General features: G+C 61.9%; 193 protein-coding genes and 1 tRNA gene (2 of these 194 only partly in view). 119 read left to right on the forward strand and 75 right to left on the reverse strand.

Going from position 1 to position 230686, the window contains the following annotated elements; translation table 11 throughout:
• Positions 1–2749: the 3' portion of an FAD-binding and (Fe-S)-binding domain-containing protein gene (locus tag KHO33_RS02995; protein WP_200561223.1), read on the forward strand. The gene continues 272 nt to the left of window position 1, outside the view; the window shows 2749 of its 3021 coding nt (coding positions 273–3021); its start codon lies off the left edge, out of view; the stop codon is at positions 2747–2749.
• Positions 2750–2772: 23 nt separating this feature from the next.
• On the opposite strand, the gene KHO33_RS03000 is transcribed toward KHO33_RS02995, so the two are convergent.
• On the reverse strand, positions 2773–3711 hold the full coding sequence (locus tag KHO33_RS03000; protein ID WP_234475123.1) for an AraC family transcriptional regulator: 939 nt from the start codon (positions 3709–3711) through the stop codon (positions 2773–2775).
• A 142-nt stretch (positions 3712–3853) separates the two neighbouring features.
• On the opposite strand from KHO33_RS03000, the gene KHO33_RS03005 reads away from it, so the two are divergent.
• Positions 3854–4753, forward strand: coding sequence for a DMT family transporter (locus KHO33_RS03005; RefSeq protein ID WP_054034734.1), 900 nt, complete (start codon positions 3854–3856; stop codon positions 4751–4753).
• On the opposite strand, the gene KHO33_RS03010 is transcribed toward KHO33_RS03005, so the two are convergent.
• A complete protein-coding gene (locus tag KHO33_RS03010; RefSeq protein ID WP_054034910.1) occupies positions 4750–5667 on the reverse strand; it encodes a LysR substrate-binding domain-containing protein in 918 nt (305 codons plus the stop codon). The genes KHO33_RS03005 and KHO33_RS03010 overlap by 4 nt on opposite strands.
• A gap of 175 nt (positions 5668–5842) precedes the next feature.
• Between KHO33_RS03010 and KHO33_RS03015 the strand changes: the two genes are divergently transcribed.
• The 3 genes from KHO33_RS03015 (at position 5843) to scpB (ending at position 9477) form a co-directional block, all read left to right on the forward strand.
• Positions 5843–7171, forward strand: coding sequence for an MFS transporter (locus tag KHO33_RS03015; protein ID WP_200561225.1), 1329 nt, complete (start codon positions 5843–5845; stop codon positions 7169–7171).
• Between the two features lie 116 nt (positions 7172–7287).
• Complete coding sequence (locus tag KHO33_RS03020; RefSeq protein WP_200561227.1) at positions 7288–8547, forward strand: CaiB/BaiF CoA transferase family protein; 1260 nt, start codon at positions 7288–7290, stop codon at positions 8545–8547.
• Positions 8548–8676: 129 nt separating this feature from the next.
• Positions 8677–9477 (forward strand): methylmalonyl-CoA decarboxylase, encoded by an 801-nt coding sequence (gene scpB, locus KHO33_RS03025; RefSeq protein WP_200561229.1) that lies wholly within the window; start codon positions 8677–8679, stop codon positions 9475–9477.
• Positions 9478–10031: 554 nt separating this feature from the next.
• Here scpB and KHO33_RS03030 read toward each other — a convergent pair.
• The gene (locus KHO33_RS03030; protein WP_200561230.1) at positions 10032–11447 is read right to left on the reverse strand and encodes an MFS transporter; all 1416 of its coding nucleotides are present in this window, start codon (positions 11445–11447) and stop codon (positions 10032–10034) included.
• A 127-nt stretch (positions 11448–11574) separates the two neighbouring features.
• Here KHO33_RS03030 and KHO33_RS03035 point away from each other — a divergent pair, with 127 nt between their 5' ends.
• On the forward strand, positions 11575–12444 hold the full coding sequence (locus KHO33_RS03035; RefSeq protein WP_200561649.1) for a LysR family transcriptional regulator: 870 nt from the start codon (positions 11575–11577) through the stop codon (positions 12442–12444).
• A 43-nt stretch (positions 12445–12487) separates the two neighbouring features.
• Here KHO33_RS03035 and KHO33_RS03040 read toward each other — a convergent pair whose 3' ends face one another.
• Together KHO33_RS03040 and KHO33_RS03045 are read right to left on the reverse strand one after the other, a co-directional pair.
• Positions 12488–13480 carry a LysR family transcriptional regulator gene (locus KHO33_RS03040; protein ID WP_200561232.1) on the reverse strand — a complete coding sequence of 331 codons (993 nt, stop codon included), beginning with the start codon at positions 13478–13480 and terminating at the stop codon, positions 12488–12490.
• Positions 13477–14904, reverse strand: a complete 1428-nt coding sequence (locus tag KHO33_RS03045) for an MFS transporter (protein ID WP_200561234.1) — start codon at positions 14902–14904, stop codon at positions 13477–13479. The genes KHO33_RS03040 and KHO33_RS03045 overlap by 4 nt, the downstream gene beginning before the upstream one ends.
• Positions 14905–14990: 86 nt before the next feature.
• Between KHO33_RS03045 and KHO33_RS03050 the strand changes: the two genes are divergently transcribed.
• The 4 genes from KHO33_RS03050 to KHO33_RS03065 all read left to right on the forward strand — a co-directional run bounded on the left by KHO33_RS03050 (position 14991) and on the right by KHO33_RS03065 (position 19117).
• Positions 14991–15656, forward strand: coding sequence for a helix-turn-helix transcriptional regulator (locus tag KHO33_RS03050; protein ID WP_054034912.1), 666 nt, complete (start codon positions 14991–14993; stop codon positions 15654–15656).
• Positions 15657–15871: 215 nt separating this feature from the next.
• Complete coding sequence (locus tag KHO33_RS03055; protein WP_200561236.1) at positions 15872–18055, forward strand: NHL repeat-containing protein; 2184 nt, start codon at positions 15872–15874, stop codon at positions 18053–18055.
• 121 nt (positions 18056–18176) lie between these two features.
• Positions 18177–18434, forward strand: coding sequence for a hypothetical protein (locus KHO33_RS03060; protein WP_054034740.1), 258 nt, complete (start codon positions 18177–18179; stop codon positions 18432–18434).
• 83 nt (positions 18435–18517) lie between these two features.
• Positions 18518–19117, forward strand: a complete 600-nt coding sequence (locus KHO33_RS03065; RefSeq protein WP_054034741.1) for a LysE family translocator — start codon at positions 18518–18520, stop codon at positions 19115–19117.
• A 22-nt stretch (positions 19118–19139) separates the two neighbouring features.
• Here KHO33_RS03065 and KHO33_RS03070 read toward each other — a convergent pair whose 3' ends face one another.
• The 5 genes from KHO33_RS03070 to KHO33_RS03090 all read right to left on the reverse strand — a co-directional run bounded on the left by KHO33_RS03070 (position 19140) and on the right by KHO33_RS03090 (position 24352).
• Entirely contained in the window at positions 19140–20363 is a 1224-nt protein-coding gene (locus KHO33_RS03070) for a winged helix-turn-helix domain-containing protein (protein WP_200561238.1), read from the reverse strand.
• 179 nt (positions 20364–20542) lie between these two features.
• Positions 20543–20821, reverse strand: a complete 279-nt coding sequence (locus KHO33_RS03075; protein ID WP_200561240.1) for a hypothetical protein — start codon at positions 20819–20821, stop codon at positions 20543–20545.
• A gap of 141 nt (positions 20822–20962) precedes the next feature.
• Positions 20963–22675, reverse strand: coding sequence for an FAD-dependent oxidoreductase (locus tag KHO33_RS03080; RefSeq protein WP_200561242.1), 1713 nt, complete (start codon positions 22673–22675; stop codon positions 20963–20965).
• Positions 22676–22768: 93 nt separating this feature from the next.
• Positions 22769–23764 (reverse strand): DedA family protein/thiosulfate sulfurtransferase GlpE, encoded by a 996-nt coding sequence (locus tag KHO33_RS03085; protein WP_093634383.1) that lies wholly within the window; start codon positions 23762–23764, stop codon positions 22769–22771.
• A gap of 336 nt (positions 23765–24100) precedes the next feature.
• Positions 24101–24352 (reverse strand): hypothetical protein, encoded by a 252-nt coding sequence (locus KHO33_RS03090; RefSeq protein WP_035560791.1) that lies wholly within the window; start codon positions 24350–24352, stop codon positions 24101–24103.
• Positions 24353–25061: 709 nt separating this feature from the next.
• Here KHO33_RS03090 and KHO33_RS03095 point away from each other — a divergent pair.
• The gene (locus KHO33_RS03095) at positions 25062–28625 is read left to right on the forward strand and encodes an ATP-binding protein (protein WP_200561244.1); all 3564 of its coding nucleotides are present in this window, start codon (positions 25062–25064) and stop codon (positions 28623–28625) included.
• 61 nt (positions 28626–28686) lie between these two features.
• Here KHO33_RS03095 and KHO33_RS03100 read toward each other — a convergent pair whose 3' ends face one another.
• The 3 genes from KHO33_RS03100 to KHO33_RS03110 form a co-directional block, all read right to left on the reverse strand.
• A complete protein-coding gene (locus KHO33_RS03100) occupies positions 28687–29088 on the reverse strand; it encodes a RidA family protein (protein WP_054034745.1) in 402 nt (133 codons plus the stop codon).
• Between the two features lie 79 nt (positions 29089–29167).
• Positions 29168–30139 (reverse strand): alpha/beta hydrolase family protein, encoded by a 972-nt coding sequence (locus KHO33_RS03105; RefSeq protein ID WP_200561246.1) that lies wholly within the window; start codon positions 30137–30139, stop codon positions 29168–29170.
• A gap of 157 nt (positions 30140–30296) precedes the next feature.
• A complete protein-coding gene (locus KHO33_RS03110; RefSeq protein WP_054034747.1) occupies positions 30297–31697 on the reverse strand; it encodes a GntP family permease in 1401 nt (466 codons plus the stop codon).
• Positions 31698–32010: 313 nt separating this feature from the next.
• Here KHO33_RS03110 and KHO33_RS03115 point away from each other — a divergent pair, with 313 nt between their 5' ends.
• From KHO33_RS03115 to KHO33_RS03185, 15 genes are all read left to right on the forward strand, one after another.
• On the forward strand, positions 32011–33477 hold the full coding sequence (locus KHO33_RS03115; RefSeq protein WP_200561248.1) for a sigma-54 interaction domain-containing protein: 1467 nt from the start codon (positions 32011–32013) through the stop codon (positions 33475–33477).
• Positions 33478–33564: 87 nt separating this feature from the next.
• Entirely contained in the window at positions 33565–33825 is a 261-nt protein-coding gene (locus KHO33_RS42000; RefSeq protein WP_128576130.1) for a hypothetical protein, read from the forward strand.
• A 511-nt stretch (positions 33826–34336) separates the two neighbouring features.
• Complete coding sequence (locus tag KHO33_RS03125; protein WP_054034749.1) at positions 34337–34540, forward strand: hypothetical protein; 204 nt, start codon at positions 34337–34339, stop codon at positions 34538–34540.
• Positions 34541–34633: 93 nt separating this feature from the next.
• The gene (locus tag KHO33_RS03130) at positions 34634–35833 is read left to right on the forward strand and encodes a serine hydrolase domain-containing protein (RefSeq protein WP_200561250.1); all 1200 of its coding nucleotides are present in this window, start codon (positions 34634–34636) and stop codon (positions 35831–35833) included.
• A gap of 167 nt (positions 35834–36000) precedes the next feature.
• Positions 36001–36291 carry an H-NS histone family protein gene (locus KHO33_RS03135; protein WP_054034751.1) on the forward strand — a complete coding sequence of 97 codons (291 nt, stop codon included), beginning with the start codon at positions 36001–36003 and terminating at the stop codon, positions 36289–36291.
• A gap of 629 nt (positions 36292–36920) precedes the next feature.
• Positions 36921–37445: a formaldehyde-activating enzyme gene (gene fae, locus KHO33_RS03140; protein WP_200561252.1), complete on the forward strand. Its 525-nt coding sequence runs from the start codon at positions 36921–36923 to the stop codon at positions 37443–37445.
• Positions 37446–37527: 82 nt separating this feature from the next.
• Positions 37528–38565, forward strand: a complete 1038-nt coding sequence (locus tag KHO33_RS03145) for an aldo/keto reductase (RefSeq protein WP_200561254.1) — start codon at positions 37528–37530, stop codon at positions 38563–38565.
• Complete coding sequence (locus tag KHO33_RS03150; RefSeq protein ID WP_200561256.1) at positions 38562–40001, forward strand: NAD-dependent succinate-semialdehyde dehydrogenase; 1440 nt, start codon at positions 38562–38564, stop codon at positions 39999–40001. The genes KHO33_RS03145 and KHO33_RS03150 overlap by 4 nt, the downstream gene beginning before the upstream one ends.
• Positions 40002–40184: 183 nt before the next feature.
• Entirely contained in the window at positions 40185–41570 is a 1386-nt protein-coding gene (locus KHO33_RS03155; protein WP_200561258.1) for an MFS transporter, read from the forward strand.
• Positions 41571–41959: 389 nt separating this feature from the next.
• A complete protein-coding gene (locus tag KHO33_RS03160; RefSeq protein WP_200561260.1) occupies positions 41960–42529 on the forward strand; it encodes a fimbrial protein in 570 nt (189 codons plus the stop codon).
• Between the two features lie 104 nt (positions 42530–42633).
• Positions 42634–43188: a fimbrial protein gene (locus KHO33_RS03165; protein ID WP_200561262.1), complete on the forward strand. Its 555-nt coding sequence runs from the start codon at positions 42634–42636 to the stop codon at positions 43186–43188.
• Positions 43189–43268: 80 nt separating this feature from the next.
• Positions 43269–44015 (forward strand): fimbria/pilus periplasmic chaperone, encoded by a 747-nt coding sequence (locus KHO33_RS03170; RefSeq protein WP_200561264.1) that lies wholly within the window; start codon positions 43269–43271, stop codon positions 44013–44015.
• 415 nt (positions 44016–44430) lie between these two features.
• Complete coding sequence (locus KHO33_RS03175) at positions 44431–47124, forward strand: fimbria/pilus outer membrane usher protein (protein WP_200561266.1); 2694 nt, start codon at positions 44431–44433, stop codon at positions 47122–47124.
• Positions 47125–47129: 5 nt separating this feature from the next.
• Entirely contained in the window at positions 47130–48104 is a 975-nt protein-coding gene (locus KHO33_RS03180; protein ID WP_200561268.1) for a fimbrial protein, read from the forward strand.
• A gap of 390 nt (positions 48105–48494) precedes the next feature.
• On the forward strand, positions 48495–50096 hold the full coding sequence (locus KHO33_RS03185) for a peptide chain release factor 3 (RefSeq protein WP_171926567.1): 1602 nt from the start codon (positions 48495–48497) through the stop codon (positions 50094–50096).
• A gap of 108 nt (positions 50097–50204) precedes the next feature.
• Here the strand turns inward: KHO33_RS03185 and KHO33_RS03190 are convergent, their stop codons facing one another.
• Positions 50205–51074: a LysR substrate-binding domain-containing protein gene (locus tag KHO33_RS03190; RefSeq protein ID WP_054034757.1), complete on the reverse strand. Its 870-nt coding sequence runs from the start codon at positions 51072–51074 to the stop codon at positions 50205–50207.
• Positions 51075–51437: 363 nt separating this feature from the next.
• On the opposite strand from KHO33_RS03190, the gene KHO33_RS03195 reads away from it, so the two are divergent.
• Entirely contained in the window at positions 51438–53933 is a 2496-nt protein-coding gene (locus tag KHO33_RS03195) for a bifunctional acetate--CoA ligase family protein/GNAT family N-acetyltransferase (RefSeq protein WP_200561270.1), read from the forward strand.
• A 106-nt stretch (positions 53934–54039) separates the two neighbouring features.
• Here the strand turns inward: KHO33_RS03195 and KHO33_RS03200 are convergent, their stop codons facing one another.
• Together KHO33_RS03200 and KHO33_RS03205 are read right to left on the reverse strand one after the other, a co-directional pair.
• Complete coding sequence (locus KHO33_RS03200; RefSeq protein ID WP_054034758.1) at positions 54040–54585, reverse strand: hypothetical protein; 546 nt, start codon at positions 54583–54585, stop codon at positions 54040–54042.
• 77 nt (positions 54586–54662) lie between these two features.
• Positions 54663–55451 (reverse strand): IclR family transcriptional regulator, encoded by a 789-nt coding sequence (locus tag KHO33_RS03205; protein ID WP_054034917.1) that lies wholly within the window; start codon positions 55449–55451, stop codon positions 54663–54665.
• Between the two features lie 271 nt (positions 55452–55722).
• Between KHO33_RS03205 and KHO33_RS03210 the strand changes: the two genes are divergently transcribed.
• The 9 genes from KHO33_RS03210 (at position 55723) to KHO33_RS03250 (ending at position 64818) form a co-directional block, all read left to right on the forward strand.
• Entirely contained in the window at positions 55723–56772 is a 1050-nt protein-coding gene (locus KHO33_RS03210) for a sugar ABC transporter substrate-binding protein (protein WP_175049683.1), read from the forward strand.
• Positions 56769–58289 carry a sugar ABC transporter ATP-binding protein gene (locus KHO33_RS03215; protein WP_200561272.1) on the forward strand — a complete coding sequence of 507 codons (1521 nt, stop codon included), beginning with the start codon at positions 56769–56771 and terminating at the stop codon, positions 58287–58289. Before KHO33_RS03210 ends, KHO33_RS03215 begins: the two co-directional genes overlap by 4 nt.
• Positions 58279–59334, forward strand: coding sequence for an ABC transporter permease (locus KHO33_RS03220; RefSeq protein WP_154557991.1), 1056 nt, complete (start codon positions 58279–58281; stop codon positions 59332–59334). The genes KHO33_RS03215 and KHO33_RS03220 overlap by 11 nt, the downstream gene beginning before the upstream one ends.
• Positions 59335–59359: 25 nt before the next feature.
• The gene (locus KHO33_RS03225; RefSeq protein ID WP_200561274.1) at positions 59360–59704 is read left to right on the forward strand and encodes a UxaA family hydrolase; all 345 of its coding nucleotides are present in this window, start codon (positions 59360–59362) and stop codon (positions 59702–59704) included.
• A 42-nt stretch (positions 59705–59746) separates the two neighbouring features.
• A complete protein-coding gene (locus KHO33_RS03230) occupies positions 59747–61063 on the forward strand; it encodes a UxaA family hydrolase (protein WP_054034919.1) in 1317 nt (438 codons plus the stop codon).
• Positions 61064–61229: 166 nt separating this feature from the next.
• Positions 61230–62270 carry an aldo/keto reductase gene (locus KHO33_RS03235; RefSeq protein ID WP_200561276.1) on the forward strand — a complete coding sequence of 347 codons (1041 nt, stop codon included), beginning with the start codon at positions 61230–61232 and terminating at the stop codon, positions 62268–62270.
• A gap of 7 nt (positions 62271–62277) precedes the next feature.
• Positions 62278–63108: an amidohydrolase family protein gene (locus tag KHO33_RS03240; RefSeq protein ID WP_200561651.1), complete on the forward strand. Its 831-nt coding sequence runs from the start codon at positions 62278–62280 to the stop codon at positions 63106–63108.
• Positions 63109–63163: 55 nt separating this feature from the next.
• Positions 63164–63907, forward strand: a complete 744-nt coding sequence (locus KHO33_RS03245; RefSeq protein WP_054034762.1) for an SDR family oxidoreductase — start codon at positions 63164–63166, stop codon at positions 63905–63907.
• Positions 63908–63969: 62 nt separating this feature from the next.
• Complete coding sequence (locus tag KHO33_RS03250; RefSeq protein ID WP_054034763.1) at positions 63970–64818, forward strand: ureidoglycolate lyase; 849 nt, start codon at positions 63970–63972, stop codon at positions 64816–64818.
• Positions 64819–64953: 135 nt separating this feature from the next.
• Here KHO33_RS03250 and KHO33_RS03255 read toward each other — a convergent pair whose 3' ends face one another.
• On the reverse strand, positions 64954–65388 hold the full coding sequence (locus KHO33_RS03255) for a PaaI family thioesterase (RefSeq protein ID WP_054034920.1): 435 nt from the start codon (positions 65386–65388) through the stop codon (positions 64954–64956).
• Between the two features lie 267 nt (positions 65389–65655).
• Here KHO33_RS03255 and KHO33_RS03260 point away from each other — a divergent pair, with 267 nt between their 5' ends.
• Positions 65656–67278 carry a methyl-accepting chemotaxis protein gene (locus KHO33_RS03260; RefSeq protein WP_200561278.1) on the forward strand — a complete coding sequence of 541 codons (1623 nt, stop codon included), beginning with the start codon at positions 65656–65658 and terminating at the stop codon, positions 67276–67278.
• A gap of 112 nt (positions 67279–67390) precedes the next feature.
• Here KHO33_RS03260 and KHO33_RS03265 read toward each other — a convergent pair whose 3' ends face one another.
• Positions 67391–67594: a cold-shock protein gene (locus KHO33_RS03265; RefSeq protein ID WP_007178724.1), complete on the reverse strand. Its 204-nt coding sequence runs from the start codon at positions 67592–67594 to the stop codon at positions 67391–67393.
• A 263-nt stretch (positions 67595–67857) separates the two neighbouring features.
• On the opposite strand from KHO33_RS03265, the gene KHO33_RS03270 reads away from it, so the two are divergent.
• A complete protein-coding gene (locus tag KHO33_RS03270) occupies positions 67858–68088 on the forward strand; it encodes a hypothetical protein (protein ID WP_233464700.1) in 231 nt (76 codons plus the stop codon).
• Between the two features lie 54 nt (positions 68089–68142).
• Here KHO33_RS03270 and KHO33_RS03275 read toward each other — a convergent pair whose 3' ends face one another.
• The gene (locus KHO33_RS03275) at positions 68143–69252 is read right to left on the reverse strand and encodes an AGE family epimerase/isomerase (RefSeq protein ID WP_054034766.1); all 1110 of its coding nucleotides are present in this window, start codon (positions 69250–69252) and stop codon (positions 68143–68145) included.
• Positions 69253–69419: 167 nt separating this feature from the next.
• Between KHO33_RS03275 and KHO33_RS03280 the strand changes: the two genes are divergently transcribed.
• The 6 genes from KHO33_RS03280 (at position 69420) to KHO33_RS03305 (ending at position 74358) form a co-directional block, all read left to right on the forward strand.
• On the forward strand, positions 69420–70106 hold the full coding sequence (locus KHO33_RS03280; RefSeq protein WP_093634402.1) for an MgtC/SapB family protein: 687 nt from the start codon (positions 69420–69422) through the stop codon (positions 70104–70106).
• A gap of 132 nt (positions 70107–70238) precedes the next feature.
• Positions 70239–71642, forward strand: coding sequence for a hypothetical protein (locus KHO33_RS03285; RefSeq protein ID WP_200561280.1), 1404 nt, complete (start codon positions 70239–70241; stop codon positions 71640–71642).
• A 254-nt stretch (positions 71643–71896) separates the two neighbouring features.
• Entirely contained in the window at positions 71897–72205 is a 309-nt protein-coding gene (locus KHO33_RS03290) for a hypothetical protein (protein ID WP_200561282.1), read from the forward strand.
• 192 nt (positions 72206–72397) lie between these two features.
• Entirely contained in the window at positions 72398–72556 is a 159-nt protein-coding gene (locus KHO33_RS03295; protein ID WP_166618131.1) for a hypothetical protein, read from the forward strand.
• A 436-nt stretch (positions 72557–72992) separates the two neighbouring features.
• The gene (locus KHO33_RS03300) at positions 72993–73295 is read left to right on the forward strand and encodes a hypothetical protein (protein WP_054034768.1); all 303 of its coding nucleotides are present in this window, start codon (positions 72993–72995) and stop codon (positions 73293–73295) included.
• A 109-nt stretch (positions 73296–73404) separates the two neighbouring features.
• Positions 73405–74358 (forward strand): 3-hydroxyacyl-CoA dehydrogenase family protein, encoded by a 954-nt coding sequence (locus KHO33_RS03305; RefSeq protein ID WP_200561284.1) that lies wholly within the window; start codon positions 73405–73407, stop codon positions 74356–74358.
• Between the two features lie 5 nt (positions 74359–74363).
• Here KHO33_RS03305 and KHO33_RS03310 read toward each other — a convergent pair whose 3' ends face one another.
• A complete protein-coding gene (locus tag KHO33_RS03310) occupies positions 74364–75731 on the reverse strand; it encodes a type II toxin-antitoxin system HipA family toxin (protein WP_200561286.1) in 1368 nt (455 codons plus the stop codon).
• 2 nt (positions 75732–75733) lie between these two features.
• Entirely contained in the window at positions 75734–76129 is a 396-nt protein-coding gene (locus tag KHO33_RS03315) for a helix-turn-helix transcriptional regulator (protein ID WP_200561288.1), read from the reverse strand.
• Between the two features lie 261 nt (positions 76130–76390).
• On the opposite strand from KHO33_RS03315, the gene KHO33_RS03320 reads away from it, so the two are divergent.
• Complete coding sequence (locus KHO33_RS03320) at positions 76391–77002, forward strand: flavin reductase family protein (RefSeq protein ID WP_200561290.1); 612 nt, start codon at positions 76391–76393, stop codon at positions 77000–77002.
• Positions 77003–77184: 182 nt separating this feature from the next.
• Positions 77185–77619, forward strand: coding sequence for a cupin domain-containing protein (locus KHO33_RS03325; RefSeq protein ID WP_054034772.1), 435 nt, complete (start codon positions 77185–77187; stop codon positions 77617–77619).
• Position 77620: 1 nt separating this feature from the next.
• On the opposite strand, the gene KHO33_RS03330 is transcribed toward KHO33_RS03325, so the two are convergent.
• Positions 77621–79078 carry a polyhydroxyalkanoate depolymerase gene (locus KHO33_RS03330; protein ID WP_200561292.1) on the reverse strand — a complete coding sequence of 486 codons (1458 nt, stop codon included), beginning with the start codon at positions 79076–79078 and terminating at the stop codon, positions 77621–77623.
• Positions 79079–79297: 219 nt separating this feature from the next.
• On the opposite strand from KHO33_RS03330, the gene KHO33_RS03335 reads away from it, so the two are divergent.
• Positions 79298–79951 carry a glutathione S-transferase family protein gene (locus tag KHO33_RS03335; RefSeq protein ID WP_054034774.1) on the forward strand — a complete coding sequence of 218 codons (654 nt, stop codon included), beginning with the start codon at positions 79298–79300 and terminating at the stop codon, positions 79949–79951.
• Positions 79952–80015: 64 nt separating this feature from the next.
• Here KHO33_RS03335 and KHO33_RS03340 read toward each other — a convergent pair whose 3' ends face one another.
• Entirely contained in the window at positions 80016–81989 is a 1974-nt protein-coding gene (locus KHO33_RS03340; protein WP_200561294.1) for a methyl-accepting chemotaxis protein, read from the reverse strand.
• Between the two features lie 141 nt (positions 81990–82130).
• Entirely contained in the window at positions 82131–84443 is a 2313-nt protein-coding gene (locus KHO33_RS03345) for a heavy metal translocating P-type ATPase (protein ID WP_234480344.1), read from the reverse strand.
• 367 nt (positions 84444–84810) lie between these two features.
• Between KHO33_RS03345 and KHO33_RS03350 the strand changes: the two genes are divergently transcribed.
• Together KHO33_RS03350 and KHO33_RS03355 are read left to right on the forward strand one after the other, a co-directional pair.
• The gene (locus KHO33_RS03350; protein ID WP_200561298.1) at positions 84811–86232 is read left to right on the forward strand and encodes a DUF1254 domain-containing protein; all 1422 of its coding nucleotides are present in this window, start codon (positions 84811–84813) and stop codon (positions 86230–86232) included.
• A gap of 296 nt (positions 86233–86528) precedes the next feature.
• Positions 86529–90281: a DUF748 domain-containing protein gene (locus KHO33_RS03355; RefSeq protein ID WP_200561299.1), complete on the forward strand. Its 3753-nt coding sequence runs from the start codon at positions 86529–86531 to the stop codon at positions 90279–90281.
• 25 nt (positions 90282–90306) lie between these two features.
• Here the strand turns inward: KHO33_RS03355 and pdxR are convergent, their stop codons facing one another.
• Positions 90307–91857 carry a MocR-like pyridoxine biosynthesis transcription factor PdxR gene (pdxR, locus tag KHO33_RS03360; RefSeq protein WP_200561301.1) on the reverse strand — a complete coding sequence of 517 codons (1551 nt, stop codon included), beginning with the start codon at positions 91855–91857 and terminating at the stop codon, positions 90307–90309.
• 130 nt (positions 91858–91987) lie between these two features.
• Here pdxR and KHO33_RS03365 point away from each other — a divergent pair, with 130 nt between their 5' ends.
• The 8 genes from KHO33_RS03365 (at position 91988) to KHO33_RS03400 (ending at position 101596) form a co-directional block, all read left to right on the forward strand.
• Positions 91988–93085, forward strand: a complete 1098-nt coding sequence (locus KHO33_RS03365) for an ABC transporter ATP-binding protein (protein ID WP_175049712.1) — start codon at positions 91988–91990, stop codon at positions 93083–93085.
• A gap of 123 nt (positions 93086–93208) precedes the next feature.
• Positions 93209–94258: an ABC transporter substrate-binding protein gene (locus KHO33_RS03370; protein ID WP_054034777.1), complete on the forward strand. Its 1050-nt coding sequence runs from the start codon at positions 93209–93211 to the stop codon at positions 94256–94258.
• A 169-nt stretch (positions 94259–94427) separates the two neighbouring features.
• Positions 94428–95696, forward strand: a complete 1269-nt coding sequence (locus tag KHO33_RS03375) for an ABC transporter permease (protein WP_200561653.1) — start codon at positions 94428–94430, stop codon at positions 95694–95696.
• 24 nt (positions 95697–95720) lie between these two features.
• A complete protein-coding gene (locus KHO33_RS03380) occupies positions 95721–96560 on the forward strand; it encodes an ABC transporter permease (protein WP_200561303.1) in 840 nt (279 codons plus the stop codon).
• Between the two features lie 150 nt (positions 96561–96710).
• Positions 96711–97772 carry an OmpA family protein gene (locus tag KHO33_RS03385; protein ID WP_200561305.1) on the forward strand — a complete coding sequence of 354 codons (1062 nt, stop codon included), beginning with the start codon at positions 96711–96713 and terminating at the stop codon, positions 97770–97772.
• A gap of 306 nt (positions 97773–98078) precedes the next feature.
• Positions 98079–98714: a response regulator transcription factor gene (locus KHO33_RS03390; RefSeq protein WP_054034780.1), complete on the forward strand. Its 636-nt coding sequence runs from the start codon at positions 98079–98081 to the stop codon at positions 98712–98714.
• 645 nt (positions 98715–99359) lie between these two features.
• Complete coding sequence (locus KHO33_RS03395; RefSeq protein WP_236074653.1) at positions 99360–100430, forward strand: Hpt domain-containing protein; 1071 nt, start codon at positions 99360–99362, stop codon at positions 100428–100430.
• Entirely contained in the window at positions 100427–101596 is a 1170-nt protein-coding gene (locus KHO33_RS03400) for a hypothetical protein (RefSeq protein ID WP_200561307.1), read from the forward strand. The genes KHO33_RS03395 and KHO33_RS03400 overlap by 4 nt, the downstream gene beginning before the upstream one ends.
• Before the next feature lie 109 nt (positions 101597–101705).
• Here KHO33_RS03400 and acnA read toward each other — a convergent pair whose 3' ends face one another.
• The 6 genes from acnA to KHO33_RS03430 form a co-directional block, all read right to left on the reverse strand.
• Positions 101706–104423: an aconitate hydratase AcnA gene (acnA, locus tag KHO33_RS03405; RefSeq protein WP_054034783.1), complete on the reverse strand. Its 2718-nt coding sequence runs from the start codon at positions 104421–104423 to the stop codon at positions 101706–101708.
• A 40-nt stretch (positions 104424–104463) separates the two neighbouring features.
• The gene (locus KHO33_RS03410; protein WP_200561309.1) at positions 104464–105915 is read right to left on the reverse strand and encodes a bifunctional 2-methylcitrate dehydratase/aconitate hydratase; all 1452 of its coding nucleotides are present in this window, start codon (positions 105913–105915) and stop codon (positions 104464–104466) included.
• Between the two features lie 25 nt (positions 105916–105940).
• On the reverse strand, positions 105941–106438 hold the full coding sequence (locus KHO33_RS03415; RefSeq protein WP_054034785.1) for a hypothetical protein: 498 nt from the start codon (positions 106436–106438) through the stop codon (positions 105941–105943).
• A 105-nt stretch (positions 106439–106543) separates the two neighbouring features.
• Positions 106544–107731: a bifunctional 2-methylcitrate synthase/citrate synthase gene (prpC, locus tag KHO33_RS03420; RefSeq protein WP_200561311.1), complete on the reverse strand. Its 1188-nt coding sequence runs from the start codon at positions 107729–107731 to the stop codon at positions 106544–106546.
• Between the two features lie 163 nt (positions 107732–107894).
• The gene (locus tag KHO33_RS03425) at positions 107895–108908 is read right to left on the reverse strand and encodes an HpcH/HpaI aldolase/citrate lyase family protein (RefSeq protein WP_200561313.1); all 1014 of its coding nucleotides are present in this window, start codon (positions 108906–108908) and stop codon (positions 107895–107897) included.
• Positions 108909–109136: 228 nt separating this feature from the next.
• Positions 109137–110120: a malate dehydrogenase gene (locus KHO33_RS03430; RefSeq protein ID WP_074289036.1), complete on the reverse strand. Its 984-nt coding sequence runs from the start codon at positions 110118–110120 to the stop codon at positions 109137–109139.
• A 505-nt stretch (positions 110121–110625) separates the two neighbouring features.
• Here KHO33_RS03430 and KHO33_RS03435 point away from each other — a divergent pair.
• From KHO33_RS03435 to KHO33_RS03550, 24 genes are all read left to right on the forward strand, one after another.
• Positions 110626–111426: a GntR family transcriptional regulator gene (locus KHO33_RS03435; RefSeq protein WP_054034789.1), complete on the forward strand. Its 801-nt coding sequence runs from the start codon at positions 110626–110628 to the stop codon at positions 111424–111426.
• Positions 111427–111583: 157 nt separating this feature from the next.
• A complete protein-coding gene (gene sdhC, locus KHO33_RS03440) occupies positions 111584–112000 on the forward strand; it encodes a succinate dehydrogenase, cytochrome b556 subunit (protein WP_054034790.1) in 417 nt (138 codons plus the stop codon).
• A 4-nt stretch (positions 112001–112004) separates the two neighbouring features.
• Complete coding sequence (sdhD, locus tag KHO33_RS03445) at positions 112005–112373, forward strand: succinate dehydrogenase, hydrophobic membrane anchor protein (RefSeq protein ID WP_054034791.1); 369 nt, start codon at positions 112005–112007, stop codon at positions 112371–112373.
• Positions 112374–112377: 4 nt separating this feature from the next.
• Positions 112378–114153 carry a succinate dehydrogenase flavoprotein subunit gene (gene sdhA / locus KHO33_RS03450; protein WP_093634934.1) on the forward strand — a complete coding sequence of 592 codons (1776 nt, stop codon included), beginning with the start codon at positions 112378–112380 and terminating at the stop codon, positions 114151–114153.
• A gap of 24 nt (positions 114154–114177) precedes the next feature.
• Positions 114178–114882 (forward strand): succinate dehydrogenase iron-sulfur subunit, encoded by a 705-nt coding sequence (locus KHO33_RS03455; protein WP_054034792.1) that lies wholly within the window; start codon positions 114178–114180, stop codon positions 114880–114882.
• Position 114883: 1 nt separating this feature from the next.
• Positions 114884–115156 (forward strand): FAD assembly factor SdhE, encoded by a 273-nt coding sequence (locus tag KHO33_RS03460; protein WP_097397112.1) that lies wholly within the window; start codon positions 114884–114886, stop codon positions 115154–115156.
• 92 nt (positions 115157–115248) lie between these two features.
• A complete protein-coding gene (gene gltA, locus KHO33_RS03465; protein ID WP_028196113.1) occupies positions 115249–116550 on the forward strand; it encodes a citrate synthase in 1302 nt (433 codons plus the stop codon).
• A 404-nt stretch (positions 116551–116954) separates the two neighbouring features.
• On the forward strand, positions 116955–118364 hold the full coding sequence (gene leuC, locus KHO33_RS03470; protein WP_154557951.1) for a 3-isopropylmalate dehydratase large subunit: 1410 nt from the start codon (positions 116955–116957) through the stop codon (positions 118362–118364).
• Between the two features lie 6 nt (positions 118365–118370).
• Complete coding sequence (locus KHO33_RS03475; RefSeq protein WP_028196115.1) at positions 118371–118529, forward strand: entericidin A/B family lipoprotein; 159 nt, start codon at positions 118371–118373, stop codon at positions 118527–118529.
• 86 nt (positions 118530–118615) lie between these two features.
• A complete protein-coding gene (gene leuD, locus KHO33_RS03480) occupies positions 118616–119269 on the forward strand; it encodes a 3-isopropylmalate dehydratase small subunit (RefSeq protein WP_154557949.1) in 654 nt (217 codons plus the stop codon).
• Positions 119270–119349: 80 nt separating this feature from the next.
• Positions 119350–120417 carry a 3-isopropylmalate dehydrogenase gene (gene leuB / locus KHO33_RS03485; RefSeq protein WP_200561315.1) on the forward strand — a complete coding sequence of 356 codons (1068 nt, stop codon included), beginning with the start codon at positions 119350–119352 and terminating at the stop codon, positions 120415–120417.
• A 373-nt stretch (positions 120418–120790) separates the two neighbouring features.
• Entirely contained in the window at positions 120791–121912 is a 1122-nt protein-coding gene (asd, locus tag KHO33_RS03490; protein ID WP_200561317.1) for an aspartate-semialdehyde dehydrogenase, read from the forward strand.
• Positions 121913–122081: 169 nt separating this feature from the next.
• A complete protein-coding gene (locus KHO33_RS03495; RefSeq protein WP_407946158.1) occupies positions 122082–124805 on the forward strand; it encodes a FimV/HubP family polar landmark protein in 2724 nt (907 codons plus the stop codon).
• Positions 124802–125614, forward strand: a complete 813-nt coding sequence (truA, locus tag KHO33_RS03500; RefSeq protein WP_200561321.1) for a tRNA pseudouridine(38-40) synthase TruA — start codon at positions 124802–124804, stop codon at positions 125612–125614. Before KHO33_RS03495 ends, truA begins: the two co-directional genes overlap by 4 nt.
• On the forward strand, positions 125611–126324 hold the full coding sequence (locus tag KHO33_RS03505) for a phosphoribosylanthranilate isomerase (RefSeq protein ID WP_200561323.1): 714 nt from the start codon (positions 125611–125613) through the stop codon (positions 126322–126324). Before truA ends, KHO33_RS03505 begins: the two co-directional genes overlap by 4 nt.
• 60 nt (positions 126325–126384) lie before the next feature.
• Positions 126385–127578, forward strand: coding sequence for a tryptophan synthase subunit beta (gene trpB / locus KHO33_RS03510; RefSeq protein WP_054034924.1), 1194 nt, complete (start codon positions 126385–126387; stop codon positions 127576–127578).
• An 11-nt stretch (positions 127579–127589) separates the two neighbouring features.
• Positions 127590–128507, forward strand: a complete 918-nt coding sequence (locus KHO33_RS03515) for a DNA-methyltransferase (protein WP_200561325.1) — start codon at positions 127590–127592, stop codon at positions 128505–128507.
• A 33-nt stretch (positions 128508–128540) separates the two neighbouring features.
• A complete protein-coding gene (trpA, locus tag KHO33_RS03520) occupies positions 128541–129353 on the forward strand; it encodes a tryptophan synthase subunit alpha (RefSeq protein ID WP_093634943.1) in 813 nt (270 codons plus the stop codon).
• An 81-nt stretch (positions 129354–129434) separates the two neighbouring features.
• Positions 129435–130307 (forward strand): acetyl-CoA carboxylase, carboxyltransferase subunit beta, encoded by an 873-nt coding sequence (accD, locus tag KHO33_RS03525; protein WP_074289018.1) that lies wholly within the window; start codon positions 129435–129437, stop codon positions 130305–130307.
• Between the two features lie 146 nt (positions 130308–130453).
• Positions 130454–131764 carry a bifunctional tetrahydrofolate synthase/dihydrofolate synthase gene (gene folC / locus KHO33_RS03530; protein ID WP_200561327.1) on the forward strand — a complete coding sequence of 437 codons (1311 nt, stop codon included), beginning with the start codon at positions 130454–130456 and terminating at the stop codon, positions 131762–131764.
• 29 nt (positions 131765–131793) lie between these two features.
• Positions 131794–132714, forward strand: coding sequence for an SPOR domain-containing protein (locus tag KHO33_RS03535; RefSeq protein WP_200561329.1), 921 nt, complete (start codon positions 131794–131796; stop codon positions 132712–132714).
• A gap of 7 nt (positions 132715–132721) precedes the next feature.
• Positions 132722–133216: a CvpA family protein gene (locus KHO33_RS03540; RefSeq protein WP_054034800.1), complete on the forward strand. Its 495-nt coding sequence runs from the start codon at positions 132722–132724 to the stop codon at positions 133214–133216.
• A 133-nt stretch (positions 133217–133349) separates the two neighbouring features.
• On the forward strand, positions 133350–134897 hold the full coding sequence (gene purF / locus KHO33_RS03545) for an amidophosphoribosyltransferase (protein WP_093634948.1): 1548 nt from the start codon (positions 133350–133352) through the stop codon (positions 134895–134897).
• A 307-nt stretch (positions 134898–135204) separates the two neighbouring features.
• The gene (locus KHO33_RS03550; RefSeq protein WP_054034801.1) at positions 135205–136395 is read left to right on the forward strand and encodes an O-succinylhomoserine sulfhydrylase; all 1191 of its coding nucleotides are present in this window, start codon (positions 135205–135207) and stop codon (positions 136393–136395) included.
• A 77-nt stretch (positions 136396–136472) separates the two neighbouring features.
• Here the strand turns inward: KHO33_RS03550 and KHO33_RS03555 are convergent, their stop codons facing one another.
• Together KHO33_RS03555 and KHO33_RS03560 are read right to left on the reverse strand one after the other, a co-directional pair.
• Positions 136473–137252 carry an AraC family transcriptional regulator gene (locus KHO33_RS03555; RefSeq protein WP_200561331.1) on the reverse strand — a complete coding sequence of 260 codons (780 nt, stop codon included), beginning with the start codon at positions 137250–137252 and terminating at the stop codon, positions 136473–136475.
• A gap of 44 nt (positions 137253–137296) precedes the next feature.
• A complete protein-coding gene (locus tag KHO33_RS03560) occupies positions 137297–137638 on the reverse strand; it encodes an FKBP-type peptidyl-prolyl cis-trans isomerase (protein ID WP_027803023.1) in 342 nt (113 codons plus the stop codon).
• Between the two features lie 189 nt (positions 137639–137827).
• Here KHO33_RS03560 and KHO33_RS03565 point away from each other — a divergent pair, with 189 nt between their 5' ends.
• From KHO33_RS03565 to KHO33_RS03575, 3 genes are all read left to right on the forward strand, one after another.
• Positions 137828–138634 carry a sensor histidine kinase gene (locus KHO33_RS03565; protein WP_200561333.1) on the forward strand — a complete coding sequence of 269 codons (807 nt, stop codon included), beginning with the start codon at positions 137828–137830 and terminating at the stop codon, positions 138632–138634.
• A 94-nt stretch (positions 138635–138728) separates the two neighbouring features.
• Positions 138729–140072, forward strand: coding sequence for a hemolysin family protein (locus KHO33_RS03570; protein ID WP_054034925.1), 1344 nt, complete (start codon positions 138729–138731; stop codon positions 140070–140072).
• Between the two features lie 81 nt (positions 140073–140153).
• Entirely contained in the window at positions 140154–140876 is a 723-nt protein-coding gene (locus tag KHO33_RS03575; protein ID WP_200561335.1) for a sulfite exporter TauE/SafE family protein, read from the forward strand.
• Between the two features lie 53 nt (positions 140877–140929).
• Here KHO33_RS03575 and KHO33_RS03580 read toward each other — a convergent pair whose 3' ends face one another.
• Both KHO33_RS03580 and KHO33_RS03585 read right to left on the reverse strand, forming a co-directional pair.
• A complete protein-coding gene (locus KHO33_RS03580) occupies positions 140930–141295 on the reverse strand; it encodes a membrane dipeptidase (protein ID WP_267914709.1) in 366 nt (121 codons plus the stop codon).
• Positions 141296–141316: 21 nt separating this feature from the next.
• A complete protein-coding gene (locus KHO33_RS03585; RefSeq protein ID WP_200561336.1) occupies positions 141317–141976 on the reverse strand; it encodes a TetR/AcrR family transcriptional regulator in 660 nt (219 codons plus the stop codon).
• Positions 141977–142007: 31 nt separating this feature from the next.
• Here KHO33_RS03585 and KHO33_RS03590 point away from each other — a divergent pair, with 31 nt between their 5' ends.
• Positions 142008–142556 (forward strand): nuclear transport factor 2 family protein, encoded by a 549-nt coding sequence (locus KHO33_RS03590; protein ID WP_211629144.1) that lies wholly within the window; start codon positions 142008–142010, stop codon positions 142554–142556.
• A gap of 82 nt (positions 142557–142638) precedes the next feature.
• Here the strand turns inward: KHO33_RS03590 and treY are convergent, their stop codons facing one another.
• From treY to KHO33_RS03630, 8 genes are all read right to left on the reverse strand, one after another.
• The gene (gene treY / locus KHO33_RS03595; protein ID WP_200561338.1) at positions 142639–145503 is read right to left on the reverse strand and encodes a malto-oligosyltrehalose synthase; all 2865 of its coding nucleotides are present in this window, start codon (positions 145501–145503) and stop codon (positions 142639–142641) included.
• Positions 145500–147656, reverse strand: a complete 2157-nt coding sequence (gene malQ, locus KHO33_RS03600) for a 4-alpha-glucanotransferase (protein WP_200561656.1) — start codon at positions 147654–147656, stop codon at positions 145500–145502. The genes treY and malQ overlap by 4 nt, the downstream gene beginning before the upstream one ends.
• 41 nt (positions 147657–147697) lie before the next feature.
• Entirely contained in the window at positions 147698–149617 is a 1920-nt protein-coding gene (gene treZ / locus KHO33_RS03605) for a malto-oligosyltrehalose trehalohydrolase (RefSeq protein ID WP_200561340.1), read from the reverse strand.
• A gap of 29 nt (positions 149618–149646) precedes the next feature.
• The gene (glgX, locus tag KHO33_RS03610; RefSeq protein WP_200561342.1) at positions 149647–151866 is read right to left on the reverse strand and encodes a glycogen debranching protein GlgX; all 2220 of its coding nucleotides are present in this window, start codon (positions 151864–151866) and stop codon (positions 149647–149649) included.
• A gap of 98 nt (positions 151867–151964) precedes the next feature.
• A complete protein-coding gene (gene glgB, locus KHO33_RS03615) occupies positions 151965–154175 on the reverse strand; it encodes a 1,4-alpha-glucan branching protein GlgB (RefSeq protein ID WP_200561344.1) in 2211 nt (736 codons plus the stop codon).
• A complete protein-coding gene (gene treS / locus KHO33_RS03620; RefSeq protein ID WP_200561346.1) occupies positions 154168–157626 on the reverse strand; it encodes a maltose alpha-D-glucosyltransferase in 3459 nt (1152 codons plus the stop codon). Before treS ends, glgB begins: the two co-directional genes overlap by 8 nt.
• On the reverse strand, positions 157623–161066 hold the full coding sequence (locus tag KHO33_RS03625) for a maltotransferase domain-containing protein (RefSeq protein WP_200561348.1): 3444 nt from the start codon (positions 161064–161066) through the stop codon (positions 157623–157625). Before KHO33_RS03625 ends, treS begins: the two co-directional genes overlap by 4 nt.
• 484 nt (positions 161067–161550) lie before the next feature.
• Positions 161551–162213 carry a DUF1345 domain-containing protein gene (locus KHO33_RS03630; RefSeq protein WP_054034807.1) on the reverse strand — a complete coding sequence of 221 codons (663 nt, stop codon included), beginning with the start codon at positions 162211–162213 and terminating at the stop codon, positions 161551–161553.
• A 367-nt stretch (positions 162214–162580) separates the two neighbouring features.
• On the opposite strand from KHO33_RS03630, the gene KHO33_RS03635 reads away from it, so the two are divergent.
• The 4 genes from KHO33_RS03635 to KHO33_RS03650 all read left to right on the forward strand — a co-directional run bounded on the left by KHO33_RS03635 (position 162581) and on the right by KHO33_RS03650 (position 167245).
• Entirely contained in the window at positions 162581–163195 is a 615-nt protein-coding gene (locus tag KHO33_RS03635) for a sugar dehydrogenase complex small subunit (protein ID WP_200561350.1), read from the forward strand.
• A 114-nt stretch (positions 163196–163309) separates the two neighbouring features.
• Positions 163310–164911, forward strand: a complete 1602-nt coding sequence (locus tag KHO33_RS03640) for a GMC family oxidoreductase (RefSeq protein WP_200561352.1) — start codon at positions 163310–163312, stop codon at positions 164909–164911.
• 20 nt (positions 164912–164931) lie between these two features.
• Positions 164932–166359 carry a cytochrome c gene (locus KHO33_RS03645; protein WP_200561354.1) on the forward strand — a complete coding sequence of 476 codons (1428 nt, stop codon included), beginning with the start codon at positions 164932–164934 and terminating at the stop codon, positions 166357–166359.
• 148 nt (positions 166360–166507) lie between these two features.
• Positions 166508–167245 carry a metallophosphoesterase gene (locus KHO33_RS03650; protein WP_200561356.1) on the forward strand — a complete coding sequence of 246 codons (738 nt, stop codon included), beginning with the start codon at positions 166508–166510 and terminating at the stop codon, positions 167243–167245.
• A gap of 21 nt (positions 167246–167266) precedes the next feature.
• Here the strand turns inward: KHO33_RS03650 and KHO33_RS03655 are convergent, their stop codons facing one another.
• Positions 167267–167968 (reverse strand): RES family NAD+ phosphorylase, encoded by a 702-nt coding sequence (locus KHO33_RS03655; protein WP_054034810.1) that lies wholly within the window; start codon positions 167966–167968, stop codon positions 167267–167269.
• Entirely contained in the window at positions 167965–168402 is a 438-nt protein-coding gene (locus KHO33_RS03660) for an MbcA/ParS/Xre antitoxin family protein (protein ID WP_054034811.1), read from the reverse strand. The genes KHO33_RS03655 and KHO33_RS03660 overlap by 4 nt, the downstream gene beginning before the upstream one ends.
• A gap of 112 nt (positions 168403–168514) precedes the next feature.
• Between KHO33_RS03660 and KHO33_RS03665 the strand changes: the two genes are divergently transcribed.
• Entirely contained in the window at positions 168515–169108 is a 594-nt protein-coding gene (locus KHO33_RS03665) for a hypothetical protein (RefSeq protein ID WP_200561358.1), read from the forward strand.
• Between the two features lie 13 nt (positions 169109–169121).
• Here KHO33_RS03665 and KHO33_RS03670 read toward each other — a convergent pair whose 3' ends face one another.
• Genes KHO33_RS03670 through KHO33_RS03685 form a run of 4 tightly spaced genes read right to left on the reverse strand, consistent with a single transcriptional unit; the run spans position 169122 to position 171616 of the window.
• Complete coding sequence (locus KHO33_RS03670; protein WP_200561360.1) at positions 169122–170045, reverse strand: HTH-type transcriptional regulator ArgP; 924 nt, start codon at positions 170043–170045, stop codon at positions 169122–169124.
• Positions 170046–170069: 24 nt separating this feature from the next.
• Positions 170070–170471 carry a DUF2442 domain-containing protein gene (locus KHO33_RS03675; RefSeq protein ID WP_200561362.1) on the reverse strand — a complete coding sequence of 134 codons (402 nt, stop codon included), beginning with the start codon at positions 170469–170471 and terminating at the stop codon, positions 170070–170072.
• Complete coding sequence (locus KHO33_RS03680; RefSeq protein ID WP_200561364.1) at positions 170468–170710, reverse strand: DUF4160 domain-containing protein; 243 nt, start codon at positions 170708–170710, stop codon at positions 170468–170470. Before KHO33_RS03680 ends, KHO33_RS03675 begins: the two co-directional genes overlap by 4 nt.
• A 54-nt stretch (positions 170711–170764) precedes the next feature.
• A complete protein-coding gene (locus KHO33_RS03685) occupies positions 170765–171616 on the reverse strand; it encodes a LysR family transcriptional regulator (protein ID WP_054034813.1) in 852 nt (283 codons plus the stop codon).
• Between the two features lie 100 nt (positions 171617–171716).
• Here KHO33_RS03685 and KHO33_RS03690 point away from each other — a divergent pair, with 100 nt between their 5' ends.
• Together KHO33_RS03690 and KHO33_RS03695 are read left to right on the forward strand one after the other, a co-directional pair.
• The gene (locus tag KHO33_RS03690) at positions 171717–172100 is read left to right on the forward strand and encodes a tautomerase family protein (RefSeq protein WP_054034814.1); all 384 of its coding nucleotides are present in this window, start codon (positions 171717–171719) and stop codon (positions 172098–172100) included.
• Between the two features lie 133 nt (positions 172101–172233).
• Positions 172234–173070 carry a TOBE domain-containing protein gene (locus KHO33_RS03695; protein ID WP_200561366.1) on the forward strand — a complete coding sequence of 279 codons (837 nt, stop codon included), beginning with the start codon at positions 172234–172236 and terminating at the stop codon, positions 173068–173070.
• A 20-nt stretch (positions 173071–173090) separates the two neighbouring features.
• On the opposite strand, the gene KHO33_RS03700 is transcribed toward KHO33_RS03695, so the two are convergent.
• The 4 genes from KHO33_RS03700 to KHO33_RS03715 all read right to left on the reverse strand — a co-directional run bounded on the left by KHO33_RS03700 (position 173091) and on the right by KHO33_RS03715 (position 176137).
• Positions 173091–173792 carry a sulfate/molybdate ABC transporter ATP-binding protein gene (locus KHO33_RS03700; protein ID WP_054034816.1) on the reverse strand — a complete coding sequence of 234 codons (702 nt, stop codon included), beginning with the start codon at positions 173790–173792 and terminating at the stop codon, positions 173091–173093.
• 1 nt (position 173793) lies between these two features.
• On the reverse strand, positions 173794–174468 hold the full coding sequence (gene modB, locus KHO33_RS03705; RefSeq protein ID WP_200561368.1) for a molybdate ABC transporter permease subunit: 675 nt from the start codon (positions 174466–174468) through the stop codon (positions 173794–173796).
• Positions 174469–174486: 18 nt separating this feature from the next.
• Positions 174487–175260, reverse strand: coding sequence for a molybdate ABC transporter substrate-binding protein (gene modA, locus KHO33_RS03710; RefSeq protein WP_200561370.1), 774 nt, complete (start codon positions 175258–175260; stop codon positions 174487–174489).
• 175 nt (positions 175261–175435) lie between these two features.
• Positions 175436–176137 (reverse strand): phosphatase PAP2 family protein, encoded by a 702-nt coding sequence (locus KHO33_RS03715; RefSeq protein WP_054034817.1) that lies wholly within the window; start codon positions 176135–176137, stop codon positions 175436–175438.
• Between the two features lie 357 nt (positions 176138–176494).
• On the opposite strand from KHO33_RS03715, the gene KHO33_RS03720 reads away from it, so the two are divergent.
• Entirely contained in the window at positions 176495–177691 is a 1197-nt protein-coding gene (locus tag KHO33_RS03720) for an extracellular catalytic domain type 1 short-chain-length polyhydroxyalkanoate depolymerase (protein WP_200561372.1), read from the forward strand.
• Between the two features lie 107 nt (positions 177692–177798).
• Positions 177799–177975: a DUF3563 family protein gene (locus KHO33_RS03725; RefSeq protein WP_093634980.1), complete on the forward strand. Its 177-nt coding sequence runs from the start codon at positions 177799–177801 to the stop codon at positions 177973–177975.
• A 139-nt stretch (positions 177976–178114) separates the two neighbouring features.
• Here KHO33_RS03725 and KHO33_RS03730 read toward each other — a convergent pair whose 3' ends face one another.
• From KHO33_RS03730 to KHO33_RS03755, 6 genes are all read right to left on the reverse strand, one after another.
• A complete protein-coding gene (locus KHO33_RS03730; protein WP_054034818.1) occupies positions 178115–179614 on the reverse strand; it encodes a cryptochrome/photolyase family protein in 1500 nt (499 codons plus the stop codon).
• Positions 179615–179916: 302 nt separating this feature from the next.
• Entirely contained in the window at positions 179917–180336 is a 420-nt protein-coding gene (locus KHO33_RS03735) for an organic hydroperoxide resistance protein (protein ID WP_054034819.1), read from the reverse strand.
• A 172-nt stretch (positions 180337–180508) separates the two neighbouring features.
• Positions 180509–180961 carry a MarR family winged helix-turn-helix transcriptional regulator gene (locus tag KHO33_RS03740; protein ID WP_054034820.1) on the reverse strand — a complete coding sequence of 151 codons (453 nt, stop codon included), beginning with the start codon at positions 180959–180961 and terminating at the stop codon, positions 180509–180511.
• 204 nt (positions 180962–181165) lie between these two features.
• Complete coding sequence (locus tag KHO33_RS03745) at positions 181166–181972, reverse strand: BPSS1780 family membrane protein (protein WP_200561374.1); 807 nt, start codon at positions 181970–181972, stop codon at positions 181166–181168.
• A complete protein-coding gene (locus KHO33_RS03750) occupies positions 181963–182958 on the reverse strand; it encodes a homoserine kinase (protein ID WP_200561375.1) in 996 nt (331 codons plus the stop codon). Before KHO33_RS03750 ends, KHO33_RS03745 begins: the two co-directional genes overlap by 10 nt.
• A gap of 310 nt (positions 182959–183268) precedes the next feature.
• Complete coding sequence (locus KHO33_RS03755; protein WP_200561377.1) at positions 183269–183664, reverse strand: hypothetical protein; 396 nt, start codon at positions 183662–183664, stop codon at positions 183269–183271.
• Between the two features lie 200 nt (positions 183665–183864).
• Between KHO33_RS03755 and KHO33_RS03760 the strand changes: the two genes are divergently transcribed.
• Entirely contained in the window at positions 183865–185391 is a 1527-nt protein-coding gene (locus tag KHO33_RS03760) for an AMP nucleosidase (RefSeq protein ID WP_054034928.1), read from the forward strand.
• A gap of 68 nt (positions 185392–185459) precedes the next feature.
• Here KHO33_RS03760 and KHO33_RS03765 read toward each other — a convergent pair whose 3' ends face one another.
• Positions 185460–185990, reverse strand: coding sequence for a chromate transporter (locus tag KHO33_RS03765; protein ID WP_054034823.1), 531 nt, complete (start codon positions 185988–185990; stop codon positions 185460–185462).
• Positions 185987–186556, reverse strand: a complete 570-nt coding sequence (locus KHO33_RS03770) for a chromate transporter (protein ID WP_054034929.1) — start codon at positions 186554–186556, stop codon at positions 185987–185989. The genes KHO33_RS03765 and KHO33_RS03770 overlap by 4 nt, the downstream gene beginning before the upstream one ends.
• 97 nt (positions 186557–186653) lie before the next feature.
• Between KHO33_RS03770 and KHO33_RS03775 the strand changes: the two genes are divergently transcribed.
• A complete protein-coding gene (locus tag KHO33_RS03775) occupies positions 186654–187571 on the forward strand; it encodes a transcriptional regulator GcvA (protein WP_200561379.1) in 918 nt (305 codons plus the stop codon).
• A 79-nt stretch (positions 187572–187650) separates the two neighbouring features.
• Here KHO33_RS03775 and KHO33_RS03780 read toward each other — a convergent pair whose 3' ends face one another.
• A complete protein-coding gene (locus tag KHO33_RS03780; protein ID WP_054034825.1) occupies positions 187651–188394 on the reverse strand; it encodes an LOG family protein in 744 nt (247 codons plus the stop codon).
• A gap of 1 nt (position 188395) precedes the next feature.
• Here KHO33_RS03780 and polA point away from each other — a divergent pair, with 1 nt between their 5' ends.
• The 3 genes from polA (at position 188396) to KHO33_RS03795 (ending at position 193630) form a co-directional block, all read left to right on the forward strand.
• On the forward strand, positions 188396–191137 hold the full coding sequence (polA, locus tag KHO33_RS03785; RefSeq protein WP_200561381.1) for a DNA polymerase I: 2742 nt from the start codon (positions 188396–188398) through the stop codon (positions 191135–191137).
• 177 nt (positions 191138–191314) lie between these two features.
• Positions 191315–192667: an NAD(P)/FAD-dependent oxidoreductase gene (locus KHO33_RS03790; RefSeq protein WP_200561383.1), complete on the forward strand. Its 1353-nt coding sequence runs from the start codon at positions 191315–191317 to the stop codon at positions 192665–192667.
• Between the two features lie 90 nt (positions 192668–192757).
• Positions 192758–193630, forward strand: coding sequence for a dienelactone hydrolase family protein (locus KHO33_RS03795; protein WP_200561385.1), 873 nt, complete (start codon positions 192758–192760; stop codon positions 193628–193630).
• A gap of 154 nt (positions 193631–193784) precedes the next feature.
• On the opposite strand, the gene KHO33_RS03800 is transcribed toward KHO33_RS03795, so the two are convergent.
• Positions 193785–194654, reverse strand: a complete 870-nt coding sequence (locus tag KHO33_RS03800; RefSeq protein ID WP_200561387.1) for a sulfurtransferase — start codon at positions 194652–194654, stop codon at positions 193785–193787.
• 144 nt (positions 194655–194798) lie between these two features.
• Positions 194799–195905: an aromatic ring-hydroxylating oxygenase subunit alpha gene (locus KHO33_RS03805; RefSeq protein WP_054034827.1), complete on the reverse strand. Its 1107-nt coding sequence runs from the start codon at positions 195903–195905 to the stop codon at positions 194799–194801.
• A 287-nt stretch (positions 195906–196192) separates the two neighbouring features.
• Here KHO33_RS03805 and KHO33_RS03810 point away from each other — a divergent pair, with 287 nt between their 5' ends.
• From KHO33_RS03810 to folE2, 4 genes are all read left to right on the forward strand, one after another.
• Positions 196193–196501 (forward strand): exodeoxyribonuclease VII small subunit, encoded by a 309-nt coding sequence (locus tag KHO33_RS03810; RefSeq protein ID WP_054034828.1) that lies wholly within the window; start codon positions 196193–196195, stop codon positions 196499–196501.
• Positions 196498–197379 carry a polyprenyl synthetase family protein gene (locus KHO33_RS03815; protein WP_054034829.1) on the forward strand — a complete coding sequence of 294 codons (882 nt, stop codon included), beginning with the start codon at positions 196498–196500 and terminating at the stop codon, positions 197377–197379. Before KHO33_RS03810 ends, KHO33_RS03815 begins: the two co-directional genes overlap by 4 nt.
• Positions 197380–197464: 85 nt before the next feature.
• The gene (gene dxs, locus KHO33_RS03820; RefSeq protein ID WP_097394779.1) at positions 197465–199372 is read left to right on the forward strand and encodes a 1-deoxy-D-xylulose-5-phosphate synthase; all 1908 of its coding nucleotides are present in this window, start codon (positions 197465–197467) and stop codon (positions 199370–199372) included.
• A gap of 343 nt (positions 199373–199715) precedes the next feature.
• Positions 199716–200522, forward strand: coding sequence for a GTP cyclohydrolase FolE2 (folE2, locus tag KHO33_RS03825; protein ID WP_054034830.1), 807 nt, complete (start codon positions 199716–199718; stop codon positions 200520–200522).
• A gap of 113 nt (positions 200523–200635) precedes the next feature.
• On the opposite strand, the gene tsaD is transcribed toward folE2, so the two are convergent.
• Positions 200636–201664, reverse strand: coding sequence for a tRNA (adenosine(37)-N6)-threonylcarbamoyltransferase complex transferase subunit TsaD (tsaD, locus tag KHO33_RS03830; RefSeq protein WP_054034831.1), 1029 nt, complete (start codon positions 201662–201664; stop codon positions 200636–200638).
• A gap of 133 nt (positions 201665–201797) precedes the next feature.
• Between tsaD and KHO33_RS03835 the strand changes: the two genes are divergently transcribed.
• From KHO33_RS03835 to KHO33_RS03870, 8 genes are all read left to right on the forward strand, one after another.
• Positions 201798–203015: a BaiN/RdsA family NAD(P)/FAD-dependent oxidoreductase gene (locus KHO33_RS03835; RefSeq protein ID WP_200561389.1), complete on the forward strand. Its 1218-nt coding sequence runs from the start codon at positions 201798–201800 to the stop codon at positions 203013–203015.
• A gap of 68 nt (positions 203016–203083) precedes the next feature.
• A complete protein-coding gene (gene rpsU, locus KHO33_RS03840) occupies positions 203084–203296 on the forward strand; it encodes a 30S ribosomal protein S21 (RefSeq protein ID WP_054034832.1) in 213 nt (70 codons plus the stop codon).
• Positions 203297–203544: 248 nt separating this feature from the next.
• Positions 203545–203991: a GatB/YqeY domain-containing protein gene (locus KHO33_RS03845; protein ID WP_054034833.1), complete on the forward strand. Its 447-nt coding sequence runs from the start codon at positions 203545–203547 to the stop codon at positions 203989–203991.
• 78 nt (positions 203992–204069) lie between these two features.
• A complete protein-coding gene (gene dnaG, locus KHO33_RS03850; protein WP_168435514.1) occupies positions 204070–205941 on the forward strand; it encodes a DNA primase in 1872 nt (623 codons plus the stop codon).
• Between the two features lie 93 nt (positions 205942–206034).
• Positions 206035–208425, forward strand: coding sequence for an RNA polymerase sigma factor RpoD (gene rpoD / locus KHO33_RS03855; protein ID WP_200561391.1), 2391 nt, complete (start codon positions 206035–206037; stop codon positions 208423–208425).
• A gap of 152 nt (positions 208426–208577) precedes the next feature.
• Positions 208578–208665, forward strand: a tRNA-Ile gene (locus KHO33_RS03860).
• Positions 208666–209639: 974 nt separating this feature from the next.
• Positions 209640–210773, forward strand: a complete 1134-nt coding sequence (locus KHO33_RS03865; protein ID WP_054034836.1) for a porin — start codon at positions 209640–209642, stop codon at positions 210771–210773.
• A gap of 358 nt (positions 210774–211131) precedes the next feature.
• Positions 211132–211485 (forward strand): transposase, encoded by a 354-nt coding sequence (locus tag KHO33_RS03870; RefSeq protein WP_054034837.1) that lies wholly within the window; start codon positions 211132–211134, stop codon positions 211483–211485.
• A 109-nt stretch (positions 211486–211594) separates the two neighbouring features.
• On the opposite strand, the gene KHO33_RS03875 is transcribed toward KHO33_RS03870, so the two are convergent.
• Both KHO33_RS03875 and KHO33_RS03880 read right to left on the reverse strand, forming a co-directional pair.
• The gene (locus tag KHO33_RS03875) at positions 211595–213154 is read right to left on the reverse strand and encodes a methyl-accepting chemotaxis protein (RefSeq protein ID WP_200561393.1); all 1560 of its coding nucleotides are present in this window, start codon (positions 213152–213154) and stop codon (positions 211595–211597) included.
• Positions 213155–213402: 248 nt separating this feature from the next.
• Complete coding sequence (locus tag KHO33_RS03880) at positions 213403–214149, reverse strand: Crp/Fnr family transcriptional regulator (RefSeq protein ID WP_200561395.1); 747 nt, start codon at positions 214147–214149, stop codon at positions 213403–213405.
• 158 nt (positions 214150–214307) lie between these two features.
• Here KHO33_RS03880 and KHO33_RS03885 point away from each other — a divergent pair, with 158 nt between their 5' ends.
• A complete protein-coding gene (locus tag KHO33_RS03885) occupies positions 214308–215939 on the forward strand; it encodes an acyl-CoA synthetase (protein ID WP_200561397.1) in 1632 nt (543 codons plus the stop codon).
• A 93-nt stretch (positions 215940–216032) separates the two neighbouring features.
• Here the strand turns inward: KHO33_RS03885 and KHO33_RS03890 are convergent, their stop codons facing one another.
• The 3 genes from KHO33_RS03890 to KHO33_RS03900 form a co-directional block, all read right to left on the reverse strand.
• Positions 216033–216257 carry a hypothetical protein gene (locus KHO33_RS03890; protein WP_054034841.1) on the reverse strand — a complete coding sequence of 75 codons (225 nt, stop codon included), beginning with the start codon at positions 216255–216257 and terminating at the stop codon, positions 216033–216035.
• 286 nt (positions 216258–216543) lie between these two features.
• Complete coding sequence (locus tag KHO33_RS03895; RefSeq protein ID WP_007178877.1) at positions 216544–216747, reverse strand: cold-shock protein; 204 nt, start codon at positions 216745–216747, stop codon at positions 216544–216546.
• Between the two features lie 293 nt (positions 216748–217040).
• On the reverse strand, positions 217041–217676 hold the full coding sequence (locus tag KHO33_RS03900; RefSeq protein WP_200561399.1) for a LysE family translocator: 636 nt from the start codon (positions 217674–217676) through the stop codon (positions 217041–217043).
• Positions 217677–218153: 477 nt separating this feature from the next.
• On the opposite strand from KHO33_RS03900, the gene KHO33_RS03905 reads away from it, so the two are divergent.
• The gene (locus tag KHO33_RS03905; RefSeq protein WP_054034930.1) at positions 218154–218417 is read left to right on the forward strand and encodes an H-NS family nucleoid-associated regulatory protein; all 264 of its coding nucleotides are present in this window, start codon (positions 218154–218156) and stop codon (positions 218415–218417) included.
• 192 nt (positions 218418–218609) lie between these two features.
• Here KHO33_RS03905 and pcaG read toward each other — a convergent pair whose 3' ends face one another.
• Positions 218610–219197, reverse strand: a complete 588-nt coding sequence (gene pcaG, locus KHO33_RS03910) for a protocatechuate 3,4-dioxygenase subunit alpha (RefSeq protein ID WP_200561401.1) — start codon at positions 219195–219197, stop codon at positions 218610–218612.
• A 3-nt stretch (positions 219198–219200) separates the two neighbouring features.
• Positions 219201–219905, reverse strand: a complete 705-nt coding sequence (pcaH, locus tag KHO33_RS03915; protein ID WP_054034844.1) for a protocatechuate 3,4-dioxygenase subunit beta — start codon at positions 219903–219905, stop codon at positions 219201–219203.
• Positions 219906–220012: 107 nt separating this feature from the next.
• Between pcaH and pcaQ the strand changes: the two genes are divergently transcribed.
• Complete coding sequence (gene pcaQ, locus KHO33_RS03920; RefSeq protein WP_200561403.1) at positions 220013–221011, forward strand: pca operon transcription factor PcaQ; 999 nt, start codon at positions 220013–220015, stop codon at positions 221009–221011.
• A gap of 293 nt (positions 221012–221304) precedes the next feature.
• Complete coding sequence (locus KHO33_RS03925; RefSeq protein ID WP_054034846.1) at positions 221305–222438, forward strand: 4-hydroxyphenylpyruvate dioxygenase family protein; 1134 nt, start codon at positions 221305–221307, stop codon at positions 222436–222438.
• Positions 222439–222494: 56 nt separating this feature from the next.
• Here the strand turns inward: KHO33_RS03925 and KHO33_RS03930 are convergent, their stop codons facing one another.
• Entirely contained in the window at positions 222495–223427 is a 933-nt protein-coding gene (locus tag KHO33_RS03930) for a LysR substrate-binding domain-containing protein (protein WP_200561405.1), read from the reverse strand.
• 167 nt (positions 223428–223594) lie between these two features.
• Here KHO33_RS03930 and KHO33_RS03935 point away from each other — a divergent pair, with 167 nt between their 5' ends.
• A complete protein-coding gene (locus KHO33_RS03935; protein WP_200561407.1) occupies positions 223595–224632 on the forward strand; it encodes a DUF1338 domain-containing protein in 1038 nt (345 codons plus the stop codon).
• 54 nt (positions 224633–224686) lie between these two features.
• A complete protein-coding gene (locus KHO33_RS03940; protein ID WP_200561409.1) occupies positions 224687–227704 on the forward strand; it encodes an FAD-binding and (Fe-S)-binding domain-containing protein in 3018 nt (1005 codons plus the stop codon).
• Between the two features lie 18 nt (positions 227705–227722).
• Here KHO33_RS03940 and KHO33_RS03945 read toward each other — a convergent pair whose 3' ends face one another.
• Complete coding sequence (locus KHO33_RS03945; RefSeq protein WP_054034847.1) at positions 227723–228355, reverse strand: helix-turn-helix domain-containing protein; 633 nt, start codon at positions 228353–228355, stop codon at positions 227723–227725.
• Positions 228356–228615: 260 nt separating this feature from the next.
• Between KHO33_RS03945 and KHO33_RS03950 the strand changes: the two genes are divergently transcribed.
• Positions 228616–229335 carry a hypothetical protein gene (locus tag KHO33_RS03950; protein ID WP_200561411.1) on the forward strand — a complete coding sequence of 240 codons (720 nt, stop codon included), beginning with the start codon at positions 228616–228618 and terminating at the stop codon, positions 229333–229335.
• A 190-nt stretch (positions 229336–229525) separates the two neighbouring features.
• Positions 229526–229819: a GYD domain-containing protein gene (locus KHO33_RS03955; RefSeq protein ID WP_054034849.1), complete on the forward strand. Its 294-nt coding sequence runs from the start codon at positions 229526–229528 to the stop codon at positions 229817–229819.
• 107 nt (positions 229820–229926) lie between these two features.
• On the opposite strand, the gene KHO33_RS03960 is transcribed toward KHO33_RS03955, so the two are convergent.
• A protein-coding gene (locus tag KHO33_RS03960; RefSeq protein WP_200561413.1) for an MFS transporter crosses the window boundary here: on the reverse strand, positions 229927–230686 show its 3' portion. Its footprint extends 551 nt past the window's final position; only the last 760 of its 1311 coding nucleotides appear in the window; its start codon lies beyond the right edge, outside the window; the stop codon is at positions 229927–229929.

Consider the following 230686-nt stretch of genomic DNA (forward strand, 5'->3'; position numbering starts at 1 on the left):
CACGAGCCAATGCGGTCAGACCGTCGGCGCAGCGCTGGTGATCGACACCAGCAAGTGGCTTAACAACATCGTCGAATTTGATGCCGACGCGCGCACGGTGACGGTTGAACCGGGCGTCGTGCTGGATCATCTGAATGCATGGTTGAAGCCGCACGGCCTGTGGTTTCCCGTCGATGTTTCGACGGCGGCGCAGTGCACGATCGGCGGCATGGCAGGCAACAACTCATGCGGCTCGCGCTCGATCGAATACGGCAATATGGTCCACAACGTCGAAGCGATCGACGCCATTCTCGCCGACGGCAGCGAAGCGCGTTTCGCTTCGTTGCGCGAGGCGCCGCAAGGCGCGCGTTTGCAACAGATCGTCGAAGGCGTGAAGCAGATTGCCCAGCGGGAGCATGCTGAAATTGTCGAACGCGTGCCGAAAGTTTTGCGGCGCGTCGCGGGCTACAACATCGACGTGTTCGATTGCCAGAACCCGCGCGCCTATACCGACGACGGCATCGCGAATCTCGCGCATCTGCTGGTCGGCTCGGAAGGTACGCTCGCGTTCAGCAGGCAACTGACGCTGAAACTCGCACCGTTGCCGACGCATAAGACGCTTGGCGTGGTCAACTTCCCGACCTTCTGGCAGTCGATGGATCTCACTCAGCACATCGTCAAGCTGAAGCCGGTGGCCGTGGAACTGGTCGATCGCACCATGATCGATCTGGCGATGAGCAATCCCGCGTTCCGTCCAGTGATCGAGAAGGCGCTGGTCGGCGAGCCGCAAGCTATCCTGCTGGTGGAATTCGCGGGCGAGGACCGCGACCAGCAACTCGCATCGCTCAAGCAGCTCACCGAACTGATGGCCGACCTGGGCTTGCCCGATTCGGTCGTCGAGATGCCTGCCGCGAACGAACAGAAAGCGCTGTGGGAAGTCCGCAAAGCCGGGCTGAACATCATGATGAGCATGAAGGGCGACGGCAAACCGGTCTCCTTCATCGAAGATTGCGCGGTGCCGCTCGAACATCTGGCGGAATACACGAGCCGTCTGACCGAAGTCTTCCACCGCAATGGCACCGAAGGCACCTGGTATGCGCATGCGAGCGTCGGCACGCTGCACGTGCGGCCGATTCTCGATATGCGGCGCGACGGCGCGGCGAAGATGCGCGCGATTGCCGAAGAAGCGGCCGCATTGGTGCGCGAATACAAGGGCGCATATTCCGGCGAGCACGGCGACGGTTTGTGCCGCGGCGAATGGGTAGCGTGGCAATACGGGCCGCGTCTGAACCAGGCGTTCACCGAGATCAAGGCGTTGTTCGACCCGGACAACCGCTTCAATCCCGACAAGATCGTGCGTCCGCCGAAGATGGACGACGCGCGCAATTTCCGTTTTTCGCCGGGCTACGAGGCGCAGCGGATCGATACTGCGCTCGACTGGTCCGCATGGAACGTCGAGCGCGATCCGCTGACGGGACAGGAGACGCTGCCGGGCAGTGGCAACGATCTGTCTGGCGGTCTCGCGAAGGCCGTCGAGATGTGCAACAACAACGGCCATTGCCGCAAGTTCGACGCGGGCACCATGTGCCCGAGTTATCGCGTGACCAAGGATGAGCAACATGTGACGCGGGGACGGGCGAACACGCTGCGTCTCGCGATCTCCGGGCAACTCGGCGAATCCGGACTCGCCAGCGACGACGTCAAGGACACGCTCGACCTGTGCGTCTCGTGCAAGGGCTGCAAGCGCGATTGCCCGACGGGCGTCGACATGGCGAAGTTCAAGATCGAGGCGCGGGCGGCGCGTGTCAAACGACATGGACTGCGTCTGCGTGACAGGTTGGTGGCCTTCATGCCGCGCTATGCGGCGACGGCGAGCCGCGTGCCGGGCTTGATGGCACTCGCTGATAACGTGCCGGTGTTGTCGGCGTGGTTCAAACGCTCGGTGGGCTTTGCGCCTGAACGTACGTTGCCGCGTTTCAAGAAATCGTTCCTGGCGAGCGCGTCGGCGACCAAACCGCGCCAAGGCGGCGCGCTGAAAGAAGTGCTGTTGTTCGTCGACACGTTCAACAACAACATGGAGCCGGAAAACGCGCGCGCCGCGCAGCAGGTGTTGGAAGCTGCCGGTTACACGGTGCACTTCAATACGCGGCAGGGCGAGCGTCCGGTGTGTTGCGGCCGGACGTTCCTGGCAGCGGGTTTGGTCGATGAAGCGAAGCAGGAAGCGCGACGCATGCTCGATCTATTCAAGCCGTTCGTGGAGCGTGGCGTGCCGATCGTCGGGTTGGAGCCGTCGTGTTTGCTGTCGTTGCGCGACGAGTTTCTGCACTATGGTTTCGGTGACGAAGCGCAACGTCTTTCGAAGCAGGCGTTTCTATTCGAAGAGTTTCTGGTGCGCGAGGAAAAGGCCGGGCGCTTGCAACTTGCGTTGAAGCCGTTAGCCAAGGAGCAGGCGCTTGTACATGGTCACTGCCATCAAAAGGCCTTCGACGCGTTCACGCCCGTGCAAACCGTACTGAACTGGATTCCTGAGTTGAAGGTGTCGACGGTCGAGTCGTCGTGCTGCGGTATGGCGGGCAGCTTCGGCTACGAAGCCGAGCACTACGCGACATCGCAGGCGATGGCGGAACTGTCGCTGCTGCCCGCGGTGCGCAAGATCGACGGCAATACGGTGATGGTCGCGGACGGCACGAGTTGCCGCCATCAGATTCATGATGGCGCAGGTGTCGACGCAATCCATGTGGCGCGCGTATTGGCGATGGCTTTGCAGTGAAGGTGGTTGGTCCCGATTGGCCCTTATGCCGCGCCCACCACCTGCCGATACGCCGTCGGCGCCACGCCAACGCTTTCACGAAAACGATGGCTGAAATGGCTGGCGTTTGCATAGCCGCATTGTTCGGCAACTTGCGCGAGCGGCAGCCTCGTCGTGCGCAGCAGCGTTCGTGCACGTTCGAGCCGTTGCTGCGCGATCCACGCAGCAGGCGGTAGTCCGAACGACGTGCGGAACATGCGCGCAAGATGAAACTCCGACAGCGCCGCGACACCGGCAAGCTCGCCGAGCGTGAGCGTCTCTTCGAGATGGTTCTCGATGTAGTCGCGCAAGCGCCGCCGGGTCGCAACCGACAGACCTCCCTTGAGCGACGTATCCGTGCGACGCACGCCTTGTGCGCGCAGCAGCAGACTCAACACCTCGTGCGCCGTCTCATTGGTCCGCAGCAGGCCATCAGGATCCTGCCAGTCTTCATTCGCGAGCGACTGACACAGGTGCGCGATGCGGGCGTCTTCGAAATAGGTGCGATCGGCCAGCGTCAGTTCGCGTGGCTCGCGATCGAGTTCCTGCACAGCGCGCTGCGTGAAGTGTTCGGGCAGAAAGTAGAGATGCATGAAATGCATGTGGCCACGCACCCACCAGCGTGATTCATGCTCGCCGGGCAACGCGCAGAGCCGCGAAGGCGCGCCGTATCGCCCGGGCATTTTCTGACGCTCGGTGCGATAGCCACCGTCCAGATAGCACGACAGCGTGTGATGGCCGGGCCGGTCATAGACGGTCTCGGCTTCCTCGGTGTCGCGGGTCCAGACGGCAATCGCGAGCCGGTCGCCGAGCCAGGCGAAGCGTTCGAGATTCGCATTGGCGCTCTGTAGCGTGTGACAAACCGACTGAAGGCCGAACGGCGTTTCGGTGGATTCGATCACAGTGGCGGGCGGTCTGGCGTTCACGGAACGAGCGGGATGCATTCGATGACAGGGTAAGCGTCAGTATAGGGCGAGCGATTGCCGGCCGCTCAGGCCTCCGAAAAAGTGCGCAATCCTGGACAAGTGCGGCCGCCGGCGCTGCAGCATAGTTGGGTTTCCGCTTTTTGCTGCTGCAGGCGCTGCCATGAACCTTTTGCTCTATGCCGTCACCGTGCTGATCTGGGGCACCACGTGGATCGCCATCAAATGGCAACTGGGCGCGGTGCCGCCGCCAGTGTCGATTGCGTGGCGTTTCTGGATCGCGGCGCTGGTGCTGTTCGCGCTGCTGCGCATCATGCGCCGGCCGATCTGGCCACCGCGCGCCGCATGGCGCTTCCTTGCCGCGCAAGGCCTCGCGCTCTTCTGTCTGAACTTTCTGTGCTTCTACTATGCCGAGCAGGTGGTGCCGAGTGGCCTCGTCGCGGTGGTGTTTTCCACCGCGCCGCTGCTGAATTCGATCAACGGTCGGCTTTTCATGGGACGTCCTCTGCAACCGTCGGCGATTGCCGGGGCGGCGTTGGGGCTCGTCGGCATCGTGTGCCTGTTCGTCCAGCAGATGGCAGGACATCTGGGCGATCACACGGTGTGGTTGGGACTCGCGATCGCGTTCCTTGGCACCTTGTGCTTTTCGGCGGGCAATCTGCTGTCGAGTCGGATGCAATCGATGGGCTTGCACCCGTTCGCCACCAATAGCTGGGCCATGCTGATCGGCGCCGGCGTCCTGACGTTGGGAAGCGCGCTGGCCGGCTTTTCGTTCTCTATCGAACCCGACGCGCGTTATCTCGGCGCGCTCGTCTATCTGGCGATCTTCGGCTCGGTGATCGGCTTTACCGCGTACCTGATGCTGGTCGGACGCATCGGGCCGGAGCGGGCCGCCTACTGCACTGTGCTGTTTCCGATTGTGGCGCTGGCGGCGTCGACGGTTTTCGAAGGCTACCGATGGTCCGCGTTGGCGGTGCTCGGTCTCCTGCTGGTGGTGGCAGGGAATCTGGTGGCGTTCGATCTCACGCGGCGGCTCTTTGTGCGGCGGGTGGGGGCATCCTAATCCGCCGCGGCCCACTCAGGCCGCTTTCCCATGCTGTCGAACAGTTCGAGTATCGTCGCCTTGACCTTCTGCACGGCATTGCTGAGCAAGGCCGTGTCGTGCCAGCAGAGTGACAGATCGCGCGAGAACAGCCGGTGATCGACCTTGGCAAGCTTGAGCTTGTGCTCATCGAGTTCGACGTGTGCGGCTGTCCAGGGCAGGATCGTCACGCCTAGCTTTGCCATCACCGCCGCGAACAACAACGCGGTGGAACTGGCCTCGAACAGAATCTCACACGGCAGCCCGGCTTCGCGCAGCGCCCACTCGACGCGGCTGCGAATCGTATTCGGCGCGCTCGGCAGGATCAGCGGCATGCGCGCAAGTTCGGCGATCGACACCGGCTCGCGCGGCATCTGAAATTCCGGCCAGGCAATCAGATAGAGCGCCTCGGTGAGCAATCTTTGAGCGGCGACCCCGCGCGTTTCGACCGCGTCCACCACGACGGCCAGATCCACCCGTCCGCTGCCGATCAGACTGCCGAGCTCCGCGCTCGGTGCTTCGAGCAACTCCAGTGCTATGCCGGGGTAACGGTCGCGGATTGTGCGAGCAAGCGGGATCGCCATCATTCGCGCCGTGCTCGACGGCATCGCGACCGACACTCTGCCCTGTGGCAACTCGGCGTCCTGGCGCAGGAGTTCGCGCGTGCTGTCGGCCTGCCGCAGCAACTCGATCGCATGCCGGTACAGCGTTTGCCCGGCTGCGGTGGGCGCCACGCCCTGCACGCTGCGCTCGAGCAATTGCATCCCCAGATCGCGCTCCAGATTGCGCATCTGCTGGCTGATCGCGGGCTGCGCGATATGCAACGCCTCGCTCGCGCGGGTGACGTTGCCGCACTCCACCACTTTGACGAAATACCGCAATTGCCGCAGGTCCATGCGCGTCGCTCGCTCCTTCATCCCATAACGAAATCCGATTGAGCTAAAGAAATATCATATTTTTCGATTATCGACCGCGTTCTTATACTCAAGCCACAAAAAACCGAAGCGTGCCCAGCCGGAGCTGTCCGGCGCCGCTTCAGAACGGCCGGCATCTGTCGGCTAGGAGACAAGAATGTCCAAAGCGATCGCTGCATCGGCGCCCGGGCTCAAGCCCGGCCGCACGCCCCTCACCCGCGAGCAGATCGGCGGCTTCTGGGCGGTTTACTCAGGATGGGTGCTGGACGGTGTGGATTCCGTGATCTACGCGCTGGTGCTGATTCCGGCGCTCACCGAGTTGCTGCCCGTCTCGGGCATTGCCGCGACGCCCGGCAATCTCGGCATGTACGGCTCGATCCTGTTCGCGCTGTTTCTGATCGGCTGGGGGCTGTCGTTTATCTGGGGGCCGCTCGCTGACCGCTTCGGGCGGGTCAAGACGCTGGCCGCGAGCATCTTGATCTACTCGGTGTTCACCGGCGCCGCGGCGTTCGCGCACAACGTCTGGGAGCTGGCGGCGTTCCGGCTGATTGCCGGCATCGGCGTGGGCGGCGAATGGGCGCTGGCAGGTACCTATGTCGCCGAAAGCTGGCCGGAGGATCGCCGCAAGATGGGCGCGGGCTATCTGCAGACCGGCTACTACGTCGGATTCTTCCTTGCCGCTTTGCTGAACTACACGGTCGGCGCAACCTACGGCTGGCGCGCTATGTTCCTGTGCGGCCTCGCACCGGCGTTGCTGGCGATTTTCACCGTGCTCAAGGTGAAGGAGCCTGGGCAGTGGCGCAAGGCGACGCATGGCGTCGGTCAGGCGAACGCTGAAGCGGTGACCAAACGCCGTCCGCTGATGGAGATATTCGCGCCGGCGTATCGGCGTCGGACGTTGACGAGCGCAAGCCTGGTGGGCGTCGCGATCATCGGCTTGTGGGCCGGGTCGGTCTACGAAGCGAGCGCGGTCGTGACGCTGGCGACGCGCGCCGGCATCGACCGCGTCGGCGCTGTGCGCCTTGCTTCGATCGGGGCGGCGGTGCTGTCGGTCGCGACGATCCTCGGTTGTCTCGCCGCGCCGTGGCTGGCGGAAAGGCTGGGGCGGCGCACGGCGCTCGGGGTGTACTTCGCCGGCATGGCAGTGTCGATCGTATTCGCCTTCGGCTGGGTCTTCTATCTGCCGAACGGACTCAACCTGTTCATGGTGTCGCTGCTGTTCCTCGGCTTCTTCGGCGGCAATTTCGCGATCTTCTCGCTGTGGTTGCCGGAGCAATACCCGACGCGGATACGCGCTACCGCATTTGCCTTCAATGCGTCGGTGGGCCGCCTGCTTGGCGCTGGGGTGAACTTCTTGCTGGCTGCCGCGATTCATTGGCAAGGTTCGCTCGGGCTGCCGATCGCGTGGACCGCGGCGGCCTTTGTGATCGGCCTGCTGATCTTGCCGTTCGCTGTCGAGACCCGTCATCAGACATTGCCGGAATAGTGCTTCGTTAAACGGATCGCTCGCGCTGCTGCCGTCTTTGGTTGGACGCGGCGGGTATGGCGCAAGCGCGTCACTTGGCGCTGTCCGCAACCGTCGTTAATTCGCTGGAGAAATGAATGCAAGCGTTACAAGGAATCAAGGTCGTTGAACTGAGCCGTGCACTGTCGGGGCCGTTCTGCTCGATGGTGCTGGCCGATCTCGGCGCGGACGTCATCAAGGTCGAACCCGGTCCGGGTGGTGACATGAGCCGAACCTGGGGACCGTTCGACCGGGGCGTGAGCACCTACTATCTCTCCTGCAACCGCAACAAGCGCGGCGTGTGCATCGACTTTCGCAACCCGGAGGGGCTGGCCGCGATCCACCGGCTGATCGACGATGCCGACGTGGTGATCGAGAACTTCAAGCCCGGCACCATCGAGAGCATGGGGCTCGGCTATGACGTGCTTAGCGCGCGCAATCCGCGGTTGGTGATGGGCAGCATCAACGCGTTTGGCGCCGATGGTCCGATGAGCGGCTGGCCCGGTTTCGACCAGATCGCGCAGGGTTATTCCGGCCTGATGAGCCTGACAGGTTTCCCCGATGGCGATCCCACGCGCACCGGCACCGCGATCGGCGATCTGAGTTCGGGCATGTGGCTCGCGATGGCGATACTTTCCGCGTTGTTGGAGCGCGAGCGAACCGGGCGTGGGCAGCATGTGAGTACGTCATTGCTTGCGAGTCTGGTGGGCCTCTTGAGCGTGCATGGCCAGCGCTACCTGAGCCTTGGCGACATTCCGCGCCGTACCGGCAACGCGCATTCGGTGATTGCACCTTATGGCGTATTCGAAACCGCGGATGGTCCGCTCAACATTGCGCCGATTACGTCGGACATGTGGCTGCGCTTGTGCCAATTGCTCGAATTGCCCGCGTTGCCGGCCGATCCACGCTTCGCGACCAATGAGGCGCGCGTCGCGCATCGCGATGAATTGAAGGCTGCGTTGGAAACGCGTTTGAAGACGCGTGGCAAACGGGAGTGGACAGCGTTGTTCATCGGCGTGGGCTTGCCTGCCGGCCCGATCAATACCTTGGACGAGGTGTTCGACGATCCGCAAGTGCAGCATTGCCGATTGGTTGAAACGGTCGAGCACCCGACGCTCGGCGCGTTGCGCCAGGTCGTGACGCCGGTGTCGAGTTCGGCAGTAAAGGGCGATGCTTCACATCACGTCAGCCGTCATGCGCCGCCGGGCCTTGGCGAACATACTGTCGATGTATTGCGCGAGGCGGGTTTCGATGAGGTCTCGATTGAGGCGTTGCTTGCCGCTAAAGCGGTGCATCAACAGGGCGAATACTTGCCGCCGGAGAGGGCTCGGGAGCACGCGACTGGCGTTACGCTATGAGCGCTGATGCAAAACTCGAAACAGGGCTACAGGGGCACGCACTAAGCGCGCCGCGCAACTTGGAATACGCTGTGGAAATTGCGAAATGAGCGGGCCAAAAACTTTGGAACATGCAGCAGAGGTCACACAATGAATACACCGAACGCATCACCGTTTTCGGTAACGGTCGATATAGTGGATGAACGGATCGCACGTTTGACGTTCAGTCATCCTACCCGCCGGAATGCCCTCAGCGCGGAGTTGCTGCACGCGCTCGACTCAAACCTTGTCGATCTCGCGGCACAGCGTATACCGGTCGTGATACTTGGCAGCGGAATCGGGCAGGACGTCTGGAGCGCGGGTCACGACCTTGGGGAGTTAGCGGATGACCGTGATCCGATTGCTTACGGCAAACCGTTGGAACAGGCGTTGCGCCGCGTGCGCGCTTACCCGGGCGTGGTGATCGCGATGGTGTCGGGCTCAGCATGGGGCGGCGCCGTCGATCTGGCGATGAGTTGCGACCTCGTCGTCGCCGACGAAAGCGCGCGCTTCGCGATGACGCCGGCGAACATTGGTTTGCCCTATACGACGAGCGGCCTGCTGCGCTTCTTCAACAACTTGCCGATTCATGTGCTGAAGGAGATGTTCTTCAGCGCACAGCCGCTTGATGCCGCGCGTGCCGAGCGTTTCGGCGTAATCAACCGTCTGGTCGACAGCGACCAACTGGAAGCAACGGCGCTTGAAATGGCGCGCGGAATCGCAAGCAAGGCACCCTTGGCGATCCAGGCCGTGAAGGAACAACTGCGGATACTGGAAGACCTGCAACCGATACCAGTGCAGGCGATGGAACAGATTGCCGAGCTACGCCGGCAGGCATGTGAGAGCGCGGATTTCAGCGAGGGGCTAGCGGCGTTTTCAGAAAGACGGCCACCCGCGTTCAAGGGTAAATGAACACGACGTTCACCAGAGCGAATGACGTTGTTCGAGGGGAGTGGTTCAAGCAACGGTGATGTTCAGAGCGATCGCGCCAGCACCGACAGCACCAAAGGTGAGTCTTTCCGGGGGCAAAGAATAAGCGAAAGACGCCATCGGTGAGCTTTTCCGGGAGCAAGAGAAGTGCGAAGCGCGTAACCGCAAGCACTTCGCTGGCAATCCACATGCGCTAAAGCGCAGTGAGTGGTTTTATGAAGTACTCTTCGGCGCGCGCAGCGCCGCCGGAAGTATGACGCCCTTGTCACTGACATATGCAGCGGCACGAACCCAGATTCCAGATGCACCACTACCCTGTGCAAACCACGGTGCCCACTTAGCATGAGCGGTTTGAGCCGCTTTCTTTGCTTATCTTTCTTTGCGGCGGCAAAGAAAGTAAGTGCCGCCCTGCACAGGGGCAACGCTAATAGACCACTAACAATTCAAGGAAAGGCCAACACCCCAAGAACACTGACAAAAGCGCCGCGCAGGCAAACAACCCAAGAAAAGCCCCAAAATCCAGATCAAAGAAAAGCTCAACGCTGCGGACGGACAAGGACAGGCGCACAAGCCGCCAACCCTGCCGCACCGGCATAAGTCACCAACCCCATCGCAGCAACCCACCACAACGCAATTGAAACATGCGGCGCCAAAATCGTCGCCGCACCGGCAATGGCGACCCCAACAAGCCCGCCCGCCTGCCGCAACGCATTCAACAACCCAGACGCCACACCAGCCAACTCCCCAGGCACTTGTTCCAACACAGTGGAAATCATCGGCGGCACCGACAACGCCGTCCCACCGCCGAACATGACCATCGCCACATAAGTAAAGACCCAAGGCGCCCGCCATTCCAGACTAACAGCCATAGCCGGCACAGCAACAGCAGCCAACACGAGCCCAATAGTCATAAACTGCGTCGCAGTAAACCGCCCATGCAATCTACCAACAAGCACATTCCCAATCGACAAACTCCCCGCAAGCGGTAAAAGCGTAAGCCCAATCTCCCGCGCGTTAAACCCAAACTCGCCGTGCAGATAAAGACTCAACTCAAACAACAATCCAAAGTAGCCAACATAAACGAGCGTCCCCATCGCATTCATCGTCACGAACAAACGATTGCGAAACCACTCAACCGGCACCATCGGATGCTGCGCACGCCGCTCGACAACAACAAGCGTCAGCGCAGCTAGCACGGCAAGCAACGCCGCCCCCCACACCTCTCGCGCAGCGATCCCACGCGACGGCAACTCAATCGCCGCATAGCAGAGCGCGCCTAATGCGACGATGCTCGCCAACTGCCCACCCCAATCGAAATGACGCCCAACGCTGCGCGTCGAATGACGCACCACCGCCCATGCCCCCGCAAACGCAACCAGACCGGTCGGCACATTGATCAGAAACGCACTGCGCCAGCCGAACCCCTGCACGAGGAGGCCGCCCAACACCGGCCCGATCGCCGCCGCGACCGACGCAATCCCTGCCCACGTCGCGATGGCGCGCCCGCGCTCGACCGGGTCGTCGAAAGTGCTGCGCACGATGGCGAGTGACGCCGGCAGGAACAACGCCGCGCCGCTGCCCTGTACGAAGCGCGCGACCACCAGTGCGACGACGTTCGGCGCCAGACCGCAAGCCGCCGAGGCCACGACGAACAGCGCCAGTCCCCACAGATACACCGCCTTCGCGCCGAACCGGTCGGACGCGACACCGCCCGCGAGGATCAGCGCGGCAAAACTCAGCGTGTAGGCATCGACGATCCACGCGAGACCGCCCACGGAGGCACCGAGGCTGACGTGCATCGCAGGCAGGGCGACGTTGACGATGGTAGTGTCGAGCACGGCCATGAACATGCCGCTCGCCACCAGCGCGAGCGTCAGGCGCGGACGCCGGGCGGCCTGCTCCGAGTCGGCTAGCTTCGTAGGCAGCGGTTGTTCAGCGATGCATTCGGTCATTACACATCCTCGGGCTAGAACTGCAATTGGTTCGATCGACGAAGTCTAGTCACATACACGAATGCAATAAAGCAGTGATTACGCATGTGTATGATGCAAATATGCACGACGGACAGCGCAGCCAATGATCAACTGGGACAACGCACGATTTTTTCTCGCCGTGGCGCGTACAGGCACGCTGCGCGGCGCGGCGGCGCAACTCGATGTCGATCAGGCGACGGTCGGCCGACGGATCGCCGCGCTCGAAGAAACGCTTTCGACAACGTTGTTTCTGCGCACCCCCGCCTTGTTCGTGCTGACGCCTGCCGGCGAGGCCCTGCTCGGGGCGGCCGAGACGATGGAGCAGGCCGCCTTGTCGATCGAACGGCGAATCGCCGGACTCGACGATCAACTGGCCGGTACGATTCGCGTCGCCACGACGGATTCGCTCGGCAAACGCTTCGTGGTGCCGGCCATCGCCAAGGTACGGCGGGCGCATCCGGGTATCGAGATCATCTGCGTGACGTCCGCGCAGATCGCGAATCTGACGCGGCGCGAAGCGGACGTGGCGATCCGCACGCTGCGGCCCGATGCCCCCGACCTGATCGCGCGCAAGCTCGCGCAACTGGAAGTCGGTATTTACGCGTCGCGCGAATACATTGCCGCACGCGGCGAGCCGCGCGAAGGCGAGGCGTTCGATGGGCACGATCTGGTGATGTATCAACAGCCGGCCTCGCCGTCGATGCGGGCGGCGTTGTGCGGCGAGCCGAGTTCGCGTGGGCGTCTCGTATTCCAGACGCAATCCACCGCGATGCTGTTCGAGGCAGCTCTCGCCGGCTTCGGTATCGCCGAACTGCCATGTTTTCGCGCCGATTACGAACCGGAACTGGTGCGCGTGATGCCGCATCGCGCGGAGCCATTCGATGTCTGGGTGGTCGCGCACGCCGATCTATACAAGACCGCGCGGATGCAGGTGCTGATTGCTGCGGTGGCAGAAGAATTCGCGCAGGCGAGTTGAGGCACGCTAGCGCACTTCGAGTCGCATTCACACGTCGATGCGTTTAGTGCGACGCCGTATTGAGTTCGTTCAGACGCTGCGTATCCAGCACCGGCCACAACGGCGGATCGGCCAGCGGCGGCGCTGCCTTGACCATCCCCGGCGCGTTGTCGAACACCTCAGCGAGCCAGTCGACAAAGGCTCGCACGCGCGGCGAAATCTGCCGGCTTTTCACATACGTCACTGAGACGGCGACCGGCGTCGGCTTGCATTTCGGCAGGACCTCGACCAACTGTCCGGATGCAAGATACGGCGCAGCGGCGGCGCGTCCAGGCTGAATCAGTCCCAGGCCTTCCAGCCCGCACGCGAGATACGCGTGTTCGTCGTTCACCTGAATGAAGCCGTCTACTTTGACCTTGCTCGCCCGCGCCGCCACGCTGAAATCGAAGTCCACGCGCCGGCCGGTCTGCGTCGACAGCCAGTTCACCGCAACGTGGTCCGAGAGATCGTCCAGATGACGCGGCTCGCGGTATCGCGCGAGATACGCCGGGCTCGCGCAGGTGACGCGTTCTAGCAGCCCGAGGCGGCGCGCCAGCAGCCGGGAATCGGGCAACTCGCCTAACTCGATACTGCAATCGACGCTCTCGCCAACCAGATCGAGCGTGCGCTGACCCACGCCGAGCGCAAGCTCGACATGCGGATGCAGCGCACGAAACGAAGCTAGTGCGGGCACCACGATCGAGGCGGCGATCATGCCCGGCATCGCGACGCGTAAGCGGCCGCGCAGATTCTCCGGGCGGTTGAACAGACCCGATTCGACTTCTTCGATCGCGGCGAGAATCTGCGCGCAGCGTTCGTAATACGCGGCGCCTTCCGCAGTCAGCGTGACCTTGCGCGTCGTGCGCACCAGCAGTTGCACGCCGAGCAGAGATTCAAGCGCCTGCACGGTGGTGGTTGCGGTGGCGCGTGGAATCTCGAGCGACTCGGCGGCGCGCGTGAAGCTGCTGGCATCGACGATCCGTACGAAAATCCGCATGGCTTGCACTCGATCTATCACGATGCTTCTCCGGTAAGGCGCGGGTTGGGGCGGGTCAACCCGGCTGCGAGCAGGGGCGCGAACGCGAACGTCACGAACAGCGTGAGCGCGGTGTGTTGCGCGCCGGATAGCGGCGCGAGGGTCGTGAGACCGGCGCCATTTGCGACGAGACCCGCGAGCGCCGAACCGAACGCCATCGCGAACAGTTGAATGGTGGTGATCGAGAGGGACGCGAGATTCTCTTCGCCCGGCTGCGCGGCGGTGAACACACGAGTAAGCAGATGCGGCCAGCCGATCCCGACACCCAGCCCGACGCTCGCGAGCGCCGCGCACAATGCGGCAGTGCCAGGCAAGCCGTCGAACAAACCCGCTATCGGCATCAGCCATGCGAGTGCTGCGAGTCCAAGTGCAACCACCACCGGACCAGCGCGGCTCAAGCGCTGGGCAGCGATGGCGGAGCATCCGGCGCTGAACATCGAGCCGACCGACCAGCCGGCTGCCATCAACGCGGTCAGATAACCGGCGGCGAGCGGCGAACGTCCGTGGATCGTCTGCAAGAAATACGGCACAAAGATTTCACTTGTCACGCCGATGCCGAGCAGACTCATGCAGGCGTAGATGCGGCCGATCCGCGTGCGAACCGAAAACGAACCGCTCGGCAACAAGCGCGTGTGGGCGTCGCTGCGTTCGAGTCTTGCGAGCAGCCAGACGAAGCCGAGGCCGGCGATAACGCCGAGCGCGTTCCAGCGCATGTCATCGGTTAATGCGGCGAGCGAAATCACCAGCACTGAGGCGCCAAGCAAGCTGACCTTGAGCAGCGGGATCGGTTGAGCCGCTTCACCGTGGGCGCGTTTGTCATCGACCTCGCGATGCACGATCACGGCGAGCAGCAGCACGACCGGCAGCAACACCCAGAACGCCAGCCGCCAGTCGCCGAGTTGCGCGAAGATGCCGCCGACCGCCGGCCCGCATAACGTCGCAACACCCCACATGCCCGACACCAATCCCATCGCGCGCGGCCACAGGCGCTCTTCGAACACCACGCGAATCAGCGCGTAACTGAGCGCGAGCAGAATGCCGCCGCCGAAACCTTGCAGCGTGCGGCCGGCGAGCATCCATAGCATCGAAGGCGCAGTCGCGCACACGACGGTGCCGAGCGCGAACACCGCCAGCGCGCTGAAGTACGCGGAGCGCGCGCCGAGAACCGCGAGCAGGCGCACCGACAACACCGAGCCGAGAATCGACGCAACCACGAACAGCGTGGTGTTCCACGCATACAGTTCGAGCCCACCGATGTCGTGCACGACCGACGGCAGGATCGTCGTTGCCACATACACGTTGGTGGCATGCAGCGCGACACCGCCCGCGAGACCTAACGCCCGCCAGCCGTTACTGCCGCTGAGCAGATCGCTCCATGCCGGTACATCCGATTGCAGATTTTTCATGTCATGGACAGCCGTGCGAGGCTGGCTTATTATGCAAGTATTGGCTTGGATAATAATGCGCTCCGATGAGATATGCAAATGAAAGCTTGGAAAATTCACTGGCTCTTACGCAAGCCGCGTCAGCGGCTGCGCCGGTGGATCGCATCCTGAATCTGTTGAAGACGCAGGGGTCTTTGTCGACGGCATCGATCGCGGGCGAACTCGGCATCACGGTCGAGGCCGCGCGGCAGCAGATCCAGAAGCTGCTGACAGGTGGCTTGATCGAAGGGCGTCAGGCGTCGCAGGCGGGGCCTGGGCGGCCGAGTCAAAGCTGGGGTTTGACGGAAGCGGGCAACGCGCGCTTTCCGGATACGCATCCGCAATTGACCGTGCAGTTGCTCGGCTCGATCCGTCAGCTATTCGGCGAAGAGGGACTCGACAAGTTGATCGATCAGCGTGCAGTCGAAACACGCGCGAACTATCTCGCGGCGCTCAAGCCCATCAAGGGCCTCAAGGCGCGGCTCACCAGGCTCGCGGAGATTCGCAGCGCCGAAGGCTATATGGCCGAGTTGCAGAAAGACGGACGCGACTGGCTGCTGCTCGAGAACCACTGCCCGATCTGCGCGGCGGCGCGCGCCTGCCAGGGCTTTTGCCGCACAGAGTTGCAGTTGTTTGCGGAGATCGTCGGTGAGGAAGGATCGATTGAGCGCGAGGAGCATGTGCTCGCCGGCGCGCGACGGTGCGCCTATCGTGTGAAGCTCAAGAGCAAATAGCACTGCATTACAGCGCATGTTTATGCGCTTCGAATTGTTTAGGCGATTAACTGCTTACCGCGAATTTTTTGCGAATAAATTTCCGCTTTTTCCATGCGAGGATAAAACGCCAACAACGTTCACGTATGTGCGATAGCTAGTCGATCCGCATACACGCGATGGCGCGCCGGACACGCAGGCCGAGCGCGCTTCGCATCTCGCAAGGAAAACCCGTCGTGAAATTTTCGTCTCGCCTTGGCGTGGCAGTTCTTGTCGTCCATAATCTCCTTCCTCTCAGTGCATCCGCACAATCGCAACTCACCTACACCACGTCGTGGATCGGCAATAGCTTTGGTTTCGGCGATGGCAAATGGATGCAGCAGGACATTCAGGCGATCAGCGTCGGCGCCGATGGCACCGTTTATACCAACGCCCCCTGGGATGAAAGCGGTAGCGAAATCGCCGCATACCGTGCGGGCGACAAGATCGCCGTAGCCGGTTCGACGCATGGCTGGGGTGCCGCCGGCGGCGATGCGGTCGCGACGAACCATACTTACCTGTACGGGGCAATGTCGATCGGCAACGAGAGCAATGGATTGGTCGGCGCGGACTATCCGCCAGCCAATCAGACATGGTTCGGCGTGACGCGCCGCACGCTTGCCAATCTGGCGACCGGCGCGCCTTTCACGGGCGGCATCGGCAATAGCGCCAACGCGACGAAGAACAGCTTCCTGCTGCTTGATACTGTGACGACCGGCACCGATGCGGGCATTCGCGGCATGGCTGCCACTGATACCGAACTGTATGTCGCGGATACCATCAACAGCCGCATCCTCGTGTTCGACGCGGCCTCGATGCAGCGTTTGCGATCTTGGAACGTGCCTTCGCCGGGACGCATCGCAATCGACACGGATTCAACACTGTGGGTGATGAGCGGTGTTTCATCCGGAAACCTAAGCATTCTTCACTACGCCGCCAACGGCACTGCGCTCTCCGGCACCTTGACGTTGCCCGCCGGCGCAGTGCCGACCGACATTGCGATTACACCTTCCGGACAAATCCTCGTCGCCGATAATGGACCGTCGCAGCAGATCCTTGTCTACAACAAAGACGCCAGTGGCCAGCCGCAAGCGGGCGCATCGATCGGCACCCGTAACGGCATCTTCCATGCGGTCAAGGGCGTGCCGGGCAATTGGCGCTTCAACGGCATCACGGGTATCGGTCTGGATCCGGCGGGCAATCTGTATGTCGCGCAGAACGGCGAAGGGCCGCGGCCGCTCGGCTCGGCATCGGTCGGTCAAGGTGCGGTGCTCGAGAGCTATGGGTACAGCACGCATGCGCTCAACTGGCGCCTGTACGGGCTGACTTTCGTCGATAGCGCCGCGTTCGATCCGGCAACGCCGAATTCCGTCTACACGGGCTCGAAGCGTTTCACGCTCGATTACAGCCAACCGGTCGGCCACGAATGGTCGTATGCGGGCTTCACGCTCGACCGCTTCGATTATCCCGACGACCCCGCTTTTCACGAGCCGCGCGGTGTGCGCGGTGAGCCGATGGTGCGGCGAATCAACGGCCTGCCGTTTCTCTATACGCTCGATCCTGGCGCGCATTATCTGAACGTCTATCGTTTCGACGCAGCGCATGCAGAGATGGCGATTCCGTCCGGCTTGCTGGCGCAAAATCCGCTGCCGGGCACGTGGCCCGCAGCGCAGCCTACCTACGGCGAATGGTTATGGCGCGACAGCAATGGCAACGGCACCGTCGACGCCAGCGAGATCAGCAGCAATCCATCGACGGGCAGCACGGTCGGCAACGGCTTCTGGTGGGTCGATACGCCCGGCAACGTGTGGCTCGCCACGCCGACGAGCGGTATCCGCGAGATGCCACTGCAAGGTCTCGACTCGGCCGGCAATCCGATCTACACATATGCGAGTTCGAAGATGTTCGCGATGCCGCAACCGTTTACACGGATCGCGCGGATCGTCTACACGGCCGAGACCGACACGATGTACATATCGGGCTTTACCAGCGCGATCCCGTGGGATTCGACGCACTGGAAAGAGGCCGGTCCGGTGCTCGCGCGCTATGACAACTGGAGCTCCGGCACACCGACGCAGCAATACACGGTCTCCTTGCCGTGGAACACGCAAACCAGTCCGCAGACGACAACGGTCGGCGTCGCGGTGGCGGGCAATTACGTCTTCATCGCCGAGTTGTACACCGCGAAGGTTGACGTGTACGACGCGCGCACAGGGCAAGCGGTCGGCTATATGACGCCGGGCGCGAGCGTCGGCAACACCAGCGGCTGGGTGGATGTTTATCTCGGCATCAGCGCGGTGCAGCGCGGCAACGGCGAATACGTCGTCCTGCTGGAAGACGACGCGCGCGCGAAAATCCTGATGTATCGGTGGGCGCCTTGACGTGAATCGCGTGGACTCGCGATGAGTCCGAGCACGAATAGACGTCAGCGCACGATCGGTATATAACAACGTGAAAGGATGACTTTGTTCACTGATGCATCAACCTGAGAGAAGTTTCATCATGACGCAAGACGTAACGCCTCAGCCGCCCACGGGCGACCGGCCCGACCTTGAACACCTCGATGCAGCGCTGAGTCACGTGGATCAGCAGGTGTCGTCCGGCAGCATTGCTTCCGGTGCCGCAAAGGGCATTCTGTACAGCCTGATCGAAACGCTCGGCGCGTTCGTCGGTGATCCGGATCTGCCGGAGCACGCGCGTTCGGGTTACGAGGGGCTGCTGGAAGCCGCTCGCGAATTGCGCGCGAAACTGGATCGCTGAACCCTTCCGAACCGCCGTTGTTTTTCGGCGGCTCGGTTCCCTGTGATAAAAAGGCGCATTGTTTTCAACATTGCGCCTTTTTTATGCTTTCCACGTCCGCTATCGCGTTGCTGGCCATCGGCATTGTCGTCGTGCTGATTACGCCGGGTCCGACCAATACGCTGCTTGCGGCTGCTGGTTTGCGTCAGGGCGTGCGCCGTTCTTTGCCGCTGATCGCCGCAGAACTCGCCGGCTATCTTCTATCGATTTCCGTGTGGGGGCATTTTCTTGCGCAAGCCGCGCATGCGCTGCCGTGGTTGCCGTCGCTGTTACGCGTGGCGGCCGGCGTGTACATCGCGTATCTCGCCGTCGATATGTGGCGCGCGGCGGTGGCTTTGCCCGATTCGACGCAGCGGGCGAGCGGCATGCGCACGCTATTCGTGGCGACGCTGCTCAACCCGAAAGGCTTGTTGTTCGCCGGTACGATCTTTCCTGCCGTCGCGTTCGCGCATATGCCCGCGTATGCCATGGCGATGCTGATGTTCGCCTGCCTGCTGGTGCCGATCGCGCTCGCGTGGATCGCGTTCGGCGCGGCGCTGGGCAGCGGCAAACTCACCTGGCTGAATCCGGTGAAGATGCAGCGCGGTGCGTCGATCGTGCTGGGCGTGTTTTCCTTGTCGCTTGCGTGGGCGGCGCTGCATTAATTCCGCTTCTCGTGCCGCGCACTTAAGCTTCCATCCTGCTGTCCACGCTCAACGCCTCAAGCCATTCCGGCGGTGCGGATGCGATTTCCAATTGCGGCGTGCCATGCCAGTCCGCACAGCGTTGCAGAGCGCGGCGCAGATCGCCCGCAAGCCTTGCACTAAGCCTCACGCCGGGTTCGATGTGCAGCGATTTCAGTTCGAACACGCCGGTGGTCCGATGCGCTTTCGCATCCACGCGACCGACCAGGCGCCCCCTGCTCAACAGCGGCAGCACAAAATAACCGTATTTGCGCTTCGCGGCCGGTGTATAGCATTCGATCGCATAGTCGAAGTCGAAGAGCGCGGCGGCGCGCTTGCGGTCCCACACCACCGGATCGAACGGCGACAACACCGTGGTGACGGTTGAAGTGAGCTTGCCGTTCGCTGCGTCGTCGATCATCGGCGCGAATTCGTGATGGACGAAGGTGTCCTGCTTCCAGCCTTCCACTTGAACCGGGATCAGCTCACCGCGATCGGCGAGCGCATGCAGTTCGTCGCGATAGGGTCGGCGCGGCAGCCGGTAGTAATCGGCGACCCAATCGGCCCGCACGACGCCGAGTGCGCGGCAGGTGCGGCGCAACGCTTCCTCGGTGACGGTTTCCCGTGGCGGCAGGTCGCGCGCGTCATCCCAGTCTGGCAACACGCGCTCGGTCAGATCGTAGACGCGATGAAAATTACGCCGCTCGGCCACCATCAATTGCCCGATGGCGAACAGTACTTCCAGATGGCGCTTCTCCGGCTTCCAGTCCCACCAGCCGTTGCCCGTGCCCGCCTCGCGCGCGAAGTCCGCTGAGCGCACGGGACCTGTTGCACGGATATGCGCGAGCAGCTTCTCGATGTCTTTGCGGTACTTCTTGTGCCATTCCGCCGCGTATTTCCAGCCCATATCGCTCGGGTCGAGCATGCGATGGCGCAGCAGGCCGTAGTCTTCGATCGGGACGAAACAGGCTTCATGCGACCAATATTCGAACAGCTTGCCTTCGGCGAGATGCTCGTCGAGCCATTGCTGCGGATAGGCGCCGAGCCGGCTGAACAGCACGAGATACGGACTGCGTGCGACGACGTGGATCGTGTCGATCTGCAATTGCGCCATGCGGCGAATCGCGTCGAGCACGTCGGTTTTGACGGCCTTGCGGCGCGGCGGCGTCAACAAACCTTGCGCGGCCAGATGCAGGGTGCGGGCGGCAGATAGCGGAAGAGTCTTCACGCGGGCGTCGGTCACGGGATTAGGAGCGGACGCAAGGTCCGGCCTGGATCAGCAGCCGCTACTTTAGCGCGAATACGGCAGACGAATCGGCGTGGTGCGCAACCAGAGCATGGCGCCGTGGGAGGCACGGTGAGGCCAACGACAACGGCGCCGCAACTCCGCAACGTGGCCGACGGACATTACCAGTCGCGCCTGTGGTGCTTATCCCAGCCGCGATGGCGGCCATGGTCATGCCGCTCGCGATACCCGCGGTAGTAATCGCCGCGATACCCATAGCCGTACGCTGGTTGCACCGGCGCGTAAACGACTGGAGGCGGGGCATAAACCACGGGCGGCTGGGCATAAATGGGGCCGGGGGTGTTGACGAACACGCCGACGTCCACCCGGGCCAAGGCAGAGGTCGATGCGCAGGCGGCAGCCAGGCTGAAGGCGGCGAAAACGATCGCACGTTGGATCATGCTTGTCTCCTGCAAGATTGCGGTCGAAAGAGTCAGCCATTCGCTGTCGAATGGCTGACGACAATCTTACGAGACAGAAAGAAAAGCAGGTGCAACCAGTTGAAGGCGTGTGTAACAGCAGATTACCCAAGGGGAGGGCGCTCAGGCCCCCAAAGCGACTGCTTCCCCCGCCGAAACGGCCAGCAGCTGGTGGATCTGCGCGACCACCGCCGCACCTTCTCCAACCGCCGCCGCGACACGTTTCGTCGACCCGGCGCGTGCGTCGCCGATCGCATACACGCCTTCGACCGTTGTAGCGAGATCGCAGACGGAGGCGCCGTCCACGCCGGCGCCGGTCAGCACGAAGCCTTTGTCGTCCAGCTCCACGCCGCAGGTGCGCAGCCAGTCGGTATTCGGATCAGCGCCGGTGAAAAGGAACAGATGGCGCGTATCGAGGCTTGCGGTGCCGTCCGGTAGCGGCTTCTTCAACACGACCGATGCCAGCCCCACGTCGTCCGCCTCGAGCCGGCCGACCTCCGAGTGCGGATGCACGAATACATTCGGCAACGAGCGGATGCGGTCGATCAGATAGCGCGACATGGTGGCTTCAAAGCCGCCCCGGCGGATCAGCACATGGACCTTGGCCGCGTGGGTCGCCAGATAGACGATCGCCTGGCCCGCCGAATTGCCGCCGCCCACCAGCACGATCTCCTGGCGCTTGCACAGCTTGGCCTCGACCGGCGACGCCCAGTAATACACGCCGCGCCCATCGAAGCGGTCGAGCCCTTCGAGCGCGGGGCGTCGATAGACCGCGCCGCTCGCAATCACGATGGTGCGGGCCGTGATCTTGCCGCCGCACTTGAGTTCCAGCCGGTAGGGCGACTCCGCGCAATGCAGCGCCTTGACGTGGACCGGAATCGCCACGTGCGCGCCGAATTTCTGCGCCTGCACGAACGCGCGGCCCGCCAGCGCCTGGCCGGAGATACCGGTCGGAAAGCCGAGATAGTTTTCGATCCGCGAACTGGCGCCTGCCTGGCCGCCTGGCGCACGGCTGTCGAGCACGATGACCGAGAGACCTTCGGACGCCGCGTACACGGCCGTAGCGAGGCCGGCCGGCCCGGCGCCGACGATCGCGACATCGTACACATGCGAATCGTCGAGATCGGGCAGCAAGCCGAGACAGGTGGCGAGTTCCGGCATGCTCGGATGACGCAGCACCGTGCCGTCCGGGCAGATCACCAGCGGCATGTCTTCTTTCTGCGCGGCGAATTGCTCGATCAGACGCAGCGCATCTTCGTCGCGCTCGTCGATGACCGAGTGAGGATGGCCGTTGCGCGACAGGAAGCCTTGCAGCATGACGAGCCGTGCGTCGCTGCTGTTGCCGATCAGGATCGGGCCGCCCGCGCCTTTTTCGATCAGCGACACGCGCCGCAGGATCAGCGCCCGCATGATGCGCTCGCCCAGTTCGGCCTCGGCGACGATCAGCGCGCGCAGCTTGTCCGGCGGAATCAGCAAAGCGTCGACCGGGGTGACGGCCATGCCGTTGACCAGCGCGGGCCGCCCGGACAGCTGACCGACTTCAGCGAGAAAATGCTTGGCGCCATGTTCCGCAATCAGAACCTCGCGCCCGATGCCATCGCGCTGATAAACCTTTACGCGCCCTTCCAGCAGCACGAACATGCCTGGACCGGTGTAGCCGGTTTCGAACAGCAGCTCACCGGCTTCCCAGTGGCCCACTTCGCCGAACCGGCGCAGACGATCGATTTCTGCGCACGTGAGTTCGGGGAACATCTGATGCATGCGCGTCGCAAGCGACGAAAACGGCGCGTCGGCGACGACGGCCTGTTGCCCTTCAACTTCTTGAGTCGACAGCATTGAACCGCTCCTTCTGTGTTCATCCTGAATGATCGACACGGGGGGCGAAGCGGCGCGGGCGCACAAGGGCGCCGATATGATTGCGCTGCTGCGCTACACGGCCTTTGGCGCGATTTCGTCGCCGACCGCCACGTCGGGCGGCGGCATGCCGGGCAGTGCGTCTACCGCTTTGCCCGAGTCGCGCCAGGCTTCCATACCGCCGCGTAACGGCAGCACGTCGGCGAAGCCGGCTTCGTTCATCTGTTTGGCCATCCATGCCGCGGATATTTCATTCGGGCACGAACAGTAAATCACTACCTTCTGATCGTGCGGGTATGTTGCGACGATCTCCTCGAGCTGCCGCTCGTCGGCGAATTGCGAGCCCGGAATCACGAACGGGTCGAGCGCGCGCTTTTCCTGCGAGCGGATGTCGAACAGTACCGGCGTTTTGCCGGACGCGACGAGCGCCGCCAGCTCCTCGACTTCCATCCGCTGAGTTGCGAGCTTGGAAATCAGCTGGCGCCGGCGAATCCACCGATAGGCCGCATACAACAGCAGCAACGCGACGGCCACCAGCGCGGCCGTGCGCCCCAGGCGTCCGGCCATGGCGAACAGCATGTCGATCTGCCGGGCGAACAGCGCGCCGATGATCAAACCGGTACCCGACCACAAGGCGGCGCCGATGCTGTCGTAAGTGAGAAACGTGCGGTAGCGCGTGCCCATTGCGCCGGCCATCGGAATCGACACGATCGACAGGCCCGGCACGAACTTCGCCACTGCCAGCACACGCACGCCCCAGCGGCCGAAAAAGCGTTCGGTCTTTTTTACACAGGTGTCGCGCGACAGCGAAAGACGGCAGATCGTTTTCAGCGTATTGCCGCCGTACATACGGCCGGCGAGATACCAGGCACTGTCGCCGATCAGCGTGGCGAAGATCGACAACACCAGGACCGGCATCAGTTGCGTGCCTACGGAGCCGGGATGCATGGCCGCCATCGCCCCGAACAGCACGAGCGACGGCATCGCCGGCACCGGCAGCCCGAGTGAGGCGGCCAGCACGTTGACGAAGACGAGCGCCGGTCCATATTGCTCGACGAGATCATGTAGCATCGGCTTACATCCGCAGCCCTTTCGGGCGCGGCGCAGGTAGGGAAAGCAACGGGGTATGTAAGGATTATGGACGCATTTTCAAGACGTGCAAATGTCCGGAAATTCGGCCGGTTATTAGCGTGTTAAGAGCGCGACCGTGGCTTGCCCGCGGGTTAAAGGCGCGGAATAGAAGCGCAAATGGAACAAAGCGAACGGATTGAAGCTTTCGCGGCAAGCGAATGATGAATAACGGCCTACGGATGCCCGTAGGCCGTTATTCGGTACGCAAACCAAAGGCGGCGGTGCAGAAACGGCGCACGGCATTCGCGCGTAAGCGCAATACCATGCGCCGCAGCTTTATTGACGATGATTGTGCTGTTCGCCCGGCAATTCCGCGCCGTGCGCGCGAATGGCCGCAATCAGTTCGGCAGGCGTGATTTCGTAGCGCACTTCGCGATGAATGCCCGGCTTGCGCTCATCGACCTCGACCAGAAGAATGCCTTTGCCGTCTTCTGTCGATTCGAGGCGCAGCGAGCGGAGTTCGCGCGCCGTTGCGTCGTCGTATTCGGTGAGCAGGGCCATTGACCCGGAGGACCCGGTAGTGCGCATCGAGGTTGTCCTTCTTCCGTTGTTGATCGAACCATTGTACGGGCAGGTTGGCGCGCCGTCTTTCGCACGGCGCTCGTACGTGGGGAACCCGCCCGCCACCTATCTGCTTGCCGGGACGCCGCTCTGCCGCATTGGCCAATGGCTGGCGAGGCCCGCCGGGCAATGCGAGCCTTGACGCCCGACTGTGACAACCAGTTTAACGCGACTCTCCACGTCGACGGCTGCATTTTTCGTGCCCCGTGACGGTGCAGCCCTTCTCTCCCCGGCTGTCACGGTGCTGACGCGCGCGTCGGTTATGGCGGGGCGATGAGAGAAACAGGTAGCGAAAAAAATAGCCCGTCCTTTGGGAGGACGGGCTGCTAAACGCCGTTGTTACTCGGGTCAGCCTGCCCTTGCAACTAATTGGGCGCTGACGTGTGCATCCTGATGCGTCAATTCCGGACTGTCGAGGTGGGAGTAACGCCGATCTATCAGATTAATGTCAAATCTTCCGCCGGCATTCGCCACTTCAACGACGGTCGACGACACGCGGCTCGCTGCCTGGTCGAACGCTCGCCTGCGTTCCGAGTCGCCGTGAAAATCGGTGCCGGATGCTTCGCGTGCCGTTATCAAAAGCGCTACACTGCGCCGGTAAAGGGCTGCAGACCTGTTCGAGCTCCTCCGAGCCGCAGCGGTCTGTGTGCGCGAATCACGCTAACTTTGCCAGCTGATGCAAAAGATCCTCGACCGTACGCAGGAATCACTGGCGCACGCATTCGCGTCGCTGGCCCATAGCGCGAAGCGCCAACAACGCTTGTACCTCGCCACGATTGCTTCGCTGATGCTGATCGTGGTGATCTTTGCGTTGCTGCTGGCCGTCCTTGCCGCGGACAAGCAACTCGAATACCGGCGAACGTTCGTGTCTCAGAGCGCTGCCGACCTCTCGCGGCTCCTGCATCGGCAGGAATCGTTCATGCGGCGTGCCGAATTCACGCTCGACTACTATCACGACACCGACAACGTGCTGCGCGTGCCGGCAAGCGTCGAGGACGCGGTGCGCGTGAGCGGCGTCGCACGCGGTACGGTGCCAAGGGTCAACGCGCAATTCGACCTGCTGGTCGGCGACGCCGCGCGCACGGCATGGGGGCTGCAATTCGGCGCGAACCTGTGGCGTATCTACGAAGCGGCACAGTCGACGCTGGTGACGCAGCAGGCGTTCGAGCTGCCGCAACGGGCGATCCTGCTCGGGCTGACTGAGGACTATGCCGCGATTCTGCCTTCGCTCGCTCAACCGCTTGCCAATGCGGGCGCCGATGGCGGCGCGACTGCTGCGCCGGCTTTGCAGCCGGCTATCGTGAGCACGTTGCGTGAGACCCTCGAGCAGGATCTGCAGGCGCAAACCGGCACGCGTATGCCCGGCAAGGGCGAGCGGATCTGGCTTGGCCCCTATCGCGATCCGTTGCAAGGCGTGCCGGTCATCTCCACAGTGAGCGCCTACTATGTCGGCGATACGCCGACCACACTGATCGCAATGAGCATTCCGCTTGACGGGCTATTGGCGCATGTCGCGCGGCCCGATCGCGAGGGGACGCAGTTGCTGATGACGGCGGATCGCCATGTGATCGTGTCGTCGCCGGCCGTCGACGCGCAGACTGCAGCCATGCTGCAAGACGCCGTCGCGCATATGCCGTCCGATGCGTACCGTTACACCCGTGATGGCGTGATTCTGAGCGAGCCGTTGATGCCCGGCTTTGGCTCGCTGGTCAGCTATCTGTCGTGGCGCGAGCTGATTGCCGCGCTCGGTTGGCAACTGGCCGCGCTGGCCGGCCTCGCGCTGCTGGTGCTGGCGGGGATTGCGCTGGCGGCGCGTTTCTGGGGGTTGCGCCTGATGCGCAGCACCTTCGCGGAAACGTCGCGCGCGCTGGAAAGCGAGACTATCAATCACGTTCTGGTTAGTGCAACGCCGGTTGGTTTGTGCATCGTCCGGCAGAGCGACTATTCGATTATCATCGCCAACGCATTGGCCGACGAGTTGTTGCATATCGAAGCCGGCCGCAGTCGCTTGCCGCCGCATATCGTCGACGAAATTCGTGCCCACGCGCCGGATGGTCCTTCGATCACTGCATTTGCGAGGATCGCGGCTTTTGTCGTGCCTGCGCAGCCGGTGCAGCCGGAAGCGCATCCGCAGTCACAGCCGCCATCACTGCCAGCGCCCGACGAAAGCGCCTCGCCGCAAGCGCAGTTTTTGCAGTTCACCTACGCGCCAGCACGTTACGCCGACGAGGACGTGCTGTTCTGCGCGATCCTCGATGTCACCGCGCAACATGCACTCGAACAGCAGTTGCGGCTCGCGCAGCAGACCGCCGAGATCACGATGCGGGCTCGCTCGAATTTCTTCGCGTCGATGAGCCATGAAATTCGTACGCCGCTGAACGCGCTGCTAGGCAACCTCGAATTGTTCGCCCGTACACCAGGGCTCGAAGCGCACGCGCAACGCCTCACGGCGTTGAATGTCGCGGCCGATGCGTTGCGCCACATCGTCAATGACATTCTCGATTTTTCGAAGATCGATGCCGGCGAGATGAAGCTCGTGAGCGAGTCGTTCCGTCCGCTCGACGATTTCGAGAATATCGCGCTCTCCTACGCACCCATGACGGCGGATCGCGCGATTCGCTTCTATGCGCATCTGTCGCCGACGCTCGATCAGGTGGTGCGTGGCGACCGCACGCGCATCGCGCAGATCGTCAACAACCTGCTGAGCAACGCGTTCAAATTCACCTCGTGCGGCAAGATCACGCTGAATGCCGAAGTGCAGGACGATCTGCAAGGACGTCCGATTCTGATCTGCCGGGTCTGCGATTCGGGGATCGGCATGGATCAGACGCTGGTCGCGCGTATCTTCAGTCCGTTTGTGCAGGGCGAGGCGAGCACGTCGAGCCGCTATGGCGGCACCGGCCTCGGTTTGTCGATCTGCGCGCGGCTGTGCGAGTTGATGGGCGGCGATATTTCGGTCGAGAGCGTGCTGGGTGTCGGCAGCGCGTTCAGCGTGTCGATCCCGCTCGCTCCGCCTCCGGATGAGTTGCGCGAGCCGGTTGTCGAGCCGGCTCGCCGCGGCAGTGTGCTGGTGGTGTCGCAGGAACGCGAGTCGGGGCAGATCATCGACAGCGGTTTGCATCTGGTGGGGTGGTCTGTTCATACCGTCGTATCGATGCGCAGCGCAGAAGCGTGGTTGCGCGTGAACCGGCCGGAGGCGATGGTGGTCACCGGCGAATACGATCTCGACGCGATTACAGCGTTGCGAGCGGTGCACCCGGTCGGGGTGGTGTGGATCACGCGCACCGGACCGCATCGTCCTGCTCCGTGTGGCGACGGCGTGCTCGAAGTGACGGAGTTCAGCCGCAAGGCGATTCTGGCCGCGGTCGATCTCGCGGCCGCGGGCGCCACCGGTGCCGCAGAGGGGCTGCCGCCAGCCTCTGCCGCATTGCCGCCTCCCGAAGCCAATCCGGCCTTGCAAGGCTTGACGGTGCTGGTCGCCGAAGACAATCCGCTGATCCAAACCTTGATCGTCGAGCAACTCGACGCACTGGGCTGCCTGCCGACGATTGCCGGCGACGGGCGGCAAGCGCTGGCGGCATTCGAACAAGGGCATTTCGAAGTGGTGCTGACCGATATCCATATGCCCGTCATGGATGGCTATGCGTTGCTGGCGGCATTGCGTAAAGCGCACACGGACTTACCGGTGCTGGCTTTTAGCGCAGTCACCGACAACCAGCAGCAGGAAGGCTGGCGCGAGCGAGGCTTTACCGGGTATGTCGCGAAACCGGCGTCGCTGGGCGAGTTGGAGGCGGCCCTGCTCGCGGTGACGTCCGCGGAGCCGGCATCGGCGACAGCAGCGACACGGGCCCCGGCTTTAACAACAGCCACGCAGACGGCTGCGGCGACCCCAGCGGCGACCCCAGCGGCACCCTTCGCAACCACCGACCCGGTGAACACGCTCAGCGCGGACGACAAGTCGCGTTACACGGCCATGCTCAAGGAGCATCTTCAAAACGACCTGCCGAAACTGCTGGCGATTGTCGAACAGGAAGACCGGGAAGCATTGGGCGGCTGGGCGCATAGCGCGGCCGGCGGGTTCCTGGTTGTGCAGGAGCAGCGATTCGCGCAGCAATGCCGCGAACTGCAACGGCTATGCGAGAACGGCGAACCTTGGACGACCGAGCTGGACGAACGCGCGATCTCGCTGCACGAGGCGATATGCGATCACTTCGGGCTGGACGAAGCGTCGACGCATTGATTGGCGTTTCTGCCGAAGGCGAAGCCATCGCCATCACCATCGGCGCTTCAGTCGTAACCGGTCAATCCGGGCGTTTTGCGATGAAGTCGATCTCGACCAGCGCGTCGCGTGCGAGCGCAGTGACGCCGATGCAGGTTCTCGCCGGCAGTTTGTCGGCGGGAAAGTAGGCTCGGTAGGTCTCGTTCATCACTGCATAGTCGCGCTTGAACTCGGTCAGGAAAATGCGCACGGCGACCACGTGTTGCAGCGTCAGACCGACGCCTTGCAGCACGAGTATGAGGTTGTCCATCACGCGTTGAGTCTGCGCGACGACGCCGTCCGGCAGCGGCGCGCTGTCGTCGGTGGGCGAGGTCGGCATCTGACCGGTCAGGAAGACCCAGCCGTCGGTTTCGGTGGCGTGAGAGAAAGGTCCGACGGGCGTCGGGGCGGACGGGATCATCCAGAAGGCGGGGCTTGAGCTCATGAGGGCAGTTGCTTGGCGGACGTCGAGTGGCAAAGGCCTAAACTAACTGACCAAAATTTGGGGCGTGAAGCGTCGTCGACTAGGGTGACGCGGCCGCACCGTCGGCGTGTGATGAAGGCACAAGGGCGGTTTGTTTCACGTTAACGATCGGCGTGACGAATTGCTGGAAATGCGGCAGCCAGATGGGTATGGAGGCGTCCACCGCGAACATGCCGTGGCCGTCCCGGCCGAACGGCGGTTCGACAATCAGTTCACCATGCCCACCGGCCGACTCGAACGCACTGAACCAGGTTTTGACGACCTCCGGTGCGAAGTACTGATCGTTTTCGACGTAATGCCATAGCACGGGGACTTGCGTGGTCGAGCCGAAATGCGCCATTGTCTTCGCCATCTGTTCCGGGGCGCAGGGCTGCCCCGGATGCCGGCTTGGGTCCCCACCGCGGCCACCGGAGAAGTTGACCACTGCGATGAGCCCTTTGGGGGCATAGCTCGCCGCAGCTAATGATGCGAAGCCGCCAGCGGATTGACCAACGAGTATCACTTTGTTGCGATCGATTTGCGGTAGCGTGTCCGCAAATTCGATGGTGGCGAGCAGGTCTTGAGCGGCCTCCCGGCCGGCGCTTTCGAAGTCTGGGTTCTTGCATGAACCGGTGTCCTCGGCGAACGAGCCGCCGGTCGCGCCGTAGCCGCGCCGAATCGGCACGATCACCGCAAAGCCAAGGTGGACAAACTCGCGAATCTGCTCGAGCTTACGGTAACGGCCGACCTTGAAGCGGTCGCGAGCATTCGGCGGATTGCCGTGGCTCAGGACGATCAGTGGAAACGGGCCGGTACCGTCGGGCATATAGGTTGTCGCGACGATGTCCCGCGTATGTTCGCCGAAGACGCCGTGCTCGGTCATCGGAACCTGAACGACGGTCTCGTGCATATCGGCAGCAATGGGATCCAGTTCGGACGGCCAGGCGGGCGTGGCGGAGCCGGCGAATGCGATGGCAGTGAACAGACTTTGCGCGAGTGCGCGGACGGCGGCGGCTTTCGTTTTGTTGGACATTCGGATGCCCCGATTATGGGTCGCTATTTCTTGCGATTTATTTCACGCGTCCAAATCAAAACATTGAAATACTGCGAGGTCAAGCGTAGCGGATGTTCCGGACGCGCTGCCGTTTCAGCGCGTCCGGTTTGGAATCAGTTTCCCTTGTAAGGCGAAATTAAACCAACCCAGTCATGTAATACACCGCGATCACAAAGAAAACCGCCAGCGTCTTGATCACCGTCACCGCGAAGATATCGCGGTACGACTGACGGTGTGTCAAACCCGTCACCGCCAGCAGCGTGATCACCGCGCCGTTATGCGGCAGCGTGTCCATACCGCCGCTCGCCATCGCGACGACCCGGTGCAGCACTTCCATCGGAATATGCGCCGCTTCCGCGCCCTTGATGAACGTGTCGGACATGGCGGCGAGCGCGATGCTCATGCCACCCGATGCCGAACCCGTGATACCCGCCAGCGAGCTCACCGAAACTGCGGCATTGACGAGCGGGTTCGGAATGCTTTTCAGCGCATCGCTGACCACCAGGAAGCCCGGCAAAGCCGCGATCACGCCACCGAAACCATACTCCGACGCCGTATTCAACGAAGCCAGCAGTGCGCCTGCCACTGCAGCCTTGGTGCCGACCGCGAAGCGTTCGCGCACGCGGCCGAATGCCGTCACCACGACCATCACGATACCCAGCAGCAGTGCGCCTTCCACGGCCCAGATCGCGACGACGCTCTTGATCGTCGTCGTGACCGGCGCATGGATGCCCGGCAGGATGTCCGGTGCGATGGTGTACGTCGCGCCGTACCAGTTCGGAATCCAGCGAGTCAGCAGGAAGTTCGCCACGCCGACCAGCACCAGCGGTGCAACCGCCAGCAGCGGATGCGGCAGTTGCTTCGATTCGACGCGTTCCGGTTCGTTGACGAGTTCCGTGCCGTAGCCTTCGCCGGTTGCCATTGCCGCGCGGCGGCGCCATTCCAGATAGGTGAGGCCAACCACGATGATGAACAGCGAGCCGATCACGCCAAGCGTGGGCGCGGCCCAGGACGTCGTCTTGAAGAAGGTGGTCGGGATGATGTTCTGGATCTGCGGCGTGCCCGGCAGCGAATCCATGGTGAACGAGAATGCGCCGAGCGCGATCGCACCAGGCATCAGGCGTTTCGGAATATTGCTCTGGCGGTACAGCTCGGCGGCGAACGGATACACCGCGAACACCACCACGAAGAGCGAGACGCCGCCGTAGGTGAGCAGCGCGCACACCGCGACGATCACTGCATTCGCACGCGAGCGGCCGATATAGCGGATGGCCGCGGCCACGATCGACTCAGAAAAGCCGGACAGTTCGATGACTTTGCCGAACACCGCGCCCAGCAGAAACACGGGGAAGTAAAGCTTCACGAAGCCGACCATCTTCTCCATGAAGATGCCGGAGAACACCGGCGCGACGGCGCCCGGATCGGTCAGCAGCACCGCGCCGAGGGCGGCGATCGGCGCGAACAGAATGACGCTGTAGCCGCGATACGCGGCAAACATCAGAAACGCCAGTGCGGCGAGGACGATAACAAAGGACATTGAGTCTCCAAAGCTTGGTTGTTCTACGTGTACGCCGTCCCGATGAGTGCGACGGCCCGGCGCCCGCAAATGCAGATTCCATGCCACGCACGCCGCAACGGCCTGTCCGTTGATTTCACAGGCCGAAGTTCGAAACGCGATGCGGCCGATTGTACCCAAACGTCTCCAAATCGGGACGCAGATCGGCTGAAGATAGGCCGAACCGAGGTTAAACCCTTATGGAGCAGGCTTGCTGGCGATCTCGCCGATGAGATAAGCTTGTCCACGAAATGAGATATGCATAAATAGAACGATAGCCGGAGACAGCGACACCATGATGAACGACTGGGCGGGCCTTCCTGCTACTTACGGCGACGTACTTCGCCGGGCGATGGATTCGCTCTTCCGCACATTCGAAAACTTCAGCGAAGGCACTTTCATCGTCGACGCCGAGGCGCGCGTCGTCTGGATCAACAAGCGCTACGCGGCGCGCTTTGGGTTTTCGGACCCGGAGCAGGCGATTGGCCGGGATTGCGAGGAGGTGATTCCCAACAGCCTGATGCGCGAGGTCGTGAAAACCGGCAAACCGATTCTGCTCGACATCCTCGAAACGGGTCGCGAGCCGCTTGTCGTGACGCGGCTGCCGTTGAAAGACGATGCGGGTGAAACGGTCGGGGCGGTGGGTTTCGCGTTGTTCGACGAGCTGAAGGCGCTCACGCCGCTTTTTTCCCATTACTCGCGCGTGCAGGAAGAGTTGATCGCGACGCGTCAGTCGCTCGCGCAGGCAAGACGGGCGAAGTACACGTTCGGCAGTTTTGTCGGCACGAGCGCGGCCAGTCTCGAAGTGAAGCGCCAGGCGCGCCGCGCCGCGCAACTCGAGTCGCCGGTGCTGTTGCTCGGCGAAACCGGCACGGGCAAGGAACTGTTGGCGCATGCCATTCACGGCGGATCGGCGCGGGCAAATTGGCCGCTCGTGACCGTCAACGTGGCGGCAATTCCGGACACCTTGCTCGAAGTCGAATTCTTCGGCGCCGCGCCCGGCGCCTATACCGGCGCCGACCGGAAAGGACGGGTCGGCAAGTTCGAACTTGCGAACGGCGGCACGCTGTTTCTCGACGAAATCGGCGATATGCCGCTGCCTTTGCAGGGCAAGCTGTTGCGCGTGCTGCAGGACAAGGAGTTCGAGCCGCTTGGCTCGAACCGGATCGTGCGCGCGGACGTGCGGATCATCGCCGCTACTTCGGCCGATTTGCCGGCGCTGGTCGCGGCGGGACGTTTCCGCGCGGACCTGTTCTATCGGCTGAACGTGTTGACGATTCAGGCGCCGGCGCTGCGCGAGCGTTCGTCCGATATCGAAGCGCTTGCCTACGCCATGCTCGAGGACCTGTCGGCACAAGCGCGCGGCGCCAGTCACTTCGAATTGCAGGACGATGCCTTGCGGCTGCTGTGTTCGTATGAGTGGCCCGGCAATGTGCGCGAACTGCGCAACACGCTGGAGCGGGCGGTGGTGCTCTCGGACAGCGAGCGCATCGATGCACGTGCGCTGGCCCCTTTCATCGGTTCGGCGCAAAGCGGACATCGCCTGCTTGTATCCACGGACTCTGAAGCGCACGCTTCAGACCTCGCCTCGGAGGCGCCCGAAGCGACGTCGTGGAGCGATGCCATGGCCGGGTTCGAAAAGCGTTTCCTGGGCGACGCCTTACGCGCCAACGGCGGTCGCGTGATCGAGACGGCCATGCAGATCGGCATGGGCCGCGCGACGCTCTACAAGAAGATCGCGGCATACGGCATCGAGGTGTGACGAAGTCCCGCGAGATCGCGTGACGCAGTGCAATTGCCGCGTGGCACAATCGCGTGATCGAAAAACAAGACGTGATCGGGGTTTCAAATGAAACGCAGTCTTTCCTCTTTCGCGCGGAGTGCCTGTGCCGCGCTGGCGCTTCCCGCAATCGCCATGCTGAGCAGTTGCAGCAGTAGCGCGCCGCTGTTTCTGTCGGATGGCCGACCAACTACGCTGGTCCAGTGTTCGGTCGGATCCGACTCCTGCTCGCAGCAGGCAAACGCCGCGTGCGGCGGCGCCTTCGACGTCGTGCGCCAGTCCAGCGACAACGGCACCCTCAGTCTGATTTACGCCTGCCGGGCGAAATGACGCCACGCCGGCCAATGGCTGGTGTGATGCGTGTGATTGACACTTTCCTTCCTTGATCCCGCCGCTCGGCCATGACGGCGGGCTGTCTCCCTCTCTTCGCAGTTTCCGCTTAACCGGGCCAAACCGGCCATACGGCGAGCGGTGTCATGCAAAAAGCATATGGTCGTCATAAATATCTGGCTCTAATGTGCGTTCGCCGAAATGGTTATGATGCGCGATGAATATTGATCGAACTGCTTCGAGATTATTACTTTAATTGTTTGCTCTGACGAAAAAGGCTCGGTTTTCGCTGTCAGGCCAAGTCGGTGCGCCACCTAACGGAACGCGAAGTTTCGCCGCAGTATCCTCATCTGGCCGGCTCACAATCAAAACAATGTGCAGGTTTTGCCGGTTCTGCGGCGGCCCGAATTATCACCTTCAGAACGATTTTCCGCTTCAACGAAACTTCTGAAGTAATCGGGGCACGCTTTATGCTTTTAAACTGGCTCAATGAGTAATTCCGGGGAAAGCAATGAATCACCTCCAACTCGAAAAAGATATCGAACACCTTGAAAATGTAATCACGCATATTTCCGCTGCAGACCGCATCCCGCTGTCATATTGGCGCAACCGTATTAACTCGGTGTCTGGAGCGGCACTGGTGCCGTCGCAGGCCAGTCGCGTCAAACGGCTCAATGCGGCCCTCGCCGCATTGGAGGATCGGCAGAAAGCGTAACTGTCCGTGGGTGGAGGGTGACGTGTACCGTCTGATCGGGTAACGTTTCCGGCAGAAATTAGGGAACGTAACACCTAAGAATTCAGGAGGCGCATGCAACCAGCAGGACTTTCAGCCACCCGGCTGACGGCGCTCACGAACGCCATGCAGGGCTATGTGGAACGCGGCGAAGTGGCGGGGGTCGTTTCGCTGGTCTGGCGGCGCGGAGAAATCGGCTACTTCGAGCCGCTCGGCCTGCGCGACGAAGCGGCGCAATTGCCCATGGAGCGCGACACACTGTTTCGCATCGCGTCGATGACCAAACCGGTGACGAGCGCGGCGATCCTGATACTGATCGAAGAGGATCGGCTCGCGCTCGACACACCAATCTCGTCGTGGCTGCCGGAGCTGGCGGTGCCGTCCGTGCTGCGCGACCCCACCGGCCCGCTCGACGAAACCGACCCGGTCAGAGCGCCGCTTACCGTGCTCGATCTGCTCACCCATCGCGCCGGCTTTGCTTATCACTTCACCGCCACCGGACCGTTGGCCGACGCTTACGCGGCCGCCTTCAACGGCATTGAAGCCCGCGGGGATGCCAGCGCGTGGCTGGGGCGCATAGCCAGCTTGCCGTTGATGTTTCAGCCCGGCGCGCGCTGGCACTACGGCATCGCGACCGACGTCCTCGGCGTGCTGATCGAGCGCGTGAGCGGCATGCGGCTCGGTGACTTCTTCCGGACGCGGATTTTCGAACCGCTCGGCATGCGCGATACGGCGTTCTGGGTGCCCGACGCGCAGCTCGCGCGTTTGGCAACGGCGTATGGCGTCGAGGCGGGCACGCGGCGGCGCGTGGTCGAAGATCATCCGTCGGCGAGCCGCTGGGCGAATCCCGACCGCTTCCAGAGCGGCGGCGGCGGCCTTGTCTCGACCGCGCAGGACTATCTGCAGTTCGCGCAACTGTTGCTAGGGCGTGGACGCGTCGGCTCGACACGTCTGCTGTCGCATCGCTCGGTCGATTTGATGCGCTCGAATTTTCTGACCCGCGACCAGCGGCGCGTGCCGGCGTTCGGTCATCTGCTGTGGGCAGGCCAGGGCTTCGGCCTCGGCTTGTCCGTCGTCGACGATCCGGCGCAGCGGTTGCCGCTCGGCTATCGCTCAATGGGTTCGTTCGGCTGGCCGGGTGCGTATGGCACGAGCTGGTTCGCCGATCCGGTGGAGGACCTGATCGGGCTGATGCTGATTCAGCGGCGTGCTGTCGAACCTTTCCCAATGTCGGTTGATTTCGAGCGCCGCGTGTACGATGCAATTGACGATTGAGTGCGTGGCCTGCAGCAGTTGAGTGGGCGGTCTTGAACGGCGGACAGTTCACGGGCGCACTCTGAGCGGACCGCCCTGCGCGAGCCGCTCTATCCGGCACTTTATTCGTCTGATAGTGTCCGCAAGTGTGCGCACCGCAGTTAGTCAAATCGATCGGAGTACCCGCCATGGCCTCATATAAACAGTTAACTGCTCAGCTCGAGAAGCTTCATAAGGAAGTCGCGGTGGCGCGCGAAAAGGAAATCGCACAGGCGATTGCCGAGATCAAGCAGAAGGTCGCCGAGTACGATCTGACCGCGGAAGAGCTGGGTTTTACGAGCAAGCGTGCTGCAGTACGCAAAGCGCCTTCGGTAGCCAAGTACCGCAACCCGAAAACCGGCGAGACGTGGAGCGGCCGTGGCCGCTCGCCTGGCTGGCTCGCCGGCAAGAATCGCGAGCGCTTTCTGATCGAAGGCTAAAGTACGTTTTGGCCATGGCGCTTGCGCTCGCAATGCGCCGAATTACTCTGAAGTGAAGTTGCGTCGGGTTTTTCTCGCACCGCTGAGAGGGTCCCGAAAACGCTCACCTTTCGCGTGAGCTTGCAACGCGCGCCGTGGGTTTAGCGAGGCGCCTTGCGCCAGGGTTCGTTGTTTCGGTGAGCCTGGTTTTGTCGGATGACGCACCTTGCGGTGTGGTCATCCCGGCTGTCCCTCGTGGTGTCGCAGCCTCCCTCGAAACCCGCGCCAGCCTTTGCTGGCGGGCGTTCCCTGGCTATGCGAAGAATCGCGTAGTCCGTCGTTCAATTCTCACACGGTCTTTTCCGCGTGCTTCGCCTCGCTGCTGAACCTCGCGCCGCGGGTGCGTGTGCGGCCTTCTGTGCGTTCACCTTTCGCCTAGATTCGAGGCTCGCCATCGCGAGTCCCGAAAAGTCTCACCTTTGCGCTCGTCCGTGTGCGCGAGTCAACGCGCCATTCAATGTGCCGCCTGATGCGCCCGGGGCAAACCCGGAGATGAGTTCGCCTCATACCCCGCATCAAAACTCATCGATACATGGTCGCGAAGACCGCGCAGCACAATCGGTCATCCACTCACCCTCGACGGAAAGACCATGAGCGTATCGACGGACAAACAACTCTTTATCGGCGAAGGATTCGAAGGTCCTGGCGTCAATCTCGCGCATATCAACGTATTGGTCGGCCCGCGCAACGGCCCCGCAGGGCAGGCCTTCGCTACGGCATTGGCGACGCCTTCAGCGGGGCACGCACCGTTTGTCGTGATCGCGCGGCCGGGTGTGCCGACCAAGCCGCTGACGCTCTATGTGAACAAGGCGCAGATCGGCAGCGACTTCCATGGCAACGCGACGTGGGGTGCTTCGCAAGCCGGCATCGCGAGAGCGGTGGCCGAATCGCTGGAGAACGGCACGTTGCCGCCCGAAGCGGAGAACGATTGGGTGGTGGTGTCGGCGAACTGGGTCAATCCGGCCACCAACGATCTCGACGCCGTCTTCGAGAACAACTACCGCGCGTGCAAGAACGCGATTCTCGCGGCGATGAAGGGCCTGCCGCATCGCGATGAAGTGTTTGCCGCCGCGCGCGACGTATCGAATCCGTTCTACACCCCCAAACAACGTTAATCACACGCAACGCGGTTCGCGTGCCGTGAGGGGCGTGCTGCTGCGTGCGCTACTGAATGTGATCAGGAAGGAGACAAGCACTATGGAATACATTCGGCTCGGCCACTCGGGCCTGAAGGTGTCGCGTCTGTGCCTCGGCACGATGAACATGGGCACGCCGCAATGGAAGCCGTGGATCTTCGACGAAGCGCAGAGCGAGCCAATCGTGCGTCACGCGCTGGAAGCCGGCGTCAATTTCATCGACCTCGCCGATTTCTATTCGACTGGTGTGGGCGAAGAAGTGGTGGGCCGCATTCTGAAGCGCATTGCGCGGCGTGAAGAGATTGTCGTGACGACCAAGGTCGGCTATGACATGGGCACGTATCAGAACGCCGGCGGCCATTCGCGCAAGCACATCATGGACGGTATCGACGCGTCGCTCACGCGCCTCGGTATGGATTACGTCGATATCTACATGCTGCATTTTTTCGACGTGAACACGCCGGTCGAGGAAACGATGGGTGCGTTGAACGATATCGTGTGTGCGGGCAAGGCTCGTTATATCGGCGTATCGACAATGTACACGTGGCAGTTCGCGAAGATCATGCAAGTGTGCGAGCGCAACGGCTGGCACAAACCTATCAACATGCAACTGCAGCTCAACCTGGCCTACCGCGAGGAAGAACGCGAAATGATTCCGTATTGCCAGGATCAGGGTGTCGGGGTGTCGGTGTTCAGTCCGCTGGCGCGTGGTCTGTTGACCTGCGATCCGAACTCAACGCGTAACCAGACCGATTTCTTCACTGCGCAAATGTACGGCGACACGGCATCTCGTGAGATTGCTGCTTCGGTGGCGCGCGTGGCGGCGCGGCGCGGCGTGTCCGCTGCGCAGATCGCGCAGGCCTGGGTGCTGAATCATGGTGGTGTGGCGAGCATGCTGGTAGGGGCGGACACACCTGCGCAATTCGATAGCGCGTTGGCCGCTTTAGGCACGAAGCTCTCCGCCGACGAACTATTCGAACTCGAACGCAATTACACCCCGTGCGATCTGATCAACGACTACACCGCAGGCAAACGCATCGCTCGTGAAGCGCGGCTTGCGCAAGGTACGTTCGTCGAGAACCTGGAGAAGGCAGCATGAACGAGTTTCTCCGAACCGGACACTACATCGGTGGTGAATGGTACGAAAGCGCAAGCACATATCCCGTTCTGAATCCTGCGACGGGCGAGGTAATCGCTCAAGTCGCCAGGGGCGGCGCGGCGGAAACGACGCAGGCCGTTGCCGAGGCTGAACGCGCTTTTCCAGTGTGGCGCGCGTTGACCGCAAAAGAACGTGGCGCGCGTGTCAGACGCTGGGGCGAGTTGATGCTCGAGAACCGCGACGCGCTCGCCGAATTGCTGACGCGCGAGCAAGGCAAACCGCTTGCCGAAGCGCGCGGCGAAGTCGGCTATGCGGCGAGCTTCTTCGAATGGTTCGCCGAGGAAGCCAAGCGCAGTTATGGCGACGTGATCCCGAGCCCGAATCCGAACGCGAAGATCATCGTGACGCGCGAACCGGTCGGCGTGGTCGCGGCCATCACGCCATGGAACTTCCCGCTCGCGATGATTACGCGCAAGGCCGGGCCGGCGCTCGCGGCGGGCTGCACGATGGTGCTGAAGCCTTCCGAAGAAACGCCGTTATCCGCTTTGGCGCTGGCGGTACTGGCGGAGAAGGCCGGCATTCCACCAGGCGTGTTCAACATCGTCTCCGGCGACGCAGTCGCGATCGGCGGCGTGCTGACTGAATCCGGGGTGGTGCGCAAGCTCTCGTTCACCGGCTCGACGCGCGTCGGCAAACTGCTCGCGAAGCAGTCGGCGGATACGCTGAAGAAGCTGTCTTTGGAGCTTGGTGGCAACGCGCCGTTCATCGTGTTCGACGATGCGGATATCGACGCGGCGGTGCAAGGCGCGATGGCCTCGAAATTCCGCAATACCGGACAGACTTGCGTGTGCGTGAATCGCTTCTACGTTCAAGACGGCATCTACGATGCATTCACGCAGGCGCTGACACAAGCCGTGCGGAAGATGCGAATCGGCAACGCGCTTCAAGGCGAGGTTGAGCAAGGTCCGCTGATCAACCAGACGGCGCTGAAGAAGGTGGAGGCGCATGTTGCCGACGCGTTGCAGAAAGGAGCGAAGGTTTTAACGGGCGGCAAACCACACGCGCTCGGCGGCACATTCTATGAGCCGACCGTGCTGATCGATGCATCGAAGTCTATGCTGATCGCCGCGGAAGAAACCTTCGGTCCGGTGGCAGCGTGCTTTCGCTTCGACACTGAAGACGAAGCTATCGCGGCGGCCAACGACACCCCGTTCGGTCTCTCTGCCTATTTCTATACGCGTGACCTTGCGCGTGCATGGCGCGTCGCGGAGGCGCTGGAGAGCGGCATGGTCGGCATCAACGAAGGAATTCTGTCGACCGAAGTCGCGCCGTTCGGCGGTGTCAAGCAATCGGGCCTCGGCCGCGAAGGCTCGAAGTACGGCCTCGATGAATACACGGAACTGAAGTACATGATGATGGGCGGGCTCGGCCGCTGATCTACTTTCAAACGTTCTTCCCACGCGTTCGCCTGACGCATCGCACGCCGACGCACGCGGCGAATAGCGAGGCGAACGAGGATAAACCGCGAAGCGAATAACGAGCCCAACTGCGTGGCTTGGCGCGACACCGGCATCACGCCGGCACCGCGCCATCCGCGCACGTACAAACAAGGAGACAGCGTGAGCACTCAGGATAGCCAGGCGGCCACTCTCGGCCTCGCCCCCACTTTGCCGTCCGCCGCCGCAGCGGCCGTGCGCGGCCCCGTTCCTCTGGACGACGTTCCGTTGAACGCGTTCCACGTCAAAATCGCCGGGTTGACGTTCGGCGCGCACTTTACTGAAGGGTTTGCACTCGGCACGATCGGCTATGCGCTGGCGTCGCTGAATCGTCAGATGCCGCTCGACGCGTTCTGGATGGGCATGATCGGCAGTTCCGCGCTGATGGGCATCTTTGTCGGCAGCCTCGTGTTTGGCTGGCTGTCGGATCGTCTGGGGCGGCAGAAGATCTTTTTGATGAGTTTTCTGATCATCACCGTAGCAGCGTTCGCGCAGTTCTATGTGAGTTCGCCGTTCGAGTTGTGTTTGCTGCGGGTGTTGATCGGCTTTGGCATGGGCGGTGACTTTGCGGTCGGGCACGCGATTCTCGCGGAGTTTTCGCCACGTAAACATCGCGGCACTTTGCTTGGATCGTTCAGCGTGGTGTGGACGATCGGCTATGTGGTCGCCAACGTGCTCGGCATGCAGTATGCCGACGCGTCGCCGGATGCGTGGCGGTGGCTGCTTGCGTCGGCCGGTATTCCCGCGCTGATCGTACTGATTTTGCGTATGGGCACGCCCGAATCGCCGCGTTGGCTGCACGGCAAGGGACGTGTTGCCGAAGCCAAGGCGATCGTGCTCAAGCACTTCGGCCCCAACGTAACGCTCGACGGCGGCGACGATGAACACGCACATACACACGGCGGCTTCATGCGCCTGTTCCAGAAGGACCTGATCCGCAGAACGATCTTCAATTGCGCGTTCTTTGTATGCCTCGTGATTCCGTACTTCGCGATTTACACGTTTCTGCCCACCATTCTTAAAGCGATCCATTTGAACGACGGGTCGGGCGCGGATTTTCTGTTGAACGGCTTCCTCGTGCTTGGTGCGCTGATTGGTATCTGGCTCACCATTAAGTTATCGCGCCGTGCGTTTCTGATCGGCTCGTTCGCGGTGACGTGCATGTCGCTGATTGCGTTGAGCGTGCTGCCGGAGTCTGCAACGCTCGCGATGATCGTCGCATTCGCGATCTTCACGCTGACGATGTCCGCTTTCTCAAACCTTGTTGGCGTGTTTCCTCCAGAGTGTTTTCCGACCGAAGTGCGTGCATGCGGTGTCGGGTTGGCGATTGCGTGCAGCCGACTTGGTTCGGCCGTCGGGACGTTTTTGTTGCCGCTTGGCATCCTCCACCTGGGTTTTCAATCGACGATGATGGTGCTGGCTGTTGTTCTGCTGATCGGCATGGTGGTGTCGATTGCATGGGCACCTGAGACGAAGCATCTGACGTTGAACGAAGCCAGCGGCGCGTAGTCCGCGGTTAGTGCTGTTTAGAAACCCCGCCGCATCGGCAACGATGCGGCGGGGTTTTTATTTGCTGCGCGAGAGTCGAGTAGAGGGTCTCCAGGCAATTTTCGGAAAAATCTTAATTGCCGGTCTGAGAAAAAGGCACCGCTACCCAATGATTTCTTACGGGCCGTAAGAATGGTCCCGTCAATTTGAGAATCGTCCTAGGTACTTCGATAGTGCCGAATCTTAATATTGTTTTGCGCCTGAACGACAGGCCAATGGTTCGAAACACATACCGCCATTTTTCTGGCTTAGAACATTGGAGCGCCCAGGGGCAAATGGCGGGTCGTACTGAATACGAATTCGCCATAGTTACTTATCACGAACCTTTTCAATTCATTGGAGCAACAATTATGAAGTCTTTCCTCCCCGCATTGGCAGCCGTCAGCGTGCTGGGCTTTGCGTCGCTCAATGCCTCGGCCGCAGACGGCAGCTTCGTCATCAATGGCACTGTGACCGCATCGACCTGCTCGATCAACGGTACGGCCAATGGCACCGCGTACAGCAAGAACATCACGTTGCCTACGGTGGCCGCGACGGCACTGTCGTCCGCTGGTGCGACTGCTGGTCCCTCGCAGGCGAGCGACATCCAGATCAACCTGACGGGTTGCTCGGCGCAGACGACCAAGGCCGTCGCCACCTGGGAAAACGGTGCAGCGGTTGACCAGGCGACCGGCAACCTGGTGAATCAGGCTTCGACGGGCGCGGCAGGTAACGTGGAAGTTCAACTGCTGAACGCTGCGATGCAGCCGATCGACATCCGCAGCAACACCAACAACACGCTGGCCAACAACGGCGTGACGGTAACCGGTGGTAACACCACGGCGCCGCTGCAGTACTACGCCCAGTACATCGCAAACGGCGGTGCTGCATCGGCTGGCGCGGTGAAGGCGACGGCTGCGTTCACGATGTCGTACCAGTAAGCGACAGTCGAGGGCGTCCGCTCTGGCAGGCGCTCTTCTCGTGGCTGATCTGTCGTGCATGCATGGCACTTTGGCCGCGACATTTATTTCATTCGAGAATCAACATGAAAGCTTTTCTTCCAACCGTGACGATCGCCGGCCTGCTGGGCCTGGCGTCGATCGCGGCTCATGCCTCGGACGGCTCGGTTTCGGTCAACGGCACGGTGGCAACCAATACATGCTCGATCAACGGTACGGCCGCCGGCACGACCTTCACCAAGACCGTCACGTTGCCGACGGTTCCGGCGACCGCTTTCCCGAAGAGGGGTGCAACCGCAGGTATATCGGCCCTGACGGACCTGCAGCTTGTCCTAACCAACTGCGCGGGCCCGGCAACCAAGGTGGTCGCTTCCTTCATTGACGACGAGTCGCTCGATAATGGTGTGCTGGTTAATCAGGCCACTACCGGGGCTGCTCAAGGCGTGCAAGTCGTGTTGTTAAACCGAAACATGATTGGACTTAATGCCTCCAACAATATCAATAACGATGTTGCCAACAATGGCGCGACGATCACCAACGGCAACGCGACTTTGCAGTACTACGCGCAGTACGTCGCCACTAGCGCTGTCCAACCCGGTGCGGTGCTCGCTAAGGTGACTTATCAACTGGTTTATCAATAACCGGTCAGTTCAAGGCGTTCGCTCCAGCGAACGCCTTTCTTCCGGTATGAATTTAAACACGTTTATTTGAGGTGATCGCCATGAAACGATTCGGAAAACTAACCATTGGTCTTGGATTTGCATGTGCACTGCTGGCGGCCAATGTCAATGCCAGCGTAACGATAGTCGGTACGCGGGTGGTATATCCGGCGGATCAGCGCGAAGTCACGGTCAAGCTGGATAACGACAGTCATGAGCCTTCGCTAGTACAGACCTGGATTGACGATGGCCATCAGGATGCGAAGCCGGGTGAGATCAAGGTACCGTTTGTGATTACGCCGCCGATCTTCCGGATGGACCCGCAGAAGTCGCAGACGCTACGCGTGATCTACACCGCTGACGCGTCGCTGCCGACCGACCGCGAATCGGTGTACTGGCTCAACGTGCTAGACATCCCGCCGAAGGCGAAGGAAGGCGGCGACACAACGATTCTGCAGTTTGCATACCGCACGCGCGTCAAGCTGTTTATGCGGCCGGCCAACCTGCCGGGCAAGCCCGAAGAAGCGCCCACACAGTTGAGCTGGAAGACCGTACCCGCGGCGAACGGCAAGGGCCTGGCGTTGAGCGTGTCGAACCCGACACCGTACTACGTGTCGTTCAGCGCGATCGAGGTTGAAAGCGGCGGCAAGACTTATCAGAACGAAGCCGGTGGCATGGTGGCGCCCAAGGCAACCGAGGTGCTGCCCGTGACGCAGATGAATGCGGTGCAGGCCGGCGCGAAGGTTCACTACACGGCGATCAGCGATTACGGCGCTGCCTTGAAGGGTGACGCACCGCTAGGCCAATAGGCAGATACGCTTCCCGAAGGCCAGCGCCAACGATCAATATCGTGTCACTTCGCTGGGCTTGTGAGCTTCATGCAATCACCCTGGCGGATGGACGAATCTAGGCAATTCTCGGAAGAGTCCTAATTGCCGGTCTGAAGAATTAACACCGCTGTCCGATTAATTCTTATTGACTGTAGTGGTAGTCCTGCACATTTAAGAATCGTCCCAGGTACTTCGATAGCGCGCAATCTTAATATTGTTTTGTACCTGAACGATAAGCCAACGGTTCGAAACACATATCGCCATTCTTCTGGCCAACTGGTTTATCAATAGCCGGTATCACGAAGTTCCCCAATTACCAGCACCCGACGTGCGCTGCACAGGCAGCACGCGCGGGACAACTCATGCCTGTCGCACCACTTGGACCAGCCGGATCATGAAGCGCGAATCACGTCACCCATCACTTGCTAGCACTGGCGGTTCATCAGGGTCGTTCAATCTGAAGCCCGTTGCCGCTGCCTTGTTGCCGATTCTCGCCTCATTGGGTTTGGTCCAGCCGGTGAATGTTTATGCCGCGTCCGCCATTCCGGACGTTGTCGCCAGTGCAGATACGGGTGTGGAATTCGAGTCGAGCTTTCTGCGCACCGAGCCGCATCAAACCGTCGATATGTCGCGTTTCTCGCATGGCAACGAAGTGTCGCCGGGCACGTATCCGGTTGATCTCTTGGTCAATGGCATTCGCGTGGCTCGCCAAGACGTTCTCTTCGTCGCAACGCGTGAGGGCGGCAGCGCGCGGCCGTGTTTCAGCCGTGTGTTGCTGGAAACACTGGGTGTCGATTTTGCCAAAGTGAGTATGGATACCGGCACGAAGTTGTCCGGGCATGAGCATGATGACGCGGCGAATGCTAATGCCGACGCTTGCCTCGACCTGGCTACGACAGTGCCGGACGCGACGGTCGATTTCGACTTCTCCGAGCAGAAGCTCTCGCTGACCATTCCGCAGAAATACATGCGCAATTCCGCGCGCGGCTACGTGCCACCCGATATGTGGCAAAACGGCGTGAACGCGGGTTTCGTGAGCTATAACGCGAACACCTATCACACCGCTGGTTCGGGCAATCAGTCGACGCAGAGCTACCTCGGGTTGAACGCCGGCGTGAACATCGGCGCATGGCATTTCCGCAATCAATCGTCGATCACGCAGGCGACCGGTCAACGCACGCAATTTGACAACATCGCCACGTATGTGCAGCACGACCTGACGGCGCTGAAGTCGCAGGTGACGTTGGGCGACGCCTACACGACAGGCGACGTGTTTGACAGCGTGCAGTTCCGCGGCGCGCAGATCGCCACCGACGACCGCATGCTGCCGGAGTCGCTACGCGGCTACGCACCGGTGGTGCGAGGCACGGCGGAGTCGAACGCACGCGTGACGGTTCGTCAGAACGGTCAGGTGATCTACGAAACGAGCGTCTCGCCTGGACCGTTCGAAATCACCGACCTGTATGCGACGGGCTACGGTGGCAACCTCGACGTGACCGTCACGGAAGCCGATGGCCGCACGAAGAGCTTTACCGTGCCGTACGCTTCGGTGGCGCAGTCGCTGCGCCCTGGCACCACGCGGTTCTCGGTGACTGCCGGGCAATTGCGCAACAGCTCGCTCGAGACGCAACCGAATTTTGCCCAGTTCACGTTGCAACGCGGTCTAACGAACCTGGTGACGGCCTACGGTGGCGCGATTGCGTCGAACGGCTATGTGGCCGCCAACATGGGTGCGGCGCTCAACACCAAGTTCGGCGCGTTTTCGGCGGACGTGACAGGGGCACAGACACAGGTGCCGAACGAGAGCACGATGCGTGGAACCAGCTTGTGTATTGGCTACAGCAAGTTCATCGATTCGACCAGTACGAGCTTCGCGGTCTCCGCGTACCGTTATTCGACGGCGGGCTATCTGAGTCTGGCCGATGCTGCGTCGGTGCGTGACCAGGCAATGCACGGTGGCGATACCAACTCGGTCTATCGCACGCGCAACCGTCTGCAACTCACGGTCAACCAGAATTTCAAGAACTACGGCTCCGTGTTCCTGAGTGCCTCATCGCAGCAGTACTGGAATCACGACGGCAGCGATACGTTTTACCAAGCGGGCTATGCGAACAGTTTCAAGTACGGGACTTACAGCATTACGGCAGGCCGTACACGCAACTCGGACGGCTCGATGTCGAACCAGTTCATGCTCAGTACGACGATTCCGCTTGGCCACAACGCGCACGCCCCGATGCTATCGACGAACCTGTCGAGTTCGGGTGGCAGCAGCAACCTGCAAGCGAACGTGAGTGGCGCGCTGGGCGACAACAACCAGTACTCGTATAACGCATACGGGTCGTATGGCAGCGGCAACGGCAGCAGTTCCGGGAATGCGGGGGTGAGCGGTAACTATCGTGCGCCGTACGCGCAGATGTCGGCGTCCGCCAGCGGCGGCTCGGGTTCGAGCCAGGTGTCTGCCGGTATCAGCGGGACGGTTGTCGTGCATCCGGGCGGCGTGACGTTCTCGCAGGCCGTTGGCGATACGTTCGGGATCGTCGAAGCGCCGGGCGCAGCAGGCGCGAATGTGATCAGCTCGCCCGGCGTCAAGGTCGATCACCGCGGCTATGCCGTGGTGCCGTATCTGACGCCGTACAGCATGAACACCGTCGACATCGACCCGAAGGGCTCATCGACCGACGTCGAATTCCAGTCGACCTCCGAGCAGGCTGTCCCGCGTCTGGGTTCGGTGGTGATGCTGAAGTACAAGACGACGAGCGGTCGGGCTGCGTTGATTCATGCGCCGCAACTGGGCGACAAGGCGTTGCCGTTCGGTCTGGATGTGGTTGACGGCTCGGGTCGTACGGTGGGTGTCGTGGCGCAGGACAGCCGGATTTTTGCGCGCGGTCTTGACGACAAGGGCTCACTGTTCGTGAAGTGGGGCTCGGCGGCGGCGGAACAGTGCCGGATTGATTATGTGTTACCGAAGCGGACGGGTCAGGCAGGGGCGGCGTATCAATCGTTTGAGGGGCATTGCGTGGGTGGCCTTGAAGCCGTGCAGGCGAATGGCATTTCCATGGACAACGGGATTGGTGAATCCAAAAGGTGAATGCGATGTTTAAGTCGAAATTTGTAAAGCGTTGGTTCTTGCACGCTATTGTTCTCGTTACGCTTGCGCTCGGCTGGACTGCCAGTGCGCGTGCAGATTGCCCGACGGCGAATTTGCCAATGACGTTCACTTACGGCACCCTGGCCGTGTCCAATTCGTTAGCAGTTGGAGAAACGATTCCCGGTACGGTCAAGACATTTTCGCTCTCGGGAAAGTGCTCCAGTTCTAGTACCTTCAACACGCCTGTTGTCGCTTGCGCAAACGGTTCTTCATTGGTCGCAGGCATGAATGGTGTGTTCACAACGTCGCTGGCCGGCGTAGGCATACGGATGCGCAACAGCAGCGGATCGCCATTGAATGCCTCGGGTAAATGTTCCACGGATGCATCGCTCGGCAATACGGGTGCCGATGGAAGTTTCAATGTTTCGGGTACCGTCGAACTGGTCAAGACAGGTGCGACCACAACCGGAACGATCACCGGCGCGTCGTGGGCCACCGGCGTTCTGAATACAGGTATCACGCTTAACGGCAGCAGTAATGCGATATCCATCGCAAGCGGTACGGCGATCAGGCCTGTTAGCTGCTCCGTCACAGCGGCGACCGCGAATCAGATAATTTCCCTGGATCCAGTAAAGGCTACGGCGCTCCCCAGCGCCGGTGCAACTTGGGGAGCGAAGCCGTTCTCGATTGACCTTAATTGCGAGTCGGGCGTCAAAGTTGCGGTGACCTTTACCTCGGCATCGGGCAGTTCCGGAATTCCGTCGGTGATCGCATCGAGCGGTACGGCGACAGGTGTTGGTGTGCAACTGCTCGACGCATCGCAAACGCCGATCACCCTTGACACTGCTCTTCAGTTGACCTCCGGTACGACGGGCAACGCGTCGTTCCAGTTCTACGGCCAGTACTACCGGCTGGGTGCGGCGCAAGTACAGCCTGGTACGGTCAGCGCCACCACGATATTTACCATGAGCTATCAATAATCGCTCAACGCTGATGTGTCGGCTCTGTCGCCTTGTCTGCTGCGCCGTAGTTTCACTCGTCTTGCACGAGAGACTGCGGTGTCGCTTTTTCGTGTGTGGATCAGCCTCGCACAAGAATCTGCCGCTCCGGCATATCTGACCCCCAATCCCCATTTCCATACGTCAGCCCCCATGACGTGTATCATTCGTTCCCTGCGCTGTTCTGTGCCGGCAATTCCCGTATTTCCAAACGCTCGTTCGTAACCTGGTTGCGACGCGGCGGAGTTGCCATTGTGACGCGGGTCGCTGATCCAACTCTCGCAGCTCGACGCCGCCGCGCCAGACGTGGCAGACCCGAGGCCACAAGCTTCCGGACACCGCCCGAACCCCTATCCGTGACCGCCAGACCCGATGTCAGTCTCCGAACTCAAACGCCGCCGCACGTTCGCGGTCATTTCCCACCCGGACGCGGGCAAAACCACGCTTACTGAAAAGCTGCTGCTGTTCTCGGGCGCGATTCAGATCGCCGGTACCGTGAAGGGCCGCAAGAGCAATCGCTACGCGACCTCGGACTGGATGGAGATCGAAAAGCAGCGCGGCATTTCCGTCGCCAGTTCGGTCATGCAGTTCGAGTACGGTGACGCCGTCATCAACCTGCTCGACACCCCGGGCCACGAAGACTTCTCCGAAGACACCTACCGTGTGCTGACGGCGGTCGACGCCGCCGTGATGGTGATCGACGGCGCGAACGGTGTGGAAGCCCAAACGCTGAAGCTGCTCGAAGTCTGCCGCAGCCGCAAGACGCCGATCGTCACCTTCATCAACAAGCTCGACCGCGAAGTGCGCGAGCCGCTCGAACTGCTCGACGAAATCGAGCAGCATCTGGGTGTTGCCGCCGTGCCGTTCACCTGGCCGATCGGCATGGGCAAGGAATTCCAGGGCGTTTACGACATTCAGCGCGACCAAGTGCGTCTGTTCCGCGCCGGGCAGGATAAGGCGGGCGGCGACGTCGAAACGCTGCAAGCGCTCGGCGACGAAGAAGGCGAACGCCGCTTCGGCCATAGCTGGGTCAAGGCGAAAGAAGAAATCGATCTGATCACCGGCGCCTCGCCGGATTTCGATCGCGAGCAGTTCCTCGCGGGTCAGCAATCGCCGGTGCTGTTCGGCTCGGCGATCAATAACTTCGGCGTGAAGGAAATTCTCGACGCGCTGGTCGACCTGGCGCCGCCGCCGTCGATGCGCATGACCGTGCAACGTCCGGTGATGCCGGACGAGCCAAAGTTCACCGGCGTCGTCTTCAAAGTGCAGGCGAACATGGATCTTGCGCACCGCGACCGCGTGGCGTTCATTCGCGTGTGTTCGGGGCATTTCGAACGCGGCATGGCCGTGAAGGTGACGCGCACGAACAAGACGTTCCGCGCGAATAACGTGGTGACGTTCCTGTCGCAGCGTCGTGAGACGGTCAGTGAGGCGTATCCGGGCGACATCATCGGTATCCCGAATCACGGCACGCTGAGCCTCGGCGATACGCTGACGGAAGGCGAGTTGTTGCAGTTCGTCGGCTTGCCGTTCTTCGCGCCGGAAATTTTCCAGACGGTCGAAGTGGTGGACCCCATGCGCGCCAAGCAGCTCGGCGAAGCGCTGAAGCAGCTCGGCGAGGAAGGCGCGATTCAGGTGTTCCGTCCGGAAGTCGGCGGTCTGATGATTCTCGGCGCGGTCGGTCAACTGCAGTTCGAAGTGGTGTCGCACCGCTTGTCGACGGAATACAAGGTCGACGTGCGGATGGCACCGGCGCGGTATCGCATGTCGCGTTGGGTGACCTGTGACGATGCGGCTGAATTGCGCCGTTTCACCGATTCGTACGCGGCGCGGATCGCGCTCGATGCATCGGATGCTCCGACGTATCTGGCGTCGCACGTATCGGAGATCGAAGTCGCGCAGAAGGCCTGGCCGAAGATTGTCTTCAATGAGCTGCGCGAGCATTCAGGCGCGCCGTTCAAGAAGGCGATGTAACGTCATCTTGCCGCGAGCGCTCGATGCTTGCATCGTTAGACGAATAAAAAAGCCGCGTCAAAAAACGCGGCTTTTTTTCGCCCCTGCTTTGCTGCTCGCAGCACCACCTCACTCCATCTTCAAAACCTCTTCCCGCATCCACCCGGCAAACGCTTGCACATGTTCAAGCGACGCATGGTGTTGCGCCACGTCGAGCCAGTAGCCATACGGCCCGGCTACTTCAACATCGGAAAACCGCGCGAGACTCCCGTCCGCCAGTTCCTCGACAATCATGTTCCGATCGACCACCGCCAGCCCCGCACCTTTACGCGCCGCGCGGATCGCCTGCTCCAGCGTAGAAAACTCGATGCCGTTTTCCGCGTAGCGTGCGGGCAGGCCCGCCTTCGCCAGCCAGTTCGGCCATAGGTCCAGGCGGGCGTCGTTATGCAGCACGTGCAGCGCGGGCAAATGTTCGAGCAGCATGTCGAGTGATTCGCTGAGCAGACCCGGTGCGCCGACTAGTACGTGACGCTCCGTCATCAGCAATTCGGAATGTGCACCCGCCAGTGCGTTTCGACCGAAGCGGATGACGCAGTGACAGTCTTCCGTGGGCGACGTGCGAACGGACAGTTCGACATCGGGCAATTCGTCTCCCAGCGAACCGAGCCGCGGCGAGAACCATTGCGTCGCAAAGGTGGGCGGCACGGCGACGACGAGACGCCGCCGCCCTTTGGCCGCAGTGATCTGGCGAAAGCCGCGCTCGATGGTGTCGAAAGCCTCGGAGAGGCAAGGCAGGAACTGCAGCCCAGCCGGTGTCAATCGGATACCCTTGTGATCCCGCTCAAACAGTTTCGCGCCGAGCGATTCCTCGAGCAGCTTGATCTGCCGGCTCACCGCGCCTTGGGTAACGCATAGCGCAGTGGCCGCACGGTTAAAGCTCATGTGCCGGGCTGTTTCTTCAAAGAAGCGCAACGCGATCAGTGATGGCAAGCGCCGCATAAATCACCTTCTGTCTCTTTGTTCGTTCGGAGCAGGCGTGACTGTTGTCGCGCGCCTGCTCGCGGAATCCATATTCGTGCCGCGCGTTGTCTCCGACGCGCCATGCCGCCATCAATCAACCCGCATGTTTCAGAGGCAACCGGGCTGGTCGGGCATCCCTAGGATTGTCGCATTCAGGCTTGATATTTTGCCTGATCGCGCTAAAAAAATTCTGGCCTGCGTTGGCGCGGATCAAGCGGAATTTCGTCCACGTCACGCCGCGTTTTCAGAACCGCGGCCGCGCAAGCCCTCGACTTCGCCTATCCTGACGAAGACGCGCGCCACCTGGCCGCCGTGCCTACTTCACACTCCGCTGGAGCGCCCGTGACCGTTCGCAACCTAGACGCCCTGTTCCGCCCCAAATCCGTCGCCGTGATCGGCGCTTCCGAGCGGCCGGGCAGCACCGGCGCAATGGTGTGGGCGCGTGTGCTGGAAGGCGGCTTCGAGGGCCCCATCTGGCCGGTCAATCCGAAATACGAGACGCTCGGCGGACGCAAGGTCATCGGCGATGTCGGCGATTTGCCGCAAGCGCCTACCGTCGCGCTGATCTGCACGCCGCCCGACACGTGGCCCGGCATCATCCACAAGCTCGGCGGATTGGGTACACGCGCGGCGATCATCGTCGGCGAGGTGCGGTGCGATGAGGACCGCTTGCAGCTCCGGCATGCGCTCTCGGCGGCGCGGCCGCATTTGCTGCGCATCGTCGGGCCGGGCAGTCTCGGGGTGGTGTCGCCGGCGCTGTATGCGCACTTCGGTGCGCCGTCGTGCACGGTGAAGGCGGGTGGCGTGGCGTGGGTATCGCAGTCGAATGCCCTGACGAATGCCGTGCTCGGCTGGGCGCATGCGCGCGGCCTTGGTTTTTCGCATGCGGTGGCGCTGGGTGGCGAAGCCGACGTGGATGCCGGCGACGTGCTCGACTATCTGGCAAGCGACCCGGGCACGCGCGCGATTCTTCTGGAGTTGGATACGGTGCGCGCGGCGCGCAAGTTCATGTCGGCTGCGCGCGCCGCAGCGCGCAACAAACCGGTACTGGCACTACGCTCAGGCCGCGCCGATCCGGCCGACGCGCTGTACACCGCTGCATTCCGCCGTGCGGGCATGGTGCGCGTCGATTCGCTCGACGATCTGCTCGATGAAATCGAAACGCTCGGCGTGGGCCGGGTGGCGGCAGGCGCGACGGCGACGCTGATCACCAGCGACAGTGGCCTCGCCACGCTCGCCTGCGACGCCTTCGCCGCCGCCGGCGACACGCTCGCGCCGTGGCCCGCCGAAGCGGATGCGGCGCTAAGCGAAGCGCTGCCGCACGCAGTGGCCGGCAACCCGCTACGACTCGGCGACGATGCCCGCCCCGAGCATTTCGGCACCGCGCTCAAGCTGCTCGCCGAGCATCGCAGCACGGGCACGGCCTTCGTGGTCCACGCGTCGACGCATGGCGCGCCGGTCGGTGAGGTTGCGCAGGCATTGATCGCGAATCAGCGCTTCGCGTATCGCGGGCTACTCGCGTGCTTTTTCGGCGGAGTTGATGCGGCTACACGCGACGCGCTCCACGCGCAAGGCATTCCGGTCCATACGACGCCGCAGCGGCTCGCGCGTGCCTTTGCGCGTCTGGTCGACTACCGGATGGGCCGCGAACTGCTGATGCAGACGCCGGAAGGTCTGCCGGCGCAGATACCCGAAGCAATCGACGCCGCTCAGGCGCAAGCTCGCGCCGCACTCGCCGCAGGTGAGCACCAACTAACCGGGGCGGCGGCAGCACAGTTTCTTGAGCGTTTTGGGCTGAGCGTTGAATCGCAAGGGGGCGACCCGGCGACGAATGGAGCATCTGCGCAAGGCGCAACGCAAGAATCGACGCAAGCGCTAACCCGACAAGCCGCGCAGCAACTAGCCGCCGCGCCGGCACAAGCAGATTGCGAGGAACTGGTCGCCGCGCAGTTGCGCAAGCCGGTTGTCGCCCTCGCCGTCGAACTTCACGACGACGACAACTTCGGCCCCGTCTTCCGTTTCACCGCGCCGTCGACGGATGGCGTGTCCGAGCCGCTGCGCGTCTACGGCTTGCCGCCACTTAATCCGATGCTCGCGCGCGACATGGTCACGCACTCGCGCTACGCGCGCCTGATCGATCCCGAGCCGGCATTAACCGCATTGACGGCGCTTTCGCAGGCGGTCTGCGACGTCAAGGAGATCGTCGGCCTCGCGCTGACGCTGTGCGTATTCAAGGACCACGTGGTGGTAGTCGAGCCGACTCTCAGCCTCGCGTCGAAACGCAGCCGGCTCGCGATCGTGCCGTACCCGCGCCGTTTCGAAGAGACGCTCGACTGGCAGGGCCTGCGCGTGACAATCCGGCCGATCCGACCGGAAGACGAAGCCGCACATCACGATTTCGTCGAAGCGATGACGCCGGAAGATTTACGTTTGCGGTTTTTCGGCGCGGTCGGCAGCTTCGATCATTCACAGCTCGCGCGCATGACGCAGATCGACTACGACCGCGAAATGGCACTCATCGCGACGGTCACCAGCGAAGACGGTTTCACGCGCACGCTTGGCGTGGTGCGCGCCGTAGCCGATCCCGACAACGAGACAGCCGAGTTCGCCGCCGCGGTGCGCTCCGACCAGAAAGGCCGGCGCCTTGGACAGTTGCTGATGGATCGGATCATCAAGTACGCGCGGGCGCGCGGCATCCACTGGCTGGTCGGCGAGGCGTTGCGGGAGAACGCGCCAATGATCGCGCTAGCCAGGTCCTGCGGCTTCACCATCACGCCGACGGAAGATCCCGGCGTGGTCGGCTTCAGGATGGCGCTGGACGAACCGGCGCAAGGCTAAGTTGGCGGGACGGTGCTTTGTCGAAGCTCACAGACACAAGACCGCCCGCGATGACTATGACGCCAGGCCGCGACGATTCGCGACCCAGGCGTTGTGACTTCAGCCTTTAAGCCGGCAGCTTCGCCGCCGCTTCGTCGACTTGCGTGCGGGTCACGGACAACTCTTCCAGCAACGCTTCAGCGTACACAGCGCCGGTCTCGCGTTCCAGACGCGCGATGGTCGCGGCGCAACGGTTTGCGTCCTTCAGCGTCGCGATAAACGACTTCACCGATTCACCCGCCTTGAAGGCGTCGAACAGCGGCACGCGGATGTCGTCCGGCAGCGGACGCGCCGTCCATTGATACGGCTTGCCGTTAAACGTGAACTGCGGCGGCAGTACGCGCTCTTTCTTCGCAGCCGGAATCAAACCGAAGGTGCGCGCGGCGTCGCCGATCTGCTCGGCCGAAAACAGCTCGTCCGGGCTGATATCGAATTGCTGAATGAAGGTCTCGATGCTGTGCATCGCTGCTGCGCGGTCGTCACGGCGCTTTTGCGCATGAGCGACGATGTCTCGCAGTTCGTCGGCTTCTTCAGGCGTGATCGTGAAGCTCGACTGCTTCTGCTGGAGTTCGGAAAAACGCTGGAATTCGGAATCGGTCAGAAGTTTCGCCATTGCTTGATCGTTGAGCGCGCATGAGGAGACCTCTGCGGCGTGATTTTTGAGAGGGTCGCCATTCTAAACCATGTGCGTTAAACGGCCTCTTCCCGAAACATTGAGAGCGCCTGCACCGTCTCGCGCAGCAGTGCTGTTGCCGCCTCCAGCGTCGGCGCAACGTATTCGTCGATGCGCCGCAAGTACGGACAGGTGAGCACCGCGATCGCCTGGCCTGACGGCCCCTGGATCGGGAACGTGAGGTCCGTGACACCGAACGTCTGCTGGCTGTCCTTCTGCGAAAAACCCGCCGCGCGAATCCGCTCGCATGCCTGTTCCAGGGCTTCGCGATCGATCGTGACTTCGCCTTTCACCTTGGTGTGTTCGGCCAGCATCTGGTCGCGCTGCTCGACGCTTTGAAAAGCGAGCATCACGCGCCCCGAACCCGTATCGATCAGGCCGACCCGCGAGCCGAGCCGTACCGACATGCCCCACGTGCCCGGTCCGTCCACCTGGGCGATCACCAGCAGATTGCCGCGGTCGTACACCACGAGGTGACACGATTGCTCGGCCGCATCGGCAAAGCGCTGCATCAGCGGCAACGCTTCGGAGATCAGGCGGTTCATCGGCGGATGACGATGCGCGAGCGCATACAGCTTCAGACTCAGCGAATAACGGTCGCCCGCCGCCGAGCGCACCACGTACTGCCGTGCGACCAGTCGCTCCAGCATCCGGTACATCTCGCTCGCGTTGCGTCCCAGCAGCTTGGTGATTTCGGCGCGCGTCAGTCCTTCTTTCTGCTCGGCGAGCAGTTCCAGGATGTCGAGGCCCTTGTCCAACGCGGGGGCGCGGTAACGGTCGGCGTCGTCTTTGTCGTCTGCGTCCATGGTGAGCGAGGTTCCGTGTGTTGTTCTCATTATCTGGCGCGTGAGTGTAAGTGCGTGGGGAATCTCGTGCGAGGCGACATGCGCCAGGGGAAACACCGACGCATGGTGCAGTGCACATCGCTTGACTTCGAAAAGTCCGTATATGAATAATACGTTCATTGGTGAATGAACGCACACCAATACTTCATAAGAAAGCGCAGGACCAGGTGCCCACCACTCGCATGGCGGGTTCACGCAGTTCCCACAACGCATGCATTAGCAGGAGACAACCATGTCGTTCGCGAAAGGGCCGCACGCGGCTCGCCGTTTGTTCCAGAGTTCGTTGTTCGCCGTTGCGGCGGCAGCTTGCGTCGCCAGCCTCGCCGTCAGCGGTGCGGCACACGCCGCTGACGCCGGCAAGGTCGGCCTCGGTCTGCCGCTTCTCACGTCGCCGTTCTGGCAGTCGTACAACAACTATTTGCCCAAATACGCGAAGGACATGGGCATCGATATCCTCGCGCCGGTCAATTCGAACGGCGATCCGGCCCAGCAGATCACCGACATGAACAACCTGCTGAACCTCGGTGCGAAAGGCATCGTGGTCGGCCCGCTGGATTCGGCGGCGATCAGTCGCGCGCTCGATGCGGCATCGGCGAAAAACGTGCCGGTGGTCGCCGTAGACGTTGCGCCGACGCAAGGCAAGGTGGCGATGGTGGTGCGCGCCGACAACCACGCTTACGGCGAGAAAGCGTGCAAGTACATCGGCGAGCACGTGAAGTCGGGCAAGGTTGTGCAGATCATGGGCGACCTGGCGTCGGTGAACGGACGCGATCGGTCCGAAGCATTCCGCTCGTGTCTGAAGGGCTTCCCGGGTTTGTCGCTGCTGGAAATTCCGGCAAGTTGGAAGGGTGACGTCGCGGCTACCGCGCTCGACAGTCTGCTCACCGCGAATCCTGACGTGAAGGCAATCTACATGCAGGCCGGCGGCGTTTATCTGTCGCCCACGCTGCAAACGTTGCGCCGCAAGCAGATGCTGTTTCCGGCCGGCGATGCGAAGCACGTCGTGATTGTCAGTAACGATGGCATTCCGCAGGAGTTCGAGGCCATCCGTCGCGGTGATATTGACGCGACCATTTCGCAGCCGGCCGATTCCTATGCGAAATATGGTCTCTTCTACATCAAGGCGGCGTTGGCCGGACAGACCTTCAAGCCGGGCCCGACGGATCACGGCAGCAACATCGTCCAGTTGGCGCCGGGCATTCTCGAAGATCAATTGCCCGCACCGCTCGTCACGAAGGCGAATGTCGACGACAAAGCCTTGTGGGGCAATACCGTTAAATGAGCGAGCCGACGCCCTCCGTGCCGGTCGTCGAAGCGTTTGAGGTTACCAAACGCTTCGGCTCCACGGCCGCGCTGAAAGACGTGAGCATCCGCGTGATGCCTGGCGAGTCGCATGCGCTCGTTGGGCGTAACGGTGCGGGCAAATCGACGCTGGTGTCGATCCTCACCGGCTTGCGCAAGCCCGATGCCGGCGAGGTACGTTTTGGCGGCGCGGCCGCGCCGTCGATCGCGGATCGCGATGCGTGGCGCGAGCGTGTGGCCTGCGTTTATCAGCATTCCACAATCATTCGCGACCTGAGCGTCGCGGAGAATCTGTTCATTAACCGGCAGCCGTCACGCGGGGGCGTGATCGATTGGCGCGCCATGCGCCGCGATGCGCGTGAGTTGCTCGATCATTGGAAGATCGACGTACGCGAAGATGCGCGCGCCGGCGATCTGAGCGTGGAAGCACGGCAACTCGTGGAGATTGCGCGGGCGCTGTCGTACGGCGCGCGCTTCATCATTCTCGACGAACCGACCGCGCAGCTCGACGGCGACGAAATCAAGCGCCTGTTCCGCCGCATCAGCGAGTTACAGCGCGAAGGCGTGACGTTCCTCTTTATTTCTCATCATCTGCAAGAGGTCTATGAAATCTGCCAGGCGGTGACGGTGCTGCGCGACGCGCGACATATCGTCAGCGCGCCGGTTTCCGCGTTGCCGCGCGAGCAATTGATCGAAGCGATGACCGGCGAGCGCGGCGGCCTGACCGTCGCTGACGCGGCGGCGCGCGATGCGTTGCCGGCGGACACCGCCATTGCGCTGGAAGTCAAAGATCTGGTGGGTTCCGATTACGAAGGTGTGTCGTTCACGGTGAAGCGCGGCGAAGTGGTCGGGCTGACCGGCGCAACGAGCAGCGGCCGCACCAGCGTGGCCGAAGCGATTGCCGGTTTGCGCGCGGCCAGGCGCGGCTCGATCAGCGTGGATGGCACGACGCTGCCACCCGGTGATGTACCCGCTGCGCTGGCTCACGGCATCGGCTGCGTGCCGAAGGATCGCCATCACGAAGGCCTGGTGCTGACGCAATCGGTTGCCGAAAACGCCTCGATGACGATCGCGCACTTGCTCGGCAAATTCGGCATCGCGCCGCCGGCGAAAAAGAACGCCTTCGGCCGGAAGATGATCGACGCGCTCGGCATCGTCGCGCAAGGCCCCGAGCATGTCGTGTCAGGGCTCTCGGGCGGCAACCAGCAGAAGGTCGTCATGGCGCGCGCACTCGCCACCGATCCCAACGTACTTGTATTGATCGACCCTACGGCAGGCGTCGATGTGAAATCGAAAGAAGCGTTGCTGTCAGTCGTCGATCGCGTACGAGAGGAGGGCAAGGCCGTGCTGGTCGTGTCCGGCGAACTCGACGATCTGCGTACCTGTGACCGTGTGCTGGTCATGTTCCGTGGCCGTGTCGCGGCCGAATTTCCCGCGGGTTGGCAAGACCACGACCTGATCGCATCCGTTGAAGGAGTCAGTCTTCATGAAGAATAGTGTGCCCAGCCCTGCATTCGGCACCGCGCAAGCTCAAGCACAGCCGCAGCCGATCGCGGCGGCCTCAAGCGGAAAACGTGCTCGCAGCGAACTCGCCCGGCTGCGCGAGCTGGCCTTGCTGCCCGCGCTTGCGTTGCTGCTCGTGATCGGCGCGTTCGTCAGCCCGAGCTTTCTGACGAAGGCAAATCTGATCAGCGTGCTGGGGGCGTCCGCGGCATTGGCATTGGTTGTGCTCGCCGAATCGCTGATCGTGTTGACCGGCAAGTTCGATCTGTCGCTCGAATCGACGGTGGGCATTGCGCCGGCTATCGGCGCGATGCTGGTGATGCCGGCGGCGTCCGCGGGCTTCGGGTTGCAATGGCCGGCGGCGGCGGGTTTGCTGGCTATCCTCGTGGTTGGCGCGGTGATTGGCTTCGTCAACGGTTTCCTGGTGGTGCGTTTGCGATTGAACGCCTTCATCGTTACGCTGGCGATGCTGATCGTGCTGCGCGGCATGCTGGTCGGTGCGACCAAAGGCGGCACGCTGTTCGATATGCCGCCGTCGTTCTTCTCGCTCGCCACCACGATCGTGCTCGGTTTGCCGTTGTCGGTATGGCTTGCGGCGGCAGCGTTTGCCATCGCTGCGTTCGTGCTGCGCTATCACCGCCTGGGTCGCGCGTTGTACGCGATCGGCGGTAATCCGGAAGCGGCGCGCGCGGCGGGGATTCGCGTGGAGCGCATTACGTGGGGTGTATTCGTGCTCGGCAGTATGCTGGCTTCGGTGGGCGGTCTGATCGTGACTGGCTATGTCGGCGCGATCAACGCGAACCAAGGGAACGGCATGATTTTCACGGTGTTCGCTGCGGCAGTGATTGGCGGCATTTCGCTCGACGGCGGCAAGGGTTCGATGCTCGGTGCGCTCACCGGCGTGTTGCTGCTCGGCGTCGTGCAGAACCTGCTGACGCTGGCTCAGGTGCCGTCGTTCTGGATTCAGGCGATCTACGGCGCGATCATCCTCGGCTCGCTGATGGTGGCACGGCTCGCCAGCGGCGAAGGCCAGAACTAATGCACACGCATCACGGAGAACGCACTTGACCAGCCGCTCAACGCAAACGCCCCAAACATTGCAAACCGATCCACGCCTGATCCTGCTCAGTCCCGCGGATAACTGCCTGATCGCGGCGGCGCGTCTCGACGCAGGCACGCAAGTCGAGATCGAAGGCGAGCGCGTGACGCTCACCAAAACCATCGACCTCGGCCACAAGGTCGCGCGCCATGAACTCGCGAAAGACGACAAGGTGCTGCGTTACGGCGCAGTGATCGGTCACGTGACCGAAGCAGTGGCGCGCGGCGCGCATCTGCATACGCACAACCTCGAAAGCGATTACCTGCCCACGTATACGCACGACGCGGGCCACGAGTTCGTCCATCACTGAATTGAGCACATTGACGTGGCCTTGCGCCGCGCTGGAATGATCATGACTGACACTTCCGTAGCATCCGCCGCCGCGCAGCATCAGCCCTTGTTGCAGGGCTATCCGCGCAAGGATGGCCGCAAGGGCATCCGCAATGTGGTTGCGGTGGCGTATCTGGTCGAGTGCGCGCATCACGTTGCGCGCGAGATCGTCACGCAGTTCCGCGAACCGCTCGACGCGTTCGACGATCCTTCAGCCGAACGCGAGCCACCGGTGCATCTGATCGGCTTTCCCGGTTGTTATCCGAATGGGTACGCCGAAAAGATGCTCGAGCGCCTCACCACGCATCCCAACGTAGGCGCGGTGCTGTTCGTGTCGCTCGGGTGCGAGAGCATGAACAAGCATTACCTTGTGGACGTGGTGCGCGCGAGCGGCCGTCCTGTCGAAGTCCTGACGATCCAGGAAAAAGGCGGCACACGCAGCACGATTCAATACGGCGTCGACTGGATTCGCGACGCACGCAAGCAACTTGCCGCGCAGCAGAAAGTGCCGATGGCGCTGAGCGAACTGGTGATCGGCACGATTTGCGGCGGCTCGGACGGAACCAGCGGCATCACCGCAAACCCGGCCGTGGGCCGTGCGTTCGATCACTTGATCGACGCGGGCGCGACCTGCATCTTCGAAGAAACCGGCGAGCTGGTGGGCTGCGAGTTTCATATGAAAACGCGTGCCGCGAGGCCGGAACTCGGGGATGAAATTGTCGCGTGCGTGGCGAAGGCGGCGCGCTACTACTCGATCCTCGGGCATGGCAGTTTTGCGGTCGGCAATGCGGACGGTGGCCTCACCACGCAGGAAGAGAAATCGTTAGGCGCGTATGCGAAAAGCGGCGCGTCGCCGATTGTCGGCATTATCAAACCCGGCGACGTTCCGCCGACCGGCGGCCTCTATCTTCTCGACGTCGTGCCTGACGGCGAGCCGCGTTTCGGCTTTCCGAACATCAGCGACAACGCGGAAATCGGCGAGCTGATCGCATGCGGCGCGCATGTGATTCTGTTCACGACCGGACGCGGATCGGTGGTCGGCTCGGCGATTTCACCGGTCATCAAGGTGTGCGCGAATCCCGCAACCTACCGCAATCTCGCCGGCGATATGGACGTCGATGCAGGGCGCATTCTCGAAGGGCGCGGCACGCTCGACGAAGTTGGCCGCGAGGTGTTCGAGCAAACGGTGGCGGTGTCGCTCGGTGCGGCGTCGAAATCGGAAATGCTCGGTCACCAGGAATTCATCCTGACGTACAAGACTTTTGAACCGGTGGGCCCGGCTTGTTTGCCGTCGAGCGCTGCACCGCCGCATCGGGTTGTTGCGATCGAGCCGCACTGAGCGGTCTTAGCGACCTCAGCGATCAGTACGACCGCGAGCGCGAGCCGCAATCGATTCTGCAACCTTCGGTGCAGCCATTAGCGTGCCAAGGCCGTCGCTAGCAGCGCGGCAGCGGGCAAACATCGCCGGCACGTGCTAAAACACTAACAAATGGGAGACGTGGTCCATGACGGCAAAGATCGGTTCGAGGATCGAACAGCGGCGCAACATCGGCCGTCGTGCATTGCAGGTATCCGGATTGGGGCTCGGTACGGCGCCGTTGGGCGGCCTGTACCGCGATCTGTCCGAAGAAGAAGCGCACGCGACCATTGCCGCTGCGTGGGACGTCGGCGTGCGCTTTTTCGACACCGCGCCGCACTACGGGCACACGAAAGCCGAGCACCGTCTGGGCGACGCGTTGCGCGGCTACCCGCGTAGTGAATACGTGCTGTCCACCAAAGTTGGGCGCCGCTTCGTACCGCGCACCACGCCCTACGACGGCAGCGAAGGCTGGCAAGATCCGCTGCCGTTCCAGGCGATCTTCGACTACACGCACGACGGCATTCTGCGTTCGTTCGAAGACAGCCAGCAGCGTCTCGGCATGGTCGATATCGACATTCTGCTGGTGCACGATATCGGCGTTGTCACGCATGGCGACAAGAATCCCCATTACTGGCGGCAACTCACTGAAGGCGGCGGCTTTCGTGCGCTCGATGATTTGCGCTCCTCAGGCGCGGTCAAGGCTGTCGGGCTCGGTGTTAATGAAGGCGCGGCAATACTCGACGTGATGGCCGAATTCGATATCGATTGCGCGTTGCTCGCGGGCCGTTATACGCTGCTCGAACAGACCACGCTCAATGATCTGCTCCCAGCATGTGAACAACGCGGCGTCAGCATTCTGTTAGGCGGCGCGTTCAACTCAGGCATTCTGGCGCGCGGTGTCTCAGGTGATCTGAAATTCAATTACGGCGACGCGCCGAGCGAAATCATCGAACGCGTCGCGCGGCTGGAAGCGGTGTGCCGGGTGCATGGCGTACCGCTTGCCGCCGCAGCTTTGCAGTTTCCGTATGCGCATCCGGCGGTCGCAACCGTGTTGACCGGCGCGCGCAGTGCCGATGAATTGCGCGAGAACGCCGCGTCGTTCGAGCAGCCGATCCCCGCGGAACTGTGGTCCGCGTTGCGTGACAAGGGCTTGCTCGACAGCCGCGCGCCCGCGCCGGAGGATTGATTTGACGATACGCATCGACGCCCACCAGCACTACTGGGACCCCGCTCGTGGCGACTACGAGTGGCTCACGCCGGAACTGAAAATCCTCTACCGGCTGTTCGGTCCCGACGATCTCAAGCCACTGCGAGAAGCAGCGGGCGTCGAACGGACGGTGGTGGTCCAGGCAGCGCCGACCATCGATGAAACGCGCTACTTGCTGGACATCGCGCGGCATGAGCCATCGATTGCCGGTGTGGTCGGCTGGGTGCCGTTGCTGTTGCCCACGGCGCCGGCTGTGATTGGAGCGCTGGCGCATGAGCCGAAGTTCAAAGGCGTGCGGCCGATGCTGCAGGATCTGCCCGACGATACGTGGATTGCGAATCCCGATCTCGCACCCGCAATCGAAGCGTTGATCGAGCACGACCTCGCGTTCGACGCATTGATTTACGCGCGACACGTGGAGCCTTTCGAAACGTTCGCGGAGCGCTTCCCTACGCTGCGCATCGTTGTCGATCACGGTGCGAAGCCGCCAATCCGTTACGGCCGCGCGGGTTGGCAATCATGGGCCGAGGCAATCACGCGGCTCGCTAAGTTGCCGCAAGTGCATTGCAAGCTGTCGGGGCTCATCACCGAAGCGTCGCCCGGCTGGAGCGAAGAAACGCTTCATCCGTACGTCGAGCATCTGCTGAAGTCATTCGGTCCCGCGCGTTTGATGTGGGGCAGCGACTGGCCGGTGCTCGATCTGAACGGCGACTATCAGGTCTGGCACTCGGTGGCGAACACCTTGCTCGCGTCCTTGAGCGACGCCGAGCGAGAGGCGGTTTTCGGCGGCAACGCCGCTGCGTTTTATCGACTTTGATGTGACGAAGACGAGTTACGAAGACAAGAGAAAGCCCATTCAACTGGAGTCGTAGATGACACAAAGACTGGCCGGCAAGACGGCCCTGATCACCGCTGCAGGACAAGGTATCGGTCTCGCCACCGCGGAAATGTTCGCGCGCGAAGGCGCGCGCGTGATCGCCACCGATATCCGCATCGACGGACTCGCCGGCAAGCCGGTCGAAGCGCGCAAGCTCGACGTGCGCGACAACGCGGCGATCAAGGCGCTGGCCGTCGAGCTCGGCGCGATCGACGTGCTGTTCAACTGCGCGGGCTTCGTGCACGCCGGCTCGATTCTCGAATGCAGCGAAGAAGATTGGGACTTCGCCTTCGACCTGAACGCGAAGGCGATGTACCGCATGATCCGCGCGTTTTTGCCGGCGATGCTGGAGAAGGGCGGCGGCTCGATCATCAATATGTCGTCGGCGGCCTCGAGCGTGAAGGGCGTGCCGAACCGCTTTGCCTATAGCGCGTCGAAAGCCGCGGTGATCGGGCTGACCAAGTCCGTCGCTGCAGACTTCATCACACGTGGTGTACGCTGTAACGCGATCTGCCCGGGCACGGTGCATTCGCCGTCACTCGAACAGCGGATCGTTGAGCAGGCCAAGGCGCAGGGCGCGTCGCTCGACGCCGTGCAGGCGGCCTTTGTCGCGCGTCAGCCGATGGGCCGCATCGGCAAGCCGGAAGAGATCGCCGCATTGGCGCTGTATCTCGCGTCCGACGAATCGTCGTTCACCACCGGCCACGCGCATGTGATCGACGGCGGCTGGTCGAACTGACGCGGTCTGATCAACGCTGAAACACGAACCGAATACCACTGAACGGAAAGGGAAGTGCAACGATGAAACTGCTTCGTTATGGGCCGAAAGGCCAGGAAAAGCCGGGCCTGCTCGACGCGCAAGGCAAGATTCGCGATTTGTCGAAGGTGGTTGGCGATATCGACGGCGCCGCGCTGACTGACGAAGGCCTCGCCAAGCTGCGTGCACTCGATCCGGCTTCGCTGCCGTTGGTCGAAGGCAATCCGCGCATGGGTCCGTGCGTCGGCAAGATCGGCAAGTTCATCTGCATCGGGCTGAACTACGCGGACCACGCCGCCGAATCGAATCTGCCGGTGCCGGCGGAACCGGTGATTTTCAACAAGTGGACGAGCGCGATCAGCGGCCCGAACGACGACGTCGAAATTCCGCGCGGCTCGAAGAAGACCGACTGGGAAGTCGAACTCGGCGTGGTGATCGGCAAGCCCGCGAAATATATCGACGAAGCCAATGCGCTCGATTACGTTGCCGGCTACTGCGTGATCAACGACGTGTCGGAACGCGAGTGGCAGATCGAAAAGGGCGGCACGTGGGATAAGGGCAAGGGCTTCGATACCTTCGGCCCGATCGGCCCGTGGGTCGTGACGCGCGACGAAGTCGCCGATCCGCAGAACCTGAGCCTGTGGCTCGAAGTGGATGGCCACCGTTATCAGAACGGCAGCACGAAGACGATGGTGTTCGGCGTCGCGAAGCTGGTGTCGTATGTGTCGCAGTGCATGAGCCTGCAACCGGGCGATGTGATTTCGACCGGCACGCCGCCGGGCGTCGGCATGGGCGTGAAGCCGAATCCGGTGTATCTGAAGCCGGGCCAGACGATACGTCTCGGTATTGAAGGTCTCGGCGAACAGACGCAGAAGACTTACGCGGCGGAATAAGCGGTGCTGTAAGCCGCGCAGTAAGCGTTGGTCAGAATGAAGAACCGCGCCTGCTTCCCAGCAGGCGCGGTTTTTTTATGTACCCCGGTGCGAGCCGTATGACTCGCCCATCCCATCTCTAGTGCGCGGTTCCGATCAACCCGCCGGCTCGTGCTCGCCGTTCTCGCTGATGCGATTGATCGTCCCTTGCGCAACGGCGACGAGTTTCTCGCGCTGGCCGTCCATCACATACACGTTGCACTGGCAGGTTGCCTGATGCCGCCCTGCGTAGACGACCTTCGCGCGTGCGATTAGCGTGCCGTTCATCACCGGCCGAAGATAGTTGATCTTGTACTCGCCCGTCACGACCTTCGGCCCCAGCGACAGCGCGCCGGCGAACGTCAGCGCATTGTCGGCGAGATAGCTGATGACACCGCCATGCACAAAGCCATGTTGTTGCCGTAACTCGTCGCGGATCGGCAGACACAGCGTCAGTTCGTTGGTGCCGGTGTGCATGAGCTCGGTGCCTAGCAGCATGCTGAACGGCTGGGCATGCAGTGCGCCGCGCGCCCGGTCGAGGATGTCGGTCATCGTGAGTCCTTCGGGCGTGGCCCGCAGTGGCATCTGCACCGGCGTCCATTGTGCAGTCCCTACCCACTCTAGGAAGCGCTGACGCATCGCGTCAAGGTGAATCCAAAATATCTGCGGAGCATTGTTGCGGAAAATGACGGGAATTGCGAAGTTGGCCGATGAAACGGGGACGTAAGACGATTTTTGACGACATTGATCTCAAGCAAAGTTTGGCGTTGCCGTTAACCCGGACGTAGGTCCCGTCATTCTTTGCTTTAGGTGTTCACGATGTTCAGCAAGATCAAGGTCGCATCCGGCCTGTTGTGTGTTCTCGCCGCGTTCTGCGTTTTCCAGCTTGTCACGGTGGGTTTGGGGTTCTGGTCGCTCACACGCACGCATGACGACGTGGGCGATCTGTCGAATGTCGCCTTGAAGCAGGTGGATGCGGTCAATGAAACGACCCAGCATCTGATGGATGCGCGCATCAACCTGTCGCGCGCCGGTACGCGCATGGTGCGCGGCGGCGCAGAGCCGGCCGACATCGTGCAGCACGCCCGCGAACAGCTGACGGCGGCCGATCAGTCGTTCGGCGCGTTTATGAGCGCGCAGAAGACCAGCGACGAAAACAGCACCCGTGCCGCCGCGCTCGCCGAGCGCTACAAAAAATTCCACGACGCGCTCGCGGAATTGGTGCAGTTTCTCGACGCGAACAATATCCAGGCCTTCCTCGACCAGCCGACCCAGGGCTTCCAGGACGCCTATCTCGCCGAGTCGCACAACTTCGTGCAATTCGGCGCTGCTGCGAGCCAGGCATCGCTTGATTCGATCGACGCCCGCATGACCACGTTCCGCGCCGTCAGCATCGCGATCCTGCTGTTACTGGTGGCGGGCACATTCGGCGTGTACGCGGCGCTCCGTAAGGGCGTGGTGGCGCCGCTGGAAGAAGCCGGCCGTCACTTCGACCGCATCGCGCAAGGGCGTCTCGACCAGCCGATCGCTTCGCGCGGCACCAATGAGATCGGCCGCCTGTTCTCGGGCCTCGCGAAAATGCAGGCGAGCGTGGCGCGCACCGTGCAAACCGTGCGCGAGTCCGCCGACTCGATTCACCTCGGCGCCGACGAAATCGCCACCGGCAACGCCGATCTGTCGGCACGCACGGAAAACCAGGCGGCATCGCTCGAAGAAACCGCGTCGAGTATGGAAGAATTGACCGCCACGGTGCGCCAGAACGCCGATCACGCCCGTGAAGCCAATGCGCTCGCCGAAACCGCGCTTGAGGCGACCTCGCGCGGCAGCGAAGTGGTCAACGAGGTGGTCGACAAGATGCGCGGCATCGCGCAAAGCTCGGACAAGATTGCCGAGATCATTTCGGTGATCGACGGCATCGCGTTCCAGACCAATATCCTCGCGCTGAACGCGGCCGTCGAAGCGGCGCGCGCGGGCGAACAGGGCCGTGGCTTCGCCGTGGTGGCGGGCGAGGTGCGCGGGCTTGCCCAGCGCAGCGCGCAGTCGGCGAAGGAAATCAAGACGCTGATCAGCGAATCGGTCGCCGAGATTCAGGGCGGTTCGACGCTGGTCGAGCATGCCGGCGAGGCGATGAGCAACGTTTCCGCGTCGATCTCGCGCGTCACGCAGATGATGGCGGAGATCAGCGCATCGTCGCTCGAGCAGAGCACGGGCATTGAGCAGGTCAACCAGGCGGTGGTGCAGATGGACGAGATGACGCAGCAGAACGCGGCGCTCGTCGAAGAAGCCGCCGCAGCGGCCGCCTCGCTGCATCAGCAGACGCAGCAATTGAAGGACGCCGTTTCTGTGTTCGAAATTTCTGAGACTGTGTTGCGAATGCAACAAATTGACGATCTGCGCGGGCAAACGGCGGCGTTCGCGCTGTCAGGAATGCGGGCGATCTAGGCCGCGAACGTGCCCAAAAAGAGGGCATCTGCAATAGAAAATGGCCCGCCAAAGCGGGCCATTTTGCATTAGACGCAAGCGCCTAAGGGTGCCTCAACGTACCTGAAGGTACTTAGGCCGGCTGGATGTTCGCAGCTTGCTTGCCCTTCGGGCCTTGCTTGACTTCGAACGTCACTTTTTGGTTTTCCTGCAGGGACTTGAAGCCGCTGCCTTGAACTTCCGAAAAGTGTGCAAACAGGTCTTCGCCGCCGTCGTCCGGGGTGATGAAGCCAAAGCCCTTTGCATCGTTAAACCACTTCACAGTACCTGTTGCCATTTTTAATCCAGTAAATGTTGTGTGTTGCATTCGCGACCGCTATTTCTCAACACGAGATCGAGCGCGAAGTACGAGTTGTATCACGTCTTTATGATGGACGCCAATCAACAAGTATTCGGGTATTCCCCTGATTGGACCCTTTTGAGGTCCGGAAACCATTTTCCAAGGGGGCCCAGCCGGTAGGGTAAACTGCTTGTATTACTCTTCCAGGAAAAACATTGACACATTATTTGCAAGATGAACTTACCTCATTCTGGAGTCGTTTGACCCCCTATCTCGCGATATTGGAGTCGAAATCACCTCAAGAAGGCGCCCCGGATCCGGTCGGCCGAATCACGGTCGATACCGAAGAGCACCAGGCTTTCGCCCTTCACACCACCGATAAAAAACCGCACGGCGACACATCGGATACCCCCACCGGACACAGCGCGACCTACACGCGATTCAAAACTGCCGACGCCGATTGGGGACCCTGGCAACGCGAAGAATACTGATTGACCGGTCAGTCGGCTTTTGACGCCGATACACGGGAAGACGGCGGCCGGCGCTTAGCCCGGCAAGGCGTCATAGGCGGTCGCAAGGTGATAGGGGGTGGTCGACGGCATGTCGGCACGCACCACGTCACCGGCGGCCGTTTTGCATTCGAACCAGCCTTGCGGACGCAGGAAGCGTTGCCGGAAGAGTTCGATTTGCCGCGGCAGCGCGGCGTGCGCAGCGGGGTCGTCATGGCTCGCCAGTGCGCGCAGATACTCGGTCTGCGCCCAAATCCGCTGGGTAGCGTCCTTGATGCGTCCGGTTTCGTCGAGCGAGGCGCACACGCCGCCCGTTTGCGGGTCCACGCCATATTGCTGCGCGAAGCTGAACGCGCGCGTCAGCGATTCGTTGAGACCTGAGGCTTCGAACAACGCACCCGCCTGCTTGACCAGCCAGAACCATTCGAACTGATGCCCCGGTTCCAGACGGTTGTCGTCCGCGCCAATCGGCAATTCGGCGACGCAGCCGGTCGGCGCATGGACGAAGTGATGCGCGATGGCACCGGCAAGACGGCCCAACGCGGCGTCGAAGGCGTTGTCGCGAGTGACTTCGCGAGCGGCTAGCCACGCTTCGGTGAGATGCATCAAGGGATTCTGGATCGGCGTGCCGGTCACGCTGGCGAAGTCCGCGGTGAGCGCGGCGTTGAACAGATCATCGTCGGCCACGAACTGCGACTGAATCAATGCCGACGTACGATGGACGACTTCCAGCGCGTCGCGGTTGCCGGAACGGCCGGCATATTCCGCGCAGGCGAATACGACGAACGCATGCGTATACAGGTCTTTGGTCGTGTCGAGCGGCGCGCCTTGCGCATCCACGCTATAGAACCATCCGCCGTTGCGCGTGTCCTGAAACGTGTGCATCAACGAATCGAACAGCACCTGGGCATGCGCTGCATCGCCTGCTTGCGAGAACACGAACAATTGTCGCGCGCACGCCATCGCCCGGTAACGCTCCGCGGGCAACGGTTCAGGGCCCTCGGCGCTGACCGCTTCGTAGGGCAGCTTCAGCGCGAGGTTGAACCCGGGCCCGCGCCACAGCGGCAGCACCACGTGAGTGAAGTGATCACGGAGTGTGTTGGCAAGCGGGGTCGTGGAAGCGGTGAAAGGGGTCATGCTCTGCATAGTTCGGTTGGTCAAACGCGGTCATTCGAAGCGCCTGCGGACTTTGGCTTTCGCCGCAGCGCGGCCGCCGGCGGCGTGCGGCCAAGCATAAAGCAAACGGCTGCCGCTGGCACTCCGTCACAGCTGCGAAATACGCTTCAAATAATTTCAGACAAGGAGGAAAAACAATGTTGGGGAACCTTGAACTCATTTCCCGTCTGATGCTGGCCGCTGCGCTCGGCAGCGTCATCGGCTTCGAGCGCGAACGGCTTTCATGGGCCGCGGGCTTGCGCACGCATATGCTGGTCTGCGTCGGTTCGACGCTCATCATGATCGTGTCGGCCTATGGTTTTGCCGAAGTGCTGTCGGGCGATCATGTCGTGCTCGATCCGTCACGGATGGCCGCGCAGGTGGTCTCCGGCATCGGCTTTCTCGGCGCCGGTTCGATCCTGCTGCGCGGCGAAATCGTGCGCGGGTTGACGACTGCGGCCAGCCTCTGGTCGGTCGCGGCGATCGGGCTGGCGGTTGGCGGTGGGCTGTACACGGCGTCGATCGCCGCGACCATCATCATTCTGATCATCCTCGCCGGGATCAAGCCGCTCGAGCGCCGCTTCATCACGGTGAAGCAACGGCGCCAACTGACGATGATCGTCGAGCGCGGAGCCATGACATTCCATTCGCTGCACGACGAACTCGGCGCCGCGAGCCCGCGCGTCAAACAATTCGTGATGCAGCAAAGCGATGACGCGCCGGAGTGCGACGAAGTGATAATCACGTTGCACCGCGTGTCGAATACCGAATATGAAGCGATCTGCTCGCGCTTGCGTCAGTTGCACGGCGTCAAGCAGTTCCGGCAGGACGAGGCGTCGTCTTAAAAACGGAAAAACCTCGGCGAATGGCTTCGGCAGGGGCGGGCGGCCATGCGACAATGCGGTCTCGAAAAATTCCAATGGCATTGACGAGCGGTGCTCGGCGCCCGCTTTCCGGCGACGACCGCTTTTTTCTCTATGGCAGATTCCGCAGCATCCACGCAGTCCCGGCCTCAGCGCGCCGCTTCGAAGAAGCGGCGGCAGGCCACCGTCTCGACCGAAACTGAAAACAAGCTGGCGCGCGCCGCGCGCTCGGCACAACGTCTCGCGCAACTGAGCGATGCCTCACGCGACGACAGCACGCTCGACCTGTTCCCCGACGATCCCACTCGCGCCACGCTGGAAGCGATGAATATCGACGTCCGGCAAGGCACGTTGCATGGCTTTGAATTACCCGATGTCGTGCTGGCCGCGGTTGGTGTGATCGACGCCGATGGCATGTCGCCAGAGGCAAGGGCGGCGCGCCGTGCGCCTCGCGCTGCGAAATCCGATGAACCGGTGCCGGTGAATGCGCAATTGAGTGGGCTGGAGACGGAGGCCGTGGAGGCTACGGCATCGCCGGTCGGCGAGCTGGCTTTCGGGGATGTGAAGGCGACAGCAGAAGCGGCGGCCGAAGAGAAGCCGGCGCCGTCGGCACGTGATGCGGTTGCGCCGCTTACGTCTGCGATGGCGGCGGCGACCGTGGCGCGTAGTGTGACCGCGCTGCGCCAGGCTGCTGAGCCGGGTGCAGCGACTACAGATGCAGCGGTTGCATCGACCTCGGGTGGTGCCAAACCGCCTATGCCGCCGCAGCGTTTCGCGGCGACTTTTGCCAAGGCGACGACGGCTTCGAGGGAAGCGGCCGGGGCCGAAGGCGCGAATGCGGTAGCGGAGCGTGCTTCGTCTTCGCCTTCGTCCGAGTCTGGGGCTATGGCTGATGCCGGTACGGTGGTTGCCGAGCCGAAGCCGGCTGCGAAGCCATCGGGCAATGTGTCTGCATCCGCGTGGTCAGCATCGGCATCAACGCCTGCATCCGCATCGGCATCCTCCGCGCACACAAACGCGTCTTTCTCCGCGCCGTCCTTCCGTGAAGCCCAGCGTGCCGAAGCAGCCACGGCAGCGCTGCGCGCCGCGCCTGAACTCGACCGCGCGCGTGCGACGGCCTTCGCCGATACCGTCGACGCCTTATACGGCGTGATCGCCGATCAACGCCTCGCCGCGACAGATCATTCACGCCGCATGAAATGGATGCTGTCGATCGTGGTGGGCGCGTTGCTGATGACGGTCGCGATCGGCATCACGCAGACGGTGCTCCTGATGCGCCTGACGCGTGAAACCACCGCCCAGCAACACCGCATCGAGCAGATGATGCAGAACCAGCAGGCCGCCATGGCCAGCTTGCTCGACACGCACATCGCGATGGCCAACGCGGCGGCGGCCAATGCGGCTTCTGACGCAGCCGCAACCGCGGCGCCTCAAGCAGCCGCGGCCACGCCCGCGCATAGCAAACGCGGCACGCGCGCACAGCACGCGCACAAGCCGAAAGCTGCCAATTCGCACTGATTCTCAGTGACTGCCGCGGCGGCGTTAGCTGGCCGCGGCAACTCGTTTTGCCCGGGCAACAGAACAGCCTGGCGCTTACTCCCACTCCCAGCCCCGGGTCTCAGCCCCACTCTCGTTCCCTGCCTCCCAGGATAGGCGCCGTAAGGAACCGCCCCGCCGCCAACGCCTCGCAAGCCAAACTTCACGTTTTAAACTCTCGTTGCTGTTGCGAAGCCGGACCGGATACGCCAGCGCATCTTCTGACGGGAGCCATCATGCCGACCAGCACGCACAAATATTCGATCGAGGACCTGCTAGCCGCGCTTCTGCGCGATCAAGGCATCCACGAAGGGCACTGGGCGTTGAACGTCGAGTTTTCGGCGACGGGCGCGTCCGTCAAGCCGCAAGAGAACCCCGCGCGGACCTTGCCGGGGCTGATTGTCTCCGTCAACAGCGCGACGCTGATGCGTGCGGACAGCACGGCGGAAGGCGCCGTCGATGCCGCCGTAGTGAACCCTCGCAAAAACGTGACGAGCGCGAAGCCCACGCGTAGCAGGAAGCCGCAATCGACCACGCTTCAGTAGGCGGACGCTTTTGACCCTGAAATATAAAAAACGGGGACGTTGTTATGGTGCGACGCACCATGGATAAAAACCCTGTGACAACACACCACACCCGAGAAATTGCTGCATTGCACTAGCTTTTGCCTAGGGAAAACCCTATAATTCTTCTTAAGGGAAAACCCTAGCTAATGCAGTAACCAACCGGGAGTCGCCATGAGCTTCATTTTTGCACTGTTCCAAAAGGTCAGCGACCTCTTTGCGTCGCCCCATCTGCCGCTGGATTCGGACTACTCGTACGCAGCACGTAGCCGCGAAGCAGAGCGCATGCGCAAAGCGCAATCCACGTTGTTCGGCATCAAGCTGAGCGACTAAAAAAGCAAAGCTGTACGGCCTGAGCGCGGACCACCGCGCATGGGCGCGCACGTCAAGTGCGCCTCGCATCATTGAAGCCACCGCCCGCGAAACGCGTGCTGTGGCTTTTGTTTTTTGTGCGGTTGCCGCCCAATTCCCCGTTTTTCCGAATATTTCCTGGCCGAAATGAATGTAACGGCGCCTCACACGGCGCCGTCGTGCCATTCAGTTGATTCACCGCGCATGCGCTGTAGACGGGCGGCGAAGGTCCAAAACACGGCCATTCATCAGTCCCTTTCATTGAAATGTGCGCTTACAAGTGCTCACGTCTTCATGCGGTTTGCACCGCTAAAGTTGGTCTCAAGCGTACGGCGTCTGGTCCGAACCCAAAATCGCGGTTCGATGTTGGCCGAACACGGGCGCTGGCTTGATACAAAACTTTGCATGGGAGGTCACTATGAAAACCTTTAACAAGACGTCGCGTTCGATCATTGCAACCTTGCTGGCGGGCGGCGCGTTGCTCGCAGCCGGCAGTGCGTTCGCCCAGGAACGGGTGGTTATCGAAAATGGTCCGGGACCGGCGGTTTACGGTCAGCCGCACATGATGCCGGTGGGCGTGTCGATCAACATCGGCTGGCATGGCGATCGTTACTACGACGGCCATCGCTACTGGGCTCATGACGACTGGATGCGTCATCATCCGCACGACTACGATCCGCATCACCACGACGACCGTCGCCCGCCGCCCCCGCGCTACTAATGCGCGCATGACGGCGCCGCGTGACGCGGCGTGAAGTTCGCAAAGCCGGTCCTTCCTCACGGAAGACCGGCTTTGTTGCATTCGGTCTTCGAAAACGGCGCGCTGCGCTATGCTTGAACGCTTTCATCGACGGCAGCAGGAGAGCGGCGTGGACAAGGCAGTCATAGGCGTAGTGGGCACGGGATTGATGGGCGTCGGCATTGCGACGCAAAGCGCGTTGCACGGGCATCGGACGATCGTTCACGACGTCGACCCAGCGCGCCTCGCGAGCGTTGCGCCGAAGGCGGAGGCGGTGCTCGACGAACTGATCGACGCCGGACGCATTGACCACGCTGCCAAACAGGCGGCGCTCGCGCGCATCGAAACACATGCGCAACTCGACGTCATGGCGTCGGCGCAATTCGTGATCGAGGCGATTCCCGAGGTGCTCGAACTGAAGCATCGCCTGTATGCGGCGCTGGCTGAGTTGATGGCAAACGATGCGATTCTCGCGAGCAACACCAGCGGCTTTCCGCCCGATCAACTGGTTGCTCCGTTGCGCGCGAAGGAGCGTTTTCTGATCGCGCATTTCTGGAATCCGCCGCACATGATCCCGCTAGTCGAAGTGGTGCCGGGTACCGCGACCGCGCCGGAAGTCACCGAACGTACCGCTGCGTTGATGAGCGCGATCGGCATGGAGCCGGTGGTGCTGGCAAAGGCGATTCCGGGTTTTGTCGGCAACCGGTTGCAGTTCGCGGTGCTGCGCGAGGCGTTGAACATCGTGCGCTCGGGAGCGGCGACGCCTGATGTAGTCGATCGGGTCATGAAGGCATCGCTCGGGCGCCGGTGGGGGATCGTCGGGCCGCTCGAGGGCGCGGACATGGGCGGCCTCGATACCTTCCTCGATATTTCCACGCATCTGATGCCGGAACTCGCTAAAGACGAAGACGTGCTCGATCTGCTGCGTGCGCAGGTGAACGCGGGGCGTGTTGGCGTGCGCAGTGGTGCTGGTTTCTACGAGTGGGACGACGCTCATTTGGCGCGCGTCAAAGCAGGTCGCAAGCAGGTGATTAGTCGCGGTTAAGACCGTCAGTTGCGCGGTGAACGGGCATCTTCTCCAGGTCTCGACGCCGCGATCAACCTATCCCGCTGCTTCCCAACCCCACCCAGAATCGATTCCGCCAGCCCATCCGGAAATCCGGAAGGCACCAGCGCATCTACCGCACTGATCACGTCATCAGTCGCGCTCGCGACTTCAGCAATAACGTCTTGCGCCGCCTCGCTTCCCAACCCAATCTGTCGAGCCTGTTCGATCCAGTGCCGCCGCTGAATCTTTTCGATCAGATAGTGATTGCTACTACCGCGAACAGCCATCGCCATCTTTACTTTCTGACGCGCAATCTGATTCCGCCCCGGGCCAATGATCGGATGCGCGGAGAGCATGTCATAAAGTGGCGTCGACCGGTATAACCCGCCCGGCAGATGAAAAATACTGAAGTTCTTCGCATGACCATCCGTTGCTGCCAATAGCCAGAACAGGAGTCGAGTCTTAAAGAACTGCCGCCGATCCTGATCCGCGTTTTCCGAGCCGAGCATCACGTCCATGATCTCTGCGATGCCCGGCCCACCATCGGCCTGGTACTTCAGATGCGAGGGCCTTCCGGTGGCCTGGCACATGTCTTCCTGCGGAAGGCGCACGATCCAGCTCGCATCGCTCGACAGCCTACGGTCGAAACGCTCGACCACGAGCGCTTTCTGGTTCTCGAACATTGCAATCTCGCAGTTCGCCGTGGGGAGTCCATACGCCGATACGATTTTCGAGCACAGCCATTCGTTCTCGATCGAGGTTCGCATATCCGCCTGCATGTTCCCAACCAGCCCGAGCGGAAGCTTGAAGATATGCGTGGTCGGCGTGCTGCCAGTCGGGTAGATCCACTGTTCGTCGTGGCGCAGCAGCGCCGTTTTCTCCTGGGCCCCGGCAATCGATAACCTTAAATCCACCCCGTTATCGTATTGGCCGAGCGGCGCCGCTGAGGTGGCATTGCGCAGTAGCAGCGCGATCTGCGGCTCGGATAACGGCGTTCCGGAGATGTCGTAGAGGTCGGTGGGTTGCTCGTCAGGCGGCAGTAGTTGGATCGCACCGACGCAGTCACGGCCAAGCGCTACCAGCAGATCGAATGCGTTCGTGCTGCCCGTGCGATGCCGTTGAGCCAATCGCCGGCGGATCGCATCGCTATCGGGAAGCAAATTGTCGAAGAATGCGCTGACCACGTCGCCGCGGTACGGTTGGTTTCCGGGCGTGAACGGCATCGATAGGGAAAGGGGACGCCCTTGTTCGTCTTCGATCCACTCGTCGAGATAACTCAGGCGGTCCCCTTCCCGTGCTTTTTCCCAGTAGCCTACGGGCAGCCCGTTCATCCAGATGTTGAGTCGTTGTGTCTGAGAGCGGCGCGCCATGATTACCAGTTTTCCCGTTTCTTTTTGGTCGTGATTGTCCCAAGGGATTGCTTCGAACTCGACGCCTTCTGAGTTCGGCCTGAGCGGTTGGCGACAGACGGAGATTTCGCTTTCTGGGGGGCAGGGACGTGTCGTTGAAGCTTTGGCGTTTCGGCCTGCGCTGGTTTACTGTCAGGCGCGGACGACGCCTGACTCATACGCAGCTCCACGTTCAGCAAACGCATGACCTTAAAAAGCCGCTCGACGCTTGCCGATGCCGGATTGGCTTCCAGTTGCGCGTAGCTTTGCTGCGTGATGCCTAGCAGTTCGGCCACCGCAGCTTGTGTGAGCCCCGCGGACTTGCGGAAGCCCAGCAGAATAGGGCGGAGCTGACTTAGCGTCTTGATAGCGTAATCCATTGGATTTTCTTCAGGCTCGTACAGTCTTGGGACTGTAACATACAAATACAGTCAATAAGCTGTAAATCAAATATACAGTCTATAGACTGTAATTGTAATTCACAACTTAAAGCCTGTTAAGGAGGGGCGCGAAGCCGGCCGGTGAGCCGGAATCCACGGAGGCGCGAATAGCAACAGTCCGCTTCACTCCCACCCCCAGCAGCCCCAGTGAGTCTGCGGTATAAATACCTCCCGCCTCATCCGCAAACCCCAACACAAACCATGCCCCACTACTTCTACGACCCCGCTGCCGGTCACGGCCTCCCGCACGACCCATTCAAAGCCATCGTCGCTCCGCGCCTGATCGGCTGGATTTCCTCACGCGCCGCCGAGGGCACCCTGAACCTCGCGCCCTACAGTTTCTTCGGCGCGTTCGCCAGCTTCCCGCCGATCATCGGCTTCTGCAGCGAAGGCCGTAAAGACAGCATCGCTAACATCGAAGCGACCGGTGAATTCGTCTGGAATCTGTCCAGCAAGCCGCTCGCCGAGCAGATGAACCGCTCTTCCGCACCCGTCCCGTCCCACGTCGACGAATTCGAACTCGCCGGCCTGACACCTGCGCCGGGCCGCAACGTCGCCGTGCCGCACGTCGCCGAATCGCCGGCCGCGCTCGAATGCAAGCTGCTGCAAGTGGTCCGTCTTCATACGCTCGACGGCAAGCCGATGGACAACTACCTGTCGCTCGGCCAAGTAGTCGGCGTCCACATCAACGAGGCCTATCTGAAAGACGGCCTGTTCGACACGCACGCCGCGCAGCCGATCATGCGCGCCGGCTACCGTGCCGACTACGCGGAAATCGGTGAGATGTTCCAGATGTTCCGCCCAACCGCATAAGTACCCAAAGCAGCACCCAAAGCGTTTGAATCACCTCGCGCCGCGCAATGCGGCGCGGCGCCCATCTGATCGACTCCGCGAAACGCAAAGCCAGAGCCCCGCAATCTGGCCCGCTTGATGCTTGCAACCGACGCTCCAACGCGTCGTTTTCAACTGCCGGCTCACTCAAGAGGAGCGCGATCATGTCCACCGAATTCGCTACGCAGTTCAGCCATGTCCGTCCGCAAGACACGTCCTACGTGGATCAGGGCCTACGCGACTTTTTTCTCTACCGCGATTTAGGCATCGCGCAGGCAACCGGCGGCAAGGTGCTCGCGCAACTCGTCAAGGCGAATCACGCACCAGAGCAAGGCACCGGCTGGCACCGTCATGAGGCCGATTTCCACATTGTGATCATGTTGAAGGGCTGGGCGCGCTTCATGTATGGCGACAAGGAGACGCTCGTCGCCGCCGGCGATTGCGTGCATCAGGCGCCGGGCATCGTCCACTATCTGTTCGATTACTCCGAAGATATGGAGTACATCGAGATCGTGTCGCCGGCCGATTTCAAATCGATTGAAGTCGAAGGTCCGTGCGAAGTCCCGGCGGTGCAGCCGTGGAAGAGCGCCGTGACTTGACTCACGATTGCGTCGCGGGTGGCCGTCGTCGCGGTGCCCGTGACGCCTGCTGAGTCTTGGCGGCGGATTCCGCGCCGATCCCGTTCGGCGAGGCAGTCACCGCAGCCGCAGAATCCACCTCGACATCAACCACTGCGGCAGCAGCCGGGGCTGACGCGATCGCTTCCGAAGCCGCCGCTACCGACACCGGCTGAATCGTCCGCGCCCGCGAACTCACCACCACTGCACGCGGTTCGTTGTCGTAAATCACGGCCCGCACACGCGGATAAATCTGCCGTTCCCACCGATGTCCATTGAACACGCCATAGTGCCCCACACCGGTCTGCACATGATGCGTTTTCAGATACGGCCTCAACTTGTCGCACATATCCTGAGCAGCGAGCGTCTGCCCAACCGCGCAGATATCGTCCTTCTCGCCCTCCACGGTCAGCAACGCAGTACGTCGAATCTTCGAAGGCTCCACAAGCCGCCCTTCCACCTCGAGTTCATGCAACGGCAGCGCGTGCCGCTGGAAAACCGTATCGACGGTCTCCAGATAAAAATCGGCCGTCAGGTCCATCGTCGCGAAGTATTCTTCGTAGAAAGTGCGGATCGTATCGGCCTTCGCCGGATCGCCTTTGGCGCGCTCGTAATGCATGGTCTCGAACGAGTCGAGATGGCGGTTAAGGTTCATCGCCATGAACGCGGTCAGTTGCACGAAGCCGGGATACACGCGACGGTGCGCACCCGCAAAACCGAACGGCACGGCGCTGATCAGGTTCTGCTCGAACCACTCGATTGGCTTGCTTTTAGCCAGTTCGTTGACACGCGTCGGGTTGATGCGGGTGTCGAGCGGGCCGGCCATCAGCGTCATGCTGGCGGGCTGCGCGGGGTTGTCGTCGGCGGCCATTAGCGCGACTGCGGCCAAAGCGGCGACTGTCGGCTGACACACCGCCAGCAGATGCGCGCCCGGCCCGATCGTTTCGATGAAATCGATTACGTGCCGTACATATTCGTTGAAGCCGAAACGGCCCTGGCTCAGCGGCACGTCACGCGGGTTGTGCCAATCGGTGATGTAGACATCGTGCTCAGCCAGCATCGTGCGCACGGTGCCGCGCAGCAGCGTCGCGAAGTGACCGGACATGGGCGCGATCACCAGCACGCGCGGTTGCGGATGAGAAGGCGCGGTGTCCTTACGGAAATGCAACAGCGAACAGAACGGCGTGTGCGCAGCGACTTCCTCGACGATCTGTACGGGTTTGCCTTCCGTCACCACGCTATCGATGCCGAACGGCGGCCTGACAGGCGTAAGTCCGGCGAGCGTCAGCAATTCGCAAGCCGCGCGTATCGAGCGTCCATGCGACGTATCGCCAAACGCGGGCCACGCGTCGAGCGAATGATTCACCAGCGCTGCGCCGTGCCGCATCGGCAGCATCATGTCGGCGAAAGCCTGGTATGTGGGATATGCGAACAGGTTCATAACCTTCGCACGAGTGCAGGAAAGGAAGGAACCCGAATAGAGGCAAGTCATGTGCCAATTGTGCAGTCGCACTGGCGCCGCCTTCGCTGCACGTTGGCATAGCATTTGCGCCGGTCATGGGAACGGGCCGAATTTGCCGCGCTTTGGTGCGCCCACGCACGACAACGTGCATGCGCATCGTCAGGCGTCGGACGAAAGCCTCATCTGGAGGAGAATCGTATGGCGAATACCACGCTCACCATCAGCAGCAAGAACTATTCGTCGTGGTCGCTGCGCGGTTGGCTGCTGACCAAATTCAGCGGCCTGCCGTTCGAAGAGATCGTGATGCCGATCGACGATCCCGCTGCGCGCGCCGAATTGTTGCTGCTGTCGCCGTCGATTCTGGTGCCATGTCTCTTTCACGACGGCATCAAGGTCTGGGACACCCTCGCGATCGCCGAATATCTGAACGAGCTGAAGCCGGAAGCGGCGCTATTGCCCAAAGACATCCGCGCGCGAGCGCATTGCCGCTCGATCTGCGGCGAGATGCATTCGGGTTTTGGTTCGCTGCGCTCGGCGTTGCCGATGAATCTCAAAGCGCATTTTCCGGGCTTCAAGGTATGGGCGCGGGCGCAATCGGATATCGACCGTATCGTGACGATCTGGAGCGAGTGCCTGAAGCAGTACGGCGGGCCGTTTCTGTTCGGCGAGCGCAGTGCGGCGGATGCGATGTACGCGCCGGTGGTGACGCGTTTCGTGACCTACGACGTCAAGCTGGATCCGGAGATCGTCGACTACGGGCAGCGGATCATGGCGCTACCGGAAATGCAGCAGTGGATCGCGGACGCACAGCAGGAAGTGGAGGAAATCGACGAACTGGACGTCGAGTTTTGATCACGGCGCAAGGCGCACGGCGGCGCGGCAGGGCGCCGCGCCTTACATCGACCTAGGCAATGCGTTAATCCCGCCCAGCCCCCAGCTTGAACACGCTCACTACCTGCGCCAGCCGCGCAGCCTGATCGCGCAGCTCAGCCGCCGCATGTTCGGCCTCGCCGACGATCGTCGCATTCTGTTGAGTCGCTTCGCCAATCTGCGTGACAGCGAGATTGACCTGCTCGATGCCGCCCGATTGCTCGCGTGACGCAACGCTGATTTCGGCCATGATCGCGCGCACCTGGCCGACCTGTTGAACGATGCCCTGCATCGTCGAGCTCGCTTCCTCCGCGATCCGGAAACCGCTTTGAACGGTCGCCGTGGAGGCGGCGATCAGCCCGTCGATTTCCTTCACCGAAGCCGCGCTGCGCTGCGCCAGCGCGCGCACTTCCGACGCCACCACCGCAAAGCCCCGGCCGTGTTCGCCGGCGCGCGCCGCTTCGACGGCGGCGTTCAACGCAAGGATATTGGTCTGGAACGCGATGCCTTCGATCACGCTGGTGATCTCGGCGATCTTCTGCGATGAGCGGCTGATCTCGCCCATCGTCGAGACGACGCGTTCGACGGCACGGCCGCCTTCGACGGCGGCATCGGCGGCATTCGTGACAAGCGTGTTGGCCTGCGCGGCATGGTCGGCGTTCTGCTGCACGGTCGATGTGATCTGTTCCATGCTGGCCGCCGTTTCTTCAAGGCTGCTAGCCTGAGTCGCAATGCGCGCAGCGATGTTGCCGCTGCCGGTAGCGATCTTTTCAGTCCCGCCCGATATATCCGTCGACGCGTTGCGGACTTGCGAAACAATGCGAGCAAGGCCTTCGCCGATGCCGTCGATCGACTGCATCAGGCGGCCGATTTCGTCGGCGCGCGCATTCGCACCCTTCCCCACGCGGACGCTCAGATCGCCCGAGGCGAAGCGCTCGGACGCCTTCGCGGCTTCATCGAGTGGACGGCTCACGAGGCGGCGCACGGCAATCAGGAACACGATCGCGAACACGCCCACCAGCGCGAAACCGATCAGCAGGAATTCATCGCGTGTCGCGACGACGTCCGCCATCACTTCCTCGCGTGGCGCGACGCCGCCCACCAGCCATTGCCATTCCGGCACGGTGACGAACGACACGAATTTGTCGCGCACGTTGCGCTCGCCCAGTGTCGCGTCGGCGGAACTGAATTCGAGTTGGCCTTCTTTCATGTCGAGCATCTGCTGATACGGCGCGTTCGCGTTGTCCGCGTTCTGGCCGACGGCGGCCGGATGCACGATCAGCTTGCCGCGATCCGCGCCCTTCGAGGCATTGACCACGAAGTAGTAGCCGCTGTCGCCGATTTTCAGTTTGCTGATGCCGTCTTGGACCGACTGGATTTCCTTGTCCACGTTCACGCCGACAAACAGCGCGCCGATCACGCGACCGCTCGCATCCGTAATCGGCCGATATTGCGTGATCAAACGTTTACCAAACAGCGCGGCAAGTCCCGTATAGGACTTGTTCGCCATGATCAGCCCATACGCCGGCGCTTTGCGGTCGAGCAACGTGCCGATCGCGCGTGAGCCGTCCTGTTTCTTCAGCGAAGTCGTCACGCGGACGAAATCGTCGCCGCTGCGTGCGAACACGGTGGCTACCGCGCCGCTGCGTTCGAGAAACTGGTCGGGAATCGAGAAGTCCATGTTCAGGACTTTGTCGCCGGCTTTGATGGTCGGAGTGGCAACGCCATTGATGTCGACTTTCTGGGAATCGTCGAGCGTGTAGCCGGTGGGCAGGAAGCTTGCGAACAGCGACATCGAGCGATCGACTTCGGCGGACAGCGCTTTGTCGAACAGCGTGATCATTGCGGCGATCGAGCGGTCCTTATCGGCGATGCGTTCGAGCACCTGATCGCTGATCTGCTTGCCGGCGCTGCGTGTGAGCGCCCATGTAAAGGCGGCAAAAATCAATGCCACCAGCGCGCACGACAGTACGGCGAGCCGGGCGCCAACACTGGCGCGGCGCAAAGAGAGAAATTCCATGGGCGTTCGGAGTAAGGAGTGACATGAGGTGCGCAAACCGTGCGAATGCGTGGTTTACACCTATGTCAGGATTACGGCCGATTTGCCCATATCTTTAGTGTTTTCGAAAGCCTTACGTAATACTTCTCCTTGCCCTGTCTTTCAACGCGCCGACGCGCCGCGCCAGGTGCGCAGCAGTAACGCATTGGTGACGACGCTCACACTCGAGAACGCCATCGCCGCGCCGGCCAGCATCGGATTCAACAAGCCGAAGGCGGCAAGCGGAATGCCGATCAGGTTGTAGACGAATGCCCAGAACAGGTTCTGCTGGATCTTGCGCCACGTCTTGCGCGAAATATCGAAGGCGTCAGTCACCAGAGCCGGATCGCCGCGCATCAGCGTGATGCCGGCCGCCTGCATCGCGACGTCGGTGCCGGTCGCCATCGCGATGCCGATGTCGGCGGCAGCGAGCGCGGGGGCGTCGTTGATGCCGTCGCCCACCATCGCGACGATGCCGGCGCTGCGGATCTTCAGATCGCGGATCACGCGGGCTTTGTCGTCGGGCAGCACTTCCGCGTGGAATTCGTCGATGCCGAGCGCCTGGGCGACGCTCGCTGCGCTGCCGCGGTTGTCGCCGGTAACGAGCACGCTTTTGATGCCCATCTGGGCGAGCCGTTCGACAGCCGCGCGGGCGGTTGGCTTGACGGTGTCGCCGAAGGCGATCAGGGCGAGCGCGGTGGGTGCAAGCGGCGCGCGCTCCATCAGCCAGGAGACCGTGTTGCCGGCGGCTTCGAGCTGTTTTGCGCGTTCGGTGAGTTGCGGCGGCACCTGGATGCCGAGTTCGTTGAGCCAGCGCGTGCTGCCGAGCGCCAGGGTGCGGCCCTCGACGTCGGCTTCCACGCCGCGCCCGGGCACCGCGCGTGCGGCGCTGGCCGTGAGTGTTGGAGCTTGCGACTCCGCCGCTGCGACCTGCGACGCCACTTCATACGCCTTCACCACTGCCCGCGCCAACGGATGATCGCTATGCCGCTGCACGGCCGCGGCGAGCGCCAGCGCCTCGTCGCGCCCAATGCCTCCAATCGCCTCGAACGCCGTCACCGACGGTTGCCCAAGCGTCAGCGTGCCGGTTTTATCGAACGCGACGATATTCACCCGATGCGCGGTCTCCAGCGCCTCGGCGTCCTTGATCAGCACGCCGCGCCGCGCAGCGACACCGGTGCCGGCCATGATGGCCGCGGGCGTTGCCAGTCCGAGCGCGCAAGGGCAGGCGATCACCAGCACGGCGACTGCATTCAGAATTGCGGTTTCGCCACCTGCGCCGGCGATCAGCCAACCTACCAGCGTGAGCGCGGCAATCGCCAGAATCGCCGGCACGAAGATCTCGCTGACGCGGTCGACCAGCCTTTGGATCGGTGCCTTTTCGGCCTGCGCGCTTTCCACGAGGCGAATGATTCGCGCGAGGGTCGTCTCCGCGCCGATCGCGGTGGTCGTCACCGCAATCGCACCTTCGCCGTTGATCGAACCGGCGGTAACCGGATCAGCTGCCTGCTTCGGCACCGGCAGGCTTTCGCCGGTAATCAGCGATTCGTCAATATGAGTGCGGCCTTCGAGCACCGCGCCGTCCACCGGCACGCGCTCGCCCGGACGCACGATCACCACCGTGCCGACCCGCACTTGCGCGAGCGGGACTTCGCGTTCGTCCGTGCCGACGCGGATCCGCGCGCGGTCGGGGCGCAGTGCGTTGAGCGCGCGGATCGCATCCGTGGTCTGGCGCTTGGCGCGCGCTTCGAGCCATTTGCCGAAACGCACCAGCGTAATCACGACCGCCGACGCTTCGAAATACAGATGCGTCATGCCGCCCGGATGGGTCGCCAGTTCGTAGACGCTGATTCCATAGGCTGCCGACGTGCCGAGCGCGACCAGCAAGTCCATGTTTCCGGCGCCGGCCCGCACCGCACGGTAGGCCGCGCGATAGAAACGCGCGCCGAATACGAACTGCACGATCGAGGCGAGGGCGAACTGCAGCCAAGGCGAAAGCATCGCGTGCAAGCCGAACCATTCGCCGACCATCGGCAGGACGAGCGGCAGCGTCAGCACGGCGGACGCGAGCACGGCCGCCAGTTCGCGGCGCGTCTGGCTGCGTTTGCTGTCGGCGGAAGAGGCAAGGGCGGAATTTTCGGCAGCCGATGCCGGTGCGTCCGGCGGCGCGATCAGCGTTGCCTCGTAGCCGGCCTTCTTGACCGCGGCGATCAATGCGTCGGAGGCGGTATTGGCATCCGAAGCCGCGCCGCTGAGATTGACGGTCGCTGTTTCGGTCGCGAGATTTACCGACACACCGGCGACACCCGGCACTTTGGCGAGCGCCTTCTCAACGCGCATCGCGCATGAGGCGCAGGTCATCCCGCCGATGTCGAGTTCGGTGGTTCTCGAAGGTGTGGCGTCGGCAGGGCGCAGCGGCGTGGCAAGTTCGGTCATGGCAGGCAGGGCTCGTCGCGGCATTGGGCCGCATCATGAACCCAGTATTGACCTTCCCATGATGGGAAGGTCAAGGATGTTTTTGCGGCGCGCCTTGCGGATCAGTCGCGCAACCTGACCAGCAGGGCAAGAACCCGCGCGGGAGTGACAAAAATCGTCAACCGTACGCTAAATGGTGTCCGCGCGCGCACTACCAGGCGCTATTCCTGCCTTTGCGCTTGCCTGGTGAGCAAGGATACGATACAACCCGATGTTGTCGGAATCGCGAGCCACCGCCTGGCTGCGCTGGGCTTAGGGAGGCCACGCAAACCGGTTTCGCTGCGCACCGACGTCTCCCTTAGGACCGCACGTTCTGCCACCTGAACGAATGATAAAAAATCGCCGAGAACTGTTTTCGCTTCACTGGACCTGCGCATCGCTCGCAGGCCTCGCATTTCTGGCTGGTTGTGCGTCGACTCCGTCCACGACGCAAAAAGCCAACAGCTGGATCAAGGACGAAGTTGCCGATTCGTATGTATTCGGCTACCCGCTGGTGCTGATGGGCGTCGCGCGCGACGCGGCGGTCGGCACCGATCCGGGCCAGGCGCCGATCAATACGTTGCGTCACGCGCAGGCCTTGCCGCCGATAGGCGCGTCCAATCCGCTGCAGCCGAGTCTCGACACGCTCGACTCGACCGGCTGGCTGGACGTCGCCACTGAGCCGGTGATCGTGTCGCTGCCCGATTCGCGCGGCCGCTACATCGACGCCCGCGTGCTCGACATGTGGACCAACGTGGTGTGGTCGACCAGTTCACAGTTCGCTACCCGCGCCGCGGGCATCAAGGCGCAAACGATTGCCTTCGTCGGCCCAGGCTGGCAGGGCGATCTGCCCAAGGGCGTGACGCGCGTCGACGTGCCGACCCGCAATGCCTGGGTGAGCGTGCGCATCCAGTCGAACGGCACCCGCGACCTGACGGCGGTGCGCAAGCTGCAGCGCGCCATCCGCGTCGCGCCGTTGAGCGTCTACGCCGGTGGCACGCGCTCGGCATCGATTACGCCGCCGAGCAGCAATGCCGCCGATGCTGCCGCCGCGGCCGCTTCCGGCACGCCGGCCGCGCAAGTTGCCGCGCTCGACGCGAACGGCTTCTTCAGCCGGCTCGCGCAGGCCTTGCCGGACAACCCGCCGGCGCCGGCCGATCCGCATGCGCTGAAAATCCTTTCGGACCTGGGTGTGACGCCTGGCGATCCGGTGAAGCTGCCGAGCCCACCCGAGGCGATCGCCGCGGGCCTGGCCGACGGCCACCAGCGTGTCGTCACGCCGCCCTCGAATCTGCTGAGCGGCAACGGCTGGAACTGGTTCGGCGACGGCGTGGGCAACTACGGCCCCGACTATGCAATGCGCGCTTACGCCGCGGCGATCCAACCGGGCATCGGCACAAAGGACGATGAAGTGCGTGCGGTCGTCACCCAGGACAGCGACGGTCATGCCCTCAACGGCGCAAATCGCTACGTGATCCACTTCGCGCCGAACCAGTTGCCGCCAGTACGCGGCTTCTGGTCGATCACTGCCTACACGAAGGACGGCGCGTTAGGGGAGAGCGCGCCGGCGCGTCTCGCAGTCGGCGATCGCAACGGCGCGCGCCGTAATCGCGACGGCTCGCTCGACGTGACGGTGTCGTCCACGCGCGGCAAGAGCGGCAACTGGCTGCCGGCGCCGCGCGCCGATTTGCAACTGATGCTGCGTTTGTACGCACCGAAGCCGCAAGCGACCGATGGCAGCTGGCAACCGCCGGCCGTTGTGCGTCAGTGAAACGCGCCGACGTCGATGAAGTTCGCCAATGAAATGCCTCGATGAAGTGAGGCAGCGAAGTGCTGGTGTGCAGTCCATGAATGTTGTGCGTCACTGCTATGACAGTAAGGTATGAGTGACGCATAAACCAGCGCATATCCGCCGCTTCGTACCGGCGGATATGCGCTGCTGCAGCGTGCAACAATGTGTAAGCCACGGCTTACATTTCTATCCCGCGTAAGATTCACCACTTATACTGCCGCTTGCGGGATTTTCGTTTCGCGGCGGGCTTGCCGCCGCATTACCCAAGACCGAGCATGGCAAGCCTCAATAAAGCATCAATCGCCTCTTCCATGCAGACCATGCGCGATGTCGCGCAGTCGCGCCGCACCCGGCGTGTCATCACGGGTCTGCTGATCTTCCTCGTATTGTTCGGTCTGCTGGGCTTTTTCGCGGCGCCGCCGTTGATTCGCCACATTGCCGAGCAGCAGCTCAGCAAGCAACTCGATAGGCCGGCCACGATTGGCCGCATCGCACTCAATCCGTACACCCTCAAGCTCGAAGCCGATAGCGTGCATATCGGCGAGCGCGGCGGCGCGGGCGATTTTGTCGATATTGCGCGGCTCATCGTGAAGCCGTCATGGAGTTCGCTGTTTCGTGGCGCGCCAATCGTCGATGAAATACAGCTCGATTCACCACGCTTTCATATCGTTCGCTACGATGCGCAGCGCTTCAATTTCACCGACCTGATCGAGAAATTCTCGAAGCAGCCGGCCAAGCCTGATAGCAAGCCAACGCTGTTTTCGGTGTCGAACATTCGCCTCGAAAACGGCCAGATCACGTTCGACGACAAATTGCTTGGTGCAACGCACGTGATCGATCAATGGAAGCTTGGCATTCCGTTCATCGCTACGCTGCCTTCAAAAACCGATATCTTCGTCGAGCCGTTGCTGCGTGCGCGTATCGACGGCAGTCCGCTTGCGATCGACGGCAAGACCAAGCCGTTTGCAGCGTCGCGCGAATCGGAAGTGTCGCTGCGCTTCGACGGGCTCGATGTGCCGCAGCTCATCTCCTACTCACCGACCAAGCTGCCTGTGGTGGTGCAGAGCGGCAAGCTGTCCACCGACCTCAAGCTCAACTTCGTGGTCTCCAACGACGCTCCCTCGTTACGCGTGGCAGGCACCGTCGACTTGAACGATGTGGACGTGCGCGATCAGAGCAAGGCGCCGTTCTTCGCGGCGCATGCGGTGCATGTGGCTGCCGGGATGCTGGAGCCGTTGAAGAGCCTGTATCACATCGACGAGATCCGCATCGACGCGCCGAGCGCCAATCTTGCGCGTGATAAAGAAGGCGTGTTGAGTGTCGAGCGAATGTTCGCGCCTGCGCCTGCTGCGGGGGCTTCGGCATCGGCGGCGGCGTCTGCGCCCGTTGCAGCATCGGGTACCGGCGCGACGGAAAAGCCTGCACAGCCTCTGGACCTGTCGATCAAGCGTTTCGTGCTCAACGACGGCACTGTGAACGTTCACGATGAAGCCGCCTCGCGTCCGGTCGACGCCGGCCTGCAGAAACTGGCCGTCACGCTGACCGATTTCTCGACGCTCGCTACCGCCCCCGCGCATTACACGCTCAATACCGATTTCAAGGACGGCGGCGGCTCGCTCGGCGTGGCCGGCGCGTTTGGCCTGGTTGCGAAGACCGCCAGCGCAAAGCTCGATTTGAAGTCATTGAAGTTGCCCTTGCTGCAACCGTATCTCGACACCGCGACCGCCGCGCAAGTGGTGGACGGCGCGCTGTCCGCCAACGCGAATGTCGGCGCGAACTGGTCGAAGTCACCGGTCGCAGTCATGGTCACCGATACACAACTCGATCTGCAGTCGCTCAAACTCGCGGCGCGCGGCAGCAAGGATCCGGTCGTCTCGCTCGCGCAAGGCCAGGTGACCGTCAAACAGGTGGACGTCGCGGGGCGTACTGCCGATATCACCGGCGTCGATACGACTGGCCTGGTGGTCAATGCGCAGCGTCTGAAAGACGGCAGCATCGACCTCGCCGCGCTCGCGGGTCCGCATCAGGTCGAGCAGAAGCGCACGGCGATCCATGCGGTGAAGAAGGCGGAGGCGGAAGGGCCCGCGTGGCACTACAAGATCGGCGAACTCAACCTGAAAGACGCCACCGCGAATTTCACCGACAACACCACGCCGAATCCAGTGAAGCTGAGCGTGACGCCGCTGCAATTGAAGGTTCAGCAGATCAGCGACGATCTGAGCAAACCACTGCCGGTCGATCTGCAAGCGACGCTCAACAAGAAAGGCACGCTCGGCGTAAAGGGCGATGTCACGGCGACGCCGCTCAAGGTGGCCGTCAAGGTGAACGCGAACCGCCTGGATGCGGCGGCCTTCGAACCGTACTTCGGCAGCAAGCTGAATGCGCTGATCGCGAGCGCGTTGCTCAATGCGAACGGCGATCTCGCGCTTACTCAGGCGAAAGCGCTCAAAGCGACGTACCGCGGAGACGTTGCACTCGTCGACGTGCGGATGATCGACAAGGCGACTTCGGACCCATTCGCGGGATGGAGTTCGCTCGCGCTGACCAACCTGAAGGCCGACTACGACGAACGCGGCACCGTGGTCGACGCGGGGCGCGTTACGTTCACGAAGTTCTATGGGCGTGTGCTGCTCGATGCGCAAGGCAAGCTGAATCTCAAGGATGTGGTCGCGCATGAAAGCGGCGCCGCGCAATCGCTGACACGCGACAAGAGCGGCGGCCACGAGCCGGTGCCGTTGACGCCGCAAGCTGCATCGGCGCCAGAGCTGGCTTCCGCGCCGGTACCGGCGTCGTCGGCAACGCCGGCCACAGTGACGGCCGCCACGCCGCCGCAGAGTCCCGTCAAATTGCACTTCGGCCAACTGGTGCTGCAACAGGGCCGTGTGACGTACACCGACAACTTTATCAAGCCGAACTTCACCGCGAACCTGGTCGGCATTCAAGGCACAGTCGGCGCGTTCGGCACGCAATCGACTACGTCCGCACCCGTGGACATTGCCGCGAAGCTGGCGGCGAATGGTCCGCTGTCGATTCGCGGCACGGTCAATCCGCTGATTGCGAAGCCGGCGCTCGATCTGACTGCAAGCGCGCACGATATCGAGCTCACCAATCTCACGCCGTATTCGGCGAAATACGCCGGCTATCCGATCACCAAAGGCAAGCTGAACGTCGATCTGCACTACAAGCTCGATAACGATCAGTTGAACGCGAACAATCATATTTTCATCGATCAACTCACGTTCGGCGATCACGTCGAGAACGATACGGCGACCAAGCTGCCAGTGCGTCTCGCGATTTCGCTGCTGAAAAACTCGCGCGGCGAAATCGACGTGAATCTGCCGGTGTCGGGATCGTTGTCGAATCCGGAGTTCAGCATTGGTGGGCTCATCTGGCACGCGGTGCTCAATCTGCTGCAGAAGGCAGTGACCGCGCCGTTCTCGCTGATCGCCAATGCCTTCGGTGGCGGTGGCGAGGAGTTGGGCTATGTCGAGTTCGAACCGGGGTCGGCGCAACTGTCCGACGCTGCGGACAAGAAGCTCGACACGATCGTGAAGGCGCTGGCCGATAAGAGCTCGATCCGTATCGATCTGATTGGCCGTGTTGATCCGGCAGTCGACGGACCGGGGTTGCGTGCGCAATACGTCGACCGCCAGGTCAAGCAGCAGAAGATCAAGGACGTGGTGGGCAATGGCGAGAGCGTGGATCTGTCGACCGTTACCGTGGATCCGAAGGAATACGACAAGTACTTGACCAAGGCCTACAAGGCGGCCGACTTCAAGAAGCCGCGCAATTTTGTCGGCTTGACCAAGAGCCTGCCGGACGACGAGATGAAGGCGGCGATGGCCGCCAATGCTCCGATCGATGACGCCAGCTTGCGGCAGCTCGCCCAGCAACGGGCGCAAGCCGTGCAGCAGTATTTCGAAGGCAAGATCGACAGCAGCCGCGTGTTTATCGTCGCGCCGAAACTGGACGCTGATGGCATCAAGGACAAGGGTGCGACGACGCGGGTGGACTTCGGGTTGAAGTGATGCGTTGTGTTGCGATGCGAGCCGGTTAAGCGGCTCGCGTGGGCACCTTCTTCAACGCCGTCTGCTCGATCACGCGCGCGAGCGTGTCGAATGCCGAACCGATCTTCTCGTTCGGTACGCAGGCGTATCCCAGCAAGAGTCCGCGGCGCGCGGGCGTCTCGTTGCTGTAGTAAGCGGCGAGGGGCCGCACGATCACACCGGCATCGTAAGCCGCAGCTGTCACCGCGCGATCGTTCGCATGATCGGGCAGCCCAAGCACCAGATGCAGGCCGGCCTCGTCGCCCATCACGGGTAGTTCGTTGCCGAAACGCGCGGTGATCGCGTCGATCAGAATCTGCCTGCGCTCACCGTAGAGCGCACGCATACGGCGAACATGCGACGTAAGATGGCCGTCCATGATGAAGTCGGTCATCACCGCCTGCTGCATCAACTGCCCCTCGCGATACAGCTCTGCTACGCCCGTGCGGAACGTATCCACCAGATGCTCCGGCGCGATCATGTAGCCGATTCGCAAACCCGGAAACAGCATCTTCCCCAGGCTGCCCACGTAGATCACCTGACCGGCGTCGTCTAGCCCTTGCAACGACGCGAGTGGACGGCTGCCGTAGCGGAACTCGCTGTCGTAGTCGTCCTCGATAATCCAGACGTTGTGCTGGCGTGCGTATTCGAGCAGCGTGCGGCGCCGCGCGAGACTCATCACCATGCCGAGCGGATATTGATGCGACGGCGTGACGAGTGCCAACCGCGGCGGCTGTTGCAGATCCTGCTCGCGCGGGTTGAGACCCTCGTCATCCACCGGCACCGGCACTAGCGTAATCCCTGACGATTGCAGCACGCTGCGCGCGCCCCAATAGCATGGCTCTTCCACCCACGCGCGATCGCCGACGTCGGTCAACAAGCGCACGGCCAGATCGATCGACTGATGAATGCCCGTTGTGATGATGATCTGGTCAGGCGTGCAATTCACCGAGCGCGCTACGCGCAGGTAATCGGACAGCGCGCGCCTTAGCGGCCGGTAGCCGCCGCCCGGCGCATAGGTCAGCAGATCGGGATTTGCGTCCTTCCACAATCTTGCTTGCAAGCGGCTCCATGTGCGCGCCGGAAACTCAGCGACGTCGGGCACGCCCGGCATGAACGCACCCCATTGTTTGGCGGACACGCCTGCTTGATCGATAAGCCTGCGTCCGCGCGTGGAGAGGTCACCTAGATCGCGTTTTGGCGGCTTTATAGCCTCGGCTGCCGGACTGCCTTGCGCGTCGACACTGGCCACCACCGGCTTCTTGCGCGCGTTCATTGCCGCAGTATCCGGCCGCGTGTCGGCGACATAGGTGCCGCTGCCAGTGGTCGAGATCACATAGCCTTCGGCGGTCAGCTGGTCGTAGACGTGCAGCACCGTGTTGCGCGCGATGCCGAGATCCTCGGCGAGCATGCGCGAACTGGGCAGCTTGGTGCCAGGCGGCAGCTGGCCGGTCAGGATGGCCTGCTGCATCAGCCGCAACGTCTGTCTGTAGACCGGCTCGGCGGCGGCGCGGTCGAGCCGCGCGGCAAGCCAATCCGACAAAATCACGGTGTCCAAGTGGTTCTATCCGGAATAATGAAATGGTTCCATATTGTAGAACCGTAAGGGACTATAGTGAGCCACGCAATTAATGCAATCCCGCTGTTTTGCAGGGGGAGCCAGCCGGACCGCAGAGGAGACTAGTGCGATGAAAACCGATGACGTGATCGTCAGCTTTCGAGGTGTGCGCAAGACATACGACGGCGAAACGCTGGTCGTCAAACAACTCGATCTGGATATCTATCAGGGCGAATTCCTGACGCTGCTCGGGCCGTCCGGATCAGGGAAAACCACATGTCTGATGATGCTGGCGGGCTTCGAATTCCCCACCGGCGGCGAGATCTGGCTCGACGGCACGCTGCTCAATACCGTGCCGCCGCATAAGCGCAACATCGGCATGGTGTTTCAGAACTACGCGCTGTTTCCGCATCTGACGGTCGAGCAGAACGTCGCGTATCCGCTCACGGTGCGCAAACTGTCGGCGGAAGAGCGTGCGCATCGCACGAATAACGCGCTGAAGATGGTGCGCATGGAAAGCTTCGCAAAGCGTTACCCGGCGCAGCTTTCCGGCGGTCAGCAGCAACGTATTGCGTTGGCGCGGGCGCTCGTGTTCGAGCCGAAGCTCGTGCTGATGGACGAACCGCTCGGCGCACTCGACAAGCAGTTGCGCGAACACATGCAGTACGAACTTAAATCATTGCACGAGAAGCTCGGCGTGACGTTCGTGTATGTCACGCACGATCAGGGCGAAGCGCTGACCATGTCCGATCGTGTTGCTGTGTTCGATAAGGGCATCGTGCAGCAACTCGATACCGTGGATCGTCTTTACGAATCGCCGTGCAACGAGTTCGTTGCGAACTTTATCGGCGACAGCAACAAGCTGCGCGGCACGATCGCGAATGTCGATGGCGAGTACTGCGAGTTTCATCTGATTGACGGCACGCGGCTCACGGGACGCAATATTGGCGGTGCGCGGGCGGGCACGCCGGCGGTCGCGTGTATCCGGCCTGAGCGTATGAAACTCGCCAACGGCGTGTCACGGCCTGGCGCCAATGCACTAAGCGGCGAAGCGCGCGGGCTGATTTATTTCGGCGATCACGTGCGGATGCGCTGTGGTTTGCCGGAGCAGGACGAGTGCTTCGTGAAGGTGCCGCTCGGCACCGATGCACTCGAAACCTTCGCACCTGGCGCGCCCGTCGCGCTCGAGTTTGCGCCCGAGCATCTGCGAGTGTTTGCAGGCGCGTGAGCGCGTGCAATGCACGGGTTGCAGGTCGTCGACGCAGGTAAAAGAAGCAGTTCACCTAAGCAGCACATAACAAGTCGCACTGTACGTAGCTTGAAGCACACCACCAAAGGAGAGCAACACACCATGAGCAAGATCGGGAAATCGCGCTGCGCCATCGCTGTCGGTGCTGTGGCGCTCGCGTTGGGCGCCGCGCAAGTCAATGCAGCTGAACTGACGGTCGTCAATTTCGGTGGCGCGAATGGCGACGCGCAAAAGGTCGCTTTCAACCAGCCGTTCGAAACGCAAACCAGCAATAAAGTGACCGCCGTTGAATACAACGGTGAGCAGGCCAAAGTGAAGGCAATGGTCGAAGCGAAGCACGTGAATTGGGACGTGGTGGAAGTTGAGTCGGGCGATATCGGCCGTGGTTGCGACGAAGGCCTGTACGAGAAGCTCGACTGGTCGAAGATCGGCAAGAAGTCGGACCTGATTCCGGAAGCACCGCAAACCTGCGGCGTTGGCTTCTTCGTGTGGTCGACGGCACTCGCGTACAACGCCGATAAGCTGAAAACCGCGCCGGCCGGCTGGGCCGACTTCTGGGACGTGAAGAAATTCCCGGGCAAGCGCGCGATGCGCAAGGGCGCGCGTTACAACCTCGAATTCGCGCTGATGGCCGACGGCGTACCGCCGAAGGACGTCTACAAGGTGCTCGCCACCAAGGAAGGCCAGGACCGCGCGTTCAAGAAGCTCGACGAACTGAAGCCGAACATCCAGTGGTGGGAAGCGGGCGCACAGCCGCCGCAATTCCTGGTCGCGGGTGACGTGGTGATGTCCACTGCGTACAACGGCCGTATCGATGCCGCGCAGAAGGAAGGCAAGAACCTCAAGGTGGTGTGGAACGGCAGCATTTACGACCTCGACTACTGGGCGATTCCGAAGGGCACGCCGAACAAGGCGCTGGCTGAGAAGTACATCGCGTATTCGATCTCGTCGAAGCCGCAGCAGGACTACGCGCACAACATCGCGTACGGTCCGGTGAACGTGGCGGCCATCAAGGCGCTCGATCCGAAGACGCTGTCCAATCTGCCGAATTCGCCGGCTAACGGCAAGAACGCCGTGCTGCAGAACCTCTCGTTCTGGACCGACCATGGCGATGAGCTGGAGCAACGTTTTTCGTCGTGGGCTTCGAAGTAACTAGCCGGGTGTGAGAAGGCGCGGCTTTTATGGTGAAGCCGCGCCGCATCGATGCAATGAAACAAACGCAAACGCATGTCTTCGCGATGTGCGCGAGCGGCCGGATGCATGGGATCGGGGTAAGTGTCAAAGCGCTAACTCCGGATCGAGGAGACGAGGTGTGACTACGATGACGATCGCCGCCGATTCGACGCCTGAGTCGAATGTTCGACTTAAGCGAGAACTGAAGGCCGCAGAAGCAAAGAAGCGCGCAATGGCGCTGTTGCTGATTGCACCGCTCGCCATTTTTCTGCTGCTGATTTTTGTCGTGCCGATCGGTGCGCTATTGACGCGGGCCGCCCAGAATCCGGAAGTGATGAACGCCCTGCCGCATACGCTCAATGCGTTGAGCGGTTGGGATCGCAAGGCGCTGCCGCCCGACGCCGCGTACTCCGCGCTGGCCGTCGACCTGACGGCGATTGCCGATAGCGACGGCATGGGCGCGCTGGCGCGACGGCTGAACGTGGAAATTCCAGGCTATCGCTCGCTGGTCGCAAAGTCGGCTCGCGCCATGCCGTTCGTCGACGACAACAACAAGCCGTTGACGCTCACGCCGGCCCAGATGCACGCAAAGTTCGCCGAACTCGACGAACGCTGGAACGACGTCGCGTACTGGCAGGCGATCGCGAAGAATTCCGGTGCTTACTCGCCGTTTTATCTGCTGGCTTCGTTGGACCACAAGCAGGACGGATTCGGTCACATCATCGAGACGGATCCGGAGCAACAGATTTATCTCCACGTATTCAGCCGCACCTTCGTGATCGGCGCGGTCGTGACATTCTTTGCGCTGCTGCTCGGTTACCCGCTCGCTTACTGGATTTCGACGCTCTCCGATCGCCGCGCGAATCTGGTGATGATCCTCGTGCTGATTCCGTTCTGGACTTCGATCCTCGTACGCGTGGCCGCATGGATCGTGATCCTGCAAAGCGAAGGGCTGGTGAACAAGGCGCTGATTGCGAGCGGCATTCTGCACGATCCGTTGTCGCTGCTGTTCAACCGCACGGGCGTGTACATCTCGATGACGCACATTCTGTTGCCGTTCATGATTCTGCCGCTGTATAGCGTGATGAAGTCGATCCCGCCGACTTATCAGCGTGCCGCGATCTCGCTTGGCAGTCATCCGTTCGCCGCGTTCTGGCGTGTTTATGTGCCGCAAACTTATCCAGGTATCGGTGCGGGTGCGTTGCTTGTGTTCATTCTGGCGATCGGCTACTACATCACGCCGGCATTGCTCGGCGGACCGAATGATCAGATGGTCAGCTACTACGTCGCGTACTTCACCAACGTGACGATCAACTGGGGTATGGCGTGCGCGCTCGGCGGTTTGCTGCTTGCCGCGACGCTCGTGCTGTATGTCATCTATGGACGCTTCACGCGTTCGTCCCTGAGCCTCGGCTGATTGGCTGAACGGAGCTTACTCGCGATGAAACTTGCCAAGCCCTTGTTTGCGCCGCATACGTCCTTGATCGAGCGCGTGTGGTATTTTGCGTTGCGCGCGCTTGCCGTGCTGACGCTGCTGTATCTGATCCTGCCGGTGCTGGCGATTGTGCCGTTGTCATTTTCGTCCAGCACGTTCCTGGTGTATCCGATTCCGGGGTGGTCGCTGCGCTGGTATGCGAACCTGGTCGGGTCCGATGAATGGCGCATGGCGGCGAAGAATAGCTTTATCGTGGCGCCGTCGGCGACTGTCGTGGCGACTGTGCTCGGCACGTTGGCTGCGATCGGCCTGACCAAAGCGAATTTTCGCGGCAAGGCATTGCTGATGGCGGTTCTGATTTCGCCGATGATCGTGCCGGTGGTGGTGGTCGGCGTCGGTATGTATCTGTTTTTTGCGCCGCTTGGATTGGCGAATACGTATATCGGGCTGATTCTCGCGCATGCGTCGCTCGGCGTGCCGTTTGTGGTGACGACGGTCGCGGCGACGCTGCAAGGCTTCAATTACAACCTGGTGCGCGCGAGTTTGTCGCTGGGTGCGAATCCGGTGAAGACGTTTTTTCGTATCACGTTGCCGGTGATCGCGCCGGGCGTGATTTCGGGCGCGCTGTTCGCGTTTGCTACGTCGTTCGATGAAGTAGTCGTGACGCTGTTCCTGGCTGGGGCGGATCAGACGACCTTGCCGCGTCAGATGTTCACCGGTATTCGAGAGAACATCAGCCCGACTATCGCGGCGTTGGCTACGATTTTGATTGTGTTCTCGACGTGTCTGTTGCTTGCGTTGGAATGGCTGCGGGGAAGGAATGCGGCGCGGGCGGTGGCGGCTTGAATGCCACGCCCGATGACAGCGGTTATGCCACACGAATGCAAAAGCGTGGATTTTCCGACATGATTCTAAGAATGTTCCCATTCCGTCCCGCGCTGCGTCTCTTCATACTCGGAGCCTTCTTAAAGAAGATGCGCTCGACGCAGAAAAGCAATGAAATTTCAGCTAACGCTGCTAGCTTTTGCACTGGCCTTGTCAGGCTGCGCGGATCACGCCGCGCGTGAACGTCTCGGAATTGAAGATGCCACGGTGCTGAAAACGGGAGTCGGCACATCGCAGGACGAGGCAGCAGGCGCGGCAAACGCGCAATGGGTCGGCGCCTACGCGCCAATCGTCAGCAGTCGCACCGCGCTGGCATCGTTGCAACAACGAATCGATCAATTGCCCGGCGACAAGAGCGGTTACTTCCACGCGAAGGCACAGTGCTGGATCGATGCCGGTCAGCAGACGCAGCAGGCTAACGATCACTGGGGCTTCGTTGAGGAAGCGATCGGCCAGGCCGCGGTGATCACAATGAGCCTCGAAAACGGCACGCCGTTGTCCGCTGCTAACCCGGTCTTACGCACGGTGTCCACGGTGCGTCCTGATCTGTGGAAAATCGTCAATACCATCAAAAGCGATCCTGCCTTCGCCCAGTGTCCCCAGGCACAACAACCTCTTGCATGTGCTGAAGTCGAACTGCTGCAAGCAGGCCATGACGCGTGGGCGCGTAGATTCTCCGCTGCTGAAAAGCGCTTACCCGAGGTTCAGGATAATTTGCGGAAGTCGGCGGAAACGGCGTTGCAATGCTCGCAGGCGAAAGCGATGCCTGCATCGGCACCCGCAGTACAGGTGCCTCAAAAGATTACGCTGCGGGCCGACTCCCTGTTCCGTTTCGACGGCAGCAGCGAGGCTGCGATCCTGCCGGCTGGCAAGCGACAACTCGACGGGGTGGTCACGGGCCTGAAGCGGGCCCCAACGGTACGCGAGCTAAAGATCACCGGGTTTGCCGACCGACTCGGCAGCGATACCCACAACCAGAGTCTATCGTTACGGCGTGCGCAGACAGTCAGGCAGTATCTGCGCAACCACGGCGTGACGTTGCCTATGACCGCGCAAGGCCAAGGCAGTGCGAATCAGTTAGTCACCTGCCAGCAAACAAAGCGCGATGAACTGGTGCGGTGTCTTGAGCCAAACCGGCGCGTCGAAATCGAATTTTTGATCGCAGCATCGTAGCGTTCACGTACATCAGGAATGACCGTCGGTGTCTATGGATGCCGACGTCTCGCAGCAGTTGGTCGATATTTCGACTCGCTCTGTTGTATCCCGGCTCCGCTATGAGCCCCTGTAATCTCCATTCCCTGCAGTTTCTTGTCGCGAGGCAGAACTTCGTCTGTGTACACGTCAGGCAGGAATACTCACCGGCGACCTGCCTTCTCGTTCTCAGGGCGCATAGCGTTTCGCTTCGATCGATGTAGATCTCGAGCTTACGCGCGGTAAGAGTTGACGTGGCAAGGAATGTTTTAATAAGGAATGCAACATATGTCTACTATTCTAGTTATCGATGATCACCCGGCATTTCGGCTGATCATCAAGATGCAGCTTATGCAACTGCTTGGCGTCGAGGAGGTGATCGAAGCCGATAACGGGCAAACGGCCGTCGAATTGGCCCGTCAGCACACACCGGTACTTGCGATACTTGATCTCGATATTCCGCGTATCAGTGGACTTGATGTAATCCCTCGGCTCAAGCTTGCACATCCGTCAATGCGCATGCTGGTGTTGTCAGGTCAGGATCCCGTTATATTTGCGCCACGGGCAATGCGCTGCGGCGTGCAGGGTTTCGTTGCCAAGTCGCAGGAAATGAAGGAGATCATGCGAGGCGTAGAGGCGGTGTTGGCCGGGTATACCGTGTTCCCCGTAGTCTCCGGCGGCCGCGGGTTTTCGTCCAATACCGGTGACGCGAAAGAGGAAGACAGACTCACCCTGTTATCGGACAAGGAACTCGTGATTCTGCAGATGCTTTCGAAGGGTATGTCGAACAAGACGATTGGAGACACGCTGTTTATGAGCGACAAGACCGTGAGCACGTACAAGAGCCGCATTCAGGAAAAGCTTGGGCTGTCGTCGTTGGCCGCGTTAATCGAGTTCGCGACATTGCACAGACTGATCGACTGAGTTTTGCGGGCTATGAATAAAATGGGCCGGCTTGGTTCTTCAGCGGACACGCGTAGTCGTGCGTCGCGTATCTCGCAGAATGCGGGACTTACTTCGGTTCGCTTCGCGACAGTGTTGGGCGGCCTTTGCGCGTTCGCGCTGCTGTGTATGTTCTCGCTACGGGCCAACGCGACACTGCTAGCCGGCGACGCACCACGGGTACTACACGCCAGCAATTCGCGTCCGGCTGTCGTGTTGGCCGCGCGAGATGCAGTGGCACAACTCGGGCAACCGGCTCACAGCACTCATTCGCGCAGCGAGGCTGCCGCCAGCGCGCCTTTTGCGCTTGCTTCGAGCGATAGTCGCTATGTCGCAGGCCAACCTGCGACGGGCGTACATGATACCGAGATCGATCGGCAAACGTGGCTATTGGCGCTCGCGGCCCCCGCGGTCGTTGCGTTTGCCGGTGCGTGCTGGTCTCGCGCGGCGCTGAGGCGCGCTGCTGAGAAATGGCATCGCGCTGAAGATGAATGGGCGCGCCGGTGCGATGCGGCCGAAGCGCGGGAGCAGGTCACACGTGTCGAGGCGTCCGTCCAGGCAAGTGCCGCCGCAAAGCAGGAGCGGCTCTGGCTGCTCGGCGCGATGCGCCTCTATGCAGAAGCTCCTTTGACCGCCGTAACGGGTCTGCTTGAATCGCTCGGAACCGCAGCCGCGCCTTCCGCTCAACGCGCGCAAGCGTTAGTGATCCGATCCGCGATGCGCACGTGGGCCCAAACACTTCACGATCTGCTGGATATTTCGCCGCTGGAGTCCCGCGCCATTGTTCTAGACGAAAGCGTGACGAATCCGCGAGAAGTCATCGACGGTGTCATCGCGCTGTTGGCCCCGGCCGCCGCGCAGCGAGGCTTGCATCCGAGCGTCAGCGTTGACCAAACGGTGGCGACGCTGATACTCGCCGATAGCGCGCGGCTCGGTCAGATTTTCTTCCACCTGCTAAACCGTACGATCCAACTCAATACGCTGGGAGAGATTGCCGTCGTTGTGCAGGCGGACCTGTTGAATGCGGGCTCGCAGCGTATTTCTATCAAATTGATGGACACCGGAAGCGATGCTGTTCACGTTGCACAACAGCCACTTTTCGAGCCGAGCGGTGATCTAGCGTTCGCCGGAGAATGGCGCGCCAACCTCGATGCTTGCTTGTCGCTTTGCCAAATACTCGCGCAGCGTATGCAAGGCGAACTTTTAGTCGCGAGCGACTCAAAGTCTTCCACTCGTGTGAGCTTCAGTGCGCCGTTCAGCGTCGAGCAATGGGGGCCTTCCGCGGAATTGACGAGCAACTCTCAGGCACCCCTGTTTGCCATTGCTGCCCAGTCGCGGGACGTTGCCACGAGCACCTCATCTGAACCCTTCGAACGTCGCTATCTCGACGCGTTGTCGGAGGAGGGCATCAATCTCCACACATTTCTGAGTGCCTGGCGTCGCTCGATGACGGACGATCTGGAGCGCCTGAGCGGCTTGCATCGCCAGCATGACGTCGATGAGCTACGCACCTTGCTGCACAGATTGAGTGGGGCCGTGGGCCTCGTCGGTGCAGGCAGTCTGACGGAAGCGCTACGGCGCGCTAGTACGGCACCGGAGCACGAGACCGGAGCAATCGACTTGCTCGTCGAGCGCGGCAGGACCTTGGTCACGCAACTCGACGCAGCAATCGACCCACACCGGAGCACCATACGATGAACCGACCTCTGGCCTTGATCGAAGGCGCTCTGGCGATTCCGAAGCCGCGCCCGTTCGATGGTTTGCCGCCGCCTTTCGGCTCGCGACGACGTACCGCGCGAGCCGCGGCACAAGACGCAACGCAACGCGCCCCCCAACCCATCGCTCAAACCGAAGCACAACAGGCGATGCAGGACGCAGTGCAACGCCGGCCGCAACAGGCACGACCCGGTCCGTTTCCTCCGGGCGCGAAGCTTTTGTTCTATAAAGTGCCGCAGCAACGGGTGGATTCCCACCGTTTTGACGTGGCGATGGCTGAAGCAAAGCGCTACCTTGAGGCAGGCAGGGCGCGTCCGCGCTCGTCCCGTTCGGATCACATACTCGGTGGGGCGATCTTCGTGGGTTGCGGCATTGCGTTGGCCTGGTTGTTGGCGACATGCGCGATGCGAGACGCCAACAAGGCGAGCGAACTGGCCTCGAGACCGCCGGTTTTGCCGGCGGTCAGCGGTCCGCCCGTTGTCGATTCGCAAGAACCGATTAAGCTGGCTCAGTTGGCAGTTGAAGAGACGCAGACGATTTCGGGGAGTGTGCCTTCGGTAGCCAGCGCGGTGTCAAAGGCAGTGGCGCCAAGTCCCGTTGCAGCGCTGCCGTCCGCAAGCTCAGCAACGCGCTATGCGGCGGCAGATGTCGTGCCAGCACCTTCCATCGCAAGCTATGCTGGGTCAACGGGGGCGCCGGCCAGCGCCGCGATGCGCGACGACACTGCTCCGGCGACGACACCTCGAAGCAAGCGCGCGCAGTTGTCGCAGCACACTGTGCAGCAGCCAACCGCGCGAGCATCCACTCGCGAAGCCACGATGACCCGCCTAGCAAAGACGGAACGCAAAGTCGCGGTCGCACGTATGACCGAAGGGCATGCCAACGAGCGGCTCGCGCTGAGCCGTGCCGTTCGACCAGCTGCGGGGCCTGCCGTGTCGAAACAGCCAGAATGGACCACGCGTCTGTCGGCCGAAAACGACACAGTCGACCAGGCAGCGTTGCTCAACTGGGCCAAGCAGTCACGCGCGCATGTCACCACGCGCGCCACCGTACCGGTCTCGGGCGGCGTCGACTGGAACGCCCACATGACCCAGCGCCGCATCACCGACGATCCCGCCGCCTTCCACACCGACCGCAGCGACAAATAAAAAAAGCCCGGCCAAAGCCGGGCTCTCAAATCGGCTGCGTCCTTCCACAAGGACGCAGCACCTGCAAAACAGCTTGCAGTTACTGCATGCGTTACCTAATACCTTAACCTCAAGCAGCCAGCAGCGAACGCAACACGAACGGCAGAATCCCGCCGTGCTTGTAGTAGTCCACTTCGATCGGCGTATCGATACGCAGCAGAACCTGCACGCGCTTCTCCTTGCCGTCCTTCCCGCGAATTACCAGCGTCACTTCCTGTTGCGGCTTGAAGTCAGCGCCCAGGCCTTCGATGTCGTACGTCTCTTCGCCGGTAATACCCAGCGACTGAACGCTATCCGACCCCTTGAACTGCAGCGGCAGAACGCCCATGCCCACCAAATTCGAACGGTGAATCCGCTCGAAGCTGCGAGCAACCACAGCCTTCACGCCCAACAGTTGCGTACCCTTCGCAGCCCAGTCACGCGACGAGCCCGTGCCGTACTCTTCACCCGCAAACACAACCGTCGGCGTGCCCGCGTCGATGTACTTCATCGCTGCGTCATAGATCGACTCTTGTTCGCCGCTCGGCTGGTGAATCGTCAGGCCGCCTTCAACACGCGTACCGTCTGCCTTCGCCGGGATCATCAGGTTCTTGATCCGGACGTTCGCGAACGTGCCGCGCATCATCACGTCGTGGTTGCCGCGGCGCGAGCCGTAGCTGTTGAAGTCGGCCTTCTGCACGCCGTTTGCCTTCAGCCACTTGCCTGCCGGCGAGTCTTCCTTGATCGAGCCTGCCGGGCTGATGTGGTCGGTCGTGACCGAGTCACCGAAGATGCCCAGTGCGCGTGCGCCCTTGACCGGAGCGATGCTGTCGGCCGGCGTCATCGAGAAGTCCTTGCCGAAGAACGGCGGCTCAGCGATGTAGGTCGACTTCGGCCAGTCGTAGACTTGACCTTCTTCGCCTTCGATCTTGCTCCACAGGTCGCCCTTCTTGGTCAGCGACGCGTAGTTCTTGCGGAACGCATCTGCGTCCAGCGCGAACTTGAGCAGTTCATTGACTTCTTCGCTGGTCGGCCAAATGTCGCCCAGGTAGATGTCCTTGCCGCCCTTGCCCTTGCCGACCGGTTCGGTCATCAGGTCGCGCGTGATGTTGCCGGCGATCGCGTAAGCCACAACCAGCGGCGGCGAGGCCAGGAAGTTCGCGCGGATGTTCGGATGGATACGCGCTTCGAAGTTACGGTTGCCCGACAGAACCGCTGCCGCGACGATGTCGTTCTTCGTGATCGCTTCGTTCAGTTCCGGCGTCAGGTCGCCTGCGTTGCCGATACAGGTCGTGCAACCGTAAGCGGCCAGCGTGAAACCGAGCTTGTCGAGGTACTTCATCAAGTCGGTCTTCGTCAGGTATTCCGTGACGATGCGCGATCCCGGCGCCAGCGACGTCTTGATGTGCGGAGCGACCGTCAGGCCGGCTTCCACAGCCTTCTTGGCCAGCAGACCAGCAGCCAGCAGCACGCTCGGGTTCGACGTGTTCGTGCACGACGTGATCGCGGCGATCAGGATGTCGCCGTTCTTCACGTCGACGCCGTTGCTCGTCGTGTATTGCGCGTCCAGATCTTCCGACTTCTTCGCAAAGCCGTTTTCTGCGACAGGCTTCGAGAACAGGTCGCTGAAGGTCGACTTCACGTGACCGATTTCGATACGGTCTTGCGGGCGCTTCGGACCTGCCAGCGACGGCGTCACCGTGCCGAGATCCAGCGTGACGACCTTGGTGTAGTCGATCTGGCCAGCCTTCGGAATACCGAACAGACCCTGCGCCTTGAAGTAGTTTTCGAAGGCGGAGATTTCTGCGTCGGTGCGGCCCGTGCCCTTGAAGTAGTCGATGGTTTTTTCGTCGACCGGGAAGAAGCCCATGGTTGCGCCGTATTCCGGCGCCATGTTGCCGATCGTCGCACGGTCCGGCAGCGACAGCGACTTCGTGCCTTCGCCGAAGAACTCGACGAACTTGCCGACAACCTTTTCCTTACGCAGCAGTTCGGTGACGGTCAGGACCAGGTCGGTCGCCGTCAGGCCTTCGCGCAGCTTGCCCTTCAGTTCGACGCCAACCACGTCCGGCGTCAGGAAGTACACCGGCTGGCCGAGCATGCCGGCTTCAGCTTCGATACCGCCCACGCCCCAGCCCACCACGCCGATACCGTTGATCATGGTGGTGTGGCTGTCGGTGCCGACCAGCGAATCCGGGTAGTACACGGTGTCCGCGCCCTCGGCCTTCTTGTGCACGCCGCGTGCGAGGTATTCCAGGTTCACCTGGTGAACGATACCGACGCCCGGCGGCACGACCTTGAACGTGTCGAATGCCTGCATGCCCCACTTCATGAACTGGTAGCGCTCGTTGTTGCGCTGGAATTCCAGTTTCATGTTCAGATCGAGCGCGTTCTTTTCGCGGAAGTGATCGATCTGCACCGAGTGGTCGACCACCAGATCAACCGGGACCAGCGGTTCGATCGACTTCGGATCCTTGCCCATGTGTTTCGCGACACCGCGCATTGCAGCGATGTCAGCGAGCAGCGGAACGCCGGTAAAGTCCTGCAGCACGACGCGCGACACCACGAACGGGATTTCGTCGACGCGCGCAGCGGTCGGCTTCCAGTTCGCGAGCTGCTCGATGTGTTCTTCGGCGATCTTCTTGCCGTCGTAGTTACGCAGCACCGATTCCAGCACGATACGGATCGAAACCGGCAGGCGGTCGATCTTGATGTTCAGTGCCTTGCCGAGTTGCGGCAGGGAGTAGAACTTGCCTTTGCCGGAACCGCTGTCGAATTCCTTGAGCGTTTTGTGGAGGTTGTGGGCCATGGTGTTTTCCTTGGTTTGATCGCGGAACTACTGTACTTAACTAGATGACGTACAAATCGACGTATTCATTGACCGGCATGGCTTCGAGCCTTGCCTGATCGAGCGACACGTCGAGAATCGCCAGTTGTTGCTTGACCGGAAAGCGGCGCGCGAGATTGGTCTTGAACTTCTCGACCAGCAACGGAATCCCGTCTTCGCGACGACGCTTATGACCGATCGGGTATTCGACTACAACTTCGTCGAACGTCGATCCATCGTTGAATTCGACCGTCAGTGCATTGGCGATCGAACGCTTCTCCGGATCGTGGTAATCCTTCGTGAACTGCGCGTCTTCGACACATTCCATCCTGGCGCGCAGCACATCGATACGCGCGTCCTGCGCGATCGAATCTTCATAATCCGCGGCCGTCAGGCGGCCATGGATCAACGGCACGGCGATCATGTATTGAATGCAATGATCGCGGTCGGCCGGATTGTTCAGGGGGCCCTTCTTGTCGATGATACGGATCGCGGCTTCGTGTGTGCGGATCGTGATCTTCTTGATGTCTTCCACTCGCTTGCCTGCTGCATTGAGTTGCGCATGCAGTGTCATCGCTGCTTCCACCGCCGTCTGCGCGTGGAATTCAGCCGGGAAAGAGATCTTGAACAACACGTTTTCCATCACGTACGAGCCGTACGGGCGCTGGAACTTGAACGCGTTGCCTTTGAACAGCACGTCGTAGAAGCCCCAGGTCTTCGCGGTCAGCACCGACGGATAGCCCATCTCGCCGGTCTTCGCGATCAGCGCGAGACGTACGGCGCGCGACGTCGCATCGCCCGCGGCCCACGATTTGCGCGAACCCGTGTTCGGCGCGTGACGGTAGGTGCGCAGCGCATGTCCATCGACAAACGCCTGCGATACCGCGTTGATCAACTCGTCGCGCGTCAAGCCGATCAGTTGGCCGACCACAGCGGTGGAAGCCAGCTTCACCAGCAATACATGATCGAGCCCGACCTTGTTGAACGAGTTTTCGAGCGCGATACAGCCTTGAATTTCGTGCGCCTTGATCATGCCGATCAACACGTCTTTCATCGTCAGCGGCTGTTTGCCTGCTGCGATGGCACTGCGCGAGAGCCAGTCGGCCGTCGCCAGAATCCCGCCGAGGTTATCCGACGGATGGCCCCATTCGGCGGCCAGCCAAGTGTCGTTGAAGTCCAGCCAGCGGATCATTGCGCCGATGTTGAAGGCGGCCTGAACCGGGTCCAGCTGGAACGACGTGCCCGGCACCTTCGCGCCGTTGGGGACGATCGTGCCCGGCACGATCGGTCCCATCAGCTTGGTGCAGGCCGGGTAGGTGAGCGCCTCGAGTCCGCAGCCGAGCGTATCGATCAGGCAGTTACGCGCGGTATCCAGCGCGAGCGTGCTGTCGATCGGGAATTCCAGTACGTAATCGACGATATCGACCAGGACTGGGTCCGGGTCGGGTCGCACGTTGGAAATCGGAGCGGACATCGGGGAGCTTTCCTGATGTAACGGATTAGTTGGTCTTGTTGATCGCGTTCGATTGCGTCGGGGCCGGTGCGCCTTGCACCATGGCTGCCGTCTTGCACTCGTCGGCCAGACGCGAGCTGTCCTTATCCGAGAACAACATCGCCTTCGTCGGGATCACGACCAGGTCCATACCCGTTGCTGCGTCGTGGAAGCGGTCTGCGCCCGTGGTGGTCGCTTCGCGCGGGAGATTGTAGTTTTTGTTCGCCCAGTGAACCGTGACGATCTGGTCGCGCTTCATGTCGCCCTTCAGGTCGAATGCCAGGCCTTCGTTGCACGACCACTTTTCCGAACCTTCCGGTACCGGATCAACCTTCGCTTCCTTGGCCGGATTGGCCTTGCGCTTGATCAGGCGCTTCGGTTGCGGCTTCTTCGGCACAGCCTTGGCAGCCGGCGTGGTGGTGGTTTGTGCAGCGGCGTCCGTCGCAACGGTCAGCATCGTCGTGGACAAAGCGCCGATTACGGCGGCGATCAACAGCTTATTCATGGAGGAGAACCTTTCTATCTAGTTTCAGTTGAACAGTACGCGGGCTACCGGTCCTGGCAACCGCGAGGGTTGAACTGCACGCGCTTCGAAAGCGCACAGCGACCGCTATTTTCTCCTATTTAGCGCCACGAACTTCAAATTCTCTGGACCGGTGTAATTCGCACTCGGACGGATGATCTTGTTGTCGATCCGTTGCTCGATGATGTGCGCGCTCCAGCCTGCCGTACGGGCGATCACGAACAGCGGCGTGAACATCGCCGTCGGCACGCCCATCATGTGATACGAAACCGCGCTGAACCAGTCGAGATTTGGAAACATCTTTTTCACATCTGCCATCACTGTTTCAAGTCGCTCGGCGATGTTGAACAGTTTCAGGTTGCCCGCTTCCTTCGACAGCTTCTTCGCGACTTCCTTGATGACCTTGTTGCGCGGATCGGAAATCGTGTACACCGGGTGACCGAAACCGATCACCACTTCCTTGTTTTCGACGCGACGGCGGATGTCGGCTTCAGCCTCATCCGGCGTCTGATAGCGCGACTGGATCTCGAACGCGACTTCGTTGGCGCCACCGTGCTTTGGGCCGCGCAGCGCCCCGATTGCACCGGTAATCGCCGAGTAGATGTCCGAGCCCGTGCCCGCAATCACGCGGCCGGTAAACGTCGACGCGTTGAATTCATGCTCGGCATACAGGTTCAGCGATACATGCATCGCGTCGACCCATGCCTTCGACGGCTCCACACCGTGCAGCAGGTGCAGGAAGTGGCCGCCAATCGAATCATCATCGGTTTCAACTTCGATGCGCTTGCCGTTGTGCGAGTAGTGGTACCAGTACAGCAGCATCGAACCGAGCGAGGCCATCAGCTTGTCAGCGATGTCGCGTGCGCCCGGCAGGTTGTGGTCGTCTTTCTCCGGCAACACGGTGCCGAGCACCGACACGCCGGTGCGCATCACATCCATCGGGTGCGCGGCGGCCGGAATCCACTCCAGCGCGGCTTTCACGTTCGCGGGCAAACCGCGCAACGCCTTGAGCTTGGTCTTGTAGGCGGTCAGTTCGGCTTGCGTCGGCAGCTTTTCGTGGACCAGCAGATAAGCGATCTCTTCGAATTCGCATGCACCGGCGATGTCGAGAATGTCGTAGCCGCGGTAATGCAGGTCGTTGCCGGTCTTGCCGACCGTGCACAGCGCGGTGTTGCCAGCCGTCACACCGGACAGCGCGACGGATTTCTTCGGTTTGAAGGCGCTTTTAGATTCGTTCTCGCCTTGTGCACCGGCGGTTTGCGTCGTCTCGCTCATCTCCCGCAATCTCCTTTGTGCCTGCTCATTGTTTCCGGTTGAACCACGGATTCGACGTCTGTTTCCTGCTGCGCGAGACACTGCTTCGATTCGCTTGTACGGCGCCACGCGAGGGCGCCTCCCAGCGCTGCCGCGCCGGCTGCTGCAATGGCCATCGTGCTCATCATGCGGCTTGCCCGTTAGCGCCCACTTTCGTGAAGAGCGGCGTGGCGTCTTGCGGGACGGCGCGACCCGTGGATTGCGCGCGACGCAGCACCGACCAGTAATAGCGATAGCTTGCCCGGTCGTGCAGCGTGTCGTGATAGCGCGTCGGCCCCCATTGCGCCGACTGCGCAGCCAGCAGAATTTCGGTAGCAGTGACGATTTCTTCGTCGCGCGGAGCAAACGCAGCGACGATCGCTTCGATCTGCGCCGGATGGATGCTCCACATGCGCGTGTAGCCGAACTCGTTGCGGGCGCGGGCGGCGTCGTTTGCAACCACGCTCATGTCGCGCACTTCGGTGCTGACGTTATGCGATGGCACCTTGCCGTACGCGTGGCAGGCCGCCGAAATCTCGAGCTTCGCGCGCCGCACCAGCGGGTGGTCGAACTGACCGGGCGAGCGCATGGCGGTATCGGGAATCGCGCCGTTGTGCGCGGAAACGAAGTCCATCAGGCCGAAGCTCAGCGCCTCGACGCCTGGGAGCGCGGCCAGATCGAATACACGTGTCAACGCGCCGTGCGTTTCGACCAGCAATTGCACCGGCACCGGCTGCGCGATGCCGAGTTCACGCCGCGTAGCCTCGATGAACGCGACCATTTCGGCGGCATCGGGCACGTTGCGGATTTTCGGCAGGGTGATGTAAGCAGGCGCTCGCTTTGCAGCGCGCAGAATGAGACGGACGTCGTCACGCCAGTGCGCGTGATCGAAGTCGTGGATCCTCACGCCGACACGGCCGAAGCGGTCATGCTCGCTGCCCAGCAGCGACGCGACCAGCTCCGCGTGTTCGGCTTCGCGGCCGACCTGTGCACCGTCTTCGCAATCCAGCGTGATGTCGAACACCGGGCCGAGTTGCTGCTGCAATGCCAGTGATTTCAGCATCAGCTTCTCGCTGCCGGCGTAGTGATCGCAGGCAGGCAGCACAGCGGGCGGCACTTCGCCGTCAAACAGCACTTCGGCGGGTGTGAGGGCGCGCATCTTCGGCGTCAGGATTCTGGGTGGTCGGGTGGGTAAATCGGATTCGGACGCGCTCTGCTCGGCGATCAGCCGGCCATGACGCAAAGCGCGTTCGAATCAGAGGCGAATACTGGCACGACAAATTGCGAAATGAACCGCAATTTCGTGGGACGTACCTGCATTCGCACGTAAAAAACCGGAACCCGCTGCGATAAAGCCACGGAGTTCCGGTTCGTCTGCATCTAGCGCTTAGCCGAGCAGATGTTGAACGCCTTCGCGCTCTTCGAGCAGCTCGTTCAGCGTGCCGTCCATCTTTTCGCGCGAGAACGCGTCGATTGCCAGACCTTCAACGCGCTTGTACTCGCCGTTTTCGCACGTAACCGGCACACCGTAGATGATGTCTTCCGGAATGCCATACGAACCGTCCGACGGGATACCCATCGTGACCCACTTGCCGTTCGTGCCGAGCACCCAGTCACGCACGTGGTCGATTGCAGCGTTAGCTGCCGACGCTGCCGATGAGAGGCCGCGCGCTTCGATGATTGCTGCGCCGCGTTTGCCGACGGTCGGGATGAACGTGTTGCGGTTCCATTCTTCGTCGTTGATCAGCTTGGTCAGGTCTTGACCTTCTGCCGTTGCGACGCGGAAGTCCGGGTACATGGTCGGCGAGTGGTTGCCCCACACAGCCAGCTTTTCGATCGAAGCGACCGGCTTGCCCGACTTGGCAGCCAGTTGCGACAGCGCGCGGTTGTGGTCGAGACGCAGCATGGCGGTGAAGTTTTTCTTCGGCAGATCCGGTGCCGACTTCATCGCGATGTAAGCATTCGTGTTGGCCGGGTTGCCGACCACCAGCACCTTCACGTCGCGGCTCGCGACTTCGTTCAGCGCCTTGCCCTGAACCGTGAAGATTTCGGCGTTTGCCGACAGCAGGTCTTTACGCTCCATGCCTTTCGAACGCGGACGTGCGCCGACCAGCAGGGCAACGTCTGCATCCTTGAATGCAACCTTCGGGTCGTCAGTGATCACGACACCCGACAGCAGCGGGAATGCGCAATCATCCAGTTCCATCACGACGCCTTTGACGGCGCCTTGCGCTTGCGGCAGGTCGAGCAGTTGCAGGATAACCGGCTGGTCCTTACCGAGCAGATCGCCATTGGCGATGCGGAACAGTAGGGAGTAAGCGATTTGACCTGCGGCGCCGGTGACGGCAACGCGCTTTGCGGGCTTAGCCATTGAGAAATCTCCAGGACGATGCGTTAGACGCTAGGGAAAACGCCATTCTATATGTGCGTTCAGCGAAGCGTTGTGAAACACGGCGGAATTCACTGTTCGCGTACGGCCTCGGAATGTGCCGAGGCTGTGCGGCGCGCTGCGGCAAGACCGCCATGCCGGAAACCTGTGCTGCTGGGCGGGGAGCGGGGCATCCTGGCGCCGGGTAGCCGCTGCACGATGCGGGCTCCTGCAAACAGCGCGTTTCGGCAAGCGTCTGACCAACGAATGGCGGCGAATCGAAACCTGGACTGCGTGGGAACAGCATGGCGCAGAGTGGCTGCCGGTGCGCTGCGGCGCTGTATTGCACAGTGCAAAACAGCCGCCGAAAAACCCGCAAACCCTTGCTCGACAAGGAGTGTAGGAGTGGTCAGACGCAAAGTCAACATTATCTTATGTCTTATATAAGACATATCTGTTGCGGGGAAAACCCTAGACGCGGCCCGGCCCTTTATGATGAAATGCGCGGATGACTTCGAACCAGGCGAACACCGCGAATCCGAACGGCCATGGGGCCACGGGCGAGGGTGTATCCGCTGCCACGCCCGCTACGTCGCCCACTTTCAGCCCCTTGTATCAGCAGATCAAGGGCTTGATTACACAGAGCCTCGAAACCGGCGAATGGAAACCTGGCGAGATCATTCCTAGTGAAGTCGAATTGGCGGCCAGATTCAAGGTCAGTCAGGGAACAGTGCGCAAAGCGATCGACGAGCTTGCTGCCGACAACCTGCTGGTGCGCCGCCAGGGCAAGGGTACTTTTGTTGCAACGCACAATGAAGACCGCGCCCAGTTTCGCTTCCTCAGATTACTGGCCGATGACGGCGCGGAACATCCGCACGTCAGCCGCCTGCTTGAATGCCGGCGTTTGCGCGCTTCGGCGGACATCGCCCGGCAACTCGATCTGAAACCCGCCGATCCGGTGGTGTTGATCAAGCGCTTGCTGCAGTTCGACGGTGAAGTCACCGTGCTCGACGAAATCTGGTTGCCCGGCGCGGTGTTTCGCGGGCTCACGCTCGAGCGGCTGTCGGAGTATAAAGGTCCCCTCTACGCCATGTTCGAGACGGAATTCGGCACACGCATGATCCGCGCAACGGAAAAGATCCGCGCGGTCGCAGCTGATCCGGCGGTCGCCGATCTGCTGCATGTGCCGGCGGGTTTCCCGCTGCTTTCGGTCGAACGCGTCTCCTATACATATGGAGACCGGCCGGTTGAGGTGCGCCGTGGTTGGTATGTCACAACCGGGTATTACTATCAGAACGATCTGAGCTGAATCGGGACGAAAAAAGGCGTCGCGTCCCACGCGCGCGCCTGTTTGAAGGCGCCTTTATCGCGCGTGCTGTAACGGACCTGTAGTGGTTTTCGCTGCAGCGCGATATAAAAAGGCGCTAAAATTGCGGATTAGTGTGACTACATAGTAGGGGTCTAGCATGGCTGAAGCCGTAAAAAAACCGAGGCCGGAATTCCGGAACATCGGTATCGGGCAGATTTTGACGGCATACCGTCTCCCGCTAGCGGGGCGCGTGTCGATCTTGCACCGCTTAAGCGGTGGGCTGCTTTTTGTTTTTCTTCCGTTCCTGCTGTACCTCTTCGATCAGAGCCTGACTTCCGAACTTAGTTTCGAAGTCTTCAAGGGCTTCCTCTCCAACATCATCGTCAAGCTCATCACGCTCGTTCTCGCGTGGGCCTTCCTGTTCCACTTCTGCGCCGGTGTCCGTCACCTGTTCATGGACACGAGCCACGGCCTCACGACCAAAGAGAAGGGCAAGCAAACCTCCATCGTGGTGCTGGTCGTTTCGTCGCTTCTGACGATTGCTTTCGCGCTCAAACTCTTCGGAGCATTCTAAAAAAATGGCAGCTAATAACCGAATCGGTCCGAAGCGTCTCGTCGTCGGCGCACATTACGGCCTGCGCGACTGGCTCGCCCAGCGCATTACCGCCTGCATCATGGCCGTCTACACGGTGATCCTGCTCGCGTGGTTCTTCGGCGCGCGCGATTTCTCGTATGACGGCTGGGCCTCGATCTTTGCAACGCAATGGATGAAGCTCGCCACGTTCGTCACGCTGCTGTCGCTGTTCTATCACGCGTGGGTTGGTATCCGCGACATCTGGATGGACTATGTGAAGCCCGTTGGCACGCGCCTGTTTCTTCAAGCGCTGACGATCGTCTGGCTGCTCGCATGTGCGGGCTACGCTGCGCAGATTCTCTGGAGAGTGTAAAAGAATGGCTGCAATCAAGAATTCTCTGCCGCGTCGCAAGTTTGACGTGGTTATCGTCGGCGCAGGCGGCTCGGGGATGCGCGCTTCGCTGCAACTCGCGCGCGCCGGTCTGTCGGTTTGCGTGCTGTCCAAGGTGTTCCCGACGCGTTCGCACACGGTCGCTGCCCAGGGCGGCATCGGCGCCTCGCTCGGCAACATGAGCGAAGACAATTGGCACTACCACTTCTACGACACGATCAAGGGTTCCGACTGGCTCGGCGACCAGGACGCGATCGAGTTCATGTGCCGTGAAGCACCGAACGCCGTGTACGAGCTCGAACACTTCGGCATGCCGTTCGACCGTAACGCTGACGGCACGATTTACCAACGCCCGTTCGGCGGCCACACCGCCAACTACGGCGAAAAACCGGTGCAACGCGCTTGCGCGGCCGCTGACCGTACGGGTCACGCGCTGCTGCACACGCTGTACCAGCAAAACGTGGCAGCCAAGACGCAGTTCTTCGTCGAATGGATGGCGCTGGATCTGATCCGCGACGCCGACGGCGACGTGCTTGGCGTGACCGCGCTGGAAATGGAAACCGGCGACGTTTATATCCTCGAAGGCAAGACCACGCTGTTCGCTACGGGCGGCGCGGGCCGGATCTTCGCAGCATCCACGAACGCGTTCATCAACACCGGTGACGGCCTGGGCATGGCTGCGCGTTCGGGTATCGCACTGCAAGACATGGAATTCTGGCAATTCCACCCCACCGGCGTGGCCGGCGCGGGCGTGCTGATTACCGAAGGCGTGCGTGGCGAAGGCGGCATTCTGCGTAACTCGAACGGCGAGCGTTTCATGGAACGCTACGCACCGACGCTGAAGGATCTGGCGCCGCGCGACTTCGTTTCGCGTTCGATGGATCAGGAAATCAAGGAAGGCCGCGGCGTGGGTCCGAACAAGGATCACGTGCTGCTCGACCTGTCGCACATCGGCGCTGAGACGATCATGAAGCGTCTGCCGTCGATCCGCGAAATCGCCATGAAGTTCGCGAATGTCGACTGTATTAAAGAGCCGATTCCGGTTGTGCCGACCATCCACTATCAGATGGGTGGTATCCCGACGAACATCAACGGCCAGGTCGTTGGCACGTCGCGCGATCACAAGGAAGTCGTCAACGGTTTCTACGCAGTGGGCGAATGCTCGTGCGTGTCGGTGCACGGTGCAAACCGTCTTGGCACGAACTCGCTGCTCGACCTGGTGGTATTCGGCCGCGCGGCCGGTAACCACATCGTCAAGCACGTGAAGGACATCAAGGAACACAAGCCGCTGCCGGCCGACGCGGGCGATTTCTCGCTGGCGCGTCTGAACAAGCTGGACAAGTCCACGTCCGGCGAATACTCGCAAACCGTCGCGGCCGATATCCGTTCCACGATGCAGGCGCACGCCGGCGTGTTCCGCACGTCGAAGCTGCTGGCCGAAGGTGTCGAGCGGATTCGCGAAGTGGCTGACCGTGTCGACAACATCTACCTGAAAGACAAGTCGAAGGTGTTCAACACGGCGCGTATCGAAGCGCTGGAAGTGGAGAATCTGATCGAAGTGGCCCGCGCCACGATGGTTTCCGCCGAAGCCCGCAAGGAAAGCCGTGGCGCGCACGCGCAAGACGATTTCGAACATCGCGACGACGAAAACTGGCTGCGCCATACGCTTTGGTTCAGCGAAGGCGATCGCCTCGACTACAAGCCGGTTCAGATGCAACCGCTGACCGTCGAATCGGTGCCGCCGAAAGCGCGTACCTTCTAAGGCACAAGTCAAAGGAATTCAGAAATGGCCAAGCGTACATTTGAAATTTACCGCTACGATCCGGACAAGGACGCGGCACCGCGCATGCAAACGTACGAGATCGAAATCGACTCGCACGAACGCATGCTGCTCGACGCGCTGCTCAAGCTGAAAGCGATGGACGAAACCTTGTCGTTCCGCCGTTCGTGCCGTGAAGGCGTGTGCGGTTCGGACGCGATGAACATCAACGGCAAGAATGGTCTGGCCTGCTTGCAGAACATGAATGACCTGCCGCAGAAGATCGTGCTGCGTCCGCTGCCGGGCCTGCCCGTCGTGCGCGACCTGATTTGCGACTTCACGCAGTTCTTCAACCAGTATCACTCGATCAAGCCGTACCTGATCAACGATACGCCGCCGCCGGAAAAGGAACGTCTGCAGTCGCCGGAAGAACGCGACGAGCTCGACGGCCTGTACGAATGTATTCTGTGCGCTAGCTGCTCCACGTCGTGCCCGAGCTTCTGGTGGAATCCAGACAAGTTCGTCGGCCCGGCTGGCCTGTTGCAAGCCTATCGTTTCATCGCCGATAGCCGCGACGAAGCGACGGGTGAACGCCTCGACAACCTGGAAGATCCGTACCGTCTGTTCCGTTGCCATACGATCATGAATTGCGTCGACGTCTGCCCGAAGGGCCTGAACCCGACCAAGGCGATTGGCAAGATCAAGGAATTGATGGTTCGCCGCGCTGTCTAGGATGAACGAAACATCGCATCAGTCCGACCCTCTCCGCCGCGCGCGCCTTCGCTGGCGTGCGCGGCGGGGCCTGCTGGAAAACGATCTGATCTTTGAACGTTTTTTCAGCCGATATGAGCATGACCTCAGCGATGCCGACGTGGGCGCTCTCACGCGCCTGCTCGAGCTGAGCGATAACGACCTGATGGACTTGCTGCTCGTTCGCAAGGAACCGGAAGGCGAACTTGCCGACCCGGATGTGATCCGGGTGCTGGAGCTGTTGCGGAATGCTTGAGCACCGCTAACGTCTTGAGCGCCGCTTGTCCGTTGTTCCCAGGCGTGCAAATTATCGAAACCCTGTTTCCATACTTCGATTGAGGATGTGCTATGACCCCGTCAGATGTTAAAGCCACGCTATCGTTCAGCGACAATTCGCCGAGCGTTGAAATGCCGATTTACAAGGGCACTCTCGGCCCGGACGTGATCGACATCCGCAAACTGTACGGCCAGACCGGCAAGTTCACGTACGACCCGGGCTTTATGTCGACGGCGGCGTGCAATTCGGCGATCACGTACATCGACGGTGACAAGGGCGAGCTGCTGTATCGCGGCTACCCGATCGACAACCTCGCGCAAAACGCTGACTTCCTCGAAACCTGCTATCTGTTGCTGAAGGGCGAACTGCCGAACGCGCAGCAGAAAGACGAGTTCGTGAACACCGTCACGAAGCACACGATGGTGCATGAGCAAATGCACTTCTTCTTCCGTGGCTTCCGTCGCGACGCGCACCCGATGGCGATTCTGGTCGCTGCAGTCGGCGCGCTGTCGGCGTTCTATCACGACTCGCTCGACATCAACAATCCGCGTCACCGTGAAGTGTCGGCCATTCGCATGATCGCGAAGCTGCCTACGCTCGTCGCGATGGCGTACAAGTACAGCATCGGTCAGCCGTTTGCGTACCCGAAGAACGACCTGTCGTACAGCGCGAACTTCATGCACATGATGTTCTCGAACCCGTGCGAAGAGTACAAGGTCAACGACGTGCTGGTGCGCGCGCTGGACCGTATCCTGATCCTGCACGCAGACCACGAACAGAATGCGTCGACCTCGACGGTTCGTCTGGCGGGTTCGTCGGGCGCTAACCCGTTCGCGTGTATCGCAGCGGGTATCGCTTGTCTGTGGGGCCCGGCGCACGGTGGTGCGAACGAAGCCGCACTGAACATGCTGGAAGAAATCGGCTCGGTCGACAACATTCCTGAGTTCATCAAGCAGGTGAAGGACAAGAACTCGGGCGTGAAGCTGATGGGCTTCGGTCACCGTGTCTACAAGAACTACGATCCGCGTGCGAAGCTGATGCGCGAAACCTGCCACGAAGTGCTGGAAGAGCTGGGTCTGCACGACGACCCGCTGTTCAAGCTGGCTATGGCGCTGGAAAAGATCGCTCTGGAAGACGAATACTTCGTGTCGCGCAAGCTGTACCCGAACGTCGACTTCTACTCGGGTATCGTTCAGCGCGCGCTGGGCATCCCGACGTCGATGTTCACGTGTATCTTCGCGATGGCACGTACGGTCGGCTGGATTGCACAGTGGAACGAAATGATCGCTGATCCGGAACAGAAGATTGGCCGTCCGCGTCAGCTGTTCATCGGCGACACGCAACGTGAAGCGAAGCCGATTGCGCAACGCTAAGCGGTAGTCTTTGCGGCGCGTTTTATCGCCCAAAGGGCCATGAAATGCGTGCGGCCGGTTGAATGAAAACGCCCCAACGGGTTGACCGTTGGGGCGTTTTGTTTTGGATGCATGCAACTGCATGTGGCAAATGGGGTTCGATTTCAATCGCTGAGGCTGAACGCGCGTGGCTGCGCCTCCTGGCGCATGAAGCGCCAGGTCGCGGTGACACCGAAGCATGGCTGGCGTTGCATCGCGCACGCCATGCAATCCCTTGCCGGGTAACACCCATACAGGTATCTTCACTACCACCCAACTACCTGTTTTTTATCGGTTTTTTGCGTGATTCATGGGCCCTAAGCGGGGTTCTGCATGGCATAATCGACCGACACAGTCAGCCCGCAGTCATTACTACCCCGCATACCATGGCACAGACTCTCTACGATAAATTGTGGAACACACACGTGGTCCACACGGAAGAAGACGGTACGACGATTCTCTATATCGACCGTCACCTGCTGCACGAAGTCACCAGCCCTCAGGCGTTCGAGGGCCTGAAGCTGGCTGAGCGTCCGGTGTGGCGTATCAGCGCGAATCTGGCGGTGTCGGACCACAACGTCCCCACCACGGATCGCAGCCACGGCATTGCCGATCCGGTCTCCAAGCTGCAAGTCGACACGCTCGACACGAACTGCGACGCCTACGGCATCACGCAGTTCAAGATGAACGACCTGCGTCAGGGCATCGTGCACATCATCGGGCCGGAGCAGGGCGCCACGCTGCCGGGCATGACCATTGTCTGCGGCGACTCGCACACGTCCACGCACGGCGCGTTCGGCGCGCTCGCGCACGGCATCGGCACCTCCGAAGTCGAGCACGTGCTGGCTACGCAAACGCTCTTGCAGAAGAAGAGCAAGAACATGCTGGTGAAGGTCGAAGGCCCGTTGCCACGCGGCTGTACCGCGAAAGACATCGTGCTCGCGATCATCGGCAAGATCGGCACGGCAGGCGGCACGGGCTATGCGATCGAATTCGGCGGTTCGACGATTCGCGCGCTGTCCATGGAAGGCCGTATGACGGTCTGCAACATGGCGATTGAAGCAGGCGCGCGCGCCGGCATGGTCGCTGTGGACGACACCACCATCGAGTACCTGAAGGGCCGTCCCTTCTCGCCGGCAGGCGTCGAGTGGGATCACGCGGTCGAGTACTGGAAGCAGTTCAAGTCAGACGAAGGCGCGCAATTCGACCGCGTGGTAGAGCTGAACGCTGCGGAAATCGTGCCGCAAGTCACGTGGGGCACGTCGCCGGAAATGGTCACGGCCGTGGACGGCCGCGTGCCGGATCCGGAGCGCGAAAAAGACCCGGTCAAGCGCGATGCAATGGAGCGCGCGCTGAAGTACATGGCGCTCGAACCGAATGCGCCGATCGAATCCATCAAGCCGGATAAAATCTTCATTGGGTCGTGCACCAACGCGCGCATTGAAGACATTCGCGCTGCGGCATACGTCGTGAAGAAACTCGGCCGCCGCGTCGCACCGAACATCCGTCTGGCCATGGTCGTGCCGGGTTCGGGTCTGGTGAAGGCGCAAGCGGAACGCGAAGGCCTCGACAAGGTCTTTACGGATGCCGGTTTCGAATGGCGTGAGCCCGGTTGCTCGATGTGTCTCGCAATGAACGCCGACCGGTTGGATCCGGGCGAGCGTTGCGCATCCACGTCGAATCGTAATTTCGAAGGTCGTCAGGGCGCCGGTGGCCGTACCCACCTCGTGAGCCCCGCGATGGCTGCCGCAGCGGCTATCGAAGGGCATTTCGTCGATATTCGCAAGCTTGGATAAACACGCATGATGAAGAACATGAATCGCACCACTCTTTTGCGGCGTTTCGCACTCGGTACCCTGGCTGGGCTATTGCTCGGTCTGGCCGGCTGCAACACGGTGCACGGATTTGGCGAGGACATGTCGCACCTCGGCAATTCGATCAGCAATCACGCTGACAAATAAGCGGTTTTTGATTTTTGCCGGCGATGCGGCGGGCGGCTTTCCGGCCGTCACGCGCATCGCCCGGTCTTGAAACAGGCGCAAGCGTCATGGATAAATTCATCGTACACACCGGCGTCGTGGCGCCGCTCGATCGTGAGAACGTCGACACGGACGCGATCATTCCGAAGCAATTCCTGAAGTCGATCAAGCGCACGGGTTTCGGTCCGAACGCGTTCGACGAATGGCGCTACCTCGACCACGGCGAGCCGGGTCAGGACAACTCGAAGCGTCCGCTGAACCCGGATTTCGTGCTGAATCAGCCGCGCTATCAGGGCGCTTCGGTGCTGTTGGCGCGCAAGAACTTCGGTTGCGGCAGCTCGCGTGAGCACGCGCCGTGGGCGTTGGAGCAGTATGGTTTCCGCGCGATCATTGCGCCGAGCTTTGCCGATATTTTCTACAACAACTGCTTCAAGAACGGCGTGCTGCCGATCGTGCTGACCGAACAGCAAGTCGATCACCTGTTCAACGAAACCTATGCGTTCAACGGCTTCAAGCTGACCGTCGACCTGGAAGCGCAAGTCGTGCGCACGTCGGACGGTAGCGCCGAATATCCGTTCGAAGTGGCAGCGTTCCGCAAGTACTGCCTGCTGAATGGCTTCGACGATATCGGCCTCACGCTGCGTCACGCGGACAAGATTCGCCAGTTCGAAGCCGAGCGGATCGCGAAGCAGCCGTGGCTGAATCACCGCATCGTCGGATAAAGGCTTGCAGGCCTGAGGGCCCAGCGGCTCGCTGATTCACGCTTAGAAAAGTCTCGAAGAAAATCATCAAGGAAACTCGCATGAAGATCGCAGTCTTGCCGGGCGACGGCATCGGTCCCGAAATCGTCAATGAGGCCGTCAAGGTCCTGAACGTGCTCGGCGAAAAGTTCGAACTCGAAGAAGCGCCGGTTGGCGGCGCGGGTTACGAAGCGAAGGGCCATCCGCTGCCTGATTCGACGCTGGCGTTGGCGAAAGAAGCCGATGCGATCCTGTTCGGCGCCGTTGGCGACTGGAAGTACGACTCGCTCGAACGTGCGCTGCGTCCGGAGCAGGCGATTCTCGGTCTGCGCAAGCACCTGCAACTGTTCGCGAACTTCCGTCCGGCAATCTGCTATCCGCAACTCACGGGCGCTTCCTCGTTGAAGGAAGAGATCGTTTCGGGTCTCGACATCCTGATCGTGCGCGAACTGAACGGCGACATCTACTTCGGCGCGCCGCGCGGCGTGCGTTCGTCGCCGGATGGGCTGTTCGAAGGGGCGAAGGAAGGCTTCGACACGATGCGTTATTCGGAACCCGAAGTGCGCCGCATTGCGCACGTCGCGTTTCAAGCGGCGCAAAAACGTCAGAAGAAACTGACGAGCGTGGATAAGGCCAATGTGCTCGAAACGTCGCAGTTCTGGCGCGACGTGATGATCGACGTGTCGAAGGAATACGCTGACGTCGAGCTGTCGCACATGTACGTGGACAACGCGGCGATGCAACTGGTCAAGGCGCCGAAGGCGTTCGACGTGGTTGTGACCGGCAACATGTTCGGCGACATTCTGTCGGATGAAGCCGCGATGCTGACGGGCTCGATCGGCATGCTGCCGTCGGCATCGCTCGACAAAAACAACAAGGGCTTGTACGAGCCGTCGCACGGTTCCGCGCCGGATATCGCCGGCAAGGGCGTGGCGAATCCGTTGGCCACGATTCTGTCGGCCGCGATGATGCTGCGCTATTCGCTGAACAAGGCGGAACAGGCGGATCGCATCGAAAACGCGGTGAAGAAGGTGCTGGAACAGGGTCTCCGCACCGGCGATATTCTGACGCCGGGTTGCAAGCAGGTCGGCACCGTGGCGATGGGCGACGCGGTCGTCGCCGCGCTGTAAGAGCCCTTCAGGCAGTAAGTGGTAAACGTGGCAGTTAGGCCGCTAAACAGTCTTCAAAGCGGCCTTTAAAACGCGAATTGGCCTCAAAACAGGCCGATTCGCGCGTAATACGGACGATAGCGGCAGACGATCACGTCGCCAGATTCCGGTTTTCGTGTATATTGTAGCGATGGCGCACATAGCTCAAATCTCCTCGATTTCGAAACTGCACGGCGAAACGGCCCGTGTGGTTGAGTTCGCCATTACCACCACAAAAGCGATTACCCCGAAAACGATCACGAAACGCTGATCGTCCGTCGTGCCCGCTCATCTTCCCCGCGCGGTCACTGCGGGCAAAGATGCGGGGAAGTTTCCATTCGAAGGGTATGAAGTCATGAACGTAGGTCTCGTAGGTTGGCGCGGTATGGTCGGCAGCGTCCTGATGCAACGTATGCAACAGGAAGGCGATTTCGACTTGATCGAACCGGTGTTTTTCAGCACCAGCAACGCGGGCGGCAACGCGCCGTCGTTCGCCAAAAACGAGACCAAGCTCAAAGATGCGACAAGCATCGAAGACCTGAAGAAGTGCGAAGCGATCATCTCCTGCCAGGGCGGCGATTACACGAATGAAGTGTTCCCGAAGCTGCGCGCAGCGGGCTGGAACGGCTACTGGATCGACGCGGCTTCGTCGCTGCGCATGAAGGATGACGCGGTCATCATTCTCGATCCGGTCAACCTCGACGTGATCAAGAACGCGCTGGTCAAGGGTCAGAAGAATTTCATCGGCGGCAACTGCACGGTCAGCCTGATGCTGATGGCGCTGGGCGGCCTGTTCCGCGAAAACCTCGTCGACTGGATGACGGCCATGACGTATCAGGCCGCTTCGGGCGCGGGCGCGCAGAACATGCGCGAACTGCTGCAGCAAATGGGCACGCTATACGGCGCTGCCAAGGAAGACCTGGCGGATCCGTCGTCGGCGATTCTCGACATCGACCGCCGCGTGCTGAGCGCCATGAACAGCGACCGTATGCCGACCGACAACTTCGGTGTTCCGCTGGCCGGCTCGCTGATTCCGTGGATCGACAAGGATCTCGGCAACGGCATGTCGAAGGAAGAGTGGAAGGGCGGCGCGGAAACCAACAAGATTCTGGGCAAGCCGGCTATGGGCACGCCGGGTTCGATTCCCGTGGACGGTCTGTGCGTGCGGATCGGCGCAATGCGTTGCCACTCGCAGGCGCTGACCATCAAGCTGAACAAGGATGTGCCGCTGGACGAAGTGAACAACATCCTCGCGTCGGGCAACGACTGGGTCAAGGTTGTGCCGAACGAACGCGATGCGTCGATGCGCGATCTGTCCCCGGCGGTGGTGACGGGCACGTTGACGGTGCCAGTTGGCCGTGTGCGCAAACTGGCGATGGGCGGCGAATATCTGTCGGCCTTCACGGTCGGCGATCAGCTGCTGTGGGGCGCGGCAGAACCGCTGCGTCGCATGCTTCGCATTGTGCTCGACAAGTAAAGTAAACTACGCGCTCACGACGCGTAGAAAACTCAAAAAGCGTCGCGCTTGCGCGGCGCTTTTTTCATTGTGTGCTCCGATTATCTTGTCTCTTTCCAACCGCAAAAAAGGGCTGCGCGCTGACGCGCCTGGAGTCCCGATGAACCTTCGACTCTCTTCCCTTCGGGCTATGTCTATGCATCCAGGTACGGGCCGGCTGACGGCCGTGGCCGCATTGGCGTTCGCGCTGGCGGGCGCCGGTGTGGGCAGCGCGGTGGCAGCGCCCGGCGACGCCGCGAGCGCGCCCGAGGGCGCTTCCGTTTCTTACGCCGCCGGGAGTCAATATACGGTGCGGCCCGGGCAGTCGTTGAACGACGTGGCGATTGCCGTGACGCAATCGCACGACAAGGGGACGCTCGCACGCGCTTCGCGCGCGCTGTTCGATGCGAATCCGAATGCCTTCATGAGTCATGATCCGAGCCGGATGCGCGTCGGCGCGCTGTTGACGATCCCGGCGCTGGATGCGACTGGCGCCCCGGCGGCTTCTGCGCCGGTTGCGGGGTCTGCGTCTGCCGCGTCATCGGCTGCTACGGCTGCGCCGGCTTCCGCGTCGAACGCGGCGGCGGTTGGTGCTGCTGTCGGCGCAGCGAGCGGTGTGGCACAGGTCAATGCCGCCGCAGCGAGCGCGGCAAGCGCTGCGGCTCAGGCTGCCACGCCTGCGGTTTCAGGGACGGCCAGTTCGACGGCTGAAGCTAGCTCGGCGATGCCGGGTAGCTCGGCAGCGGCCGGCGCGGCCCCCGTAGCAGGGTCGCAGGCCGTGCCGGCCAGCGGCGCGCATGTCTGGTCGGGCGCGATCCAGCCCTCGGCCAGTGAGGCTGCCGAAGGGGCGTCGGCGGCTGCCACAGCAGCAGCGACGGCCACCGTACAACCGGCATCGCAACCGCGTGCGCAGGTTTCGAGCTTGCAGCAACTGCTTGCGCTGAAAAACCGCGTGCTGATGGAACTGCAGAAACATGGCATCGGTGGTACGCCAACCGCGACGGTCGCGCCTGCTACAAACGGTGCGCAACCGGCCGTCGGCGTTTCGTCTGCAGCAGCCGTTTCCGGTCATGGCGCCGCGACGGTTGCCGCGTCGACTGACGCCGGCATTTCGCAGACGAATTTGAGCATCGCGGCGGCGATCGGCGCGGCGTTGGTTGTGTTGCTGGCGGCGTTGCGTCTGGGTCGGCGTAAGCGCACCGCTGTTGCCGCGGCAGGCGGCTCGCTGGCGGAGGACGCTGCGGCGGCTTCCGCGCGAGAGGCTGCATCGCAGGATGTCGATTCGACGCGCGAAGCATCGGACGTAAGCGGCGAAGCGGCAGCAGGGCATGCAACGGCATTGGCGCCGGCTGACCACGCGACCGCAGGGGATGAAGCGGCAGCGCGAGAAGTGGCGGAACGCGTGGCAGCGGAGCGCGAAGCGGAAATTCGCGCGGCGGCGGCGCGTGAAGCGGCTGTGCATGAGGCAGCAGAACGAGAAAATGCAGAGCGCGCGGCAACCGAACGCCTGGCGGCGGAACGTGCAGAAGCGGACCGCGCTGCGGTAGAAAAGGTAGAAGCCGAACGCGCAGCTGCGTCACCTGCTGCTGCGGAGCGCACCGAAGCCGAACGCGCGGAGGCAGACCAAGCCGCGGCTGCGCGTGCGGCAGTAGATCATGACGCGGCGCAACGCGCCGCAGCAGAACACGAAGCCGCTACCCACCAACCACACGCAGGTTCGCCAGCACAAGACCACGATGCGTCCCAACACGCATCGCAGGAAATCCACCGGGCGCCCGCGCCGTTCGAAGCCGCGCAACCGAGCCCGGACACCGAAACGATCGGCCAGAGCGGCCTCACGTTTGAACCTCTTCCCTCGGCCCATCACGAAAACCTCGACGGGGCAACCACGGCTGCGAGTCTCGCAGCCGCCGCGGAACTCGGTGCTGAAGCATTGCCGCTGACGCCGCTTGAACCGGTCGACGAGAACTTCCAGCAAGAGGCGCCTCCGCACCGTCTGCAATGGGACGACGAACCGGCATCGAGCGCGTCGGCCACGCCGCTGGCAGAGCCGACGAATGAGTCGCTTGCAGAGTCGCGGAGCCATCAGGACACCCCGCCGCCGGTCATCGACTTCACGCGGCAGCAGGCCGAACCGCACACGACTTCGCCGTTCGGCCAGCTGCACGGCGAGACGTCGGCGCATCCGGTGCCCGATACCTCTGCGCCGGCAGTACCCACGGCCCAACAGGACGCCGCTCACGTCGAACCGACGCATCAACCGTCTTACGAACCGCAACCGCAGTCACATCAGCACGCCGAACCCGCGACGCCCGATGGCGCACCGAATTTCGAACCGGCACCCATCACGCCAGTTCAGCCCGCGCTATCCGTGCCAACCGAGTTCCCGCGCGATGCCCTCGATGCCTTCAGCAGTCTGAACATGCCATTGCCGCCGCGCGTCGAATCGACCGACGACGCAGCGGTGAGCGTACTCGGATCGCTGGCGACACCACCGGTTGCCTCCCCGGAAACCACGGCGCAGCAAGCTGTGGCGCCGCACGATCCGGACGACTTCCCGCATGTCGCTGACGAAATCACCGCCGGTACCGCAGGCCATGCAGCCGTCGCGGGCCTGGGCGCGGCCGGCTTTGGCGCGCTGAAGCTCGATTTCGACCTGGAGCTGCCGCCGAGTCCAGCGCAGCCGTTGCCGGCCTTCACGCGCGCCGATCTGAGCCGCATCGCCCGCAACAAGCTCGATCTGGCCGCCGAATATATCGACCTCGGTGATCTGTCTGGCGCGCGCACGCTCATCAACGAAGTGATCGAAGCGAACGATCCGGCCACGCGCACCGAGGCTCGCGCGCTGCTCTCGACGCTCGCGCCGTTGTCGTGAAGCGTATTGCATTAGGCGTCCAGTACGACGGCTCGGCATTCTGCGGCTGGCAGTCGCAGCCGCACGGCAAGACCGTGCAGGATGAGCTCGAACGGGCGTTGCGCGAGTTCGCGCAAACGCCTGTGCAAACCGTTGTGGCTGGGCGCACCGATACCGGCGTGCACGGCTTGGGCCAGGTCGTGCACTTCGACACTGAACTCGATCGCACGGACTTTTCGTGGATTCGCGGCACCAACGCCTTCCTACCGAAGACGATCGCCGTGCAATGGGCCAAGCCGATGCCCGACGAATTCCACGCGCGTTTTTCGGCGTTCGAACGGACCTATTACTACGTCCTGTACGTCCATCCGTTCCGCTCGCCAATGCAGGATACGCGGGCCGGCTGGGTACACACGCCGCTCGACGTCGGCGCCATGCGGGCCGCCGCCGCCCATCTGATCGGCGAACACGATTTTTCGGCATTCCGTTCGTCGCAATGCCAGGCGAAAACGCCGGTCAAACATCTGTATCAGATCGACATGCGGCAACAGGGCGACTTCATTCATTTCCGCTTTCGGGCAAACGCATTCCTGCATCACATGGTGCGTAACCTGATGGGCTGTCTCGTCGATATTGGCCGGGGACGCCATCCGGCCGAATGGATGGTCGAGGTTCTCGCCAGCCGCGATCGCGACTGTGCCGCGCCGACCTTCATGCCTGACGGCCTGTACCTGGCGCAGGTGGGCTATCCTGAGCATTTCGCCGTGCCCGCACCGCAGATCGGCAGCGTGCCATGGAGTACGGTATGGACCGAGCAAGCACAAACATGAAATCAACTGAAAATCTGGCAGCCGAAGCAAACGCTGGCGCGCAACAGCATGCCGCGCCGCATCGCACGCGTATCAAGCTGTGCGGCCTGTCGAAGCCGGAGGACGTGTCGCTGGCGATCGACCTCGGCGCCGACGCGATCGGCCTCGTGTTCTATCCGCCGAGCCCGCGTTCGGTGAGCGTCGCGCAAGCCGTCGAGCTGGTACATGACGTGCCGCCGTTCGTGTCGGTAGTCGGCTTGTTCGTGAACGCAACGCCGGACTGGATCCGCGAAGTCGCCAGCAATGTCGGGCTTACGCTGCTGCAGTTCCACGGCGACGAAACCGCGGAGCAGTGCGAATCCCTCGCCAGCGTTGCGGGTTTGCCTTGGTTGCGCGCTTTGCGAGTCGCGGCGGATACTCAACCGGCAGATTTGGTAAAATCAGCGCTTAACTATTCAGCAGCCAGCGGCCTTCTGTTCGACACCCATGTCGAAGGCTATGGCGGCGGCGGGAAGGTTTTCGATTGGTCACTTATTCCAGCAGAGCTCGCGCGTCGGGCCGTTTTGAGTGGTGGGTTGAACGCGCAAAACGTCAGTGATGCGATCCATCGCGTGCGCCCGTACGCGGTCGATGTCTCGAGCGGCATCGAAGTGCCGGGCGCCAAGGGCGTGAAAGATCACGCCCGGATGGCGGCGTTCGTACGCGCAGTGCGCGCAGCGGACGCTGAATGATTCAGGCGGCGCGGTTTTCTCATATGAAAGCCGTGCGCCACACTGAGAAGAGTGATCACCATGTATAACTTGCCTGACGAAAGAGGCCATTTCGGCCAGTATGGCGGCGTGTTCGTCGCTGAAACGCTGGTTCACGCACTCGACGAGCTGCGTGCCGCGTATGAGAAATTTCAAAAAGACCCGGAATTCGTCGCCGAATATGAGCGCGAACTGAAGCATTTCGTGGGTCGTCCGTCCCCCATTTATCACGCACAACGCTGGAGCGAAATGCTCGGCGGCGCGCAGGTCTTCCTCAAGCGCGAAGACCTGAATCACACTGGCGCTCACAAGATCAATAACGTGATCGGTCAGGCGTTGCTCGCAAAGCGCATGGGCAAGCCGCGCGTGATCGCGGAAACGGGCGCGGGCCAGCACGGTGTGGCGGCCGCGACCATCGCGGCGCGCTTCGGCATGGAATGCGTGGTCTACATGGGCGAAGAAGACGTGCGCCGCCAGGCGGCTAACGTCTACCGGATGAAGCTGCTCGGCGCGACCGTCGTGCCCGTGACGTCCGGCTCGCGCACGTTGAAAGACGCGCTCAACGAAGCGATGCGCGACTGGGTGACCAACGTCGAAAACACCTTCTACATCATCGGCACGGTGGCGGGGCCGCATCCGTATCCGATGATGGTGCGCGACTTCCAGCGCGTGATCGGCGACGAGTGCAAGGTGCAGATGCCCGAACTGGTCGGCCGCCAGCCGGACGCCGTGATTGCGTGCGTTGGCGGCGGTTCGAATGCAATGGGTATCTTTTACCCGTACATTGAAGACACTTCGGTGCAATTGATCGGCGTCGAGCCAGCGGGTGACGGGATCGAAACCGGCCGGCACGCAGCCTCGCTGATCGCCGGCACGCCGGGCGTGCTGCACGGTAACCGCACGTATCTCCTGCAAGACGAGAACGGTCAGATCATCGAGACTCATTCCATCTCGGCCGGTCTGGACTATCCGGGTGTCGGCCCCGAGCACGCGTGGCTAAAAGACAGCAATCGCGCGCAATATGTCAGCATCACCGACGAAGAAGCGCTCAAAGCGTTCCACGATTGCTGCCGCATCGAAGGCATTATTCCGGCGTTGGAGTCCAGTCATGCGCTGGCCTACGCCGCGAAGCTCGCGCCGACGCTGCCGAAGGACAAGGTCCTTCTGGTCAATCTGTCGGGCCGCGGCGACAAGGACATGCATACGGTCGCTGAGCGATCGGGCATTCAGTTCTGAGCGCCGCGACGATGCGCGACGAGTTCGACGAGCCGCAACCGGCGCTTGAACCCAGCCCGGCCGCCGAGGTAGTGGCGGCCGAGGCGCCTGCACCCTTGTTAGCGCAGGTGCCCGCCGGCATCCGGCTGTTGAACCGCGATTTTCTGACCGATGTAGCGAACATCCCCGACGGGTCGATTGACCTGATCCTGTGCGATCCGCCTTATGGGCTCGGTAAGGATTATGGCAACGACTCCGACATGCGCTCCGGCGAAGATTTCCTCGCCTGGACGCGTGGCTGGCTCGAGTTGGCTATTCCGAAGCTCAAGCCGTCGGGTTCGCTGTATATCTTCTGCACCTGGCAGTACGCGCCGGAAATCTTCAGCTTCCTGAAGACAAAACTCACGATGATCAACGAAATCATCTGGGACCGGCGTGTGCCGAGCATGGGGGGAACGGTTCGCCGGTTCACCTCGGTGCATGACAACATCGGCTTTTTCGCGGTGTCGAAAGATTATTTTTTCGATCTCGATCCCGTCCGCATCCCGTACGATGCCGTCACGAAGAAGGCGCGTTCGCGTAAATTGTTCGAGGGCAGTAAGTGGCTGGAGCTTGGCTATAATCCGAAGGATGTCTGGTCGGTATCGCGGCTGCATCGGCAACACGCCGAGCGTGTCGATCATCCGACCCAGAAGCCTCTGGAAATTGTCGAGCGGATGGTGCTGGCAAGCTGTCCGAAGGGCGGGCGCGTGCTCGACCCGTTCATGGGCAGCGGCACCACCGCAGTCGCTTGCGCCCGGCAGCAGCGCGAATTCGTCGGCTATGAGATCAATGAAAGTTACTGCGCGATAGCGCGCGAACGCGTTAGCGCGGCCGCGTCGGCGCCCACTGCCGCTCGCAAAACCCGCAAGAATGCGGCCAAAGCCGAGCAGCAAACCGAGGCGCAATAAGCGCGCAGTAGCTTAAAAATCCGAGAATATTCCATGTCCCGTATCAAGAACACGTTTGCCGCGTTGTCCGCCCAGGGTAAGAAAGGCCTGATTCCGTTCATGACGGCCGGCGACCCGGATCCGGCGCGCACGGTCGAATTCATGCACGCGCTCGCCGCCGGCGGCGCCGATGTGATCGAACTCGGCGTGCCGTTTTCCGACCCGATGGCCGACGGCCCGGTGATCCAGCAGTCGTCCGAACGCGCGCTGGCGCATGGCGTGTCGCTGCGCCACGTGCTGGCCGACGTGAAGCGCTTCCGCGAAACCGACGACAAGACGCCGGTGGTGCTGATGGGCTACGCCAATCCGATCGAGCGCATGGGCACTGAAGCGTTCGCCAAGGCGGCGAAAGAAGCCGGTGTGGATGGCGTGCTGGTTGTCGACTACCCGCCGGAAGAGTGCGTCAACTTCGCTGAACAGATGCGATCTGCCGGCATCGATCCGATCTTTTTGCTTGCACCCACCTCCACGGATGAGCGCATCGCGGAAGTCGGCAAAATCGCCAGTGGTTACGTCTATTATGTGTCGCTGAAAGGTGTGACCGGCGCGGCAAATCTGGACGTTTCCAGCATCGCGAGTAAAATCCCGGCCATCAAGTCGCGCGTACCGCTGCCGGTGGGCGTCGGTTTTGGCATCCGTGACGCGCAAACGGCGCGTTCGGTGGCTGAAGTGTCCGATGCCGTCGTGATCGGCAGCCGTATCGTGCAATTGCTCGAACAAGCGGCGCCCGAAGCCGCCGCGGAGACGCTTACGCGCTTCATTGCCGAAGTGCGCGAGGCGCTCGATAGCGTCGCGACTGCCCGATAACAGTTATTTTTTGTCTCCTGTAGTGTGAGCGGCGGGTTCGTCCCGCCGTTTGCGCAACCGGTTGACCCAGAGGGATTCAATATGAGCTGGCTCGATAAGCTGCTGCCGCCGAAAATCAAACAAACCGACCCGAAGAACCGCAAGGGGATTCCGGAAGGCCTGTGGATCAAGTGCCCGTCGTGCGAAGCCGTGCTGTACCGCAATGACGTCGAGGCTAATCTGCACGTTTGCCCGAAGTGCGACCATCACATGCGCATCGGCGCGCGTGAGCGGCTCGACGGCCTGCTCGATCCGGAAGGCCGCTACGAAATCGGCCAGGAAATCGTGCCGGTCGACGCGCTCAAGTTCAAGGACAGCCGCAAGTACCCGGACCGCCTGAAAGAGGCGATGGACGACACCGACGAAACCGACGCAATGGTCGTGATGGGCGGGGCGATCCACACGCTGCCGGTGGTGGTCGCGTGTTTCGAGTTCTCGTTCATGGGCGGCTCGATGGGTTCGGTGGTCGGCGAACGTTTTGCGCGCGGCGCACAGAACGCGCTCGAACAGAAAGTGCCGTTTATCTGCTTCACCGCTTCGGGCGGCGCGCGGATGCAGGAAAGCCTGCTCTCGCTGATGCAGATGGCGAAGACCACGGCCATGCTGACCAAGCTCGCCGAAGCCAAGCTGCCGTTCATTTCCGTGTTGACTGATCCGACCATGGGCGGCGTGTCGGCGAGTTTCGCGTTCTTGGGCGACGTGGTGATCGCCGAGCCGAAGGCGCTGATCGGCTTTGCCGGCCCACGCGTGATCGAACAAACCGTGCGTGAAAAGCTGCCGGAAGGCTTCCAGCGCGCCGAGTTCCTGCTGACGAAGGGCGCGGTCGACATGATCGTCGACCGTCGCAAGCTGCGTGAAGAAATCGCGCAATTGATGGCGCTCTTGAGCCATCAGCCGGCTGACGCAGTCGCGTAAGCCTACGCATTAATAGGGCCGCGCCTGACAGGGCGCCACGTCCACAAGAAAAGCAGTCAAAAAATAGCGCGCCGCGAGAGTCATCAAGCGGCGCGCTGTCATTTCCGGGATAATCACGATCTCGCAACGCAGCAAAGATTCGCTCGATGACCACATTCCCCACCCTCGACGCGTGGCTCACGCACCTTGAATCCGCGCATCCTGTCGGCATCGACATGGGATTGGGGCGCATCTCCCAGGTACGTGACGCGATGCAGTTGTCGTTCGCGTGCCCGATCATTACGGTCGGCGGCACAAACGGCAAGGGTTCGACCTGCGCGATTCTCGAATCGATTTTGCTGCGCGCCGGCTTCACGGTTGGCTGCCACACGTCGCCGCACCTGTTGACCTTCAACGAACGGGCGCGCGTGAACGGCGAAATGGCGAGCGACGCAGACCTGCTGCCGCATTTCGAAGCCGTCGAAGCCGCGCGGTTGAGCCTTGCCGAACCGATCACATTGACTTACTTCGAATTCACGACACTGGCGATCATGAGCCTGTTCGCCTCGCGCGGACTGGACGCGGTGATCTTCGAAGTCGGCCTGGGCGGCCGCCTCGACGCGGTCAACATCCTCGACGCGGACTGCGCGATCATCACCAGCATCGATATCGATCACACCGAGTATCTCGGCGACACGCGCGAGAAAATCGGCTTCGAAAAGGCCGGCATTTTCCGCCCCGGTAAGCCGGCGATCTGCGCCGATCCGGTGCCGCCGCAAACATTGATCGATCACGCAGAAAAGATCGGCGCCCGGTTGTGGCTATTCGGCCGCGATTTCCGCTACGAAGGACAGGCAGGCAGCGAGCGCCAGCAATGGAGCTACGTGGGCCCGACCATGCGCCGTTCCGCGCTCGCCTATCCGGCATTGCGCGGCGCGAATCAATTGATCAACACGTCGGCGGCGCTGGCTGGTCTTGAAGCGCTGCGCGACCGTTTGCCGGTCTCGGCGCAGGACATCCGGCTTGGCCTCGCTAACGTCGAATTGCCGGGCCGTTTCCAGGTGCTGCCTGGCAAGCCGGCCATCGTGCTTGACGTCGGCCACAACCCGCACGCCGCTGCAGTGCTGTCGCAAAACCTCGGCAACATGGGCTTTTTCCCGTACACCTACGCCGTGTTCGGCGCGATGCGCGACAAGGATATTGCCGGCGTACTGACGCACCTGAAGGGCGAAATCGACCACTGGTGCGTGACCGATCTGCCGACCCCGCGTGCGGCTTCGGCGGAAGAACTCGAAGCGGCTTTGCGGGAGCAGGGTGTGAGCGACGGCAATGACAGCAGCGTGACGCGCTACGCAACACCAGCAGAGGCTTTCCAAGACGCGCTAAAACGAGCGTCAGAGAATGATAGAATCGTGGTTTTCGGCAGTTTCTATACGGTAGCAGGCGTAATTGCCTACCGTAAATCGCAGCAACACTGAACGGGCGCCAGGCTCGAACCAAGCGATTCATGGGAATTTTCTCGTTCGGCAAGAAAGACGACGCGCCCAACCGGCGTGGCGCAAACACCAGTTCCACCCGGGCCGCCCGTGGCGAGCGCGTGGAGCGGCGAACCCGCCGCACGGAGCGCACCGTGGATGCCGATGCGATGCTGCTCGACCCTACGTTGCCTGAAAAGCAGCGTGCGCGGCGCAGACTCGTCGGCGCGGTCGCGTTGGTCGTCGCAGCGGTGGTGATCCTGCCGATGGTGTTGGATTCGCATCCAAAGCCCGTCACGGATGATATTTCAATCGATATTCCAAGCCGCCCTGCGCCGAAGGTCGCTACCAAGACCGACGAAGACACGCAGGCTGGCGTAGCACCGGATAACCCAGCGCCTGACGCGGCACTCGCCGCTTCCGGCCTTGCGCCGACAACGGCAGCCCTGCAAGGCCAGTCCGGCGCCGCGAAACAGCAGAGCGCGGCGGCGAGCGCAGCGCTCGCCGCCAAACCGGCCGCGAAACCGCAAGCTCCTGGCGCCCTTGCCGCCAATACGGCACCTGCAGCGCCTGTCGCGCAAACGCCTGCCAAACCGGCCAAAGCACCCGCCACGCAAAGCGCGGCGAAAACGCCGGCCCCGAGCGAAGACAGCGCGAATACGGCCGCCGCAAGCGCGGACGCCAATTCCGGCACGCCGGCATCGCCGCCTGGCAGCCGTTTCGCCGTCCAGCTGGGCGCATTTGCGAACGACGCCAATGCCCGTACCTGGGCCACCAAGTTGAAAGCGGCCGGTGTGCCCGCATATACCGAACATCGGAAGCAGGCCGACGGCTCCACGCTCACGCTATTGCGCGCTGGTCCGTTCGCCGACCGTGCCGCGGCTAGCGCCGCGATTGCGAAGGTTCGTGAGGCCGGCTTGACGTCGGGCGCGAACAGCGGCGCTGCACAGTAAGCGAGCGATGTTCACTGCCTTCGACTACGCTGTAATGGCGGTGATCGGTTTGTCGGCCTTGCGCGGCACATGGCGCGGCTTTTTGTCCGAGATATTCGGGCTGATCGGCTGGATCGCGGCGTTTTTCATTGCTTGCCGCTTTGTCGGTTATGTCGTGCCGTTTATCCCTGCCACGTGGCCGGGCGGCGCGCTGACCCAGTGGCTTCTGGCGTTCGCGCTGGTAGCGGTCGGCGTGGTGCTGATCGCAAGCGTGCTGAACGCACTGCTGAGCCGCATCGTGCAGGCAAGCGGCTTGAGCGGCGTGGACCGCTCGCTCGGTTTGATGTTCGGCCTCGTGCGCGGGGTCGTTCTGGTGCTGATTCTGGTCGCCCTTGCAGGCTTGACCGAACTGCCCCAACAGGAATTCTGGCGCAACGCCTTGCTTCGGCCCTATGCGGTCGAGGGCGTGCACGTAATGAAACCGCTGCTTCCCGAGACGCTCGCTGCCTACGTCCGCGTGTGACGATCAGGTGAACGGTTAGAGGAGCGCAGCAGGACTCCGGCGCAATCCGGTGCCTCTACGTAGTCGCGTACCCTCGCGCAGCATCGCAGGCACCGGCCGCCGTTACGAATTTCGTACCTTTGAAGGACATGCCATGTGCGGCATCGTAGGCGTAGTTTCCCATTCTCCGGTCAATCAGCTGATCTATGACAGCCTGCTGCTTCTGCAGCACCGCGGTCAGGACGCCGCCGGCATCGCGACAGCGAACGGCAGCAACTTCCACATGCACAAGGCTAACGGCATGGTGCGCGACGTGTTCCGCACGCGCAACATGCGCAGCCTGCCCGGCACCACTGGTATCGGACAGGTCCGCTACCCGACCGCCGGTTCTGCATCGAGCGAAGAAGAAGCCCAGCCGTTCTACGTGAACGCGCCGTTCGGCATCATCCTCGCGCATAACGGCAATCTGACCAACTGGCAGCAACTGAAAGATGAGATGTTCCGCATCGATCGCCGCCACATCAATACCAACTCCGACACCGAAGTGATGCTCAACGTGCTCGCGCACGAATTGCAGCTGTCCAGTTCGAGTCTGCAACTCGATCCGGCGGCGCTGTTCAAGGCGGTGTCGGGCGTGCATCGCCGGGTGCGGGGTTCGTACGCGATCGTGTCGCTGATTGCCGGCTACGGTTTGCTCGGCTTCCGTGACCCGTTCGGCATTCGCCCGCTGTGTCTCGGCAAGCAGGAAACACCGGAAGGCGTCGAGTGGATCCTGGCGTCGGAATCGGTTGCGATCGAAGGTATCGGTTTCGAATTTGTGCGCGATATCGCGCCGGGTGAAGCCATTTTCATCGACCTCGAAGGCAATTTGCACTCGCAGCAATGCGCGACGAATCCGAGCCTGAACCCGTGCATTTTCGAACTCGTGTACCTCGCGCGTCCGGACTCGGTGCTCGACGGCGTGCCGGTCTACAACGTGCGTCTGCGCATGGGCGATTACCTCGCCGAGAAGATCAAACGTGAATTGCCCGATGTCGAGATTGACGTCGTGATGCCGATTCCCGATTCGTCCCGTCCGGCCGCGATGCAGGTCGCGAAGAAACTGGGTGTTGAGTATCGCGAGGGCTTCTTCAAGAACCGCTACGTAGGCCGCACCTTCATCATGCCGGGCCAGGCGATGCGCAAGAAGTCGGTGCGCCAGAAGCTGAACGCCATGGGCATCGAGTTCAAGGGCAAGAACGTGCTGATCGTCGACGATTCGATCGTGCGCGGCACCACCTCGCACGAAATCGTGCAGATGGCGCGTGACGCCGGCGCGAACAAGGTGATCTTCGCTTCGGCGGCGCCGCCGGTGAAGTACCCGAACGTCTACGGTATCGATATGCCGACGCGCGGCGAACTCGTCGCCCATGGCCGTACGGACGATGAAGTTGCGCGCATGATCGGCGCGGATTATCTCGTTTATCAGGACGTCGACGCCCTGAAGCAGGCAGTGCGCGATATCAACCCGGCGCTGAAGGAATTCGAAGCTTCGTGCTTCGACGGCAACTACGTCACGGGCGATGTGACCACCGAGTACCTCGACCGCATCGAAACCGCGCGTCTCGCACCGTCCTCGCAATCGGATCGCGACGCCGCGAGCGAAGCGGCCGAGGGCGGCCCGTCGCGTTCGCAACTGCATCTGCAGTTGTCGGTTGGTTGAGTGCGGTTGAGTGATAGCGCTCGCGTCGTGGCCCGCTGCACGCCACGCCGCGAGCGTGTTAGCATGACGGCTTGCGTCGATTTGATCTCAGCTTGCGGACGCGGGGCAACCCAAAACAGCTAAAGCGAATGGTGGAAAAGCCGCAGTCATCCGCCTCCGCTCCAGCTTTCCCCCGCACATGAAGCCCGCTTATGCCGACGCAAAAGCGGGCTTTTTTGTTGCTGCCGTTTGGCGTTGTTGGGCTCGTCGTTTAACGTGAGCCGCAGACGCTGAACCCAGCCATGGAACATTGGATACCAGAACCAACATGGACGACTCCCTGAACTTCGACACGCTGGCAGTCCGCTCGGGCACAGTGCGCAGCGACTTCAACGAACATTCGGAAGCGATTTTCCTGACCTCGAGCTTCGTCTTCGCGAGTGCCGCGGACGCCGCCGAAAAATTCAAGAATTCCGAAGACAACTACACCTACTCGCGCTTTACCAATCCGACCGTCTCGATGTTCCAGGACCGTCTGGCCGCGCTTGAAGGCGGCGAGGCGTGCATGGCCACGGCTTCGGGGATGGCCGCGATCATGTCGGTGGTGATGTCGACCTTGCAGGCCGGCGACCATCTGGTGAGCTCGCAGGCGCTGTTCGGTTCGACGCTCGGCATGTTCTCGCAGATCTTCAGCAAGTTCGGTATTACGACGACGTTCGTCGACCCGACCAATCTGGACGCATGGAAAAACGCCGTGCGCCCGGAAACGAAGATGTTCTTCCTCGAAACGCCGTCGAACCCGCTGACCGAAGTCGCCGATATCGAAGCGATCAGCAAGATCGCGAAGGCGGCCAATGCGATCTTCGTGGTCGACAACTGCTTCTGTAGCCCGGCTTTGCAACAGCCGTTGAAGCTCGGCGCGGACGTCGTGATGCATTCGGCCACCAAGTTCCTCGACGGCCAAGGGCGTGTGCTCGGCGGCGCGCTGGTCGGCTCGAAGCAGTTCATCATGGAAAAGGTGTTCCCGTTCGTGCGCAGTGCCGGGCCGACCTTGTCCGCGTTCAACGCATGGGTGCTGCTCAAGGGCATGGAAACGCTGTCGCTGCGCGTCGAAAAGCAGTCGGCGAACGCGCTCGAAATCGCGCGCTGGCTGGAAACGCATCCGGCCGTGAACCGCGTGTTTTACCCGGGGCTCGAATCGCATCCGCAGCATGCGCTGGCTATGCGTCAGCAGAAGGCGGGCGGCGCGATTCTGTCGTTCGAACTGAAGGGCGATACGCCTGAGCAGATGCGCGCGAATGCCTGGCGCGTGATCGACAGCACGAAGATCTGTTCGATCACCGGAAACCTCGGCGATACGCGTACCACCATCACGCATCCGGCTACGACCACACACGGTCGTGTGACGCCTGAGGCGCGCGCGGCGGCGGGGATCAGCGAAGGTTTGATCCGTCTCGCAGTGGGACTGGAAAACGCCGGCGATATCCGCGGTGATCTGGAGCGCGGTCTGGCGGGGTAATAGCGTCAGGCGAGCGCAGCAGGAGAATAGCAGGAAACGCGGGCCGCCTTTTCAGGCGGCTCGCGGGTGGCACAAACTCAATGGCGCAACGCGCGCCATCGGCCGGGCGCCAGCCCGAAACGCCGCGTGAATGCGTGCGTGTAAGCGCTCTGATCGCCGAAGCCGATTTCCAACGCGATATCGCTGAGCGACAGGCGTGGATCGGACAGCAGGCCAAGCGACGTATCGAGCCGCAGACGCTGCAAATAGCGATGCGGCGTTTCGCCGAAGGCGTCGATAAAAAGCTGATGAAAGCGCCGCATGCCGAAGCCGCAATGGGCGGCCAGGTCGGCGATACGCAGTGGCTCCGACAGATGAGCGCGCAGCCAGCGGTCAATACGCGCGAAGTCGAGGCCGGCGCCAGATGCCTGCGCCTCGGCCACCGTGCCGGTGTCGGCCACCAACGCAGCGCCCAGTCGGGCGGCTGCATCCCATTGAAAACGCCGGGTATCCAGATCGTCGCCTTGCGCACCGCCTGTGGCGTGCGCCGCAATCCGATGCACGAGTTGCGTGAGCGAGGCATCCACCGTCACGGCCCGCGCGCGGTCGAACAGACGTTCGGGCACGGCCAGCGACGTGGCCGGCAGATCCAGCACCAACTGCCGGTTCTCGCCGACGCCCGCATAGTCGTGCCGTGCGCCCGCCGGTATGAGCCAGGCGGAGCCGGCATCGATCTGATGCGCGACGCCGTCTACCGCCATCACCATCGCGCCGTCGAGCCCGAGCACGACCTGGTGAAAGTCGTGCACGTCCGACGCTTCGATCGCGCCGTACCGGCGCAACGAAACGCTAGGAGCGGTGACGGCGGCGTGACTCATCGGTGAAACCCAATTACAAAATACAAAACAGCGCAGCGAAAAACTTAGACGCCGAGCAGTTCGACTTCGAACACGAGCGTTGCATTCGGCGGAATCACGCCGCCTGCGCCACGCACGCCGTAGCCGAGTTGCGGCGGGATCGTCAGCTTGCGCGTGCCGCCGACCTTCATGCCTTGCACGCCTTCGTCCCAGCCCTTGATGACCATGCCGCCGCCCAGCACGAACGCGAACGGGTCGTTGCGGTCCTTGCTCGAGTCGAACTTCTGGCCGTCGGTCAGCCAGCCCGTGTAGTGCACGCTGACGGTCTTGCCGGCCACCGCTTCGGCGCCAGTGCCTTCAACGATGTCTTCGTATTTCAGGCCGGATTCGGTAGTCACAGTCGACATGTGTCGCTCCTTAGATCAAAAACGTAAAAACCGACATTGTAGGCGTGTTGGGCTCGCATCGCCGAGGATTGCCGTGTGGCATGTGGTTTGCGTTCAGGTTAGCCATCCGGCCAGGCTGGTTGCGCTGGACGGCATGCCTATAATGGGGCTTCTTTTGACATTTGATGCACCGCCTGAGAGGGTTCGATCGTGACCACGCCTTCCACCGGGACCGCCGGCGCACCGCCGGTTCCTTCCGGCTTCGCCGTATCCGAACGCACCGCACGTCTGCGCGCGGAGACCGCGCTGTTTATGCGCGATCACGTGCTATCGCTGGTGTCGCATGACCTCCGTGGTCCGCTGAACGCCATCCATAGCTGGGCGTACGTGCTCGAGCGCAAGCTCGATGCCAACGACCCCAATTCACAACGCGCCGTCACCGGCATTCGTAACGGCGTGGAACAGCAGGTGAAGCTGCTGGAGACGATTGTCGACGCCACGCGCGCCGAGACCAAATCGCTGGAACTGGCATTTGCGCCGTTTTCGCTGCATCCGTTGCTCGATGAAACCGTTGACGAAGTCCGTTCCGGGCTGGCGCGCACACGCGGCGTCGAGGTTACGGTCGAGTCGCACCTCGCTACCGAGCAGCTCAACGGCGACCGTGAGCGCCTGGCCGCCGCGCTGTGGCTGATGCTCACATTCGCCGTCGAGGCGAGCACGAAGGGCGCCGCGGTCACGCTTGCCGCCCGAGCCGACGCCAGCAGGTGGTATGCCACGGTCACCTTCAATCAAAGCGCCGCTGCATTGAACGATCCGGCCGCGCCGCATTTGCTGGAAGCCTTTGCCCGCAAACAGGCGTGCGAACCGCGCGAAGCCAAACGGATCGCGTGGGTGTTCGCGCTGTGCAAGCGCGTTGCGGAAGCGCACGGCGGCAGTTTCGAGCAAAGCGATGCATCTGAGGGCGAAGCGGTGACGCTCGCGCTACATGTGCCGCTGAGTGCAACGACAGCAACGTGAGCGGCGGCTGTCGGCGCGCGTTCCTGCACGCGATTAACTTTCAGTTTGCTTGCGCCATCTATACTGACAACTTTTGTTGCCGGAGCCCTTCGCTTTGATCCAGGTTGTCGCCCTTATCGGTGCATTGTTTCTCGTTGCCCTCAACGGTTTTTTCGTCGCCGCCGAATTCGGTCTGGTGAAGCTGCGCCAAACGCGCGTGCAGAGCCTCGCGGCCAAACACGGCATGCGTGGACGCTTGCTGGCGAAGGTGCATGGGCGGCTCGACGCGTATCTGTCCGCCTGTCAGCTGGGCATTACGCTGGCGTCGCTTGGACTCGGCTGGATCGGTGAGCCGGCGTTCGCCGAACTGCTCACGCCGGTCTTCAGCCTGCTCGGCGTCGAGTCGGAGAAGCTGATCCACGGCATCTCGCTGTTCTTCGCGTTCTCGTGTATTTCGTTCCTGCACATCGTGGTGGGTGAGTTGGCGCCGAAGTCGCTGGCGATTCGCGAGGCGGAAAAGGTTTCGTTGTGGGCCGCCACGCCGTTGTACGGTTTCTACTGGGCGATGTATCCGGCGATCTGGGTGCTCAATACGAGCGCCAACGCCGTGCTGAAACTCGCGGGCCTCGACGCGGACCACGGCCACGATTCGCATTACTCGACCGACGAACTCAAGCTGATCCTGCGTGGCCGCCGCGCCAACGTTGCGACTGAACTCGGTGCGCCGGATGGCGCATACAGCCAGGACGAATGGAACACGATTGCGCATTCGCTGGATTTTTCGCGCATGACCGTCTCGGATCTGATGCGCCCGTCCTACGAAATGGTCGGCCTGCGGCGCGATCTGCCATTGCGCGAAAACATGCAGGTCGTGGCGCGGCATCGCTTCAGCCGCTATCCGTTGTTCGAAGACGCGTCCGGCGAGCGCGTGGCCGGCATGATCCACTTGAAGGATTTGCTGCTGGCGCGGCACGCGGGCAGCACGCTCGACGACCTCTCCAAATACGCGCGACCCGTGCAGTACGTAAAGCCGGACATGCCGGCGCTCGAACTGTTTCGCCGCTTCCGCAAGGGAGCGCCGCACTTCGCACTGGTTGGTCACAAGAACTCGAAGCCGATCGGCTTTCTGACGCTGGACAATCTGCTCGGCGCGCTGGTTGGGCAGATCCACGACGAATTCCGCCAGGGCGACGCCGACTGGACGCGTATGGACGACGGCACGCTGATGGGCAAGGGCAGCTTGCCGGTGGTGTCGTTGGAACGCGCGCTCGGAATCGACATCGACGAGGGCAAGGCCGAATCGGTCGGCGGCCTTGTGATTCAGGCGCTCAACGATCTGCCTACCGAAGGGCAGCGCGTCGAGTTCGATCGCTTCGACGTAGTGGTCAAGAAGATGAAGGGGCCGCGCATCGTGCTCGTGCGCGTTTATCCGAAGACCTACGACGACGAAGGCGGTTGAGCGGCTTCCATGCTGAATCCGCTCCCGGTCCACTGAAGCATCGCTCGAGTAAAATCGTCGTCCATACCACCCGGGGGCGACATGGGATATTTGCTGGTGCTGTGCGTCGGTTTGCTTGCGGGCACGTTGAGCGGCGTGATCGGCACGGGCTCGTCGATGATGCTTATGCCCGTTCTCGTGATGCTGTTCGGTCCGCAGCAGGCGGTGCCGATCATGGCGATCGCCGCGATCATGGGCAACTTCGGCAAGATCCTGGCGTGGTGGCGCGAAATCGACTGGCGGGCTTGCGGCGCTTACTGCGCGACAGCGGTTCCGGGAGCGGCGCTGGGTGTGCGGACACTTCTCGCGTTGCCGCCGCATGCGGTGGAACTCGCATTGGGATTGTTCTTTGTCGCGATGGTGCCGACGCGGCGCTGGCTGGCGCGCCGCGCTATCAAATTCAGTCTGTGGCAGCTTTCGCTGATCGGCGGCGTGGTGGGTTTTCTCACCGGCATCGTCGTTTCCACCGGGCCGATCACGGTCCCCGTGTTTATGTCGTATGGCCTGGTTAAAGGCGCCTTTCTCGCAACCGAAGCGGCTGGATCACTGGCTGTCTACGGCACCAAAGTCGCGGTCTTCAATCATTTCGGCGCATTGCCATTGCATGTGGTGATCGACGGTTTGATCACCGGCTCGGCACTCATGATCGGATCCTTTTCCGCGCGGCTGATTGTGGTCCGGATGAGTCCTGCGGTTTTCAAACTTGTCGTTGACGGATTGATGTTGTCATCGGGCGTTTCGTTGCTGTGGGCGGCAGGGCGATAGGGCCTTTCTGCGAAAACGTACGGGACATCATCCCACCGACGCCTGAAACACCCTCAGGTAATTCCCTCCAAGAACTGCCCCGACTTCCTGTTGCGAGAATCCGGCCAGCAACAGCGCACTGGCCAGATCGGGCAACTGCTCGTAGCTCCTGAACACCGGGGTGAAATGAACCCGAGCATATCCGTCCCCAGGCCGACGTGTTCTACCCCGACGACATCCGCCATGCGTTTGACGCCTGCAGCCATCGCATGCAAATCGTGAAACGTCCCTGAGCTCGGCCAGACGCCAATCACGCCACCCGTGCCGGCGATCACCCGCGCATGGTCCGGCGTGATGAGCCGGCTTCGCGCACTCGGCTGGGTGGCCAATGCCGAATGCGAGAGCACCAGTGGTTTGGTCGACGTATCTGCCGCGCGCATCGGTGCTCCTCCCGGGTGCGTTTATTTGCGCGTAGATGTTACCCGGCTTTTATCTGGCGTCAGCGTTCCGGCCATGCTTTCAACGAGCTTCAACGCCTCCGCTTTCAGGGCGACGGGATCGTCTGCGCCATCGAGCAATAGCGCCGCTTCGCACACCATGCTGCCGATCATGCGAGCCGCGAGGTAGGCCTTGGCTTTTTCCTTGCCGGTGCTCTGGTTCGTCAGCGCATCAATGAGCAGACCGTACACGTGCGCTTCTTCGATCTCGCGGCACCGTACCTGGCCGAGCACGGCCGGCGCAGTTTCAATGACGAGTTGCCGGTAGGCGGGTTCGGTGCAGACCTCCAGAAATTCGCGAATGCCCGCGCTCATCCGTTTGGCTGGCGTCGCGGCCGCGGCGGCGGATCTGACTTTAGAGGCAGCGTCCGCCTGGAGAGACTCGACCAGGGCGTCGAACAGTTCGGCCTTGTCCGCAAAGTGGTGATAGAAGGCGCCGCGGGTCACGCGCGCGCTGCGAGCGATGGCCTCTATCCCGACTTGCTGGTAGCCCTCTGATGTGAATAACTCGCCCGCAGCAGCGATGAGCGCCTGACGGGTCGCGTCCGCATATTCCTCGCGACGGGATTTTGGGGTTGGACCTGCGGTCGGCATAGGCAGCGCTTTTATCTCTTGATTTTTCACATTCTGATTGTAGTATACATACACGGTGTATGTGAAAATCTCGTTGTATGTTAAATCGGACTTCGGCTGCGGCCTGAATACACGGGCAAACAACACCGTCGGTAAGCAACCCATTCAGGAGCAAATTCACATGACGTCAGCAGAAAAATACCTTCCCCCGACTGCGGAGCAGTTAGCCAATGCCCGGATAGCCGTGCAACGCTTCGCTTCGGAGTGGCAACATCCCGTCGCCGATAACCTGGAAGCGCTCATGCACGAGGACACACGAAACCTGATCCCACCCATGACTGAACCGGCCGACCGGAAAGGCGTCATCGAACATTTCCGTCAGGTCCTCACCCAACTGCCGGACCTGAAAGTCGACGTACTTCAATGGGCACCTACGGGCGACGCCGTCATGATCGAATGGCAGGCATCGGCAACCGTAGCCGGGCAGCCGTTGAAGTGGTTGGGTGTCGACCGGTTCAACCTGCGTGGCGACCGGATGTACAAAGGGCAGGTGTATTGGGACACGCGCCGAGTGGCGGAACAGGTGGCCGAGGCAGTCAAACGCGCACAGCAAGGCGGCTCAGCGGGATGATGCATTGTCTTGAATGAGTCGATAGAAAAGGCGGCTAAAGCGAGTGAGCTCTAGCCGCCTTTAACCTTCGACAAAGCGCAGATCAACTACGTGGCACACCTTCCTCCACCAACACCGCAATAGGCATCGCGCTCAACGCATCGCGCAGATAAAGCAAACCGTTTTCGTCGACCTTGGGCGCCGCCGGACTCAGCCAGTCGAACAGCGCCCGCGCGGCCAGATCAGCAGGCATTTCGATCGCCGTATCGCCCCATTTGGCCGGATCGACCATCGGCAAATCGCCGCCATCGCCTTCTTCGCCGAGCAACCCGGCAGCGAGCCGGCTCGCCACCACCACAGCCCACGCATTCCCATGCCGCCGTGCAAACGCGATCGCGTTCGACGCATGCGCACCGCGCACTGCAAGCGGCAGATAGGCACTCTGACTCAACAACTCCGGCAAATGCGCGCGCAACGCCAGCACGCGCTGCACCACCGAGAGCTTTACCCGGCCATCGTGCCAGCTCGCCAGAAACTCCGAAGGCGGTGTTTGCGCGAGCCATGCCTCGCGTTTGGCAAAATCGACGGGCCGGCGATTGTCGGGATCGACCAGACTGAAGTCCCACAACTCAGTACCCTGATAAAGATCGGGAATCCCAGGCGACGTCAGCCGCAACACTGTCTGCTGCAAACTGTTGATCGCACCGGCGCGTCCAATCCGCGCGACGAACGCGGACAACTCGCGCAGGAAACCATTGCGCCGCTGCGGCGCCAGGATATCGAACAGGAAATCGCGGCAGCCGGCCTCATAGGCTTCGTCGGGTGCGAGCCAGTTGGTCTGTAGCTTCGCTTCCCGCAACGCTTTCAATTGCCATTGCGCGACGCGCTCAGCCAGTTCCTTGACGCCCGCTTCATCGTCCGGCTTTAAATCCGGTGGCCAACTGCCCACCAAGGTCTGATACAGCATCGCCTCGGCGGCGGGGCCTGGTGCCCAATCGTAACTTGTGTCGTGGCTCACGCTGCTGATCGGCTTACCGTCGAGCGCACGCCGATGCGGCGCGTTCAAGGTCGACCACGCACGCAAGGTCGCGCTCCAGTCGTGGGAAATCTCGCTCAACACGGCAAGCCGCGCACGCATGTCTTCACCGCGTTTGTGGTCGTGCGTGGCTGTCGCGAGCATCGCGTGAGGAAAGTGCTGCGAACGTTCGAGATTCGCCGCATGAAATTGCGCGACCGATAAAGCAAACTCGCCCGGGTCTGAGCCGACTTCGTTGCGCGATAGCAAACGTCCATAGCGATAGCACGCTGTATCTTCAATCGCCTTTGCGGCGACCGGTGCGGTCAATTGCGAAAACAGCGTCTGCGCGGTGCGCCGCGCGGAACCTGCATGACTGGGCGGGGCGCCATTCTGACCTTGCTGTTGCGATGAGACCCGTACATTCGGCACTTCCTCGGCGCTGCCGCCAAGCCACGCGTTTACGCGGTCGAGCACCACGTAGTCCGCACGCGAAAGCGTCTCTCTCGCGCCTGCCAGTGCCTGCTCGAAATACACGTTATCCGCAGCGCTGCGCAGCCCGTTCTGTGGATAGACCCGATACACCGGAAAATGTACGGCCAGTTCGGCCAGCACGCGCCGCAGCGCGGTGAAGGTGAAGTCGCGCGTGGTCAGTGAATCGCGGGCAATGCGGTGCAGCGCGCGTGCCGCGCGGTCCAGTTCCGCTGAGAGGTTCTCCGCGAGAATCTTGCGGCGCGCGGCCAGGGCTTCGTCGGCGAAGCGCGGACTGCGGCCGGTGAGTTCGGCCCATGTCTGCGCGAGCGGCTCGGCGCCGGCCGGATCGTGCAGCAGCGCGCCCACGTCGTTCATGAAATCGTAGCCGGTTGTGCCGTCCACGGGCCAGTCGTCGCGCAGCGGCTCGCCGCGGCCGAGAATTTTTTCGACGACCACATACGGCGCGGTGTCGCGCAATTCAGTGAGGCGCTGCCGCAGACGCTGACAGTACTCGCGCGGTTCAGCGAGGCCATCCACGTGGTCGATCCGCAAACCATCCACCACGCCTTCCTGATACAGACGGAAAATCAGCGCGTGCACGGCCTCGAATACTTCGGGCCGCTCCACGCGTACGCCGGCCAGCGTCGAAATGTCGAAGAAACGCCGCCAGTTCACTTCATCCGAAGCGGTACGCCACCACGCAAGACGGAAGTGCTGCCGTTCGATCAGCCGATGCAAACGGTCACGCGTCACCGGGTCTGCGGGCGAATACGATTCCAGCACCAATTCGATCGCCGAGCCGCCGTTTTGCGCGACGAACTCGCGCAGCATGTCGCGCCCTTCGGCGGCGCGCGGCTGATCGGCTGGCTGCGTCGTCAGGCCATGGAAACGTTCGGCCAGTGCGTTGAGATCGGCACGGTCGGCGCTTTGCAGAATCGCCGCGTAGTCGATTGGGCACACCGGAAACACATGCGGCCCGTAGCCGATATAAAAGCGCCCACTGTCGGCCGCAAAATGCAGCGCAATCCGGCCGGCCGCGAGTTCCTCGCCGTACGGCGCACCGAGTGTCGGCGCCAGCACCTTGCCGCGCAAGGCCGGATCGGGCGAATGCCAGTCGACGTCGAAATGGCGTGCGTACGCGCTGTGTCTGCCCCATTCGAGGATATCGAGCCACCACGCGTTGCTCGAGCCGCCGACGCCCATATGATTCGGCACCACGTCGACGATCAAGCCCATGTTGTGCGCGCGCAGTTTATCGGCGAGGCGCTTCAAGCCCGCCTCGCCCCCGCATTCAGCGTTGACCTGGGTGTAGTCGACGGTATCGTAGCCGTGCATCGAACCCGGCTCCGCGGTGGTGACGGGCGACGCATAGACGTGGCTGATGCCGAGCGCGGCGAAATAGTCGACGTGCTTCGCGGCATCGTCGAAGGTAAAGCCTCGATGGAACTGGAGGCGAAGCGTGGAGCGCGGGACGGTCATGGCGTATCAGGCTCCGAAGAAACGTTGGAAGCAGCAGGAACGGTGGCGCCGCGGCGCGCACGGTCGACCGCCAGCAGGCGATCGCTGAAGGTGCCGTCCTCGAACAATGCGTCGATAGGCAAGATCACGCGGCGGCGCCAGTTCGGATGCTCGTCGATCGAGCCGGGCAAATTCGGCTGCTCGACCAGCGCGAGCAAATCTTCGAGCGGGAAAGTGACGAGCGGCCCGGGCGTGGCGGCCACGAAGGCGAGCGCTTCATCCACGGGCGCCTTGTCGGCCGGCGGCGCTTGCACGTCCGGCGCGGCGACGCCGGCTTGCTGGAACGCGCGCCATAACAGCGCACGATCGGCGGCGCGTTCTTCCTGTGCCACTTCCTCCGCGTCGCGGCCATCGGCGCGCGCCATCGTCTGACCGATCCGGTTGCGCCACGTGATGTCGCTGCCGCGCCACCAGCCTGCCACGGTCGGCAAATCATGGGTCGTGGTAGTGCCGACAGCGTTGCGGTCCCACGCCTGTGGTGGCTTGAAACCTCTGCCGCCTTCCGCGCCTTCGAACCACAACACACGAATACCGGCGAGACCGTGCTCGTCGAGCCGCTCGCGAAAACCGGGCGGCACGGTGCCGAGATCTTCGCCGATCACGATCGCGCGATGCCGCCACGATTCGAGCGCGATCAGCCGCAGCAGATCTTCGAGCGGATAGCGCAGATAGGCGCCGTTACGCGCGCTCTCGCCTTCGGGCACGAGCCACAGGCGCCGCAAGCCGAGAATATGGTCGATGCGGATGCCGCCCGCATGCGCGAACGCTGCGCGCAGCATGTCGATGAATGCGGAGAAGCCCTGCGTGCGCATCGCGCGCGGCGAGAAGGTGGTGAGCCCCCACGCCTGGCCGGCCTGGTTGAACAGATCGGGCGGTGCGCCCACGGAAATGCCCTGCAGCATGTCGTCGCGGTACGACCATGCATGGCTGCCGGCGCTATCGCAACCGACGGCAAGGTCGGCGATCAGGCCGACCGCCATCCCGGCGTCGCTCGCTGCATGCTGCGCGTGCGACAAGCCCTTGGCGGCGAGCCATTGCAGAAACAGATGAAAGTCGACTTCATGCCGATGCGCTTCGGCAAAGGCTTCGACTTCCGGACTGCGCGGATCGCGCAACGCCTCGGGCCAGTTGCGCCAGTGGCCATTGCCGCCTTCCTGAGCCAACTGCACCGCCTGCAATGCTTCGAAACGCGCGTGATCTTCGAGCGCACGGCCGGCGCGTTCGCAGAAGCCATGAAATTCGAGCGCACGCGGCGTGTCGTGCGCACGTTCCTGGGTGCAGAAATTCTCGTACAGCGCACGCAAAACCTTCAGCTTCAGCACGACGGCGTTCGGCCAGTCGATCAGTTGCAAGTCTTCGAGTGCCGACCATGCTTCGGTGGCCTGAGCAGCCTCAAGTGCGGCGCTTGCGGCGTCGGCGCCGAACACGGCGGCGGGGTCGATATGCGTGACGTTCAACCACAAACGCGACGACGGCGAATACGGACTGAAGCGGTTCGGCTCGGCGCTGAACATCGCATGCGTCGGACTGACGGCGAGCGCATGCGCGCCACGCTTCGCGCTTTCAATCGCCATTTGCGCGAGGGCCGTATAGTCGCCGATGCCGCCATCGCCCGTGCGGCGCAAGCCGTATAACTGCGCGGCGATACCCCACAACGGCGGCGGTTGCGTCGTGGCGCCGTCGTGCAACGTGCGCCATGCGTCGGCGACGGTATAGCAGCGTGACGGCGCGACGGCCAACGTCACGCGTTGCTCGTTGATCACCAGGGTGTGATAACCGGGCTCGTCGATCGGCGCGAGCAACGCTTCCTCGCCTTTAGGCGTCGTGAAGCGGCCGTCGATGATCGAGCCGCTTTCCAGTTCGATCCGGTAGTGACTGCCGGATTTGATCGCCGCGACCGGCAGCGCGATGCCGCGTTCGACCTCCGCGGTCATCAACGGCGGCAGCTTGCGGCCGGACAGTTCGGCTTCGAGCGTGGCCGCGCTGTGCCGGATCTGCGTGGCATTACCGCACGGCAAGCCCATCCGCTCGAGCAGCACGGCGAGCGTGCTCTCGGGTACGTGTTGCGTCGTATGGTGCGCGTCGCGCCATTCGACTTCGAAGCCGGCGCGCATGGCAAGGGTCACGATCGTATCGTTTGGACGGCGGGTGGCACTCACGCGTGGCGCTCCTGTTGACCGGCGATGCGGGCATCGTGGCCGATGGCATAGTCGCTGACGTCGCCGGTCACCCACGCGACGAACGCGTATGACGGCAACACCTTGGCGTCGATCTGCTCGCGCACGCGCGGCGGCGTTTCGAAAATCACTTTGCCGGCAGGCAGATCGGGGAACGCCACGTTCTCCTTCGAGAGATTCAATGCAATCGACAAGGTTTCGCCATCGGCGAGTTTCCAGCGGGCGATTAGCGCATTGGCGTCGCCACCGTTTGCCGCGTTGAGCACGGTCGAGCCGCACGCTTTGGCGTGTTTCAGACGCGGCGTGATCAGCTTCGCCCGCACGGCAAGCGCGGATTTATAGAAGTGCATCCACTCGAGGCGGTCTTTCGCGTTGGCATCCGCAGCGGCGCCTTGAATGGGCTCAGGCGGCGACGAGGCCGCAAAGGTCTGCACGTCGTTCGGATCGGGAATCTGCGCGCGACGCTTTTCATCGCTGAACGCCGAAAAGCGTGCGAATTCGCGACGCCGGCCTTCGCGTACGGCGTCGGCGAGCTCGCCGGTGTAGTCGGTGAAAAACAGGAACGGCTGCGTCGATCCGTATTCCTCGTCCATGAACAGCATGGGGATATGCGGCGACAGCAGCAGCAAACCGGTGGCGGCGCGCAAGGCATCGTCCGACGTCAGCTTGCGCAGGCGCTCGCCGAATGCGCGATTGCCGATCTGATCGTGATTCTGCAAGAACATCACGAACGAAGTGGGCGACAGATGCCGGCTCGCTTCGCCACGCGGCGCGCCGTCGTGAATCGGCGATGGGTCGCCTTGATACGCGAAGCCTTCTGACAACACGCGCGCAAGGCGCTGGATCGGCTGATCCTTGTACGCGTAGTAATAGCCCTCCGTTTCGCCTGTGAGCAGAACGTGCAGCGTATTGTGCGCGTCGTCATTCCACTGCGCGTCGAAATGCGTGTCCAGCAGGCTCGCGCTGTTGTGCTCGTTTTCCAGCACCAGATGCACATGGCGGCCGTGCTGCACTTTCGCGCGGATATGGTCGGACAATTCGCGCAGCCACGTGTGATTGCCGATGGCATGCACCGCGTCGAAACGTAGGCCGTCGAGACGATACTCGTTGATCCAGTAGACAGCGTTGTCGATGAAGAAGTCACTCACTTCACTGCGTTCGAAATCGATCGCGGGGCCCCACGGCGTGTGCGTACCTTCGCGGAAAAACGAGCGGGCGTATCGGTGCAGATAGTTGCCGTCCGGTCCGAAATGGTTATAGACCACGTCGAGAAACACCATCAGGCCGAGACCGTGCGCGGCGTCGATCAGCGCTTTCAGTTCTTCGGGGCTGCCGTACGCGGAATCGGGCGCATAGGGCAGCACGCCGTCGTAGCCCCAATTGTGCCGGCCGGGAAAGTCGTTCAATGGCATGAGTTCGATGGCCGTTACGCCGAGCGCGACCAGCGCGGGCAGACGTTTCTGCACGCCCGCATAGCCGCCCATCGCGCCGACGTGCAACTCGTACAACACCGTTTCTTCCCACGGCCGGCCATGCCAGCTCGTATGTTCCCAGTGGTACGCGCGCGGGTCGATCACTTCGCTCGGGCCGTGCACGTCTTGCGGCTGGAAACGTGACGCAGGATCAGGCACCGCCTCCCCGCCATCGAGCCGGAAGCGATACAGCGTGCCCGCGCCGCTCTCGACGGTCGTTTCGAACCAGCCGTTGCCGGCAGGCGTCATGTCGTGCGCGCCCTGGGCCGGTCCGTTTTCGATCTCCACCTGAACCGTCTTGCACGAAGGCGCCCAGAAACGGAACCGCGTGCGCGGCTTCGCGCCCGTAGCGCCCAGCAACTGTGCGCTGAACGGCAGGCAATGCGCGTGATGATGCGCGTGAGGATCAATCGGACTTTCGGACATGATTCATCACCATTCGATATGACTTTCGCCTACGTGGTCGGCGACGTATCGCTGCTCGGCGGATGCGCACCCGGATCGGGCGGCAGCGCGGTCAACAGCCGCGGCCCGTGCTGTGCGCCGGCTTTCCAGCCCGCCTGCCAGTCCGCTTCGCCGATGGGCTGCGCCGCCAGCATCACGAGGCTATGCGCGGCCACTTCCACCTCCGGCACCGCCAACCGATGCGGCGCGCTTTCCGGCTCAGCCGTATCTAGCAGCACATGCCATTCCAGGTGTGGCGCGGGCGGTGTGAAACGCCGTGTTTCGTCCGCAGCATTGAGCATCATCAACAATACTTCCGTTTCGTCATTCAGGCCTGGACCCGCGCGCCGCAGTGTGAACGTGCGGCCTTCGGGGTCCTGCCAGGCTTCGATCGTGAGCGGATCGCCGTGTTCATCGAACCAGCCGACATCGAACAGGCCCGGCAACACTTCGCGGTCGCCGAACAGAAAGCGCGTTTCGCGCAGCAGGGGGTGCTGTTTGCGCAGCGCGATCACGCGCGCGACGAAGGCGGTCATCTGACGGCCTTCGGGCGACTCCGCGCGCTCCCAGTCAAGCCATGATAGTTCGTTATCCTGGCAGTACGCATTGTTGTTGCCGTTCTGCGTACGCAGCGATTCGTCGCCCGCCAGCACCATGGGTGTGCCGAGCGCCATCAGCAGCGTGGCGATCAGCGAGCGGGCCACGCGTTTGCGGGTTTCGAGGAGAACCGGATCGTCGGTCGGGCCCTCTACGCCCCAATTGCGACTGCAGTTTTCGTTGTGGCCGTCGTTGTTGTCTTCGCGATTGGCTTCGTTGTGCTTGTGCTCATACGCGGTGGTATCGGCGAGCGTAAAACCGTCATGCGATGTGACAAAGTTGACCGATGCCCACGGTTTCCTGAAACGCCGGTTGAACAGATCGGCGGAACCGGTGAGACGCGCGGCAAGATCGGGACGCAGGCCCGCGTCACCGCGCCAGAAGCGGCGCACCGTGTCGCGGAAACGATCGTTCCATTCGGCGAAACCCGGCGGATGATTACCGAGTTGATAGCCGCCCGGGCCGATGTCCCATGGTTCGGAAATCAGTTTGCGTTGCGACAGGATCGGGTCCTGGCGCAATGCGTCGAAGAAACCGGAGCCGGGATCGAAGCCATGCTGCTCGCGGCCGAGCGTCACGCCGAGATCGAAACGGAAGCCGTCGATGTTGAACTTCGTCGACCAGTAGCGCAGCGAATCCATCACCATCTGCAGTACGCGCGGATGTGGCAGGTTCACGGTATTGCCGCAGCCGGTGTCGTTGATATGGTGGCGTTCGTCGCCGGGAATCAGGCGGTAGTAGCTCGCGTTGTCGAGGCCGCGCCATGAGACGGTTGGCCCCATCTCGTTGCCTTCGCAGGTGTGGTTGTAGACCACGTCGAGAATCACCTCAATGCCGGCCGCATGCAACTGACGCACGGCGATACGCATTTCATCGAGCCGGTGCGAACTCAGATACGACGGCTCCGGTGCAAAAAATGCCGCGGTGTTGTAACCCCAGTAGTTGCGCAGGCCGCGCTCCACCAGAAAGCGGTCGTTCAGAAACGCATGTACGGGCAGCAATTCGACGGCGGTCACGCCGAGCTTCAGTAAATGTTCGATGAACTCTGGCGACGCCAGCGCGGCAAACGTGCCACGTTCGTGCTGACGCAAATCGGGGCGCAACATCGACACGCCGCGCACGTGCGCCTCGTAGACGACGGTTTCGCCCCAGGGCACATTCGGGCGCTTGTCGTGCGACCAGTCGAAGGCTTCGTCGATCACCACGCACTTCGGCATGGCCGGCGCCGAATCGCGCCGGTCGATGGACAGGTCGGCGCGATTCGAATGCACGCGGTAACCGAATAGCGCGTCGGACCAACGAAACTGCCCGACCAGTTTGCGCGCATACGGATCGAGCAATAGTTTGTGCGGATTGAAGCGGTGCCCATGCTGCGGCTGATACGGCCCGTGTGCGCGAAAGCCATACGCCGTGCCGGGGTGCGCATTGGGCAAATAGCCGTGCCAGATTTCGTCGGTGCATTCGGGCAGCGTGAAGCGCCTGATTTCCTTGCGACCGGTGGGATCGAACAGGCAAAGCTCGATTTTCTGCGCATTCGCCGAGAACACCGCAAAGTTGACGCCGAGGCCATCCCAGCTGGCGCCGAGCGGATAGGGCGAGCCGGGCAGAAGCCGGTCGGGCATTGCATGCGACATGATTCCCCTTCCTTGTTCTGTTTTATGAACGCTATCGTGGGACTTCATGCAACGGGCGCGCGGCCTGGCCGCCGCGCGCCCGTCTTACAACACTTCTATCAATCTGCGCGCAAAACGATCGTCGCCAAAGGTGGCAGCGTCAGCGCAGCGGAATGCGGCCAGCCGTGGCTCGAGACGTTGTCGGTGTGGATCAGCCCGCCATTGCCCATATTCGAGCCGCCGTACACGCCGGCATCCGTATTCAGCACTTCTGTCCAGCGGCCGCCGCGCGGCATCCCCATCCGGTAACCGACCCGCGGCACCGGCGTCATGTTGCAGACCACCACCAGTTCGCGGCCTTCGCCATCGGTGCGGCGGTAGGCATACACGCTGTTGCCGCTGTCGTCGCCGACCAGCCATTGGAAACCGCCCGGCTCGCTGTCGAGCCGATGCAGCGCCGGCTCCTCGCTGTACAGATGGTTCAGATCGCGCACGAGCTTCTGCACGCCGTGATGGTTCGGATCGTCGAGCAGATGCCAATGTGGCGACGTGTCGTGGTTGAATTCGGCCAACTGGCCGAATTCGCCGCCCATGAACAGCAGCTTCTTGCCCGGATGCGTCCACATGAAGCCGAAATACGCGCGCAGGTTGGCGAATTTCTGCCATCTGTCGCCGGGCATCTTGCCGAGCAGCGAGCCTTTGCCATGCACCACCTCGTCGTGCGAAAGCGGCAGCACGAAGCGCTCGGAATACGCGTACACCATCCCGAAGGTCATCATGTGGTGATGGTATTGGCGGTAGACCGGGTCCTCTTCCATGTAGTGCAGCGTGTCGTGCATCCAGCCCATGTTCCACTTGAACTGGAAGCCGAGGCCGCCGTCTTCGAGGCGTGCGGTCACACCCGGCCACGCGGTCGATTCCTCGGCGATCGTGATCGCGCCCGGCACGCCCGGCACATAGCCGACTTCGTGATTCAGCCGCTTCAGAAACGCGATCGATTCGAGATTTTCACGCCCGCCGTAGATGTTCGGCACCCACTCGTCAGCAGCCCGCGAATAGTCGCGGTACAGCATCGAGGCGACTGCATCCACGCGCAGGCCGTCGACGTGATAGCGCTTCAACCATGCGAGGCCCGATGCCACCAGGAACGCGCTCACCTCGTTGCGGCCGAGGTTGTAGATCATCGTGTTCCAGTCCTGGTGATAGCCTTCGCGTGGATCGGCGTGCTCGTAGAGCGGCGTGCCGTCGAAATCGATCAGGCCATGCGCGTCGTTCGGAAAGTGCGCCGGTACCCAGTCGAGAAGCACGCCCAAGCCGGCCGCGTGCGCCTTGTCGACGAACAGGGCGAACTGCTCGGGCTTGCCGAAGCGTGCCGACGGCGCGAACTGTCCGAGCGGCTGATAGCCCCACGAACCGCCGAACGGATGCTCGGCAATCGGCATGAATTCCACGTGCGTGAAGCCCATGCCTTTCACGTACGGAATCAGCCGCTCGGCGAGTTCTTCCCAGGTGAGCCCGCGCTGGCCCTCTTCGGCGACGCGCAGCCACGATTCGGCATGCACTTCGTAGATCGAGATCGGTGCGCGCGGAGTCTGTTTGGCGGCGCGCGACTGAATCCAGTCGTGATCGGTCCATTCAAACTGCTCGATCTCGTCGACATGCGCGACTATCGATGCGGTGCCCGGCGGCAACTCCGTTTGCATCGCACACGGGTCGGCCTTCAGCGGCAACGGATGGCCGTCACGGGCGAGCAATTCGTACTTGTAGCGCGTGCCCGGACCGACGCGCGGCACAAACAATTCCCACACGCCTGCCTGATGACGCAGCCGCATCGGATGACGGCGACCGTCCCACGAATTGAAGTCGCCGACCACCGAGACGCGCCGCGCATTCGGCGCCCAGACGGCAAAGCGCACGCCCGGCACGCCGTCCACTTCCATCGGGCGCGAGCCGAGGCATTCGAGTACTGCGTACGGGTCGCCGCCGGCGAGACGGCCCAACGGCTCGTCGCCGAGAACGGGGCCGAACGAATACGTATCCTCGATTTCCTGCACGGTGCCATGCCAGTCGACGCGCAGGCGATACGGCGCGGCAGACGTGATGCGGCCGGCAAACAGCCCGGGCCTGAGTTGCTCGAGTTCGCCGAGCGTTGCGCCGTTGGCGCGTGAAATCACGGTGACGTGTTTTGCGTTCGGCAACAGCGCGCGCACCACCGGACCCGCGTCTGTTTGATGCATGCCGAGCTGCGAGAAAGGATCGGGGTGACGCGCTTCAACGAGCGCGTCGATATCGAGTGGTTGGAGGCCTGCGGCCGGATCATGCTCACTCATAGTCGCCCTCGGCCGGATTAGGCGATGCGGCGGCGTCTGGCGCCTGGGTTGACGGGTCGTGCGGATTGCCGGTGTCACCGAGCAAGCGGCTGGTGAGCGAGGCGAGGCCGCGTACCGGCAAACTGAGCCACGTCGGACGGTTAGCCGCTTCGTAACGGATTTCGTAAGCGGCTTTCTCGATCAGGAACAGATCGAGTAAGGCCTGTTCGGCTTCGGGCGCCACCAGCGGCGTCGGCGAATCCGCGATGGCGGCGCGGTATTCCTTCAGGAACGTCTCGGTAGCATGCGCACGGAAACGGTCGAAGAGCGCGCGCTTGCGATCGGCGGTTTGCTGTGGCGCGCTTTCCATCGTGGACTGCGCCGCGGCGCTGGCATACGACAGCGAGCGCAACAAGCCGGCCACGTCGCGCAACGGGCTCGACTTCTGACGCCGTTCCTCCAGCGTGCGCGCGGGTTCGCCTTCGAAGTCGATCAGATACGCGTCGCCCTGCGCGACCAGTACCTGACCCAGATGGAAATCGCCATGAATGCGGGTACGCAGCGCGCCCGCATCGCCCGACACCAGTTTGCTGACCGCAGCGACCAATGCGGCGCGTCGATCGATCAGGCTTTGCGCCAATGCCTGGGTATCCGGATCGCTCATCTGCTCGATGCGCGGTGCGAGCAGATCGAGCGCGCTGGCGAGCATGGCTTGCGTGCCGGCGACCCACGCCTTCACCTGTTCGGCGCTGGCGAGTTCCGGTGCGAATGCCGGGTCGTCGGACGGTGACGCAAGCGCCATGTGCAGTTCGCCGAGCCGCTTGCCGATGGTGCCCGCCAACGCGCTATAGCCTTCCATGAGGATTGTTTCGTTGTCGCGGTCCGGCGATTGCCCGTCCGTGTCGACGGCGATCGCGAGTTCGTCCACCGAGCGGCGCAGGTAGTCCAGCGACCAGTTCCAGGCGTCGCCCTGATTGTCGATATAGCCTTGCAAGATAGCGAGTGTATGCGGCACGCCTTCGGGATCGACGCGCACCACTTCACCATACAGCGGCGCGGTGTTCGCGTAGCCGAGCTGGGTCAAATAGCGGCTGATTTCCGCTTCCGGATGAACGCCGCTCACCAGACGCCGCACCAGTTTCAGAACCGCAGCATCGGCGATGATCAGCGAGCTGTTGCTTTGCTCGGCCGCCAACCAGCGGATCTCGGGCCGTTCACCGAGATCATCGAGTTCGGAGAAACGCTCGGTGGGGAGGAACTTGATCTCGCTCTTCTGTACGGTCGGCACGACCGCGCGTTCACGCAGCTTGCGCATCACGCCATGAGCGAAGATGGGCAGCGCGAACGCGTCCGTCAGATGACCGACGTTGCGGCCGCGGCGCACGCGCGCGAGCGCCAGTTGCATGAACAGCGGCGTGGTGGTTTCGCCGCCCCACGTGATCGCGATCGGCACGACGTAGCGTTCGGTATGGTCGCCCACGTCCGCTTCGATTTCGGTGAAGGCGAAGCCGCCGTTCGGGATCGTGGTCAGCGCGGCGAGGCGCACCGCGTGCATCTTCTGATCCTTCGAGGCAAACCAGCGGCGCCGGCTCAGCCAGGACGGCAGTACTTCGGATTCGAGCAGCCGGACGTTTTCCGGGGTCGGGCCGACCTGACCCTCGCGGATCACGATCGTGACGAATTCGGGCAGCGGTTCGGAATGCGCTTGCGCCCAGGTTGGACGCTGGCCACCGGAGCACAGCATGAACCACAGGAAACCATACGGCGGGAAGGTCAGCAAATACGTGAGCTGGCCGATTGCCGGGAACACTGAATCGGCAGTCATTTCGACCGGCACCGAGCCGTTGAACTCGGATAGATCGAGTTCGACCGCCTGCGGTGCGCGCGACAGGTTGGCTACGCACAATATTGGCGGCTCGCCTGGCAATTCGCGCAGATACGCGAGGATCTTGCGGTTTTCCGGCTTCAGGAAACGGATCGTGCCGCGTCCGAAAGTTTGTTTCGCACGGCGCGTGGCGAGCATGCGCCGGGTCCAGTTCAACAGCGAATGCGGATCGCGGCTTTGCGCTTCGACGTTGACCGCGTCGAAGCCGTACAACGAACCCATCACCGGCGGCAGCACCAGTTGTTCGGGATCGGCGCGCGAGAACCCGCCGTTGCGATCCGACGACCATTGCATCGGCGTGCGCACGCCGTCGCGGTCGCCGAGGTGGATGTTGTCGCCCATGCCGAGTTCGTCGCCGTAATAGATCACGGGCGTGCCGGGCATCGACAGCAGCAGCGAATTGATCAGCTCGATGCGGCGGCGGTCGCGCTCCATCAGCGGTGCGAGTCGGCGGCGAATGCCGAGGTTCAGGCGCGCGCGGCGATCGCTCGCGTAAGTGTTCCACAGGTAATCGCGCTCGGAATCCGTGACCATTTCGAGCGTCAGTTCGTCGTGATTGCGCAGGAAAATCGCCCACTGGTTCGTTTCCGCGAGGTCCGGCGTCTGCCGCATGATGTCGGTGATCGGGAAGCGGTCTTCGCTCGCAATCGACATATAGATGCGCGGCATCAGCGGGAAGTGGAACGCCATGTGGCATTCGTCTTCGTCGCCGAAATATTCCTTCACGTCTTCCGGCCACTGGTTCGCTTCGGCGAGCAGCATCCGGTTCGGATACTCGGCGTCGATCGTTGCGCGGATCTTCTTCAGCACCGCGTGCGTTTCCGGCAGGTTCTCGTTGTTAGTGCCTTCGCGTTCGACCAGATACGGCACCGCGTCGAGCCGCAGCCCGTCAATGCCCATGTCGAGCCAGAAGCGCATCACCTGCAACACTTCCTTCAGCACAGCGGGATTGTCGAAGTTCAGATCGGGCTGGTGCGAGTAGAAGCGATGCCAGTAATAAGCGCCCGCGACCGGATCATGCGTCCAGTTCGACGGTTCAGAATCGATGAAGATGATCCGCGTTTCCGTGTACTTCTGATCGGTCTCGGACCACACGTAGTAGTTGCGATGATTCGACCCCGGCTTCGCGCGACGGGCGCGCTGAAACCACGGGTGTTGATCAGACGTATGGTTGATCACCAGTTCCGTAATCACGCGGATACCGCGCGCGTGCGCTTCCTGAATGAAGCGTTTCACGTCCGATAGCTGGCCGTAGTCGGGATGCACATTGCGGTAATCGGCGATATCGTAGCCGTCGTCGCGACGCGGCGATGGATAGAACGGCAACAGCCAGATCGCGTTCACGCCGAGCTCGGCGATGTAGTCGAGCTTCGCGATCAGGCCCGGAAAGTCGCCGACGCCATCGTTGTTCGCGTCGAAGAACGACTTGATGTGCACCTGATAAATGATCGCGTCCTTGTACCAGAGCGGATCGTCGCTCAAGGCCGCGGGCTTGCCGCGCCGATGCGAGCGCGCTTTGGCGGCGCTGCCGGTGGCAGCGCTCGTATGGGTCTGCGACGTGCTTTGGGCCGGATCTTCACGCTTCATGTCGCACCTTCCGTAGGGGTTGGGTTGCCAGCGTCGTCTGCGTGATAGTCGCTGTCGGCATCATCGGGGCGTTCAGCGGGCAGGCCGCCGAGCGGCGCGATGCGCCAGATCGAAAACGGTTGGCCTGAACCGAGGCGGACGTGCTGCCAGCGGCCGTGCCATTCGAACCGCGCACCGGTCATCTGATCGGTCACTTCCAGTGCGCCATGGTCGTGCAGATTCCAGTGGTTGAAAGTGTCCCACGACAATTCGATATCCGCGCCCTGTTCGTTGAACGGATCGAGATTAATCGCCACCAGGATGACGTTGTCGCGTGCTTCGGTCGCTTTTTCGAAGAACAGGATGTTGTCGTTGTGCGCGGTAAGGAACGTGAGGCCGAGATGCGTTTGCAGCGCCGGATTCGCGCGGCGAATCCGGTTCAACGCAGTGATCTCGCCGACGATGTTGCCGGGCCGGTTCCAGTCCCACGCGCGTAGTTGATACTTTTCCGAGTCGAGATATTCCTCGCTGTTCGGCAGCGCAGCGGCTTCGCACAATTCGAAACCGCTATACACGCCCCACAAACCGGCGAGCGTGGAGGCCAACGCGGCCCGAATCAGGAAGCCCGAACGCCCCGACGACTGCAAATGCCGCGGGTTGATGTCCGGCGTATTGACGAAGAAATTCGGCCGGTAGAAATCACGCGCACTGGTTTGCGTGAGTTCGGTCAGGTACTCGATAAAGTCGCGCTTCGATTCGCGCCACGTGAAATACGTGTAAGACTGTGAGAAGCCGATCTTGCCGAGCCGGTTCATCATACGTGGCCGCGTGAAGGCTTCGGCGAGGAAGATCGTGTCGGGATAGCGCGAGCGCACATCGTCGATCACCCATTCCCAGAACGGCAGCGGCTTGGTGTGCGGATTGTCCACACGGAAAATGTGCACGCCCGCCTGGATCCAGAACAGGAAAACGTCGCGCAGCGCGAGCCACAAGTCGGGCTTGGCGTCATGCGCATAGAAGTCGGGATTGACAATGTCCTGGTACTTCTTCGGCGGATTTTCCGCATAACGCAGCGTGCCGTCGGGGCGCCACGCGAACCACGTTGGATGCTCCTTCAGCCATGGGTGATCCGGCGAGCACTGGATCGCGAAGTCGAGCGCGATTTCGAGGCCGTGCGCGTGCGCGGCGGCCAGCATCTTCTTGAAGTCGTCCAGCGTGCCGAGTTCTGGATGCACAGCAGTGTGGCCGCCTTCCGCTCCACCGATCGCGTACGGGCTGCCGACATCGCCCGGTTGAGCGGTCAGCGTATTGTTGCGGCCCTTGCGATTGGCGACGCCGATCGGGTGGATCGGCGGGAAGTACAGCACGTCGAAACCCATGTCGCGGATGCGCGGCAGTTTCGTGACGACGTCAGCGAAGGTGCCGTGACGCGATTCGTCGTCGCTCATCGAACGCGGGAAGATCTCGTACCAGCTTGCAAAACCTGCCGCGGTGCGTTCGGCGTCGATCTTGTAGACGATTGGATCGCGGCTCAGGAACGGGCGGTGGCGCGCGGCGGTCATCGCCTTCGCGGTGGTCGGGGCGAGCAGCAGCGCGAGCTTCGTTTCGGCGTCCCCCTTCGTGAAGAGCTTGACGATGTGTTCGAGCGGTTCGGTCACCGCGCCTTCCACGGTTTCCACTTCGGCGAGCACCAGCGCGAACAGATGCGTGGCTTCGTCGAGTTCGAGCTCGACCGTTTGGCCTGCTTTCAGCTTCTTCTGAATATGCTCGACCAGCGACGCAAAGTCGTCACGCCATGCGATCACGGTGAACTCGTGACGGCCCATGCGCTCCAGCGGAATGCGCGCTTTCCAGATATCCAGGCCGGCCGGCTGTGCGGGGCTCATCGGCACTTCGTGCCAGGCGGTTTCGTCGGCGGCGCGCCAGACGACGGCGGCGGCGATCTTGTCGTGGCCTTCCGCGAAGATCGCGGCGGTGATTTCGGCGCGCTCGCCCACCGTGCGTTTGGCGGGAAAGCGTCCATTATCGACCGAGGGCGTCACGCTCTCGATCGCCACGCGCGGCGCGCTGATCGCTTCGAGCACGGTCTTGCGGCCGCTACGCTTGCTGTTCGACTTGTCGATCGGCGGCGCGAGACGGATCGGTTGATCGGCGGCCGCGCGGAACAGGCGCACTGCGCCGGGTGCGAGCGTGAACGGCGTCAATGCGGAGGGCGCGGCGTTCCCGGTCGTGTCGAGCGGGACGAAGCGTGTGAAGTTGCCCGGTACGCCAGCGAGGAAACGGGCTGGATCGACGCGCACCGGCGCACCGAGTTCGGGATTGATGGCGATCAGGATCGCTTCGCCGGCATCGCGCAGATCGGGCGCGTCGGCGCGCAGCAAGACGGCCGCGGGCGCGCCGGGCCCGCTGAGCGGGCGCAATTCACCGTTGGCGTGCAGCGTTTTTGTATTGCGAACTACGTCGTTCACATGGCTGATCCGTTCCGAGAGATCGAATCGCTTCGACCGGCAGGCCAGCGCAAACTGCGCGGCGTCGCCGCGTGTCTGCGACATGGGCTCGGTGATGCCGTACTCGAAGCCCATCGGCATCATCCAGCCGGTGCCGGTCGAGGCCGAGGCGAACAGCGCGCGCCGGTAGGCCCGCTCGACGATAGCGGAGTCGTGCGCATCGTTGAGATCGGCGGCGAGGCGGGTGCCGTAAGGCGCTTCGGGAAAGGCAATGGGGGCGGCGATGCGGGCAAGCGCGGCATGCTCTTCCACCATCCAGCTGGCGCGGAAGTCCCACCAGCGCACCGACGAGAACACGCTGTCGAAGCCCGCGCCTGCGAGGCCGAGCAGATCGCCGCGGGCAAGCCCCGGCGTGGCGGCGAGGAAACGCACCTCAGGATGCTTCGCACGAACCGCGTCGCCGAGTTGCCGCCAAACCGCGGCCGGCACGCGATGCGGCGAGTCGAACCGGAAGCCGCCGACACCGGCGTCGGCCAGCGCCAGCAGTTTCTGCGTCCACCAGTCGACTAGCGCAGCGCTGCTGGCGGTGTCGTTGAAATTCGCATACGCAACGTTGTCCTCGTGATGCACATGGCGCGGATCGAGCCGCGCCTCTTCAGACTCGAATGGGTGGAACCAGCCCGCATGTTCGGCATACAGCGCGCCATCGGCGGCCATCCGGTCGATCACCAGATCGACCAGCAAGGCCAGACCGTTCTGGCGGGCGGCCTGCGCGAGCGAACGGATCGCCTCTGCGGCGGGCTGCTGAGTCTCGAACACCGGATGCAGCCGGCCGTGGTTGCCGACCACCTGTGCGTGACCCGCGCGGCCCGGCTCGAAAAGGCCGCCGATCAGCGCGTGATCGAAGCCCAGTCCGGCTGCGTGAGCGAACTGCGCGGGCCATGCATCGAGCGGCCCAACGAGAAGTGAATGGAAAAAGTAAATCCGCGGCGCGTACCCGTTTGGGGATTCCATCGGTCGTTTCCAGATTCGTCCTGCTGCGGTGTGGATGCAATTGACATGCGATCACAGCGCTCATTGGGCTTCCAGAGCCGGATACCGCGCGATGCGTGAAGCGAGGGCGCGTACTGGTCAATGTAGTGCAAAGATCGTCACGCCGCTGGCCAGTAGCGGGTGCTTTGACGCCAGGCGCCGATAGCACGAGTCCGGCCAGAACTATTCGCAAGACGCAGCAAACGTTGTGCCAGTGCGTTCTGGACTGATGCGGAAGGGTGGGGAAGCGCGCGCCCTAGGGGCAGGCGCGACGGGCGGCCGGACGTGGTGGGCGCGTGGCGGCGGGTGGAGCGCGTGTAAAACGGACGGGCGTCGCCCGGGTTTTACACGGGGTGGCGCGAGGCGGGTGCCGGGGCCGCTGGGGCCGCCGGGGCCGCAAAAGGCGAAGTGGCGGCCGGCGGGGTAAGCGTCGTGAGGGAAACGGCTTTTAAGGAAGCGCGGCGGGTCAGGAGCCGAGCAAGCCCGCAGCGATGTTCACGCACAAGCCGAGCACGGCGACATTGAAGTAGAACGCCAGGATCGACTGCGCGAGCGCGGCGCGGCGAATCGACCGCGAACGCAGCACCACGTCCGAGGTTTGCGAGGCCACGGCGATGGTGAACGAGAAGTACAGGAAATCCCAGTAGTTCGGCTGGAGCTTATGGTCGGGAAACAGCAAGGGGGTCTCCGGCGCATCCGGATCGTAGTAAAGCCGCGCGTAGTGCGACGTAAAAATGGTCGGGATCATGAACCAGGCGCCGAACATCGTGAGGCCGGTCAGCAGGTAGTGCCATGCAGTCGAGCTGCCGGCCGTGCCCTTCGCCGAGGCCAGTTCGAGCACGATCGCGGCAATACTGGCGACCGTCGCGACGCAGATCACGACCAGCACTACGCCCGCGTTTTCATCGTCGCGTTGCGCATATTCGCGGACACGGCCTTCGTCGGCGGCGGCCATGTGCACCCACATGAGCAGGAGGTAGATCCACACCGCGGCATCCCAGCCGGCCAGAACACGCACCATGGGGCGTACGTGTTCCGGGAGCGCCAGCGCGGCCACGAGGCCGACGGCGAGGCCGATCAGCATGCGGGGTCGATTGCGAAGAACCTGCGGATAATATTTAAGGAGCATGAGATCAAGGGTGAAGGGCCGTCGGTGTCGCGGATTCTACTCGCGCTTCGGGCACCATTTGTCGAATGGGGGAATTACAGGCTATAGTCTTTCGCAACGGCCTTGCGCGCCGCTTTCAGTTGAAAGGCGATTGGCAGGCGGCGGGTTTTTCGCCGTGCGTGCCGCGCCGTCAAGCCGTGTTCACAAGGCCGTCATCGGCACAACACAATGTGGCTCGCATCGGCATCATGCAGCCACGCAAGACCGCTCAAGCGGCGCCAGACCAGGTTTGGGGTAGAGAAATCGACGCAGCGCGCCAACGGCATCACGCCACGGCGGCGTTGTCCGTTGAGAACAACTCACGATCAACTCACCATCTGGAGCCCCCATGACAGATGTTCCTGAGAATAAAGATGCGCACCATGAAGTGACGCATCTCGCCAGGTTTCCGTCGTCAACATTCTCTTCGCTGCATACATCGTTTTCGGCCTCGCGCAGGGCCTGGGTGCTGGGCGCATGCGCGACGGCTGCGGCGCTCGCGTTTGCCGGGGCAGGCCGCTCGCTCTCATGGATCGCGCCGGCGTTCGCCGACACCGCGCCCGCCGACGGCGGACTCGATGCCTTCCTTGCACTCTCGCAGCGGCTCACCGGTCACACGGGCTTCGATGCCGTACTCGGGAAACGCGTCTATGACGCCCTCGCCAGAACCGACAGCCAGTTCTCCCAGAATGTCGCCGCGCTCAACACCTGGCTGCAAGGCCATGGCGGCGTGCCGTCCGATACCGTCACGCAGGCGTTACAGGTCGATCAGCCGGCGCTCGCGAAATCCGTGAGCGCGATCATGCGCGCGTGGTATCTCGGTCTCGTGGGCGACATGCCGCATGTGGATGTGGTCGCTTATGAAAAAGCGCTGATGTTCGAGCCGGTCAAAGACGTGCTGACGATTCCGTCCTATTGCCGCGACCTGCCGTTCTACTGGACGCAGAAGCCGTTGAGCGCCTGAACGATGTTCCTCTCACGCGTGCCTTGTCGTTGCATGGCCTGATTGAGCCGTTCGACGAAACGCCGGCACGCGAGATCAGCAAGCAAAGATAAGCCAGTAGAGAAGAGGGCAACAATGGCAAACTCAAATTCCGCCGACATCGTCGTAGTCGGTTCGGGCGTGGCAGGTGGCCTGGTCGCGCATCAAATGGCGCTGGCCGGCGCGTCGGTGATTCTGCTCGAAGCCGGGCCGCGCATTCCACGCTGGCAGATCGTCGAGAACTTCCGCAACTCGCCGGCCAAGTCCGACTTCGCGACACCCTATCCCTCCACGCCTTACGCGCCGCATCCCGAGTACGCGCCCGCCAACAATTATCTGATCCAGAAAGGCGACTATCCGTACAACTCGCAGTATGTGCGGCTGGTCGGCGGCACGACGTGGCACTGGGCGGCCGCTGCGTGGCGGCTGTTGCCGTCGGACTTCCAGTTGCACAAGCTGTATGGCGTGGGACGTGATTGGCCTTATCCGTATGAAACGCTGGAACCGTGGTATTCAGCGGCTGAAGTGCAATTGGGCGTTTCCGGTCCGGACAACACGATCGATCTCGGTTCGCCCCGCTCCAGGCCCTACCCGATGAGCGCGTTGCCGCTCTCGTACATGGATCAGCGCTTTAGCGACGTGCTCAACGCGCAGGGCTTCAAGGTAGTGCCCGAGCCGGTTGCGCGTAACAGTCGTCCGTACGATGCGCGGCCTACCTGCTGGGGCAACAACAACTGCATGCCGATCTGCCCGATCGCCGCGATGTACAACGGCGTGGTGCATGCGGAGAAGGCCGAACAGGCCGGTGCGAAGCTGATTGCCGAGGCGGTCGTATACTGCGTCGAAGCAGACAACAAAGGGCTCATCACAGCCGTCCACTACAAGGACGCGAACGGCAACAGCACACGCGTAACCGGCAAGCTGTTCGTGCTCGCCGCGAACGGCATCGAAACGCCCAAGCTGATGCTGATGTCGACTTCCGACAAATTCCCGCACGGCGTTGGCAACAGTTCCGACCAGGTGGGCCGCAACCTGATGGACCATCCGGGCACGGGCGTCACCTTCCTCGCCAACGAACCGCTGTGGCCCGGACGCGGGCCGATGGAGATGACCTCGATCGTCAACTTCCGCGATGGCGCGTTCCGCTCGGATTACGCGGCGAAAAAACTGCATCTGTCGAATGGCGTGCCGACCATGAGCGTGACCGCCGATCTGTTGAAAAAAGGCCTCACCGGCGCCGAGCTCGACCGCCAGATTCGCGACCGCGCCTCGCGCACGCTGAACATCAACAGTTTTCACGAGCATCTCGCGGAGCCGCAGAACCGCGTGGTGCCCTCGGCGGATCACAAGGATGCGCTCGGCATTCCGCAGCCCGAGATCTACTACTCGATCAACGACTACGTGAAGAGGAGCGCGGCGAACACGCATGAACTGTATGCGCAGATCGCCGCGCTGTTCGGCGGCGCCGAGGTCTCGTTCGACGATACGTTCGCGCCGAACAATCACATCATGGGTACCACCATCATGGGCAGCGATCCGGGGGATTCGGTTGTCGACGCGGATTGCCGCACACACGATCACTCGAATCTGTTCATCGCCAGCAGCGGCGTGATGCCGACTGCCGCCTCCGTGAATTGCACGCTGACGATCGCCGCCTTGTCGCTGAAACTGGCCGACAAGCTCAAGCGTGAAATCTGAGCCCTGAACGGAGAGCCACAATGACGAAGAACACCTCTCGCGTGCAGCCGGCCGATGCGCTAGTTCAGCGTGCGCGTCGTCGGCACTTCCGGGTGGCGACGCTGGCGGCCGTCTTTTCGCTATTTGCACTGTATGTCGCCTGGCACGAAGCGCATGGGCCGATCGCACGACATGACGACGAGCTGCCCATCACGCAGGCCCACGCGGACGACGCCGCGCAACCGGACAATGCGGCGGCCACACCGACGGCGGCGGCCAGCAGCGATCTCGTGAAACGCGGTGAATACCTTGCGCGCGCCGGCGATTGCGTCGCCTGCCACACGGCCGACAAAGCACGCCCATTCGCGGGCGGCCTGCCGATCAACACACCGTTCGGCACGATCGTGACGCCGAACATCACGCCCGACCCGGATACCGGCATCGGCCAATGGAGCGACGCCGATTTTCTGCGCGCGATGCATGAAGGCGTCGGCAAGAGCGGCGAACGGCTTTATCCGGCCTTCCCGTACGCGGAGTACACCAAGGTCACCGATCAGGACGCGCTGGCGATTCGCGCGTATCTGAACACGCTCACGCCGATCCACTACGCGCCGCCGAGCAACAGCCTAAAATTCCCGTTCAATCAGCGCTGGCTGATGGTGTTCTGGAATCTGTTCAATTTCGACGAAGGCCGTTTCGTGCCCGATCCTAAGCAAAGCGCCGAATGGAATCGCGGCGCGTATCTGGTTCAGGGCCTTGCGCATTGCGAGGAATGCCACACGCCGCGCAATTTCACGCAGGGCTTGAAGACGAGTTCGCGCCTCTCCGGCGCGGTGCAGGCCGGCTGGCATGCGTACAACATCACGTCGGACAAGACCAGCGGCGTGGGCAACTGGAGCGATGACGAACTGGCGGCGTATCTGTCGACCGGCGCAGCGCCGGGCCGCGCCAACGCCGCGGGCCCCATGGCCGAGGTGGTGACCGACAGTACGCAGTATCTGACACGCGAGGACATCCGCTCGATCGTCATCTATCTGCGCTCGGTGCCGCCGATCAACGGCGGCGAATCGCGTCCGCGCGACCAATGGGGCAATCCCGCCGTCGACGACGTCACCGCGCTGCGCGGTACCAAGATCAATGCGGTGAACGGTGCGCAACTGTTCATCGCCAATTGCGCGACGTGCCATAACTGGACCGGTCAGGGTGTCGGCGCCAGCGCGCCGGGCGCATATCCGTCGCTGATTCACAACTCGGCGGTTGGCGCGAGCGACGCCAACAATCTGGCGATGGTGATTCTGCGCGGCGTCAGTCGTACGACGAAACAGGCTGACGTGCTGATGCCCGCGTTCGGCACCCAGCTTACCGACGACCAGGTGGCGGCTATCACGAACTACGTGACCAAACAGTTCGGCAATCCGCAGTCCACGGTGACGGTGGATCAGGTCGCCAAACTGCGCACCCAGCAATAATGAGCGCGCGGACGGCGCGTTTTCCGGTAAGTCCTGCCGGAGACGCGCCGTTTTTGCGTCATTTCTACGTCATTCAAGCGATGCGGGACGTCAGAATAAGATCGGCAACGCGCATACGCAGTTGTGGATGCCGCACTATCATGAGCGAATGGCTTCCGTACTCGTCAACCCCGTCCAGCATCATCCGGCCAATCAGAGCGGCCGCGACTTTGTCGTCGGCGATTTGCATGGCTGTGTCGATGCGCTGCGCTATCTGCTGCGCGACATCGCGTTTGATCCGGCGCGTGACCGGCTATTTTCGGTCGGCGATCTGGTAGACCGCGGTCAACATTCCGAGGAGGCTTTGGCCCTGCTCGACAAGCCGTGGTTTCACGCGGTGCTCGGCAATCATGAAGACACCTTGTGCGCCGTCGCCGATGGGCGCTTGCGGCGCCAGTGGTGGTATGGAATCGGCGGGATATGGGCGGCGAGTTTGTCCGATGAACGTTTGCAGCACTACGCCGAGCGTCTGCGGACACTGCCGCTCGTACGCGTGGTCGGCAGCGGTAAGGAGCGCTTCAATATTCTGCACGCCGAATTCTTCGGCACGGACGCCGACCTCGACGCCGGGAATTTTTCCGCTGAAACGCGCCAGCAATTGCTGTGGGGGCGGGATCTGGCCTTGGGCAATGGCGATCCGCAGCGGCAGCACGGGCTTTCGCTGACTTATTGCGGCCACACGCCGATGCGTGACATCCAGCAGATTGGCTCGCAGATTTTCATCGACACCGGCGCGTTCGGGCCCGGTGGCAAGCTGACAATCGTCGAGCCGCAGGCGTTGCGGCGCTGGTCGATCTCGGTTGAGGCGGCGCGGGAGAGCGGGGCGGCGGCGTTGGCCCTGCCCTGATTGTTTCGAGCCTCTTAGCTCTCAGCCCACCTGGTTGAGCTCGAATACGATATCGATGCTCGTGCCATTCCAGTTGTATTCCAGATACGCCGCGTGATGGCAGTCGCGTAGCAGCGTGGTTCTGAACGCGGCGAGGCACTCGCCTTCTTCATCCCGCACCGATGGATACACGATGCCCGGCGCACCGCCCTCGCGTATGGCACGGCCGAGCGATTGTCCGGCGACATAGTCGTCGGGCGACAGCACCGCGAGATCGAGCGATGCGTCGCCGCGGATGTCGACCACGTTGCCTTGCGCCACGACCGTGTAGAGCCGCATCTGCTGCCGCATGGGGGGCTCGGCGGTCGCCTCCAGAAATTTTCCCGTGTGATAGCGCGTCTCCGCGATCGCGGTGGCACGCGAACGGGCGCAATAGAACACGCCGTACGTGCCGTCCGAAAAGCGGCTGCCGAGCGGATTCAGGTGTGTCAACGCGGCCATGATCGGCCCATAGCCCGGACCAAAACGGCGCTCCTCGCGCGGCACGAGATCGAGTTCGCCGACTTCGGTGCGCAGGCGGTCGTTGGTCATCGCTTCGAGCGCGTAGAGGGCATCGAAATCTTCGGGCGAGGCGACCCGGTCGAACAGATTGACGGCCGGAAAGCGCGTTGGAATCACGCGATACGCGGGCGACCAGTCGAGCGGCGCGCTGCGCCAGCGGTGCTGCCAATGCGGTTCTGTCACGCCCAGCCGCCTCGCATCGCGTCGAGATACTGGCGCACGGCCACGAGATCGCTGATGTTGCCGGCCAGCATGCGGTCCAGCGCGCGGCGGCCGCCGAACGGCGGCGCGCTGTTGGGGCGCTTGATCCAGGTGTCGGCGGCGCTGGGCTGCGGCAGCAGGATTTGCAGCGCTTTATAGATGCCGAGCAGCAGCGACAGGCGTTCCAGCGTGTCGCGCCCCAGACGTGCTGTTCCCGGTGCGGATTTCCATTTGAAGTAGGTGGAACGGCCCGGCGAGCCGAGCAACACGATCTGCTCCTCGGCGCTCAAATCCCAGTCTCGCGCGATGTTGAAGAACGCGCGCAGGCCTGCCGCCGACATTTCCGTAAGCGTGGGTTCCGAAACCGGCCGGCGGATGGGCGGTTCGGGCTGGGTGACGCGGGCGGCGTGAGCCATGATGGGATGAGTCCTTATCTGTACTTGTTATTGATATTAGTCTAAAAATGGATTTTTGCAAGAGAATATAATCCCGGCTCGTTATGAAGTCGAAGATCAGGAGAAGCAGGAGATGTGGGTTCGAGCAGTAGCAACGGCAGTTGCAGTGTGGTGTGTGTCGGGTGCGGCAATGGCCGCGGGTTATGCAGAAGTGTGGAATCCGCCCGAGTCGGCTGGGCATACGGCGAAGCACGCAAAGAAAACGACGGGTGCCGCCAAGGCCAAGTCTACCGCTGGCGCGAAGGCGGGTTCGAAGCACGCGGCGAACGGTCAACATGGGGCGCAGCCGGTTGCGTCGACGTCGAAGAGTGGTGCCAAGCCGGCAGGACACGGCAGCGTGAAGAAGGTCGCCGCCAGGAATGCCGGCCACAGTGGCGCGGTGAAGGGCGGGGGCAAACCCAAGTCGAAGGCAGCGGTGGTGGCGCAGGGTAAGAAGCCGCACGCAAAACTCGCTCAAGCGAAACCGGCTCAAGGCCGGATCATGCACGCCGACCTGGTTCAAGGCCATGCAGCGCATGCCAAGGTGGTCAATGTGGCGGCCAAACCGGCCGTGGTCCATACGAACGCGCCGGCCAAAGCCGCAAACGTAGCGGCGAGTCCCGCGGCCGCCGCGCCCGCTAATCCGGCGACCGCCAGCAGCGGTTCGTTGCCGCCGATCCTCCGCTAATCTCCTGCTCCGTTCAGGCGGCGCGTTTGCGTTTTGCCTTGGTGCCCGGCGGGCCTAGGGCCGTACGGCCGAGTTCGACGATGCGCGCCGAGAGCTTTTCGAGGCGTGGCGACTGGACCTTCCAGGCGTGCCAATACAACTCGACGTCGGTGGGTTGCTTCGGCGCAAGGTCGACCAGTTCGCCGCGCTCGACGGCATCGCCGAATTCCAGTTCGGGCACCATGCCATAGGCGAGGCCACGCTGGATCGCCATGTAGCGCGGCACTGGCGCGGGCACGTAGTGGCACGGATAGGCTTCCGGCGGCAGGCCGAAGCGCGTCTCGAGAAAGCGCGCCTGCAACGCGTCCTTGCGTGAGGACAGGATCACCGGCGCGCGCCGCGCGCTTTCACGCGTCAAGCCATTTGGAAACCATCGCTCGACGAAAGCCGCCGACGCCACCAGCCGGTAGCGCATCGCGCCGAGCCGTTCCGCGAAGCAGCCGCGCATCGGCGCCGGTTCGGTGGTGATGCAGCCGATTGCGAGGCCCGAGGCGAGCAGCGCGTGGGTGTGATCCTGGTCGTCGACGGTCAGATCGAGCAGCACGTTTTCCTGCAGCAGGATCTCGGAGAGCGCGGGGAAAAACCATGTGGACAGCGTGTCCGCATTCACGGCGGCGGCGACGTTCAGCAGCGCTTCGTTGGCGCCCGCGAGATCGCTGGCGAAGTCGTCTTCGAGCAGGGCGGCGCGCCGTAGATATTGCAACAGACGCTGGCCCATCTGCGTCGCGCGACAGGGCCGAGTGCGCACGATCAGCGGATTGCCCAGGCGTGTTTCGAGCGCCCGCACACGCTGCGATACCGCCGACGACGTGATGTTCAGGCGCACGGCGGCCTGCTCGAAGCTGCCGGTTTCGATGACCGCGCGGACGGCGGCGGTTTGTCGGGGGTCGAGGTCCACTGAGTGCCTTTTGGGTGATAAGCCTCAAGCAGCCTTTCGCGGACGGCCGCCTTTCTTGCCGTTCTCGCGGGCAGCCGCCGATTTCGCCTCGGACTTCACGCTGCCGCCGCTGCGGCCGATATCGCGCATCCACGCTTTCGAGCCGAATACACCGTCAATAAGACCATGGACCGACACGACGACGTCTAGTGCCGGAAAAACGAGTGCCGAACCGAGACCGAAAATCTCAATCGAGCGTAAATCCGCGGCCGACGCGTTGTGCAAACCTTCGATATAGGCGATTGGCACCAGCAGCGAAATGTCATTGGTCAGCGTGATTTCGAGCCGTTTGGTGCGCGGTTTATAGCAAGCGCTGCGTGCGGCGGGACGTTTGGCGGTTTCAGCGCCGCGTTCCCGCGCAAGCCGCCATTCTTCGCTGCTGTTCATGAGTGGATTCCTTTCCATGCGGAGCACAGGAACGGCACCATTTCGGTAATGCGTTTTGCCAGCCGGCGCGCTTCGCGTTCTGAATACCCTCGAGCCTCGCGGATGGAAACCGGGCCGTCGGGACAATTCAAGATAAAGATAATCTCACCATCCGGACCGAGAACATGAACATGAGGCGGGGCGTGATCGTGAGGGTAGATGACCACGATCAGCCCGTCGATCCGGGCAATGATGGGCATGGCGGCCATTATATACCGTAGCCGCTTGGGTTTTTAAGAGGGCGGCCGAATGTCTCAAGCGCTTGCCAACCCATTCGTCACCAACCGCAACGTTTCCATCGACCGCGTATCCCTCACACGCGAATGCAGGGTCACGCGTGATTCCGGCAGCGGCGGCAGACCCAGCCGCGCACCGACATCGACCAATCCACGCGGCGCCACTCTGCGCGCCAGCGGCGACACCGCCAGACCAGCCGCGACCGCGGCGCCGACGGCAGCCACTCCGCCACCGACGAACACTTCCTGCCATGCAAGCCCCGCCTCATTCAGCGTGTGCAGCGCGACGTCACGCACATTGCACGGCGGACTCAGCAGCGCCAGCGCCAACGGCTCGCCGACGCGCGGCAGCCATTCCGGTGTAGCGAGCCAACCGAGCGGCTCGCTGAACAGCACTTGTGCGTCGTCACGCGGCGGCTCATCGGCGCCGTAACGAATGATCACGGCGTCGAGGCGCCGTTCATCGAATTGCGCGAGCAGCGCCGCCGACGTGCCCAGATGCAATTCGACCACCAGACCCGGATCGTGCGCGTTGAGCCGGGCGAGCAACTGCGGCAAGTTCGTTCCCGCGACGTGCTCGCTCAGCCCCAGCGTGAGCCGCCGACGCTCCACGGACAACGAACCCAGCGCCCGCTCATGTGCGCCCAGCAGATCACGGGCCGCGCCAAGGAAGGCGTTGCCATCCGCGGAAAGGCGCACGACACGCGGCGTACGTTCTAATAACTGCTTGCCGAGATGCGCCTCCAGCCGTTTCAGCTTCAGGCTGACGGCCGATTGCGTGGTATCGAGCGCATCCGCAGCCCGCGTGAAGCTGTGCAGATCGGCGACCAGCACGAAGGCGCGCACCGCATCGAGATCAAGGACTTTCATTTCAGTTGAATATGGATGAAATAGCCAAAGATGGCTGTTCATTATGACTGAGTGCGCCTAAGCTGTGTTTACCCAATCACTGCAACCAAGGAGTTTCATCATGCCGCTCACACGAATCGCATTGCGCGCCGGCAAGTCAGAGGAATACCGGAAGGCGCTGACGCAGAGCATCCAGCGTTCGCTGGTGGAGACGTGCAATGTGCCGAAAGACGACATCTTCATGCTCATCACCGAGCATGAAGCCGGCAATTTTGTGTACGACAAGCAGTATTTGAATATCGAACGCAGCGACGATCTCGTAGTGATTCAGATCACGTTTAACAATACGCGCACGCTCGAACAAAAGAAGGCGCTGTACAAGCGCATGGCGGATGAACTGGCGGAGTCGCCCGGACTGCGACGAGAGGACGTGTTCATCAATCTCGTCGAGGTGCTGAAGGAGAATTGGTCGTTCGGGAACGGGATCGCGCAGTACGCGCTTTGAGTGGCTGACGAATTCAAGTGGCCTGCGTGTAACTGAGGTGGGCGGGAATGGAGGCGCGGGGCAGCCAGACAGGCAGCGATGCGTCGCTATAATGGTTCGCTGTCCTTTCCTAACCCACCGACACTCTGCCGCCATGACATCCGACCGCATCGATCCGTCCCACGAAGCCCTCGAACTTGGCGGCTCCGTCTGGTTTAAGGCCGGCGCGCAAACGCTCGGCGGCGCGTCACGGATCGCGCTGCTCGCGGCGATCGGCGAGACCGGTTCGATCACCAGCGCGGCGAAAGCCATCGGCATGAGCTACAAAGGCGCGTGGGACGCCGTCGACACGATGAACAATCTCGCCGGCGAGCCGCTCGTCGTGCGCTCGACCGGTGGCAAAGGCGGTGGCGGCACGATACTCACGCCGCGCGCGGTGAAGCTGATCGATACGTTTCGGGCGGTCGAACGCGAGCATCGGCGTTTTCTCGAGCGCGCGGGCGCGGCGATCGAAGGCTTTGCCACGGATTGGGATCTGATCGGCCGCATCGGCGTGAAAACGAGCGCACGCAATCAGCTTTACGGCACGGTGTCGGCCATCACGCGCGGGACAGTCAACGATGAAGTGTCGCTGGCGCTGCCAGGCGGCCATATGATCGTCGCCGTAGTCACGCATGAAAGTACCGAGACGCTGGGCCTCGCTGTGGGGGCGGCGGCGTTTGCGTTGATCAAGGCGTCGTGGGTGGTGCTGCTTGTCGAAGACGAAACCGGTGAGCCGCTGAAGCTCTCTGCGCGCAATCAGTTGCGCGGCACGGTGCAGAGCGCGAAGCGCGGGGCGGTCAATGCGGAGGTCTCGCTGCTATTGGACGGCGGCGCGGTGATTACCGCGGTCGTCACGAATCAAAGCGTCGATACGCTTGGGCTTGTGGAAGGCGGGATCGCAGTCGCTGTATTCAAGGCGTCGAGTGTGATTCTTGGCGTGAAGGATTGAGTGAGCCAAGGGCGCTGACGTTATGGCACGCTGCGCTCGTACCCGGCAAACGGATGGTTCTCACGCACGCAACCATCGCTGACCTGCACGACCTGATCGCCGAACGCGGCGACGTCGTCGGGATCGTGCGTGATTAACACCATCGGAATATCGAGTCGCGTCTGCAGGTCCGACAGCTCGCTACGCATACGCTGACGCAGGGCGCTATCGAGTGCGGAAAACGGTTCGTCGAGCAACAGCAAGCGCGGCTCAGCGACCAGCGCGCGCGCCAGCGCCACGCGCTGCTTCTGTCCACCCGAAAGCTGCGCCGGATGATTACCCGCCACGCTTTTCAACTCGAGTGCGTCGAGCCAGTAGTCGACTTGCGGGTGCGAGATTCGTGCGCGCGGATTGAGCCAACCCTGCTGCAACCCGAAGCCAATGTTCTGCCGCACGTTCAGATGCGGAAACAGCGCGTAGTCCTGGAACAGATACGCAATCTTGCGTGCCTGCGGCTTCTGATCGATGCCGCGCGCGCTGTCGAATAACGCGTTGCCGTGCAGCGTGATCGCCCCTTCGTCGGGGCGCAGCAAGCCGGCGATCGCCTGCAGCGTCAAACTCTTCCCCGCGCCAGACGGCCCGAACAGCACGACGCGCTGCGTGGTCGCCTTGAACGAGACGTCGAGCGTGAAATGGCGCTCGGTGCTCTGAAAGGTCTTGCGGATGTCGACGGCGAGCAACATATCAGCGGGACGACAGAAGCGTGTGCTGCGGCACCAGACGGCCCGCGAGCAACAGGATCACGACGCACGTCACCGAAGTCACGAGCACGAGAAAATTGGCGGTGCTGTCGTCGCCGGCCTGCACGGCTGAATAGACCGCAACCGAAAGCGTCTGCGTGCGTCCCGGCAAGTTGCCCGCGATCATCAGCGTCGCGCCGAATTCGCCGAGCGCCCGCGCAAACGCCAGCAGACCGCCCGCGAGAATGCCGCGGGCGGCGAGTGGCAGTGTCACGCGAAAGAAGACCGCCGTTTCGCTGATGCCGAGCGTGCGCGCGGCCCGCTCGAGTTGCGGATCGACGGATTCGAAGGCGGCGCGCGCCGACTTCAGCACGAGCGGAAACGCCACCACCGTCGACGCGATCACCGCGCCCTGCCAGGTGAACACCAACTGGATATCGAGCTTGTCGAGCCAGCCGCCGATCACGCCGCGCCGTCCGAGCAGGACCAGCAGGTAGTAGCCGAGCACGGTGGGCGGCAAAACGAGCGGCAGCATGAGCAGCGAATCGATCACATCGCGCGCACCCGAGCGCCAGCGCGACAAACCGAAACCGGCCGCGACGCCGAACACCAGATTGAGCGCGGTGGCCCAGCCCGCCACTTTCAGTGACAGCAGGAGCGGAATCCAGGCCTGTTGCATGTGCGTGTGGTACCCAGGTTAATGCGCGGGCCTGAAGCCATACTTTGCGAGCACGGCCTGGCCGGCCGGCGAGAGCACAAAGTTCATGAAGGCCTGCGCGTCGGCCGCGTGACGGCTGCCTTCGACTTGTGCGATCGGATAGGTGATCGGCGTTTGGGTCGGCACGTTCATCGCGACCTTGACCTTGTCCGGCATGACGGCGGCATCGGTGCTGAACACGAAGCCGGCGTCGACTTCGCCGCGCGACACGTAGTCCAGGCTCTGGCGTACGTTCGATGCCAGCACGGCCTTCGCGCTGACGGCGTCCCACACGCCCGCGGCTTGCAGCGCGCCTTGCGTATAGCGGCCGACCGGCACCGAAGCCGGATCGCCATAAGCCACACGCTTCACATTCGCCGACGTCAGATCGTTCAGCGAGGCCGGCGCGAAATGGCTGTCGGCCGGCACGATCAGCACCAGCGAGTTGGCGGCAAAGTCCTTGCGTGTAGCCGGAACGATCACTTTTTCCGCTGCGGCCTTGTCCATTGCTTTCTGATCCGCCGAGGCGAACACGTCGGCGGGCGCACCCTTGACGATTTGCTGCATCAGCACGTCGGACGCGCCGAAGTTCAACAGCACCTTGGTGCCCGGATGCTGCTGTTCGAAGACCTCGCTCACTGCTTTGAACGCGTTGGTGAGACTGGCGGCGGCGGAGACCACCAGTTCGTCGGCACGTGCGTTGGCGCTGACGGCAACGGAGATGGCGCTGGCGATGAACAGCGCGTGTTTCACAAGGCGGCGGGACAGTGTCATGAAGGCTGGATGCCCGGCGTGGGCCGGCGCGGCGGGTTAAAACGCTATCGTAATATATGAAAGGTTATAGCGGTACCCATGACGGTTATTCAGTTGCGCGCATAACGCGGCCCACGGACCAAGGATCAGCAGCCGTGAGCTTTAGTTGCCGAACAGGAAATCGATTGAACGCGCTTCAGACATCCGGCGAGTGCGGCGGCGTCAGCGTGTTGAGTGTCTGTGACAGTGGCGCCATGGCGGGACGCACGTCGCGCACGGCCCGCCATTTGGCGCGGATGAACGGCCGGTCATGGCCGGATACTTTCAGCGCGATATGCGTGACCCAGCGTTGCGTCGGCACGTGCACACCATGCATCAGCAGCGCGAGAGTCATCAGACTTGCGGCGACGGGCGCCGCCGACAACCGGCCCGGCTCGGCATGCCACGCCATGCGCACGAAGAATAAAGCCGCCAGCGCGCCGACCAGGCAGCCGGTTACGGCTTCAGACGGTGAGTGAGCGCTCAGTACGACGCGCGACAAACCGACCGCCATACCCGCGACCAGGCCCAATAAGACACCAAGCAGACGAATTGCCGGACGCGCCGGCAGCAACATCAGGAACAACGCCACCGGATAGACGGCGGTAGACAGCATGGCGTGACCGCTGACGCCAGTGAAATCCAGCTCGCGCACGCCGACGCCCCAGCCGAGGAAGGCCAGCTTGGTCACAGTCACAACGCCGATGGCCGCGCCAAGCAGCAGCAACCAGCCGGCAGCCATGCGCCACGTGTAGCCGACCGCCAGCCAAAGTGCGATGGCGAACGCGAGCGGCAGCGTCATGCCGGCGCCGCCGAGGCTGGTGATCGAGTACCACAGATGGGCAGGTAAATCGGGCATGGCAAAGGCGCGACCAAGGCCGCGTAGAATCGGGTTGGTAATGGTTTAACGCGCGAACGGCGCGAATCGCCGACGCAGCAAAGGCGTCTACCGACATTATTTACCCGTCAGTATAGACGGGTGTTGTGGGCGGGATTCGCCGCGCATCAGGCTTTTTGTGAAGTGGCGTTGGCTAGCGAACAAGCTTTGCCATGGTTTGACGTTGGTGCTGCTGCAAGGTTCGCCGGGCGGAAAATTCGGCATCCGGAAGAGGCTCGGGCCGCCAGCATCGCATGAGGATTGGTGTTATTGTGCATTGCACAACAAAGCGTCGTTCGATCGAACGGCACCTGTCCCTTTTTGCGAGGTTCCCCACCGATGGCAAAAAGTCTGTCGAAAATCTGGCTGCGCGGTCTTAAGCGGCTGCTCGCGATTCAGACCGAGCACGCACACGCAACGACCAAGCGCGCCCCTACGCGGCCGGCACGCGCCGCCACCACCAAACCTTCGGCCAAGGCCCGCCCGGTCAAGCCGGCGGCCGCGTTGCGCGCATCCGCGAAACGCGAGGCGCCGCGTGCCGCTCCGCGGGAATCGCGGGTTCGTCCGCGCGCCTCGGCATGGGCGAGCGGTTCATGGACGCGCTCGTTCCATTCGGCGCCTACCGCGCCCGGGCGGCTCGTCAACCACCTTCAGTACGGGCTGTACATCCCGACCGGCCATGCGCACGAGGCGATGCCGCTGGTCGTGATGCTGCACGGCTGCACCCAGTCGATTGACGAATTCGCAGAAGGCACGCGGATGAACGTGCTCGCCGACCGGTTCGGCTTTGCCGTGGTTTATCCGGAACAGTCGAAGCATGTGCATTCGCATCGCTGCTGGCATTGGTATGACGCCAGCGACAGCGCCGGCGGTGCCGAGGCGCGTGCGGTCGTCTCGCTGGTGGATTCACTGGTTGCCCAGCACGGCTTCGACAGCGAGCGCGTCTATGTCGCCGGAATTTCTGCCGGGGCCGGCCTGACGGCGTTGCTGGCCGCCAACTACCCGGAACATTTCGCGGCGGTCGCGCTGCACTCCGGCCCCGCTTTCGGTGAGGCTCGCTCCGGTATTGCGGCGATGGACGTGATGCGGCGCGGCACGCGTCGCGAGCCTGCCGAGCTGGTCGACGAACTCGTTAACGTGGCGCAATACCCCGGGATGCCGGCCATCATCCTCCACGGCGACACCGATCATGTGGTCGCGCCGGTCAATGCGGACCAGTTGGCGGTGCAGTTTCTCCGTCTGAATCGGATCGTCGACGAGAAAGGCGCGCGCAAATCCGGCGAAGTGAAGGAAGAGCGCAAAGGTGGCGTAGTGATGCGCGACTACCTGCGCGGCGGCCGGCGCGTGGTGCGGCTGTGCCGTGTGCAGGGGCTCGCGCATGCTTGGAGCGGCGGCGATGACGCCGTACCTTTCCATTCCGCCAAAGGTCCGGACGCAAGCGCCATGGTGTGGGAATTCTTCAGGCACCAACGCCGCACGGGCACCGGCCGTATCGCTGAAAGCACCACCACAGAAGCTTCGGCGGGCGCGCGGTGACGTTGGAGCAACACTTCGAAATGAGTATTGGCGTCTTGCTAGGGTTTTCCCTATAATAGGGGTTATCCCTTAGGCGTTAACGCCTAAATTCATTGTCGAGGTTGACCATGTACCTGCTTAGCCGCCTGTTTCTGTTCCTGACCAAATCGCCCGATCAACTCGCGAAAGAACGCGCTGACGCTTTCCTCGCAGAGGCAACCGATCTTTACGATCTGGAATTCCGTATGCGCAAGCTGGACCGTGAGGCGGCTACCCGTCATCCGGCGTGGATGGCCCAGCACTAAGCTGCGCGAGTTTGAAGCATCGGCGCGTATTGAAGAACGCCGATGTTCGGGGTGAGGCACCCAAGCTGTTATGAGCTATTGGAAGGGCTCAAACACGCCTAACAGCCAGATTCAATTGCAAATCAATGTGAGCGGGTGCTTACTTGCCGAAACGGGCTAGCGTACGCTGCCGAGCATCGGCGTGGTCGACGATCGGGGCGGGATAATCCTTGCCCAACACCACACCAAATTCCGAGAGCCGATCCGCACCTGCCAGCCACGGCGCGTGAACCCATTTGGCCGGCAGTTTCGCAAGCTGGGGCAGGTAGCGTTTGATAAAGCGCCCTTCGGCGTCGAACTTCTCGGATTGCGTGATCGGATTGAAAATCCGGAAATACGGTTGCGCGTCGCATCCCGTTGATGCCGCCCATTGCCAGCCGCCGTTATTCGCCGAGAAATCGAAGTCGTTCAATTGTTCGGCGAAGTAGCGCTCGCCGCGTCGCCAGTCGATACCCAGATCCTTCACCAGAAAACTCGCCGTCACCATCCGCAGGCGGTTGTGCATGTAGCCCGTGCGGTTCAGTTGCAGCATCGCTGCATCGACCAGCGGATAGCCCGTGCGGCCGTCGCACCATGCGGCGAACGCCTCGTCCGCTTCCGGGCCTTGCTCCCAGCGCAGCCGGTCGTACTCTTCCTTGAACGACGCACCATCCGCCAGCTTTGGATGATGCGAGAGGATCATGAAGTAAAAATCCCGCCAGATCAGCTCCGACAGCCACGTGGCCGAGCCTTGCCCGTCCGGCTGCAGTGACATCTCGTGCGCGAATCGCGAGAGCGTGCGGATCGAGACAGTGCCGAAGCGCAGATGCATCGACAGGTAGCTCGGGCCTTTGACGGCCGGAAAGTCACGCCGGTCCTGGTAGCTGTCGATGCGGGTCATGAAGTCGTCGAGCAGGCGTTGCGCGCCGCTCATGCCGGTGGGCAAGTTGAGCTCCGCAAGATTGCTCGGTGCGAAGCCGAGTTGATCGAGCGTCGGCAACTGGCGGTCCAGCTTGGGCGGCAGTGCTGCGAGCTGCTTCGTGTAGGTCTCGACCGGATACGGTTTTAGATCGAAGGCCGTCAGCTGCTTGAGCCATGCATTTTTATAGGGCGTGAACACCGTGAACGGTTTGTTCTGGCCTGTCAGCACCTCGTCGCGCTCGAAAATCACCTGGTCTTTAAACGTCAGCCATTGGCGTCCGGCCTCTAAAAGCCGCTCGCGCACCGTCTCGTCGCGCTCGATCGCGACCGGCTCGTAATCGTGATTCGTGAAGATTGCATCCGCGCTGAGTTCGTCGGCGAGCCTGGGCACGAGATCGACCGGATCGCCGTACAGCACGATGAGCCCGCCACCTTTGGCGCGTAACGCCTCGTCCAATTCGCCCAATGCAGCAAGAATGAACTCGACGCGGCGGTCCTGTGGCTGCGTGTCGGGATGCCGAGTTTGCCAGGCGTCGCTCAGCGGTTGCAGGATCGTCGCGTCGAATACGAACGCGCACCAGACGCGCCTGCAATGCTTGAGCGCATAGTAGAGCGCGGCGTTGTCCGTGCTGCGCAGGTCGCGGCGAAACCAGACCAGACCGGTATCGAAGGTGTCGTTCAGGCGCCGGAGGCGTGTCATTGGTAACGTGGGTCGGGTAAAGGACTGCGCGGCCAGGTATCGACCGGCGCAATTATCAACTGCCAGGCGACGATGTTACTGAACTGCGCGTTTACTGACAGAGCTATCGGCGAGGTCGCGTGACGGCAGTTGATCGGTCGGATCGATGCCGCACATTGCGTGCCGCGTCCGCGAATGCCTGTTGTGCAGCCAAACGGCGCAACGCCCGCACCTGGTTTGCAGGGTACGGGCGTTGTTCGTGACGGCGCGGTTGTGCCGCGCGCGTCAACGATTCATTGGCAATTCGTTCAAGCCGCCGGAGCTTACGCTACTTGCAGGCGCACCGCGACGTTGTTGCGCGTGGCGTTCGAGTACGGGCAGACCTGATGCGCTGCGTCGACCAGTTCCTTGGCTGCATCTGCAGCGAGGCCCGGCAGGGAGACGCGCAGATCGATGTCGAGCGCGAAGCCGCCATTGTCGTTCGGGCCGATCCCCACTTCTGCCGTGACTTGCGTGTCAGCTGGCAAAGCCTGCTTGCGCTGGCCGGCGATGAACTTCATCGCGCTCAGGAAACACGCCGAGTAGCCTGCTGCAAAGAGTTGTTCCGGGTTGGTGCCCGCTGCGCCCGTGCCGCCCAGTTCGCGCGGTGCCGCCAGCTTCACGTCCAACGCATTGTCCGACGATACTGCACGGCCGTCACGGCCACCGGTGCTAGTTGCACTTGCTTTGTAGAGGATGTTCATTGTGCTGCTCCTAAATCTGGGTTGTCAGGGTGGTTTGCATGCTTGCCGCTGTTTGGCCGCCTTTCTGGCGGAGCGCTATCGAAGCGGCATGTGATAAAGATAGTACACAAATCATTTGTGTGCAAACAAATTTTTGTATCGCTCCGATAGCGTGCCTTTTGAAACAGGCCGGCTAGTGGTCCATGTAATCGTTGAGGGTGGTGCGCAGGCGCGTCAGATCGTCACGCAGACGGAGCAGGAATTCCGGCGTCTGCTGGGTCGCGCAGAAGATTTCCGCCGGCACTTCGCGTGCCTGACGCTTCAGCGCGGTGCCCGCTTTGGTGAGCCGGATGTAGACGAGCCGCTCATCTTCCACGCCGCGTACCCGTTCCAGATAGCCCTGCGCCTCGAGGCGCTTGAGCAGCGGCGTGACCGTCGCCGAGTCGAGATTCAGGCGCGCGGCCATGTCTTTTACCGTTACGTCGTCGGCTTCCCATAGCACGAGCATCGTCAGATATTGCGGGTACGTCAGGCCGAGCTTGTCGAGCAGCGGTTTGTACGCTTTCGTCATCGCAAGCGAGGTCGAATAGAGGGCGAAGCAGAGTTGCTCGTCGAGCGTGAAGGGCAAAGCGGGGCGCTGGGTCATGGTGCATCTCGCGTAAAAAGAGCGTGCAAATCGATTGCGCGCAAACCATTGTGCCGCAAGTCGAGGCGAGATGCCGACCGCGGATGGTAATTTGGCGAGGCGATGGGGGCGGACGGCGCCAGCGCGAAAGCGCGCAGTGCGCCGGATTGAAACCCCACGGGCGCCGAAAAAGCGCCCGCGCGTGAGCAACGGTCTAGCCGGCGCTTAAGCCGCCGGCGTGGTCGGCAGGTCTGGTGCTTCAGGCGTTTGCACGCCGAAGCAGCCGCGATAGGTCGCGTAGAACGAGCAATACAGCATGGTCGTGACGATCATCGTGGCCGGCATCAGGATAGCGAATGCGAAGTCGGCCGCGCCCAGCGCCTGCATTAGCGCGGACAAGCCGAACGAGACGGTGGTCGCCACCGCGAACCACAATGCCCCGAACACGATGAACGCGCCGCGATTGCGCCAGCAACTGACGACGCTGAAGAACATCGCCTTGACGGGCGGCACGTCGTGCCATGCAATAAGAACCGGCGAGAACCAGAAAATCATCGCGACAGGAATGTAGAACGCGAACGCGGCGATCACCGCCAGCGGGATATTGCTGTTGGCGATCGCGTCCTGATCCATCGTCGCCATGCCGAGCATGACCTTCAGCAGCATGCCTCCGTCGGCGAGTGCCGAGCCGGCCAGCACCAGCGCCATCGCGACGACGTACAGCACGCCCAGCACCAGCAGACGTTTGGCGACCGCGGAGCCGTAGGAGTGAAAGCCGTCCACCAGAATGGTCGGGAACACCGGCTTGCCCGCGATGGTGTTGCGGCACGCCGCCATGAAGCCGACCGCGACACCCGGAATGAAAACCAGTGGCAGCACGCCGCCGACAACCGGAATCTGCGCCGCCAGCGTCATGACCAGCAGATAGGTAAAGAACAGCGTCAGAAACGCGAGCGGGTTCTTGCGGAACAGCCAGATACCCTGCCGGAACCAGACGTAGCCGGTTTTCGCGGGGACTTCGATCAGTTGCATGAGGTATGAATGCCTGGAAGAGCAACGCCGGACAGGCGTTCGCGCAGAATGCGCTCGAAATGACCGGGGTCGTGCGGTTTGAGTAGCTCGGCCGCGCGCGGCAAATAAAAATCATACAGGCGCGAGACCCAGAAGCGGTAAGCGCCGGCACGCAGCATATCGCCCCAATGGCGGTTTTCTTCGACGGTGAACGGGCGCACGGTCTGGTAGGCGCGCAGCATGGCTTCGGTGCGTGCTTCGTCGAGCTTGCCGGTGGCGAGGTCGACGCACCAGTCGTTGACCGTTACCGCGACGTCGAACAGCCACTTGTCGCAGCCGGCGAAATAGAAGTCGAAGAAGCCGCCCAGGCGGACCTCGTGGCCGGATTCCGGCGCTGCATGCGCGAACAGCGCATTGTCGCGGAACAGGTCGGCGTGGCACGGACCTTCGGGCAGCCTGGCGTAATCCGCCGACGCGAAGAACGCCTCCTGATGCGCCAGTTCAGACGACAGCAGGTCGCGTTGCGCCCCCTCGAGAAACGGCAGGATGGTCGGCACAGTTTCCTGCCACCACGGCAGGCTGCGCAGATTCGGCTGATAGCGCGCATAGTCGCGCCCCGCCAGATGCATGCGAGCGAGCATTTGCCCGACCTCGACGCAGTGCTCGACTTGCGGCGCCAACTCCGGTGCGCCTTCGAGCTTGGTCACGACGGCGGCAGGCTTGCCGTGCAGCGTGCCGAACAGCGCGCCGTCTTCGCGCGGCATGGGATCCGGCACCGGCACGCGGTGCGCGGCCAGATGCTGCATCAGATCGAGATAGAACGGCAGTTGCTCGGCCGTCAGCTTTTCGAAAATCGTGAGGACGTATTCACCGCGCGTCGTCGTCAGAAAGAAATTGCTGTTCTCAATACCGGACGGAATGCCGCGAAACTCGACGACTTCGCCGAGATCGTAATGACGCATCCATTCTGCTAGTTGGGGTTCGGTGACAGCGGTGAAGACAGCCATGCGGGAAACGTCGGATCAGGTTAGTCGGGCTGGCGCGATGCGACCAGTGCGATGTGTGGCAAATGCGTTGCAGAAAGCGCGGTCAAGGTCACGCAGTCAAAGTCACGCAGTCAAAGTCAATCAGGCAGCGAATCTTGCCTGCCAATCCTCGCCACCCGTCAGGGTCGCTAAGCGCTGTGACAATTCAACGCGGTATCGCCATGCTGCAGACGGTGCTGAAAATCGGCAAGCAGGCTAAAAGCCCGAGGCGACGCCCGCGGGCCGCGCAGATCCGGGAGCGGCTTACATCACGCCGCCGCCCCGGCATGGATCAATAAGTCAGATTCACCGACGGCAAACGCGTGCTCGCGCGGCCGTTGTCGCGCACGGTAGGCGACGTGTCCAGCGGCGCGCTCATCTGATAGCGCGTGCCGAGATTCGAATGCACGTTGATTTCAACGGGCTTGCCTTTGTCGCGGTATTCGGTGATTTCGGTGCCGTTAGCGCTGCGTTCGTAGAAGCTCGGCGTGCGCGGGACGTTGATTTCGACCTTCGAGCTGACCTCGGCGGCCGGACGATTGATCTTCTCCAGATCAGGCAGGCCGGCCCGTTCATTGGCGGACTGGGGCGCGCCGGGGGCCGGAGTGTCATCGACAGGCTGGGCAGCCATCGCCGCGTTGCCAAAGGCGAAGGCCAGTGCAACGGCGACGGGAAGGAACGGCTTCATGGTGATTCTCCAATATGGTGCCCCGATTCTAGCAAATCCAGCCTTGCCTACGGGCGCGATCGCCTTATTTTGCGCCGCTTTCGCGCGACGTGCGCGCAATCTTGCGGCCGCTGTTGCGGCAGTTGTGGTAGGCGCGGCGAGGTCATTTGGCGATCGCGGGTTCCGTGGTAATGTCATCTCATGAATAGGGGCGAATGAAGATGAACAACGATACCAATCAACGCGCGGTGCAGACTCCCGCCAACAGCTTCCCAACCGAATCCTTTGACGACGCGGCCGAAGCCGTCACGCGCCTGTCGGCGATCTATGAAGCGAACACCTCGTTCCTGCGCGACGCCTTCGCGCGCTATCGCCGCAACGAACTGTTCGAACGCCGGGTGCGCGCCTGCTACCCGTTCGTCAGAGTGCGCACCGAAGTCAACACGCATATCGACTCGCGCCGCTCGTACGGTTTCGTCGCGGGCCCCGGTGTGTTCGAGACCACGGTCACGCGGCCGGATCTATTCGGTAACTACTATCGCGAGCAATTGCGCCTGCTGGCGAAGAACCATCACGTGAAGATCGAAGTCGGTGTCTCCGACCAGCCGATTCCGATTCACTTTGCTTTCGCCGAAGGCATCCATCTCGAGGGCGACCTGGACCGCGAGCGCCTGTTCCTGATGCGCGACGTGTTCGATACGCCGGACCTCGCGCTGCTCGACGACCGCATCGTCAACGGCACGTATGAGCCGCTGCCGGGCGAGCCGCATCCGCTCGCGCTGTTCACGGCGGCGCGGGTGGATTTCTCGCTGCATCGGCTGAAGCATTACACGGCGACCTCGCCCACGCATTGCCAGAACTACGTGCTGTACACGAACTACCAGTTCTATATCGACGAATTCGTCAAACTCGGCCGCACGATGATGGCCCATACCGACGACGAAGAACTGCGCGCTTATCGCAGCGAATACACGTCGTTCGTCGAACCGGGCGACGTGATCACGTACAACGAGAATCTTGGCGAGCAGGCGCAGGAAGGCACGGCGCCGCCGCGACTGCCGCAGATGCCCGCGTATCACCTGAAGCGTGCCGACGGCAGCGGCATCACGATGGTCAACATCGGTGTCGGGCCATCGAACGCGAAGACGATCACGGATCACATCGCCGTGCTGCGTCCGCATGCGTGGATCATGCTCGGTCACTGCGCGGGTCTGCGCAATACGCAGCGTTTGGGCGACTACGTGCTGGCGCACGGCTATGTGCGCGAAGATCACGTGCTCGACGACGATTTGCCGCTGTGGGTGCCGATTCCTGCGCTTGCCGAAGTGCAGGTGGCATTGGAACGTGCGGTCGCGCAGGTTACGCAACTGGACGGCGTCGAGTTGAAGCGCGTGATGCGCACGGGCACCGTGGCGAGTGTCGATAACCGCAACTGGGAATTGCGCGATCACCGTGAGCCGGTGCAGCGGCTGTCGCAAAGCCGTGCGGTCGCGCTCGATATGGAAAGCGCGACGATTGCTGCCAACGGGTTCCGTTTCCGCGTGCCTTACGGCACCTTGCTATGTGTGTCGGACAAGCCTTTGCATGGCGAATTGAAACTGCCCGGCATGGCGGATCAATTCTATCGCGCGCAGGTCGATCAGCATCTGCAGATCGGCGTGAAGGCGATGGAGTTGTTGCGGATGAACGGGCTGCATCGTTTGCATAGCCGCAAGTTGCGTAGCTTCGCGGAAGTGGCGTTTCAGTAAGGGCCTTTCGATAAGGCGCGGTAAGGCGAGAGCGAGCGTCTGCTCCTCTCGCCTTGGCGCCTTAAAACTCAAAACTGCCCAAACCCCGTCAGCCCGATCAAGCTCCCCGCCGCCAGCAGCCACAGCGGATGAATGCGCGTCTTCAACGCCAGCACAGCGGTAAACGCGCAGATTGCCCATGCAATCGCCGTCGGGTTCGACGCTTCGGCGATCAGGGACGCACTCGCCGCGACGATGCCGGCCGTCACCGGCACCAGTCCCATTTGCGCGTAACGCCGCCACGGACGGTCCTTGAACCGGTCCCACGCATGCAGCGCAAGAATCGTCACGAGCGACGAAGGTCCGAACTTCGCCACTGAAGTCACCAGCATCCCCGCCCAACCCGCAACGTGCCATCCAACCAGCGTTACGATCATCAGGTTGGGCCCTGGCGCCGCTTGCGCGAGCGCGAACAGCGCGCTGAATTCGCTGGCCGGCATCCAGTGATGCACGTCCACCACCTGTCGCTGCATCTCCGGAAGGATCGTGTTGCCGCCACCAAACGCGAGCAACGAAAGCTGACTGAAAATGATGGCAAGAGAAATGAGCGTGTCGTTCATCGTGCGGCCCTCGACGCGATGTAGATGCTGAGCGGCGTGAGCACCAGCATCGTAGGCAAAAGCGGCAGGCGCATGATGGCGATCGCGATGAAGCCGAGCGCCGCGATAAGCGCGGCCATCGGTTTATCCCGCAACGGCAGCAGGATTTTCACGGCCATCGAGATCAGCAGACCGGACGCCGCCGCAGCGAGGCCGGCAAACAGATGGCGAACATGCGGGTCGTTTTGCGTATGTTCGTACAGCACGCCAAGGCCGATCACCACCAGCGAAGGTCCCGCAATCAACCCGAGCAACCCCGCCAGCGCACCCGGCACACCGCGAAAGCGCATCCCGATCGCCACTGAAAGATTGATCACGTTGCCGCCCGGCAGGAATTGGCACAGGCCCAGCAAGTCGGTGAATTCCGCGCCGGTCAGCCAGCGCCGTTGCTCGACCACGGCGCGGCGCGCCAGCGGCAATGCGCCGCCGAATGAGATCAACCCGAGGCCGAGAAAGCCGCCAAAAATTTCCCGCAATGTGGGCGTGGGCGCCCGGTCAGCCGTGGCTGAGGTGAGATCGTGATCCATATCGCTAGGCTTCCAGTTCAAGCTCTGGAGGTTAGCGCCGAACCGGCTCTGAGCAAAACGATTTTTGAGCGCGCCTTTGTGATCTAGAATCACAAGCATGGCTCGTAATCTTCCTCCTTTTCCGGCGCTGCGTGCCTTCGAAGCCGCCGCACGGCATGAAAGTTTCACCGCTGCGGCGAACGAATTGCATGTGACGCACGGTGCAATTAGCCGGCAAGTCGCGGCTTTCGAAACATGGCTCGGCGTGCAGGTGTTTCATCGCCGCGGCAAGCGCGTGCGCCTGACCGATGACGGCCGCCGCTATCTGGGCACCGTCCAGGCCGCGTTCGACAGCATCGCGCTTGCTACGGATCAACTGCGCGATACGGGCGTCGTTCACGTTTTGAAGGTGAATGCGCTGCCGACCTTCGCAATGAAGTGGCTGCTGCCGCGGCTTCATCAATTCCAGCGCAAAGTGCCGAATGTGGAATTGCGCCTATCGACTTCAAACGCACCGGTCGAAACACTGGACGGCTTCGACGTCGCCGTGCGGCGCGGGCCGGCGCACTGGCCGAACTGTGTGAGCGGCCATTTTCTTGGCGAGAGCGAGCTCCCGGTGTGCAGTCCCGCGCTCCTGCAACGCTCACCGATCAAAGCGGCTGACGATCTCGCGAAGCACGTGCTGCTGCACTCGGACACGCGGCCCGATGCGTGGAGCAACTGGTTATTGGCGGCAGGGGTCACGGCGACATGCCGGAAGAAGCAGTCGTTCGATCACTTCTATCTGGCCTTGCAGGCCGCGGTGGATGGACTCGGCGTGGCGCTCGGCCCGTTGCCTTTGCTGGCGGATGAGCTGGCATCGGGACGGCTCGTCGTGCCGTTGGCCGGTCCGCGTATCGATGCGCGCGGCTATTGGTGGGTGGCGAGGCGGGAGGTCGCGCAGGCGCCGCTAGTGGCGCAGTTCTGCCAATGGTTGCAAGCGCAGGGCGATCAGACCGATGTGGCGGAAGCGAGCGACCTGGAGGCCGCTCGCTAGAACCCGCATGCGTTGCTCTGTTCAATACGCATTGAACATCAGCAAGCTGGCTTCGCGCATGAGGCGCGAAGCTTCAGCATTACAGATAGAACATCCGGTCTTCATCCGACTTGGCCGGATGCGGTTCGGCTTCTTCGCGGTCTTCATAGAACTTCAACACCGCTTCGAGCACCTGGTCCGGATCGTCGATCACCTGCATCAAGTCCATATCCGTCGGATTGATCAGGCCCATCGGCGTGAGCGAGTTCTTGAACCACGCAAGCAGCCCTTCCCAGAACTCGCCGCCCACCAGAATGATCGGCACGTGGCGCGACTTCTTGGTTTGAATCAGCGTGAGGACTTCGGCGAGCTCGTCCAGCGTGCCGAAACCGCCCGGCATGACGATCACCGCATCCGAGTTCTTCACGAACGTGACCTTGCGCGTGAAGAAATGGCGGAAGCGCAGCGAGATGTCCTGCCATTGATTGCCCGATTGCTCGTGCGGCAGTTCGATGTTCAAGCCGACCGAAGGGGCTTTGCCCGCATGGGCGCCCTTGTTGGCCGCTTCCATGATGCCGGGGCCGCCGCCGGAGATGACCGCGAAGCCGGCGTCGGACAGCTTGCGCGCGATTTGCGTGGCGAGTTTGTAATACGGCGAGTTCGGTTTCAGGCGCGCTGAACCATAGATGCTGACAGCCGGACGAATCTCCGAGAGGTACTCGGTCGCCTCGATAAACTCTGCCATAATCGTGAACATCTGCCACGATGCGCGGGCCTTCTTAGCCGTAGCGCGCTCTTGATCTGCGAGTGATCGCAGACTCGGAATCACTTTTCTCTTAGTCATAATGCCTGAAGAACGAAGCCTTGAAGGTAAGACCCTGCTATTGGTCGACGGTTCGAGTTATCTGTACCGGGCCTACCATGCGATGCCTGATCTGCGCGGACCCGAGGGTGGCCCGACGGGTGCGCTCTATGGGATGATCAACATGCTGCGGCGCATGCGCAAGGAAGTTACTGCAGAGTATAGCGCGTGCGTGTTCGACGCCAAGGGCAAAACGTTTCGCGACGACTGGTATGCCGACTATAAGGCGAACCGCCCGTCGATGCCGGAGGATCTCGCGCGTCAGATCGAGCCGATCCACGTCGCCGTGCGCGCGCTCGGCTGGCCGCTTCTGATGATCGAAGGCGTCGAAGCTGACGACGTGATCGGCACGCTCAGCACCGCGGCGGAAAAGCGCGGCATGAATGTGATCGTGTCGACTGGGGACAAGGATCTGGCGCAGCTCGTGTCGGATCATGTCACCCTCATCAATACGATGACTAATGAGAAGCTCGACCGCGAAGGCGTCATCGCCAAATTCGGCGTGCCGCCGGAGCGCATCATCGACTACCTGTCGTTGATCGGCGATACCGTCGACAACGTGCCCGGCGTCGAAAAATGCGGGCCGAAAACGGCGATCAAATGGCTGACGCAGTACGAAACTCTCGACGGCATCGTCGCACATGCGGACGAGATCAAAGGTGCGGTAGGAGACAATCTGCGACGTGCGCTCGATTTTCTGCCGATGGCGAAGAAACTCGTCACCGTCGAGCGCCAATGCGATCTGACCGGCCATATCGTGTCGATCGAAGAAAGCCTGGAAAGCCGGCCGGAATCGCGCGAAGAACTGCGCGACGTGTTCACGCGCAACGGCTTCAAGACCTGGCTGCGTGAGGTGGAAGTCGCGGAAGTCGTGGAAGGTCCCGAGACCGACGTACCGCCGGCGCTCACCGTGGATCACGAACGTCACTACGACACCGTGCAGACCTGGGAGCAGCTCGACGCGTGGCTTGAGAAGATCAACGCCGCTGAGTTGACTGCGTTCGATACCGAAACCACCTCGCTTGATCCGATGACCGCGCAAATCGTGGGCTTGTCGTTCTCGGTCGAGCCTGGCTATGCCGCTTATGTGCCGGTCGCGCATCGCGGTCCGGACGCACCCGTGCAACTGCCGCGCGATGAAGTCCTCGCGAAGCTCAAGCCCTGGCTGGAAAGCGCCGACCACAAGAAGGTCGGCCAGCACATGAAGTACGACGAACAGGTGCTGGCGAACTACGGCATCGAAATGCGCGGCGTCGAACACGACACGCTGCTGGAATCGTACGTGCTCGAATCGCACCGTACCCACGACATGGACAGCCTCGCGCTGCGCCATCTCGGCATCAAGACGATCAAGTATGAAGAGGTCGCGGGCAAGGGCGCATCGCAGATCGGCTTCGATGAAGTCGCGCTGGAAACGGCCGCCGAATACGCGGCGGAAGACGCCGACATCACCTTGCGTCTGCATCAGGCCTTGTATCCTCAAGTGGCCGCGGAGAAAACGCTCGACTACGTGTATCGCGGCATCGAAGTGCCCACCTCGCGCGTCTTGCGCAAGATGGAGCGCACCGGCGTGCTGATCGACGCCGAAAAGCTGCGCGCGCAAAGCAGTGAAATCGCCACGCGTCTGATTCAGCTGGAAAGCGAAGCGTACGTGCTGGCCGGTGGCGAATTCAATCTGGGTTCGCCGAAGCAGATCGGCCAGATTTTCTTCGAGAAGCTCGAATTGCCGGTGGTCAAGAAGACCCCGAGCGGCGCGCCGTCCACCGACGAAGAAGTGCTGCAAAAGCTCGCCGAAGACTATCCGCTGCCGAAGATCCTGCTCGAACACCGCGGTTTGTCGAAGCTGAAATCGACCTACACAGACAAGCTGCCGCGCATGGTCAACGCCCAAACCGGTCGTGTGCACACGAACTATGCGCAGGCGGTGGCGGTCACGGGCCGGCTGGCGTCGAACGATCCGAACCTGCAGAACATCCCCGTGCGTACCGGCGAAGGGCGTCGTATCCGTGAGGCGTTTATCGCGCCGCCGGGACACAAGCTCGTATCCGCCGACTACTCACAGATCGAGTTGCGCATCATGGCGCACATTTCTGGCGACGAATCGCTGCTGCGCGCGTTCTCGCAGGGCGAAGACATTCACCGCGCCACCGCCGCGGAAATTTTCAGCGTGACGCCGCTCGAAGTGTCGAACGACCAACGGCGCGTAGCGAAGGTCATCAACTTCGGACTGATCTACGGCATGAGCGCGTTCGGTCTCGCCGCGAACCTCGGCATTACGCGTGACGCGGCCAAGTTGTATATCGACCGCTACTTCGCGCGTTATCCGGGCGTTGCGCGTTATATGGACGAAACGCGTCTGAGCGCGAAGGCCAAGGGCTACGTGGAAACCGCATTCGGCCGCCGCCTTTGGTTGCCGGAGATTAACGGCGGCAACGGCCCGCGCCGTCAGGCCGCAGAGCGCGCGGCAATCAACGCGCCGATGCAAGGCACGGCCGCTGACCTCATCAAGCTGTCGATGATCGCGGTGCAGAAGTGGATCGAAGAGTCGAAGGTCGGAACGCGCATGATCATGCAGGTGCACGACGAACTGATCCTCGAAGTGCCGGACGCGGAATTGTCCGATGTACGTAAGCGCTTGCCGGAACTGATGTGCGGTGTCGCCGCGCTGAAAGTGCCGCTGGTCGCCGAAGTGGGCGCCGGCCTGAACTGGGAAGAGGCGCATTGACGTGCATGTGACGGCGCGCGTGATAGGCGATATCGTCGCGCGCATGTCACATATGCGTATTGATGGCTTGTGACAACCCGTGCCACTCGCGGACAATCGCCAGGACAGACTGCGCGCGTTTCATGCATCAGGCGCGCCGTCGCGACGCATAACCCATCGGCAAATACGGAGAGTTCAATGCATCGTTTTATCGTCGTTGGCGGGGGCGCGGGGGGGCTGGAACTGGCGACGCGTTTGGGCGACCGCTATGCACCCCACAAGAACAAAGGCGGCGTGCAGGCGCAAGTGACGCTCGTCGACCGTAATCCAACCCATATCTGGAAGCCGCTGTTGCATGAAGTGGCAGCCGGCAGCATGGACCCGTTCACCCAGGAACTCGAATATGCGGCGCAGGCGCGCTGGCACGGCTTCGAGTTTCAGCAAGGGGATCTGACCGGTCTTGACCGCGCGAACAAGCGTCTCACGCTCGGCACCGTGCTCGACGACGATGGCGCCGAATTGCTGCCCGCACGCGAACTCGAATACGACACGCTGATCATCGCGATCGGCAGCACCACGGCGTTCTTCGGCGTGAAAGGGGCGTCGGAGTTCTCTCTCGCGCTCGACACAGTCAGCCAGGCGGAGCGCTTCCGCAAACGCCTGATCGCGGCCTGTATGCGCGCGGAGCACCAGGTGCATGAACCGGTCGAATCGGGCCCGGGCACGTCGCCGACCTCTACTGAGCCGCGCATCCAGGTGGCGATCGTCGGCGGCGGTGCGACGGGCGTCGAACTCTCGGCGGAGTTGCGCAATACGGCCCAAGTGTTGTCCGCGTACGGTTTGCATAAGCTTGATCCACGGCACGACGTCGGCATCGTGCTGATCGAGGCGGGACCGCGCATTTTGCCGGCCTTGCAGGAGCGTGTATCGACGGCCACCGCCGAATTGCTCACCAAACTCGGCGTGAAACTGATGATCGGCGAGACCGTGGCCGAGGTCGCGCCCGGCATGATCCGCACGGCCAGCGGCAAAACCGTGCGCGCCGATCTGACGGTATGGGCGGCGGGCATCAAGGCGCCCGCCATCCTGAGTGAACTGGACGGCTTGCCGGTCAACCGTCTTGGGCAACTCATCGTGCGCCGCACGCTGCAAACCGAAGTCGACGACAACATCTTCGCGCTCGGCGATTGCGCCGCTTGCCCATGGCCGGGCAACGAGCGCAACGTGCCGCCGCGTGCGCAAGCGGCTCATCAGCAGGCGAGCTTCCTGTTGAAGGCACTTGCGGCACGGCTCGAGAATAAGCCGCTGCCTGAATTTACCTATCGCGACTTCGGTTCGCTGGTGTCGCTCGGGCACTTCAGCGCGGTCGGCAATCTGATGGGCGGCGTGATCGGCGGCAATATGCTGATCGAGGGGCTGTTCGCTCGCTTCATGTACATGTCGTTGTACCGGCTGCATATCGCGGCGCTGCACGGCTACGCGCGGATGGTGCTCGACACCTTCGCGCACTGGTTGCGGCGCACCACGCTGCCGCGGGTCAAGCTGCACTGAAGGTTGGCCGTGCTCGAGAAGGTTGCATCTGCAACAGGATGCGGGTGAAGCGTATCCTGTTGCCTCCAACCTTCACACGAGGAGCGCCGCATGCTGAAACCCGATATCGACAGCCTGGTCCCGCACGTTCCCTTCAATCGACGCACCTTCATCAAAGCCGCGCTCGGCACCGGTTTCGCCGCGGCCGTGATGCCGGTGTCGGCGCAAACCATCCATACCGATAGCGACGGTCTTGAGGCCGGCGAGATCGCGGTGCGTTCCGGCGACACGCTGGTGCCGGCGTATCGCGCGCAGCCCAAGGGCAAGACGCACTTGCCGGTGATCATCGTCGTGCATGAGATTTTCGGCGTGCACGAGCATATCGCCGACGTGTGCCGGCGTTTCGCCAAACAGGGTTATCTGGCAATCGCGCCGAACCTGTACGAGCGGCAGGGCGATCCGACTGTTTACACGAGCATGCAGCAACTCAACGAGCAACTGGTCAGCAAGGTGCCGGATGACCAGGTCCTGGGCGATCTCGACGCAACTGTCGCCTGGGCGGGCGAACACGGCGGCGATCTGAACCGGCTGGGTGTGAACGGCTTCTGCTGGGGCGGGCGGATTGCGTGGCTATATGCCGAACACAATCCGCGGCTGAAGGCGGGCGTGGCTTGGTACGGACGCGTAACAGGCCAGAAAACCGCGATGACCCCGTCCAATCCGCTCGATGAAGTGGCGCAGTTGCACGCGCCGGTTCTGGGTCTATACGGCCTGCAAGATCAAAGCATTCCGCAAGCCTCGCTCGAACAGATGAAACAGGCCATCGCGCAGGGCCCACAGGCGGGGCGCGGCTCGCAATTCGTCGTATACGACGACGCGGGCCACGCGTTTTTTGCCGACTACCGGCCGAGCTATAGGAAGGCCGATGCCGAGGATGGCTGGCGACGTGTGCTGGTGTGGTTCAAGCAGCATGGGGTCGCCTGAGGGTGCGCGTTTGCCTCGCCGGTGGTGCGTCTTGATATCGTCGCTAACGTGCCAAAAGGATGTGCCGATACGCTCGGCTTAAAGAATGAGAAAGGCCGTGGCCGCTGGAAAGCGGCCACGGCCTTTTCGCTATTCGTCCCGCTTGCCGGGCCGTTTAGGGATTCGGACCCGTTGCAACCGGCCGCTTCGGATCAGAACTCCATTCGCTCCACGATCCCGCGTACAGCGCTGCGCCATGCATGCCGGCGATCTCCATCGCGAGCGCATTCACGCACGCCGTCACGCCCGAGCCGCATTGCAGCACGACGTGTTCCGGCGGCGTGTCGCCCAGCAACGCATGGAATTCCTCGCGCAGCGTGTGGGCCGGCTTGTAGCGGCCGTCGGCAGTGAGGTTGTCCTTGAAGAACCGGTTGAGCGCGCCAGGAATATGGCCGCCGACGCGATCCAGCGTTTCGTTTTCACCGCGATAGCGATCGTTCGCGCGCGCATCGACCACAACGCGTTCTTTCGTACCGAGGTTGCGCTCGACGGTCTGGGCGTCGACGGTAACCGAAAGCGGGGCACCGGCTTTGAAGTCACCCGTGTTTTGTGCCGGGGCGTCCTGCGTCAGCTGCTTACCGGCCGCCTCCCAGGCTTGCAGTCCGCCGTCAAGCAGCGCCACTGCATCGTGGCCGAGCCAGCGCAGCAGCCACCATGCGCGCGCGGCATACATGCCACCCTGTGCGTCATACGCGACCACCTGCTGACCCTGCTTGAGCCCGCGCGACTCCAGCGTTTCCACAAGCCTTGCACGATCCGGCAACGGATGGCGGCCATTGTGGCCGTTCTTCGGCCCCGACAGATCGCGATCGAGGTTCAGATAATGCGCCCCCGGCAAATGCCCGGCCAGATAGGCTTTTTCGCCTGCCTCGGTATCCGCCAGATCGAAACGGCAATCGATGACGAACACGCTGCCCGGCGCGGCGGCCAGCCGTTCCGCGAGGTTCGTCGCGGAGATGAGTGTGGTGTAGTGAGTGTGGGGCATGACGTCTCCAGTCCCATGCAAGATGGTTGCGGCGCTTACGCGGCGGCTTGAGGCCGTTAGCGAATGGCCGAACGATACTGATAGTCTAAACAAAAAAAGACGGGCCGAAGCCCGTCTTCCATGTTTTGATGCGGACCGCGCGAATCAGATCGCGCCGAGTTCACGCCGCAGGAACTCGTGGAAGTGCTGCATGCCGTCTTCCATCGGGCTCTGATACGGGCCGACCTGCGATTCGCCGCGTTCCATCAGCGCGCGGCGGCCGGCGTCCATGCGTTCGGCGATCTCGTCGTCTTCGCGGGCCGTTTCCATATAGGCGGCGCGCTCGGCTTCGACAAACTCGCGTTCGAACAGCGCGATTTCCTCAGGGTAATAGAACTCCACCACATTGGTGGTTTTCTGCGGACCGCGCGGAATCAGCCACGACACGACCAGCACGTGCGGATACCACTCGATCATGATACCGGGGTAGTACACCATCCAGATCGCGCCGAAATCGGGCGGATTGCCGCCGCGGAAGCGCAGCACCTCGTCATGCCATTTACGGTACGTCGGGCTGCCCGGCTGCTCCAGATCCTTGTGGACGCCGACCGTCTGCACGCTGTACCACTCGCCGAACTCCCACGTCAGATCGTCGCAATTGACGAAGCTGCCGAGGCCCGGATGGAATGGCGCAACGTGGTAGTCCTCCAGATAGACCTCGATGAAGGTCTTCCAGTTGTAATTGCACTCGTGCACTTCGACGTGATCGAACATGAAGCCCGAAAAATCGAAGTGTTGCTTGGTGCCGAGGCGCGCCAGATCCCGCGCGACGTTGCGCCCCTGCGCTTCGAACAGCAGGCCTTGCCAGTTCTGCAGTGGCGTGGCGCCGAGATTCAGGCAGGGGTTATCCGCAAAATGAGGTGCGCCGAGGAGCTGGCCGTTCAGGTCGTACGTCCAGCGATGCAAGGGACAGACGATGTTCTCCGTCTGGCCGCGGCCGTTGAGCATGATGGCTTGCCGGTGGCGGCACACGTTCGACAGCAGTTCGACTTGCGACTGCTGGTTACGGACGAGCACACGCCCTTCGCTCTCGCTGGGCAGAGCAAAATAATTTCCCGCTTCGGGCACCATGAGATCGTGGCCGATGTAGCGAGGACCTTTCTTGAAAAGGGTGTCGATTTCGCGCGTTAGAAGCGCTTCGTCAAAGTAAGCCGTGACTGGCAGCTGGCTGTGGACAGACCGCAACTGCAATGCATTGCTCAGATTGGACATTCCCACTCCCGTGAAGACGTGAAAGCAGTGAACAACCCAACCATCGATAGATTCGATTTAGGGAGCCCGCGATTATACCCGATTCCCCCTCCTCGGGGCGCTTAAGTGCCTGATTTGGGTCAAAAATGTCAAGGAAGTTCACGGTTTTCGCCGCAGACCAATCGTTTTTTTTCTGCGAGACTGAGAGGCGGGCGCGAAGGGCAAAGGCGGGGCGCGGGCTGGCGATGGGATCGGAAATGTCGCTTTTGCCGTAGAATGTCCGACTTGTTTTAATTTTGCGACTATTCATGGCGAAGACCGCGTCGAAAGATACTGCTGCCGCGCCTGCTGAAGGCGTCGATACCACGCCGTTGCCCGAGAACTACGAGGCCGCCCAGGCTGAGCTGGAAGGGTTGGTGGCGCGCATGGAAGGCGGCAATCTCAGCCTCGAGGAATCGCTCACCGCCTACCGGCGCGGTGCGGCGCTCGTCGCGTTTTGCCAGCAGCAGCTCGAGAAGGTCGAGCAACAGGTGCGCGTGCTCGATGGCGAGACGCTAAAGCCGCTGCCTATGAATAGCGCAGGCACAGCCGCTACTGAAAGCGGGGACGACCTATGACATTCGAACAATGGACACGCTCGGTACTCGAACGTGTCGAATCGGCACTAGAACACTACCTGCCCACGGAAGCGACCGAGCCGGCCAAACTGCATGAAGCCATGCGCTACGCCGTGCTGGGCGGTGGCAAACGGGTGCGCCCGCTGCTGTGCCACGCAGCCGGTGAACTGACCGGTGCGCGCGCCGAGTGCCTGGACGCGGCCGCGGCGGCGCTGGAAATGATCCACGTGTACTCGCTCGTGCACGACGACATGCCCTGCATGGACGACGACGCACTGCGTCGCGGCAAGCCCACCGTACACGTCAAGTATGACGAAGCCACGGCGCTGCTGGTCGGCGACGCGCTGCAAGCGCAGGCGTTCGTTGCGTTGACGTCGGACGTGCTGGCGCCGGCGCAGCAGGCCGCGCTGGTGCGTGAACTGGCCCTGGCGAGCGGCTCGATCGGCATGTGCGGCGGCCAGGCTATTGATCTCGCGAGTGTCGGCCATACGCTGACGCGCCCGCAGCTCGAAACCATGCACCGGATGAAAACCGGCGCCTTGTTGCGTGCCGCGGTGCGCATGGGCGCGCTGGCGGGCGAAACGCCGAATGCGGACGCCATGCGTTCGCTCGACGCGTACGCGGCCGCCGTAGGCCTCGCGTTTCAGGTCGTCGACGATATTCTCGACGTCACGACCGATTCCGCAACGCTTGGTAAGACAGCAGGTAAAGACGCGAAGGACGGCAAGCCGACCTACGTGTCGATTATTGGGCTAGATGCGTCGCGTGCGCTCGCAGCGCAACTGCGCAGCGACGCCCACGCTGCGATTGCGCCGTTTGGTGCGCGCGCGCAGCGTCTTGCCGAATTGGCCGACCTGGTGGTGAACCGGGTTAGCTGAACGCGAAAGCCCGCCGCCGCGCACCTTTGCTACGGGGTGCATGTATGAAGTGCGGGCGCGTAAGTTTTCCTACAATGGAACGACGATGTACGACTTGCTGAAAACTATCGACGACCCGGCAGCCTTGCGCCGCCTCGATCGCCGCCAATTGCAACCGCTTGCCGACGAGTTGCGTGCCTTCGTGCTCGACAGCGTATCGCAGACGGGCGGCCATCTTTCGTCCAACCTCGGCACGGTCGAGTTGACCATTGCTCTGCACTATGTGTTCGACACGCCGCGCGACCGGATCGTGTGGGACGTCGGCCATCAAACCTACCCGCACAAGATCCTGACGGGCCGCCGCGACAAGATGCACACGCTGCGTCAGCTCGGTGGCATCTCGGGCTTCCCGAAGCGCGACGAGTCGGAATACGACACTTTCGGCACTGCGCACTCCAGCACGTCGATCTCGGCCGCGCTCGGCATGGCCGTTGCCAGCAAGCTGCAGGGCGATAACCGCATGGGCATCGCCGTGATCGGCGACGGCGCGATGACGGCCGGCATGGCCTTCGAGGCGATGAACAACGCCGGCGTCGAAGACGACGTGCCGCTGCTGGTCATCCTGAACGATAACGACATGTCGATTTCGCCGCCGGTCGGCGCGCTGAATCGCCATCTGGCGCGCCTGATGTCGGGCCGCTTCTACGCCGCCGCGCGTGCGGGCGTCGAACGTGTGCTGCGCGTTGCGCCGCCTATGCTCGACCTGGCCCGCAAGCTCGAAGAGCACGCGAAGGGCATGATCGTGCCGGCTACGCTGTTCGAAGAGTTCGGTTTCAATTACATCGGCCCGATCGACGGTCACGACCTCGATTCGCTGATCCCGACGCTGCAGAACATCAAGGAACTGCGCGGTCCGCAATTCCTGCACGTCGTCACGAAGAAGGGTCAGGGCTACAAGCTGGCCGAGGCTGATCCGGTGCTGTACCACGGCCCGGGCAAGTTCAATCCGGCTGAGGGCATCAAGCCTGCTACCACGCCGTCGAAAAAGACTTACACGCAGGTGTTCGGCGAATGGTTGTGCGACGCGGCCGAGCTGGACGCGCGCGTAGTCGGCATTACGCCGGCCATGCGTGAAGGTTCGGGCATGGTCGAGTTCGAGAAGCGTTTCCCGGATCGTTACTTCGACGTCGGCATCGCCGAGCAGCACGCAGTGACGTTCGCCGGCGGCTTGGCTGCGGACGGCATGAAGCCGGTGGTCGCGATTTACTCGACCTTCCTGCAACGTGCTTATGACCAGCTGATCCACGACGTCGCGCTGCAGAACCTGCCGGTGGTGTTCGCCATCGACCGCGCGGGTCTGGTCGGTGCGGACGGGGCCACGCACGCGGGCGCCTACGATCTGGCGTTCATGCGCTGTATCCCGAACATGACGGTGATGGCTGCGTCGGACGAAAACGAATGCCGTCAGATGCTGTACACGGCATTGCAGCAACCGAACCCGACGGCGGTGCGCTATCCGCGCGGCGCCGGCACGGGCGTGGCAACGGTCAAGCAAATGACGGCGCTGCCGCTCGGCAAGGGCGAAATCCGTCGCGAAACGTCGCAACCGGCCGGCAAGCGGATTGCGATTCTGGCATTCGGCACGATGGTTGCGCCCTCGCTGGCTGCTGCCGAGCAACTGGACGCCACGGTGGCGAACATGCGCTTCGTGAAGCCGCTGGACGCCGAACTCGTCCGTCAACTGGCCGAAACGCACGACGCCATCGTCACGGTGGAAGAAGGCTGCGTGATGGGCGGCGCGGGATCGGCATGCGTCGAAGCCCTGCTTGAGAGTGGGGTTATCCGGCCCGTACTACAATTGGGCCTTCCGGATCGCTTCATCGATCATGGGGATCCGGCCAAGTTGCTCGCCGCCTGCGGTCTGGACGCAGCGGGCATCGCCAAGTCGATTCGCGAACGCTTTCTTTCCAGCGGCGCGGTCGCTGGCCAGTCCTCGGTGAAGCGCGTCGCTTGATTGCGGCACTTAGCGGCGTCACTCAGTTGCCTCACTTAGCTGCGTGGATTGGCTGAGTCGTTCAGCTGCACTGCCGTGCGCTACGCCGCGGCTATAGCGGCCATAGCAATCTCCAACTTGAGTCGATGGACCTTCGGGTCCATCATCCAACGCCGGCAGGGGCCGGCGTTTGCCATTGCGCGACTTGATGCGCACGGCCGCTGAGTGCCCTCAAACGTGTCGCTTTGCGACACCCGCCAATGGGGCGATCCTCCAATCCTTGAAGGGGCTTCCTTCGGTGTGGGGGACTTCCCGCGGAGCGGAAAACATGGGACGGCCCAGCGTTTCCTGAAAGGACAAGAATATGAACCAGATGAATCCCGCCTTTGTGATGCCCGACGTGCAGAGCACGCCTGATACGCGTCAGATTCCGATTCAACGAGTCGGCGTCAAGGCAGTGCGCCATCCGTTGACGGTGCGCACGCAAGGCGGCGAAGTGCAGCCTTCTGTGGGCACGTGGAATCTCGACGTGCATCTGCCCGCCGATCAGAAGGGCACGCACATGTCCCGCTTTGTCGCGCTGCTTGAAGAGAACAAGGCGCCGCTCGAGGCGGCCACGTTCCGCACCATGCTCGCCGCAATGCTGGAAAAGCTCGAGGCCGAGGCGGGCCGCATCGAAGTGTCGTTCCCGTACTTCGTGAATAAGACCGCGCCGGTGTCGGGCGTGCAAAGTCTGCTCGACTATGAAGTGACGTTGACGGGCGAGACCCGCAACGGCGCGACGCGTCTGTTCCTGAAAGTGCTGGTGCCGGTCACGAGCCTGTGCCCGTGCTCGAAGAAGATTTCGCAGTACGGCGCGCACAATCAGCGCTCGCACGTCACGATCAACGCCGAGCTGGCGGGCGACGTGGCGGTGGAAGAGCTGGTTCGTATCGCGGAAGAAGAAGCCTCGTGCGAACTGTGGGGCTTGCTCAAGCGTCCGGACGAGAAGTTCGTCACCGAACGTGCTTATGAAAATCCGAAGTTCGTCGAAGACCTGGTGCGCGATGTCGCGCAACGTCTGAATGCGGACGAGCGCATCGTTGCTTATGTGCTCGAAGCTGAGAACTTCGAATCGATTCACAATCACAGCGCGTATGCAGTGATCGAGCGGGATAAGCGGGCGGCGTGATCACGCTCTAACTTCTTGCTTGCCGCAAATAGAAAAAGCCGCTTTCGAAGCGGCTTTTTCTATGGGTTAGCCATCGTCATCGTGTGGCCCGGTATGCGAAGGGCGTCGCGAGTTCAGCGTGAGAGAGAAGTCAAATCCCAGCGCGGCTTCACGGTGAACGCGTAGTCTTTACCCGATTGATCGGGCCAGCGTTGCAATCGCAATGCGCCGGCCAGTGCGATCATCGCGCCGTTGTCCGTACACAGCGACAAATCCGGGTAGTGCACAAAGAAATTGCGCTTCTTCGCCGCGGCGGATAACGCTTCACGCAGTTGCCGGTTCGCGCCGACACCGCCTGCCACCACCAGTCGATTGAGCTTGGTCCGTTTGAGCGCGGCCAGCGATTTCGCCGCCAGCACTTCCACGGCCGCATCGACGAATCCGCGCGCCAGATCCGCTTTCGCCTGCTCGCAGATATTCGCGCCACCGAGCTTCTTTGCGTGCGTGAGAACAGCGGTCTTCAGCCCGCTAAAGCTGAAATCGAGATCGCCGGAATGCAGCATGGGGCGCGGCAGAACCACCGCGCCGGGCGTGCCAAACTCAGCCATTCGCGACACTTCCGGGCCGCCCGGATAACCGAGGCCCAGCAGCTTGGCGGTTTTGTCGAAAGCTTCGCCGGCGGCGTCGTCCAGCGTTTCTCCGAGCGTCTCGTAGACGCCCACGTCCGTGACGCGCATCAACTGCGTATGGCCGCCCGACACCAACAGCGCGACGAACGGAAACGGCGGCGGCTCGTCCACCAGCAACGGCGACAGCAAATGCCCTTCGAGGTGGTGAATGCCGATGGTCGGCTTGTCCCACGCCATGGCCAGCGAATTCGCCACGCTCGCGCCGACCAGCAGCGCGCCCGCGAGGCCGGGGCCTTGCGTATAGGCGATCGCGTCGATGTCGCCGCGCACCGTGCTGGCGCGTTCCATCACCTCTTCGAGCAGCGGCAGCGCGCGCCGGATATGGTCGCGCGACGCCAGCTCCGGCACCACGCCACCGTACTCCCGGTGCATCGCAATTTGCGAATGCAGCGCGTGCGCGAGCAGGCCGCGCTCTGTGTCGTAGAGCGCGAGACCGGTTTCGTCGCAGGAGCTTTCGATGCCGAGAACGAGCATGATGGGTGGGTCGCGGGTGGGTTGGAGCGGGCACGGGAGCGAAGCCGCTCCGGCGTCCAAAAGCGAAAAGGCAAGCCTGAAAGTATAGCAGCGCGGGCAGGCGGCCGCAGGCGCGCAGGTACAATGCGGCCCCATGGAATCCTTCGATATCGCAGTGATCGGCGCGGGTGCGGCCGGCATGATGTGCGCGGCCGTGGCCGGGCAACTTGGCCGTCGCGTGGTGCTGATCGACCACTCGCAGCGCCTCGCGGAGAAAATCCGCATTTCCGGCGGCGGCCGGTGCAATTTCACGAATCTGTATGCCGGACCGGCCAATTATTTGTCGGCCAATCCTCATTTTTGCCGCTCGGCGCTGGCGCGCTATACGCCGCGTGACTTCATGGCGCTGCTCAAGCGCCATCACGTGACGTGGCACGAGAAGCACAAGGGGCAGTTGTTCTGCGACCAGTCGAGCGACGCGGTCATCAACGTTCTGAAGAACGAATGCGACGCGGGCCGCGTCGCGTGGCGCACGCCGCTCGCGGTCGAACAGGTGCGGCATGACGCCGAAGGACGGTTCACGCTGGACACCCACTCGGGTCCGATCACGGCCCGCGCGCTCGTAGTGGCGACCGGCGGCCTGTCGATCCCCAAGATCGGCGCCACCGATTTCGCCTATCGTCTCGCCAAGCAATTCGGCCACAAGCTAATCGACACCCGCCCCGCGCTGGTTCCGCTGACCTTCGCTTCTGCCGACTGGGAGCCGTTCTCGGCGCTCTCCGGCGTGTCGCTGGAAGTACAACTGGCAACCGGCAGCAAAAAGACCGGCGCCGAGTTCAACGAGGACCTTCTGCTCACGCACCGTGGCCTGTCGGGCCCGGGCGTTCTGCAGATTTCGAGCTACTGGCAGCCCGGCGAGCCGATTCACATCAATTTGCTGCCCGAGCAGGACGCCACCACCGCATTGCTGGAAGCCAAAACAGGCACGAAGCGCCAGATTGCCAATCTGCTCTCGGAATGGGTGCCACAACGGCTCGCCCACGTCTGGCTGGAAACCCACCAGATTCCCGCCGAGGCGCGCGTGGCCGATCTTCCGGACAAGACGCTGCGCCGCATCGGTGAGGCCTTGTCGCGCTGGACGCTCACCCCGAACGGCACCGAAGGCTACCGCAAGGCTGAAGTCACGCGCGGTGGCATCGATACGCGTGACCTGTCGTCGGCGACGATGATGAGCGCCCGCACGCCGGGTTTGTACTTCATCGGCGAGGCGGTCGACGTGACTGGCTGGCTCGGCGGCTACAATTTCCAGTGGGCGTGGGCCTCCGGCGTGGCGGCCGGCCAGGCGTCGGCGGAGTACGTTTTAGGGGCTTGACGGCGCAATGGCTTTGTGAGAAAGCTCTGCTATACTCCTGAACCTTTACAAAGTTCCGTTATTGAAAAATGACGACCATCCACGTAAAAGACAACGAGCCGTTTGAAGTTGCCATGCGCCGCTTCAAGCGCACGATGGAGAAAAACGGGCTGCTAACGGAACTTCGCGCCCGGGAGTTTTACGAAAAGCCTACGGCTGAGCGCAAGCGCAAGAAGGCGGCTGCGGTTAAGCGTCATTTCAAGCGTCTGCGTGGCCAGATGCTGCCAAAGAAGTTCTACTGATTCTGGCGTTGCCGCGGTTCCCGTTGAACGGAGCGGCGACATCCAACGGTGACGGCACTGCAGGTGCCATCGCGGAAAACACGGCCCTTCGGGCCAGCCGGCAGGGTCGCATCCACTACGCAAAATTGCGCCAACCCGCTTGAGGAAGCAGTCCCAAGCGGGCGTTTGTGTTTGATGCAGCGTATTGGTACGGCGCATGGGTGCCGTAAGCGGCCGGTTTTTAAATTTTCAACGCATTCAGGTGAGTGATGAGCCTCAAGGACCAGATCAACGACGACATGAAAGCGGCCATGCGGGCGCGTGAGACCGAGCGTCTCGGCACGATCCGCCTGCTGCTCGCCGCGGTCAAGCAACGCGAAGTCGACGAACGCGTCGTCCTTGACGACGCGGCAATCACCGCCGTCATCGACAAGATGATCAAGCAGCGCAAAGACTCGATCAGCCAGTTCGAAGCCGCCGGCCGCACGGATCTCGCCGACAAGGAAAAGGCCGAACTGGCCATCCTGTCCGCTTATATGCCGGCGCAGATGTCCGAAGCGGAGATCGTTGCCGAAGTTCAGGCCGCGGTCGCGCAAACCGGCGCTGCAGGCCCGCAGGACATGGGCAAGGTGATGGGCGTGCTCAAGCCGAAGCTGGCGGGCCGTGCCGACATGACCGCTGTCTCGGCGCAAGTCAAAGCCGCGCTCGCGAAGTAATTCCCGTATTTCCGGTCTGTGCGCGCCGTTGTTCGACGGCGTGCGCAGCCTTGAGCTTTTTAGGTAGCGTCATTCACTGTGATTCCACCGTCATTCCTGCAGGACCTGCTCAACCGCGTCGATATCGTCGACGTGGTCGGCCGGTATGTGCAGTTGAAAAAGGGCGGCGCGAACTTCATGGGGCTGTGCCCGTTTCACAACGAGAAGAGCCCTTCGTTTACGGTTAGTCCGACTAAGCAGTTCTATCACTGCTTCGGCTGCGGCGCGCACGGTACGGCCATCGGCTTCCTGATGGAGCACGTCGGCTCCACGTTTCCAGAGGCGGTCAACGAACTCGCGCAATCGGTCGGGTTGACCGTGCCGAACGAGCCTTCGCCGGGCTATGGCGGTGGTGGCGGCTCCGGCGGGTATTCGCCGGGTGCGTCCAAGGCGGTGACCACGGCGCTGTCCGATGTCATGCAGACCGCCTGCGATTTCTACCGCAAGCAGTTGCGCGGCGCGCCGGTCGCGATCCAGTATTTGAAGAAGCGCGGCCTGACCGGCGAGATCGCCGCCCGTTTCGGCCTCGGCTACGCACCGGACGGCTGGCAGAACCTCGAACCCGCCTTCCCCAACTATCGGGACGATTCGCTGGTCGAATCGGGTCTTGTGATCGTCAGCGAAAAGTCGGACGCGCAAGGTCAAAACCGCCGCTACGACCGCTTTCGCGAGCGGATCATGTTCCCGATACGTAATGTGAAAGGGCAGGTGATCGGTTTCGGCGGGCGCGTGCTGGACGGCGGCGAACCCAAATATTTGAATTCGCCGGAAACGCCTCTATTTAACAAGGGCAGCGAGCTTTATGGGCTGTTCGAGGCCCGTTTGGCAATTCGCGAACAGCATTACGTGCTGGTGGTCGAAGGCTACATGGACGTGGTCGCGCTGGCCCAATTGGGGTTCCAGAACGCGGTTGCTACGCTCGGCACGGCCTGCACGCCGATTCATGTGCAGAAACTGATGCGCCAGACCGATACGGTCATCTTCAGCTTCGACGGCGATTCGGCCGGGCGCCGCGCCGCGCGCCGGGCGCTGGATGCCTGCCTGCCGCATGCGGCGGACAACCGGACCATCCGGTTCCTGTTTTTGCCGTCCGAGCACGATCCGGACAGCTACGTGCGCGAATTCGGCACGGAAGCGTTCGCCGAACAGGTCGAGCGCGCCATGCCACTGTCGCAGTTCATGCTGAACGAGGTGTTGGCCGGCAAGGAGCTGGACCAGCCGGAAGGTCGCGCCCGCGCGCTGTTCGACGCGAAGCCGCTGCTGCAGCAGCTGCCGGCCAATGCATTGCGCGCGCAGATCATGCATATGTTCGCCGATCGGCTCGACGTGCCGTTCGAGGAAGTCGCCGCTTTATGCGAAGTCGACGCCCGGATCGCAGCGGCCGCCCGATCGGCGCCGGCCCGCAAGGACCGGCGCAGTGTGACCGGGATCGAAGAAAAAACGCTGCGCAATCTGGTGATGTATCCGCGCACGGTGGCAGTGCTCGACGAGGAAGCCGAGCAGGCCCTTCTGAGCGTCACGCGGCACGGCGAGCTGTTCGAAGAAGTGACGACGCATGCCCGTGCGCTGGGCGATTCGGCGGAGTTTCAGTTGCTGTCCGACCTATTGCGAAACGGCGCAAATGCCCCAACTTTCGAGGAAATCTTTCGCAAAATTCTAGACTATGATGAAAACGTCCGGGATTTGCTGCTGAAGGACCCGGAGGATGCGACCGTCATCGAGGAACGGCGCGAGCAGGAACGGATCGTCGGAGAGGAGTTGAAAGCGGCGATTCTGAAGATGCGATACGACGCTTACTGCGATCGCCTCGAGCAGCTTTCGCGGCAATCCCGGCACACGCCGGAGGAGTTTGCGGAGCTGACGGGCCTGAATCAGAAGCGGGCTGAGATGAAGCGCCAGCTCGGGCTGTAAGCGGGATGGCAGAAAGCTGAGTGCTATAATAAAAGGTTTCTAGCGGTTTGTTTTTTCAATGGTTTTCCTAGCAAAGGCGAAAAGGCGATTGCGATGGCAAAGACACCAGGCGGAAAAAAAGCAACGGGCACAGGTTCGAATGAGCCGACCAGAAAGGTCACCGAGGCCAAGTTAGCTTCTTCCCCCAGAAAAACGTCTGCCGCAAGCGTCACACCTACTGCCGGGAAGAAACCCTCGACCACTTCCGCTGCGCGAGCGGAGCCGGTCAGGGCGGCGAAAGCTGTACCACCACCGGCCGCAAAACGGCCGGGTGTCAGAAGCGCAAGGGAAGCGCCTGCCGCGCAGGACGATGCGGTAGAGCGTGAGACTCCAGTATCCACGGTTCAACCGGCTGTTGTCCAACAGCCGCGAGTCGAGACTACAGCCGGTACGACGAACTCCATGACGAAAAAGCTGAACGAAACACCCGTCGATGACGATGCAACCCAAAGCGAAGAAACCCCTGCGGCCGTTCCCGGCAAGGTGGAAAAGGTCAAGGCTCGCGATCGTCGTGCAAAGGAAAAAGCACTGCTGAAAGACGCGTTCGCGTCGTCGCAGCCGGGCACCGTCGAGGAACTCGAAGAGCGCCGCGCCAAACTGCGCGCGTTGATCAAGCTCGGCAAGGAGCGCGGCTTCCTCACGTACGCGGAAATCAACGACCACCTCCCGGACAACTTCACCGAGACCGAGGCGATCGAAGGCATCATCAGCACGTTCAACGACATGGGCGTGGCTGTGTACGAGCAGGCGCCGGATGCTGAAACGCTGCTATTGAACGACAACGCACCCGCTGCTTCGTCAGACGACGAAGTGGAAGAGGAAGCGGAAGTCGCGCTCTCCACCGTCGACTCCGAATTCGGCCGCACAACGGATCCGGTCCGCATGTACATGCGTGAAATGGGTACGGTCGAACTGCTGACGCGTGAAGGCGAAATCGAAATCGCGAAGCGGATCGAAGACGGCCTCAAGCACATGGTGATGGCGATCTCCGCGTGCCCGACGACGATCGCCGACATTCTGGCGATGGCCGAGCGCGTCGCGAACGAGGAAATCCGCATCGACGAACTGGTCGACGGCCTGATCGACGCCAATGCGGAAGATGCAGACGGCTTTTCGGCGCAGGAAGCGGAAGCGATCGAAAGCGAAGACGAGGAAGTCGAGGAAGAGGAATCGGACGACGAGGAAGAAGACGACGGCGCGGCGCAAGCCACGGCCAACGCTGCGCAGATGGAAGCGCTCAAGCGTGCGTCCCTCGAGAAGTTCGCCATGATCAGCGAATGGTTCGACAAGATGCGTCGCGCGTTCGAGAAGGAAGGCTACAAGTCCAAGTCGTATCTGAAGGCGCAGGAAACGATCCAGAACGAACTGATGACGATCCGCTTTACCGCGCGTACCGTCGAGCGCCTGTGCGACACGTTGCGTGCGCAAGTGGACGAAGTGCGTCAGGTCGAGCGTCAGATTCTGCATACCGTGGTCGACAAGTGCGGCATGCCGCGTGCGGAATTCATCGCGCGTTTTCCGGGCAGCGAAACGGATCTGGAATGGGCTGACAAGATCGTCGGTGAAGGTCACGCGTATAGCGCGATCCTCACGCGTAACATTCCGGCCATTCGCGAACAGCAGCAACGTCTGCTGGACTTGCAGGCGCGCGTTGTGCTGCCGCTGAAGGACCTGAAGGAAACCAACCGTCAGATGGCGGCCGGCGAACTGAAGGCGCGTCAGGCAAAGCGTGAAATGACCGAGGCGAACTTGCGTCTCGTGATCTCGATCGCGAAGAAGTACACGAACCGTGGTCTGCAGTTCCTCGACCTGATTCAGGAAGGCAACATCGGCCTGATGAAGGCGGTGGACAAGTTCGAATATCGTCGCGGCTACAAGTTCTCCACGTATGCCACGTGGTGGATCCGTCAGGCCATTACGCGTTCGATTGCTGACCAGGCGCGTACGATCCGGATTCCGGTTCACATGATCGAAACGATCAACAAGATGAACCGCATCTCGCGTCAGATTCTGCAGGAAACCGGTCTCGAGCCGGATCCGGCAACGCTGGCCGAGAAGATGGAAATGCCGGAAGACAAGATCCGCAAGATCATGAAGATCGCGAAGGAGCCGATCTCGATGGAAACGCCGATCGGTGACGACGACGATTCGCATCTGGGCGACTTCATCGAAGATACGAACACGGTCGCGCCGGCTGACGCCGCACTGCATGCCAGCATGCGCGACGTCGTGAAGGACGTGCTCGACTCGCTGACGCCGCGCGAAGCGAAGGTGCTGCGCATGCGTTTCGGTATCGAGATGAGTACCGATCACACGCTCGAAGAAGTCGGCAAGCAGTTCGACGTGACGCGTGAGCGGATCCGTCAGATCGAGGCAAAGGCGCTGCGCAAACTGCGTCACCCGAGCCGTTCGGACAAGCTGAAGTCGTTCCTCGAAGGGAATTGATCGAAGCAGGCGGTCGTGCGAAATGATGTAGCGGTTTGAAGGGGTCTTCCGGCTGTTTTGCTTAGGCGAAGCGGTTGCGGAGGCCCCTTTTTCGTGTAGTATGTCGGCCAATCAACGAATTGGCCCGGCCTTCATGACCGGGTCTTTTTCTTGGGCCGGACGCCGTGCTGGTTGCAGGCAGCGGACTCATAATCCGCCTCCGAAAGGACACCGTCGGTTCGACTCCGACCCGGCCCACCAAAGATGTAAAGAAGGGTTCCGAGTTTTCGGAACCCTTTTTGTTTGGTGGTGAGAATCCAATATCAGATGCGGCAATATGCCGCTTATTGAGCGTTGCATGTTCCCGCGCAATATCATCCCGCTTCACTTCGAGATGAGATCGGCGAACTTGGCGGAAGCGTGCGCCGACTCTTAGCGCCTAACTGTTCCATGGCAGGCCATTTGGAGGGCCGGCAACCGGCGATTGGAGGTAAGGGAAACTCCGTGTAAAAAAAGTGCACGACTGTGCCGTTAAATGATTACGGAAGGCTGTTCGATGTATGCCGTCCGCTTTCAGCACGGGTTCTTGTCACGCGGCGGCCGGCGCCGCAGTTCACCTCCGGGCAATGCCCGTGCTGAAGGCTTCCACCTCGCCTGACCCCGCCGACTCCACTTCATCAAGCCGTTCGACAATTCACAGCCTGCGTTAATCACAGCTAATCCAAATATCTGTGCCCCGGAATATTCGAGGGTTAAATCGACGACTTCGTTAATTCAATTAAGTTCCCGCTTTTTCAAAATAAATTTACACCGCGTTGAATTAGGCCTATCGCAATTGCCTGATTGTCGAACAATCAGACGCCTCTCATTTTTCAAACGTTCCGACCCGATTACGTCACACATATTAAATGCTGTTGCATTCACACAACTTTAATATTGAGATGTTGCGGATAACTTTTGTCCAGAGCAGGCATACATTCATCCACATTTTGCGATAAGCGTATGAAAGATAAAGACTTAATGCCTATCTCGATTTGATTGTTGCGGATTCTGAAAAATCCTGTTGCGTAAATTGCGGGCATCCCTACTAGGGTCTCCACCTACACTCACGCTTCGTTTCAAGGGTGCCCGGCCGATCCGAAACGGGTCGGCGAACAGGGCGGCAGCGAATGATGCACGCGCTGCTGAGGCAGGTCCCGCTCCCCGCGTAAATTTATCGAACTGGAGTCCCACGCATGAAAAAGAGTCTCATCGTCGTTGCGGTTGCCGCATCGTTTGCTTCCGTCGCTCACGCACAAAGCAGCGTGACCCTGTATGGTCTGCTGGACGCAGGTCTGACGTACACCAGCAACGTCAACCACAACGCAAAGTGGGCAGCGGGTAGCGGCGGCATCAACCAAAGCATGTTCGGTCTGCGCGGTTCGGAAGATCTGGGCGGCGGTCTGAAGGCAATCTTCACGTTGGAAAGCGGCTTCAACATCAACAACGGCAAGTTCGCTAACAACAACGGCATGTTCAACCGTCAAGCGTTTGTCGGTCTGTCGAGCGCGCAATTCGGTACGGTCACGCTGGGTCGTCAATACGACGCAGCACAAGACTACCTGGCACCGCTGACCGCAACGGGCAGCTGGGGCGGTACGTACTTCGCTCACCCGTTCAACAACGACAACCTGAGCACGAACGGCGGCTACGCAGTCAACAACTCGATCAAGTACTCGAGCGCTAACTACGCAGGCTTCACGTTCGGCGGCACGTACGGCTTCTCGAACCAGGCTGGCGCATTCGCAAACAACCGCGAATACAGCGTTGGTGCTGCATACCAGTGGCAAGGCCTGCACCTGGGCGCTGCTTACGCACAGCAGAACAACCCGGGCGCAACCAACGGCGGTGCTTCGGACGGTTCGTACGTCAACGCACTGGCAGGCAACGTCGGCAGCTTCCGTCAACGTGAATTCGGCGTTGCTGGTTCGTACGCATTCGGCCCGGCAACCCTGGGTCTGGCATGGACGCAATCGCGTTCGGACAACTTCGTCGGTGGTGCACAATCGCTGCGCGCTAACAACTACGAAGTCAACGGCAAGTACAACGTGACCCCGGCTCTCGGCTTGGGCGTTGCTTACACATTCACCGACGGCAAGGGCTACGGCGTTGCTGCAAACGGTGGTTCGGAGTCGGTTCGCTACCACCAGATCGGCGTGCAAGCTGACTACTCGCTGTCGCGTCGTACGGACGTCTACGCTCAAGCCGTGTACCAGCACGCAATGGGCGATGGCGGCGTAGCTTCGATCTACAGCGGCGACAACACGCAACTGCCGTCGTCGTCGAAGAACCAGACGGCTGCTACGGTCGGTCTGCGTCACCGCTTCTAAGCTTTAGCAGAAGAAGCTAGTTGTTGTAAAAAAGGTGCCGTTCGCGGCACCTTTTTTTATGGGCGCGCCGCTTTGGTGGTCGGCACCCGGCGTGAATGCCGGATGTCGTGGTGCGCCATTCGAGGCGCGGGACACGCAGGCTTGCTGCGCGCCGGGCGCGCCGATGATGGACCACCCCCTCCACCGCGCCATTAATCCGTTGGCGCATAACGTATTGCGATTTCTAACAATTGCGCACACGACTCTGACAATAGTTGACTTTCGCGGCAGCGCGCTTGGGGTAGTCTGAAACGATTGAGTTATAGACATTTTTCGCGGCGACGCTAGCACGTGTGCTGCAGGTGCGCGTTCTTACTGCATGGATACTCCCGCTTCAAACTCGCTGGCTCGTTCGCCAGCCATTCAGGATCTCACCGACGAGCAATGGCATCTCATCGTGCCGCTCCTGCCTGAAATGAAAGATCACGGACCTCGGCGTGGCCGTCCCAGCATCGACATCCGTTGCGTGGTGAACAGCGTGCTGTGGGTGCTGCACACGGGCAAGCCATGGCACGCAATGCCTGACCGCTATGCGCCTTATCAGACCGCGCATCGCTATTATTTGCGCTGGAAGAATTCAGGGGTGCTGGCCAATATCGCCTTTGCGTTGTTCGATACCGATGCCATGCTAGCGCGGCCTGTCACTCGCAAGGGTTACCCGCGCACTGCGTAGCAGGCGCGGGATCGTTTCGGCATAAAAAGCAGAAAGGCCGTCATCCGGTTACCGGATGACGGCCTTTTCAATCGCATGCTTTGGTCTGCTGCATGAAGGCACCGCTCAATCACGCATGCTGTTCGACCTTGAACACCGCAACCGCATTTCGCAGACGTTCGGTCTGCTCATCGAGTGAACCGGCCGCGGCCGCTGCCTGTTCGACCAGCGCGGCATTGCGTTGCGTCACATCGTCCATCTGACGGATCGCGAGATTGACTTCGCCGATGCCTGAACTCTGTTCTTTCGAGGCTGCCGAGATCTCGTTCATGATCGCCGTCACGCGACGCACGGCGTCGACCACCTCGCTGATCGTGCTGCCGGCTTTGCCTGCCAGCGTCGAGCCTTCGCCGACCTGCGCGACGGACTGATGGATCAGCACCTTGATCTCTTTGGCCGCCGTCGCACTGCGCTGCGCGAGATTGCGCACTTCGCCCGCGACGACCGCGAAGCCGCGGCCTTCTTCGCCGGCGCGCGCTGCTTCCACCGCTGCGTTCAGCGCGAGAATATTGGTCTGGAAGGCGATGCCTTCGATCACGCTGATGATCTCGCCGATCTTGCGCGAACTATCGGTGATGCCGGCCATTTTCTCGACCACGTCGTTGACGACCTCGCCGCCACGCGCGGCAATGTTCGATGCATCCGCTGCGAGTTCTGACGCGGTTGCTGCATTGTCGGCGTTCTGCGTGACGGTCTTGGTGAGTTCGTCCATGCTCGCAGCGGTTTCCTGCAACGAAGCCGCCTGTTCTTCGGTACGGCTCGACAGATCCAGATTGCCCGCGGCGATCTCTTTCGAGGCGATCGTGATCGTTTCGGCGGACGTCTTGATCCGCGCGACGGTCGCAGCCAACTGATTGCGCATTTCGCGCAGGGAGAACAACAGGCTCGACGTGTCGTCGCGACGCAGGTGGATGTGAGTGGCGAGGTCGCCGCGCGCGATCTGCATGGCAATCGCCGCCGCTGCGGAAGGCTCTCCGCCAATCGAACGCGATACGTTGCGCACCACGCGCGAAGCCACGAACGACACCACCACACCCAGCAGCACCAGCATGCCGGCCGAGCGCGCGAGCGTCGCGTAGAACTGCGCCTGGATGTCATCCATATAGGCACCGGCGATAAAGTCCCAGTTCCACGGGCCGAAGCGCTTCACATAGCCGATCTTTTCGCTCGGTACCGTCTCGCCGGGTTTCGGCCACCAGTAGCGCAGATAACCTGCGCCGCCCGCCGAGCCGCCTGCCTGCGCGATGTCGTGATACAGCGCATTGCCTTTGGCGTCGCGGAAGCTGCTCATGTCCTTGCCGTTCAGCTTCGGGCTCATCGGATGAGCGACCATCACCGAATCGCTGCGCACGATCGTCACGTAGCCCGATGCGCCGTAACGCTGCGCGGTGATGCGGGCGATGGCCTGCTGTTTGGCCTCGTCGACCGGGAGCTTGCCCGCGTCGGCCTGCTTCGCGTAGTCCGCGACGATCGACACCGCCATGTCGGTGACGTCGGCCAGGTCCGCGCGCCGTGCGTCCATTTGAGCGTTTCGTGCGTCGAACGCATTCACAACAGTCACGATCAGGAGTGCCGCCCAGCAAAGTAGTATCGGCACCCACAATTTCTGTTTTAGTGTCAGACGGTTCATTATCGGTTTCGACAATACGTTGAACTCGGAATAGGGACGGGCTGCAATCTGCGTTGCATAGCCGGCATAACGGCTATTTGCTGTGGATTCTTTATTCCGGCGTCCGAAATTGCTGCCTGAAACGTGCAATTCCAGGCCGAGACGGCCGATGAAATGCGGGGAACGTCGAGGAAAATCAGGGAAAGTGAAGTCAAACGTGTAGAAAACTGCGGGAAACTGCAGTGGGCAGCATGGTGTCCGTGCTTACCCTAGATCTGCTCCTGACCAAACGCCGACAGGCGTTCGAGGTCCAGCACGTCGATCTGGTTGTATGAGAGGCGCAAAATCTGCAGCCTTTCGAGGTTTTGCAGTGCCTGGTTGATCCGTTGCCGCGACACGCCTGCCAGCAGGCCGACTTCTTCCTGCGAAATGGCCAGCGTGCGCCCGGTGTCGGGGTAGAGGTCCGGATTGAACAGTTGCGCGAGCGACTGGGCGACGCGCGCGTCGACATCCAGCAGACGGCTATTCTGGATTGACGCGATGAATTCGCCCATGCGGTTGTTCAACTGCCGGATCACAAAGCCGGTGAACGGCAGGCTCGATTCGAGCAGCGCATGGAACGTTTCCGACGGCACGAACATCACGAGCGAAGGCTGAATAGCGGCCACGTCGTATTTGCGCAATTCGCGCTTGATCACGCTGCCTTCGCCGAACCATCCGCCGGGCGGCACGCCGGAGAGCGTGCAACTGCGTCCGGAGGCGTTGTAGATGGCGAGTTTGATGAGGCCGGAATGGACGCCGATCCAGTAGTCTGACGGCTCCTGGCGGCGCGCGATCCATGCGCCCCCTTCCAGCCGCTCCGCGTGCGCGCTGGCAAGGATCATGGCCTGGTGTTCGGCGGCGAGCGCCCTGAACCACGCGCAGGTGCCGAATAGCCGTGGCAGATCGGCGCGCGGCACCCGTTCGGGCCGGTGCGGGCGGGAGTCTGCGACGGTGGTAAACGGTGCGTCATCCATAAGCAGCAAGCGGTGCGTAGGCGAGTGAAGTTGCTTGAATGGAGCCAGGGCGCGCCACTCTGTCATTTGAATGACAGACAGTTCACCATGACAATTGCTAGGCTAGCTCATCAATCAGAAAAATCGACGGCGCGGCCAGCGCCTCAGGAGACAAAGCGATGACGCACATGTTCGAAGAAGGCCTCCAGCGGCGCGAGGCCAATTATGTCCCACTGACGCCCATCGATTTCATCGTACGCGCAGCGGAAGTCTACGGTGAGCGGCTGGCGATCGTCCATGGGGAGATTCGCCGTAACTGGCGCGAAACCTACGAGCGCGCACGGCGACTGGCCAGCGCATTGCGGCAGGCCGGTATAGAGCGTGGCGACACGGTGGCCGCCTTGCTGCCGAATATTCCTCCGATGATAGAAGCGCATTTCGGCGTGCCGATGGCCGGCGCCGTGCTCAATACATTGAACACGCGGCTCGACGTGTCGTCGCTGCTGTTCATGTTGCGTCATGGCGAGGCGAAGGCGTTGATCGTCGATACGGAGTACAGCGAATTGGCGCACCGCGCCGCGCTGGAATTCCCGGAGTTGCGCGTGATCAGCGTGGCCGATGCGATGCCCGCCGACGCCAGCAAGTTCATCCGCGCAACCGACTATGAAGCCTTTCTGCAAACCGGCGACCCCGAGTTCGCCTGGACCTTGCCCACCGACGAGTGGGACGCTATCGCGTTGAACTACACCTCGGGGACGACCGGCGATCCTAAAGGCGTGGTCTACCACCATCGCGGCGCGTATCTGAATGCGCTCAGCAATATCCTCGAATGGGATATGCCCAAGCATGCGGTTTACCTGTGGACCCTGCCGCTCTTTCACTGCAACGGCTGGTGTTTCCCATGGACCGTTGCCGCGCGTGCCGGCGTCAACGTCTGTCTACGCAAATTCGACGCGAAGACGGTATTCGAACTGATTCGCCGGGAAGGCATCACGCATTATTGCGGCGCACCGATCGTGCAAAGCGCGCTTGCGAATGCGCCCGCCGAATGGCGCGAGGGCATCACACATCGTGTGTCGACGATGGTGGCGGGCGCTGCGCCCGCACCGGCGGTGATCGCGAAGATGAAGGAGATCGGCTTCGATCTGACGCACGTGTACGGACTCACCGAGACCTACGGGCCGGCCGCAGTTTGCGCGAAACAGGAAGAATGGGACACGCTCGACGACAACGCGCGCGCCGAAATGAACGCGCGGCAAGGCGTGCGTTATCACTTGCAGGCAGCCGTAACGGTACTCGACCCGGACACGCTCGAGCCCGTGCCTGACGACGGCGAAACGCTCGGCGAGATCATGTTCCGCGGCAATATCTGCATGAAGGGCTATCTGAAGAACGAGCGCGCCACGGAAGCGACCTTCCGCGGCGGCTGGTTCCACACCGGGGACCTCGGCGTGCGGATGCCTGACGGCTACATCCGCATCCGCGATCGCAGCAAGGACATCATCATTTCGGGTGGCGAGAACATCTCGAGCATCGAAGTCGAAGACACGCTGTACCGTCACCCAGCGGTCTCGGTTGCCGCCGTGGTGGCGATGGCCGATCCGAAGTGGGGCGAGGTACCCTGCGCCTTCGTCGAGCTCAAGGAGGGCGCTCAGGTGAGCGCAGAAGAGATCATCGCGCACTGCAGGCTGTTTCTTGCGGGATACAAGTTGCCAAAAGCGGTGCGCTTCGGCGAATTGCCGAAGACGTCGACGGGAAAAATTCAGAAGTTCGAACTGCGCGCGCGGATCAAGGCGGAACAAGCCGAATAGACCGCGCGCGATGGTCTAGCGCGCCGAATGGTGCGCTATGGGTGCTGAACGATGCAAACGCGGGGTTCCGCGCGCATCAGTTTCAACTCGCGCTTAACCGCGCGTGTCGACCCACCGTCGTGCCCAGCGTGCCGAGTGCTGCAATGCCTGTTCTTCGTTCGGGAAGTAGTCGAGCGAATAGAACTGGTAGCGCCCTTCGGTACGCGCGCTGTCAGCGCGTTCGAGCAACAGGTTGGATGAAAAGCTACCGTCGGGCAAACGATGCGCCGAGGGTTGGACGGCATAGCCGTTGTAATGATGAATATGTTTGTTTTGCATTTTATATTTTAATAATGTTCGAGTGCGCGCCTGCCGTGCGAGCCGTTATACGGGTCACGCGGACGAGCCGATTCAAGCCATTGCGAGCCGAATCCAAACGCAGTCGGAAAGCTAAAAAAGGGCGTTAAAGCCAGAGGGGAGAATGAGGTGCAACGAGGCGTTTGGCGCTTAGGCTAGCTGAACAATATATGCAGCTAAAAGCGATCGCGCCAACTGTGGGAGACAAAGCTCCGCGAGGATGTCGCTGCAGCCCGATGTCCGTTGCCGGACACCGAGCCCTTCAAACTTACATCGGCTTGATGTTAGCCGCTTGCAGACCCTTCGGGCCTTGCTTCGTTTCGAAGCTCACCTTCTGATTTTCAGCCAGCGTCTTGAAGCCGTCGCCGCTGATTTCGGAGAAGTGCGCGAACAGGTCGTCGCCGCCCTTGTCCGGGGTGATGAAGCCAAAGCCTTTGCTGTCGTTGAACCACTTAACGGTACCGGTATCCATGAAGAATCCTTGAGTAAAAAATAGAAAAATTTGCTCGGTTGAGGAGCGCGTGAAGGGTCAAGGAGGGAGAGGACAACGAATACCGCTGAGGAGCGAGACATTGATGAACAGCAATCGAACTTCTTGAACTTCGGATGCCACAGTAACCGCCGGGCATGCCAGCGTCAACATTTATCTTGTAACTGTTTTGTTATGGGCGGTGCTCGCATACGCTCGACGGGCGACGATGCGGCCCCCGTTACTGGCTTGCCGCATTGCGCGACACGACAAGCCCCTCGCGCGGAATTTCGGTTTCAGATACCCACTTTGTGCGCTGTCAGGATCAGGCGTAATCCGAGCGCGGCAACTGCGCTGGCGGCGACGCGATCGATCCAGGCCTTCCACTGCAGATAGACTTCGCGCGGACGTTTGCTCGAAAAGCACAGCGCGACCACGGTGTACCAGCCGGCTTCAATGGCGAAGATTGCGGGGGGCAATGCGAAGTAGCACCACAGCGGCGGATGTTGCGGAAGCAAGGCCGCGAAGATACTGCCGTAGTAGACCGCTGTTTTCGGATTGCTGAGTTGTGTGCTCAAACCGATCCAGAACGATTTGCGTACGTTGGTAGCGGCGGCTTGCGCAGCATCGAACGCGAGCGGTTTGGCCGCGCCGCGCCAGATCTTCGACGCAAGGTAGATCAGATAAAGACCACCGGCCACTTTCAAGCCGACGTACAGCCATTCCACCGTCGCCAGCAAGGTGTACAGGCCGAGCAAGGCGATACCGCTAAAGAACACGCCGCCAATGCCCATGCCGGCCGCTGTGGCGAGGCCGTCGCCGCGCGAGAGTCCGATCGCATTGCGTGCAACGATAACGAAGCTCGGTCCTGGGCTCATTGCACCGAGCAGCAGTGCGGCGAGAATTGTGATGATGGCGGTCGGGGCGGGCATTTTTGTGCGTCTCCTATAGGCGGCGAGATGGGGCCGTGGGATCCGTGAAACATAGCATGACAGAGCGGGATTTTTTGTTTTTGGCCGGTATGAATAGAACTCGTAGGAATTTGCACAGGCCGGTGCCGAGAGCAAGGCCGAAAGCGAACGGAAATGACCCAAAAAAAGCGCGCGCCGCACGCAGACAATCAGTTGCTGCAAGCGGCGGAAATTGGATGCTAGAATGCCCTCCCATACGCTAAAGCAGCCTTGGAACACCAAGGCCGACCGGGCGCGATTCGAGCCGTTTGCCGACGAATTCCCCTAAATCCAGGATTTATTGGGCATGATCCCCGATGCGGGTTCTCACGCATCGGGAGAGGCGTCGCAAGTTCGATTTGCACTCAACCCATCTGATTTACGCATAGGCTTCGCGTTGTTTTGCGAAGCTTTTTGTTTTTCAAACGCGAGCACTATCAGCCGCGAAACCGGTACGTTATGAAAGAGCGAGAAGAACAACGGCTGTTCGACCTCGACGGGAATGCGCGTGAGCGCCTGATCGTGTGGATCCGCCGACGTATGGACGAATACGGCATTACGATTGAAGCGCTTGCTGATGCAATCGAAGCCGACAAAGCTGCAGTCCGGGCCGTGATGTATCGCGACGCCTACGGGAATACGTGGGACGGTCATGGCGAAAAGCCCGATTGGCTTGCACGCGCAATCTACGCTGGACAGAACATCGACCATTTCCGCTGTTGAGCGGGGCCTCAGTTTCTTCTGCAAATCGTTTCCTGCGTGGCTGCGCGATATCGCGTTGTGCCCATTGATTCGGCATCCAAAAAAAAAGCCCGCGCGGGGCGGGCTTAACCTACTCGGAGTTTCGCGATCCAGTCGCAAGACGGATCATCTCCAGTGTATGTGAAAGCTTTATGAAAGTATAGAAAATCCGCGTTACAGGTCGAAAAACACGGTTTCCTTGTCGCCTTGCATATAGATATCGAACCGGTACACATTGGCCGTGTTCGGCTCGCGGCGCGCGATCAGCGTGCCACGCCGGTCCGCAGGAACCGCTGCCAGCACGGCATCCCGTTCGTTAGCCTCGGCTTCATCCTCGAAATAGATGCGCGTGAAGGTGTGCAGCAGCATGCCGCGCATCGTCACGATCACATTCAGATGCGGCGCTTCGTCCGGGTTTGCGCAGCCGGGTTTCACCGTTTCAACGACAAAGCGTTGGAGCGGATCGGTGCCCGTGCCGACGCGGGCGAAGCCGCGAAAACCGGTCTTCAGGATTTCCTCGCGTGATTCCGGGTAGTGGCCGTGTGCGTCTACCTGCGACACTTCCAGCATCGCATCGCCGATCACCTTGCCGTCGCCGTCGAACACCTGGCCGACGATCGTGATGTGCTCGCCGGCCGCCTCGCGGTCGGCCAGAACCGGCGTAAACAGGCTCTTGAAGGCGAAGTCGTATTGCTGCGGGCACAGACCGTAGGCGAAGTACGGTCCAACCGTTTGCGAAGGCGTTTGCTTGAGGGTCGTCATGGCTTAGCGCTCCATCGGGGTTTCGTTGCGGCCGCGCAGCACGATGTCGAAGTCGTAGCCGAGCGCATAGGCCTCTTGCGTCGTATCGAGCGAGAAGCCTGCAATCAGGCGGTCGCGTGCGTGCTCGGGCGTGCCCTGGAAAATCGGGTCGAAGGCCAGTAGCGGGTCGCCCGGGAAATACATCTGCGTGACGAGGCGCGAGCCGAAATGGTCGCCGAAGAGCGAGAAGTGAATATGATTCGGACGCCACGCGTTCGGATGATTGCCCCAGGGGTATGCGCCCGGTTTGATGGTCAGAAAGCGATAGCGGCCTTCGTTGTCGGTGATGCAGCGGCCTGCACCGAGGAAGTTCGGGTCGAGCGGCGCGTCGTGCTGATCGTTCTTGTGCACGTAGCGGCCGGCTGCGTTGGCTTGCCAGATTTCAACCAGCGTATTGCGCACCGGGCGGCCACCTTCGTCGAGCACACGGCCCGTCACGATGATGCGCTCGCCGAGCGGCTCGCCATTACGCACCGCATTGCGCGTCAGGTCGTGATCGAGCGCGCCGAGGTCTTCCGTGCCGTAGACCGGTACACGCTGGTCGCGCAGTTTTTCCTTCAGCGGAATCAGCGGACGCGTCGGGCCGCGTTTGACCGAAGAGCCGTAGCCGGGATAGACGTAGGCGGGGTGGGACGCGAAGTCGCGCGCGGTGAGAAAGGAATCGTCCATCAGTGTCTCCTTCGAGAATTGTGGGATACGGCTTTATGGAGCGACTTTATCTAACCTGAGAGGTTATGCAAAATGACGTTTTCGCCCATTTCGTATAACCTGCCGTTATGCAACGCAGCCTCGCGGACAGCCGCGTCAAATTCCGTCATCTCCAGTGCTTTCTGGCTGTCGCCCAGTTCGGCGGCGTGCAGCGGGCTGCCGAAAGCCTGTCCATTACGCAGCCCGCGGTATCCAAGACGGTTGCCGAACTGGAGGCGATTCTCGGCGTGAAGCTGTTCGAGCGCGGCCGCCACGGCGCCGTGCCGACCCGCGAGGGGCAGCTCTTCATGCCGCATGCGAGCGCCTGTGTCAGTGCTTTGCGACAGGGTGTGGATCTGCTGGCGCGCGCGGAAGGCGCGGCGGCCGCCACGCTGGAAATCGGCATTCTGCCGACCGTCGCAGCTGCGCTGGTGCCGCCGGTGCTGAAGCGCTTCGCCGCCCTTTGGCCGCGCGTGATCGTGCGCCTTGCCACCGGCGCCAACCCCGAATTGCTCGAGCGTTTGAAGGCCGGCACGATCGAATTCGCGATCGGGCGTCTGGCGGACCCGGAACGGATGGTTGGGCTCAGTTTCGAGCAGCTTTTCAGCGAACCGTTGATTGCCGTGGTCCGCGCCGGGCATCCGTTGGCGCTGGGGGCCGGCTTGCCGGCCACGTCGCTGGAGGATTTTCCGGTGGTGCTGCCGCCGTTCGGCACGCTGATCCGGCAATCGGCTGAAAGTCTGCTGAGCGCGTGGGGCGTGCCGCCGTTGTCGGGGTTTGTCGAAGTGCTGTCGGTATCGACGGGGCGTGCGTTGACGCTGGAGAATGACGCAGTGTGGTTCGTGCCGCTGAGCGCCGTCGAATATGAACTGGCGCACGGCATGTTGGTGCGTTTGCCCTTGCCGTTCGCGGGCACCGGCGAACCTGTGGGGCTCATCCGGCGGTCGGACACGCAGCCGTCGCCGGTGGGACGGGCGTTTATCGATGCCGTGCGCGAGGTTGCGCAGCTGCGCATGGCGGCTGCTGCTGGCAAGCCTGCGGTTAAACGTGCATCGAAACGCAGCCGTGGCGGCATGTCCAAGATCTGACGCACGCCTCCAGGCGGAACTGGAGATGGGGGAGCCTCGGGAAGCGCAGTAGACGCCCGCTGCGGCCCGATTTCCCTCGCGTGAACCGTTCAGTACAAAATGAAGGTTGCGAACGCCCTGCTACCCGGTGTACAAACACGGTGCAAAAGCCGTCGCGGGCCGCATTGCTGCGGCACACCACGCATACGGTGTCACACTACGGGTCACTCCAGGTGAATGACGGCGTGCACCGAACAGCAGAAACATCACGAACACGCGCAACAGCGTAAGAAAGACTGCACAAGGAGATTGCCATGCCCAGCGACTTGCCCACTCCAGACGCCGCGCTGCGCGCCGTGTCGGCGCCTGAGCACAATCCGCTCGGCACCGCCGGCCTCGAATTCGTGGAGTTCGCCTCGCGCGAGCCGAAGGCGCTCGGCGAGACCTTCACGAAACTCGGCTTCAAGGCGATTGCGCGCCATATCAGCAAGGACGTCACGCTGTATCGCCAGGGCGAAATGCACTTCCTGATCAACGCCGAGCCAGATTCGTTTGCCGAGCGCTACGCCGAGGAATATGGCGCCGGCATCTGCGCGATCGGCATTCGCGTGGCGAATGCGCAGCGCGCCTTCGACCGCGCGATCGAACTCGGTGCATGGGCGTTCGAAGGCGAGCGCCTCGGTGCGGGCGAGTTGCTGATTCCGGCGATCCAGGGCATTGGCGATTCGCACATCTATTTCGTCGACCGGTGGCGCGGCCGTGGCGGCCAGCGCGGCGGCCTCGGCGACATTTCGATCTTCGACATCGACTTCCGTCCGATCGAGATCGATACCGCGCAAGCCGATCTGAGTCACGCGGGCACCGGTCTCGTGGCGGTCGATCATCTGACGCAAACGGTCGGTGAGGGCCGGATGCAGGAGTGGCTCGACTTCTATCGCGACCTGCTCAACTTCCGTGAGATTCACGAGCTGCACGCGAACTGGCATGTGTCGGCGGAATCGCGCGTGATGGTGTCGCCATGCGGCGCGATCCGCGTGCCTTTGTATGAAGAAGGCACGCGCCGCACGAATCTGATGCACGACTATCTGCCGGATCATCCGGGCGAAGGCGTGCAGCACATCGCGCTCGCCACCGACGATATCTTTGCGTGCGTCGAGCAACTCCTCGCGAACGGCGTCGAGTTCGTCGTGCCGCCGCCGCGCTATTACGAGCAACTCGATGCCCGTTTGCCGGGTCATGGCCTCGATGTCGAGCGCCTGAAGCGCACGCATGTTCTGGTGGATGGCGAGATCGGCGCCGACGGCGTGCCGCTGCTGTTCTTTCAGACCTTTGTGCGGCGCGGCGCCGGTGAGATCTTCTTTGAGATCGTGCAACGGCAGGGGCACCACGGTTTCGGCGAAGGCAATTTGAGCGCGTTGGCGCAGGCACGCGAGCAACCCGGCGCTTAACGCTTGGCGTTTGCCGCTTGCCGCTTGCCGTTTGCCATTCGGCGCTAACCGCTGAATCAGTCGGTATCGGGATTGCCCGCCAGCCCAGGATTTACCGCGCTGTATGCCGCCGCTTCCCGCAACAGCCACTCGCGAAAGCTCGTGAGCGGCCTGCCGTGACTCAACTCCGTCGGATAGACGAGGTAATAAGCCGAATCCGCGACGGCGGGCGCGTCGAGCGGCATCACAAGCCCGAGCTGCTCGAGCTGTGCGTCGACAAAAAACCGGGGCACCAGCGCGATGCCGAGACCGGTCGCGGCGGCGCTGATCAGCATCGTGTGGAGTTCGTAGCGGACCCCTTGCATCGTCCGGTTATCGTCGACGCCGAGGTTGGCGAACCACGACGCCCAGCCATCAGGCCGGGTGGTGGAATGCAGTAGCGGGTAGTCCAGCAGATCAGCGGCAGTTTTCACGGGTCGGGCTAGCAGACTCGCCGCACACACCGGCACGACTTCCTCGCTAAACAGAAAATCCGCCGATGTGCCCGGCCATGTCGGCTTGCCGTAGTGAATCGCGGCCTCGAAGTGCGTATCGGCGAACGGGAACGTGCCGGTGCGCACGCCCATATTGACCCGCACGTCCGGATACTGCGCGTTGAATGCCGCCAGCCGCGGAATCAGCCATTGCGATGCGAAAGTCGGCAGCACCGCTAGTTCCAGATACCCACCGCCGCTGCCATGCGCAATGATCGACAGCGTGTCGCGGTCCAGTTGTTCCAGCGAGCGCCGCACCTGCGCGCTATAGACCTTGCCTGCCTTGGTCAGCACGACGCGTTGTTTCACGCGCACAAACAGCCGCACGCCGAGATTGCTCTCCAGCGTATTGATCTGCCGGGACACCGCGCTTTCGGTAAGGAACAGCTCGCGCGCCGCATGCGTGAAGCTCTCGTGCCGCGCGGCGGCTTCGAAAGCGAGCAGCGCGCCCATGTTGGGGATCTTGAACTTTCGCACGTTAATTCCAAAAACGCATCAAGTGGCGATTTTATCTCGCTTTACGGCGGCGCTGCGAATTTGAATAATCTCGCATCCAACGATGCCGTGCTTGCGCCTTGAAGCCACGCCGGCAGGCCATCTTCAAACACACGAACGCGTGCTCACCGCACCTGCCCGGAACCGATATGCGAAACATCAAGAATGCGAATGTCGAACAACTGTTGCTGAAACTGCTCGGTGCAGAGAAAACCGCGAGGCTGTTCGCTACGTTGAACCATCCGCAGATCCTCAACGAATGGGAGGACGGCACCGTCACCCGCGCCGAACTGGCGCAGGCGATGAACATGGCGCTGTTCGAAAACCTGCTGGCGCGCTCGGCGAATGGCCGTCAGTACACCGAGGAGGCGATCGCCGCTGGCGGCAGCGTCTACTTCGATCATGGCGCATTGCGCACGGTGCGCTGGGCGGAGAGCGGCGCGCTGCCGCTGGGCGAAGCGGCTTTCGCGCGCATCCTGCGTCCGCTCGGCTTCAGCATCAACGGTCGTTATCCGCTCGACCGCCTGGGCATGACCGGCCGCGCCTGGGCGCACGATGACGCCCCCGACGAGATCGCGCAGTTCTTCGTCAGCGAATTGCATCCCGAGCGTTTCTCGGCGGAGTTTCAGCAGGCGGTGACGAACGTGATCGGCGCCTCGCGCGATCCGTTGACGCCGCAAGCCGCCGGCCAGTTGTGGGAACTCGAACGCGAAGGCGTGTTGCCGCTCGAGGCGGCTCACGCATTGCTGACGGTGATCGTCGGCGCGTTCGCGCGGCAGCATGAGACGCCACGCGAAGCCGATTACGAAGTATTGTTGAAGGAGTCGGCCGAAATGGCGTGGATCGCGACCGAAGGCAACGCTTTCAATCACGCTACCGATCGCGTCGCGGACGTGTTCAAGCTCTCCGACGACGAAAAGGCGAAGGGTCGTCCGATGAAGCCGGAAGTCGAGCGTTCGCGTTCGGGCCGCGTGTTTCAGACCGCGTACCGTGCGGACATCGTGCGGCGCGAATTCCGCGCGGCCGATGGCAGCATCGTCACGCGCGACGTGCCGGGTTCGTTCTACGAGTTCATCACGCGCAAGCGGACCTTCGATCAGGACGCGCGCCGCTGGGAAACGGACCTGCGTTTCGACGCGGGCAACGCACAGGGCATCTTCAAGATGACCGCGAGCCAGGCGGCTTAATTCTTAAGCGCAATGTAATAGCGTGGACGTTGAACACGAGACATGAGGGGCAAGGTGGGAACGTCATTGGATGAAGAGCAGGGCGCCGGCGTGAAGGCTTCGTTGAGCGACACGGCTCATGGCTCGTCGAAAGCGCCGCGCGTTGCCAAGCCCTTTCAAGGGACTGCTGCTGTGATGCAGGCGCTCGAAGCCGATCTGCGCCGCAACGTACGCGGCGAAGTGCGCTTCGATCAGGGCTCGAAAGCGTTGTATGCGGCAGATGCGTCGAACTATCGGCAAGTCCCTCTCGCCGTGGTGGTGCCATCGGACGTCGACGATCTGCTGGAAACGCTCGCCGCTTGCCGCCGCAATGACGTGCCCTTTCTCCCGCGCGGCGGTGGCACCTCGCAGAACGGTCAATGCGTGAACGTCGCGGTGGTGGCCGACGCGAGCAAGTATGTGAACCGTGTCGTGTCGGTCGATCCTTTGGCGGGCGTAGCGATCGTCGAACCGGGCGTGATCTGCGACACCTTGCGCGACGCCGCCGAAGCACACGGCCTCACGTTCGCACCCGATCCCGCGACGCACAGTCGCTGCACGCTCGGCGGCATGATCGCCAACAACTCGTGCGGCGCGCATTCGGTAATGGCCGGCAAAACGGTCGAGAACGTCGAGGCGCTGGAGATCGCGACCTTCGATGGCGCGCGTTTCTGGGTGGGACCCACTTCGGACGACGAACTCGAACGCATCATCGCAGCAGGCGGCCGCCAGGGCGAGATCTACACCGCGCTCAAGCAACTGCGCGACACCTACGCCGATCAGATTCGCGCGAAATTCCCGCAGATCAAGCGGCGCGTGTCGGGCTTCAATCTCGATCAACTGCTGCCGGAAAACGGCTTCAACGTCGCGCGTGCGCTGGTCGGCACCGAGGGCACCTGTGCGGTGACCTTGCAGGCGAAAGTGCGGCTCGTCAAGAGTCCGGCGAAACGCGTGATCGTCGTAGTCGGTTTCACTGATATCTACACCGCCGCGGACGCCGTGCCGCATTTCATGCGCTGCGGGCCGATCGCGATCGAAGGACTCGACCGTGCGATCATCCGCGGCTTGCAAGCGCGCGGGTTGAAGAAGGATGAGATCGCGCTTCTGCCGGCCGGCGATGCGTGGGTCGTGCTCGAGTTCGGCGCGGATACGCAAGACGACGCCGTGCATCAGGCGCAAACCGCTGCGGCGTATTTCTCGTCGGGCAAGGCAGGGCCGAACGTGTCGGCGATGCTCGTTGAAGATCGTGTGCTACAAGCCAAGGTGTGGTCGATTCGCGAGACAGGCGCGTCGGCGGTGGCCTTGTCGGTGGATGCGGGCACGCCCGATCCAGTGGTCGGCTGGGAAGATGCGGCGGTCGATCCTATGCGTCTCGGCGACTATCTGCGTGCGTTTCAGGCGCTGGTCGATCGCTATGGCTACGAGACGAGCCTATACGGCCATTTCGGCGACGGCTGCGTTCATGCACGCATTACCTTCGATCTGCGCAGCGTGGAAGGCGTCGCGACGTGGCGCATGTTTCTGCGCGAAGCGGCGGAACTGGTCGTCGAATTCGGCGGCTCGCTCTCGGGCGAACACGGCGACGGCCAGGCCAAGGCCGAGTTCCTGCCGATCATGTACGGCCCCGAACTGATGCAGGCAATGGAGCAGTTCAAGGCGATCTGGGACCCGGCCAATCGATTGAATCCCGGCAAGGTCGTGCATGCGTATCGCGCCGACGAAAACCTGCGCATGGGCCCGGCCTACAAGCCCGTGACACTGCAAACGAAGCTCACCTTCGCGAGCCAGGAAGGCGAGGGTTTTCAGCGTGAAATCGAACGCTGCATCGGCATGGGCAAGTGCCGCTCGCTCGAAGGCGGCACCATGTGCCCGAGCTTTCGCGCAACACGTGAAGAGAAATACTCGACACGTGGCCGCGCGCATCTGTTCTGGGAAATGCTCCAAGGCGACGTGATTGCCGATGGCTGGCAAAGCCGCGAAGTGAAAGAGGCACTCGATACCTGCCTCGCGTGCAAGGGCTGCAAGTCCGATTGCCCGACGCATACGGATATGGCGTCGTACAAAGCGGAGTTTCTTTCGCATTACTACGAGACGAATCGCCGACCGCGTCAGGCGTTGTTTATGGGGCGCATTGGCGAGTGGGCGCCATGGGCGGCGCGCTTTCCGCGGCTGACGAATTTTATGACGTCGGCGCCGGGGCTGGCTGCGGTTGGGAAGTGGGTCGCCGGTGTGGCGCAAGCGCGTGAGTTGCCGAAGTTTGCCACGCGGACATATCGGCAGATTGCTCGGCGTTCGCCTCAGGCACAGCTTGATGCTAACTCTCGTGGTGAGGTGAAGAAAGTCATCCTGTGGGTCGATACGTTTAACGATCACTTCACGCCCGAGATCGCGCAGGCCGCGGCCGATGTGCTGACGCAAATGGGGTGGCACGTCGTGTTGCCGAAGAACCGTTTGTGCTGCGGGCGTCCGCTGTATGACTTCGGCTTACTCGACCGTGCGCGCGAGTTGCTGACCACCATTCTCGATGACCTCGGCGAGGACATCGCCGCTGGCGTGCCGTTGGTCGGTCTTGAACCCGGTTGCTTATCGGTGTTCAAGGACGAACTGCTGAAGCAATTCCCCGATCATGCTTTAGCGACGCAACTATCAGCGCAGACGTTTCTATTTTCCGATTTCGTCGCGCGTCAGCCGTTCGAATGGCCGACACTTCCTGCGGACGTGATCGTGCACGGGCATTGTCATCAGAAGGCGCTGTTCGGTATGCAAGGTGATACCGCGCTGCTGAACAAGCTTGGCGTGAAGTGGAAATTGCTCGATACGGGATGCTGCGGCATGGCGGGATCGTTCGGCTTTAACGACGAGCATCACGCTCTGTCTGAGAAGATCGGTGAAGACACGCTGTTTCCAGCGGTGCGTGCCGCTGCGGCGGCAAACGCGGAAACGATCGTGCTGACCAACGGCTTCAGTTGCCGGGAGCAGATCGAACAGGGGACCGGGCAGCACGCGGTACATATCGCGCAACTAGCGCAGCGGGCGTTGGCGGCGCGCCGTTAAGGAGCCATTGCGCCTTCGCTATTTTTTCGCCGGTTCCGCAGTAGCCGACGTCTGCGGAATGTCGGCGCTGGTTGCCATCCACAACACCTCGGCGTCTTCGTCGCTAGTGGACACTGCTGCGTGCCCGGTACGGCTGTCGAAGTAAAGGCTGTCGCCTGCATTCAGATGCGTCGGTGCGTACAACTCGGAATAGAGACACACGCTGCCGCTGATCACGTACAGGAATTCTTCGCCCTCATGACGGCCCCAGTCATCGAAGGCATCCAGCGTGTGCGCCGAGATGCGGATGCGAAACGGCAACATCGCTTTGTGCGCCAGATCCGTGGCGAGCAACTCCATCTGATAGCCACGGTAGGCGTGACGTTGGCCTTCGTTTTTGCGGGTCAACGCGCGGCGGCCGCTGGCACTGACTTTGGGCGTCGAGCCGAACAGCTCGCCGATTTCAATCTTCAGACCGAGCACGATTTTCTGCAGGACGTCGAACGTCGGGGACATCAGACCGTTTTCGACTTTGGAGAGGGTCGAGCGGGAGACGCCGCAGAGGCGGCTCGCGGTTTCGAGCGTCAGGTCCTGCGCCTGGCGGGCGGCGCGGACGCGGCGGCCGAGGTCGGTTGTCGATGGGTCGGCGGGTTTGCTGAGGTGGGTGTCCATGGGGCTGGCTTAAATACTCGCCTTGCGCGGCGTTCGATGTTTCCGATAATAACATTTGAGAAGGGCGGGTCTGGGTAGCGCCCGGCTCATGAGACCATCGAGCAACTTTTCTCATCGGAAACGCTGCAAAGTAGGGGGGCGCCTTTTCGCATCCCGGTACGGGAACGTACCGACGTAGCCCTGCGGTTGTACATATCCTGCGAAACATCTCCGCCGTGACGGACCCGTGTTTGAAGTCGTGACTCATTCGGGAGTAGGTAATGAACGAACTGTTGGCTTTCGCGGTGGAAGCGCACGGCGGTCTGGGGCGCTGGAACGATTTCACGAAACTCAAAGCGGCCCTGTCGGTCGACGGGGCGATCTGGCATTTGAAGCAACAAGCGGGGCTGCTCACCGACAAAATCTTCGAGATCGACACGCACACAGAGCGGTTGACGATCACGCCATTCAGCGCACCCGACATGCGCAGCGTGTTCGTACCGGACAGGCTTACGCTGGAGACTCTGGTTGGCGAAGTCGTAGAAAGCCGTGACAATCCGGAAGCCTCCTTTGCCGGGCAGACCGTCGAGACTCCGTGGGACAGATTTCACGTTGCCTATTTCGCCAGCGAAGCGCTTTGGACCTATTTGACTTCGCCGTTTCTCTACACCTACCCCGGTTTCGAAAGCGAGGAGATCGAGCCGTGGCACGAAAACGGCGAAGTGTGGCGGCGCCTGAAAGTCACCTTCCCGGACTATGTTGCGAGCCACACCAGAACCCAAATTACGCATTTCGGGCCCGATGGGCTCATGCGGCGCCACGACTACACGGTCGACATTCTAGGTGGGGCGACCGGTGCGAATTACACGACTAATTATCGCGACTTCCAAGGCATCATGATGCCGACCACGCGTCGAATCTACGCTTATGACGAGGCCATGCAGAAGGTGCCGGAGCCACTGCTGGTCTCGCTCGACTTCGGTGAACTCAGTTTCAGCTAAGTGAAACGTGCATCACTAGACCCTCACGTCTCATTAACGGTCCAGGACGCCAAACAGCCAGTGACGGCGATTCCATTGCCTACAATCAGGTTACGTGCAGGACGCTTTCGAGCAACTCGATTGCAGTAGCGTTCGCAGTCGAGCCTGCGCGCCCGAATCCCGACTTGTAGTAATCGTAAGGGGAATCGTCATGGCAACTTATGTGGTTCTTGCGCAATTTACTGATCAGGGTATCCGCAACGTCAAAAACAGCGCACAGCGGGCTGGTCAAGCGGCTGAGATGGCCAGGAGTTTTGGCTGTGAAATGAAGGAGATCTACTGGACGATGGGCCAATACGACATTGTCACCATCGTGGAAGCACCGGATGAGCAAAGCTTTATGTCATTCGGCCTGGCGCTCGGCTCCGCAGGCAATGTCCGCACGCAAACGCTCCGTGCATTAAAGAAAGACGAATTCAGCGCTCTTCTCGGCAAACTCCCATAAAACAGGCCGACACCAGGCTCTCCAACCGCTTCTCCCCGCGATTCTTTTGCCACGCAGGCAAGCGTCACGATGCGCCGCGGCGAGGCGCGCGCATCGCAACGAATCGATCAGCGGTTCACGAGCTTGGCGGAATACGTCAACGCAAGCGCGCAGCCGACGATCATGCATGCGGCGAAGCCGAACAGACCTGCGCTTTGCGAATGGAACGTATCGCGCAGCCAGCCGATGAAATACGTGCTGCCGAAACCGCCGAGGTTCGCGATCGAACAGGCGAAGGCGATGCCCGCCGCAGCAGCGGGGCCCTTCAGGAAGGTCGAAGGCAGCGACCACACCACGGGCATTGCAGCGGCCGCGCCCGCGTTGATCAGCGAGAACAGAATGACCGTTGCAACCGTGCCGTGGTGGCCCGCACCGGCGATAACCAGCGCAACCGCCGCGACGAGGAACGGGACCACGATATGCCAGCGGCGTTCGCGCATCCGGTCGGAACTGGCGCCGCAGTAAAGCGTGCTCAACACGGCTAACGCGTTCGGAATCGCCATCAGCCAACCGATGTGATACGGATCGGCGACGCCAGTATCGCGCAGAATCGACGGCAGCCAGAAGCTCGTTGCGTACAGCCCGAGCAGCACGCACAGATCGATGAGGCCGAGCGCCCACACCTTGAAGTCGACGAAGGCGCCGCTCAGCGAATGACTCTTGTTGCCGGACGGCTCCGCGTCGAGATTCGCGCGCAGCGTTTTCTTCTCCGCGGCTGTGAGCCAGCGGGCAGATTCGATGTTATTCGGCAGCCACGCGAGGATCGCAATGCCGAGCGCGATCGACGGCAGCGCTTCGAGCAGGAACAGCCATTGCCAGCCGCCCAGG

Origin of the sequence: Paraburkholderia nemoris (assembly GCF_905221015.1) — a bacterium.
GTDB lineage: Bacteria > Pseudomonadota > Gammaproteobacteria > Burkholderiales > Burkholderiaceae > Paraburkholderia > Paraburkholderia nemoris.

Bases quoted from the DNA above. Each gene is read 5' to 3' on its own strand.
- KHO33_RS03125 (WP_054034749.1), top strand. From the start codon at position 34,337: ATGAATCACCTCCAACTCGAAAAAGATATCGAACACCTTGAAAATGTA.
- KHO33_RS03065 (WP_054034741.1), top strand. From the start codon at position 18,518: ATGCTTTCCACGTCCGCTATCGCGTTGCTGGCCATCGGCATTGTCGTC.
- KHO33_RS03680 (WP_200561364.1), bottom strand. From the start codon at position 170,710: ATGCCCATCATTGCCCGGATCGACGGGCTGATCGTGGTCATCTACCCT.
- KHO33_RS03505 (WP_200561323.1), top strand. From the start codon at position 125,611: ATGAAATCAACTGAAAATCTGGCAGCCGAAGCAAACGCTGGCGCGCAA.
- KHO33_RS03400 (WP_200561307.1), top strand. From the start codon at position 100,427: ATGAACCGACCTCTGGCCTTGATCGAAGGCGCTCTGGCGATTCCGAAG.
- trpB (WP_054034924.1), top strand. From the start codon at position 126,385: ATGTATAACTTGCCTGACGAAAGAGGCCATTTCGGCCAGTATGGCGGC.
- pcaH (WP_054034844.1), bottom strand. From the start codon at position 219,905: ATGGACGATTCCTTTCTCACCGCGCGCGACTTCGCGTCCCACCCCGCC.
- KHO33_RS03575 (WP_200561335.1), top strand. From the start codon at position 140,154: ATGGGATATTTGCTGGTGCTGTGCGTCGGTTTGCTTGCGGGCACGTTG.
- KHO33_RS03875 (WP_200561393.1), bottom strand. From the start codon at position 213,154: ATGAACCGTCTGACACTAAAACAGAAATTGTGGGTGCCGATACTACTT.
- modA (WP_200561370.1), bottom strand. From the start codon at position 175,260: ATGACACTGTCCCGCCGCCTTGTGAAACACGCGCTGTTCATCGCCAGC.
- KHO33_RS03775 (WP_200561379.1), top strand. From the start codon at position 186,654: ATGGCTCGTAATCTTCCTCCTTTTCCGGCGCTGCGTGCCTTCGAAGCC.
- KHO33_RS03310 (WP_200561286.1), bottom strand. From the start codon at position 75,731: ATGGCGCGCCGCTCTCAGACACAACGACTCAACATCTGGATGAACGGG.
- KHO33_RS03260 (WP_200561278.1), top strand. From the start codon at position 65,656: ATGTTCAGCAAGATCAAGGTCGCATCCGGCCTGTTGTGTGTTCTCGCC.
- rpsU (WP_054034832.1), top strand. From the start codon at position 203,084: ATGACGACCATCCACGTAAAAGACAACGAGCCGTTTGAAGTTGCCATG.
- KHO33_RS03725 (WP_093634980.1), top strand. From the start codon at position 177,799: ATGTACCTGCTTAGCCGCCTGTTTCTGTTCCTGACCAAATCGCCCGAT.
- KHO33_RS03365 (WP_175049712.1), top strand. From the start codon at position 91,988: ATGAAAACCGATGACGTGATCGTCAGCTTTCGAGGTGTGCGCAAGACA.
- KHO33_RS03090 (WP_035560791.1), bottom strand. From the start codon at position 24,352: ATGCGCACTACCGGGTCCTCCGGGTCAATGGCCCTGCTCACCGAATAC.
- KHO33_RS03765 (WP_054034823.1), bottom strand. From the start codon at position 185,990: ATGAACGACACGCTCATTTCTCTTGCCATCATTTTCAGTCAGCTTTCG.
- KHO33_RS03650 (WP_200561356.1), top strand. From the start codon at position 166,508: ATGGCTTCCGTACTCGTCAACCCCGTCCAGCATCATCCGGCCAATCAG.
- KHO33_RS03695 (WP_200561366.1), top strand. From the start codon at position 172,234: ATGACATCCGACCGCATCGATCCGTCCCACGAAGCCCTCGAACTTGGC.
- KHO33_RS03410 (WP_200561309.1), bottom strand. From the start codon at position 105,915: ATGTCCGCTCCGATTTCCAACGTGCGACCCGACCCGGACCCAGTCCTG.
- KHO33_RS03865 (WP_054034836.1), top strand. From the start codon at position 209,640: ATGAAAAAGAGTCTCATCGTCGTTGCGGTTGCCGCATCGTTTGCTTCC.
- KHO33_RS03280 (WP_093634402.1), top strand. From the start codon at position 69,420: ATGTTGGGGAACCTTGAACTCATTTCCCGTCTGATGCTGGCCGCTGCG.
- KHO33_RS03115 (WP_200561248.1), top strand. From the start codon at position 32,011: ATGATGAACGACTGGGCGGGCCTTCCTGCTACTTACGGCGACGTACTT.
- tsaD (WP_054034831.1), bottom strand. From the start codon at position 201,664: ATGCTCGTTCTCGGCATCGAAAGCTCCTGCGACGAAACCGGTCTCGCG.
- KHO33_RS03165 (WP_200561262.1), top strand. From the start codon at position 42,634: ATGAAAGCTTTTCTTCCAACCGTGACGATCGCCGGCCTGCTGGGCCTG.
- folE2 (WP_054034830.1), top strand. From the start codon at position 199,716: ATGAACCAGATGAATCCCGCCTTTGTGATGCCCGACGTGCAGAGCACG.
- KHO33_RS03185 (WP_171926567.1), top strand. From the start codon at position 48,495: ATGTCAGTCTCCGAACTCAAACGCCGCCGCACGTTCGCGGTCATTTCC.
- KHO33_RS03370 (WP_054034777.1), top strand. From the start codon at position 93,209: ATGAGCAAGATCGGGAAATCGCGCTGCGCCATCGCTGTCGGTGCTGTG.
- KHO33_RS03630 (WP_054034807.1), bottom strand. From the start codon at position 162,213: ATGCTCCTTAAATATTATCCGCAGGTTCTTCGCAATCGACCCCGCATG.
- KHO33_RS03905 (WP_054034930.1), top strand. From the start codon at position 218,154: ATGAAAGAGCGAGAAGAACAACGGCTGTTCGACCTCGACGGGAATGCG.
- KHO33_RS03540 (WP_054034800.1), top strand. From the start codon at position 132,722: ATGTTCACTGCCTTCGACTACGCTGTAATGGCGGTGATCGGTTTGTCG.
- KHO33_RS03685 (WP_054034813.1), bottom strand. From the start codon at position 171,616: ATGAAAGTCCTTGATCTCGATGCGGTGCGCGCCTTCGTGCTGGTCGCC.
- KHO33_RS03275 (WP_054034766.1), bottom strand. From the start codon at position 69,252: ATGCAGAGCATGACCCCTTTCACCGCTTCCACGACCCCGCTTGCCAAC.
- KHO33_RS03145 (WP_200561254.1), top strand. From the start codon at position 37,528: ATGGAATACATTCGGCTCGGCCACTCGGGCCTGAAGGTGTCGCGTCTG.
- scpB (WP_200561229.1), top strand. From the start codon at position 8,677: ATGAATACACCGAACGCATCACCGTTTTCGGTAACGGTCGATATAGTG.
- treS (WP_200561346.1), bottom strand. From the start codon at position 157,626: ATGAAGCGTGAAGATCCGGCCCAAAGCACGTCGCAGACCCATACGAGC.
- asd (WP_200561317.1), top strand. From the start codon at position 120,791: ATGAACGTAGGTCTCGTAGGTTGGCGCGGTATGGTCGGCAGCGTCCTG.
- KHO33_RS03560 (WP_027803023.1), bottom strand. From the start codon at position 137,638: ATGTCGACTGTGACTACCGAATCCGGCCTGAAATACGAAGACATCGTT.
- KHO33_RS03350 (WP_200561298.1), top strand. From the start codon at position 84,811: ATGATAAAAAATCGCCGAGAACTGTTTTCGCTTCACTGGACCTGCGCA.
- KHO33_RS03135 (WP_054034751.1), top strand. From the start codon at position 36,001: ATGGCCTCATATAAACAGTTAACTGCTCAGCTCGAGAAGCTTCATAAG.
- KHO33_RS03205 (WP_054034917.1), bottom strand. From the start codon at position 55,451: ATGGACGCAGACGACAAAGACGACGCCGACCGTTACCGCGCCCCCGCG.
- KHO33_RS03080 (WP_200561242.1), bottom strand. From the start codon at position 22,675: ATGCTGTCGACTCAAGAAGTTGAAGGGCAACAGGCCGTCGTCGCCGAC.
- KHO33_RS03110 (WP_054034747.1), bottom strand. From the start codon at position 31,697: ATGTCCTTTGTTATCGTCCTCGCCGCACTGGCGTTTCTGATGTTTGCC.
- KHO33_RS03495 (WP_407946158.1), top strand. From the start codon at position 122,082: ATGTCTATGCATCCAGGTACGGGCCGGCTGACGGCCGTGGCCGCATTG.
- treY (WP_200561338.1), bottom strand. From the start codon at position 145,503: ATGACCGTCCCGCGCTCCACGCTTCGCCTCCAGTTCCATCGAGGCTTT.
- KHO33_RS03170 (WP_200561264.1), top strand. From the start codon at position 43,269: ATGAAACGATTCGGAAAACTAACCATTGGTCTTGGATTTGCATGTGCA.
- prpC (WP_200561311.1), bottom strand. From the start codon at position 107,731: ATGAGCGAGACGACGCAAACCGCCGGTGCACAAGGCGAGAACGAATCT.
- KHO33_RS03130 (WP_200561250.1), top strand. From the start codon at position 34,634: ATGCAACCAGCAGGACTTTCAGCCACCCGGCTGACGGCGCTCACGAAC.
- KHO33_RS42000 (WP_128576130.1), top strand. From the start codon at position 33,565: ATGAAACGCAGTCTTTCCTCTTTCGCGCGGAGTGCCTGTGCCGCGCTG.
- KHO33_RS03790 (WP_200561383.1), top strand. From the start codon at position 191,315: ATGCATCGTTTTATCGTCGTTGGCGGGGGCGCGGGGGGGCTGGAACTG.
- malQ (WP_200561656.1), bottom strand. From the start codon at position 147,656: ATGCGCGCCGGCTTCGAAGTCGAATGGCGCGACGCGCACCATACGACG.
- KHO33_RS03150 (WP_200561256.1), top strand. From the start codon at position 38,562: ATGAACGAGTTTCTCCGAACCGGACACTACATCGGTGGTGAATGGTAC.
- KHO33_RS03015 (WP_200561225.1), top strand. From the start codon at position 5,843: ATGTCCAAAGCGATCGCTGCATCGGCGCCCGGGCTCAAGCCCGGCCGC.
- acnA (WP_054034783.1), bottom strand. From the start codon at position 104,423: ATGGCCCACAACCTCCACAAAACGCTCAAGGAATTCGACAGCGGTTCC.
- KHO33_RS03095 (WP_200561244.1), top strand. From the start codon at position 25,062: ATGCAAAAGATCCTCGACCGTACGCAGGAATCACTGGCGCACGCATTC.
- KHO33_RS03675 (WP_200561362.1), bottom strand. From the start codon at position 170,471: ATGAACAGCAGCGAAGAATGGCGGCTTGCGCGGGAACGCGGCGCTGAA.
- KHO33_RS03105 (WP_200561246.1), bottom strand. From the start codon at position 30,139: ATGTCCAACAAAACGAAAGCCGCCGCCGTCCGCGCACTCGCGCAAAGT.
- KHO33_RS03085 (WP_093634383.1), bottom strand. From the start codon at position 23,764: ATGCTACATGATCTCGTCGAGCAATATGGACCGGCGCTCGTCTTCGTC.
- KHO33_RS03750 (WP_200561375.1), bottom strand. From the start codon at position 182,958: ATGGCTGTCTTCACCGCTGTCACCGAACCCCAACTAGCAGAATGGATG.
- KHO33_RS03180 (WP_200561268.1), top strand. From the start codon at position 47,130: ATGTTTAAGTCGAAATTTGTAAAGCGTTGGTTCTTGCACGCTATTGTT.
- KHO33_RS03000 (WP_234475123.1), bottom strand. From the start codon at position 3,711: ATGCATCCCGCTCGTTCCGTGAACGCCAGACCGCCCGCCACTGTGATC.
- leuC (WP_154557951.1), top strand. From the start codon at position 116,955: ATGGCACAGACTCTCTACGATAAATTGTGGAACACACACGTGGTCCAC.
- KHO33_RS03950 (WP_200561411.1), top strand. From the start codon at position 228,616: ATGAACGAACTGTTGGCTTTCGCGGTGGAAGCGCACGGCGGTCTGGGG.
- KHO33_RS03250 (WP_054034763.1), top strand. From the start codon at position 63,970: ATGAAACTGCTTCGTTATGGGCCGAAAGGCCAGGAAAAGCCGGGCCTG.
- KHO33_RS03385 (WP_200561305.1), top strand. From the start codon at position 96,711: ATGAAATTTCAGCTAACGCTGCTAGCTTTTGCACTGGCCTTGTCAGGC.
- KHO33_RS03265 (WP_007178724.1), bottom strand. From the start codon at position 67,594: ATGGCAACAGGTACTGTGAAGTGGTTTAACGATGCAAAGGGCTTTGGC.
- KHO33_RS03645 (WP_200561354.1), top strand. From the start codon at position 164,932: ATGACGAAGAACACCTCTCGCGTGCAGCCGGCCGATGCGCTAGTTCAG.
- KHO33_RS03715 (WP_054034817.1), bottom strand. From the start codon at position 176,137: ATGCCCGATTTACCTGCCCATCTGTGGTACTCGATCACCAGCCTCGGC.
- KHO33_RS03770 (WP_054034929.1), bottom strand. From the start codon at position 186,556: ATGGATCACGATCTCACCTCAGCCACGGCTGACCGGGCGCCCACGCCC.
- accD (WP_074289018.1), top strand. From the start codon at position 129,435: ATGAGCTGGCTCGATAAGCTGCTGCCGCCGAAAATCAAACAAACCGAC.
- dxs (WP_097394779.1), top strand. From the start codon at position 197,465: ATGTACGACTTGCTGAAAACTATCGACGACCCGGCAGCCTTGCGCCGC.
- pcaQ (WP_200561403.1), top strand. From the start codon at position 220,013: ATGCAACGCAGCCTCGCGGACAGCCGCGTCAAATTCCGTCATCTCCAG.
- KHO33_RS03885 (WP_200561397.1), top strand. From the start codon at position 214,308: ATGACGCACATGTTCGAAGAAGGCCTCCAGCGGCGCGAGGCCAATTAT.
- KHO33_RS03555 (WP_200561331.1), bottom strand. From the start codon at position 137,252: ATGAGTCACGCCGCCGTCACCGCTCCTAGCGTTTCGTTGCGCCGGTAC.
- KHO33_RS03230 (WP_054034919.1), top strand. From the start codon at position 59,747: ATGACTGACACTTCCGTAGCATCCGCCGCCGCGCAGCATCAGCCCTTG.
- KHO33_RS03640 (WP_200561352.1), top strand. From the start codon at position 163,310: ATGGCAAACTCAAATTCCGCCGACATCGTCGTAGTCGGTTCGGGCGTG.
- KHO33_RS03100 (WP_054034745.1), bottom strand. From the start codon at position 29,088: ATGAGCTCAAGCCCCGCCTTCTGGATGATCCCGTCCGCCCCGACGCCC.
- KHO33_RS03380 (WP_200561303.1), top strand. From the start codon at position 95,721: ATGAAACTTGCCAAGCCCTTGTTTGCGCCGCATACGTCCTTGATCGAG.
- leuD (WP_154557949.1), top strand. From the start codon at position 118,616: ATGGATAAATTCATCGTACACACCGGCGTCGTGGCGCCGCTCGATCGT.
- KHO33_RS03745 (WP_200561374.1), bottom strand. From the start codon at position 181,972: ATGCAACTGATCGAAGTCCCCGCGAAAACCGGCTACGTCTGGTTCCGG.
- KHO33_RS03515 (WP_200561325.1), top strand. From the start codon at position 127,590: ATGCGCGACGAGTTCGACGAGCCGCAACCGGCGCTTGAACCCAGCCCG.
- KHO33_RS03200 (WP_054034758.1), bottom strand. From the start codon at position 54,585: ATGGCGAAACTTCTGACCGATTCCGAATTCCAGCGTTTTTCCGAACTC.
- KHO33_RS03210 (WP_175049683.1), top strand. From the start codon at position 55,723: ATGTCGTTCGCGAAAGGGCCGCACGCGGCTCGCCGTTTGTTCCAGAGT.
- KHO33_RS03550 (WP_054034801.1), top strand. From the start codon at position 135,205: ATGGACGACTCCCTGAACTTCGACACGCTGGCAGTCCGCTCGGGCACA.
- KHO33_RS03660 (WP_054034811.1), bottom strand. From the start codon at position 168,402: ATGGCTCACGCCGCCCGCGTCACCCAGCCCGAACCGCCCATCCGCCGG.
- KHO33_RS03220 (WP_154557991.1), top strand. From the start codon at position 58,279: ATGAAGAATAGTGTGCCCAGCCCTGCATTCGGCACCGCGCAAGCTCAA.
- KHO33_RS03295 (WP_166618131.1), top strand. From the start codon at position 72,398: ATGAGCTTCATTTTTGCACTGTTCCAAAAGGTCAGCGACCTCTTTGCG.
- KHO33_RS03415 (WP_054034785.1), bottom strand. From the start codon at position 106,438: ATGAATAAGCTGTTGATCGCCGCCGTAATCGGCGCTTTGTCCACGACG.
- KHO33_RS03455 (WP_054034792.1), top strand. From the start codon at position 114,178: ATGGCCAAGCGTACATTTGAAATTTACCGCTACGATCCGGACAAGGAC.
- KHO33_RS03665 (WP_200561358.1), top strand. From the start codon at position 168,515: ATGTGGGTTCGAGCAGTAGCAACGGCAGTTGCAGTGTGGTGTGTGTCG.
- KHO33_RS03900 (WP_200561399.1), bottom strand. From the start codon at position 217,676: ATGCCCGCCCCGACCGCCATCATCACAATTCTCGCCGCACTGCTGCTC.
- KHO33_RS03435 (WP_054034789.1), top strand. From the start codon at position 110,626: ATGACTTCGAACCAGGCGAACACCGCGAATCCGAACGGCCATGGGGCC.
- KHO33_RS03730 (WP_054034818.1), bottom strand. From the start codon at position 179,614: ATGACACGCCTCCGGCGCCTGAACGACACCTTCGATACCGGTCTGGTC.
- KHO33_RS03320 (WP_200561290.1), top strand. From the start codon at position 76,391: ATGCCCCACTACTTCTACGACCCCGCTGCCGGTCACGGCCTCCCGCAC.
- KHO33_RS03760 (WP_054034928.1), top strand. From the start codon at position 183,865: ATGAACAACGATACCAATCAACGCGCGGTGCAGACTCCCGCCAACAGC.
- trpA (WP_093634943.1), top strand. From the start codon at position 128,541: ATGTCCCGTATCAAGAACACGTTTGCCGCGTTGTCCGCCCAGGGTAAG.
- purF (WP_093634948.1), top strand. From the start codon at position 133,350: ATGTGCGGCATCGTAGGCGTAGTTTCCCATTCTCCGGTCAATCAGCTG.
- KHO33_RS03175 (WP_200561266.1), top strand. From the start codon at position 44,431: ATGAAGCGCGAATCACGTCACCCATCACTTGCTAGCACTGGCGGTTCA.
- KHO33_RS03020 (WP_200561227.1), top strand. From the start codon at position 7,288: ATGCAAGCGTTACAAGGAATCAAGGTCGTTGAACTGAGCCGTGCACTG.
- KHO33_RS03845 (WP_054034833.1), top strand. From the start codon at position 203,545: ATGAGCCTCAAGGACCAGATCAACGACGACATGAAAGCGGCCATGCGG.
- KHO33_RS03075 (WP_200561240.1), bottom strand. From the start codon at position 20,821: ATGATCCAACGTGCGATCGTTTTCGCCGCCTTCAGCCTGGCTGCCGCC.
- KHO33_RS03215 (WP_200561272.1), top strand. From the start codon at position 56,769: ATGAGCGAGCCGACGCCCTCCGTGCCGGTCGTCGAAGCGTTTGAGGTT.
- KHO33_RS03255 (WP_054034920.1), bottom strand. From the start codon at position 65,388: ATGACCGACATCCTCGACCGGGCGCGCGGCGCACTGCATGCCCAGCCG.
- KHO33_RS03010 (WP_054034910.1), bottom strand. From the start codon at position 5,667: ATGGACCTGCGGCAATTGCGGTATTTCGTCAAAGTGGTGGAGTGCGGC.
- KHO33_RS03235 (WP_200561276.1), top strand. From the start codon at position 61,230: ATGACGGCAAAGATCGGTTCGAGGATCGAACAGCGGCGCAACATCGGC.
- polA (WP_200561381.1), top strand. From the start codon at position 188,396: ATGCCTGAAGAACGAAGCCTTGAAGGTAAGACCCTGCTATTGGTCGAC.
- KHO33_RS03290 (WP_200561282.1), top strand. From the start codon at position 71,897: ATGCCGACCAGCACGCACAAATATTCGATCGAGGACCTGCTAGCCGCG.
- fae (WP_200561252.1), top strand. From the start codon at position 36,921: ATGAGCGTATCGACGGACAAACAACTCTTTATCGGCGAAGGATTCGAA.
- KHO33_RS03060 (WP_054034740.1), top strand. From the start codon at position 18,177: ATGACGCAAGACGTAACGCCTCAGCCGCCCACGGGCGACCGGCCCGAC.
- KHO33_RS03030 (WP_200561230.1), bottom strand. From the start codon at position 11,447: ATGACCGAATGCATCGCTGAACAACCGCTGCCTACGAAGCTAGCCGAC.
- KHO33_RS03355 (WP_200561299.1), top strand. From the start codon at position 86,529: ATGGCAAGCCTCAATAAAGCATCAATCGCCTCTTCCATGCAGACCATG.
- sdhD (WP_054034791.1), top strand. From the start codon at position 112,005: ATGGCAGCTAATAACCGAATCGGTCCGAAGCGTCTCGTCGTCGGCGCA.
- KHO33_RS03245 (WP_054034762.1), top strand. From the start codon at position 63,164: ATGACACAAAGACTGGCCGGCAAGACGGCCCTGATCACCGCTGCAGGA.
- glgB (WP_200561344.1), bottom strand. From the start codon at position 154,175: ATGAGTGAGCATGATCCGGCCGCAGGCCTCCAACCACTCGATATCGAC.
- KHO33_RS03935 (WP_200561407.1), top strand. From the start codon at position 223,595: ATGCGAAACATCAAGAATGCGAATGTCGAACAACTGTTGCTGAAACTG.
- KHO33_RS03895 (WP_007178877.1), bottom strand. From the start codon at position 216,747: ATGGATACCGGTACCGTTAAGTGGTTCAACGACAGCAAAGGCTTTGGC.
- KHO33_RS03795 (WP_200561385.1), top strand. From the start codon at position 192,758: ATGCTGAAACCCGATATCGACAGCCTGGTCCCGCACGTTCCCTTCAAT.
- KHO33_RS03580 (WP_267914709.1), bottom strand. From the start codon at position 141,295: ATGCGCGCGGCAGATACGTCGACCAAACCACTGGTGCTCTCGCATTCG.
- KHO33_RS03315 (WP_200561288.1), bottom strand. From the start codon at position 76,129: ATGGATTACGCTATCAAGACGCTAAGTCAGCTCCGCCCTATTCTGCTG.
- rpoD (WP_200561391.1), top strand. From the start codon at position 206,035: ATGGCAAAGACACCAGGCGGAAAAAAAGCAACGGGCACAGGTTCGAAT.
- KHO33_RS03625 (WP_200561348.1), bottom strand. From the start codon at position 161,066: ATGGAATCCCCAAACGGGTACGCGCCGCGGATTTACTTTTTCCATTCA.
- KHO33_RS03635 (WP_200561350.1), top strand. From the start codon at position 162,581: ATGACAGATGTTCCTGAGAATAAAGATGCGCACCATGAAGTGACGCAT.
- KHO33_RS03300 (WP_054034768.1), top strand. From the start codon at position 72,993: ATGAAAACCTTTAACAAGACGTCGCGTTCGATCATTGCAACCTTGCTG.
- KHO33_RS03325 (WP_054034772.1), top strand. From the start codon at position 77,185: ATGTCCACCGAATTCGCTACGCAGTTCAGCCATGTCCGTCCGCAAGAC.
- KHO33_RS03045 (WP_200561234.1), bottom strand. From the start codon at position 14,904: ATGAAAAATCTGCAATCGGATGTACCGGCATGGAGCGATCTGCTCAGC.
- folC (WP_200561327.1), top strand. From the start codon at position 130,454: ATGACCACATTCCCCACCCTCGACGCGTGGCTCACGCACCTTGAATCC.
- KHO33_RS03285 (WP_200561280.1), top strand. From the start codon at position 70,239: ATGGCAGATTCCGCAGCATCCACGCAGTCCCGGCCTCAGCGCGCCGCT.
- KHO33_RS03735 (WP_054034819.1), bottom strand. From the start codon at position 180,336: ATGAACATCCTCTACAAAGCAAGTGCAACTAGCACCGGTGGCCGTGAC.
- KHO33_RS03475 (WP_028196115.1), top strand. From the start codon at position 118,371: ATGATGAAGAACATGAATCGCACCACTCTTTTGCGGCGTTTCGCACTC.
- KHO33_RS03535 (WP_200561329.1), top strand. From the start codon at position 131,794: ATGGGAATTTTCTCGTTCGGCAAGAAAGACGACGCGCCCAACCGGCGT.
- KHO33_RS03805 (WP_054034827.1), bottom strand. From the start codon at position 195,905: ATGTCCAATCTGAGCAATGCATTGCAGTTGCGGTCTGTCCACAGCCAG.
- KHO33_RS03880 (WP_200561395.1), bottom strand. From the start codon at position 214,149: ATGGATGACGCACCGTTTACCACCGTCGCAGACTCCCGCCCGCACCGG.
- KHO33_RS03755 (WP_200561377.1), bottom strand. From the start codon at position 183,664: ATGAAGCCGTTCCTTCCCGTCGCCGTTGCACTGGCCTTCGCCTTTGGC.
- KHO33_RS03375 (WP_200561653.1), top strand. From the start codon at position 94,428: ATGACGATCGCCGCCGATTCGACGCCTGAGTCGAATGTTCGACTTAAG.
- KHO33_RS03945 (WP_054034847.1), bottom strand. From the start codon at position 228,355: ATGGACACCCACCTCAGCAAACCCGCCGACCCATCGACAACCGACCTC.
- glgX (WP_200561342.1), bottom strand. From the start codon at position 151,866: ATGTCGCATGCAATGCCCGACCGGCTTCTGCCCGGCTCGCCCTATCCG.
- KHO33_RS03335 (WP_054034774.1), top strand. From the start codon at position 79,298: ATGGCGAATACCACGCTCACCATCAGCAGCAAGAACTATTCGTCGTGG.
- pcaG (WP_200561401.1), bottom strand. From the start codon at position 219,197: ATGACGACCCTCAAGCAAACGCCTTCGCAAACGGTTGGACCGTACTTC.
- KHO33_RS03330 (WP_200561292.1), bottom strand. From the start codon at position 79,078: ATGAACCTGTTCGCATATCCCACATACCAGGCTTTCGCCGACATGATG.
- KHO33_RS03780 (WP_054034825.1), bottom strand. From the start codon at position 188,394: ATGACTAAGAGAAAAGTGATTCCGAGTCTGCGATCACTCGCAGATCAA.
- KHO33_RS03425 (WP_200561313.1), bottom strand. From the start codon at position 108,908: ATGCGCGCCCTCACACCCGCCGAAGTGCTGTTTGACGGCGAAGTGCCG.
- KHO33_RS03340 (WP_200561294.1), bottom strand. From the start codon at position 81,989: ATGGAATTTCTCTCTTTGCGCCGCGCCAGTGTTGGCGCCCGGCTCGCC.
- modB (WP_200561368.1), bottom strand. From the start codon at position 174,468: ATGCAACAGGCCTGGATTCCGCTCCTGCTGTCACTGAAAGTGGCGGGC.
- KHO33_RS03890 (WP_054034841.1), bottom strand. From the start codon at position 216,257: ATGCAAAACAAACATATTCATCATTACAACGGCTATGCCGTCCAACCC.
- KHO33_RS03815 (WP_054034829.1), top strand. From the start codon at position 196,498: ATGACATTCGAACAATGGACACGCTCGGTACTCGAACGTGTCGAATCG.
- KHO33_RS03160 (WP_200561260.1), top strand. From the start codon at position 41,960: ATGAAGTCTTTCCTCCCCGCATTGGCAGCCGTCAGCGTGCTGGGCTTT.
- KHO33_RS03690 (WP_054034814.1), top strand. From the start codon at position 171,717: ATGCCGCTCACACGAATCGCATTGCGCGCCGGCAAGTCAGAGGAATAC.
- KHO33_RS03870 (WP_054034837.1), top strand. From the start codon at position 211,132: ATGGATACTCCCGCTTCAAACTCGCTGGCTCGTTCGCCAGCCATTCAG.
- KHO33_RS03460 (WP_097397112.1), top strand. From the start codon at position 114,884: ATGAACGAAACATCGCATCAGTCCGACCCTCTCCGCCGCGCGCGCCTT.
- KHO33_RS03190 (WP_054034757.1), bottom strand. From the start codon at position 51,074: ATGCGGCGCTTGCCATCACTGATCGCGTTGCGCTTCTTTGAAGAAACA.
- sdhC (WP_054034790.1), top strand. From the start codon at position 111,584: ATGGCTGAAGCCGTAAAAAAACCGAGGCCGGAATTCCGGAACATCGGT.
- KHO33_RS03005 (WP_054034734.1), top strand. From the start codon at position 3,854: ATGAACCTTTTGCTCTATGCCGTCACCGTGCTGATCTGGGGCACCACG.
- gltA (WP_028196113.1), top strand. From the start codon at position 115,249: ATGACCCCGTCAGATGTTAAAGCCACGCTATCGTTCAGCGACAATTCG.
- KHO33_RS03430 (WP_074289036.1), bottom strand. From the start codon at position 110,120: ATGGCTAAGCCCGCAAAGCGCGTTGCCGTCACCGGCGCCGCAGGTCAA.
- KHO33_RS03720 (WP_200561372.1), top strand. From the start codon at position 176,495: ATGGCAAAAAGTCTGTCGAAAATCTGGCTGCGCGGTCTTAAGCGGCTG.
- KHO33_RS03390 (WP_054034780.1), top strand. From the start codon at position 98,079: ATGTCTACTATTCTAGTTATCGATGATCACCCGGCATTTCGGCTGATC.
- KHO33_RS03700 (WP_054034816.1), bottom strand. From the start codon at position 173,792: ATGTTGCTCGCCGTCGACATCCGCAAGACCTTTCAGAGCACCGAGCGC.
- KHO33_RS03345 (WP_234480344.1), bottom strand. From the start codon at position 84,443: ATGACCGAACTTGCCACGCCGCTGCGCCCTGCCGACGCCACACCTTCG.
- leuB (WP_200561315.1), top strand. From the start codon at position 119,350: ATGAAGATCGCAGTCTTGCCGGGCGACGGCATCGGTCCCGAAATCGTC.
- sdhA (WP_093634934.1), top strand. From the start codon at position 112,378: ATGGCTGCAATCAAGAATTCTCTGCCGCGTCGCAAGTTTGACGTGGTT.
- KHO33_RS03835 (WP_200561389.1), top strand. From the start codon at position 201,798: ATGGAATCCTTCGATATCGCAGTGATCGGCGCGGGTGCGGCCGGCATG.
- KHO33_RS03305 (WP_200561284.1), top strand. From the start codon at position 73,405: ATGCTTGAACGCTTTCATCGACGGCAGCAGGAGAGCGGCGTGGACAAG.
- KHO33_RS03955 (WP_054034849.1), top strand. From the start codon at position 229,526: ATGGCAACTTATGTGGTTCTTGCGCAATTTACTGATCAGGGTATCCGC.
- KHO33_RS03800 (WP_200561387.1), bottom strand. From the start codon at position 194,654: ATGCCCCACACTCACTACACCACACTCATCTCCGCGACGAACCTCGCG.
- KHO33_RS03740 (WP_054034820.1), bottom strand. From the start codon at position 180,961: ATGACCCAGCGCCCCGCTTTGCCCTTCACGCTCGACGAGCAACTCTGC.
- KHO33_RS03925 (WP_054034846.1), top strand. From the start codon at position 221,305: ATGCCCAGCGACTTGCCCACTCCAGACGCCGCGCTGCGCGCCGTGTCG.
- KHO33_RS03810 (WP_054034828.1), top strand. From the start codon at position 196,193: ATGGCGAAGACCGCGTCGAAAGATACTGCTGCCGCGCCTGCTGAAGGC.
- treZ (WP_200561340.1), bottom strand. From the start codon at position 149,617: ATGTCCGAAAGTCCGATTGATCCTCACGCGCATCATCACGCGCATTGC.